The following is a 230,686-nucleotide window of genomic DNA, read 5'->3' as shown; positions in this document are numbered from 1 at the left end:
GACTGCCAAATAAAACGTCCTTGGTGATCTTTAAGCTTCTGAACTTCGGATAAAGTAATACGATTCATGAGCAAAGTTGCATTCACTAAATATTCTGCTTTAAGGGAGTTTATAAAATCAAGCAGCCCATCGGCGGTAATTTTATTACCCATCTTAATCTTCTCGATTGTATCATGGTCAGGTGATAAAATATCTCTAGGTTTTTTTATACCGTCACCATTGATAAACGCATTATTTTCCATTTTAACGAAACTATCACGCAATCTTTCACCGAACCAATTTCAACCCTAAGTCGTATCCTCAAGTAATGCCTGGCTAGCTTTAGACTGTGCATATAGTTCATGAACAAAAATACGCTGCTGATTTAACTTCGCTGCCGGAGTCTCTTCTCGAGCTTCTACTTCCCCAATCCAGCCAACTGCTAAATTTGCCGTCCTCGCTTATTATATCAAGTGCATTCGTAGAAATTGTTTCAATCGAAGCTAACTGCCTCATTGGTGATCTACTAGCATTTATTTCGGTGATGATACTGTTATATAAAGTCTGTAATATTAAAACGCCCCCTGCTTCCGCACTACTATTTAGAGATAACTTTTGCATAAGCCCATTATCTTCGCCTTTACGTACGTAATTAATAAACGAGTTTTTTTGTTCCTGATTTTCTATATTATTTGGTATTTCTAAAATATTTTGCATATTATATAGCTTTTCCTCTAACTCATTGATTTTATCTTGATATTCTACATCTTGACTTTTAGTAATATATAAAATTTTAGCACTTTGATTAGCTGGAAAAGAAGTAACAATGCTTATCTCTAAAAGCTCTGCTTCAGTAATTACTCTTTGCCTTGCATCATTATAAACCGAGTTTTTTATATAAAAACCTATAGATAATCCGTCTATTGCTCCTTGCTTTATTAGCTCTATCGCCACCATGCCTGCCTTGACCTTATTATTTATCACCGCTTCCATTTTTAAACCGTGATCATTTGCAGCCAAATGAGTAATAATCCCGATAGACTTTTTACTGTCGTGTTGCCAAAGAAATTTTACGTTATGATGAGAAGCATTTGCAAAAGCCCCATTCACCAGTGTATCATTATGATGATCGATAAGATTATAAACACTCGCATAGCCGATAATTACTACCTCTTTATCGGTTATGGATTTTATTTTCATATTGTCGAAAGTTTGATTGCTGTAGATTATTTTTTCATATATTTATTACCTATTTTCTGTTGTCACCCCGTGACTTGATCACAGGATCCATTAAGATAATATAACTGAAAAAATGCTAGCACTAAGAGGTGGGTGTTGTATGGATCGAAAAATACGGTGTCATCCCGTGGCTTGACCGGCTTTGTTGCATGGTTCGAAAAATCTACTCAATGTCATTCCCGCGTAGGCGGGAATGACATAAACCTATCCACGCAACAAGGCTAGCTTGATCACGGGATCCATAAAAAAATTTAAAAATACTGGATCTAGCTCACAAGTCGCGGGATGACAGGAGTAACATTTAAGATATCAAATATTTACTATCATCAGTAGATTTTGTACCCATTAAAGGTACTTCTTCAAGTTTTGCGGCTTCTTCTTCCGGCATTTCAAAAGATAATAATGTTGAAGAGAGGAATATTCAAATTTACAAAAATGCCATGCTTTATCAAATTGCTCATTGCAATCTCTAATAATTTTTTTAACATCATTACTTATGCATTTAAAATTACGATAATAAAATAACATATTAGAAGTAATAGTAATAGCGAGACTATCTAGCTGCTTTTCTAAACACTTAGTATTAGTAATCATTCTTAAAGGAATATTTTGGCATGATTTATATCCAAGTTTTTGACCTATTAAAATAATATAATCACCAAAAACTAAATCCGGTAAAATATTGTAAATAGTACCGCTACAATAAAGCTGCGATAGAGGCAATATTGCCTCTTCTTCACCAAGTAGCCACAGGTCAAATTTTCTACTGCCTACTCAAACAATAGATTAACTGCTTTTTTAGTATAAGAAGGCCATTTTATAGTGAAAAACAAAAAACATTTCTTGTTGTTTTAAACCTGCCTTAAGCACCTGATTTACCGGTGCTAGATAAAAGATTTTATTGTTTTTTATAGAATTAAACATTTTTTAACGAAGCAATTATTATTTTTTTCCATATCTTCGCCTAACCCAAGAATCTCTATTTGTTGTGCGGTATTTTTAATTCTGTCTGCTGTAAGGGAACAGGTGGTGGAGGTTCTATCAGCATTATTATATTTTGTCGGTTCATTTACTTTAGAAAGCAGCATTAACATGATTAAACTATCATTTTTTTTAGGCTTATCTAATGGTCCACTTAATTCTAACGATGTATCAGGTGGCGTTAATAGCTCCGGAGTATTAGATATATTGTGTGACGTGTTATCGATAATACTGAATATTTCTTTTATTTCAGTATCTTTTATACATTCAATAATAGCAGATTCAGCTTCCTTTTTTATTGCATTGGTTATTATTTATATTTTGACTTGGAGCTTATAATAACTCTCGTACATTTTACAGCCAAAACTTTAAGCCCTTCAGATAAAGGATCATCATTTTTATAATCCAAAACCATACAATTTTGATCACCGCATTTTTTCCCTATTGAAAGAATAAAATTTCCCTTAATAATATCTTTTTTAATTGACCAGCCGTTATAGTAAAATTGAGATAAATAGTAAGTTGCCTCCCCTTGCCCGCAAAAGAATGTTTCTTTTAATTTTTTGATGTAAATCACATATAATACTTTCGTTCTTAGGTGTCATTTCTAATGTATTAGTTTCTGATCTAATAAGTAGCCGGTTGATGTCTGTTATATATTGATCTCGTGCTGCTGTAAACATTGCATCAGAAGTTAATTTTTTGATCATTATTTTTATCCCTTTATTTTTTTAAGATATGGTACAGTGTGTTGCGCCTGTTAGCCCGTAATCATCATTCTTAACATACTCTCTATATTCTTCTATTGGTTTTGAAGTTATAGATTGAGATTGGGCGTTATTAGTAGGCTTTATTATTGCTTCTGTTTCTTGAGGTTTTTGAATTATAGATTGATGCTTATCTTTATTGTTACCTAATACGGTAAATTCGTTTATTGCTTCTTTACATTCAAAAACACTTTCATCGGTAATTAAATGGTACTCAGTGGGTAAAGTGCTATTAAAATCTGTTATAATTGATTTTAAATTAGAAAGAATTAAGTATTCAGGAACGGGAATTTTACGCCATTCTTCCTGTACTGCATTCATATATCCATTTTCTATTATAGCTAGCTCTTTAAGTTCAGAGTAATCAGAATATCCCAAAATCTTTTAAACATACAGCATTTGTTAACTTGCTATGATGTAAAAATTTTCCTATATTAATTACAATTTTTATTAAATTACTTAGTTGTTCCTTATTAATTCCAAGGTGATTTCCATTTTTATAAAATTCTGATAAATATGTACAAGCATCATTACTTCCTAAAAACATAGCACCTTGAAAATATAACATGGTATCTACAAATTTTTCTTATTGCTTAGAAATCTCTTCTTCCAGTAAAGTATCTTGATAAGATTTTTTACCTTTTTCATATAAATATTCAAGAGTTAGTTGTATAAATTTTTGAGCTGAAATAGGAGTTGCTTGCATAATCCATATCCCTATAATATATTACATAAATTATATTCTGAGGTTATTATTTTATCTCATCTTCGTCTATAGTTATTGAGGATACAAGCCCTGAATAGTCGTTACAAATATACGGAGGCTATCAAGAGTGAGATTAAAATTTTCAATAATTTCATCCTCGTTAATTGCGAAAGGATCTTCACTATTTTGCTGTTGACATATTTCAATAGTTTTTACGTGAGTAACAACACTTGGTTTGAGAAATTTTTCATTAATATTTACTGACAATAAGGAGGTATTTTTTTTATTACTTCGTCATATAATTCTACTAAACCTTCACATGTGTTATTATTACCCGTAAATAATGTACATTTAAAAGCTTTTTCAATTTTATAAAAATCTTGCATTAATGTACGAATGTTATTAGAAGAAAGTTTTTTAAATTCGTTTAATTGCTCATATGCATTTGTTAAAAACACTTGAGGCAGATAACTTGGGTTGTTATTCCCTTGGGGCATATATTTATTACCTTGTTAAATGGGAGCTTAAGTAGAAGTTAACAAAAATTAAGTCTACAATTTAAATTTAGTAATCTTTTTGCTAAAAAAAAGTTCGGCAGTGGAAAAAGAGATTATTTTTTTGGAAGGTAGTTGCAATATTATTCTGCCGGTATTATCGATATCTTTAAAAAGACCGGTTACTATATCATTTTGATATTTAACGCTAATATTTTCATATAACTTATAAGCATGTTCTAACCATTTTTTTCTAATAAAAGGAAAACCGTTACTATGCCAAATTTGATAATATTCTTCAAAATTTTCTATTAATATCTCAAGTAAAGCTTGCGCTTCTATAGGTGGTAGATTTTCGCTTATTAAGCTAGTAGTAGGTTGGTCGATATTATCAGGGTGATAGGTAATATTAATGCCGATACCGATAATAAGGTAATAATTATTTTCTACTTTAACAGATTCAAGAAGTATACCGGCAATTTTCCGACCGTTAATTAATACATCATTGGGCCATTTTAGTTGTATAATGTTATTTTCGTTCCTTATGTCATGCCTGCTTTCGCGGGAATGACATAGAGCACTATGGGAGTGACATAAAGAGGTTATACTATCATAAACGCTAAGTGCCGTAACAAAAGATAATTGCGGCAATAATTCTAGCTCTTTATCAGGCTTTATTAGTAAACTTACATGTAAATTACCTGACCTAGACTGCCAGTTTTTGCCGCTTCTACCACGTCCGTTAGTTTGAGATTTGGCAAGTACTGCATAGTTTGCATCAACTTTAGTATTCTGAGCCATTCTCATAGCCTCAGAGTGTGTACTGTCTAGCTTGTCAAAAACAATTAGTTTAAATTTACCGATATTCATTTTTTTTAGTAGCCGTCATTGCGAGGAAAGGCGAGCTTTGTTGCATGGCTCGAAAAACCCGCTCGATGTCATTCCTGCTTTCGCGGGAATGACATAAAAACACCTAACTCACCCCCTACTGACATGACTTGTAGCTACACTATGTTTGCTTTGAATTTTTGGTGCTTCGCTTTTACTCTTAGTTATAAAGCTTTCTAAATCTTGTTTAGTAAATTTAAACTTAGCAATATTTTCATCAAAGGTTTTAGTTTTATCAAATCTTACATCTTGATTTGTATCTATTCCAAGTACCTCAATGAAACTATCTTTTATTTTACTTGAAGCAGCAGTATCGTTTAAGGTATACAACAAAGCGTTCAATGAGTTTGTATCGGCTTTTAGTGTGTTATTACGACTAGTTGCAGCAATAATTACATATTCTTTAAGCTTTTCATTTAATTCTTTTTCGTTTAATGCTCCGGTTTTACAAAATGATAATAACATCTTTGCTTTATCATTATGATTTTCAATAACTCCTTCTTGCCATTTAGAAGTATTATTTTCTTTTGACGGAATAAACATTTCTAACAATTTAGTACCAAATGTTTTATGTAAATTTTTATTATCATAAACTTCATAAACATTTAGTAGAAATTTTTGATGGTCAAATATTTTATCTGCTTCTTTGCCAAGGTCATGATTATTCAAATGTTCTCTAGTTTGACAATATCCTTTAATATGCAAATAATCAGAATATTTTTGTGCATCTTTGAAATCCAAAGTATCTATTCCGGCAGTATCTAAAACAACAGTGTTTAAAGCATTTTCACGCAACTGCTCATTAGTTGCTCTTAGAGTTTCAGTATATTTAAATTTTCCTCCTACTTTTGCAAGCGTCTTAAATAATATATCAGCTAAAAACTTTACGATATCACTTGGGCTTTCAAATTTTTTTGCACTATATATAGCAATATTTGCATCAGCTTCCATACCCGTACCAAAAGCCATAGCTAGAGTTCTACCTTGCTTTTTAGCTAAGGTAATCTCCTCCATATTATCAGTTACTGCTTTTGTATCAAATTCCGGTTCATTGCCTTTAAAATATTTTGTTGGTATATTATCTCTATATCCACCGTCGATATATTTTTTATCGTCAATTTCTACCGGCTTAAAAACAAGCGGTATAGAAGCAGAAGCACGGCAAGCTAAAGCAATTTCAACATTTGGCGTATCAAAGCTATTGAAAATAGTTAGTTCACTTGTCTCTTGCTGAGTTGCCGTAATTACTAAATCCTTATACTGCACTGGATCGTATTTTCGCAGTAACGCTATATCCTTAAAATATATTTTACCGTCTTTTTGGTTGTATCTTTCTCTTAATTCATCAAGAGCTTTATCATCTTTAACATTTACTATATCTGATCTCTGTAAAAAATTTCCTATATTTTCTTTAATAACAAGTTCTAATAGAGCATATAAAGGTTTACCGTCTTTATTTAACTGTACTATACCCGCAGAAAACCCTTTTTTTCCAAGTAAAGTTTGCAGATTTGTATTTTTAGAAATTTCTTCAAATCGCTCAGGCGGTGTCCCAAGAGCTACCACTGTGGCAGTTATAGCACCAGCGGAAGAACCTGCTACCGCCTTGACATTATCTAAAATACCAGCTTTTTTTACTGCTTCATAAGCTCCAGAATATATTGCTCCCTTAGCTCCTCCTCCACTAAAAGCTATATATTCGATAGGAGCTTTCTGTGCTTGCTCTAACTCCTGCAATGTTTTTGTTTGATTGCTAGAAGATTGTTGAATTTTTTGTAGGTCTTTTAACTCCTCTAATATATCAGATTGCTCATTAACTACAGGAGTTTTTGACTCTTGCTTCAGATTATTAATAATAGGATGTTTTCTTACCTTTATATCAGCCATAGTTTTATTTTATTAAGTTATCTTCTACAAACTTCCAGTTAATCATATGCTTAATAAATATGTCAACATAATCAGGTCGTTTGTTACGATAATCAATATAATAAGCATGTTCCCATACATCACATGCAAGAAGCGGCTTCATACCGTTTGCTATAGGTGTACCGGCATTAGCGGTTTTTATAATTTGTAACCTATTATCGTGATATACAAGCCATGCCCAGCCGCTACCGAACTGCCCTACTGCCTCTTGCTTAAACTGTTCGCAAAACTCTTCAAAACTACCGAAATCTTTATTAATTTGTTCTAATATTTTACCGCTTGGCTTACCTCCGCCCTGCGGCTTTATTGAATGCCAAAAAAAGGTATGATTCCATATTTGGGCTGCGTTATTAAAAATAGCCGCATTTGAGTTTTGTGATGACCATTCGATTATTTCTTCTAAATCTTTTTTTTGTAATTCTTCTTTATCTTTGAGTAAATTGTTTAGATTTTGTACATAAGCATTATGATGCTTACCATGATGATAATCAAAAGCCTCGAGAGTAAAATGTGGTTTAAAACTTTCTTTCTCATAAGGTAAATCAGGTAAGATAAAAGGATATGAGGTTTGATTAGATTTGTTGCAATAGGTCATGTTATTTTCTCCTATGTTAGTTTTTATATATTTATAGCGAGAATCAGTACGTCATTGCGAGGAAAAATTGAAAATTTTGACGAAGCAATCTCAGGAGTCTTACTTTATGAGATTGTCACACTCCTTGCAGTTGCTCGCAATGACGATTTAGTATCCACGCAGGAATGACATCAAAGTAACTTATGAAAATCGGAAGCTAAATAAAGCGATCCGGTTATTATAATATTTGCTTTATTATCGCCGTTTATCTTCTTTATATCACTAATCGCTTCTTCGAGTGAGTCGCTTTCGCTAAAATCAATACCACTCTTTCTGCCTTCCAAATTTATTGTTTCTGCACTATGGCTTAGTGGTTCGGATAAAACTTTAACGCCGTAACCTTTAATTGTCAAGCCCTTAAAGTAAGAGCAAAATTCCTCGATATTCCTATTTTGAGTCATACCGAGTATTAAATATATCGATGATTTTAAATTATCACGCATCCAATTTGCCAAAACTTGAGCTCCGCTATTATTGTGAGCTGCGTCTATCCAAATTTGAACATTATCACCTATTAATTTAGAATATTTTTTCGGTTCTATTTTTTCGATTCTAGCAGGCCAAATAGTATTTTGTAATCCTTTAGCAATAACCTCATTATTAATATTAAATTGTTTGTTAATAAGGCTTATTAAGGCAATAACGCTTGCAGCATTTATTAATTGATGATCACCAAGTAGCGAAGGAGTTGGAAACTCATAGGTAAAATTTCGTGATGAATAAATAAATCCGTTGTCCGTCTTTTTAATACCGAAATCATATTCATAACAGAAACTCGGTACTTCTAACTCGTCAGCCTTTGCAAATAATGTTTCATAAACTTCCAAAGCTTGCATACTTATAACGCAAGGAACGCAAGACTTCATAATACCAGCTTTCTCAACTGCTATTAGGGGTAATGTATTACCCAGCATATGCATATGATCATGTGAAATAGGTGTAATTAAAGTAATTAACGGTCGTTCTACTATATTTGTTGCGTCTAACCGACCACCTAGTCCCGTCTCTAAAATTAATATATCGGCTTTTGTTTTCTCAAATGCTAGAAATGCTGCTGCCGTAGTACCTTCAAAGAAGCTAGGTTCAATATTAAATTTTTCGCTTGCTACCCTCACCTGCTCACAAACCTGCCATAATTCATTATCTGAGATTTTCTCACCTGCTACTACGATTCGTTCATTAAATTCTAATAAATGAGGAGATGTATAGCAATGTACCTTATAACCGGCAAGTGTAAAGATGCTTTTAAGCATAGCACTGCTTGAACCTTTGCCGTTTGTACCTGCTATATGTATGACGGGAGGAAGTCTTAAATGAGAGTTACCTAAGGCTCTTAAAAGTCTTGCTATATTTTCAAGATCATATTTAATGTTATTTTTCCAGGTCGGCACTGGAAAATGCGGCATTAGCATTGTTATTGATTTTTTTCATGAATGATAGAGTTATACCATATTTGTTGTCAACTTAAAGATCGATGCCATTCCTGCAAAGGTGGTGTTTTTGCATGGCTCGAAAAACCTACTCGATGTCATTCCCGCGCAAGCGGAAATGACATCGACACTTTAGATCCACTGTTTTTAGGTAATACTGAAGTTCATCGAGTTTTTGGTTTTACTGCATTGATAAGTCCAATTAATAATACTGACTTAATTATTCCCGGTATTATAAAAGGTAATACGCCGCCGTAAAATGCACCACTTGCTCCTAAGAGTGTAGAGAGCCACATCCAGCCTAAACTCATAATAATTATATTACCGATCAAACATAAAGATATCTGATTTAACCATTTATTAGAAGTAAAAATTTTATCTTTTAAGTTAGCCATAACATATACGGCAATTACAAAACCTGCTAGATATCCTCCGGTAGGACCGAATAATATTCGTAAACCGCTTGAAAATTCTCCGAACACAGGGATTCCCATCGCTCCAAGAGTTATGAAAGATAATATTGTTAAAGGTGCGGTAGTCTTATTATGTGTAAGTCCGATGAATATCACTGCAACGGTTTGCAATGAAATAAATATAGGCTTTATAGGTATTACTATTTGTGAACAAATAGTAAGTAATGCCACTCCTAAAACTATTTCTATTGCTTGCCTTGTGGTTAACTGTAGTGCGATTGAATTAAGTTGCATAAAATTACCGCATGATTTATTTTTAAGTAATTACACTAAATAGAATTATATAATGTCCTTGTCAAGAATATAAAAATGAAAATAAAAATTTATAATGATTTAGGAGTTTCAAAAGAAAGTATTAAGCATTGTGTGCATACCTTAAGACTTTATGCTCCAAAGTATAACGTAGATTATATTACTGCACAAGAAATTATAGACGAAAAGTGGGTTCAAAACACCTTATTACTTATTTTACTCGGTGGAAGAGATTTATACTATGTACAAAAATTACAAGGCACAGGAAATGCTAATATAAAGAATTATATTAAAAACGGTGGTAATTTTCTTGGGATATGTGCAGGTAGTTACTACAGCGGTAACTATGTAGAATTCGCTAAAGGCACAAATATAGAGGTTATAAGTAAACGAGAATTAAAGATTTTCAATGGAACGGTTAGAGGACCATTGCTTGCTCCTTATTATTACAATTCACATAAAGGAGCAAGAGCCGCTTATCTAAAAATAAATCCAACACTTAATTTAAATATTAAGGATTGTTATGCTTTTTATAATGGCGGTGGATATTTTATTGATGCAGAAAATACCAAAGATACTGAAATAATAGCAAGTTATGAGGATTCTCAGGCTGCAATAATAAAATGTACTTACGGCGACGGGACAGCTATTTTAAGTGGAGTTCATCTTGAATATGAGCCTGCACTCATAAACAATCAATCTCTTAATAATATTCGTAAAATACTAAAAGCTCATGATACGGAAAGAATCAAATTATTAAATTCTATATTAGACTTCTTCGGAAACTCGCTTATAGAGAGGAATTTGTAGGAAACACGCAGCACAGCACCGCAGCGTACGTACATAGAAGTACGTGAGGATGCGAGCAGCGCATTGACGCACACATTACCTCTAGAAGTAGAGTTTCCGAAGAAGTCTATTCAAAAATCTAAATCTGTATAATAGTTTGGAGGGGTAAAGCCAGGGATTCTATCTTGTAGTAATAACCTAAAAGCCGGTCTTGATTTAATTAGTGAATACCAATGTTTGATAAGCGTCCATTTATCCCAATAAATCTCACCGAAATAATCGAGTACCGATAAGTGACAACTTGCGGCAATATCGGCAATAGTTAGTGAATCCGATACAAGATAACTTCTTTTTTCTAGTAAAGAAGTTATATATTCTAAGTGATAATTTAAATTATTTTTTGCAGCACGTAAAAACTCGGTTCGTGGGCTGCTCATTTTAGCAATTGATCTTATAACTTTTTCATCGATAATAATCTTAGTAACTTCACGATAAAATTTATCGTTAAACCAAAAGAATAATCGTCTAATTTCGCAACAAATATCAATATCTTCATCTAAAAAATTAAAATTCGGATATTTGCTATTAAGATATTCAACAAAAGGATAAATACCTACCACAAATAAGCCGTATGATTCTGCTAAAATAGGTAAAGTTCCGGCAGGATTTATTTTTAAGAAATCTTTATTGAATTGCCAATAATCTTCTTTAATCGTAGTAAATTCTATATCTAATTCTTTTAAGAAGACACGGGCTTGTCTTGAAAGAGGACAAATAGGATTATGATATAACTTTTTCATTAAATTGTGTTACAGTCCTAGTCATTCCGCGACTTGATCGCAGGATCTATCAATATTTAAGATTTATTAAGCTGTTTTCTCAGCTCCCGCGATCAAGTCGCGGGATGACAATAAGGTCTATAAGCCGGATTCTGTATGAATAGAAATTCATTGCAGTTATTTATCTAGGATAAACGTTACCGTTTACCTCAAGCGATCTACCCGCATTACAAGCCGGCTAGAGATAACCCGGGAACTTGATAAGTTCTGTAACGCCTATTTGATCTTGCTCTTGGTGGGGTTTACCATGCGTAATTTGTTACCAACTTACCGGTACGCTCTTACCGTACCTTTTCACCCTTACCAAAAATACTCGATCAACTTCAGAAATTGGCTGCGTCATTCCACAAGTACCTACGGTACTCACGTATTAAGTATACGCTCCGTTCCTCGTCTTGTGAACTCCTAGTTCTTTTTGAAGTTGATCTTCGTATTCATACTTGGCGGTGTATTTTCTGTGGTACTGTCCCTAAAGTAATAATACTCTGCCGGAGGTTAACCGGCACCATACCTCTATAGAGTCCGGACTTTCCTCGTGATCTATAGCTTTGCTATATATCATCACGCAACTGCACGACCATTTAGAATTATGGTCACTTTTCTTAAATTAGTCAATAACATTTAGAATAAGTTCAATTAACTTATTAGGTTCTGTGAAGGTTTCTAATTGATTTGCTATTTTGAGATATTTTTTAGCGAAAATTAATAAGATTTTTTTTGAAAATTTGACTTTTGTACACAGAATATAATTAAATTAACAAGTATAATAACAAATTTAAAATTTCAACTATTTTATTAAAGATATTCTTAATTTAACGTTGCTACTATTTTTTTCATACTGTATAAATATGTATTTAATGCTCCTAAACACATAAATTGTTAGCAAATTTTGATATATGATATGAAAAAATTAATTTATTATTTTGGCAGTAATGGTAGTGATGGAAACGCTAGCATGAAAAATATACTTGGTAACAAAGGTGCCGGTCTTGCCGAAATGTCCAACCTAAAACTACCTATTCCTGATGGTTTTACAATAACTACAGAGCTATGTAACTACTTTTATACCCACAATAATAACTTTCCTAAAAACTTTCAAAGCGACTTAAAAAAAGCTATCACCGAACTTGAAATAACTACCGGTAAAATTTTCGGCAGTACAAGCAATCCTTTGTTATTATCGGTGCGTTCGGGCTCTATGATTTCAATGCCTGGAATGATGGATACTATCCTTAATCTTGGAATGAATAACGAAGTGTGTAATGCTCTTGCGGATTCCTGCGGTGATAAACGATTTGCTCTTGATAGTTACAAAAGATTTTTAGAAATGTACGGTTCAACGGTATTATCTATACCTAGTGATCTATTTGCACAAATTTACGAAAAGCACAAGATGCAAGCCGATATTCATAAAGATAGCGATATTACCGTAGAATTATTAGAAAAAATTATTGATGATTTCAAACGGTTGCATATTAAGTATACTAAGCAACTAATTAATGATCCTTATGAACAGTTAGAATCGGCAATTAAAGCGGTGCTACATTCTTGGATGAGTAATAGAGCGGTTATATATAGAAAAATCAATAATATTTCGGAAGATTTCGGTACGGCTATTAATATCCAAGCAATGGTTTTCGGTAATTTAGGTAAAACTTCAGCTACGGGAGTTGCTTTTACTAGATCACCTTCTACAGGAGAAAAAAAGCTCTTTGGAGAGTTTTTAATAAATGCCCAAGGTGAAGACATAGTATCGGGAACTAGAACACCTATGCCTATTATTGCAAATGATTCAAATTCTATGCAAGCAATGATGCCGGAAGTGTTTAAGGAGTTATCACAAATTGCGCAAAAGCTTGAAGAACATTACTTAGATATGCAGGATATAGAATTCACTATAGAAAATAATAAGCTATATATTTTGCAAACACGTACTGCAAAAAGAACAGCCATCGCTGCTATTAATATTGCTGTACAAATGGTAGAAGAAAAGCTTATTTCTAAAGAACAAGCCTTAATGCGAATCGATCCGGAATCATTAAATCAATTATTACATACAAGAATTGATTATAGTAAGGGGCTTACTTCTATTGCTGAGGGGCTACCTGCTTCTCCTGGGGCTGCAACAGGTATTGCAGTATTCTCACCTTATGATGCCGAAAAATTATCTCATCATCATAAAGTAATTTTAGTACGCCATGATACTAGCCCTGAGGATATTAACGGAATGCATGTTTCTTCAGGTATTTTAACTATTAGAGGGGGAATGACTTCACATGCCGCAGTTGTGGCAAGAGGTATGGGGAAGCCTTGTGTTTGCGGTACAAGTAATTTATCTATAGATGAGAAAAAGCAAATATTAACAGCAGGCGACATAGTTATTAAACAAGGTGATATTATAACGATTGACGGAGGTAGCGGTAAAATCTTCTTAGGTGAAATGCCGTTAATTCAACCTACTTTCAGTGAGGAATCAAAATTGATTTTAGATTGGGCAGACGAGATTAGTAGCTTAAAAGTTCGTGCAAATGCTGAAACAGTTAAGGATGCTTTAGTATCTATAAAGTTTGGAGCTCAAGGTATAGGTTTGTGTCGTAGCGAACATATGTTTTTTGATAAAAATAAAATTCCTTTAGTAAGAGAAATGATTATTGCTCCTGATATAGAACGGAGAAAATTTGCCGTGCAGAAATTATTACCTCTGCAAACTGAGGATTTTAAAGCTTTATTCAGAGTAATGAAAGATAAACCGGTAAATATTAGATTACTTGATCCGCCGTTACATGAGTTTTTACCTACCACCGAAGAAGATAAAAAGAATTTGGCCAATAGCTTAAATCTACCTGTATCCATGATTAATCAACGTCTTCATGCTATGCATGAAGTAAATCCTATGCTCGGTCACCGTGGATGTAGACTTGGTATATGTTCGCCGGAAATTTACCAAATGCAAATTGAAGCAATTTTTACAGCTATTTTTGAGCTACATAAAAAAGAACATATAGAATGTAACTTAGAATTAATGATTCCTTTAATTAGCAATGTAGGCGAAATAAAAAAGCTTAAAATGGATATTTATGCGGTAATAGAGGAATTAGAGCAACGTTATAGATATAAGTTTTCCTTTACGCTCGGTACTATGATAGAACTACCCAGGGCAGCACTCGGCAGTAAGAAAATAGCTAAGGAAGTTGACTATTTTAGTTTTGGTACTAATGATTTAACTCAGACTACATATGGAATTTCTAGAGATGATATTGCCTCTTTTCTTCCATATTATTTAGAAGAAAAGATTTTTGAATCCGATCCATTTACTACTCTCGATGAAGAAGGAGTAGGAGAATTAATTGAAATTGCTATAAAACGCGGAAAAAGCAGTAATGCTAATTTGAAACTCGGAGCTTGCGGAGAACATGCAGGGAACCCTGCCTCTATAGAATTTTTTCATAGAATGAATTTAAACTACGTTTCTTGTTCTCCATACCGTATCCCTATAGCAAGAATCGCCGCAGCACAAGCTAAAATTAAACACGGGTGATAAAGGCGTTGTTGCGAGCGGGTATTGATACCTATAGTACCGGACATTTTTCGTTCTATGTCATTCCCGCGTGGCCTTGTGGCGTGAATCAATTTCACCTCTGTCATCCCGTGGCTTGACCACGGGATCCAGTTAAAAATACTAAAATATTAGTATTTTTTATTGTTTTTTGGACTCCGTGGTCAAGACACGGGGTGACACAGTGGGTTTTACCGGTCCACGCAATGACCAAAAAATTATTTACAAATTAATATGATCATAATACCGCTATTAAGCATTTTTGGGTTTTCGTCTTTTTTTGCCAAATATTTCAAAACAAAATTGACTTTCGCTATTCCCGTAACAATCAGCATATTAGTACCGATTTTATATTGTTTTGCTATGTTAAAGCTATTACCGGCTGCAACATATATATGTTATTTCATCGGTATATTTTTAGCTTTCATGTCATTCCTGCATTTCATAGGCGTTGTTGTAGGGGGTGGCTCCGCTCCTGTCATCCCGCGACTTAATCGCGGGATCCAGTTAAAAATGTTTAGTATTTTTAAGTTATATTTTTGGATACCGTGGTCAAGCCACGGGATGACACCGCACGCATTTCTTGATCTACGCAATAATACCTCCTGCATGTCATTTCTGTGGAAGCAGGAATCTAGAAAAAATATAATTGAAATCATTGTATTTACTTTATTGGTTCTTTTGTTTTTTCTTTATACCAGAGATGCATCGCTGCATGCTTATGATGATTTCTCACATTGGGGAATATTTACTAAAGAATTGTTATATTTCGGTGTTTTTGAAAATCAGTTTTCGTTAACTTCCATTATTACTACTCATGCCCATTATCCAAGAGGAGCTGCTGTTTATCATTATTTTATGCTGCTACTTTCAGGTTATTCGGACGGTAACGTATTATTTGCTCATTTCTTATTACATTTAGCATTTCTAGCTCCTTTAGCCACAAATAAGAAATTGTGGCAAACCGGAATGTTGTTTTCACTTTTACTTTGCGGCGTAGTATTATATACGACCGGAATTCGTTCAATATATAACGATAGTACTATTGGCTTAATGTTCGGAGCTATTTTTGTAATTTATATCCTTGCGGAAGACAAGAAAAAAACATTATTGCTTATTTTACCTATTATGATATTACTTGCCTCTTTCCGAGAAATTGGAATATGGCTTGCTAGTTTTGCTGTGATAATTCTTATAGCTCATTATACAATTTTTTATAAAAAGCCTAAAAAATCAAGTGATTATATTACGTATCTGATTTTACTTACTTTACCTATTTTGTGTAATTTTATTTGGATGAGTTATTTTAAAAATACCCATGATTTTTTTGACAGATGCGAACATAGTTTTAGCAATTTAGTATATATTGCTGAAAATTTTAATGAACAGCATAGATCATTATTACTAAATTACGGTAAATTTCTCTTGTTATTCTTATTAAAAGAAGGAAGTTTAGTTGTATATACTATTTGTATAGCTGCATGGTACGGCATTCGTAAATATAAACCGGATTTGCTGAAAGAATATAAATTTTTCCTGATAAGTACGTTTGCGTGTTTTATAGTTTTTGCTTTGTGGCGGTTATATTTATATTTCTTTAACTTTAGTTATGAAGAGGCAATTAGAGGAGCATCGTTACTTAGATATCTTGGATGTTATGTTATAGCTATCGGAATGATTGCAGCTTCATATGTTAAAAAGAGTATTTTCTTACACAAGCAAAGTAATAAAGAGTTATTTATATTCCTTCTGCTTCTTGCTGTTTCTACGTTTTCCGTAGTAAAAAATATACTAAGAATCAAACACTTAAACTTAGAACAAAAGAATTTTATCCAGCAAACAACAGAAGTTAAAAAGCTATTGGAGCAAGGCAATAAAATTGAATTTAACTTTAGCGGTAAGAAAGATAATTTACAATGTTATATATTAAATTATAATCTAGCACCGTATTTAGGTAAGCAATCCTTACAAGAATGCGTAAAAGCTCCTAAAGAAGCGATTATAGAAACAAAGGAAGAAGCGGTATACGCTCCTTTTAAATAGCGTTGAGGATTTGTTGCACAGCTCCTATGTCATTCCTGTGTGGCATTATTGTGTAGATATTACCCCATCATTGCGAGCAGTCGTAGTACTTGCGTGGCAATATCATAAAATAATAACAGACTTCTGAGATTGCCTCGTCAATTGCTATGCAATTTCCGTAGTTCAGACGGGAAAGCTGATTCACGCAACAACATCACGCGAGAATAACATAAAACCAATATAGATTTTAACAATTATGGATATAAAATATAATTTAGCTGCCGCTTACCGAATAATGGCGTATTTATCGCTGGATGATCATACTTATACGCATCTATCCGCAAGACCTAAAAATGCCGATTTTTACTATATTTATCCTTTTGGACTAAGATTTGAAGAAGTAACTACAGAGAATCTTTTAAAAGTTAGTTTAGACGGACAAATTTTAGAAGGTGAAGAATATCAATATAATAAAACCGGTTACTTTATTCATGGTAGTATTTATAAAACACGCCCTGATATTTCTGCCATTTTTCATTATCATACTCCTGCAGCTATTGCCGTTTCTGCTTTAAAATGTGGGCTTTTACCGATCAGTCAATGGGCATTACATTTTTACGACAGAATATCATATCATAATTATAATTCTCTAGTACTAGATGCCGACAAACAGAGTAGTAGACTTGTTACTGACCTTAAACAGAATTATGTGATGTTACTTCGTAATCACGGTGCTATTACCTGCGGCAAAACTATTCATGAAGCTATGTTTTATACTTACCATTTAGAACAAGCTTGTAAAACGCAATGCCTACTAAATTCTACAAAAGAACAAGAGCTTATAATCCCTTCCGTAGACATGTGTAAGCAGACGGTAAAAGACTTATTATTGTTTGAAGAAGATTTAGGCAAACGTGACTGGGCAGCTTGGCTACGACTTGTGAAGATGTGATCACAATACTACGACCCCAGCGGCTTTACTTACTTGTTTTAAGGATTTATCAAGTGTTGCTATTGGTAACCCACAGCGTAATGCTAGCTCTAAATAGCTAGGCATCATAAAGTGTTAATCCATATTGTACGGCTAAATCCATTGTCTCAAATCATATATGTTCCAGTGTGATTTGATCAATTTTGATGTAAAGATCCTTTAAAGTATAAATTGCTTGGTGACGTTGATTTGCAGTAAGACGTTTTGCACGCTCTGCATATAATATAATACATTTCCAATCTCAAGCCCCCAAATAGCAGGGACAATTGCTCCTTCTGTTATGGTTTTATCTAGTATATCCAAGCTTGCTACTTCATCAGGCATAAGCCATGATAAAGCGATTGAAGAATCTAAAACAAAAGAGACCATTTTTTACTTCTTACCCTCATTTTTGTAATTTAGCCATACTTCTAAATCCGATGGTTGTAAATTAATTTCTTTTGCAAGTTTTCGAAGTCTAAGAACTGCAATCTTTGCTATTTCAATATTATATTATGAGAATCAATAGGAACAATTTTTGCAGCAGCTTTTCCTCTTTTAGTAATTAAAATTTCTTCACCTTTACTAGCTCGGTCTAATAATTTAGAAAAATGGGTTTTAGCATCAAAGGCTGTAATTGTGTTTTTCATATAATTAACTGTTAATTAATGAGTCAGTGATAACATATTTTAAATTTAAATGTCAAAAACTTTAATAGACATCTTTCCAAATGCTTATAGAGAGGAATTTAAAGGAGACACGGAAGCACTGGTCACCGCAGCGACTAGTACGTGAAGATACGAGTCTAGGCTCGATGTATAAATTACCTCTAGAAGCGAAGTTTGAGAAAATGTCTAATGCCTACAACCGCTACCGTGAATATGTGGAGGATGGAGTTTTATATGCTTTAGCATCTTTTTAAGTAGTGTATCACGCTTAAGTTTTGATAAATAATCTAAGAAAATTTTGCCGTTTAAATAATCTATTTCATGCTGAATTACAGTTGCTAAAAAGCCTTCTGCTGCTAGTTCTTGCTTATTACCGTTATAATCAAGATATTTTACCTTGATTGCTTTTGATCGTGTAATAGATGCTTCAATGCCTGGAAACGATAAAGAACCCTCAATAAAAGTTTGTTTTTCTTCCGAAAAATAAGTTATGTCCGGATTAATAAAAACTATAGGCGATGATTTATTATTTTCATGTAGGTCAACTACCGCTATACGCTTTAATATTCCTACCATATTAGCACCCAAGCCCACTGCCCTTTCTATATGTAAATTCTGAAGCATTTTATCGACAATAGTACGAATATTATCATCAACAATGTCTATATATTCTGCTTGTTTTTTAAAAATATCGTTTGGTGCATAAACTATTTGATAGTAAGGTTTATCTTGATTCATTAATATACTCCGATAAATGAAGAGTTATTTTGGCATTGCTAAATAAAGATAGATATCGTTATTGCGAGCGAGCATTGTTGCGTAGACCGGTTTTCCCGTCATTGCGAGGAAATTACAAAGTAATTGACGAAGCAATCCAGTAAAAAATTCTAATTTACAGAATTTTTGTAATTATTTTCTAGATTGTGCCACGCAGCCTATGGTTGCTCACAATGATGACTCAGTGCAATGGTGTAGCTTTTTCAAACCATCAATATTTATTTAGCAATGCCATTATTTCATTACGATAGCTGATAATATATTCTGATTATAAGGTTCTTGCAAATGATATGAGCGTCTTTTACTTGGATATTTTAACGGATTTGTGTAAGTATCTTCAGCAATATTTTTTATATCTTTGACGCCTGCTTCTTTAAGTTTTAACTCTACAAAAGCCGGTAAATCAAACATATAATGATTTTCTTTTATAGAGTTTATAAAAAACTGTTTATTGTTAATATCCTTACTTAAGAAAGCTTTATAATATTCATCATCAACTTCATATGAACTTTGAGCTATAGCAGGACCTATCACTGCTATTAAATTCTTTGCTCCTTTTTCTGTTATTTTAGTAACTATATTACTAATAATGTTATTTATACTTCCTTTCCAACCTGCATGTGCCGCTCCGATTATTTTACCGTCGCCGCTTGCAAGTAATACTGGTACACAATCTGCCGATTGTACCGCTAATACTAAATTTTTCTTAGTTGTAATGCTGCCATCTGCTTCAGGTACGGCAATTATGGACTCATCAGCATTAACAATTTGATTACCATGTGCTTGGTTTAAAATTAAAATATCTTGTGCTTTAAAATAAGTAGTAATAGATTTTTTGTTTTCAACTATTTCTGTTTCATTTATAGAGTTATTTTGTTTTATATATCTATGACTAGAATTATTGAATGTTTTATCAAAAATTTTATAATAAACTGATCCGTTTATTAATCCTTCCATGAAAATACCCCATATTAATTATAATAGTTTTATTAATACTTTATCCGGTCGTTTACAAAAAAATAAACAGCTAGAAAAAATAATAGCACAATTTCATCAAGACTATAACCTAATCCCTATTATCGGCGTAGAAATAGAGTTTTATTTAAGTCACAATATTGATATAGCTAAATTTGAAATACTTTCAAGAAAATACTTAGCTAGATTTAAAATTGCTAAAATAAAAAAAGAAAAAGGCAATAACCAATTTGAAATAGATCTTCCCCCTTCTGTAAACTTAATACAATATATAAAAAATATATTAGAGGTTAAAACTATTTTAAAAAAAATGGCACAGCAGTTAAACGGTTATATAGATTTTTCGCCTAAGCCGTTTTTGGATGATTATGGTAATAGTATGCATTTTCATATTAATTTTAATTCCGAGTTCAATGATTATTATATAATTTTAGCAGCACAAGGGCTATGTCACTATATGTTAGACACCCTACTCGCTTTTATGCCTACTACTCTAGATTATTTACGGATAAATAAAAAATTTATGGCGCCTACGCATATATCGTACGGTGGAAATAATAGAAGCGTAGCCGTACGAACTCCAAATGCTTTTCCCAAACGTTTAGAACATCGCTTATCTTCCCCTGAAACCGATCCATATATAGCAATTTTTACTATTTTAAAGTCAATATTGTTGGCTTTAAAATCTCCAAGTTCGCTCCAAACAATAGAAAAAATTTACGGGAATGCTTTCGATCCACAATATAATTTAACTCCATTACCGACATCATCTCAGGAGAGTCTTATGTTATTTAAACTGGATTTTTTTAAATAATTTGTATTTTGTTCACAAAAAAACTAAAAACTAAACAATCATTGTTTTTTACAACTAAAATAAAGATTGATATAAAATATTAAATATAAAACTGCCGAAATTGTTTCAATTAATTATTTTATTTTTGTAACACTAAATACTGATGAAGTGCTTTAAGCTGCACTTCACTTTATATTTTCATAATTTTTCATTAGATAATTAAATTCCGCACCATAGATAAATATCATATTTATAATATAGAAGAATATTAATGTAACTATTATACTACCAAGGGAACCATACATTAGATTTAATTGATTATAGTAGATTATATAAGTTGAAAGCAAATAGCCGCTTATTATCCATAATATCACGGTTAATAAAGCCCCTGGAAATACATCAATAAAATTTAGTTTTACATTAGGTAATATATAATACAAAGACGAGGCACCTAAAAATAATAAAATTAAAATTAAAGAATATCTTATAAAATTTAAAATGATCTTATATTTTTCAATGGTCTCTAATATTATCGGAATTTTTGTAAATAATATTGGAATCACCACTAAAAGAAACATAGTAAAGGTAATCAAGGCACTAATTATAAGAAACTGTATAATACTAAGTAATCTTCTTCTTATATAAGGGGGGGGAGATTTTATTTGATATACACGATTTAAAATAGTCCTTAAACATTCTACAAAAGAAGAAGCAGTCCAAATACTGCCTACTATGGCAAGATTCATTAAACTTTGAGGAGGAGCACTTAGTAATTCTCGTATTCTTTTTGCTATTGATTCCGTTGCTTGTTCCGGAAGACTCTCTAGAAAAATTTGTATAAAATTTTGACCAAGTTCTGAAGCTCCTAGAAAGCTTGTTAAAGCTAATAAGAATACTAGGAAAGGAAAAATAGATAAAAGTATCATGAATGACATATATCCCGAATGTTCAACGCCATCATCTTCTATTGTTCTAAATAAGGCTACGTAAAGACAATTAAAAATTTTTCTCATTATAAAAGCTAAGTTGTTATTAATAATTTTATATTTAATCTTAAATAAGTTCGCTGTAAATAATTAATTTATAATTAAAATGAAACTATACTGTATCCTTGATTTGAAATATCAATATAGAAATAAAATTTTTCCTTGCATTAATTTTATATTTTGCTATAATACACCAAAATTTTATTTTTTTATAAATTGTAATTTATGATTCAGTAAATAAATTTTTAAAACATAAGGTAATTCATATTTTAAAAATAATTTTAAAGTTCTTATGATATTTTTATTTGATAAGAAATAATTTTGCACGATTCTTTAATAATTATTTACCAAGTGATTACAAAAAACTTAAAAAATGTTATTTTATAGTTGCTTATAATATTAATTTATGGTATTGTTTCTACCTACACTTGGATAAGTTTAATGGTATAAAATTATTAATAACCACATGTTTTATAATAATATAGGGTAATATAATATCATTTTTGTTCAAAGAAAATTTTTAAATATAGATATAATTAGTAACCAAGGAGAGGATAATGGGTAGAAAAAACGATATTATACAAAAAATCGATAGTTTTATCGGCAAGAAAATTTATTCTTTAAGACTCGCTAAGGGGTTGTCGCGTCAACAACTTGCTGAAGTAATTGATGTTACGCATCAACAATTACAAAAATACGAAAAAGCAATTAATAGAATTTCTGTAGGAAGGTTAGTACTAATCGCAGAAGCTTTAGATAGGAATATTGATTATTTCTTTGAAGGTTTAGAAGAAGCTAATAAACCGCGGCCCGTACATACTCAACATCAACGTATGTGCATTGAAGTTTCAAGAAATTTTATGAAAATTAATAGCACGGAAGAACAACAAGCCGTTAATAATTTAGTAAAATGTTTAGCTGGAAAAGAAAAACTCAAAACTAATGCATAAAGGCAAGCTGCCATCCTGTTATAAAAAAACTTATTTTTTTATATGTTTTACTAGATTCCTGCTTTTAGAGCTAGGAATAACATTGTTTGCCTTGATAATAATATACAGAATACAAATCTTGATCAGCGTTGTAGAGGGGAAGACTCTCTTTTAATAGGTGTTGATTTATTTACATTTTCCGACTGAATGCTATCTCTTGCATTCATTAATGCTCCCATAATTTTTATATTCTCTTTGATGTTAACTCTATCTCTTTCTACTACCATTTTAGCTTTTTCAATATCCGGCGTATCTTTACTTATAGGTTTTAATTCAGACTTTCCTGATACTACCCTTACATCTTCCGTTTTAACACTAGGGTTTTCAATTGCTTCTGCTTGTTTTTGTGTTTGTTCTTGTAATAACTTATCTATCGTTTGTAAACGTACCTCTTTAGATAAAGTTTTATCATCAATTAAATTAGCTTTAATGAAACTTTGCTGTTCTTCAGTAGAAGATTTAGTACCAAATGCCTTTACCAGCTCATCTACTTTTTTTATTGATTCCTCTTTTTTTTTTTCAAGAGTTTTAAGGTTACCATTTGAAGAAAGCATAGCACGAAAATTATTGACTTTCTCAACTGCAAGCTTAGAGATATTATTTAATATACTAGAAGTTTCGTGTACAATTCTTTCTTCTGCCGACACTACCGGTTCTTTGGGTTTTGCTAATGCTTCTATAACAGGATTAACAGCGTTAATTACTTCTTGAGCTTTGTTATATATATCATCGCGAGGCTTGTGTTCTTCTATATTCTGTCCTTTTAACCCTTCAGTTAAATTTTGAGTTTCTATATCTAAAGTTGCCTCACTCGCTGCATCTTTAACTTTTTTAAGTGCCTCTTTTTCAGAGTCATTAATATTACTATTATCGATCCCACTAGAAACTGCCTTAGTTATTTCAGGACCTCCTTTGCCTTCATAAATACCGTCTACTAATCCTTTAGTCATTAGCTCTCTATCAGGTAAATTGGTCTTACTTTCTACAATACCTTTTTCCGCTGATGCCATAATAAGTGCTTTATTAGGTAAGGATAAAGAGGTATCACTATGAGTAGCTATAGTCTCACCTACCCCTTTAACAATCTCTGCTTTATCTTGAGCTTCAAGCGAGCTTCCTGCAACTGTGTTAGTAATTTCTTGAATTATTTCGCCTTTGACTTCTGCTGTAGCCGGACCATCTAAAACATTAGACGTAATGGCTTGTATGTTTGTTGTTTTTAATTCAGTATTACTTAGAGGATCAAACAAAATATCATTTACTTTTTTTATTGTATCTTTTTTAGTTTGTTCCGCCGTAATCTTATCTAAATTCTGCTGCATCAATTGTTGTTGTGCCGGACTGAGAACTTGGGCTTCTACACCTTTCTTTAATACAGAACCTAATAATTTTTGTTTTTCCGCATTGCTTAATTCAGAGACATTAACCTTATCACCTACTGCTGTTCCTTTATCTTCAGTAGAAAGGTTACTTTTTATCACAGCATCCGTAATACCGTCAATTGCTGCAGCTCTACTTGCATCATCTTTAAGACTTAAACCGACATCTACTGTTTTTTCTAACATCTGCTGTTTTTGCTTCGGCTCAAGATTCTCTGAATTTAAAGCGATAGCTACTGTAGCTTCAAGCATTTTTGATTTTTCTAGGTCTGGGGTATTCTGATCATTTTTTATGGTTTCTAATACTGCATGGACTCCAGCTACTTTTGCGTTCGGTGTGAGGTTTTGATTATTGACCGTATTTTCAGCTAAAGCAATGATATTAGTCTGCTTTTCAGCAATATCACTTTTCTCATTATAAAGAATTGCCGTGGCTGCTTCTTTAATTAAATCAATTTGTTTATTGCTATCAATTTCTTTTGTTAAACCTGCATTTACATAATTTAATAAATCTTGCATGCTGCCTGATAAAGCCGTAGCTGCATTAAGAAGGTTTGGATTCACTTGTTGCGATTGTGGCATTTGTGAAGTTTCAGGTTGCAGTGGTTGGTTAGTAGGAGTAATTGGCGGTACTTGTTGTTTATACTGAGGTGATTCAACCGATGAACTTGCTGTTTGCTGTGGAGTTATTAGTGGTTGTTCCTTACTTTGTCCTTGTCCTATTATAATATCTTCAGCTTGCGATAAATCAACGCTCTGCCCTTGGTTTAGTTCTACCTCTTTCATCATTTCTTTATATTTACCGCGTGTTACCGCAAGTGTATAAATTTCTCCACCATGCTCTATATAAGCTATTGCGTCATCTCCGGTTCCGGCAAATTTTAAAGGTTTTGGTGAGCTTATTTCTTTAAGTTGAGGTTTACCGTTTGGTCCTTCTTCGTAGTGGGCAGTGAAATATATGGCTTTATCTTTGGAGGGCTTTGTGCCATCAGCTTTTAATGCTACCATCGATAAATGCATTGACCCATCGGCTTTATCAAGTTTTATAGGAAAATCTATTTCCCTATATGAGCTGATCTGAACCTGAGTACCGTCTTGTTTACCTACAGTAAAAGGCTTAGTTTTAACAGTTGTTTCATTTAAGGTACAGAGTTCATCACCTGCATCATTTTTAACTACTGTTGCTCTAAGATCGCTTGCACTTACTTGATTTTCCCACTGTACCGGTTTAAATCCACCAGGGTATCCACTAGCGGCACTAAATGTATTATGAACATTTTTATAGCCGGCTATTTCTATTGATTCTAATTTCTTTTTAAGCTCAGGATTTTCTAAAGCCTTATCAATAAATTCTCTATTAGCCGGATTACCGAAAAAAGTACTTAATGTTTTATCTTTTTCTTTTTCTTCTTCTATTTCTTTTCTTTTTTGTTCAGCTAAATCACGGTCTGTAAGGGCTGCTAGGTCTTTTAATATTTGTTCTATTAAATTATCTTTTTGCGGTTGTATAATTGTTTCTCTTATAGCCTTGGTTATTGGGTCTGATGTCTGACTGTCAGGAGAGATATTGCCCGATAAAGCACTAATTGAAGGGGTAGATTGAGCAGAAGATGCAGAAGTAACGATAAAACCATCGTCAGCTTCTAGTTCTGGGGTTGTAGTTTGAGATAACAATTCTTTTTGCTCTTGTTCTAATTTTTGCTTTTGTTCTTCTGTATATTCCTTATTTGCTAAAGGGTCAAATTCACTTGTATCTAGGTTACCGTCTTTACTCATAAAACCTCTCATTTAACCAAAAATTAATTAGCACAAACTGTCAGTGATGCGTAGTCAAGCCGATGTTATTACGTTGATCTTTACCCTCTATGTCATTCCCGCGTAGGCGGGAATCCAGTCACTAAAAAGTCTAAGCACACTAGATTTTTAAATTATTTTAAATTAAAAGCTCGATTTATTTCGCTTTTTTCTGGATTCCCGCCTACGCGGGAATGACATAACATATCCTTTTTCACAGTTTGTGTTATACTGTCAAAGATAGTATATAGAAATTTTAGTAATATCAAGAAAAAACTAATATTATTATTGAGAAAATTTAATAGAATTTTTATATTCTTCATTGAGTGCTTTAGTTGCCCAAAGCCAGGTTAAGCAAGTAATTATAAATATAATCATTAAACAGATGGAAATAGATTGATAACTAGCGGAAGGTAATATTATAAATATCAATGATTGTAAAAATGCACTACCAGATTTACCGAGTTTTGTACCTATCACGTCGGCAGCAGCTTTGCCTTTTATTTTCATTTCCGGATCTAAAGGAACATAGGCCATTTCTTTTGTTGAATCAAATAAGGTATATTTGCTTGATTTACTAAGCACATTTTGAATAGCACCTATTGTTATAGCAATTAAAGCAGGATCGGTTAGAATAAAATTTGCTATTATTAAGCCGGCAAATCTTTCAAAATTATTAACGGCAAAAAATAATATACCGGTAATAAAAACTATTAAAGGCGTGATAACAGCCGCCGTAAACCAGCCAAGTCTTCTAACTATATTTGAACCAAGTACGACAAATAAAATAGTAAATACTCCGGTATAGCGCAAATAACTTCCTATAAAAGCTGCATATTCGGTTGGAGTTTTATAAATTTTAGTAGCTGCTGCTTTCCAAGGACCTTCTACTAAATTAATGGCAATGCCATAGCAGATAAGCAAAGTTGCAATTAATCTAATATGTCTTGACGATAGAAGCATCTGAAAACTTTCGGCAATAGTCATAGATTTTTTCTTTGCTTTAAACCTGAGTAACGCCATATGCTCTTTGTCTAGTACTTTATGATTAAGCAACCAAAAAGTTTTAATAGCTATTATTCCTAAAATTAATACTATAGTTAGTATAATTTGTATAGAAAGTGTATGAAAAGACGATTGCAATGCAAATTTATTAGTTACGTAATCATTAATATTACTTAGATTTTCTAAAAACTGCCCTGCTAAATAAATACCTGTTTGACTAAGTAAACCGAATAACGGATAAAATCTTTTAGATTCTTCCACTGTAGTAATATTATTAACAAACTGCCAAAAAAGTAATGCGAAAACTACGTTTGGCCATAATTCGGCTATTATATAAAATAACGAAAAACCCCATTTTGATAAAAGCAATATAAACCATTTTAAATTAGGTAAACTTGCCGTTAAATTTTGAACGGTTACAGGGCTTAAATGCAGCATTTCATGATTTGGAAAAATAACGTAAGCAAAAAGAGCAAAGAATGTTAAAAATATTGATATAATAAGATAAAATATATTTTCTGCTTTCATCTGATTAACAAGCTTTACATATATAGCAGTCATTAAAAAAGCTGACGGCATCACTCCCCAAAACTTCAAAAACGAGATAGTCTCGGCACCGATCATAGTAGTAACAATACTATCTTTTAAAGCTCTGATTAGATTTTGGATAAATAAAATACAGAACATTAATAAAGTGATGAATAAAAATTTAGAAACTTCATGGCGTTTTATAGGCCAGATATAATCGGTAAGGTTGGAAAAACAGCTATTGATTTTAGAGGAAGAATTTTCTATGTTACTGGGGTTAATCGTCATGATTTGGTCTAACCTATCTTGCTATTGGCTAGAGTTATATATTAAAGATTTTCTAAATTTAAGTCAAGTTAAAATCAAATTAAAATGAGTAATTATTGGTTAAATATTTATAAACCAAGAGGTATAAGTTCTGCTCAACTTGTTAGCATAGTAAAAAAAATACTCGGTAAAACCAAGATAGGACATGCCGGTACTTTAGACGTAGAAGCGGAAGGAATATTACCGCTTGCCGTAGGTGAAGCTACAAAGCTGATACATCTGCTAATTGATGCTAGAAAAACCTATATTTTTACCGTAAAATTTGGAACGCAAACCAATAGCGGCGATTATGCCGGTAAAGTAATAGCAACGAAAGATTGTATCCCTTCTCAAGAAGAAGCTTATACCGTATGTTCTAAATTTATCGGTAACGTAACACAAATACCGCCGGCTTTTTCAGCTCTTAAAGTTAACGGTGTAAGAGCTTATAAATTGGCTAGAGAGGGAAAAACAGTAGAATTAAAGCCACGAAATATAACTATTTATGATCTAAAATGTTTAAATTTTGATGAGAAAAATGCTACCGCTACATACTATACGGAATGCTCAAAAGGTACTTATATAAGGACTTTAGCAGAAGATTTGGCATTATCCTTGCAAAGTTTAGGATTTGTGATAGAATTACGCCGTATTCAGGTTGGCATATTTAAAGAAGAAAATGCTATCCGAATTAAATCGCCTGACGAAATTACTAAAAATTCCCTAGAGGCAAAAAGTATAAAGATAGAAGCAATACTGGACGACATCCTGGTTCTTGATGCAACTGACAGCCAAGCACAGCAAATTAAATATGGACAGAAATGTTTATTTAATTATGAAAAAGACTTTAGACATCTTGTCAAATTTGCTTATAGAGAGGAATTTGAAGGAAACACGGAACGCAGCACCACAACGTACACTTTAGTACATGAGGATTCGAGTACCGGATTGACGTACAAATTACCTCTAGAAGTAGAGTGTGGCAAGATGTCTGTTGATCTTTTATGGGTTCGCTATAAAGGCACTTTGCTTGCAATAGGTAGCTTAAACAAGAGTTGCTTTAATTCTTTACGAGTATTTAATTTAACACAAGACTTCTTTTAAAACTGGAAGTCTATATATTTAAGGAGAAATTATCGATGTCGATTACTACAGAACGTAAACAACAATTAATTAAAGAATATGCTATAACGGAAAATGATACCGGTTCAAGTGCAGTGCAATGTGCTATTTTAACTGAAAGAATCAATAATTTAACCGAGCATTTTAAATCTAACCATAAAGATCATACTTCAAGACGCGGATTATTAATTTTAGTCGGGCGTCGCCGCAGATTACTTAACTATATTAAAAAGAATAATGTTAGCAAATATTTAGATTTAATAAGTAAGCTAGGAATTAGAAAGATTAAGTAGTTGGATGATCGTCATTCATTGCGAGCAGCCGTAGGCTGCGTGGCAATTTCGTCAAATATCCTGAGATTACTTCGTAATTTTCCTCGCAATGACGTGGTAGAATACAATAAAATATAAATTATGAAATGAGATAAATAGATGTTTAACGAAATAACTAAGAGTGTTACATGGAACGGGAAAGTTCTTGAGCTTAGTACAGGTAAAATAGCAAGGCAAGCTGACGGGGCAGTTACGGTAAAAATGGGTAATTCCGTTTTATTATGTACGGTAGTAGTAGCTAACAAAGCAAAAGAGGGTATAGGTTTTTTTCCGTTAACAATTAATTATAGAGAAATGGCATATGCTGCCGGTAAGATACCAGGGGGATTTTTTAAACGTGAGGGAAAAGCATCAGATAGAGAAGTTTTAGTATCTCGTTTAATAGATAGACCGATTAGACCATTGTTTCATCCGGCTTTTGTGAATGAAACGCATGTAACTTGCAGTGTTCTTTCATATGATCCTGAAATTCCGGTAGATATACTTGCAATTATCGGTGCATCGGCTGCACTTAGCCTATCCCCTGCTCCTTATCTAGAAATGGTTGCAGCAAGTAAAGTAGGTTTAATCAATGGTGAATTTGTTTTAAATCCGACACTTGAATTATTAAAAACAAGTCAGCTTGATTTAGTAGTTGCAGGAACATCAGATTCAGTAATGATGGTTGAATCGGAAGCGCATTTACTTTCTGAAGAACAAATGTTAGAAGCCGTAAAATTTGGATTTGAAAGCTTTCAGCCGGTAATAAAGATAATTAAAGAACTAGCAGAAGAAGCTAAAAAACCAAAACTTGAAATGCAAGATTTATATCCTGCTTCATTAAAGAAAGAAATTGAGAAGTTATTTGTAAAAGAAATTGAACAAGCTTTTGCAATTAAATCTAAACAAGAACGTAGCACTAATTTAGATTTAATACCTGAAAAAGTTCTTACACATTTTGTAAGCGACATAGAAAATAAAAAATATAGTAATTATCAAATCGAATCAGCTTTAAAAGCTATTGAATCAGATATATTACGTAACGAGATTTTAGAAAAAAATAGACGTATCGATGGAAGAAGTACCACGGATATAAGACAAATTGCTTGTGAAATAGGTTTACTACCTTCCGCACATGGTTCAGCTTTATTTACTAGAGGTGAAACGCAAAGCTTAGTTAGTACTACATTCGGTACTAGTTTAGATGAGCAGATAGTTGACAGTTTAGAGGGTGAGTATAAAGAGCGTTTTATGCTCAATTATATCTTTCCGCCCTACTCTGTAAATGAAGCAATGCCGATGAAAGTACCTAGTCGTCGTGAAGTCGGACACGGTAAACTCGCATGGCGTGCTATTAATCCAATATTACCTAATAAAGTACAATTTCCTTATTCTATTAGAGTAGTTGCCGAAACTACGGAGTCTAACGGTTCTTCTTCAATGGCAACTGTTTGCGGTAGTTCTCTTGCTTTAATGTATGCCGGCGTACCGATAAAAGCACCGGTTGCGGGTATTGCTATGGGACTTGTTAAGGAAGGCAAAAAATTTGCCGTATTATCGGATATTCTCGGCGATGAAGATTATTTCGGTGATATGGACTTTAAGGTTGCAGGAACTAGCGAAGGGATTACTGCATTACAAATGGATATCAAAATATCCGGAGTAGATTTTAAAATAATGAAAGTAGCTTTAGAGCAAGCACGACTCGGTCGTTTGCATATACTGGAGCAAATGAATAAAGTTATCAGTAAACCAAATAACGAACTAAGTAAAAATGCTCCTTCTACTACTACTATAAAAATAGATAAGGATAAAATTAGAGATATTATAGGACCGGGCGGTAAAGTAATAAAGGAAATTTGTGAAATTAGCGGTGCTAAAATAGATATAAGCGATGACGGTACGGTGTCTATTTATGCTTCAGATAGAGATAAGCTAAAAGTTGCCTTAGATAAAATTAAAGCTATTGCCGTTGAACCTGAAATCGGTGAAATATTTAACGGTACGGTAATGAAAGTCTTAGATTCCGGTGCTTTTATTAATTATTTAGGTAATAAAGACGGCTTTGTTCATATTAGTGAAATTTCAGAAGAAAGAATAGAAACGGTTAGCAGTGTTTTAAAACAAGGTGATATAGTAAAAGTTAAGCTAATAGGCTTTGATAATAAAGGCAAAGCAAAATTAACTATTAAAAATGCCGATAAAGATAAATCTTCAAATAATACAAAGCCAAAAACTAATGCTAAGGACAATTCAGAACCTGAACAGCGACGTGATTCTAGTAAAAAACGAGCTTGGAATGAAGATAATAATGCTGAAACTGCTGAAGTAATTACAGAACGTAAGTATTTTAATTGATATGAAGCTTAATCGTCATTGCGAGGAAATTACGAAGCAATTGACGAAGCAATCTCAGGAGTTTGTTATTATTTCATGAGATTGCCGTGCAGCTTACGGCTGCTGCTTGCAATGACGGTTCGGGTATCCACAAAAATAGTTCATAATACTAATAATTTACTGGATGCCGTGGACAAGCCACGGTATGACAAATGAGTAAAAAAATGACCGACACAAATAATTACCGAATCATCGCAAAGAGGGTTATTTCTAGTGAAGCAAGTGCTTTAGAAAAATTATCCGCAAATATCCCTGAAGACTTTAACAGAATTATAGAATTTTTACTATCTTTCAAAGGACGGATAATTCTAACCGGCATAGGCAAAAGCGGTTATATTGCAAGAAAAATAGCTGCTAGCTTTTCTTCAACCGGTATGCCTGCTTTTTATTTACATCCGGCAGAAGCAAGTCACGGCGATTTAGGTATGGTGACGAGAAATGATCTAGTAATTATGTTATCTAATTCCGGTGAAACTAAAGAACTATTTAATATAATTGAATATTGCAAGAACTCTTCCATAAAAATTGCTGCAATGACAATGAATAAAAATTCTACTTTAGCTAAAAGAAGCGATTTTTTATTAATAGTACCTGAATACCCGGAAGCTTCTGTAATTGGAGCTCCTACTATATCATCTTTAATCATGCTATCACTCGGTGATGCTTTAATGACTGTTATACATGAAAAACGAGGCTTTACTAAAGATGATTTTAAAATTTATCATCCGGGAGGTACAATCGGTGCTAATTTAACAAAAATTAAAAACCTAATGCGTAGCGGTGATGAAATACCTTTAGTATATGAAGATACTTCCTTTGCCGAAACTATAATTATTATGAATAAAAAACGTTTAGGTTGTACGCTTGTAACAGATAAAAACCAAAATTTGATGGGAATTATAACCGATGGGGATTTACGTCGTCATATTAACGATCAAATCCACTTAAAAACAGCATCAAGCATTATGACCAAAAACCCTATTCATATCTCATCGGAAATATTTGCAAAAGAGGCTTTAAATTTAATGAAAGCCAAGAATATCACTAATATACCGATTGTTGATGAGAATAATATTATTATAGGCATTATTCATATTCATGATTTACTATGCATAGGGGTTAGCTAAAATCTATGCCCTCTTCTTATAAACGGCGAAAAAAAATTTGGAAATCTGTATATCTTTTAATAACAGTTGGAATTTTGTATATAGGATATATATTAATTAAAAGCGGTTATATTAATGAAGAAAACGATATTAACGTTACAAAAAAAAGTTTAAAAGATAATAAAAATTTTGATTTAAAGTATAATATTATATTGAAAGATTCAATTTTTGAAGGAGTAAATAAAAATTTAAATGCGTATAAGATTAAAACTGAACGAGCTATAAAAGAGTCGGATAACAAATATAAACTAGATATAATAAATGCTATTTATAACGTAAATCAAGACCAAACTCTTATTATCAATGCGAAAGAAGGCTTTTTAGATGAAGAATCAAACATATTAGATTTAAAAAACGATGTAAAACTTTTTTTTGATGAGATCATATTTAACACTAACGATGCAAGGATTGATTTAGTAAATAAGAATATAACCGGTCATTCCCCTGCTAAGTTACTTTACAAAAACTCTTCAATTACTTCGGATAGTTTTAATACGAAAGATGAAAATAATATTATAATTTTTAAAGGCAATGTCTCTACAATCATCGATTTATCGGAATAGACATCTTTCCAAATCAGCTTATAGAGAGGAAGTTAAAGGAGACATGGAACGCAGCACTGCAGCGTACAAAGCAGTACGTGAGGATACGAGTACTGATTCGACGTCTAAATTACCTCTAGAAGCGAAGTTTGGAAAGATGTCTATTATTAAACTTGTTTTACTTTTTATAATTAGTACCATAATATATGCTAATGATAAAAATATTTCAAATTTACATATCACATCTGATAGTTTAATTATTGATAGAACCAAACAAAAAGCAGCATATCTTGAAAATGTTATTGTGTACTTCGATAATGCGATACTTAGAACGAAAGAATTATATATTTTTTATAAAACAATAGATGAAAAGCAAACTATTGATCATATAGTTGTCCCTACTAAATTGACTGTAGAAAGAAAAATAAATAATGAATTATTACTTGCAGATAGTGCTAAATATTTTTTCGATAATAAACAACTTATTCTACTTGGTAATGTAATATTACAGCGTGACGATAATGTTTTAAAAACTAATAAACTAATCTACTATGTAGATATTATTAAGAAATAGAGCTATTTACCGTTGGTACGTCATTGCAAGCGATTGCAAGAAGTGTGACAATCCAGAAAATAATTAAAAAAAATACTAAAGATTAGTATTTTTAACTGGATTGCTTCGTCAATTACTTACGTAATTTTCTCGCAATGACGTTGAAAATTAATCCACGCAACAAAATCTTAACAAATAAAAAAGATGGACAGCTTACACATTAAAAATATATCAAAATCCTACAAAAAAAGGAATATATTAACTGATATATCTCTGAATATAAAACAAGGAGAGATAGTTGGTTTATTCGGTCCGAATGGAGCCGGTAAAACAACTTGCTTTAACATTATTATCGGTTTAATGAAACCGGACTCAGGGCAATTACTGTTAAATGATATAAATATTACCAACTTGCCTATTTATTTACGAGCAAGGCTTGGAATCGGCTATCTTCTTCAAGAACCTTCGATATTTCGGGGATTGTCGGTTGAAGATAATATTAAGGCTGTAGTTGAGATATCTGAAAATGATAAAGAAGTAATTGAACAAAAAACCCATAATTTGTTAGAGAAGTTTGCGATAGTGCATTTAAAAGATTTATCCGCTGCTAGCTTATCAGGCGGTGAAAGGCGTAGGCTTGAGATTGCACGTGCACTTGCAATAGAGCCTAAATTTATCATGCTTGATGAACCGCTTGCCGGTATTGACCCGCTTGCTATTTCCGATATCAAAAATCTAATTACTTATTTACGTGAATTTAATATAGGTATATTAATTACCGACCATAACGTACGTGACACTCTAGATATAGTCGACCGTGCTTATGTTATTTTTGAAGGTAAAGTATTATTAGAAGGAAGCGCTAAGGAAATAGCAAATAGCAAGAAAGTTAAGGAAGTGTATTTAGGTGAGAGCTTTAGTTTCTAGACTATGCAAATTCGTCATTGCGAGCGACTTGCAGGTGTTGTTGCATGGATTGTTTTATGTCATTCCCGCCTATGTGGGAATGACATCGAGTAGGTTTTCCGAGCCATGCAACAAGGCTCTTTTGCAGGAATGACATAAGAGCCATGTAATAATATTCAAAACAGTTTTCTATGCAAATTAACAAAGAAATTTTTAGGGCTTATGATATAAGAGGCAATAGCCTTAAAGATTTAACGGAAGAAGTAGCTTATAAAATCGGCTTTGGTTTTGCCGAGATGACTATAACGAAAGATAACGATAAAATCTGTGTCGGTTTAGACGGTCGGCTTAGTTCCCCTACCCTTTGTAAAGCTTTAGAACTAGGATTAACTAATGTAGGGGCTGAAATCATAAATATTGGCGTAGTTCCAACACCGGTTTTATATTTTGCCGATAAACACTTTACGCCCGCCGGTAGTATTATGGTCACGGGGTCACACAATCCTCGTGACGATAACGGCTTTAAAATACTACAAAACGGTAAACCTTTTTTCGGTGATCAGATACAGGAGTTATTGACTAAGATTTTGGATAACTACTCCAATACCACACCAGCATCCCCTTATGTCATTCCTGCGAAAGCAGGAATCCATAATATACAATCTAAATACCTAAAACGTATTTTAGATGGAATAAACATTAATCCAAAATTAAAAGTAGCTTGGGATTGCGGCAATGGAGCAACCGGCGATATTGTTGAAGAACTTAAAAAGCATCTCTCAAACAAGAATATAATCATACATAGTAAGATTGACGGGAATTTTCCAAGCCATCATCCTGATCCTACAAATCCTGCTAATTTGCAGGAGCTAATAAAAGTGGTTAAAGAACAAAATTGTGACCTTGGTATAGCTTTTGACGGTGACGGTGATAGAATCGGCATTATAAGCTCAAGCGGTAAAATATTATTTGGTGATCAAATTTTATGCATTTTTGCTGAGGATATTTTAAAGGAAAATCCAAACGCAACTATAATAGTTGATGTAAAAGTCAGCCAATTTATAGTCACTAAAATAAAATCATATGGAGGACATCCTATAATATGGCGAACAGGTCATCCTTTTATTAAAAGCAAAATGCTTGAGACAAAGGCTTTACTCGCTGGCGAAATGAGCGGGCATATATTCTTTGCCGATAAATATTTTGGTTTTGACGATGCAATTTATGCAGCTCTTAGATTTTTAGATTTACTTAGTAGATCAAGTAAAACTCTAGATGAGATAATAGAAGATGTACCGAAAAGCTATAGTACACCGGAAATTAAAATTTTTGTTCCTTCAGAGTTAAAATTACAAATTATTAAAGAGATTAAAGAAAAATCATTAGAAGAGAAAATAGAGTTTAATGATATAGACGGTGTACGGGTAAATACTGTACATGGTTGGTGGCTCTTGCGTAGCTCTAATACCGAATCTATTATAGTTGCAAGGGCTGAATCAGATAGTAAGAATGGTTTAGAGGAAATAATCACTATAATTAATAAATATCTTGAAAAATACGGGTTATTAATTAATTATTAAAACATTATTGCTTTCTAAAATATTATTTTATATATTTTTCTTACATTAAATTAATATAAAGAAAAATAATATGTTAAAAATCTCAGGTATCAATCACTCATTTGTTGATACTAAATTAGTTACAATAACGCCAATAGGTGCAAATACATTAAATATTAACATTGAGGCACCATTAGTAATAAAACATAAAGACCTTGAGCCTACTGATAATCCTCTCATTTTTAAACTTAACAGTGACGTAGCCGTATCTAACGGTTTAAATAGTCTGACCATTGACAGTGATGCAGGCTTAATTTAGTGGTCCAACTATTAGTTATGACAACAAACTTGGTACAATAACATTTAGTGGACCGGCAGATAGTAATGTTAATACTGAGACTTTAGGAAATACTATTAATACTGATGAAACCGTTTAAGGGTATGAGGTCATTCCTGCGAGGCATTGTTACATGGATAGGTTTTTCCGTCATTGCGAGGAGTTGCGTTAGCAACGACGCAGCAATCTCATAAGATAATATAAAAAACTCCTGAGATTGCCACGCCAGCATAAATGCTGGCTCGAAATGACGATACAAGTTCGTATTTATTAGTTAAACCAGTGACAAAGAAAGAAATATACTCAAATGATTTGGAGAATGGGAATGTAAAACGAGGAGCGAGTACGCACAGCCTATATTTAATAGGTGATCCAAAGTTTTGCAGAAACAATTCTTCAAAGCAGAAGAGTATAATTATATTATGCGGGCCGACTGCTAGCGGGAAGTCTTATTTAGGTCATGAACTGGCTAAAGCTTATAACGGCGAAATCATTAATATCGACTCAATGCAGGTTTATAAGGAAATTCCTATTATTACCGCCTCCCCTCCGAAAAGCTACAAAACTGAAATCTTGTATCACTTATATAACTTCTTATCAATGACAGAAGATTTCTCGGTAATAAAATATCTAAAACTTGCGACAGAAAAAATAAAAGAAATAACCGACAGGGGTAAGCTACCTATATTAATAGGTGGAACGGGTTTATATATCAATTCTTTAGTTTTTGGCTATAATAATATTCCTGATATATCAGAAGATTTACGAGAACAGGTAAGAAACTTACATGCTAAAATAGGCAATATAGAATTATGGGGTAAATTAGAGAAGCTTGACCCGCTTGCTGCTTCTAAAATAAACCAAAATGATACTCAGCGTTTAATTAGAGCTTATGAAGTATTCATGCAAACTAATAAATCTATTTTTTCTTTTCAAACTTTGCCAAAAGAACAAATCTTACCTGATTTTAATTTCAAAATTATTTTCTTAAATCCTGAGCGAAAATTTTTATATAAAACATGTGATGAGCGTTTAGATAAGATATTTAAAGAAGGGGCAATTGACGAAATAGCTTTAATAAAAAAGCAATTTGCTCCTAAAGATTATACGAATTGGAAAGCTGTAGGGATAAAAGAAATTTTAGCTTATTTAAACGGCAATCTCACTTTAGATGAGGCTTTAAATGCAGCTCAAATACGCACCCGTCAGTATGCTAAAAGACAAGTTACTTGGTTTAAAAATCAGATACAAGATAAAATCACATTGGAATATACTAACCAAGAAGAATTTACTCAAACTTTAAAAAAACCTTTTAAAACTATATAGCTTATCTACGTATTTCTTCTTGCTTTTTATTATTGGAAATAGGAGTAATGGAAAGTGTATTTGTCTGAGGTCCTACAATATTAATCTTACTATTTAAATTTGAGACGATACTTTGTGCTTCTTTTAATACATCAGCCGGAACTTTATTTTCTAATTCTGGTTTCTTATCAGATTTTTGATTAAAATAACCAACTCCCGCTTTAACAACATTTAGTATTTGTTTAATAATATTCAGTGCTTGCCCTTCTTTTCAAACTAAACTACCTATACTAGTAGCAACATTAATATATTTTTTATTTTCAATATTTTCTAAGCTTTGAATCAGCTTATCCGGTTGATTGAGCATAGGTGTGAGTATACTATATAATTCTTTCTTATCGAGCTTATTTATACCGGGTACATCTTTTAAAGTTTTATCTAAAATACCTGTAAATATTTCCTTATTATCGTTTAAATATTTTTTGATCTCGGGATTATCTTTAGTTAACATTACCAATTCTTTAGCTATTCCCGTATAATCACCTTTAACAAATCCATCAAAAACCTTTTTTAATGATGCAGGATTATCAAGTAATATAGGCATTACATTCGTAAGTTTTGTAGTATCTTTTGTTTCTAGTCCATAATTTTCAAGCTGCTGTTTTATAGTGTGGCTATTTTTTTCATCTTGCTCTTAAATGCCTTTAATTAAATTATCGAATAAAACCCTCTTTACTTTGCTCTACTAATATCTTTTAACTTAAATGAAGGTTCGTTAAAAGCAGTAATTACACGGCTTGTTACGGTCATATCATCACCTTTATTTATATCTGTAATAATAGCATGTGCAATTGCCGGTTTTGACATAACTTCACCTACTATATACTAAGCATTTGTTTATCGAAATTATATTCTTTCGTCATGCTTTTTATATTCGGAGTATTTTCAATAATAGCTGAGGCAATATCTGGTAAGACTGTTTTATTATCAGCAAAAAAAATTTTTTAATTTATCGTCACCCGCTACCATTTCTAAAGATTTCTCAAGAGCCACCATTACTCCTTGATTTGCATTCAGAGTATCAAAAATCTCTGTTGTTTCAGGCATTTTATTTAATAAAGTACAATACTCGGATCAACTTTATAGCTTTCCAAATATTCTTTTAAGAAAGGTTTAGCCTTGTTCTTTAGTTTCTATTAAGAAACCTTCTATAATTATTTATTTTTCAGGAGATAATTTATTAAACCTTTTTAGAGCATTAGGATTGTTTATATTTTCAGCCAGCTCTTGGTTTAAACTCAGGATGTTCATTAAATATTTTTATAACTTTTGCATATGTGTCATTACTTTGAGGTTTGTGTAATATATCATCAAAAGCTTTTATATAGTCGCTTGGAAGTATTTCAGTTATGTAATTCGTAATATCGTTACCTCTTTCATTAAAAAATTTTAAGCAATTTTTATCCGTGGATAACATTTCTAATTTTTTAGAAGTTACTTTATATTATAGTCCGGTACTTCTTGCTTTATCTCAAGTGCAATTTCTTGAAGGCTTTTAAGTACAGCATCATTTTTAAAACATTCTTTTAGTATTTCGAGTCCCTTTTTATCTAAAGCACTCTTATCTTGAAATTCTCTAAAACCTGCTTTTGCTAAGATTTGTCCTATTTTTGGTAAATCATCGGCATGCTTTTTTAGAAAATCCTATATTTCGGATTTTTCAAGAACAGATTTTTGAAACTTTGAATCAAGATATATACTAAACTGGTCATATTTTTTTCTTTGGAGATGCAAGGTCATAAATAAAGCATTGTCAATGCCTTGTCTGCATCAGGAGAAGATAATGTCCCTTTAACAGTTTTATTAAAATTCTTTAATTTAATATCTTTAATGGAATTTGTCACTGCCATAAAAATAATGCAATATATTTAATTATATAAACATAAAATTATCTTAAAATTGATTCAAAGAAATAAATTAAGCACTACTACTACTTAAATATTTTAATTTATATTACATAATATGGTAATTAAATTAATTTGATCTAAGATTTATGGGGTTATCTGTTGTGTATTTTTTTACTTTTTGTAGGTAATGATACGTAAGTATGTGATTTATCGTGATTATCTACTATATGCACCTTACTATCTAAATTTGAAACTATATTTTTTGCTTCTTTTAAAACATTTAATTTATTAATATTTTCAAACTCATTTTTAAAGTTATCTTTTAACTGTTCATTGAAGATTTCTTTTGGTAAATAAATTCCACCGGTAATAGTGCCTACCCCAGTATATTTAGATTTAGAATTTAAAGTAGAGGCAATATTACTTGCTAACTTTTCTAGATTTTGTGGCTCTAAAAAATTATTTATATTATCCGGATTTTCTTTAGAATATTCAGAAACGATAGGTTTTAGCATCTGATTTATCATGTAAAAATCTTCACCTCTATTATCACCTTTATCAAAAAGTTTTTGTGATATTTTCTCGCTTAAAATATTTGCCAATAAATTACTCTTAATATTTTGTTTATTTGCAATATTTTCATATAAAGGGTTCAATATTTGTAATGGAGAATTTACATGATTTGTAATATGTTTATATTGATTTGTTTTAGGAGTAGCTAAGTTAGTAACCATATTCATAGGTAGTGAATTTAGTTTTTCTATAATATAGTCTTTAATCGTTTGATTTTCTTCATATAATCTTTTTACTTGTTGAGCAATTTTTTGTTTACTAAGTACATTTCTTTTTCCTTCAGCTTGTATTTGTAAAAATACTTTATCAATTGCCTTATCAATTAACTTTGCTTGTTGTTCTTTAATTAGTTTAGGTACTAAAGGAGGGATAGCCTTATCAAGATTGTAAGTATCAGTAAGTAGCATTAAATTATCAGGTAATTTAGCCTCTGCTAAATTAATATTTTTAAAATTACAATCTTTGAAAGAGGTTACTTTAGTTAAATCTGCATTTTTTAATGATACGCCTGAGAAGTCGATATTAGATAAATTACCTACTAATATAGCTCCCTCTAAGCTGAATTTTCCATTTTGTATTTTATGTAAATTATTTCTAAGAGTAATTTCATCTATAGTTTTATCTTTAAAATCTTGTGATGGACTAAATACGTCTTTTACTTTTGCAGTAGCATAGCTAAAACCTGCTTTTATAATATTCGGCAATTGCCCTTCCAAATAATTTGTTTTTTGAGCTAAATTATATATAGCACTAGCAGCCCCACGATAATTACTTTTTTCAATCTCTTCTATAACTTTAACTAATTCATTAGGATGGTTTAACATTGATGGAAGTACATTATATAATTCTTGCTTATCAAGGTTATTTATACCTGGTATGTCTACTAAAGTTTTATCTAAAATACTTGCAAATATTTCTCTATTATTGTTTAAATATTTTTTAATTTCAGGATTGTCTTTAGTTAAAGCTATTAACTCTTTTGCCATTCCCGTATAATCACCTTTAATAAAATCTCGAAAAACCTTTTTTAATGATTCAGATTTATCAAGTAATATAGGCATTATGCTCGTTAGCTTTGTAACATCACTCGCTTCCAGACCATAATTTATAAGTTGTTGTTTTATAGTTTGGCTATTTTTTGCATCTTGTTCTAAAACTCCTGTAATTAAATTATCAAATAGACCTTCTTTACTTTGCTCTACTAATATATCTTTTAATTTAAATGAAGGATCATTAAGGATGGAGATTATATTACCGGTTAAACTCATATAATCACCTTTATTTAAGTCTGCAATAATCTCATGAGCAATTTCCGGTTTTGACATAACTTCGCCTACAATACTAAGCATTTGTTTATCAAAATTATATTCTTTTGTTATGCTTTGTACGCTAGGAGTATTTTCAATAATACCTAAAGCAATATTTGGTAAGATTGTTTTATTATTAGCAAAAAAACTTTTTAATTTATCATCACCAGCTACCATTTCTAAGGATTTCTCAAGAGATATCATTACACCTTGATTTGGAGCATTAAGAGTATCAAAAATCTCTTTTGTCTCAGGCATTTTATTTAATAAAGTAGGAATAATATCTAAAATTTTAAGATCAATTTTGTAGGTTTCAAAATGTTCTTTTAAGAAAGGTTTAGCTTGTTCTTTTGCTTCTTCTAAGAAATTTTCAATAATTATTTGTTTTTCAGGAGATAACTTATTAAATCTTTTTAGAGTATTAGGATTGTTTATATTTTTAGCCAGTTCTTGCTTAAAATCAGGATGTTCATTAAATATTTTTAATAAATTTTCCTTTTCGGGTTTTTGTAATATATCATCAAAAGTTTTTATATAATCGCTTGGAAGTATTTCAGTTGCTCCTGTACGTATGTATTTCGTAATATCTTCACTCTTTTCGTTAAAGAATTTTTGGAAGTTTTTATCGGTAACCAGCATATCTAAAGTTCTAGCAGTCACTTTATTCCAGTCCGGTAGCTCTTGCTTTACTTCAACTGCAATTTCTTGAAGTGTTTTAAGTACTTGTTCATTTTTAAAACATTCTTTTAGTATTTCGAGTCCCTTTTTATCTAAAGCACTCTTATCTTGAAATTCTCTAAAGCCCGCATTTGCTAAGATTTGACCTATTTTAGGCAAATCATCCGAATGTTTTTTTAAAAATTCCCATATTGGAGATTTTTTAAGAAGTGATTTTTGAAATTCCGGATCAAGATATATCTTAGAAGAGTTAGCAAGCTTAACAAGATTATAAGTATTTACAGGATTAGTTAAAATAAATCTTGCTCCGAGTAACATCGTTCTTAAGCTTATACTCTTTGAAGATGATAAGTCCTTAATTGCACTCTTTAGTACTTTATTAGCTTTAGAAGAAGATAAAACTTTTTCTACAACTTTTTGATAGTTTTTATTATTTATAACAGCCATAAAATTACTCGAAATTTTTAAAAATACAGATCAGGTATTTTTAATTTTTTGTTATTGTTGTTGTAAATATGTATACTTCGACACAACATGTTCAGCATCCGAGGACTTACAAAGACATGGCTACCAATTTTTCAAGTTCTATCTGAGTATATTATTGAGCCTCCGCTTTTGGCGTCCATCTCAGTGAATACTTCTTCCCATGAACCGGTAGTCGCTGCTTTTGAATATTCAGTTGCTCTATTTTCAAAAAAGTTCGTATGTTCGACTCCGTTTAGCATTTCATCAAGCCAAGGAAGGGGGTTATGATTTACCAAATATACATCTTTGAGTCCTAGCTGCATTAAACGACGGTCGGCAATATAACGAATATATTGTCTTACTTCATATGCCGTTAATCCCTCAATACCGCCAACTTCAAAAGCAAGTTCAATAAAGGCATCTTCAAAATGCACAATAGTCGTACAAGCTTCATAAATACGTTTACGTAAAGTTTCCGTCCAAACTTCAGGGTTTTCTCTTACAAAAGTCTTAAACAAAGTAATAATTGAGTTAGTATGAAGTGTTTCATCACGCACTGACCAAGCAATAATCTGTCCCATACCTTTCATTTTATTAAAACGAGGGAAATTAAGCATGATCGCAAAAGAAGCAAATAGCTGTAATCCTTCAGTAAAAGCTCCAAATACTGCGAGTGTAGTTGCTATATCTTCTTTGGCATCCACTCCGAATTGCTGCATATAATCATACTTGTCTTTCATTTCCTTATATTTAAGAAATGCTGAATATTCTACTTCCGGCATACCTACCGTATCAAGTAAATGTGAATATGCTGCGATATGTACCGTTTCCATATTAGAAAATGCCGATAACATCATTAATATTTCAGTCGGTTTAAATACTCGTGAATAATGCTTCATATAGCAATTATTCACTTCAATATCTGCCTGTGTAAAAAAACGAAATATTTGCGTTAATAGATGTTTTTCCCCTGGAGTTAAGTTATATTTCCAATCTTTAACATCGTCGGCAAGCGGTACTTCTTCCGGTAGCCAATGAATTTTTTGTTGAGTGTGCCAAGCTTCATATGCCCATGGATATGAAAACGGTTTATAAATTGGACTTGCATCAAGTAGTGACATAATTTTTCTATTTCTTCTTTTGAAAGCTTAGTATATTTAATTATTTTCTCTATCGGCTCATTATCCGCTAACATTTCTTTTGCTATTTCTGTATTTCTTCTAGTTTCTCCAATTTCAATACCCTCAGCTTTCTCATCAGCTTTCCCCTCATTATATTTACTTTTTTGATTTAACTCTTCCGTTTGAGCAGCAAGCATCGCTTTAATATACTTTAATATAATTACCATATCCTGCTTCGCTCCAGTTAAATTATTCAATAGTTTTATAGACTGATAATACTATTTCATCTTTTGTATGTTGCGGAGGTTCTTTTGCTCTATCGAATTTAGCCATCATATATAACCAATCATCTTCTAAGCGTTCTAACTCATCTGCTTCTTTGGTAAATTTGTCTAATTCAACAAATACGTAAGACAAGCATTTAAGTTGATGCTGACCGTTGCCGACATTAATAGTTTGATGGATAGCTAATACATTCTTTTCCCTCGGACAATGCCTGAAATCCAGAAGTAATTACTACCATTACTACAGGAGCTAGATCAGCATATTCTTTTCCTCTTTTTAATTGCGAAGAAAATGCTATACAACTGTAAAATTGTACTCTTGCTAAAAAAGCATCGGCATAGCCGTTTCGCATCTCAACAATATAAATATTGCCGAAGTTATCTCTAACTTTTATGTCTACTATACTCCTTTTATTCTGCCCTAAATCCGGCACTTGTTCGTTTGAAATATACTCAAGGTTGATAATCCAATTCCTCAGGTAACCTCATAATATTATTGAGAAAGCTTAGTAATCTTGTTTTATCCGTAAACAATTTTTTAAATGCTACATCATTTGTTGGGTCTAAATATCTTTGCATAGTTTGCATAGTTATATTATACTTACTGACAAGCTAAGCATTCTTCGTAGTTACCGACTTCTGCTAACTTATCGTTTTGTTCCTCTAAATCTTTAAAATCGGCCTTTAATACGTCATGCGAGACCTTATCGGCTCGTTGTATTGATGTCGATCTACAGTAATATAAACTTTTTACTCCTTTTTTCCAGGCTTTAAAATGAATATTATTTAAATATTTCTTACTAACATTCCCCGGTAAAAAGATGTTTAAAGATTGTGCTTGTGTAATGTAAGGAGTACGATCGCTTGCCAGTTCAATTAGCCAATTCTGATCAATTTCGTAAGCGGTTTTGAAAACCTGTTTTTCTTCTTCGGATAAAAATGTTAAATGTTGTACTGATCCTTCATGTGTTGCAATCGAAGACCAAACTTGATCATTATTAAATCCTTTTTCCTCTAATAACTTTTCTAAATGTTTGTTACGCACGTTAAAAGAACCGGTTAAAGTCTTTTGTACAAAGCTATTAGCAGCAAACGGCTCTATTCCGGGTGAGGCATTACCTGCTATTACTGAAATTGAGGCGGTAGGTGCTATTGCGGTTTTATTGCTAAATCGTTCATTACTTCCTGCATCTAGAGCATCAGGACATGCTCCTTTTTCTTTACCGATTTCTATTGAGGCTTTATCAGCTTCAGCAGATATATATTCAAATATTTTTTTATTCCAAACTTTTGCCATAACCGATTCTATCGGTACTTTTTTCATTTGCAAAAATGAGTGGAAGCCCATTACGCCAAGTCCAACGCTTCGCTCACGTAAAGCCGAATATTTAGCTCTTGCCATAGTATCCGGTGCTTTATTAATAAAGTCTTCTAAAACATTATCAAGGAACAACATAATAGAATGGATAAATTCTTTATCATCTTTCCACTCTTCGTAATACTCTAAATTTAAAGAGGAAAGGCAACAAACAGCAGTTCTTGACTTTCCTAGATGGTCAATTCCCGTCGGCAATGTAATTTCGCTACAAAGATTAGACATTTTAACTTGAAGCCCTAATTTTTTATGATGCTCAGGGATAGATTTATTAACACTATCGATAAATAACAAGTAAGGCTCACCTGTTTCTATTCTAGTAGTTAGTAACTTAACCCATAAATCTCTTGCTCTAACTTTATTTACGACTTTTTTGGTAGCAGGACTAACAAGGTCAAAATCCGTATTATTTTCAACTGCTTTCATAAATTTATCGGTTATAGCTATACCGTGATGAATATTAAGAGCTTTACGGTTAACATCCCCACCTGTCGGACGTCTTATATCAATAAATTCTTCAATTTCAGGGTGATTAATAGGCAAATATACAGCCGATGAACCTCGTCTAATAGAACCTTGCGAAATAGCAAGAGTCATAGAATCCATTACTTTAATAAACGGTATAATACCGGATGAATGACCTTTATCACGAATCCCTTCATTAATAGCACGAACATTACCCCAATAACTGCCAATCCCACCACCGCGTGCAGCAAGCCAAACATTTTCTGTCCATAAATTTACTATATCGTCTAAGCTATCATCGGTCTCATTCAAGAAGCATGAAATAGGAAGCCCCCTATCCGTTCCGCCGTTACTTAAGATTGGTGTTGCTGGCATAAACCACATTTTACTCATATATTCATATAACTTCTGAGCATGCTGTTTATTTTCGGCATAATAACTAGAAACTCTTGCAAATAAATCTTGAAAATCCTCACCTTTCATAAGATATCGATCTCGCAGAATAGCTTTACCGAAAGGAGTAAGTAAATTGTTATGGTTGTTGTTTATAGTTATTTGAAATTTATTTTTTTTAAGCGTGTTCATTATAGGTACTAATGGGGTTGTAGGCGTTATTTATAATGCTTATTTTGAAAAAATGACACCATATTCAGTGTATAGAATCTTCACTTAAGTAGACACGAGAATAATAATTTATTCAATATAAATATTTATTTTTTTTTAGATTTTTGACTTGACACAAATCACTCTTGATTACTATATAACGCAAGTTTCGTATTAATAAAGGCGTTTTATAGCTGATAATCACTAGGTTACGAGTGTATTAATAATACTGTTTTTGTTATAAAATTAGTGAGAAAACACACGTTTTGAATTAAGGTAGTGTCTTTACAGTATTAGAAAAAAGCTTATAGGTTATTGAAAAATAATATAAAGAGCAATAACCTATGAGCATAGATTTTATAGAAATATTTTGCTAAAAATAGATTCTAGCAATGATCTTTTAAGCAATAATATTTTATCCAACATAGACATAAGCTTATTTTTCATATTTTTCTTTACTCTAGTTACTATAAAAACTCCTTGCTCTAAAAGTTGTTGAAATAATTTTTGTGAAATATAATCACGATCTCCAAATATTTTACCAAAAAGATTTTTTATCATCAATTCTAGCTGTTTTCTATCATCCTTATTACCAGGACTAAAAGATGCTTTAACTTATACCACCAGCTCTATTAATTATTAAATGTAGTTTGAGTCCATAGAACCAACCTTTTGTTGTTGCACCACGTGCTGCTTATACCAGCAAACACTTTATTCATTGAAATACGATATTTCTTGCATACCTCTATACTACTTGAATCTACAAAAGATAGTCCGTCACACTGATCCAAAATAGAATTTAATATTAATACTAATAGTGGTAAATGTGGACCTATTATTTTTATAAATTGGCTATAAGCTTACTAACTGAAAATCTCTTTGATGATGAATTCATATCTGTTTCAGATAAAATAGTTTTTAAAACAATCATAAGATGACTGTCAGTAACCTATTATAATCGTTATTACCTCACTTCTATGCAGTCTACTTTTTGGACCAGATTTGTTGTTATTTTGAGTCATTGAATTTGTATGCTTATCTAATTCTTGCAAATCGACGTAGCAAAATATTTCTATAAAATCTATGCTCATAGGTTATTGCTCTTTATATTATTTTTCAATAACCTATAAACTTTTTTCTAATACTGTAAAGACACTACCTTAATTCAAAACGTGTGTTTTCTCACTAATTTTATAACAAAAACAGTATTATTAATACACTCGTAACCTAGTGATTATCAGCTATAAAACGCCTTTATTAATACAAAACTCGCGTTATATAGAATAGTTTTTACAAATATTATGCTTTCTTAAGGCACAAGCAGTCTTATCTTGCGGAAGTAAGACAACGTTGCGTGGTTCCCGGTTGCATTTTCGCGTAGACATAAGTTTAAGGATCGATTCCATCTCTGTCATCTCACGATCAAGTCACAGCGTAACAGAAAGAAAACCGATCCATGCAACAAGACCTTATCTATGCGGGAATAACGTTAAAGACATTCTCCATCATTCGTATTAAGACCTATCGGTGTAACCTCATCCTTATATTCAACAATAAACGATACAACAAACGTGGTGTGTCGGCTACCATCCAATCAACTGCTACAACATAATATCCTGGCTCTCTATCTGGAAAAGTTACTTCAATCATTTTAGAAGAAGCTAATGTATGATCCCAGTAAGGAAATTTATCAGAAAGTTCACTATAAATTTCTTCTAAATCATCGTGTTTCAGTCTATTTTCAAAGGTAAACTCTGCCTTTGTCATTTGCACTATATAAATAACCGCGAGTTTTATGTGACGCAGTATAATCCCATTCTATTGTAAGTTTTTTCTCACCCTCTAATGGTATAGCACAGTTTATCCAGTAAAACGTTGGATCTTTTAATTCCGCTCTTATTTCTTCATTAGTAGCATTTACCCAATCTGTATCATCTGTACGCCCACAATTAAGAATATGCCATCTAGTGGTAGCGGTTCCCCTGCGACATCATTTCCAAAACTCTCATCACTCCCTTTCCCTGTTTCAAATTCGTTCAGTTTCCACTCTTCATCTATTAGCTTCTTATCTACACAAACTTTTCCCATTGTGTAAAGCGGGAATATTATTCGACCATGTTTTGGAGTTGGTTGATTGTGTTGTTCTTCATTTTTCATAAATTCGACCTTTATTTAAGTTAAAAATATTTTAAGTAACTACACAATACTAAATGTAGTTATAGTAATATAAAACTTAAATTGTTATTATAATAAAAATACAGCTTCACATAATACCGGACAGCAATGTCTAGCACCCTAGGAGTCAATCCATGCAAACAACAAAGTTAGAGCCTAGGCTGAAGAATTTTGATTTTAAAGATTGTTTATTATATAGCTATGGCTGGGTTACGGTAATAGTGTCTTGAAACGTGCCGGCAGCAACAAGAGGTTGTGACGGCAGGCGTGCATATACGGTATAGTTTTTTGTGACCGGTTCAAGACCTAGTAGTGTATAGCTTATCGGTAAATGTTACAGTACTACTAGTACCGTTACCGAGGATTTGAGTAAAACCGGCATCTTTATACAAATTATAATTCAGCTTACGTACCCCATTAATCATATTTCTTCATCTAAACCTTCAATACTCACTGTACTATCAAATACTGTCATTTCAATGCTTTTAATTATTTTAATATTAAAGTCTAATAATACCGCTGATTTTGTTTTTGGAGCAACTTGCAAAGCAATTTCTTCAAACTCTGTATTAAGAGGTAGATTTGCATCGTCTAGTCTTATTTCGGAAGGAACATACGGTGTTAAGTTAGGTACAAGCATTTTACCTTTATCATCGGTATCACCTGCTAATAGATTATTATTATAAACTCCGACATTCTTTAAACTATTTACTTTAATCAAAGTAAGACCTCCGTTAATCGGTCTTGTCGCATAATAGCTTTTATCAATAGAGAAAATTCCTCCTTTGATATTAAACTTTTTCATTATTTCGGTATCATGTTTCTGCAGATAAACTCCAATATCATTATTTTTACCGTTACGGTTAACTTGTACATTGTAATCTATATACACCGTTTTCATTGAAATAATTGAGTTCCTCTACTCCGGCTAAATAATTAATATCATCATTTGGACTAAGAGTCACATCATAGTTTAAATATACCCCACTAATAAGTTGAGTATCGACGTTCTTTTCTTCATAGGACCACCTGAAGCATCAAATGATTGAGGTTGCATTTTTTCCGTTGGAAAAGTAATATTTAAATCTAAATTCTCAAAGTTTAAATCATATTTAGTACCCTCAAGCAAATCTAAATTAATATATGCAGTATCATGATAATTCACTAAACCCTGCTTAAGATAATCTTCTTGAACATCAAAATGTTCTATATCTTCAAGAGGAATTAAATAATGACCTTGAGCGTTTTGCACTATAGTCGGCAATATATCGGTTTCGGTATAATTAACTTTTAACGAAACAATCAATTCACTCTCACCCGCAATTTTATTAGCGCTATTCTCAAATTCTACTACTAGAGGTCATTGGGGCAATAACCCTAACTCCTTATCCTCATGTACGTTTGTATCCGCTGCGATTCAAGGCGAAGTATCGCCAAGAGATTCAGAGATAACTCCATCTGCAAAACTCACCGGTATAAAAAAATAATACCTATAAAAACCGATATTATGGTATTTAAAAAGCACATTGCTTTAATTTATTTAGTTTTAAAGATTTTTAACCTGATATTGTTATAGGTATACTATGCTGAACAACAAGATCTACGGTAGAGGTAACACTATTCTCTAACTTCACTCTACGAGGTAATTCTTTTATGAAAATTCTATAGTCTTTAAATTCTATAAGTCTTTTGCTTTAGTAGAATAATTCTGTGTGTTTTGTAAAGCTACCCGTATCAATTGTATTTGACCGTCATGTAAGGTAAATGTTACCGGAGTTGCCACTAAATCTTTAGTTTCTTTATATTCTTCTATACCATCTTTATATGTACGCTTTACAAGAATTAATTGAACCTTTTTAGGTGCATAATCATTATTTTGCACCGTCATAGTTGCTATTTTATTACTTTTGTTTATCTCTATATTGACAGGTACGATAGTAGCACTGGCAAAAGAATTAAAAGTCAAGAATATAGATAGGATAGGTAGAAATCTTAAAAAAGATTTTTTCATAATAGCAATCAGTCAATTTAAATCTCATTGCCTTGCAATAATAGAAAAATTACAAACAGATAAAGAATCTATTATAATTACCAAAAGAGATAAGGAAGTAGCACAAATATTACCTATAAATACTAAAAAATCTCATTATTCGGTATGCTAAAAAACAAAGCCGAGATAAAAAGCGGATATATTAGAACCAGTAGAAGAAAAGTGGAATGCAGCACAACCTTTAAATGCATCTCGTCTAGTATAATATCCGACAATTTTTAAAAATCCCCCTGCGAAAGTGTTGGATTTCTGTAAATATACTCACATAACCATTGATTATTTCCTCAATATCCAATAAAATACTTTTTAAAATTTAAATATAAAAAGTATGTATAATACTGATGTTGTAATAATAGGCGCCGGTCCGGTTGGATTATTTGCAGTTTTTCAAGCAGGAATGCTTGGCATGAAATGTCATGTTATTGATGCACAAGAAGTTATCGGCGGTCAGTGTATTACCCTATATCCTGAAAAGCCTATTTACGATATACCGGCATATCCTAAAATTGCAGCAGAAGAGCTAATAAAACAGTTAGAACTTCAAGCAGCTCCTTTTAACCCTATATATCATTTAAATCAGCAAGCTATAGAGCTAAATAAACAAGATGATTTTTTTGAAATTAAAACCTCAAAAAACACTCTTATTAAAGGCAAAGTTATTATTATTGCAGCAGGAGCAGGTTCATTCGGTCCAAACAAACCGCCCCTTGCGAATATTGAAGATTTTGAAAGCAAGTCGGTTTTTTATTTCATCAATGATAAAAGCAAATTTGCGGGTAAAAATATAGTTATAGCAGGCGGCGGGGATTCGGCTGTTGACTGGGCTATTTTTCTTTCAGATATTGCAAATAAAATATATTTAGTACATAGGCGGGATAAATTTACGGCAGCTCCTGAAAGCGTAAGGCAATTAAGGCATATTGCAGAAACCGATAAAATCGAGTTAGTAACCGGTTATCAATTAAATGCTTTAGATGGTAATAATGCTGAACTTCAATCGGTTATAGTTAAAGATTTACACAATAATACTCGCAAATTGGATGCCAATATATTACTACCTTTTTTTGGTTTAAAACAAGATTTAGGTAGCTTAGCAAATTGGGGTTTAAATGTTAAGCATCACCATATTGAAGTAGACTCTTCCTATTATCAAACTAATATAGAAGGTATTTACGCCATTGGCGATATTGCTCATTATGGCGGTAAGCTTAAGCTGATTCTTACGGGTTTTGCTGAAGCGGCAAGCAGTCTTCATCATGCTTATAGTAGAGTATTTGACGGCAAGGCTCTACATTTTGAGTATTCTACTACCAAATACGGGGAAAAGAAGTAAGAGCGTTACTAAATAAAGAGATCGTCATTGCGAGCAACCGTAGAGAGCGTGACAATCTCATGCAACAATAACAAACTCCTGAGATTGCTTCGTCAATTACTTACGTAATTTACTCGCAATGACGTTAAAACTGAACGGAGACAAAAATAAGAGTGAATAATATAATTGACGGTAAAGCATTAGCCAATGAGATACTAGCAGACTTAAAGCTAGAAATTCAAGAACTTATAAGCCAAACCAACGCTTCACCGAAGCTTGCTATAGTCCTAGTAGGCGATAATCCGGCAAGCATTATTTATGTAAGAAACAAAATAAAAAATGCACATAAAATAGGAATTTATACTTTATTAGTAAATCTATCTACTACTATTCATACTAATGATTTAATATCAAAAATCAATGAGTTAAACCTTGATAACAAGATTTCAGGAATTATAGTTCAGCTTCCTTTGCCAAGCTCCATAGATAAAAATAAAATTTTATCGGCAGTATCACCTTCTAAAGATATCGATGGTTTCCACCCTTTAAATGTCGGTTACTTACATAGCGGGATTAGTCAAAACTTTATTCCCTGCACTGCTCTTGGTTGTCTTGCAGTTATAAAAAAATACGAACCTAATTTAACCGGTAAAAACGTTGTAATTATTGGACGCTCAAATATAGTAGGAAAACCTTTAAGTGCTTTACTGTTAAAAGAAAATTGCAGCGTTACTATTTGTCATTCTAAGACACACAATTTAAGCTCTATTACTTCTAAAACCGATATTGTCGTTGCTGCAATAGGCTCACCTTTAAAATTAACTGCAGAATATTTTAATCCTGAATCTATAGTAATTGATGTAGGCATTAATAGAATTAGCGGCAATAAAATTATCGGTGATGTTGATTTTGAAAATGTTCAGTCTAAAGTAAAATATATTACTCCCGTCCCAGGCGGCATCGGACCGATGACTATTGCGTTTTTACTTAAAAATACGGTTAAAGCATTTAAGGATTCCTTATATACTCTTGATAAGTGAAAAGTAGATAGACGAAGTTTAATTTGAAACATTTGCAAGTTCTACATAATTTCTTACATTATCTTGCATATATTCTAAATCTTGATCGGTTAAATATCTAACAACTTTTGCAGGGGATCCCATCCATAATTCTTGAGATTTAATTCTCTTCTTTGGCGAGATAAGACTTCCTGCAGCAATAAAAGCATATTCTTCTATTACTGCATAATCCATTATCGTAGCACTCATACCGATAAAAGCATTATTATGTATTGTACAGGCTGAATAAGAGAGAGATGACCGATAGTTATATTATCGCCTATTTCTACCGGTCCGTTAAATCTTGAAGTATGAATTACACTACCGTCTTGTACGTTAGTATTATTTCCTATTTTTATTGATTCAACGTCGCCGCTAAGAACCGTATTAAACCAAATGTTTGAATTACTACCTATTTCAACATCTCCTATTAAAGAGCTGCTTTCGGCAATATATGCACTTTTATCGATTCTTGGCGTAACTCCTTTGTAAGGGATAATGAGCATTAATTATAATCTACCCAAGAAATATTACCGTCTTTACGATAATAAACTATATTGATACGATCATTATTTATATTTTTAAATACTACTGCGGGTAAATCTTCTAAATCCATTTTCATTACCGCTTCTTTTACTGATAATTTTAATATTTCTACAGGCTTTTCAGCGATAATTGCCGGATTATCATTATCTTCGGCGTTAGAGGTTTCACTATCAGATTGCGGATTAATAATATATTTGGTACCTTCGTAAGCAATTTCTGATATTTTTACTTTACCCGCATGATGATTTTTGAATTTTGATTTATATTTTCTAAGCTGTTTTTCTAGTTTTGACATAGCTTTATCAAAAGCTACATATATATCGCTACAACTATCATTACTTTTGACTATATTATGTTTACCTGAGCCATATTTTACTATAATATCACATTTAAAGTTAATGCCCTCTTTTGAAAAATGTATATCTATATTTATTATATCGGTAAAATATTTTTTAATGACTTGCGTAGCCCTCTCTTTTGAATATTCTTGTAAATTATTACCGATAGAAATATGTTGACCTGAAACTGAAATAATCATAAATAACCTTTATAATCTGAAATAATTAATATAATAGGCGTTACTAAGTAACACCTATACAATTAATTTATATTTAGAGTGATTTCAAGTTTTATTACAAATTAATTTATTTAAACTTTAGCCGTAGAGTTTAGGACGCTTATCCTTATTTTGTTGCGATTCAATTAGTTTTTCAGCAGTCTTGCTTACATAATTAGGCTCAATGCCGATTTCTAAGCAGGTAGCATTAAAATTTTTATTATTTTCAAAAAGCCATTTTTTAGCGTTATATTCTGCTTTTGTTGCCTCTTTCTTGGTAGAAGTATTAGTTGCATCATTATTGCCTGCATAATAATAGCACTTCTAAGAGCAATATCAGTATAGGATTATAAAGTTTAATACACTCAAAAGGAGTAGTTAATTTAATGACATATGGTTTAGTCATATAAAACCTCCAATCATTATTAATAAAGTAAGATTTAGTTAATATAAATGTAACCAATAGGTTTTTCTTTTTTAACAAAGTCCTTAAAAAGTATAATAATTTTCAAGGCTTCAACTAGTAGTGACTAATTTGGATTAATAGAGATATCTAGTAATTATAATATTAGGAATAAGCTATAAAATCTAAACGTTAGGTGGTTCTCTGTATATTTTTTGATAAAATACGATATTTTACTCTTGCAGAAATAGAAGAATTGTTATATACATTGTTATCTTTTATGTATACTCAAATGATTTCAAGAATTGAATTTTATTTTGAGAGGTGAGCACCCGCAGCCTATACTTAATAGATGAGGATGCGAATCCTTGATAAAATGAAAGAGCAATGCTTAAAAGCAGAAGAGTATATAAGGGGGTGTAGCTCAGTTGGTTAGAGCATCTGCCTGTCACGCAGAAGGTCGCGGGTTCGAGTCCCGTCACTCTCGCCAAGCCCTTTCAGGGTTTCGGGATTTCCCGTCGTTTTCTAAAAAATCCATATGCGCCTTTTGTTTTAATTGTTATATTAAACTATTTTAAATTCCGAATTTTAAATATTATAAAAAACTAACTTTGTATATTCCTTAAAGCAACCTCAACTCATTTATTTGCACTTTTAGTTAAATTTCTATTGTATTCTTAAAACTTCTTATTATGATTCTATCTATAAGCTCATTTTGAACAAAATATTAAAATTTATAGAATTTAATAAGAATGTAATTATGTTTAGATGGTTTCAACCCTCAAATCAAGAATTAATAAGAACTATACAGCAAGAAAATACCGCAGAAGCACAAAAATTAATTGCCACAATGGATATTACTGAATTAAGTAAAGTTAGGGATATTTATATTAGCAGGGCTATTTGCAGCATCCGTACCGATATTTTGAGTTACATTACCGTCACCTATAAAATTCAATGTACCGCCTACACCGCCGGTGCTAAGTACTGCTCCATTTGCTCCTACGATACCTGTTACCGTTCCATCACCTGCAAATATTAACTTACCGCTTCCATCTCCGGCAGTAGTTGTCACTGCTCCGGTTAGCGTAGCCCCATCTGCTAAAGCTAAGATAGAGCCATTCTTATTTAAAGCTACGGGAGCAAATACATTAGCTGAGAACGTAATGGGGTTTGCGCCGATATTTACGAGTTTTAAGCTGCTGCCGTTAGCTCCAATCGTACCGTTAACATTACCGCTTTGTATTGTCAGTGTTCCTTGGTTATTTGCAGAGGTCGTAACTGAACCAACCAGCTATTTACTATTAACTCACCATCTGCTCTAAATAATATGTTACCACCCACTCCTAGGTCTAAAGCTTGGTTAAATGTTACCTACTCCGTACTTATTCATACTAAGTAACTTCGTAAATACCGTATTATCGACTACGACATCACCTGCTCCGTCTACTATGAAATTCTTAAGGCGATGGGTAGTATTATTCTGTCCTATAGTATAAGGTCCACCGTTATTTGCTATAGTTAGGTATTTTGTGATTGCTCCTATTCTCACTATTCCATATTCATCATTGCCAGATTTGTTTAAATTATTATATAAGGTAAATTGCCTATCATTTATGTTACTAGTATTCACTAAATCTAATTCTGAATTTAGTCCTTCAAATATTATCTTAGCACCGTTTATATTACCCGTAACCGTTGTTATATCGTCATCTAAATTAAGTACGGACGTATTACTTTGTAAATTAATATTAGTAGCTTTTAATATTGTAGAATTAAGTTAAAGGAATTTCTCAATGACAGTTGGAAAACAGAAAGATAAACTAAGCTGTCTTGTCTTTTATTGTAGACATGGATTTTACTACCTCGGATAAGCCGCTTTGAGTAGCTGCCGCAGTAGTAGCAACATTACTGTGTCACCCCCATGGGGTCCATAAAAACAATAAAAAATACTAAAATTATTAGTATTTTTAACTGGATCCTGTGATGACAGAGGTGAAATTGATCCACGCAATAATATAGTCAATTCAGCCCAATTTAGTGACAGGTGTAAGGAAGAAAGCCTATAAATAATAGGCGAGTTCAAGATAGTCAGGAATGAAGCAAGAAAAATCGCATTTTGATTGAAAAGTCAAAAAGAATTACTTTACTATAGCTTGCATTAATTTAATATAATATATGATATTTTGACTATTAACAAATCTCTATTTATTTATCGGTGTTTCTACCAAAGCATGCTTAAGTACTTGATCAATATTTGATACAGATATAATTTCTAGGCTTTCTTTTATATTCGGCGGCATATCTTTCAAATCTTTGACATTCTCTTCAGGAATCAACACGGTTTTAATACCTCCCCTACTTGCAGCAAGTAACTTCTCTTTAAGACCACCTATAGGTAAAACATTGCCTCTTAAAGTAATTTCACCGGTCATTGCTACAGTACGATGTACGGGTATTTTAGTCATCAACGAAACAATAGTCGTAAATAAAGCACAGCCGGCAGACGGTCCATCTTTTGGAATAGCCCCGGCCGGTACGTGAATGTGAATATCAAAATCTTTATAATTATCGTACCTTAATCCAAAATTTGTTGCTCTGCTTCTAAAACAACTATAGGCAGCCATTGCCGATTCTTTCATAACATCACCGAGTTTTCCGGTGGTCTTTATTTCACCTTTCCCTGGAAATGCTAAAGCCTCTATAGTTAAAAGCTCTCCGCCTACTTCAGTGTAAGCCAGTCCCGTGGTACTTCCTATTTGATCTTCTTTCTCGGCAAGCCCGAAATTATATTTCTTAACTCCTAAAAATTCTTCAAGATTATTACTATCTATGGCGATATGCTTAACACTTTTATCTGCTAAAATCTGCTTTAATGCTTTTCTAGTTAATGCCCCTATTTCACGCTCTAAAGCTCTTACACCTGATTCCTTGGTATAATATCTAATTAAATCCAAAATTGCCGTCTCGGATATAGTAATTTCATCTTTTTTGATTTTATGCATTTTAAATTGTTTTGGAACTAAATAATTTCTGGCAATTTGGAGCTTTGCTTCCTCTACATAACCGGAAATATATATTTTTTCCATTCTATCACTTAAAGCTCTAGGTACATCATGAGAGTTAGCAGTAGCAATAAATATTACATTTGATAGATCATATTCTACTTCTAGATAATGATCAACAAAGTGACTATTCTGCTCAGGGTCTAATACCTCAAGCAAAGCGGATGCCGGATCACCTCTAAAATCAGAACTCATTTTATCGATTTCATCAAGCAGCATTACAGGATTACTAGTCTTAACTTTCTTAAGTTGACCTAAAATTTTACCGGGCATTGATCCAAGGTAAGTTTTTCTATGCCCTCTGATTTCTGCTTCGTCTCTAACACCGCCGAGCGCAAGTTTAGTATATTTTCTGCCCATTCCTTCGGCAATAGATTTTACAAGTGAAGTTTTACCGACCCCTGGCGGACCTATTAAACATAATATAGGTCCTCTAATTTTACTTGAACGCTGTAATACCGCTAAATATTCTATAATTCGTTCTTTAACTTTTTCGAGTCCAAAATGGTCACGATTTAAAATTTGCTCTGCTTGGTTAATATCTATTTTGCTATTATCATACTTACCCCAAGGCAGGCTAAGCAATGTCTCAAGATAGTTACGCGTTACTCCCGACTCCGCTGACATTTGATTCATGGTACGGAGTTTCTTAAGTTCAGCCTTAGCTTTTTCTTTTGCTTCTTTTGATAATTTTAAACTTTTAATTTTTTTCTCAATATCGGCAAGTTCTGATTTATCTTCATCAAGCTCTTTTTGAATAGCTTTCATTTGTTCGTGCAGATAATAATCACGCTGCGTTTTTTCGATTTGCTTTCTTACTCTTTGCTGCAATGCCTGCTCGGTTTCTGAATTTACTATATTGGAAGTAAGCGTACTAATAACCGTAGTGATACGCTTAAAAGGACTAGTTTCTTCTAATAAATGCTGTTTTGCCTCAAGTGAAGTTATCAAATGTGAGGCTAATATATTTATAATATTTATGAAATTAGTGCTATTACTTATTGCTTTATTGATAGTTTCAATAATTTCTGCATTAACTTTCTTATCATTAATCGCATATTTACTAAATAGTTGTACTGCATTATCAACGAGTGAACGCATGTTATTAACGTCCAATATTTCTTCATCCGGAATAATTTCGTAATTTGCTTCAAAAGCTTCCTCGCCTTTGATATTGCTTAGCTTTACTCTTGCTACTGCTTCTATTAAGATTTTTGCCGTATTATTAGGCAGCTTCACTATTTGGATAATCTTGGCAAGTATAGCTGTGTTATAAAGTTCGTGTGTACTAGGGTTTTCTTGATCAAATTTTTTCTGTAAAGTTACTAAAATATATTTACTATTATCTTCCTCGGAAATGGTAGTACGAGAGAGTGCTTGCAGAGATTTTTGCCTACCCACAAAAATAGGAGCAATTACTCCCGGGAATACTACTATATCTCTCAGTGCCATTAACGGAAGGGATTTTTTGTTCATCAATTAAAACCTTTTAAAATTTCTAATTATTAACTATATAATATAGTATCAACCTGATTTCAAGCTACCATTATTAATTATATTTATGAATTTATTATTACAACCTCCTCAAAATGTAGCAGCCGCACATAATAGAATAAAACAATATCTACATTTAACTCCGATCGTTCACTCTGAAAGCTTAAATGAGATGCTCGGTCATGAGATTTTTTTTAAGGTTGAATCATTACAAAAAACCGGTGCATTTAAAGTTAGAGGCGTGTTAAATCATTTATTAGAATTAAAAGAGCAAGGAAAATTACCTGATAAAATAGTCGGTTATAGTACGGGTAACCATGGAATCGGTCTTGCTTATGCGAGTAAATTATTCGGTATTAAAACAAGGATTTATTTACCGTTAAATACTTCAAAAGTAAAACAGCAAGCAGCTCTTTATTACGGCGGTGAAGTTATATATACATATACTCGACAAGAAGCGGAAGAAAAAGCAAAAGAAGATGAAAAGCAAGGATTTTACTATATGCATCCTTCCGATAGTGATTCTACAATAGCAGGAGCAGGCACGTTATGCTATGAAGCATTACAGCAGCTAGATTTTAGTCCTGATGCTATTTTTGCCTCTTGCGGCGGCGGCGGTTTAATTTCCGGCGCATATCTTGCCAAGGAATTAATATCACCGACAAGCTTGTTAATAGGTTCAGAACCTGTAAATGCCAATGATGCTTATTTATCTGTTAAAGATAATAAAACATATAGATTTAACTATGCTCCGAATACTATTGCGGACGGTCTTAAAACCTTGAGTGTATCAGCTCGTACATTTGAATATCTGAAAAAACTTGATGATTTTTATTTAGCAGAAGAATATGAAATATATTACTGGACGGCGTGGCTTACTCATTTACTTAAAGTAATATGCGAGCCGTCAAGTAGTATAAATATGGTTTCAGTGGTAAATTTTTTAAAAACACAATCCAAACCTCAAAAATTACTAGTACTAATCTCAGGCGGTAATATCGATCCTATTCTTTATAATGAATTATGGAAAGAGGAGTATTTAAGCATCTCACCTAAATCTTTATGTTCTGATGTCATTTCTGCGAAAGCAGCAATCTAGTAACCTTTAATGTCATACCGCGACTTGATCGCGGTATCTTAGGACTCAGCTGGTGATACAAGACCCTGTGGTCACGCCACGGGGTGACAATAAAAAATCTAGATTTCCGCTTTCGCGGGAATGACATAGCAGCAATGTAACAAAGCCTCCTCACAATGATGAAGTTATATTAAAATTTAACCCTTTCTTCTTACTGCTTCTTGATTTTTAGTAGAAGTATTAGGAGTGATTTGCGGAGGTTTTATATTAGAACTTCTTAGTTTTATTGAATCTTCAAATATGGTTTTATCAAATGCTATTGGATTGATTTTTCTGAGTTCCGCTAAATTAAAATTATTAACTTGTTGCGGTTGAACTATAATAGGCTCACCCGTAACAGGAATTAAATTTTTAAATTCAGGATTAGTTGCTACTTTATCTTTATTTTCATTTAAAAATTTTGTTAGACCTGCAGTAATTTCAGGATTTGTTAAAGCGTTTGAAAAGATTTTATCATTAATTGTCTTCACTACATATCCATCACTCAGAGTAATATATTTATCTACAACTTTTCCTAATCTTTCTTCCAAATAGTTTCTACCTGTAAATATCTGCTTAAATTTTTCCCATAAAGAAGTACCTCTATCATTAATATCTTTTAATTCAGTGGCTATTTTAGTACTATTCTCCGTTAGATAAGTAGAATCTAACTTATTTAATTCCCTTATTATTTCAGGATTCTTTATGCCTGATGAGTTAGTAAGTATAATAGTTTGTTCTAATTGCTTACTAATTTTATGATTTTGTTCTAATCTATTACTAATCTGCTGCACCGTATAAGTGGCTGCCTTTTGTAATGCCTTAAATTCCACTTGAGATAATTGATTTACTCTTGGGATAAACTGCTTACTATCTTCATTAAATTTCTGGTTTTTATCTCCTTGAATAATAAATTTTTCATATTTCTCAAGTTTGTCTGGAGTGTTTTTAGGATCTTGTTTTAAGATTTCTATAGCTTGATCTTTTACAGCCTGTGCATATTGCTCTTTAGGTATAGACTTTCCGCTTACGGCTATTAATGCTTCTTTAGTTGCTCTTATAGGATTGGCAAAGATTTCTTCTTCATCTTCTATACCCATCAATGATAATTCATCAAAAGGTCCTCCTTTATTTAGAGGAAGTACAAAACCCTTAAGTGCTGCTTCAGCCCTTGCGACATCAAACTTTAGCTTATCTGCTGCACTAGGCATTAGTTTTGTATCTTGTCCTAAATTGATATGCAAGTTATCTACTAATTTTTGTATATCTTTATTTTCTACAACTTCACTAATAATTTTACTGGCAAGTACTTCAAGCGTACTAGTGATATATTCTTCAGATTGTAAATATTGTTGAATAGGATCGGTAGTAACAATATTTTTATTCAAAGTATCTAATCTACTATCTACGTTTTTTATATCCACTATTTTAGCTTTTACTGCAGCCAATATCTCAGTCACTTCATCGTTTTTTTTAATAGTATTATCTATATTAGTTATAATCTTTACCATATAATACTCATTATTAAGTTATTTGATATAATGAACTAAAATTATCAAACTTTTTAAAAATTCGCAACTATATTATCATATAAATCACTACTTACTACGCTCTGACTGTTGCCCACTCTCTCTACTTTTATTAAGGTTTTCAACATGAGATATAGGGGTTGTGATATAGAAGACTTATATAGCCTTGGAATATTGTTTTATTTTGCTTTACAATATTTGGTGCTTGTTTTTCTCTTTGTAGTTCTTCCGACAAATTTTTTGTTTCTATATGTAGACTATTACTTTTTTCAAAGTTAGCAAATGCTTTATCTATATTTTTTTGAGCATAATCCGTACCGGTAAAAACTGCTACTATTCTTTGCCATAGCTTAGGTTTGGTTACTCTTTGTAATTCTAATGCTATACTTTCTCCCCATCCGTGTTCCGTAAATATCCAGGATTTAACTCTGCTAATACTCTTTTAGTACTGTTAACAAGTGCAGGATTGCTGCTCTCAAGTAATGGGGCAAAATTCTTGATAATTTCTTTACCTTGCTCTATCATTTTTTCAGGCGGTAGTTTACTTATTGCTGGTAATATAAAGTTTTAATTATATTATAGGCTCATTTACTCCTAACTCATTAATAGACGATAAAGCTTTTGCTTCTTTTTCATTTATTTGAAAAGTAATTTTAAAAAATTCAGCTATTTTTAATGCTGCTTGTGTTAATGCTGCTACTTGTTTTGGATCATTAATTTGCTCTTGTTTATCAAGTTTAGGAGTAGTATTTTTAGTAAGAAATTTTCTGTAGTTACCTAATGTTGTTTCTGAAACATTTTCTTTAAGGTTATCTAATGTTTTATCTATTAATTTCTCTCTATATTATTCTTTAGATATTGTTTGGTTAGCTAATTCTAACATAGCTTTTTCTAATGGTTTTTTAATATCCATCACTTCATCTTCGCTTAAGCCATTACGTTTTTCGTCGTTCATCTGCTCTACTTGAGACTTACTTAAATCTATGGCAAAACCTTTTCAAGCAGCTGCATTTTTAGCATTTGCAACACTATATTTTCCTTTTTCCTCTTCCGACGAAATTAATTTAGTTACTTCATAATGAGTGTTATATATATGTCAGTTAAAGATTGAACTACATCATTTGGTAAATAATTAGTACTAAAAGGAGCAAACTGCGATTCTATTGCAGTAAAAATATTTTGTCTAGTAGCGGCAACATAGTTAAGAGGAGCAGCAGTATCTTTAAAAAATTTAATTTGAGTATTAAATTTACTATCAATACTACTTCTTATATTATCTAAAAATTTATTATATAATTCTTCTGTAACGCGAGTTTCGTATTAATAAAGCCTGACGATTTCCTTCAGGTTTATTAGCATCTTTAGCCATATCACTTCCTCTATTAATTATTATTAATTAAATTAAAGAATGCAAACCAATTTAAAATTTATGAATGCAAATTAATTAAAACTTATAAAAAGAATTGTATTTTTTCATAGAAGAGGTCCTGATCGTAATTTCATCAGGGATTTCGGTTATGAACCTTGAAGGGTAAGAACGGACTATTTCATAAAATATTTTTCTGCTTTCAGCATGAGTAATGTAGAGGTCTTTTTTGGCTCTCGTAATGCCGACATAAGCAATGCGGCGTTCTTCTTCTAAGCCTTTTTCGCCGTCTTCGTCTAGAGATCTTTGAGACGGAAATATACCCTCTTCCCAGCCCGGTAAAAATACCACGTCAAACTCAAGCCCTTTAGCTGCGTGCAGGGTCATTATAGTAACAGAGCCACCATAATTGGTTTCAAGCACTTCATTTTCCATAACTAAGCTTGAATGTTCGATAAAATCATGAACATCGTTAAATTCAGCAATAGCTCTAAGCATTTCGTTAATATTTTCGATTCTACCGAAGGCTTCTTCGGTTTTTTCTTCTTGAAGCATTTCAAGATAACCGGAATCATCAAGTATTGCTTTAACTACGTTTATTGGAGCATCTATACTAAATCTTTCGTACCAATTATCGATTTTAGTAACCAACTCTTTTAGAGTTTCATATGATTTTGCTTTAATCTCACCTATTTCTAGCATTTCTTTAATGGCTGCGAAATTAGAAATATTTCGCTCAAGTGCATAGACTCTAATTTTATTTAAGCTAGTTGCACCTATTGCCCTTTTCGGCACATTTATAATACGCTCAAGTGCTAGATTGTCATTTTGATTCAAAGATATACGGATATAAGCAAGCACGTCTCTTATTTCCATACGTTCATAGAACCGCAAACCGCCTATAATTTTATAAGGCATAGCACTATTTATAAACGCTTCCTCAAAACTTCTTGTTTGAAATCCGGCTCGTACTAATATTGCAATATTGCCGGCATTATACCGATCTTCTCGCACTAACTTATCTATTTCACCGGCTATATATCTTGCTTCTTCTTTATCACTCCAACAAGAGATAATTTTTATCTTTTCACCGCTTTCCCTATCCGTCCATAACGTTTTACCGTGACGGTTTTTATTATTATTGATAACATTGGAAGCAGCAGCAAGTATTGGCAAAGTTGATCTATAATTCTGCTCTAATTTAATAATTGTTGCGCCTGCAAAATCTTTTTCAAAACGTAATATATTCCCGACTTCTGCTCCTCGCCAACCATAAATAGATTGATCATCATCCCCTACACAGCAAATATTTTTATATAAACTTGCGAGCATTCTTGCCCATAAATACTGGACAACGTTAGTGTCTTGATATTCATCGATTAAAATATATCGATATTTTTCTTGATAATATCTTAGTATTTCAGGGTTTTTAATAAAAAGCTCATTATTATAAAGTAGCAAATCTCCAAAATCTAAAACATTAGAAATAAGTAAATTTTTCTGATATTCTTCGTATACAAGTTTTGCAACCCTCTGCAGCGGTAAATTAGTATCTGATACTGATAGTTTAGTTGGTAATAATCCTTGATCTTTCCATCTAGAAATTATGATATGTATTAATTTAGGAGCATATTTTTTAGTATCAATATCTTTTAGCTTTACTATATCTTTCACTAGTTTTAATTGATCATCATGACTAATAATAGTAAATCTATTATTTAAACCAAGATTTAAATGCTCAATCTGGTCACGTAATATCCTAGCTGCCATTGAGTGGAAAGTGCCTATATTAAGACCATAGCAATTAATTAGACTATTAACTCTTTCAGCCATTTCTTTAGCAGCCTTATTAGTAAAAGTAACGGCTAGAATATTTTGAGGTGAGGCTAAATTTTGGTGAATAATATTAGCTATTCTTGAGGTAAGTACCTTTGTTTTACCTGTCCCTGCACCTGCAAGCAATAAAAGCGGTCCTTCAGTGTGAAGAACTGCTTTTTGCTGCTCTGGATTTAATGTATGTATGAAATCTTGATTTTGCATTTGTTTTAAGGATGTTGTGCTATGGCTCTACTATGTCATTCCCGCAAAAGCGGGAATCCAGAAAAACATATAAAAACTTGTTTTTATATGTTTATTTTGTCAAAAATATGTATTTTGTATAAATATTAAAGTTATTTTTTCTAGATTCCCACTTACACGGGAATGACACTAAAGCATTAAAATATCACCTTATTCTTCTTAGATTTTTAATAATATACGAAATAGTAATTATCGGACTACAAATAATTATTTTAAATAACCTAAAATAAGAGCTTAAATTTCTATCTTCAATAAACCAATTATATAAATCATTTATAGGTTTAATCTCAGCAGGAATAATATATTGATCTTTAAATAATTCTTTTAAAACTCTTTTTGCCTGTTTTGCTTCTACTTTACGCTCTATTGTTAAGCTTTGATCATGTACTCGGTAGAAATATAAAGATTCCGGTATATGAGCAAATTTCGTAACAAGCCCAAGCCTTAGCCAATATTCATAATCATCCACTAACTGCATATTTTCATTATATCCACCTACTTGCCTTGCTAAATCGGCTCTATATAAAAAACATGCACCAACGCAATCTCTAATCGGTAAAAACTCAGGAGGTTCTTGATAAAGTCTTATTCCTACTTTACCGTGGTCATCGATCAAAGTATAATCAGTATATACAAGCCCTATCTCAGGTGAATTATCAAGTATCTTAACCATTTTTTCTAAAGCATTTTCATGGAAAAGGTTATCATCTGAAGTCCAAGTAAAATACTCCCCCTGGGCCTCTTTAAAAGCAATATTAAGACTTGCCGGTAATCTTTTATTGGTCTCATTTACTATTACCTTAATACGTGAATCCTGCTCTGCATATGTCCTAGCTACTATAACGCTATTATCTTTTGAGCAATCATCAATAATAATAAGCTCAAAGTCTTTAAAGCTTTGATTAAGGCAGCTCTCAATAGCAAAAGGTAATAGTTTCTTTCTATTATAAACTGGTAAAACTATTGAGATTTTTGGAAGATTACTATGCATGTCCTCCTAACATATCAAAAGTATTTAAACTATTAATTATATTTTCTATTAATTCTGATTCTTCAGATTTACATCCATCTTCAAGGATTAATAATATATTGCTTAAAGCATTATTAAGCATTTTGGGTATTATAGTATTTTGCTCTTCAAACCTTTTCATCAAAGGATCAACATATTCAATTGTTAACGATTCTTTATATTGATCTAATAGCTCGGCAAGACAATCAGATACTGCCCATAACAAAAGATCAGCTCCTTCATTATCTATTAAATCAAATACTTCATAAATTTTTTCAATTTGTACTTCAATATTATCTACAAGCACTGGCATAATTTTTACTATTTATTACTTAGATTATTATATTTTCTATGTCATTCCCGCGAAAGCGGGAATCCAGAAAAAATAATCTTAATACTGCTACAAAGAATTATATTTTTTATATTCTTTACTAGATTCCTGCTTTCGCAGGAATGACATAAAAGGAACCGTGCGGGCATTCTTAATGCTGTAAATTTATATATTTCGTATTTAGATATTCAAATATCCCTTCAAATGAGCCTTCAACTCCAAAACCTGAAGCTTTACGTCCTGCAAAAGGTGCTTTTGCATTTGCAGGTAACGGGTCGTTAATCGATACCATACCAAAATCAAGCTTAGACGCTATCATTTGTACCACAGATATATTATTTGAATATACATATCCTTGCAAGCCGTATTCGGTATTATTTGCACGTTCTATTACTTCATCCAAATCTTTAAATTTATAACCAGCAACTACCGGACCGAATATTTCTGTTCTAAAGATATCCATATTATCCAAACAGTCAATAATAATAGTAGGCTCAATAAAATTATCAACAGCTTTACCGCCGCAAATTAATTTAGCTCCTTTACTTTGTGCATCAGCGAGTAACTTTTGTATTTTTGCTATGGCAGCAGAATTAATTAACGGACCTAAATCCGATTCCTTATCAAATCCGTCACCGGCTTTAAACTTAGTAAATTTAGCCTTTAGAATTTCTATAAATTTTTCATATATAGATTCTTCTATAAATATTCTGTTAGGTGAAGTACAAGACTGTCCACTATTTCTAGTTTTAGCGATTACTAAATCACTTACTACTTTCTCTAAATCATTATCTGCCGTTATAATGAAAGGAGCATTGCCGCCAAGTTCCAAAGATAAACGTTTTAGAGTATTTGCGGCATTTTGATATAGAATTTTACCGACATTTGTAGAGCCGGTAAATGATAATTTCCGAAGCCTAAAATCTTCACACAAAGCCTTACCTATAATATCTGAACTACCTGTAATTACATTAAATACTCCGGCAGGCAAACCGGCATCGCTTGCAAATTTCGCAAGTACTAAAGCTGATAGAGGCGTAAGACTTGACGGTTTTAATATAACGCTACAACCCGCAGCTATTGCAGGTACTACCTTGCGAGTAATCATTGCATTTGGAAAATTCCAAGGAGTTATAGCAGCAGACGGTCCTACAGGCTCATATTGCGTAACAATTTTATGAGTTTTACTATTACCGGGTTTGATAGTCGAATGAATATTATGTATAGCATATGTATACCAATCAATAAAAGAGGCTCCATATAAAATTTCTTTTTTTGATTCAGCAAGTACTTTACCCTGCTCTAGGGTTAATATATGACTTAACTCCTCAATATTTTCGATTACTAAATTATACCATCTTCTAAGAATCGCTATTCTCGCTTCAAATGAGCTTTGTGACCATGAAGAAAAACTAGTCACCGTATTATTAATCGCTGAATTAATCTCAGATAATCCCAAATTCGGAACTGTAGCAATTTCTTTTAAGGTCGCAGGATTAATAACGGATATTTGTTGCCCAAACTCTATAAATTCACCGTTTATATAATTCTTTCCCGTAATGTTTTTAAGTAAGTGCATATATTTCTCATTACCTGCGTGGATACTAAAATCGTCATTGCGAGCGAACATTGGCGTTGTTGCATAGCTCTAAATAATTATCTTTAACTCCTTTAATATTTCCCCATGCATACTCAATAACCTCAGATGAAATATCAGAGTAATATTTTTTCTTAGGATTTATTAATTGTGACTCTAAAGAGATCACAGCTGAGAGAAATACTTTTTCTAAGTTATTTTAAATAACCGCCTTTATTAAGATTTATATTTGCTAACAGCCAACCGTCATCTCCATTAAAAATCCAATTCTGATGTAACATTGAGTCAAAAGTAAAATTTTTAAATATATTAGTAGTTGTAGGCTTATCAGTAGCTAACCTAATATCAGGAGCCTTTATCACTTGATCATATCTAACTCCGGTTATTTCTAGCTCTGTAAATTTTACACTTTGGCTATTTGGATAAAAATGATTTAAGTAAAATTTTATTGCAGAATATATTAAAAATTTTTGTGAAAATGCGGCTTCTTCTAGCTCTATTTCTAAATTAGCATTTTTCAATGCTTCTAAATTTTATATGCTAAAACTACCTCGTCTAACAATTTCATAAGTAATGGATATGTATCAATATTTTGTTTTGGTGGTGGTTATTATTTATTATGTTCCAAGTCATTATATTTGTACCTAATTAAATTAATACACAATGACTATAATAAGTGTCTTACTGAATGCAACAATTTTTTATTAATTTTTATTAACTTATATGTTAATTTACAGCTAAAAAATCTAAATTATTTATTTAGAAATGTTTCAGCCTCAAGAGCCGCCATACAACCTGTTCCTACAGCAGTTACTGCTTGTCTATAAATTTTATCCTGAACGTCACCAGCAGCAAAAACACCTTCTACACTAGTTCTAGTAGTGCCTGACTTCGTGATGATATAATTATCGTCATCCATTACAATTTGTCCGGTAAATAGCCCCGTATTCGGTGCATGCCCAATAGCTATAAATACACCGCTACAATTCAATAAACTAATCTCTTTGGTGTGAACATTTTGAATTTTAACTCCGGTAACGGATTTTGGTTTATTGTTACCTACAATCTCATCTACTACATGATCCCAAATTACTGATATTTTAGGATTTTTAAATAATCGATCCTGCAATATTTTCTCAGCTCTAAAACTATCTCTTCTATGCACTATAGTGACTTTGCTAGCATGATTGGTTAAGTATAAAGCTTCTTCTACTGCACTATTTCCTCCCCCTACTACAACTATTTCTTGATTCTTAAAAAAGAAACCATCGCAAGTAGCACATGCCGAAACACCAAAACCACGAAATTTCTGCTCTGAAGCTATACCAAGCCATTTTGCTTCCGCACCGGTACAAATTATTATGCTCTCCGCGTCATATTCATTTCCTGCTCCTGTAAATACTTTAAAAGGTCTTTTTGATAAATCCACCTTTTCTACGTAATCACTAACAATTTCCGTACCGACATTTTTAGCTTGCATAGACATCTGCTCCATAAGCCAAGGTCCTTGCACCGTTTCCGCAAATCCTGGATAGTTCTCAACATCGGTGGTAATTGTAAGCTGCCCACCTGGCTGCATACCACTTATTAATATTGGTTTTAAAGCAGCTCTAGCTGTATAAATAGCGGCACTTAAGCCCGCAGGTCCTGAACCTATTATTAGTACTTTAGTAGTAATTTTCATAATTATTATTTATTAATTTAAATGATGCCTATGTCATTCATGCGAAAGCAGGAATCCAACAAAACATATAAAAAACAGTTTTTTATATGTTTATTTTATTAAATATGTAATTTTTGTCCCAAGATTAAGGTTATTTTTCTGGGATTCCCGCTTCCGCGGGAATGACATCCTGAACGTTCGTACAACACAAGGTCACACAATCTAAGACTTCTTTTCTAACCAAGATTTGACATAGTTAATTTCTTCAGGGTTCATTAGAGAAGGAGCATGACCAGCATATTTTATTTCATAAAGATCAAAAATTTTTGTTTCTTTCATCTTTTTAATAGTAGATTTTGTTAAAATTTGAGATTTCATCCCATGAATTACTAATATTCTACATTTTATTTTATTCCATACAGACCATAGATTAATATCTTCTTCCTGGTTACTAACATTTTTCATTCCTTTTGTTATAGCAGGATCATAATTCATTTTATATTTTCCGCCGAATGTAGAAATTACACTATATTTTGTTAAATAATCCCAATCTTCTTCATCTTTAATACCGCTTTGTGCATAAATAAGTTTTAAATGCTCTTTTGCACTAGCCAAATCATCTAAGAGTATCGTTTTTTTAGCATAACCTCCAATTTTAATTAAAGGAGCAGCATCAATAAACGCCCCTATATCATTTAATATTAAGGCTTTAAAAATATTTTTATATTTACTGGCAAGTACCATACCTATAATACCGCCCATTGAAGTACCAAGCCAAATAGGATTTTTGATATTTAGCCTTTTTAAAAAAAATAACGTATCTTTAATATAAGTCGTATAGTTATAATGATTAGCTTTTTTAAAATTTTCGCTATCACTGCGACCGGGATAATTTATTGCAATTACTCTATAATTTTTACTCAACTCTTTAGCTATTTTATCAAAATCATGAGCATTGCTAGTTAAACCGTGAGCACATACTATTATATTTTTATTTTTAGAATCACCGAATTCCACATAAGAAATTTTATGTTTCGGTATATATTGAAGAGGTAATAAATTAATATAGGGACCAATTTTTATTGAATTAATTTTCATATGAACCTATTAATACCAATTTAGAATAAATTTAAAAAAATCATTGTCATCATGTTATTAATTTAAGTCACTTAAAAATATACTGACCATGGTCGGCATATATATAACTACAAAAAGCAAAGATAAAAACACAGTAGCTGCAACTTTTTCAGGGTAAAATTTCTGTAAATTCGCTATAACTATAGTATTTGCTGCGAGTGGTGCCGTAGAAAGTAGTTTTAGGGCATTATAGTAATCATTGTTATACCATTTTGTTACAAAATGATCAAACATGATAAATAACCCTACTCCCAAAGGATAGAATAGAAATTTAGCAGCAAAAGTAGCAAGAGTAAATTTGATATCGACTTCAAATTTTTGTAGAGACGAAAGAGCAAGACCCACCATCACCATACCGAGTATCGAAAAAGAACCTTTCATATTATATATAAAATCATCTAAAAAATCCGGTAAAGTAAAACCGCAAAAACTAAATAAACATCCCAAGAAAAAAGCGTTTAAAATCGGTAATTTTACTACTTTTAATATACTATCGGTGGTATTAGCAAAGCTCCTCATACAAATATAAAAGCCGACGGAACATTCATAAATATTCACTCCTATAACAGCCATCATGTAAATACTTAATGTATAATCATCAAAAAGTGCTGCAGCTATAGGCAACATAAAATACCCGCCATTTGCCGTACCTGCAGACAAAGCTATAATATTACGTGTATGATCCTGCCAAAATTTACCAAAAAAATAATAAGAAAAGAGCGATAAGAGTGTTGCAATTACAAATGTTACGACCGTAACGCTTAATGCCGAAAATGTTAAGGTTGTACTAGCAGGTATCGTAAAAAATACTATAGGCGATATAAAATAGAATAGTAACGAAGAGATACTATCTCTTTCAACATTTGAATATTTACCTGCTAAAAATCCTATTACTACACTTAATAATACCGAAACGGTTTTAAAAAAAACTATACTAAAGATTATCATGTAATGAGCTAAAGATATAATTACTTATAATATATGAGGTTTTATTTTTTTTTCACTAAATTTTGTAAAGATTTTTACTTCATCAGACCAAAATAAATTTCTAATTGAAATTTTAAAAATCTTATGTTATTTAAGGTATCTAATGTAATATAAAATTTTCATATTATTTATGCAAAATCTATTATCCTTATTCATTTTTTTGTTTAAATATCTATTCTAATCCTATGCCACTTGGTCTTGAATTAAATAACACTACCAATATAGATCTAACAAAAAAATACAAAATCATCAATAAAGAACCTAATTATTGGCAAGGATATAATTATTATATAGAACCAAATACAAAAACTATATCTAAAGCTTTAGTGATATGTAATGATTTTAATGTAATAGAAGCCGTTATTTTTAACTATAGATCAAAATAAATTTGAAGAGTTTTATAACATTTTAAAAGATAAATATAGTTTAGAAGAAGAAAATGATAAAGTGGTTACTTTCAAGGATGGTGAATGTGTAATCATACTTGAATCTTCTGAATTAAATACCGCAATGGAACTTGTATATATAACAAACGGTTTTTATAAAGAATTGTTAAACAAACTAGATAAAGAAGAAAAATTAGAGCAAGAACAGATGAAGAGATTGCTGTAATACTTGATCGGTATTGCTCACGTGGAGTCATATGTCATTCCCGCGGAGGCATTGTTGCGTGGATACCTATGTCATTCCTGCGAAAGCAGGAATTCAGAAAAAAGTATAAATACAGCAAATTTTTGAAATTAAAAGCTCGATTCATCTCGCTTTATGCTGGATTCCTGCTTTCGCAGGAATGACATAAGGAATAACACACGAAGCTACTTTGGAAATTACAGGCATATGTAAATTATATTTTTTTATCAAATCCAAAACTAATTTTAATGCTTCTCTTCCCTCTACTAGCTCTTTATATTCCTGTAAAAATTTCTTTTTATCGCTACTAATTCCAAGTTCATAACCAAATTTTGTATTACGTGAGCCTAACGAATAACAAGTAAGCACTAAATCGCCTACCACTCCCACTTCTAGTAAAATATCAGAATTTTTTTGCATACCACCTAAAGCTTGCGATAAAATAGCAATTTCTTTTAAGGCAGCTACTATAAGCGTTGCTCTTGCATTTTCGCCCTGCTTTCTTGCTAAATCAATCCCGCTTTTAATAGCAAAAATATTTTTTAAAGCTCCTGCTACCTGTAATGTTACAATATCGCTTGACACATTAGTAGTAAAAATTTTTGCACTTAGGTTATAAGCTATTTTATTTGCTATATCTATATCTAAACTTGCAATACTTGCCGAAGCAGGTAAATTTTTAGCAAGTTCTTTTGCTAGATTCGGACCTGCAAAAAACGCTGTAGGGCTATGCGGTAATAGAGTTTTTAACCTATCTGAAAATAATGCGGTAGGATTACGGGCAAAGCCTTTTGTTGCAATTAGAAGAGTATTGTCTTTAGAAATGCTGTGAGTTTTTAATAATTTTATTGAGTCATCAAAAGCGTAAGACGGCACTGCAATAATAATTAGTTCAAAATCCTTAATTATATCTAAGTTTGTAGTAGCCTGTAAATGAGCAGGTAATTTAATATCCCCTAAATATTTTATGTTAGTTTTGTTATGTAAAATTTCCTTTGCTATTGCCTCATCACGTAAAAATAAAGTAACGTTATTACAGTTTTGTGCTGCTAAAGAAGCAAGGCTAGTACCGAAACTCCCTCCCCCATAAACCGCAATATTTTTAAATTTGTTCATGTGCTTATTTTTTCTTTGTCACTTGCAGGTTTGTAGGTATCGTTGCTTGGCTTGTTTATGTCATTCTCACGAAGGCGGGAATCCAGTAAAACCATATCAAACCTTGTTTTTATATGGTTTTTTTATCAAATATGTAATTTCTGTATCAATATTGAAGTTGTTTTTCTGGATTCCCGCTTCCGCGGGAATGTGACATCGAGCGAATTTCTCGAGCCATAAAACAATACCTACTCACAATAACAATTTCTCTACTCCACAGCTTTCTCAAGATTTACTATTATAACGGGTGACTTATTAATTTCTTGTTTTAAGGTTTTACGGATTGTTCCTTTTATTGCCTCGATTACTTGTTCATCCGACAATGCTTTTTTAGCCTGTTTATTTTGAATAGTAACAAGTTCTTTAATGTCGTTTTTAATGAGGTTAACTAATGCCATATCCTCTTTCGGATCAAGCAACCCGGGCATAGACAGCATTGGGTTTGCAGCAAGCAGTCCTTTTTTATCAATGACTACTGATGCTACCACGATACCCGACTCACGCATACGTCTTCTAGCTTTGAAAATCGGAGATTCAACGGGCAGCAAATAATTACCGTCAACAGCTAAATAACCGTTTTCAACCTTTGAAATTACTTTTGCATTATTAGGTTCAAGCAGTACTACACTACCGTTTTCAACCTCTATTGCCTGTTTTATGCCGTTTTTCTTAGCAAGCTTAACATGTTCATGAATATGTACAGGCTCGCCGTGAACAGGTATACAAATATTCGGTCTAATTAGAGAATACATTTTTTGTAGCTCGTCAATCGATGGATGTCCTGAAACATGTACAAAATGGTCTCGCTCGGTAATAACTTCTACACCGGCTTTAACAAATATATTAAATAGCCTGAATATTTTCTTTTCATTACCCGGAATAATTTTTGAAGAAAAAATCATTGTATCCTTAGGAACAAGCTTTATAGACGGGTGAGAATTACTAGCCAGTTTTGCGGTGGCAGCCATAGGCTCACCTTGACAACCGGTAGCAATTACTAATAATTCTTCTCTTCTAAATCTGCTAACATCACGTTCACTAATTAGAGGAGCAATATCTTTCAAATAGCCACTTTCCTGCGCAGCAAGCATCATACGGTGCAAACTTCTACCGGTTAAGACTACTTTTCTACCCGCAAGCCCTGCAGCATGAATTATTGTATCAAGCCGTGCTAAATTAGAGGCAAAGGTTGAAACTACTACCATTTGAAGACAACCGGCTATAATATCTACTAAACTTTTTCTAACATCCCCCTCAGAACCTGAGCTTCCTTTATTAAATACGTTAGTTGAATCACAAACAAGTGCAAGAACCCCTTCATCTCCGTAAGATTTTAAAAACTCCTCATCGGCTTTTTTCCCAAGTATCGGATCGTTATCAAATTTCCAATCTCCCGTATGTAAAATATTACCTGCATCCGTACGGATCATAATTGCTTGCATTTCAGGAGCCGAGTGAGTCAGTGGCACCATCTCTAAGAAAAAAGGATCTAGATTTATTTTACTACCGGGTTTTACTTCATGAATTTTTATATTTTTAGCAAAATCATATTCATTTAAACGAAATTTTAAAAAATTTGCTGTAAAAGTAGTAGTATAAATAGGACATTTAAGGCTATTCCATAAATATTGGACTCCACCTAAATGATCCTCGTGCGCATGAGTTAAAATCAGACCTACTATATCTTTTTTATATTTCTCAATAAAGCTGCTATCAGCAATTATCATATCAACACCGGGTAAATAATCATCGGCAAAACCGCTACCACAATCAATCATTAACCATTTACCTTGATAATGGTAAAGATTAAGATTCATACCTATTTCATTAGATCCCCCTAGCGGTACAAATAGCAGATCATTTTTATGCTTTTTGATGTTGAATGATGACATAATTTAACTTAATATTTATTTTATTACTTTATTCTTATAACTTATTATTAGTTAAGCGTCTATATATTAAAAAAGAAATTCATATAATGAATATAAATAAAATAGCATTGATTTATAACCAAAATTCCAAACATTTAGCTATTATAGAGGCAATAAAAAAACTCTATAATTATTGTAAAATAGAGGAAGCGGAGGTAATTATCGTAATAGGCGGGGATGGAGAATTACTACATAATATTCACCGCTATATGCATCTTAATATACCTTTTTACGGAGTTAATTTAGGAAGCCTCGGCTTTTTAATGAATCCTTTAGATACCAAAAATTTATTACAAAATACACATGAAAGTACGGTTTCTATCCTAAATCCTCTTCTTATGCAAGTCGAAGATACGAGCGGTCAAATATATACAGCACTTGCTATTAACGAAGTATCGATATTTCGCAAAACTAATCAAGCTGCTAAATTTAGAATAGACGTAAACGGGATAGAGAGAATGAGCGAATTAGTGGCAGACGGAGCTTTAGTTGCAACACCTGCCGGAAGTAGTGCTTATAATTTATCTGCCGGCGGTCCTATTTTACCGCTTGAGTCAAACATGTTATGCCTAACCCCTATCTGCTCGTTTAGACCGCGTAGATGGCACGGTGCTTTACTGCTTTCATCTGCTACGATTAAATTTGAAATACTTAATACAAATAAACGACCGGTAAATGCTACGGCCGACTTTCAGGAGTTTCATAATATCACAAATGTTACCGTTAAATCTACTAAGGATAAGCCTATCAAACTGCTCTTTAATAAAAACCATACGCTGGAAGATAGAATTATTAAAGAGCAATTCGGTGGGTAATTATTAAAAAATATTAATAATTTTTTGACTAAGAATTAAACTAATGTATGATGCCTAGTTATTTTTAACAAGGCATCATACATGGAATCAAAAAAGTCTTCTATTAACTTTTCTAAAAATAACCATATTTTATGGTTACTACTTGAAACTCGCAATATTACCTTAAATACAGCTATAGAATTGTACTCAGCAATAGTTAAAGATTTTGATATAAAAAATAATTATTTAAGAACTATTGAAGAAATAAAAAATTCAAACTTAGCTTCAGAATTTGCTAATTTAGCAATTAAGAAGATAAAAGAGGTAAAAACCCCAAAAAAGCTATTGGAATGTGTATTAAAAAATTACAGTTACGAAGAACTTAAAAATCATGAGTTATTTAAAGATTATGAGATTAGTGAATATAATGCTTTAATTAATAAAAATTCTAAAGTAGAAATATTTTTTGAATACAAACCTAGCTCCAATTCTTCTAACCCTATCACTAAGATTATCAATAAATTTATCGCTAAGGAAAATATTTTTCATTTAGCCGTAGTAGAAAAGAATATTTCATTAATGGAAGAAGTAGCTAAAGACATACTTAAATCAGCACCTATAGTTTTATATTTACTTAAAACTCAAGAAGAATGGTATCAAAATATCTAAATTTTATTATTTGTAAAACCTGAATTTCAACCTGATATTATTAAACAATTAGCAAATATAGAAGATTTTGCTATTCTAAGCTCTTTTTCTGAAATATTGCTTGCTACCAAAAAATATGATGCAATAATAAACTTGCACCACAACTAGCGAATCTAGTAAACAATGAGCAAAAACAGGAAAGTAAATTCATCTATTTTTGCCGTTATAATCTATCAGTAGCCTATAATAAAATAATACAGGAAAATTATCATTAGACGAAGAGCAATTATTACGCATTTTAAAGGATCGACCAAACGATAGCGATTCAATCTATAGCTTATTTAATATTTATTTACTTAACGACAGGGCAACAGAAGCAAAAAATTTAATCAAAAATGCTCCTACAGATATCAAAATTTTGACAGCAATGAGTTTTAATTTAGCTGAAATTGCTGAAGCTAAATTAAATCTAATTAACCAAGACAATTTATCTAAAGATAGTAAAGAACAGTTTCGATGTTTTCGATATATTGCCAAATACAATCAATATTCTGCTGCTGAGAAAATTGTGAATGAAGAAAACCTAAAGGATGAGTGAATTGAAATTAGCAACTCTATTGGTGGTGCTATATTACTATCTACAACAGCCTTATATCCACACAATATGAATTAGCTAAACAATTTATACAAAAAATACCTAAAAATAAAATAACTCCATATCTCAGTAATATCTTCCAGGAAATAGAATTTTTATTAAATCCTGAAGAATATATTAACCAAATTCATATCGAAGCTCTTGTTAGCAACCTTAATTTTGCACAAGCACAAGCTATAGAAAAAATTAATAAGATTATCACTTGTTTAATCACAATTAAGAAATACGACTTAGCGTTAAAGAAAGTTGAGGGAATTTTACAATATGATAATAAAAATCAGGAAGCCATTGAGAATGGACTCACAGCTGCAAGGCTAGCTAATGATCACGAAAAGATACAGGAATATATTGGTTTATTATCACTTTAAGAAGAGCTAGAGCAGTATGAAAATCAAAATCCTATAGAAATTCATGAATATTATCAATCAATAAAAAATGCACATTTACTTCATACTATCGAGCAGGTTATTCCTAGTTACAGCAGTTGGAAAGTTAATCAAGAAGGAGAAATTACAAGTAATAACACTACTGCTTTAGGCAAATATCAAGGACTTGAATGTTATGGAAGAATTAGCGAAAAATTACAAGAAAAATTAGATAAGAATCAATGTGATAAATTTATAAATGCCTTAAAGAAAGATATAATATATAGACAACAGGGTGATAACGGCGTTAAATTTATCGGTAAAAAAGCAGTTGAAATTAAAATTGATGGTGACCAGCGTTTATTCACAAATATATTGCATTCAAACGAACAAGGTGCATTACTGATAAATTTTGATCATCAAGGAAATCATAATGATGTAATAAAATTCGCCGGCGAACATCATCTAGAATTTCATCAAGATTCACTATAACTTTAATAAAATTATTAATTTTTACTCAAAAGGTTGGCGTAGGTTAATAGCGGCAGATACGGTACCCTCGTCTAAATAATCAAGTTCACCTCCGATAGGTATACCGCTAGCAAGGCGAGAAATTTTAGCAGGATGCTCTTTTAAATATTCTGTAATAAAATAAGCAGTAGTCTGACCTTCTAAAGTAGAATTAGTAGCAATAATAACTTCTTTAATATTTTCTGCAAAACATCTTTTAAGTAGTTCAGGTAACCGAAGTATGCTAGGGTTTTGTCTACTAGCTGCCGATAAATTATGACCGAGTACATGATATAAACCTTTAAAATTACCGCTACGCTCCATTGCCCATAATTCAGCCACTGTTTCAACAATAGCAATAATTGATTTATCTCTATATTCAGAAGAACAAATACGGCAAATATTTTCCGTATCTATATTACCGCAAATCTTGCATTTTACTATTTTCTTATCTATCTCTACAAGATTATTAATCAGGCTTTTTAACCTTACGTCTTTATCTTGCAATAGGTAAAGCGCTATACGTCTTGCCGATCTACTACCAAGACCGGGTAATTTTGAAAAAAGATAAATTAGCTGATCTATATCATTATCATTTGTTTCATTCATAAATATACTCGTTTAATTTGAAAAATGAGCTACGTCGTATTATAAGAACTACGGTACTCACCTATTAAGATACGCTCCGCTCCTCGCCTTATATACTCCTTGCTCTTGTCCAAATTAAACTTCGTCTATTACTTAGGAGTATATTTAAGACTTAATAACGACGGTTCCAGCTATTTTATCATGTAATGCTTGTTTTTTAGAAGAAAAAAGTATGAAAAAAATACCGATAGGAAAAGTCATATACCCTAAAAATCTTTTAATTAACTGCTTTAAAGTCGGACGATTTAATGTTACGGCATCTACGATTTTCATACGTAAAAACATTTTACTAAGCGTTGCACCTTTATAATACCAAAGCGTTATGAAATATGAGCCTATTACTAATATATTAGTAGCAAAAATTGAAATATTAAACAAAATATATTTATTAAAATTTCCTGCTTTAAGATATTCATAAAATTCCTGACTCATAACCGAGTTAAACATTGCATTGGGATTATGAAGATTAATGTTATTGCTAAGGAAATAATCATTAAAGAACAACCATAATAAATTAAAAGAACAAAATTGTGATATTGGAATTGCTATAAAGGCAAATAATGATAAATCAAGTGCCGTAGAAAAAATTCGTGCTATAAAATCAGGATAAATAATTTGCTTTTTCATTGCCAGTTACTTTATTTTGGTGTTAGATAGTAAGGGTTGTGGTAACCTCAGGATTTTGGCATGAGATTGCTTCGTCAAAACTTATAGTTTTTCCTCGCAATGACGATTTTAATGCCCCTAATCAAAATTCAATATATTACATTCATGAATCAATTTGAAGCATATAGTTTATTATTTGTTGATAGTTTTGTCTCAAATCTTGTTATAGGTTTTCAGAATGAATTAATATTTCATTCTATGAAAATGTTCGGAGGCTATAATAGTTCAATAATGTTGTTAGTAGCTATTTGTGCTTCTCTTAGCGGTAATGCAGTCAATTATATTTTTGGAAGAATAGTTTTAAATATCTTTTATGCTTCCAAAAATACACAAAATATTTTAAGACATAAAAATTTAACAAAACTATATTATAAATATGAGATATTTATAATTTTCTTAATGGCATTTTCTTTTTGGGGAAGCTTTATTGCTTTATTCTCCGGTTTTTTTAAAACAAAATTTCTAAAATTTTTAGGTATTGGTTGTTTGGCAAAAGCATGCTATTATGCCTTAGAATTGTATATATTTTAACTCATGAAAAAATTAACCAAAACTAATTCTCATAGACAACAAAAATTAGCAAGCATTATAAATGAAGCATTAATAGAAATTCTAAGGCGTGGCAAAATGCTGGATAGCAGACTTTTTGATTGTCCTCTCACTATTACGAAAGTTATAGTTACTGCTGATCTCAAAATAGCTAATTGTTATTTCTTGCCTTTTAATACTAAACTAACAATAGATGAAATTATGGATGCATTAAATAATTCTAAAAATGCTATCAGAAATTTTATTACTAATAAAATAAATATGAAATTCTCGCCTGATATAAGATTTCATTACGATTACGGATTTGATAATGCTATAAAAGTGGCACACTTATTATAAAGATCTCTGAATATAAGAATCTAATAATTTATTAAAAAATTGTTTTAATATTTAGGTTATTGTATCATGCCATATTTTAATCAGTAATGTTATAACTTAAATATGCATAATAAAATAGATAACTTAAAAGAAATAAAAGGATTAACAGGTTTACGCGGATATGGATGCATTATGGGTATTCTTCTTACACGCCACATATAATTGGCCAGGTAACTCAATTGGAATGAATATAGCAAGACTTGGCGGTCTTGGGGTCGTAATATTTTTTGTGTTATCCGGCTTTATTTTATACGCATACCGTTAGTTATAAAAGTTTTTTATTTGCACGTATTGCCAGAGTTTATCCCTCACATTTATTTATGCTTTTATGCGTATTAATGCAGAGTCGATTTTTCCAGAAATTCTTTCACCCTCCGATAATTCTTATACTTTTCTTCTTAATGTGTTCCTTATTCAAGCATGGGGGTTCACGGACTTAGTATCTTGGAATCAACATTCATGTTCAATAAGTACGGAAATGTTTGCATATTAATTATTTCCTTTTTAATATCATTGATGAAAGATTATCAATAACTTAATTATTGATAATCTTGTTATTTATATCTTATTGGATAATTTCTGCTCCTTATGCTTTTCAACAATGGCTGCAGACTCATATATTAGTAACGAAAGAGTACAATTTGCTTACAGTAAAAGCTTAATAATGTTTTTAGGTGTATTTATTTTTAGTTGTATAACATTTTTTATTACAAAACATATAAAATCTTTGAAACTTAATTATATATTATTTATGATATTATTACATTTGTAGGAATTGCTGTTTTTGCCTGCAGTTGGCTCATCCTTAATAATTATTGGAACATCTAATGATTCAGTATTACTGGATTTATCCAACTCCTTTATGGCTTAAATTTGCTACTTCGGTTACAATAGCTACTATTTTGCATTATATAATTGAATTACCAGCTCGCTAATTCATTTGTCAATTAAAAGTGAATAGATAGATAGGTGCTAGGGGATAAACTCAATCATTGCAAACAATAATTATCCGTTATACTAAAAACGCTTAAAAATTAAGCTTTAGTATAACAGCCCCCTAGCATAAAGGGACTAAAGGCTATAAATGTTTTGCAATGATGGAGTTTAAACATCATTTACAAAATGATAATATCATAATAATTAAAATAATCAAGATATTTTAGTTATTTTTTAAACTTTAAGTATAACTCAAATAAAAATAAATCCTTATTTTTATTAAATAACTTTAAAAGATTATTTTTTTATATTAAGATATAAGAATAATTTTTTAATAAAAATAAATAGAAAATGTCTCCGCAAATAATAGAGTTATTAATTTTTGCCGTTATTACCTTTTACATTATCAACAAATTAATTACGACTCTCGGTTCTACTTCAGAAGAGGAACAGACAAATCAAAAATCTTATTTTGGCGAACCGATTATTAAGGACGTAACTTACAGTACAGTTAAATCTAATAAAGAAGAAAAAAATATTCCAACAACCCAAGATATTAAAGCTTTTAAAGATATAATAGTGGAACATAATATAACTGCGGTCGTAGATGGAATGGAACAAGTCCATAAACGCCTTTACTCCTTTGATCCGGTTAAATTCATAAATAATGCTAAAACTGCTTTTCAAATGATTATAGAAGCTGCTTATAAAAAAGATGCTAAAGAATTATCTGAGCTGATAGATAAAAGATACTTGGCAGAATTTGAAAAAATAACACCGTCCTATGGTGATTTTTTTGACTCATCGGCTTTAAGTGCAAAATATTCAGAAATTTACATGTTCGGTAATAACATATTTATTAAATTACTATTTCAAGGTAAAAATGTAGTTGACAAAATCGAAGATTTAAAAGAAGAATGGACATTTACACGTAATGCTAATACCAAAGAAGTTGATTGGTTTTTAAGCAATATTGAGAGAGTGTAGCAATTATATTTTATGACCTGAATGTCATTTCCACGGAAGCGGGAATGACATCAAAAGACTACAAAACTAAATAACAAACTATTAGTAATGAGTAAAATTTTCTATATTATAGGCACTATATTAATAATAAGTGTCGGTATTTTTATGTTTCAAACGCAAACGATAACAGATAACAATCAAATAATCCCCAGAAAAGTTTTATTCGGTAACCCTGATAAAGCAAGGGTGTCTCTAACCCACGACGGCAAATATATTCTATATGTTGCACCGAAAGACGGTGTATTAAACATTTGGCTAGCACCCTCAGATGATATTAGTAAAGCAGAAGCCATAACCCATGACAAAGGACGCGGTATTTGGTCTTATGCTAAAGCTTATAATAATAAAAATATTTTATATACCCAAGATTTTAATGGTGATGAAAATGACCGAATTTACAGCTATAACATAGAGACAAAAGAGACAAAATTACTTACTCCCGCAAAAGGAGTTAAAGCCGAAATAGCCGGAGCAAGTCATAAGAAGCCAAATGAGATATTAATATATTTAAATGAGCGTAATCCTGAATATTTTGATATTTACAAATTAAATCTAGATACTCTAGAAAAAGAACTGATTTATAAAAATGATAGATTTACTGATTATGTAACCGATGAAAATTTAAATTTAAGATTCGGTAGCTTACTAGATAAAGACGGAGCTGTTGAATATTATGAATTAAAAGACGGAGAACCAAAGTTATTTACTAAGATATCAATGGAAGATTCTTTTAACACTTCCATACTTGGTTTTGATGCTAGCGGTGAAACTTTATATATGCTAGAGGGACGTAATCGTAATACCTCTGCACTTAAAGCTATAACACTAGCTACAGGTAGTGAAGAAATATTAGCCGAAGATGCAAAAGCCGATATTGGCTTATTTACAGTTCATCCCACAAAGCAAACTCCGCAAGCAGTATCTATAGATTATGATAGAGTCTCATATAAAATATTAGATAAAGATATTGAAGATGATATTAAATATTTGCAATCTATTGATCGCGGTGATTTAATTATTAATAGTAGGACGCTAGACGATAAAACTTGGATCGTTGCTTATATGGCTGATAATGCACCGGTGAAATATTATAAATATGATAGGGCAAATAAAAAAGCTGAGTTTTTATTTACTAATCGCAAAGAACTTGAGCAATATAATCTTGCTAAGATGATACCGATAATTATCAAGTCACGTGACGGGCTTGATTTAGTTAGCTATATCACTTTTCCAAATGATGTAAAACTCGATAAAAATAATATACCCGATAGAAAAGTACCTCTAATTTTAAATGTCCACGGCGGTCCGTGGGTACGTGATAGCTGGGGATACAATCCTGAACATCAGTGGCTTGCAAATCGTGGTTACGCAGTTTTAAGTATAAATTACCGTGGTTCTACCGGTTTTGGGAAAGATTTCTTAAACGCCGGTAATTTAGAATATGCCGGTAAAATGCACACCGATTTAATTGATGGTGTTAACTGGGCTATTAAGAATAATATAGTTGATTCTGATAAAGTTTGTATTATGGGCGGAAGCTATGGAGGTTATGCAACGCTTGTAGGTCTTACCATGACGCCTGACGTATTTGCTTGCGGTGTTGACGTTGTCGGTATGTCTAATTTATTAACTCATGTGCAATCTAAAGCTCCTTATATGACACCATTGTTAAGTATATATAAAACACGTATAGGACCTTGGGATACTGAAGAAGAAAAAGAGTTTTTAAGACAAAGATCACCGATTAATTTTGTTGATAATATCAAAAAGCCTTTATTTATAGCACAAGGTGTGCACGATGTGAGAGTCGTGCAGGCAGAATCAGAACAGATTGTAAACAGCATGCAAGCAAAGCATATACCGGTAGTTTATGCACTTTACAAAGATGAAGGTCATGGATTTGCAAAACCCGGTAATAGAATCTCATATTACGCTCTTGCCGAGCAGTTTTTAGCTAAGATTTTAAAAGGAAGAGCGGAACATATAGGAAATGACTTAAAGAATGCTAATCTCATTCTGAATGATAAAGAAAAAATTAGCGGTACAGAGGCAGAAAAGATTATAGATACGGTAGTTGGGAATTAAGAAGCAACTATCATACCGCGACTCGGTGTCACCCCGTGGCTTGTCCACGGGATCTAGTTAAAAATACTAATAATTTTAGTATTTTTTATTGTTTTTTAGATTCCTGCTTCCGCAGGAATAACATAGAAGAGCGAAAATGACATTAAGTAAGTTCAAAATAATTTATTGGAGTACTATCATGCTACTTACAAATACTGAAAATTCTTACGGCTTAATTGCAAAACTTTTCACTGGATCATGAGCATTATAGTTATAGTAATGCTCGTTGTCGGTTTCTTAATGGATAATTTCATAGAACTTCCTTTAAAATGGCAATTATACGGGATACATGAAGCAACCGGTATAGTTGTTTTATCTTGAGTAATAATAAGGCTTGTATGGAAATTCTATAATGCTAATGTTTTGCTACCGGAAGATATGCCGAATTGGCAAAAAAAAGCCGCTAATATTAATATAAATTTGCTATAGCTTTTAATGTTATTAATGTCGATAAGCAGCTTCTAATGACTATTTTATCAAACCATCATATTGATTTTTATGGTTTGTTTACTATTATAAATTCTTTTGCTCCAGATTTACAATTTGCCAAAATCTTTAAAAAAATCCATAAAAAGACTGCTTATTTACTACTTTAATTATTTTGCATATACTAACTGCATTATATCATCACTTTATTAGGCAAGATAACGTATTAAAGAGGATGTTGAATGAGTAACCTCATTATAAACTTATTGACATATAATAAATTGTGTTTTATATACAAAGTAAGATCAGATAACTTACTATGTTAGTATTATGAGTAAAAGTGCCAGAGTAGTAGTCTCATCGCAAGGACAGGTAGTGATACCTAAATATATAAGAAATAAACTTGGTTTACATTCAGGCTCTGAGTTAATAATTAACTACAAAAAAAATGAAACATTAGAATTGCTTCCTATAAAAAAAGATATCTATAGCTTTTTTGGTAAAGGTAAACATAAAACTAAAAACGGTCCAGTGGATGTAGATGAAGCTATTAGTATTGCGGTTATCGAAAATGATAGGAATTGACACTAATATCTTAACTCGTACTTTTCTTGAAGATGATGAAATACAAGGTAAAGCAGCTCAAAATTTCTTAAAAAATAACATCACTAATAAGATTTTTATTGCATCATATGCATGAATTTGTATGGGTGCTAAAAGTAAATAAATTTACTCGCCAGGAAATTTATGAAGCAGTAATTAATCTTATTGATAATTCCGGCTTTATCATTGGGCATCAAGACATAATAATATCAGCTGCTGAGAAATATATTAAAGGTAAAGCAGACTTTGCCGATTATATGATTATTATTGCAGAAGGAGAAGTCAATAGTGCTAATAAGTTTATCACTTTTGATAAAGACATTAGTAAGAGAAGTTAAAAATGCATCTTATCCATAAAAATTAATAGCAATTTAATAAATTATTTAAAATGAATATTCATGAATATCAAGCAAAAGAGATTTTAAGAAAATACGGCGTACCTACTTCCACCGGGCTAGTTGTTACGAAAACCGAAAAGATTAACGACACCATAGATAAATTAAATACGGAAGTATATGTGGTTAAAGCACAAATACATGCCGGCGGTAGAGGTAAAGCAGGCGGTGTTAAGGTTGTTAAGAGTAAGGAAGAAGCCAAAAAAGTTGCTCATGACATGTTTGGTATTAATTTAGTAACGCATCAAACAGGACCTCAAGGACAAAAAGTAAACCGTCTGTATATCGAATCAGGTTGTGATATTTTAAAAGAATATTATTTTAGTATAGTATTTGATAGATCGGCTAGCTGTATTACTTTCATAGCTTCTACAGAAGGAGGAGTTGATATTGAAGAAATAGCAGAAAAAACTCCGGAAAAAATTATTAAATTTTCCGTTGATCCTGCAACCGGTTTACAAGATTTTCATATGCGAGGCATAGCTTATGAGTTAGGCTTTAAGGATAACCAAGCCAAACAGATGAAAGAAATAGTAAAATCAGTCTATAATGCTTTTATTGAAACCGATGCAACACAAATTGAAATCAACCCATTAATTGTAAATAGCGACGGGAACTTATTAGCTTTAGATGCAAAAATTACTTTTGACGATAACGGCTTATTTCAGCATCCGAATATTACGGCAATGCGTGATCATGATGAAGAAGATCCTCTAGAAACTAGAGCAGCAAATGCAGGACTTAGCTATGTAAAAATGGACGGTAATATCGGTTGCATGGTTAACGGTGCCGGTCTTGCCATGGCCACTATGGATATTATTAAACTTTACGGTGCTTCACCTGCTAATTTCTTGGATGTCGGTGGTGGAGCTGATCGTGAGCGTATAAAAGAAGCTTTAAAAATAATTTTATCTGATAAAGAAGTACAAGGGATTCTAGTTAATATTTTCGGCGGTATCATGCGTTGTGATATTATAGCAGAAGGGATTATTGCAGCTGCAAAAGACATAGGTATAAAAGTACCGTTAGTAGTTCGTTTAGCCGGTACAAACGTTGAAAAAGGCAAAGAAATTTTATCAAATTCCGGTTTAGAAATAATACCGGCACATGATTTAGCAGATGCGGCAAATAAAATAGTTGAAGCGATACGGTAGATAACCGTCATGAGCTATGCAGGCATTGACCTTGTTGTATGGCTCAAAAAACCAATTCAGTGTCATACCGCGTGGCTTGACCACAGTATCCATAAAAAAATTAAAAAAGGACTGGATCACGCAATCAAGTCGTGGGATGACATCAAAGTAAAATAAAAACAATAAAAATTATTTAACATGGCAATATTAATAAATAAAAAAACACAAGTTATCTGTCAGGGTTTTACTGGTTCACAAGGAACTTTTCACTCTGAACAAGCGATAGCGTACGGCACTAACATGGTTGGCGGTGTTACACCCGGCAAAGGCGGTCATACTCACCTTGATTTACCTGTATATAATACCGTACATGAAGCAAAAGCAAAAACCGGTGCAAATGCAAGCGTTATATATGTTCCGCCCGGCTTTGCCGCTGATTCGATATTAGAAGCAATTGATGCCAAAATTGAAGTAGTAGTATGTATAACGGAAGGAATTCCGGTGCTTGATATGGTGAAAGTAAAACGTGCTTTAGTCGGTTCTAAAACTAGATTAATCGGTCCTAACTGCCCTGGAGTTATCACACCGGGTGAATGTAAAATCGGTATTATGCCTGGGCATATTCATAAAAGAGGAACGATAGGTATTGTTTCAAGATCAGGTACTCTAACTTATGAAGCAGTAGCGCAAACAACAGCAGTAGGACTTGGACAATCTACGTGTGTCGGTATAGGCGGCGATCCTGTTAACGGCACTAATTTTGTTGATTGTATTGAGATGTTTTTGAAAGATGATGAAACAAAAGCAATTATTATGATCGGTGAAATTGGCGGTAATGCAGAAGAAGATGCAGCTGAGTTTATCAAGCAGTCAAAAATCAAGAAACCTATAGTAAGCTTTATTGCAGGTATTACAGCACCTCCAGGTAAAAGAATGGGACATGCCGGAGCTATTATTGCCGGAGGAACAGGAAGTGCCAAAGATAAGCTTGAAGCTCTACAAAGTGCCGGCGTAACTATCACTAGATCCCCTGCAGATATCGGTAAAACTATGTTAGATTTACTAAATAAAGGCTAAAGTGATTCAAGAGCAATTGCTGTCATTCCTACCAGACCTTGTTGCGTGGAGACTGAAGGTTGTCATTGCGAGGAAATTACGTAAGTAATTGACGAAGCAATTTCAGGATGCTTGACAAGATTGCCACGTCGCTTTGCTCCTCGCAATGATGATTTGGTATCCATGCAACAATGCTTTCGCGGGAATAACATGCACTTACTGGTCTACGCAACAATTCTTAAGAACTCTTATTATCCCTAATTGCTTCAACTATATTTAGTAATTGTGGGAAATCTATTAACCCAGGTATTAATTTTGAATCAATTATATACGCAGGTACTCCTTGAATTCTAAGACTTCTAGCTATTTTCATATTTTGAGTAATTAAATCTTTAATCTCATTGCTATCGGCAATTTCTTCAATTTCCGTAGCATTTAAGCCATTCTCAGTTAATAATTCTTTTATAGATTCCTTAGACACATCTCTTATTTTTATTAATTCATCATGAACAGCTTTGAATTTACTTGGATTAACCTTATAAACGGCTAAAACTATTCTTGCAAGATATTCGGAAGCATCTCCAAGGATAGGAAGCGGTCGTAATACAACTTTAACTTTTGGATCGTTTTGCAATAATTCATTTATAGAAACATCGCCTTTTTTACAATAAGAACAATTGTAATCAAAAAAAACAATTATTGTTACATCACCGTCTTTATTTCCTATAACAGGAAAGCTTGTGCTATCTTCAATACCTAACTTATTATCTTTTAGATAGTTATTAACTTTAGTCTCATTTTCCTGTACTTTACGTTTTTGCAACCCTTCTATTGATTCTATTATTATTTCCGGAGTTTTAAGCAAATAATCTTTGATTATTTCTTGTACTCTTTCCTCTTCACATTTTCTTGCATCTTCGCTTTGTTTAACCTCAACGGAAACTGGATTTGTAGAATAAGTTTGCATTGTTTTGAAAACAAATAAAACTCCTATCACAACTACAAATATAACCAATATTTTACCTATAATATGCTGCATAAATACCTTTTTTTTAAATTTTATATCTTCCTAAAGTCTAAGTAATTCTATATGTCATTCCCGCGCAAGCAGGAATGACATATAACGAGCTATGTAACAAAGCCGGCTTGTCATCCGGTGTAGCAAAGTCCATTACTTCTGTCTTATTAATCTGCTCTGATCTCTTTTCCAGTCTTTTTCTTGAATTGACTCTCTTTTATCATGTAATTTCTTACCTTTAGCAATACCAAGTTCAACTTTCACTTTATTTTTTTTATTAAAATACATAGAAAGAGCTACTAGCGTATAGCCTTTTATTCTAATTCTACCGATAATTTTCTTTATCTCTTTAGTATGCAACAATAATTTACGCGGTCTACGAGTAGCATGATTAAATCTATTCGCTTTTTCATATTCTGCAATATGGCAGTTATACAAAAATACCTCATGTCCGGTATCTGTCGCATGACTTTCTTCTATAGAAGCTTTGCCTTGACGCAGAGACTGTACTTCACTACCCTTTAATACAATACCCGCTTCTAATCTTTCTTCAATAAAATAATTAAAAAGGGCTTTCTTATTTTGTGCAATAACTTTCTTATATTCGGTCATATTTTTATAGATAGTGATGTTATGATGTTTTCAATTTGTTTTTTGGCACTATCGCTTGCTTCAGTTAATGGGGGTCTAATTTCATTTTCACATAAACCTAAATAATGTGCAGCATATTTTATCGGAATCGGATTAGATTCTACAAATAATGCTGTATATAAAGGTAGTAATTTCTGATGGATTTCTAATGCTCCTTTAGTATCGTTCTTATTCCATTTTTCTAATAGCTCTTTACATATATTAGGAACAATATTAGAGGCTACAGAAGTCCACCCTACCCCACCTTGAGCGTTAAAAGCTAAGACTACTTCATCATTACCGGTTAAAATATTGAAATCCTTTTTAACTGTTGCTCTGATCCGCAATGGACGTTCTAAATCTACACCACAATCTTTTAATGCTAAAATACGCGGTAGCTTGCTAAGTCTCAATATTGTCTCATCAGAAAAATCTACTCCGCTTCTAGTTGGAGCTGAATATAACATAATAGGTAGATTACACGCTTCATGCAATGCTTCAAAATGCTTATAAATCCCGTGTTGGGTAGGTTTGACATAAGATGGTGGACTAGCCATAAAACCATCTACGCCGATTTTTGTAGATTCCGCTGCAAGTGCTCTTGCATAAGTAGTATTATTTGATGAACACCCGCTTATTATAGGAATACATTTATTAACGATTTCTACGCTAGTTTGCAGTAATAATTTATATTCTTCAAAGCTTAAACTACTACTTTCTCCCGTTGAGCCTGCAATTAATACTGCATCGACTTCATATTTTATTTGATGTTTTACAATTCTCTCTAAAGCATATAAGTCTAACTTATTATCTTTAAAAGGTGTTATAAGTGCGGTAATTAAACCTTTAAATATGTTATGCATGATTTTTTTGATTTTAATTGTTTAGCTTATTAAATCGTCATTGCAAGCAGAATTACGTAGTAATTCGACGCAGCAATCTCAGGAGTTTGTTATTATGTGATGAGATTGTCACGCAGTCTACGACTGCTCGCAATGACGACTCGGTATCCATACACAGGCAATACCTCCTCGCAATGACGTTTCTTCTATTCCCTAACAACACGCCCATACTCTTCTTTCAAACGATCTGCAATTTTATGATCATCAAAAATAATCTTTTTATTGCCAAGATCTATAGAATCAATATTTTGTACCTCAATTACCGTGCCTGTAACAAAACATCCGGTAAAATCCTCTATTTGCTCTAATTTTAAACGCTCTTCTTTTACTTCTAGACCTAAATCTTTTGCAATTTCAATAATAGTCTGTCTTGTTATACCGTTTAAAAACCTATCGGCCATTGGAGTATATAACATTTTATCTTTAACAAAGAAAATATTTGTTGTAGTGCATTCAGCAATATACCCTTCATAATCAAGTAATAATGCATCATCATAGCCAAGAGCCTTAGCTTCTTTTTTACTCGTTATTGCCATATTATATTGAGCGGCGGATTTAGATTGTACCGGGGTGCTATCAGGCATTGCTTTACGCCAGCGGCTTACATGCAAATTTATACCTTTCTCAAAAGACCGCGGCATAGATGGAATACCGGCAATCAAAAGATTAGTAGATAAATACTGATTAGTGATATTTAGCGACTCGTCTCCGCACCAAATAAGCGGTCTTATATATGCATCCTTAATATTATTTTGTTTTATTACAAGTTCATGAGCTTTTATTATCTCGTCTATATTATAAGGTACTTTCAAACCTAATGCTTCTGCTGATTTTATTAATCTTGCCGTATGTTCTTTTAGTTTAAAAACTTTGCCGTTATAAGCTCTCTCACCCTCAAATACCGATCCTGAATAATGCAGGCTATGAGTCAAAACATGAATCCTTGCAAATTGATAAGGAACTAAATCACCGTTAATCCAAACATGCCAAAAAATTTGCTCTAGTTTTATCATTGTCATTAACCTATATTTATATTAAAGTATTGTAAATCGTCATGAGCTATACGGCCGTAGCTCTTATATCATTCCCGCGAAAGCAGGAATCCAGTAGTATTTAACGTCATCCCGCGACTTGATCGCAGGATCTCAGAACACAGCCTGCGACATAAGATCCCGTGGTCAAGCCACGGGATGACAATAGTGAAATACAATTTTTTTAAATTAAACGAGTATACATGCATACATACAACGCACATCTTTTAATCGTTGATGATGATAGCAGAATATTAGCACTTTTAAAGCAATTTTTAAATAAAAACGCGTTTTTAGTATCAACGGCAAGCTCAGTCATAGAAGCTAAAAATCTATTAAAAACTTCTAATTATGATTTAATTATTTTAGATGTTATGTTACCTGAAATAACAGGGCTTGAGTTTGCTACTACTATAAGGGATGCCGGTAATAATATTCCTATAGTTATGCTTACTGCTTTATCGGAAGCCGATGACCGTGTTAAAGGACTTGAAGCCGGTGCCTCTGATTATATAACTAAACCTTTTGAACCGAGAGAATTATTACTTCGGATAAATAACTTAATCAATAATTATAATAACTTTAAAAAAGAAACGAATATAATTAAATTCGGCAATAATTTTTATAATTCCGATACAAAAGAATTTACCAAGAATAATCAAATTGTATCTCTTAGCTCTACTGAACAAAAATTACTTGAGATATTAATAAAAAATTCCGGTAAATCTACTAGTCGTTTTGAACTGTCAAAAATAATGGGAGGGCTTAGTATGCGTTCTATCGATGTACAAATTACAAGAATAAGAAACAAAATAGAAGACAACCCAAAAGAGCCGAAATATTTAAAAACCGTGCGTAATGAGGGCTATGCACTTTATATCTAAATTATTACCGCATATTTCAAAGAGCTTCAGACAAGATGAATTTAAAAGCGCACCTGCACAGCGTATAAAAAAAATACGTGAGCACAGACGAATCTTGAAAAATTCGCTTGTATCAAGCTCTTTGAAATATGCTTTACCGAAAACATTATTTGTACGGTTTATGTTTATTATAATCATTCCGATTTTAATAGGACAAATCGTTGCTATATTTTTGTTTTACGATCGTCATTGGTATAATGTTTCATATTATACTAGTACTATTATTATCAATGAAATAGAATCATTGATTAAAGAACATAGAAATAATTCAAGAGAGATAACCCATTTATCGGAAAATTATCTTAATTTATCTTATCAGTTTCAGCTTAATAAAAAGTTATCTATAAAACAGCCTAAATTAGGTGAACCTTTAACTATATTTAAAAATATTTTAGCTACAAAAATCCATGAAAAAAATATAGTTAAACTAAATAAGGAAAATAAAATTGAAGTATTTTTAGAATTAAAAGATGGAGTATTATATATTACTTTTCCTGCAAAGTTACTACTTAATCCTACAGTATATATATTTGTTTTATGGATTATATCTTTAACTGTTATATTACTTTCTGTTTCTATTATTTTCTCCAAAAATCAAATTAAATCAATACTCACTCTTGCGGATAGCATGGATAAATTTGGTCGAGGTGTTTTAAAAGGCAAAAATTTCAAACCTTCAGGAGCCTTAGAAATAAGAAAAGCAGGGCTTGCTTTTTTAAAAATGAAAGCTCGTATTGAAAAACAAATTACTAAAAAAACCACTATGCTTGCTATGATTTCTCATGACCTTAGAACTCCTTTAACAAGAATGAAGCTACAACTTGAATTGATGGAAGAAAGCGAAGAAAGCAAAGGGTTAAAACAAGATATATTAACTATGCAGCAAATGATAAATTCTTATTTAGATTTTGCTAAAGGTGAAAGTACAGAAGAATTTGAAGACATTTTATTATTACCTTGGATGGAACGTTTTTTTAACAAATGGTCACATGTAAATATTGAATTTATAAAATCTACTAATTTAGATAAACTAGAAGTACGCATTAAGCCGAATTCTTTTGAAAGAGCCTTGTCTAATTTAATCGGTAACGCTATAAAATATGGAACTAAAATTAAGATATCCTCAAAAGATAATTCATCTACCGTAGCTATAATTATTGAGGATAACGGTCCCGGTATAGATGATACGGAAACACACCTTGTATTTAAACCGTTTTATAGATCGGATAAAGCAAGACAGCTTGATAATGCAAGTAACGTAGGACTTGGGCTTGCTATTACTAAAGAAATAATAAACGATCATAAAGGCTCTATTTATTTAGAAGATAGCAAGGATTTAGGCGGGCTATCGGTAAGAATCGAAATACCTAAAATATGACTACTGATGTCATTCCCGTGTAGATACCAAATCGTCATTGCGAGGAGAGGCAAAGCCGAGAGCGTGATAATCTCAGAAATTTTATATTGTTTCATGAGATTGTCACGCTCCTTGTAGTCGCTCACAATGACGGAAAAATCGATCCATGCAGCAACATCTAAAATATAAAATAATGACTAACATAAAACATTTAGCAATAATAATGGACGGTAATGCTCGTTGGGCAGATCGGCATAACGTAACAAAATCTGAAGGGCATAAAGCAGGAGCCGATAAAATTCGTGAATTATTGCCTGAGTTTATTAACCTTAACATACCTTATATAACTTTATATACTTTCTCTTCCGAAAATTGGCAACGCTCAAGCACGGAAGTAGATTTCTTAATAAAACTATTAAGTATTTATTTAAAAACCGAATTAAATACTTTACATAAAAACGGCGTTAAACTAAAAGTAATAGGTAGGCTTAATTTATTAAGTATCGCATTGCAAAAACAAATAAATAATGCTATAGAATTAACAAAAAATAATAATAAAATAACGCTTTGTATAGCTTTTAGTTATGGAAGTCGTCAAGAAATAGTTGATGCCTGCACAACAATTATTACAAGCGGTAAAAAAGCAGTCAGTGACAGCGATATACAACACGCTTTATATGATCCTGAAATGCCGGATGTAGATTTATTAATAAGACCGGGCGGGGTTTATCGCATCAGTAATTTCTTGCTTTGGCAAGCAGCTTATGCTGAATTATATTTCTCACCCAAATATTGGCCTGATTTTAATAAAGATGATATACAAGAAGCTATAAATGATTACTCAAAAAGGAAAAGAACATTTGGCAAAAGATAAACAAAAATCAAACATATATTTAAGAATCCTGTCCGGTATAGTTTTAGTTCCGTTATTTGTCGTAGCTATATTATGGTGTAAGCCTTTATTCTATATTCTAATGATATTAGTAGGTACAGAAATGTTAAGTGAATGGTATAATATGACCTACTCTTCTATTCCTTATCTATTAATCGGGCTAATTATTATTCCGATTCCTATAAGCCTATTAATATTTTTAAGTATGGAAGATACCAATAAATGGCTTATTATGCTTTATTTTTGCATAATATGGTCGGTAGATACTTTCGCTATGATTGGCGGTAAAACTTTTAAAGGAGCAACACTTGCTCCGAAACTTAGTCCTAAAAAAACCTGGAGCGGTTTAGTGACGGGAGTATTATCAGCAGGTTTAGTTGCGGTATTAGTTAGTTTTATACCAAACTTTCATATTGAAAATTACTATTTTTCAAATAAAATTTATTTGTTTATAATTAGTTGTATATTAGCATTAATAGCTCAATTAAGTGATTTATTTATTTCATATTTTAAGCGAAAATTTAATATTAAAGATAGCGGTCATATAATACCCGGTCATGGAGGAGTGCTAGACAGATTTGATAGTATTATTTTAACCGCTCCGATATTATTTCTTATGAATATATATGATAATACATTTAAATAATCATTCTAAAAAAATAATTTTAAATATCTTTTTAGCTTTACTGCTTGGATATTTTGTTTTTCATTGCATATATGGTAACAAAGGGATTATTGCATATTTAAAAGTAAATAGGCAGCTTGAAAAAGCTTATGATGAACTAAAAGGCTTACGAGCCGCAAGAGTAGAACTTGAGCATAACGTCAAATTACTTCGAACGGAATCTCTAAATAAAGATATGTTAGAAGAACAAGCAAAGAAAGTTTTAGGAGTAGCTGCTCCAAATGAGCAGGTGTTTAATCACCAATAACAAAACTTTGTTGTCATTCCACAACTTGATCGCGGGATCCAGTCTTTTTTAATTTTTTTTGGATACCGTGGTCAAGCCACGGTATGACACAGAACGCGTTTTGCGATCCGCACAACAACATTATTGATTAAAAGGAATTAAAAATCATTTATGACTATAAAAATTTATCAAAACGACCTACCTAATAATTTTGAACTTGAAGGAGATCTAGCTATAGATACCGAGACAATGGGGCTAAATCTACATAGAGATAAACTATGTTTGCTACAATTTAGTAACGGCAATGGTGAAGCTCATCTTGTTCATTTTACAAATCAAGATTATACAGCTCCTAATTTAAAAGCATTATTACTAGATAAAACTAGATGCAAGATATTTCATTTTGCTAGATTTGATCTAGCATCCATAAAAAAATATTTAAGTATAGATTTAGAAAATATCTTTTGTACTAAAATATCTTCAAAACTAGTTAGAACTTATACCGATAGTCATGGGCTTAAGGATTTGTGCCGAGAATTGCTTAATATAAATATTTCAAAACAACAACAATCTTCCTATTGGGGTGCTGATAATTTATCTTCAGAACAAAAAGAATATGCAGCAAAAGATGTGCTTTATTTGCATCAGTTAAAAGATATTTTACAAAAAATGCTACTTAAAGAAAATAGGTATGAACTTGCCCAAGATATTTTCCATTTTTTACCGACAAGAGCTAATTTAGACCTTATCGGTTGGAATGAAATCGATATTTTCATGTATTAATTTAAATTACTGAGCCTACAATAGACTTATTGCATAATGTAGCGAATAAGGCAGAATTTGCAGGAAACACGGAAGCACTTGCCACCGCAGCGTACATAAAATATGTGAGGATGTGAGTACCGGATTGACATACAAATTTACCCTTAGACGCAAGTTATACAATAAGTCTAATTAATTAGTAACTAAAAAGGGGATCTTTATGACTAATAGAAAAAAATAGACGTGCTCGATTTAGAGTCAGATTTAAATCTAAGTCTAGATAGTATAGCAAACCTCTGTTAGTTATAACTTGTGAAACAGAAGAAGACACTTTAAGTATTGATGGCGGTGTTTTTGCCGCATTTTGGTGGGCAACCAATTATATAATAGATAAAGTATTAATGCTAATAACAGACAATATTTACTATTACCTTAGAGAAGAGGCATTATGAAACTTTCATCTTATCAGAGTTATAAGGGTGCTTAAAAAGGTACTTACCATAATAATTGCAGTAATTTTATAAATGAGACGAAGCAGCATTATGACTCTTCATTAGATAAACATAAGGAGGTAGTTTGAGGTAATACTACTACTTTTTTTGGGTTAGTATGGTGGTAATACAATAAAAGTATGCTAGGTGTCATACTGCGGCTTGACCACGGTATTTAAAAACAACTTAAAGTACTAATAATTTTAGTATTTTAACTAGATCCCGCGATCAAGTCGCGGGATGACAGATTCAAAAAATAATATACTTCTGATAAATGAAAAGTAGATAGACGAAGTTTAATTTGGAAAAGAGCAAGGAGTCTGTAAGCCGAGGAGCGGAGCGTATATTAATACGTGAGCATCCGAGGACTTACCAAAACAACGTAGCCAATTAATTTGCCAAATTAAACGAGTATATTCACAATTTTACGAGGAACGAGGATAATCTTCTTCGGCTCTTTCCCTTCTAAGAACTTTTGTACCTTTGGCAGACTGACGGTAACTTGCTTTATTTCATCTTCACTCACGGAAGTTTTAAACTCATAGGTATCACGGAGTTTGCCGTTAACCTGCACTGCCATAATATATGTATCTAACTCTAGCATTGATTCATCAAATGCAGGAAAAGACGAATTATATAATCGCTTTTTATTGCCAAGCTTCTGCCAAATTTCTTCCGTAATATGCGGGATAAAAGGATTTAGTAGCTGTACTAAAACATTAAAGCCATGCCTTACGGTTTTAACATCAATTTTATCTTTGGATATTTCAGCAGATATAGCATTAGAAAGCTCGCGCATACGTGCTATTGCTCTGTTCAGGGCAAAATGCTTTATATCTTCGGCGACGAGCTTTATTGTAAAATGTACTAACCTATTAAGTTCTTTATTAATCTCGCTATTCACATCATCTTTTAAAGAATCTATCGCCTTAAACATATACTCAAGCTTATTAATAAAACGTGAGCAGCCTTCAATACCGCTTGCCGACCATTCTAGATCTTTCTCAGGCGGACTATCGGACAGTACAAAAAGCCTAATAGCATCTGCCCCATATTGCTCTTGCATTGTTTCAAGATCAATGAGATTCTTTTTAGACTTACTCATCTTTTCAATGCGTCCCTGCACTACTCTATTATTGCTTTCTTTATGAAAAAATTCATTACCCTTTTTAACTACTTCTTCAGGATATAACCAATTATTATGTTCATCTTTGTAAGTGGCATGCAGCACCATACCTTGAGTAAATAGCCCTTTAAAAGGCTCTCGAACGCTTACGTACTTCTGTTCGTTCATTACTTTTGTGAAAAACCTTGCATATAATAAATGCATTACCGCATGTTCAATGCCGCCTATATATTTATCGACCGGTAGCCAGTAATCACAAGCTTTTTTATCAGTCATCTCTATAGCATTGCTATTGCAATATCTCGTAAAATACCAAGATGATTCAAAAAATGTATCAAAAGTATCGGTTTCACGCACAGCCGGCTTATCGCATTTCGGACAATCAACATGTTTCCAACTAGGATGATGATCAAGCGGATTACCGTGACCATCAAAATTTACATCATCAGGTAAAGTAACGGGTAAGTCTTTGTAAGGTACGGGAACTATGCCACAAGTTTCGCAGTGAATTATAGGAATAGGACATCCCCAAAAGCGCTGCCTTGAAATCCCCCAATCTTTTAGACGATAATTTACGCTGCGTTTACCTATGCCTAGTTTCTCAAATTCTCCGATGACTTCTTGTTTTGCTTCGTTACTAGTTAAGCCGTTTAGAAAATCCGAATTAACTAAAATTCCATCTTCCGTATAAGCGGTCTTTTGTACATCCATATCTGCTTTAATTACTTGTTTAATAGATAAATTCATTTTAACAGCTAATTCATGGTCACGTTCGTCATTAGCAGGGCAACCAAATATTGCACCAGTGCCATAATCCATTAGCACAAAATTAGTAATAATAACCGGTAAAACTATATTTGAATCGAAAGGATGAATAACAAAAAGACCGGTAAATACACCTTCCTTTTCAGCCTTTTCTAGTTCGCTACTTCCTGTAATATGCGAGCATTTAGTTATAAAAGCGAGTATTTCAGGTGTTTTAGAAACTAACCGCTCTATTATCGGATGATTAAAGGCAATTCCTATAAAGCTAGCACCAAAAATGGTTTCAGGTTTAGTTGAGAATACTTCTATAGTAGTCTCTTCATTATCCTTAATTTTGAAATGAAAATTAGCACCTATCGATTTACCTATCCATTTCTCTTGCATAGACCGAACAGCTTCAGGCCACTCTTTTAAATTCTGAATTTCATTTAATAATTCTTCAGCATAATCGGTGATTTTTAAGAACCATTGCTTTAAATAACGTTTTGCAACTATTGCACCTGAACGCCAACCACGCCCGTCTACAACTTGTTCATTCGCAAGTACGGTATTATCAACCGGATCCCAATTAACAAGCGATTCTTTTTGATAAGCAAGATTTCGTTCATAAAGCTCTAAAAAGAATTTCTGCTCATGTTTATAATACTCAGGATCGCAACTATTTATCTCTCTAGACCAATCATAAGAAAAGCCCATAGATTTTAGCTGCTTTTTCATATTCTCGATATTAGAATATGTCCATTTTTTTGGGTGAGAATTATTTTTTATTGCGGCATTTTCGGCAGGTAGCCCGAAAGCATCCCAGCCCATCGGATGAAGCACATTAAAACCTTGCATAGTCATAAACCTTGCAATAACATCACCTATAGAATAGTTGCGTACGTGACCTACATGGATTTTACCGGAAGGATAAGGCAGCATTTCAAGTACGTAATATTTTGGCTTGCTACTCGCGTTTGATACCTCAAAAGCTTTTTCTTCTTGCCAAATGTGCTGCCATTTTTGTTCTATTTGGTTCATATTTTTTTAATTTATATACTGCATCGTCATTGCAAGCAGTCGTAGACTGCACGGCAATCTCATCAAATATCCTGAGATTGCTTCGTCAATTACTCCGTAATTTCCTTGCAATGACGGAAATACTGTTATTACCTCACACTATTAATATATATATCTCTAGCTTTTCTTAAAATTTTATCTTCAAGCGTGATAGCAAGATTTGAGGTGTTTTCATTAAGTACCCATTGTTTATTTTTAAGTATTTCTTCAAATACTTTCACTTCGATTGAATCAGGGCTTATTACATCGTCTTTAATAAATATATTTATTTTAAATCGAAAATTAGGATTAGAACGTGGGCTATACCATTCCGTAATAATCACGCCGCCGTTTGAGTCGGCTGATGCAAGAGGAGCAACACTTATAGTCTCTAATGCTGCTTGCCAGAGATATTTATTAACTGAACCTCCTACAGCTTTAGTAGATTCATTCTTAACCCTACCCGGTCTAAAAACTAATCCTTCTTCACCTGCTATAGAACCTACTTCGTCCCATTTCTGCTCTCGTTCTGTTTTTGGATAATCACCCGCTAAGATACTAGTACTTATTGCACTAAGTATAATTACAAAAAATAATCCGATAATTTTCTTCATAACCAATATTTAATTAGTGTGCTTGAGGAAAATAATAGAGAAGCTTTAGCTATTAGTCAAAAATTATTTCTTCCCACCGTTCTTTGGCATTGTTATATGGCTCAAAAAACCCACTCGATGTCATGCCCGCCTACGCGGGAATGACATAGGGCAGATTTAATTATTTCTCAGAAATAAATTCAAAACGTGGAATATTTTTGCCGTGTAATAAAACCTTTTCGTTAAACATTTCAAGCGGCCTTACCCAAAGCTGGAAATTATCATATAATACTTTATAAACTACTCACTCTTGCAAAGTTTCAGTATGTTTTGCAGTATCTATAACTTGATATAATTTTTCTTTGTAATGCTTATATATTCCGGTTCTCATAAAACTTATACCTTAACAGGCATGACGACAAAAATATCTTTAGGATTCTCAGGAAATTTAATAAGTACCGGTGCTGAAACATCTGAAAAATATAGTTCTACTAAATCCGATTTCACTGCTTTTAAGACATCTTCCAAATATTGCGGGTTAAAGCCTATAGCCAAAGACTCATCACTATTATATTCATAAAAACTTTCCTTATCTTGTGAAGAATTAATAACCTCTTTTGCGTTACCTCTTGCTTCACCGACGGCACTAATCTCTAAGGTTTCACGCGATAACGATAATTTTACTGCTCTAAATTTTTCAACGGTTATTATCGCTATCCTTTCTATACTATCTGCAAATATTTTTCGATTAATTACTAATTTTGAGCTGCTGCTTTCCGGAATAAAAGCACTATAATCAGGGAAAGTACCGTCTATAAGCTTTGATAGCATAATAGTATTTTCGTTACATATAAATTTAATCTTATTGCTACTTAATAAAATTTCTATATCTTCATTTATATTTTTAGGATCTTTAACGATTTTTAAAATTTCCTCTGCACTTTTTTGCGGTAATATAACTCCAAAATTCTTTATTTGTTTTTCTAATGTTACCCATGAAATCGAAAGTCTATGCCCATCGGTACTTGCCGAACAAAACTCTTTGTCTTTTATGTGTAAATAAACACCGTTTAAATTATAACGAGTTTCATCTAAAGAAATCGAAAATTTTGTCGATTCGATTATTTTAGCAAAATCCGTGCAGGAAATTTTAAAACTTGCTTCAGGATTAATACTATCCATTGCAGGAAAAGAACTAACCGGCAAAGTAAATAAATTAAATTTACAATTTTTTCCTTTGATCTCAAGTCCCGTTGTACCGCGATCTGTTAATGTAAGCTCGGAATCCGGAAGTTTTCGGACTATATCATTTAGAGTTTTCGTAGAAACGGTAAATTCACCTTCACTTACTACCTGTACTGCTATTTTTTGACTTAAGTACAAATCCATATTAGTAGAACTAAGCTCTAGATTGCCGTCTTTTGCCGATAATTTAATATTTGCATATTCAGGTATTACATTACGTTTTTCAACAACGGAACTTGCAAACCCTAGGGACTGAACTAACGTTTTTGTTTCAACTATTAATTTTAACATATCGTTATTCTCTTAATGTTCCTTGAAATTTTTGCGAGATGGTAGCAACTAAATCTTTACTGAACGAATTTAAATCAGTATCAGATAACGTCCGATCATCTGCTTGTAGTTCTATTTTAACCGCTATAGATTTTTTACCTTCAGGTAATTTATCACCGCTATAAATATCAAATAATATAACTGATTTGACAAGCTTTTTATTAAAATTATTTATATATGATATTATTTCACCGACTCTATGATCTTGATCAACAATAAATGCGTAATCTCTAAAATTAGCTTGGAAATCCGATACTGCAAATTCGTCTCTTTTACCGAATTTAGCTTTTATCAACGGTAAATTCGTAATATTTAGCTCGAATGCAAATATTTCCTGATTAATATCGTAATATTTCAAGATTTTAGGGTGTATCTGCCCAAAATGACCTAATAAATTTTTACCAAGCCCTATATTTACTGCTCTAGTTGGATGATAATATTGTGGCAATGCTGTCCCATTTGTTGCTATACATTTATCTATAGATAGTCCTGCATAATCAGCTACCAACTCTAAATCGCCTTTAAGATCAAAAATATCATAGCCTCGTCCAAGCGAATGAGGATTTTTATTATTATATGAACCGCTTATAATTGCCGTCAAATAAGTTGCTTCCGTATTTAAATCTATAAAACTTGGTCCAACTTCAAAAAAAGCCATATCTTTTATAGAGCGTGCTAGATTTTTACTTACTATACTTAACAAATTCGGCAGTATAGTAGGACGCATATAATTGTCTCCTATGCTAATAGGATTAAGCAAAAATAACTCTTCTTTTAATTCAGCAAACAACTTTGCATCTTCACTACTCATAAAAGAGTTAGTTACTACCTCATCATAGCCTTTGCTTGCTAATATCCTTTTAAAACTAGATATTCTTTTATGCTCTCTTAGCTTATTATTATCTTGGTCTAGTTCGGGTAATTTTATACTCTCTATTTTATCATAACCGTAAATACGAGCGATTTCTTCAGCTATATCTTCTAAAATAGTTATATCGTGACGCCAAGAAGGAGCTATTACCTTTATAATCTCACCTTTAACATCCGTAATAAATCCTAGTTTATTTAATATGGCTTCTATCGCTTTGATATTTAGTTTAATTCCTGTAATTTTTTCTAAATAACATGCTGAAAAATCTAAAGGTTTTTTTTGTGACTCTTTTTCACCGACTTTCACTACTTCCGATACTTCACCGTTTCCGCATATTGACAAAATAAGATTAGTTGCTATGTCCAAAGCCTTTTCCGTAAAATTTCTATCGATATTACGCTCATTACGATATCTAGCATCCGTATCAATTTGGAATCTTCGCCCGCTAGCTGCAACCATTTTAGCATTAAAACAAGCAGCCTCGAGTATTATATTAGTCGTACTATCAGTACAACTACTATCAGCCTCGCCAATGACACCGGCCAGACCTTGAATACCGCTTTCATCTTTTATAACTAAATCATTTTCGGTAAGTAAATATTCTTTGCCGTTTAGGGCGTGGCATTTAGCTACGTCATTGCGAGGCTGTAAAGCAGCCGTGGCAATCTCATTTTGTTGTCCTGAGATTGGTTCGTCGCTACGCTTCTCGCAATGACGTGCTACAGTAATTCCCCCTTTTATCCTATCTGCATCGTAAGCATGCATCGGCTGCCCAAAGCTATAGGAAATATAATTTGTTACATCCACTAAGCTTGAAATAGTTTTTACCCCAACATTTTTTAATAATTTCCGTAACCAATCAGGGCTTGGTTTATTTTTTAAATTTCTTATCTCTCTAAAAGTAAATAACGGACAGGCTTCTTTATCTTGCACGTTAAGCTTCATTTTAGAAATAAATGTACTCTTTATTTCCGAAATTTCTAGCTCTTTAAGTATTCCTATTCCTTTAGCTGCTAAATCTCTTGCGATACCGTACACTCCAAGTGCATCACCACGATTAGGAGTAACGTTAATAACAAATATAGGATCATCTAAACCGTAATATTTAGTAAACTTCTCTCCAACTACGGCATCTTCAGATAGCTCTATAATCCCTTCAGACTCTGAAGCTAGCAGTAATTCCTCTTCAGAGCAAAGCATACCACAGCTTTTTTCGCCTCTAATAACAGATTCCTTAATCTTAAATTTACCGTTTGGTATTTCTATTCCGATATTTGCAAGTACTACTTTTATACCTGCTCTTGCATTACGCGCACCACAAACTATTTGCAGCATACCACTTTTAGTCTCAACATTACAAAGCTTTAATTTATCAGCTGACGGGTGAGGTTTAATATTTGTAATATACGCTACTTCAAACTTTTGTAACTCCGCCGCTTTATCTATCACCTCTTCCACTTCAAGGCCAATAGCTGTTAGGGCTTCGGCAATTTCAGTAACTGAAGCCGATGTCTCTAAAAATTGTTTTAACCATGATAACGTAAATTTCATTTCGTAAGCCCTCCTGCTAAATTCGGTATATCAAAGCTCCCAAAATTATAATGTTTAAGCCAACGCATATCTCCTTCAAAAAATTGTCTTAAATCTTTGATATTATATTTTAACATTGCAAAACGCTCTACTCCAAGCCCAAAAGCAAAACCTTGATACTCGCTGCTATCGATACCAACATTTTTAAGCACGTTTGGATGAACCATCCCGCAACCGAGGACCTCAAGCCATTTATCGTTTTTATTCATCCGAATATCAACTTCGGCAGAAGGTTCGGTAAATGGGAAAAAGCTGGGTCTAAAACGTAATTCAATATTAGAATTTTCAAAAAAGCTTTTTATAAATGCCGTGATAACATATTTTAAATGTCCCATATTGATATTTTTATCAATAACAAGCCCTTCTATTTGGTGGAACATTGGCGTATGCGTCATATCCGAATCCGATCTATAAGTCCTACCCGGTGCTATAAACCTAAAAGGCGGTTTGCCGTTTTTCATAGCTCTAATCTGCACTGTTGAGGTATGAGTACGTAATAACAGCGGCTTATTATTTTCCTGACTTTTCAAATAAAAAGTATCATGCATTTGCCTTGCGGGATGATCATCTTCAAAATTGAGAGCGGTAAAATTATGAAAATCATTCTCAATATTTGGTCCGTTTTCTATAGTAAAACCAAACTGCGAAAATACTTGTATTAACTCCTCACTACATTGTGTTATTGGATGAATAGAACCTTGTTTATATCTCCGTGCAGGGATTGTTAAATCAATTTTATCGGCAGCAAGTTTAAAATTTAGTTCCTGCTCCTCTAAAATTTCTTCTTTTGCTTTTATTATATTCTGTATTTTATCTTTTAATTTATTGATTTTTAAGCCAAATTCTTTACGTTCCTGTTCATTTAAACTACCTAATTTTTTAAGCTCACCGGTCACTATACCGTTCTTGCCTAAAAATTCTACTTTATATTCTTGCAGAGCTTTTAAGTTTTGTACTAATAAGATTTTGTCCTCAGCAAGCCTTAATATTGTTTCTATATTTTCCATTATTGTTTTTTGTTTTTGATTTTTTATTGTACGGTAGAACGTCATTGCGAGGAGGCATTGTTGCGTGGACCTGTTTATCCGTGTCATTGCGAGGAAATTGCATAGCAATTGACGAAGCAACCCAGTTAAAAATTCTGATTTACAGAATTTTTTTAATTATTTTCTGGATTGCCGCGTCGCCTACGGCTCCTCGCAATGACGTTAAACCAACATACACTTCATATAATTCTCTTCTATCCCCACCAACTTCGCTTTAAATATCTGCCCTATTTCTAAAGGTTTATCTAGCTTTACCGGAATAAAATTTTCGGTATGGGCAATATTATTATTCTCTACTAATAACTCCACTTTCTGTCCTATATGTTTTTTAAAGAATTCGGTCAACTGGTTTTGCCCTTCTTGCCTTAAAATCTTTGCCCTTTCTTTTCTTATATTTTTAGGTACTTGTGGCATACGTGCTGCAGGCGTTCCTTCTCTTTCCGAATAAGGAAAAACATGTAAATATTGTAATTCCGCTTCTGAAATTAATTTTCTTGTATTTTCAAACATTTCATGGGTTTCAGTCGGGAAACCAGCTATAATATCCGCACCAAAAGATACTTCCGGTCTTATTGCCCGCAGCTTCCGACAAAACTCTATTACGTTTGCTCTATTATGACGTCTTTTCATACGTTTTAATATCATATCGTCGCCTGCTTGCAAGCTAATATGAAAATGCGGCATTATCCTTTCACTATAAGCTATAAGCTCAAAAAGTTCATCATCTATTTCTGCAACATCTATTGAAGATAATCTAAGCCTCTTTAATTCAGGGACTAAATTCAACACTCGTTTAATCATTTGTGCGAATGTTGGATTTCCCGGCAAATCACTACCGTAAGCCGTGACATCGACACCGGTAAAAACTACTTCTTTAAAGCCGTTTAATACCAAATGCTTTACCTGCGCTGCTATAGCTCCTATTGCTACTGATCTACTTTTGCCTCTACCATAAGGGATAATACAGAAAGTACAAAAATGATCACAACCGTTTTGTACCTGAATAAAAGCACGAGACTTACCGTCAAAGCTACTTACTAAATGACTTGCCGTCTCTTTCACCGACATTATATCGTTAACTGTTATTTTTGCATCGGTAATTTGGTAGTAATTAGGTAATAACTTCTCTTCATTACCTATAACTTTGTCAACTTCCGGCATATTACCGTACATTTGCGGACTTGTTTGAGCACTACAGCCGGTAACAATAATTTTTAAATCAGGATTATTTTTTTTAGCCTTGCGTATAGCTTGTCTTGCTTGTTTCTCAGCTGCTTTAGTTACCGCACAAGTATTGAATATTGCCACATTATCGATACCCGACAATTCCAAGTTTTTTCGTATTATCTCACTTTCGTAAATATTAAGTCTACAGCCAAATGTTACTACGTCTTGTCTTAAATTATTGCTCACAATAATATTCCCCACGTGCTACAAGCGTAGCTGCCCCTTGCATTATTATATTACCGTTTTCTTCTTTCATAGTAAGGTTACCGTGCTTAAAGACTATAGTACTTGGTGAATGGATAAAACCGAGCTTTAAACCGGCAGCAAAACTACCGCAAGCTCCGCTTCCGCAAGCAAGCGTTAACCCTGCCCCCCGCTCCCAAACGGATAAATAGATTTTATTATCTTTTACTTCAGCAAAATTAACGTTTACCCCATCTGCAAATAATTCCTTAGCCTGCAATTTTTCACCGACAATTTTTTGATCTTGAGGTTCTAACTTACTAAAAATAATCAAATGCGGATTACCTATATCAACGCAAATAGTTTCCTTTAAATCAATCATATAACGCTCTGCAAATGCCCAAACTTTATCACGACTTGGCATCCAAGCTTCATTAAAACTAACGCTTCCTACATTAACGCTAATATTATTTTCATCATTGACATTACATAGCAATTTTTTATTGCCTACCATTACAGTAATATCTTTCTTTCCCGTATCAAGATAAATTAACTTGGCTAAACATCTTGTAGCATTACCGCATAATTTAGCACTAGAGCCGTCTATGTTATATATAATCATTTCATAAAAATCATTATGCTCTTCATAAATAATAAACTGATCGCAACCGATACCTGTATGACGCTCAGCCATATTTTTTGCTAACTGCGATAAATCATATGAACTTGATAAATCTCGTTTGTTAACAATAACAAAATCATTACCGAGACCATGCATTTTTACAAAATTAATTTTACTAATCATAGTGTTTTACATATTAGGAAATTGTATTATAGCAAATTTTTTGGAATTTGCTATAATGAAGTGATGATATATAAAAATATAGACTATTATGCTAATTTCACGTTTCTTAGACCCTAAAAATAACTATGCATTTTTTAAAATTTTCGGTACAGAAAAAAATAAGGATATACTTACTCATTTTCTAAATGACATTTTAGGTTATACGGGAAAAGAAGTAATTACCGAGGTTACTTTTTTAAAAACAATCTAAGATCCCGATATCGCTGCTTATAGACAATCTATAATTGATATATTATGTAGAGATAAATACGGTACTCAATTTATTGTAGAGATGCAGGTCAGCAAACATCCAGGTTTTGAAAAACAAGCTCAGCTTTATGCAGCAAAGGCCTATTCAAGACAAATAACAAAAGAAGATGAAGATCATACAAAATGGCAGTATATGCAAAACTTCGAGGAGTAATATTCTTAGCTATTGCCGATTTTATTTTATTGCCCGATAAAAAAGATTGGAGATCAGATCATAGATTACTTGATACTAAAACTTATGAGAACGACCTACAAGATTTTTATTTTATCTTTTTAGAGCTTGAGAAATTTAATAAAGAATTAGATCAATTAGAGAACCTTCAAGAAAAATGGGCATATTTCTTTAAACATGCACATGAAAGCACTCTAGAAGAAATGGAGAATTTGATAGGTCATGACTTTATTATTAAAAAAGCTTTTTATGCTTTGGATCAAGCTAGTTGGTCTGAAAAAGAGTTAAATACTTATGAAAAAATGATAAAAACCGAAATGGATAATCTAGCCGTAGAAGAGCAGAAAATTATGGATGCTGAAGCTAAAGGAGAAGCCAGAGGGAAAGCAAGACAAAAAATTTCTATAGCTAAAAAAATGTTAGCAAAAAATAAACCTTTAGATAAAATTATAGATTTTACCGGTTTAACAGCAAAAGAAATCGAGCAATTAAAGTAATGAAAATCCTTAATATTATGCTAAGTCGTGACCTTGGCGGCATTCAACGAGCATTTTTAGATTATAGCACTGCTTTAGAGATGCAAAAAATTGAGGTTATAAATATCACTTCTTACAAGGCAAAAATAAATTCCTTTCTACACAAACAAAGCTTAAAACTACCTAATATAGTACCGTTTGATTTACTCTCGGTACTTATTCTTAAGTATATAATTCATAAGACTAAGCCCGATATAATTATAGCACACGGTAATAGAGCAATAAATTTTAGTAAATTTGCTAAATCACAAAATATAAAATTAATCGGTATCGCTCATAATTATAGTTTAAAAGGACTACGTAAATGTGATTTTGTTATTGCCTTGACACATCATATGAAAGAATTTTTACTAAAAAATAACTTTGCCGAATCTAGGATATGCATCCTACCGAATATGATAAATATTGCTAAAGACTTTATTCCAAATAAAACATATAGAAAACCTGTCGTAATTGGTGTACTAGCAAGATTTGTAGCTAAGAAAGGTGTTGATGTTTTTATTAAAGCTATCAAAATTTTAAAAGAAAAAAAATATGATCTTCATGCAGTTATAGGTGGAAGCGGCGAGGAAAAAGATAATTTAATTGCTTTAGCACATAAACTTAATTTACAAGATCAAATATCATTTACGGGATGGGTTAACGATAGAGATAAATTCTTTAAACAAATAGATATTTTTTGCTTACCGTCTCTTCATGAACCGTTTGGAATTATAGTGCTTGAAGCAATGGAGGCAAGCGTGCCTATCGTTAGTACAGATACTGAAGGGCCTGCAGCAATCTTAAGCGACATGCAAGACGGGCTTATTTGTAAAGCCGGCTCTGCTGAAGATTTAGCAGAAAAAATTGTCTATCTAATAGAGAGCCCTATAAAAGTAAAAGAATTTTCTAAAAACGCCTACCTTACTCTCAAACAAAATTATGACATTAAAGTTGTTTCTGAAAAGTTACAGCATATTTTAGAAAGCTTCAGATAAGATGAATTTAAGGGTGAGCCTACACAGCGTATAAAAATACGTGAACACAAGCGAATCCTGCAAAATTCACTTATATCAAGCTTTCTAAAATATGCTGTAGCAACATTATTACGTAATTATAAAAATAGTTAGTTGAAAAAATAATAGTCTATATTGACATAACGGTTTAAAGATTCATAATTAATATTAAGTAATATGAATTTATTTTAATGAACCTACTCGATGAACTTCGTATGCCGATTTTTCATTTACTTAAAATATATTCTAGTTTTATCGATTTCATCATTTCTTCTATGTGGTTGTAATACAAAACACGATAATATTCCCCCTAAACTCTCATTACCTACTACTTGGAATAATTATTCTCTAGAACAAAATCATAATGCATCCTCCAAGTGGTTGCTGCAATTTAACGATCCGGTGTTAAATAACCTAATCGAAGAATCTTTAACCGGTAACTCCGATATTGAGCTGGCAATGAGTAATGTGCTAGCAGCGAAAGCATAGCTTAACCTTATTAATTCTTATAGATTTCCACAAATCAATTTACAAGGCGGAGCAAATCGAACAAAAAACAGTAAAGAAACAAAAGCACCGAATGAGCCGAAATGCTCTAATAATTTTGGGCTAGCAAGCGTGCTTAATTACGAGCTGGATTTATGGGGGCAGCCGCCAACGCTAGCGCATCGGCTAAAAAAACTTTCCTTGCAAGTAAGTATAGCAAGGCAGCGGGTACGTTTATCGGTTAGTGAAGCTGCTTCCGAGCTTGCACTTACTAAGTTATCATTGCAGCCTTTAAAACAACAAAGACATGAGCAGGAAACCGCTTTAAAAATTTTAGTAGGTAGAATTCCTGAAAATATAGTAAACGGCTTAATTTATCGTGATAAACCAATAGATTACTTCCCTGCTCTACCGGTATTACCTAAAATATTACCATCAGAGCTTTTAGAGCAAAAACCGGATATTAAAGCTGCAGAGCAGACTTTACTAGCAGCAGATGCAAACTTAAAAACAATAAAAGCTACTTATTTTCCATAAATTTCTTTAACAGGCTTATTAGGATTCGGTAGCAATAAACTTAATACTCTGTTTGCTAACTCAGCTGAGACTTAGCAGGTAGGCGGCAACATAGCAGGACCTATTTTTGATTTTGGCAAATAACAATGCTTAAAACAATAATGCGGAATTTGATATTGATAACATTACCAGTACTAATTATTAGTGGTTTGGGCAATAAAACATCATCATAAAAGCAGTAAATAAATCACTATAGCAGCTCCGATTGAGGTAACACAAGTTATCAGACAAGACGTCCCTGATGTGATAGAACTTGCAGGAGTAGCTGAAACTTTTACCAAAGCGCCGATATTCAACCTTAAGTTATGGGCTAAATATTAAGTGTAAATTTTGATGACGGACAAGAAGTAAAAGCAGGTGATTTAGTATCGCCGGATTTTGTGAGTCTAGTAACTATAAATACTATCTCGCCTATTTATGTCAGCTTCTCCGTACCTGAAAAATATCTCGATCGTATATAGTTCCGTCTAAAGCCATGCAAACTAACGATCAAGGTCCTTATGTATTTGTTGTCGATCAAGATAATAAAGCCGTGGTCAAGAATATAGATATAGTGTTTTCTAATGATGATTTTATTGTTATTAAAAGCGGTATAGATGAGGGAGAAACGGTAATCACCAACGGACAGCTACGATTATCTAACGGAGCAGAGGTGAGTGTTAGGGAGGAGTAGTGTCAAATCGTCATTGCGAGCAGGCGTCATTGCGAGGAAATTACAAAGTAATTGACGAAGCAATCTTAGGAGTTTGTCATTATTTCATGAGATTGCCACGCTTCTTACAGTCGCTCGCAATGACGATATGTATGACGGAAAAAATCCATAAAACAGGGAAAAAATCATTGGGTATTTCAGAAATATTTATTAAGCGTTCGGTTCTTGCTACTTTATTCATGGCCACTATTTTGCTGTTTGGAGCATTCGGCTATAGGCTATTACCGGTAAGCGTTTTACCTGACATCAACTGCCCGACTATTCAGGTTTCAGTAAGCTTGCCTGGAGCTGACCCTACTACTATGGCGTCTTCAGTTGCATTACCGCTTGAAAAGCAAATCTCGACGATATCAGATATTGACTCGATGAGTTCGGTTAATAGTAACGGTACTACTCAAATTACTTTGCAGTTTAATTTAGACCGAGATATAGATGCAGCGGCACAAGACGTACAAGCAGCTACCGAACGCCTTACCTACCCCGCCCTCATATCGTAAAGTAAATCCTGCCGACGCACCTATATTTTATTTATCTTTAACCTCTGATACTCTCCCCCTTATATACCGTGGACTATTACGCCGAAACAATTATGGCTGAGCGTTTATCTATGCTGCCGGGTGTTGCACAGGTACAAGTTTACGGCTCACAACAATATGCAGTGCGTGTGCAGGTTGCCCCTGTTAAAATGGCAACAAATAATATAGGGCTTGACTAAGTATCAAACATTATCAGCTCTGCTAATGTTAATTTACCGACCGGAGCTTTATACGGTAAAGATATCTACTCAAGCATTAGAGCCCCTGGGCAATTACAAAATGCTAAAGAATATAATGAGTTAATATTAACTTACGCGAGTTTCGTATTAATATTAAATTCTATTTTGAATCAGTGTGACGGACTATCTTTTGTAGATTCAAGTAGTATAGAGGTATGCAAGAAATATCGTATTTCAATGAATAAAGTGTTTGCTGGTATAAGCAGCACGTGGTGCAACAACAAAAGGTTGGTTCTATGGACTCAAACTACATTTAATAATTAATAGAGCTGGTGGTATAAGTTAAAGCATCTTTTAGTCCTGGTAATAAGGATGATAGAAAACAGCTAGAATTGATGATAAAAAATCTTTTTGGTAAAATATTTGGAGATCGTGATTATATTTCACAAAAATTATTTCAACAACTTTTAGAGCAAGGAGTTTTTATAGTAACTAGAGTAAAGAAAAATATGAAAAATAAGCTTATGTCTATGTTGGATAAAATATTATTGCTTAAAAGATCATTGCTAGAATCTATTTTTAGCAAAATTAAACTATTGAGTAAGTTTGAGCATTCAAGGCATAGATCAGTTACAAATGCCTTTGTTCATATGGTTGCAGCACTGATAAAAATTATCAAATGTCTGATAATAAACCTTCTATTACATCTCTCTTGATAGTCTAAATTCTATGTTCTATTAATTCGAAACTCGCGTTAACCTATAAAAACGGTAATCCGCTTTTTCTTAAAAATATCGGGAAAGCCATTGATAGCGTAGCTAATAATAAAATCGCCGCTTGGTATAAGGATAAGCCGGGGGTAATACTTGCTATTCAAAAACAACCGGATATTAATACTATTGAAATAGTCGACTCTATAAAAGAAGTATTGCCGTTGCTCCGCAGGCAAATCCCTGAGGGCATTAATATCATGTTTGATAGGTCAATTTCTATCAGAGAATCGGTAAATGATGCCAATTTTACTATGCTACTCGCTTTAATACTCGTAGTGATTGCTATATTTCTCTTTCTACATAACTGACGGTCCGTGATTATTCCGACTATTGCCCTTCCTTTATCAGTTGTCGGTACTTTTGCCTTTATGTATCTATTCGGTTATAGCATCGATAATATGTCTTTAATGGCTCTAACGCTTGCGATGGGTTTTGTCGTGGATGATGCAATAGTAGTGCTTGAAAATATCACACGACATATGGAAAAAGACGAGAGTAAAATAGCAGCATGTATTAACGATACTAAAGAAATAGGATTTACTATCGTCTCAAGGACTTTATCCCTAATGACGATATTCATCCCAATATTATTTATGAGCGGAATTTTAGGGAAGCTACTGCACGCACTTGCCGTTGTTATTACTACCACTATTTTGCTTTCGGGAGTTATCTCGATAACCGTAACTCCTATGTTATGTAATGTGTTTTTGAGGGATCGTCATTGCGAGGAACGTAGTGATGAAGCACGCTCAGGGCAACCAACCGAGATTGCCACGGCGTCTTTGACGCCTCGCAATGACGACCTACCACTAACCGAAAAAGCCTTTGAATATGTCAAACAAAAATATGGTAGCAGTCTAAAAACAGTATTAGAGCATTCAAAAACTACTATGCTTATATTTCTCTTAGTAATCATCACAACGGCTTATTTATTTGGGAAAGTACGCAAAGGCTTTATGCCTGATTCCGATACGGGACAAATCTTAGTTTTTACCGACGCCGCTCAAACTATTTCTTTTGATGCGATGGCGCAAGAACAGCAACAAGTAAGTGATGTATTACTTCAAAATCCTAATATAGATTCATTTTTTTCTGCCGTAGGTGTTTCAGGTAGAAACTCTACCGTAAATCAGGGTACGATTTTGATTAGCTTAAAACCTCGTGATCAAAGAATAGGAGCTGACACCGTTATAGATCAGTTACGTTCAAAACTAAATCATTTAGTAGGTTTAAGGGTATATATCCAGAACGTACCTACTATTACGATCGACGGACAAGCAACCAAAAGCCAATATCAATATACTATGCAAGAACTCGATCAAGATGTGCTATTTAGCTTTGCACCGAAATTAAAGGACAAGTTCGCACGGCTGCCAGGTTTTATTGACGTAACTTCGGATTTACAAATAGCACAGCCACACACTTTAGCGCAGATTGATAGATATAAGGCTGCAAAACTCGGTATATCAGTCGAGTACGTCCAGAATATCTTATATGCAGCTTACGGTGCTGAACAGATTTCCACATTATATACCACCCCAACAGCTCAATATGACGTTATTTTAGAGCTAGATCCTAAATATCAAACAGATTCGTCAATGTTATCTTGAGTCAATATTAACTCCGCAAGCGGCAATTTAGTACCGCTAACTTACCCTTGCTAAAATTGTTAATACTGTTGGCCCACTTAGTATTTCACATTTCGGGCAATTACCTTCAGTTACGGGGTATCATTTAACCTGCAAGATGGATATTCAATTAGTGATGCCGTTCCAAAAGTTAATCAAGCAATAAGAGAGTTACAAATGCCGGCTACGGATTACGGGACGCTTCCAAGGAACAGTTCAGGCATGTCAGTCGTCTTTTTCCGATCTTGGCTTATTGCTTGAACTTGCTGTTATAGTTATTTACATCATCCTTGGCATGTTATATGAAAGTTTTGTGCATCCTATAACTATACTTTTAGGACTACCTACCGCTATATTTGGAGTATTACTCACTCTACTAATATTTAATAGCGAACTTGATATGTACGGATTTGTCGGACTTATAATGTTAATCGGTATAGTGAAGCAAAAGGCTATCATGATTATCGATTTTGCCTTAGAACTTGAAAGAACTGGCAATAAATCTTCGCATGAAGCAATTTATGAAGCATGTATAATACGATTCAGACCGATTATGAGGACTACCCTAGCTGCCTTAATGAGAGCTATGTCTATTGCTCTTGGAGTCGGAGCAACAGGAGCAGAGAGAAGATCACTAGGGCTTGCAGTAGTAGGAGGTTTACTCACATTGCAATTACTTACTCTTTACATCACACCGATAATTTGCCTATATTTAGAAACAGCTAAGAAATGGTTAAAGCATAGCAATTATAAAGCTAAAATTAGCAATCTATCCGGAATTAAATTGGAAATCTTAATGTTGTTGTATGGCGCGAGAAACTCGTTCGGTGTTATACCGTAGCTTGACCACAATATCCAGAAAAACAACTAAAAAATACTAATAATATTAGTATTTTTAACTAAACCCCGTGGACAAGCCACAGCGTGACAGTGGTATCAAGCTTGTTCAGTATTCGGCGTCGTTTTCTCTTCTCCAGCAACCGTAATTTCATCACTATCATAATTAAATGTGTCCGTTGTAGAAGGAGTAGACGGTACAGACGATGCGCTTACTAACTCAGAAGACTTTTGATCTAAATAGTCTCTTACTTCTCGTTTACCAAGCAATTCCATAGCATCATTTTTATTACTTTCTTTTATATATGCTTCAGGAATATATGCCTTAATATATTCCATATCAGATGCGTTTTTTAATAAATAAGGTGATACAAATTCTAGTATGTCCTTACCGCTTCTTTTATTAATTAGCAAATGAGTAAGCAACACAAATACCGTAGTCATTTAATAAATGCTTGTGTCTTGTCTGTTGAATGTTGTTTTGCAGATTCCACAGCTCTTAAAGCATATAATATCTGTTCTCTTGTTGCTTGAATAGAAATATCATCTGAAGCCATCCCGTAAGCTTTTTCAAGCTCTTGATCTTTAAAATGTATTTTTTTGTTAATTCTTTTATTTCAGTAACAATAGGGTTTTGAAGGCCTTTTATAAAGGTAAGACTAGCAGTACTGGCTGAGAGTTTACTTTTCATAATATACCTATTAATAAATTTAACATATTTCTATATTCAAATATTAATTTTTATTAAAAAATAATAAACCTATTGGTAGTGATAAATATATCACATCAGAGATTGCTGTATATATCTAAAGACTAGAGATTTCAGCTCTTAGCTAAGAATAGGCTTATTATATCGAACAAGCATTACTGCCGTTATCATCATCTTCACGGATAAATTTTTGCTTTACCTTAGAATTGTTATTATACGGCTTACTATTTTTTACCGGTGGATAATTTACAGGCTCATAATTTGTAACGGGTGGAGCATAATTTTGATTTACTACAGCATTTGGACAAGTATATTTTGATATATCACGCTTAGTTTCTCTAAGCATGGCTTTTATCTGATTTAATTCCTCTTGTATCTTTTTTTCTTTCTCGCTATCGTCTTTTCTAACCTTTTTATTCGCTCTCCTTAAAGTCATATCATCATCGGATTCAGCGAAGCCGGCTTCTGCTTTTTGCCTTGCTATATCCCTTTTAATCATCTTAAGATACATTTCACGATTTCTCTTTACAGGATCGATTCTTTCTCCTCTTAAAGGACTATCATCGCTATCATAGTCATCATCATCGTCGTTATCATAATCAAGATTATCTTCTACTATATTCTTTTTAGCCAAAGTAATATATTTATTATTATATACAGGTTTTCTCTTGCCGCCTTTAGCACCTTTGCTATCAACCAATCTGTTATTTGCTGATCTTTGAAAATAGCTTCTAAAATTATCTGTACAAGCTGAAAGTAAAAACATTCCTAAAAATAATATTATAATTTTTTTTAACATATATAACATATATTTATATTATTCCAAAACTTTTATTAGACTTCCTATACAACTTAGCTAATAAGGAGGAATTTGTAGGAGACACGGAACGCAGCACCGCAGCGTACGCTTTGGTACATGAGGATGCGAGAGTACCGGATCGACACACAAATTACCCTTAGAAGCAAGTTATGCAGAAAGTCTAATATGATTAATGCCACATAATAGCCAAACTTGCAAGAAATAAAGAGCCGAACTGCTATGTGCTTAATTAAATTATTGTTATTCTGAGGTATTTTTGGTCTTGTTATATGTCTTCCACCCCGTCATTGCAAGCGACTAAAAGGAGCGTGGCAATCTCAGGACTTTAGCACGAGATTGCTTCGTCAAAACTTACAGTTTTTCCTCGCAATGACGGAAAACAAAATCTAAATCACCTCTTCTATTAGGTTACTTAATAGCTTATGCCCTTCTTTTCTTCTTTTTAATAAATTTTGTGAAGCAGCCTCTAATATTTTTGGATTACTTATCAAATCGAGTATTTTATCTGCTAATTTTTCTGCAGAAATATTATTCTGCTCTAAACACCATCCTGCGTTTTTATCTTCCAATAATTTTGCATTGTAATATTGATGATTATCCGCAGCACTAGGCAGTGGAATAAAGATTGCCGGCAACCCTATATAGGTCAATTCTTCTATAGTAGATGCTCCTGCTCTTGAAATCACTAAATCGGCTTCTTTATATTGCAATGCCATATTATCAAAAAATTCAGCAAATTCATAAGTAATGTTTAATTTCGAGTATATATCTTTTATTTTTACTTGATCATCTAATGCTGCTTGCTGGATTATATTTAATTCAAGACTTGGCTGTTTTTGCATCACAATTTGGATACTTGCAGATATCAGCTCTGAAAATAACTTAGCTCCTTGACTACCGCCAAAGATGAATATTGTAAAAAGCTTATCATTCCGTGGCTTGACCACGGAGTCCAGTGCTTTTATTAAAGACTTTTTGGACCCCGTGGTCAAGCCACGGGACGACATTTCTATAACCTTTAATTCCCTAATATTCTCTCTAACTACCCCACCGGTAACTACTATTTTACTTTTTGCAAATTCCGGTAAATTCTTTATTTTTTCATAAGAAATAGCTATCTTTTTAGCAAAGCTTGCAAAAAATTTATTAACTTTTCCAAGGTAAGAATTCTGTTCATGAATTATAATCGGTACTCTTAAAAAAATTGCCGCAAACATTGGAGCTATAACAGGATAACCGCCAAACCCTACAGTGACGGCAGACTTCATATTATATAATAATTTAATAGCCTTTAAAACTGCAATTGATAACCTAGGTAAAAACAAGAAAATATTACCTGAGCGTTTTAAATCTAGGATATGAAAAATTACTTTCATATCCTGCTTTATATATTGTTTGCATCTTAAATCAGTAATAAAATGAACTTCATAGCCACGTTTGATTAATTCTTCTCCAAGAGCAACTGCCGGAAAAAAATGTCCCCCCGTCCCTCCTGCTACCAAAATGATTTTTTTCATATTTCAATATTACGAATTTTGTACGAATTTAACGGCGTTCGGTGTCTTGTAAAGCCAAGAAGCATACCGGTAGCGATAGCTATTGCCAGCGTTGAAGAACCACCGTAACTAATAAACGGTAATGTCATACCTTTAGTAGGAAGTAAATGTAAAGTCACGCCCATATTAATTATTGCCTGAAGCCCTAATTGTGCAATTATACCGCTAGCAGCGAATTGTACAAATTTATCTGTTTCGTTTAATAACTTAATAAGACTTCTTAATACTATAAAAGCAAATATACCTATAACAATAAGGCAAATAATAGCTCCAAACTCCTCACCTGCTACAGCAAAAATAAAATCCGTATGCGAGTCGGGTAGTACCTGCTTTACTGCCCCCTCCCCTGGACCTCGTCCATATAACCCGCCATGCTCAAAAGCCTTAAGCGACTTACTAACTTGATAATTCTCGCTACTATCTGGATCTAAAAACGAATTAATTCTTTGCGTTACGTGCGGTAACCAAAAATAAGCAATAGTTCCTCCTATCATTCCTAAAAAACCGGCTAAAACAATCCAAAATATCGGCATACCCGCAATAAACAGTTGAATACCGAAAACTGCCGTAATCATTACAAGCATTCCAAAATCCGGCTGAATAATTAAGAGAATAGCAACAATAGAATAAAGTATTACACAAATCGTAAAACTTGGAAAATCATCATTAAATTTTAGCGATAATATCCAGCCCGTAACAACTGCAAAAAACGGTTTGATAAATTCCGAAGGTTGAATAGATAGACCTAGAATATTAATCCATCGCACTGCGCCTTTTACTTCATAGCCAAAAAATTTAACTGCTATTAATAAAACTATACTAGCAATAAATCCAACTATTGCAAAACGCCTTAACCATTTTTTATTAAGACATGAAAATAATAATATAAGTCCTGAAGCGGCAGCTAAATAAAATATTTGTCTAGATGCAAAATAACTTTCTTCAAGACCTATTCTACTTGCTACTGCTGAACCTGAGGTAGTAACAAGCATTAGACTAAAAGCAAATAAGATAATTAAAGAAATTATTATTTGCCTATCGGTACTCCGCCACCATAATTTTATAAAGTTATTAGATATTTCGTTATTCATATTATAGTTATGCAATTATGGCTATATTTATAATGTTATTGCATGGATCGGAAAACACCCTCGATGTCACCCCGTGGCCTTGACCACGATATCCAGAAAAACAATAAAAAATACTAATATTATTTAGTATTTTTAACTAGACCCCGTGGTCAAGCCACGGGGTGACAGGATACTACACAATTTTATAAACAACTCGCCACGCTCTTCAAAATTTTTAAACTGATCATATGAGCTACAACTAGGTGCTAACAAGATATTTTTTACCTCCGCGTTATCACCTACTGCATCCTTATAAGCAAGATCGAAAGCCTGCTCAAGATTATCACATATTACAAAATCTACTATATTCTTAGCAGTATTTGCAAATATTTCTTTAGCTTGACCATAAAAATAAGCTTTCTTAATTTGACTGAAATAAGGCTTTATTTCCTCAATACCACCCTCTTTAGGGATTCCTCCCGCAAGCCAGTAAATATTATCGAGTGCTTTAATTGATTGCACGGCAGATATGGCATTTGTCGCTTTACTATCATTGTAAAAACTTATATTATTTATACTACCGATATATTGCATTCTATGAGGTAAACTTTGAAAACTACTTATAGATTCAAGTATTTTTTTAGGTTCTACTCCTATTATTTTAGCTACTGCATAACTTGCTGCAATATTCTCACAATTATGAACTCCTTGCAGGTTTTTATTAAAAGGTACAGCATAATGCATAAAGCTTGATACAAGTGAATTTTGCAGGTCTCGCCTGTGTTCACGTATTTTTATACGCTCCGCAGGCTCACCTTGAAATTCATCTTGTCTAAAACTTTCTGAATTACGCTGTAATTCAAAACTTATATCATCAAAAAAATTAGCGCTAATTTTATCATCAACTACCGAAATACCGTTTTCAAGAATTTTAGTAACCGAAAAAGGAATTAGCTTTATACGCTGCTCTTGCTGCAATTTTATAAAGACTTCACGACAATAATCATTATCGATATTAATTACCGCATAACTCTCTTGATCCATTCGATCAAAGATCTTAGATTTTGCTGCAATATAGCAGGTCATATCCTGATGTCTATCTAAATGGTCGGGAGTTATATTAAGAAGCACGGCTATTTTAGCTGTAAAGGTTTTGACTAGATCTAGCTGAAAAGAAGACAATTCAAGTACATATCCATCCTTACTTGCTTTAGCTTGCAAAGCAGAAACTCCAATATTACCGGCAACCGGATAGTCTAAACCGCTACTATTTAAGATATGGCTTATTAAAGCAGTAGTAGTACTTTTACCGTTTGTACCGGTTATAGCTATAAATTTTAAGTTTTTTGATTTTGCAAATAATAAGTCTATATCAGAAGTGATTGGAATATTAAAATTTTTTGCAATATTGACTATCTCATGCGTTAAAGGAATTCCAGGACTTAAGACAATTGTATCTAAATTTTGCCATCTTGAATCAGATAAAGCAGCGATAGCGGTTTTACTATATAATTCTTCAAATATATCTCTATTTGCTTTTAAATCATCATAAACAATTACATCATATTTATTTTGCAATTCCTCGTAAACCGATATACCGGTTTTACCAAGCCCAAAAACACCTATTTTTTGTTTTGTATGAGAATTCATGAATTAATTTGAAAGAACATTGCAGTCTTAGTATTCAAGAACAGGTATATGAAGATCAACTTCAAAAAGAGCAAGGAGTTTACAAGTCGAGGAGCGGAGCGTATACTTAATACGTGAGCACCGCAGATCTTGTAAAACGACGTAGCCAATTTTTGAAGTTGATCAAGTATACTAATTCATGTCCTGCATTAATGCTTGTTCACCTTCATTAAATTCACCTTGTCCTTTTACATTACTGTAAGTTGTTTTGCTATTATGCCCAGGATCAGGTAAATAATAATGAGGCGGAACTTCTAGTGCTTTAGCACGCTGTACTTGATACTCATTAGGTCCAGCTGTTGATATACCTACGGTTTCTTTTAACTTTTTACTACAAGCAGAAGTAATTAATAAGACAGTAAATAATAAAAAAATCTTTTTCACTTAAACACCCTATAAACCTAAATTATATTAGACTCCTTGCAAAATACACTTCTAGAGGTAATTTGTACGTCAATCCGGTACTCGAATCCTCACGTAGGTCTACTACGCTACGGTTCTGTGTTCCGTGTTTCCTTCAAATTTCTCTCTATAAGTTGAATTTTGCAAGGAGTCTATTTTATCGTTACCACCCTTATCGGTATTACGAATTTTTTCAGCCATAGCTTCAATTTTAGCATTATCATAATTCCCTTTAGCCTTTTCTTCAATAACTTTTTTAGTACTATAATAATCTTCTATTAAGATAATTACTCCTATTGTAATAAAGCAATCAGCTAAATTAAATACGGGGAAGCTATAATTCTGATAATGAAAATGGATGAAGTCAAAAACTGCTCCTCTAAAAAATCTATCAATTAGATTACCAACAGCTCCGCCGATTACAAAGCTATAACCGACAAAGCTTCCGATCGTTTTTGAACGTATCATCAAATAATATAAATAACAGACAATAATCGTGTTCGTTATTAAGAAAATAGCATTGCTATATTGATAATATTCACGCATTAGACCAAAGCTAATACCGTAATTCCAAGTATAAACCATATTTAAGAAAGAAGTAACCTTAAGCATTAAGCCCGGCTTCCATCTCAAATTCTCAATAAACCACCATTTACTTAACTGATCAACAATCACTAAGGTTATTATTATACGACTACTACGAGCAAATGTGAGATATAGTTTTTTTAGTAGTGGGAGCATAATTGTAAATGTCATTCCCGCGAAAGCGGGAATCCAGAAAAAAACAACCTTAATATTAAATACAAAATTATATATTTGATAAAATAAACCTATACAAAACAAGTTTTTTATAGATTTTACTAGATTCCCGCTTTCGCGGGAATGACATAAGAGTCGTACAACAACCAAGTTGATTACGGTATGACAAGGATTCACTCTACAATGAAACTGTGGCGGCTTTATCAGCTTGCAATTCCTTATCAAGCTTAACATTTAAAGTTTTTATTTCTTTTTTAAATTGTTTAAATTTCTCTAAATTTTTTCCGTTTAATTCTATACCCGGTGTTGTTTTAACTGACATAGGATTAACATGTTTGCCATCAATTTTAACTTCATAATGTAAATGTGGAGCTGTAGCTCTGCCGGTACTTCCGACATATGCGATGATTTGTCCTTGTTTTACGATACTTCCCACTTTTAAATTTTTTGCAAAATTTGAAGCATGCGCATAAGCAGTAGATAGCGTACCACTATGTTTTACCTGAATAAATTTTCCATAACCCGACTTCCAACCTATTTCTGTTATAACTCCGTTTCCTGCGGCATATATAGGCGTACCGGTTGGAGCTGCAAAGTCAACCCCCTTATGCATTTTAGTATAACCGAGTATCGGATGCTTTCTATTACCGTAATGTGAAGAAACTTTTATAACTTTTAGCGGAGTTTTAAGTAAGCTTCTTTTTACGCTTTTACCGTCTTCGGAAAAAAATGCATAATTATTTGCGTCATTGTCATGAGAATAACGATATATATTATATTCTTTCCCTGAAAGATTTAATGAAACATATAGAATTTTACCATGGTGGGAAAATTTACCGTCTTCTGTTACGTATTTTTCCGTTATTACGGTTGCAGTATCACCGCTTTTTATTTGACGCTGAAAATCGATTTGATAAGCATAAGCATTAATCAGCTCTATTATACTGTTATTCGATAAGCCCAGTTTTTTAAGAGCTGACATAAAATTTGCTTCAATACTTACCGACGATTTAGCAACTTTTTTATTTAAAGGTACTACAATTTCTTCAACTTTAAAATTATCACCTTCTCTAATTACTTCAATAGTTTTTAGCTTATCGATAATTATAACGATTTTATTTAAAAATGCTACCTCTGAGGTTAAATCTTCATCCTCGTTTTCGGTAATTTTTGTTTCATATTCAAAAGTAATTTGCTGCCCTATTTTAAGAGCAGAAGATAATCTTCCCTCTTTTATTAAACTTACAATTTTGTCTATTTCATTTTTAGGGATATGTTGTTCTATCAAAATTGACTTTATAGTATCGCCTTTTTTTACTACTACTTCTTTAAATGAAATTGTTTCTTCTTCACTACTATCAGGTTGTACTAAAGTTATGGATAAAGTGTCGTTAACATAATTATTAATGGCAAAAGAGACAAAAACAACTAATCCTATAAATAATAATAAGGAGGCAGAGGTGAGGATTTTCCTGAGACGTGCACTAATAAAAGATGATGGTAATATGCCATTAAAATCATAAGATAGTGCGGTATCATTCATTAAAATTGCTCTGAAGATTATTTGAATCAATTTTTCATTACTAATAATAATATGAACCATATACAAACAAATTACAATAGAAAATTGTAAAATTTTGTTTTATTTCTGTCTTATTAGTTTTTTATTGATTAAAATTTAATTTTTTATATAAGTTAATTTTCATTAACTTATATAGATAAATATTATGCCTAGACTTGTCCTATTTTTATTAATTTTTATAAATCTTATGTCCTGCTCATCTAGCCATAATACTGTCAAATTACCCAAAATAGAATATTATGAGAATATTTCTTTAAATAAAAACTGTCCTATAAATAGTGAAATAGTTCTAGTAGGCGGTTGTTTTGATTTATTACATTACGGTCATATAGAATTTCTACGCAAAGCTAAAAAACACGGTAAATACTTAATCGTTGCTTTAGAGCCGGATGAAACAATTATTAAATATAAAAAACGTCAACCTATCCATAATCAATTACAACGAGCAAAAATTTTAAGTTCTTTCACATTTGTTGATAAAGTACTTATATTACCTAAACTAAAAGATTTTAATGATTACGCTCGGTTAGTGCAAAATATTTGTCCTTCTGTAATCGCCGTAACAAAGCACGATCCTCAGTTAATAAATAAATCAATTCAAGCAAAATTAATAAATGCGAAAGTAATAGAAGTTATTGACTTACTGCAACATCCTAATATAGGTACACTTTCTAGCTCAAATATTATTAAAAATATGTAGTTTTTACAAAGATTTATCGATTTTTACTTTAATAAAACTGTATATCCATTTATATTAAATATAAATAACTTTATATGTGCTATGCAAAATATTATTAGACATCTTTCCAAACCAGCTTATAGAGAGGAATTTAAAGGAGACACTTCCCCTCGAACCGCAGCGTACAAAAGCGTACGTGAGGATTCGAGTACCGGATCGACGTATAAATTACCTCCAAAAGCGAAATTTGGAAAGATGTCTATTGCTTTAATTTGTTTTTTGATTGTTAGTAGTAATTGCTTTGCTTCCGAGCCGTTACCTTGGCAAGTAACGTTCCAACCGCCGGCAAGTCCGATTATGGAGGAATTACATCATTTTCATAATTTTCTGCTTTATATCTCAACAGCTATTGTTTTATTTGTTGCCGGATTACTTGGCTTTGTATGCATCAGATTTAATGCAAAAAATAATCCCGTACCAGCCAAATTTTCACATAATGTTTTAATAGAAATAATTTGGACTATAATACCTATAATAATTTTAGTTATTATTGCAGTGCCGTCTTTTAAAATATTGCGTCATGCCGAAAAAATACCTGAAACGGATTTAACTATTAAAGTAGTAGGTTATCAATGGTATTGGCATTATATATATCCTGATCATGATAATTTAGAATTTGATAGCGTAATGATCTCTGATGAGAATTTAAAACCTAACCAAAAAAGATTATTAGATGTTGATAATCGAATTGTTATCCCTGAAAATGCTACCGTAAGGTTTCTCATTACCGCAGGTGACGTAATACATAGTTTTGCCGTTCCATCACTTGGGTTTAAAATAGACGCAGTCCCAGGCAGAATAAACGAAACCTGGACAAGAGTGGCTAAAAAAGGCGTATATTATGGACAATGCTCCGAACTATGCGGCATCCATCACGGCTTCATGCCGATTGCTATAGAAGTAGTAAGTAAAGAGGATTTTAACAATTGGATTGCAAGCAAGAATAAGACGGCTATGAATGACAAGAAGCCAAAATTGGCAGCTAACTAATTATTAATTATATTTAGAAGTTCTATGGACAAATTATAATACAAAAATATCTGAACTAGATAAATTACTAAACAATATAACCGATTCTAATCGACATCAAGAAATTATTAAGTAGTGATGATTCAGCAGGTAAAGAAGCATTATAAAGAAAGTATTTTATAAACTAAAACTATTACTTTAAATTTTTTAATATATGACTAACCACAATAACCCTGATCCCCATCTTTTTCCTAAACAAGCGAAAGAAACGATATTTTTAAAACATTTTATCCATAATCCAAATATAATAGTCGGAGATTACACTTAACGCTAATCACCCTGAGAAATTTGAATATGAAAATGTTAGAGGAGCTTATTTTGTTAAATTGATTATAGGAAAATTTTGTGCTATTGCTATGTCGGTGCTTGCTCAGTAGTAGCTAAAGATGTACCACCGTATAGTATTGTTGCCGGTAATCCTGCAAAGATAGTACGCTATAGATTTCCTGATGAGATAGTTGAGCAATTACTTGAAATTAAATGGTGGGATTGGGATTATGATAAAATCACTCGGAATACTCCGGCAATTGTTGGCGCAGATATCGAAAAATTAAAACAGGCAGAATAATAATTATGGATATAACTACTACCGCAATTTATCACGCTGACCACCACACCCCACACGGTTGGAGGCGATGGCTTTTTTCTACCAATCACAAAGATATCGGCATTATGTATATCATATTTGCCGTTTTTGCTGGAATTGTCGGAGGTTTGTTCTCACTGCTTTTTAGGTTAGAGCTTGCAATGCCCGGCGGCACTTTCTTAAATCATGATTTCCAGCTATATAACGTGCTTATCACAGCACATGCGGTTATTATGGTATTCTTTATGATTATGCCGGCTTTGTTCGGTGGCTTTGGTAACTATTTCGTACCTCTGTTAATAGGGGCTCCCGATATGGCATTTCCACGCCTTAACAATATCAGTTTTTGGCTACTAGTTCCTGCTTTTCTTTTACTTATGGGATCAGCTTTTGTTGACGGTGGGCCGGGAACGGGCTGGACGCTCTACCCTCCTTTAAGTAATTTAAGTGGTCACCCCGGTGCAGCCGTTGATATGGCTATTTTCAGTTTACATTTAACCGGTTTATCGTCAATCCTTGGATCAATTAACTTAATCGTTACTATCTTTAATATGAGAGCTCCGGGAATGGGGCTTTTCAAGATGCCGTTATTCGTTTGGTCTATTTTAGTTACCGCATTTCTAATAATTCTTGCTATGCCGGTACTTGGTGGAGCTATTACTATGCTACTTACAGATCGTAATTTTGGAACTACTTTCTTTAAGCCTGACGGCGGCGGTGATCCTGTATTATTTCAGCATCTATTTTGGTTTTTTGGTCATCCTGAAGTATATATCGTAATACTTCCAGGCTTTGGTATAGTAAGTCAAGTTATTTCAACTTTTTCACGCAAACCTATATTCGGCTATCAAGGTATGGTCGGGGCTATGGTGATAATAGGCTTTGTTGGATTTATCGTATGGGCTCACCATATGTTTACTGTTGGGCTTTCTTATAATGCACTTATATATTTCACTGCCGGAACGATGATTATAGCAGTTCCGACGGGTATTAAAATATTTAGCTGGATAGCGACTATGTGGGGTGGTTCGATTACATTCCCAACTCCTATGCTATTTTCGATAGGATTTATTATATTATTCACGATCGGCGGCGTAACCGGCATAATCCTATCAAATTCGGCACTTGATAGAGTTCTGCACGATACATATTATGTTGTTGCACATTTCCATTATACGATGTCGCTCGGTGCTTTATTTACGGCATTTGCAGGCTTTTATTATTGGTTTGGCAAAATATCCGGTAAACAATATCCGGACATTTTAGGCAAAATTCATTTTTGGATTACCTTTATAGGTGTTAATTTAACTTTCTTCCCGCAGCATTTCTTAGGTCTTGCGGGTATGCCAAGAAGAATACCGGACTACCCTGAAGCTTTCGCCGGCTGGAATATGGTTTCGTCGATAGGAGCAGGTATTTCTATGTTTGCTGCCCTTTATTTTGTATTTATCGTTTTCTATACGCTAAAATACGGCAAAGATTGTCCAAACAATCCTTGGGGAGAAGGAGCAGACACATTAGAGTGGACACTTACCTCACCACCGCCGTTCCATACTTTTGAAACACCACCGCATATTGAGGGGTAATAGTGGCTTTGCTGCGTGGATGCCAAGTCATCATTGCGAGAAGTTGCGTTAGCAACGACGCGGCAATCTCATAAGATAATATAAAAAAAACTCCTGAGATTGCCACGTCAGCATAAATACTGGCTCGCAATGACGGGACCTTTATGCACTGTCCGGTACTATGAAGAATGACATAGCTGACAGAAAAATAATAAAACGATAATAAAATGTATAAAAAACCGATAATAGGTGTTACACCTGATTTAGCTCAAAATTGTGAAAAATATACTTACGCTGCTTTTCCATGGTACGCCTTGCGAAGAAACTATACCGATGCGATTATTGCAGCCGGCGGTGTACCGCTATTATTACCTTATCAAAGTGATACAATAAATCAGCTTATGGAACTTGTTGATGGTGTTGTAATGCCAGGCGGTGATGAGGACATACATCCTAAATTTTATGAGCCGGAATACGCCGAAGATGTAGTAGTTTCCAATGAAGAACGTGATAATTTTGAGATATTAGTTTTAAAGAAAGCATTAGAGAGAGATATTCCGGTTTTAGGAATATGCCGAGGTATGCAGTTATTAAACGTTATTTTTAAGGGTACGCTCATTAAACATATTCCTGATTATATTGAAACTGTAATTAATCATACACAACCTTCGCCTAAAAACATCGTTTCGCATGCAATTAATATAGAAGCAAATACTAAACTTGCTAAAATAGCTAATAATCAGCTACAAACTATGGTTAATTCGACTCATCACCAGGCTGCTAAACAACTTGGTAATGATCTTATCGTATCTGCAAAAGCAGAAGACGGTATAATTGAAGCCATTGAATCAACAAAACATAAATTTGTTATCGGCGTTCAATGGCATCCTGAATATCTTAACGATAATGGAGTAGATTTAGAATTATTTAAAGAATTCGTAAAAGTTAGTAAGTAAATATTAGTTTTTAACATCATTAGATGAACATATTACAAACGCTTTATTATATTCATATCCAAGCGGCAACATACGGAATTTTTAGAGCGTTCATATACGAAAGTAGAACCTCTACCATTGTCTTCTAGTTGATACTGACCATAAATTACAGGTCCACATTGTTCTTGCCAAGCAATTGAATATTTTACCCGATTATCTTGCACATCCCATTGTTGTAAACAGCCGCTAATAATACAATTCATTTCAGTCACAAATAGTTTAACCAATTTTTGTATTACCAAATCTTCTTGTTGTTCTACTTGTATATTATCACAATAAGCTATATGTGAGTTTAAATTATTAGCATAAGCTCATGTTATAGAGACTATAATAGTAAATAATATAATAAAAATTTTCATATGATACCTTATTTATTAAATTTAAATTAATATATTTTAAGATACTTAATAAGAAACTAATAATCAAATATTATTTATTGTACTATATTATCATTTTCTATATTATCATTTTAAATAAGATTTCTCGGACCTTTGATCTGCTATATTATCGTCAAAAACATTATTTATGACTGCTGATTATTCTTTTTTGAAAAGTTTTGCTGAGTATATCATTGATAAATTAGGTAAAGGTACAGAAGTTCAAATAATATTGCCTAATAATTTCTCATGCCTAGAATTAAAGAAGATTTTAACCGATAAATATAAAATTAAATTACCTATCATTATTCCTTTTAATTCTCTTATTTCAAAAAAAAACGATTCGGATTATATATCTAAAATAGAAGAATTACTTATTTTATCATCCATTATCACCGAATATAAAGAATTACCTTTTAATAAAAATGAATCATTAAAAGCTGCAGAACTTTTAAGAAAATTGTTTAATGATCTTATAATCAATAATATCGATATAAAATTAATTGAAGTCTATAACAATTCTAACTATTGGCAAAAGATTTATAAATTTCTAGAATATTGCTTTTTAAGATGGCAAGAAGAAATATCGTGTACTCAAAAACAAACTAAAGCAGTTTATAAATTCAAACTATTACAAGAAAAAATAATAAAAATAAAAAAGGGACATAAGCAGGTAATACTCGCCGGAATATTCAAGCCTAATGTTTTTTTCAAAAGATTTGAAGAAGAATTAAAGGATTACATAATTCACTATAATCCTGCTTCCAAGCAGATTAGCGATGGTATATCTTATTATGAACCTAATGACATTTATGAAGAAACTAAACAAATAGCTTATATATGTAGCCGTAATAAAGACAGACGGATTGCAATCGTTACAAATAATAATAAGCTTAAAAGAGTATATTGTAATTTTTTAGACAAATATGAAGATCTACTAGGTAATGACTTAAGGCTTACTAATATAGGTGAATTACTAACTTCCATTATTAAAATATTATGTAATAATTTTGATTTAAAACTTCTATTTTTATTACTTAAAAATCCTTTAATTAACTGCCCTACTGTGCAGCAGTTAGAGTTAATGCTATCTAATAAAAACCGTTTTATATCCTCACCGAAATATTTATTGCAATTACAATTTGATAATGAGGATATAAGAGAGTATTGCCGTAACTTAATAGATATTTTATTTACCGATACTCCACATAATATACAAGCTATTCTAACCTTAACTAAAGAAATAACTAAAAAACTTTTGCCTACTATTTGGGAAAAAGAAGGAGGAGCAGAACTACTTGAGTTTTTAACAAATTTAACCGCATATAGTAAATATATAAATTCAACGGATAAAAAGGATTTTCCTAAAATTTTTTCTTTTTTACTTTCTAATATCAAACATTACAAAAATACCAACACTACTAGTATTATTATAGGACGGCCTGAAGATTTAGCATTATGTGAATTTGACTTAATTATATTACCGCATTTTAATAATGAAAACTGGACACTTAGTGCTAAAGCTCACCCATGGCTTAGCAAGAAAGCCTTGCAGATACTAAATATAGATTACGATGAAATCGCCCCTACTCTATATTCAGATTACTTCAATTTATTTCTACAAAATAAACAAATAGTTATACTGAATGCTAAAAAATATGATGGGAAGTTGTCAGTGCCGAGTAATTTATTTTTGAAGCTAGAAAAAGGTTCTGTGTCACCCCGTGACTTGATCACGGGGTCTAGTAATTATATGGATACCGTGGTCAAGCCACGGTATGACAAGAGTATTGAGATCCACAGCCCCTCTTTCCCAACCACCTTATCAGTAACCGAAATAGAAACATTAATAAGAAACCCATACGGTTTTTATGCTAAGAAAATTCTTGGACTACGTAAAAAAGATCATATATGGGAAGAGCCTAAAATATCGGATTTCGGTAATTTGATTCATAAAGTTTTAGAGGAATATTCTAAAAATTACGACAAACAATATATTAATTTAAATTTGCTTGATAAACAAAATGCTTTAATAAATATCGGTAATCATATTTTATATAGCACTATTTTACCAAGCTACACAAAAAAAACTTGGCAAATAAAACTCACGGCTTTCAGCAAAGCTTTTATTTTATTTGATATAGAACGCCGAAAAAACTGCAAAGAAATCTATTTTGAAACTAAAGGGGAGTTACGGCTAAACATTGTAGGTCAAGATATAAAAATAATCGGTATAGCTGACCGAATTGAAATAAGTAAATCAAACAATATAACTATACTAGATTATAAGACCGGTACTATTCCGACTAAGAAAGAAATAGAACTTGGACTCTCTCCGCAACTTATCATAGAAAGTTTGATGTTACTAGAAAACGGATTTACGAAATGTAATTCTCTGTCCCTGTTATGTCATCCCCAACCCCTTTTGTGTTATTCCCGCGAAAGCGGGAATCCAGTTATGAATAACAATATTACTATTGCCTACGTAAAAATAACTAGTACCGAACCTTATGTGCAAACAACGGAAATAGCTTTAAGCATCGAAACTTTAAATAGACATAAAGCAGGATTAGTAAAATTACTTGAACATTACATTACAAATAAATGCTTTTCTTATGATTTGAATTTATCAAAGTATAATGATTATTTGCATTTGAGTCGATAGGCTAATTATGTCATTATTCCTGCGAAGGTGCATGGGTATCAACTTAAGACTCGATGTCATTCCCGCGTAGGCGGGAATCTAGGGTACAGCGAGATAAATCGAGCTTTAAAAAAAGTTTTAAAGTACTGGATTCCCGCCTACGCGGGAATGACATAAACAAACCATGCAACAAGGCTTTCAGTCGGTCGCAATGATGGCTGAGCAACTGCTCGCAATAGTACTTTACAACCCCATCACTAACTTAAATTCTTTACTTTTAATAATCTTACTATTCGTATTATAAATAATCGGATCGTTAATTTTTTCATGACCGAATCTATTTGTTTTAAATACCGGTATATCTAAACTATCTGCAAAATTACGAAGCACTAACATTGTGGCATCAAGATCTTTACCAAATGAACCAAATATTATAGCCTTAACATCCTCAAGTAACCCTGCTTGCTTTAAGTGTAAAAGCTCACGATCTAATCTAAAAGGAGCTACATTCACATCTTCTAAAAAAAGAATTTTGCCCTTAGTCTTTATTTGCCAACTCGTTCCTATACTAGTCTGCACCATAGTTAAGTTACCGCCTGTTAGCTTGCCGTTAACAAGATCACTTGATTTTGCTATATCGTTAAGAGGCACTAAATTATCTATAGTAACCTCCTTTACTTTACCTTTTAATATTTCAGCAAGCTTGGTAAAATTACCTTGATCTTGTTCCGGCTTTAAGAGATCGGCTATATTACTGCCGTGAATAGTTTTCCAGCCCCATTCTTGTGATAGAAAAAGATGTAACGCCGTTATATCGCTATATCCTATAAAGAATTTCTCTTTATTTGGTTTTGATAGCTTTAGTAAATCGGGAATTATTCTCGCAGAGCCGTAACCACCTCGTAAACTCCATACTATATTATCAGACTCATCAAATAATGCATCCTGCAGGCAATTAAACCTTACTTCATCGCTACTTGCAAGAAAGGGTAGCTTACCTTTAGCATAACACTTAGAAGGAATTTGTAAATTTAGTCCATTAATATTTTTTAAATCCGACAAGGTTTTATTATCCGCTCCTGTTGCTGGAGCAACAACAGTAATAAAGATATTTTTTAGACTATGACCAGCAGAAAAAGTTGATATTGAAAAAAATAATATTATTAGTAAAGATATATTTTTAAGAATCATGAATATAATTGATAGGTATTGTTATATAAACAGGTAAACCTACTATGTCATGCCGTGGCTTGACCACGGGGCATCCAGTCTTTATTTTATTTTTTCTAGATACCGTGGACAAGCCACGCTATGACAGAGGCAAGCACTGGATTCCCATTTTAGCTAAGAATGACATAAAAGGAAATAGAAATGACATAGAAAATGAGAATAACCTTAAGAAACTATTCTAAATAAAAAGCAGCATCATCACCGGTAAGCTCTACTGCTTTAGCCTTGATTTGATCAATAGTAAGGCCACTATATTCTACAAACCAACCTAATAAAGTAGCGTCCTGACCAAAAAAATTAATGTTCTTAACAACAGTTGCTTTATCTATATTACCTTTCCTCATATCATATACAAGCTTTAATGCTTCTTTTTGCGCTGGTAGTTCATGAGTATTAGATAGTGCTAAAGTCTTTACTTTTTCTCCAAGTTTATTCGCCGAAGCCTCTGATATTTCATCATCTTCAGATTTAGCAGTTGAATTTTCGCTTATTCTAAGATTTTCTATTTTAGGTTCAACAAGCTTTGTCCATAGCTGGTCAGTTGAACTACAATCACAATCGGCTAGATATTTTCTACCTTCTTCTCCAGTTTTTACAGCATTATCAAGAAACTCTTTAACTATCCACGTATTGTTAAATTTGTTATAAGCAGCTTTTATGAATAGTTCTAAATTATTAGAACCTAAATCTAAGAATTTTTGTTTAAGGTCCATAGGGATATGACTTTTTGTATCTAGCCATGTTTGCATTCCTGATAATATTTCTGACATTACCTTATTAGTGTCTTGTGTCGGTACAGTAATATTATTACTCTTCATAGTAGCCTCAAGTGCATTTTTAGTACTAGCATCCAAGTTAGATACTAAGTTTTCATACTGGGCTGGGTTACTTTTAGCTTCTTTTAAAGTGCTTACTATTTTCTTAAATCTTGGTACTATTTCTGAATGACTACCCGTAGTGCTTGTCATCCAATCCCATTTAAAATATTCAAACCCGCCGGTAGCATGATTTGGAACTGCAACATGTGCAGATTTATGGTCATATCTAATGCCGATTACATCAAGATCGTTTTTATATTTCTTTACTTGAATATCGGTATCATTACGCTGTTTTTTAAAGTGTTGCTCTAATTTTTTCATACTCTCCTCCTTAATTCATATTTTTAATTAGTGTCCATATTATACTTATATATTACTATATGTCACAATAAAACACTAATAGAAATTAACTTTTTGCTATATCACAAGCATGTAAGTCACGCTTAAAGTACAAACTACTATTCTTATTTAAGATTACCCGATAAATCTGAACATTTTCAAGTACTCTTTGAACGTAATCTCTTGTTTCTCGATAAGGTATAAGTTCTATCCAGTCAATAACTTTTCTTGTATCTTTTATATCCCTTGGATCACCAAACCTATCTATCCATTTTACTACATTATGACTTCCGGCATTGTAAGAAGCAATGGATAGAATATAAGAACCTTTATGATCATCTAATAATTTTTTGAAATGATGCGAACCAAGTTTAATATTATATACCGGATTTCTAGTTAAGTCTGCTACATTACATTTAACATTTATGGATCTTGCGGTATCGCAAGCAGTACCTTTAATAAGTTGCATGAGACCCATAGCATTTGCATAACTTACTGCTTTATGATCAAAAACCGATTCTTGTCTAATTATTCCATAAGTTAAATGAGGTGGGATAGGCAAACCTACTAGATTATAAGGCGTTGGAAAAGCACAATCCGGAATAAAAGCATTATTTTGGGCGGCAATTTTTGCCACCTCAACCATATGATTGGTATTATTATTTGCTTTAATAATATTCGCAATTATTTGAATTTCTGCAGAATTTTTAGTGTTTTTCATTGCTGCTTTGGAATATATCAGGGCTAAGTAGTTTTTATTATATTTAACCAATAACCTTATTGCTTTAATAATCTCTTTATTTTCTATAATTTTCCTTTCTTCAGAAGTTATTACGGGAATAGGAGGTAAAACTAGCTTTGTCCTATTTAATTCAATATTTGCTACCTGCCCATAAAAGGTAAAAGAATATTTGGCTGCCTGCTCGTAAAATTTTCTAGCCGTTTGCTTATCATCTTTTGCTGCATAAGTACGACCGAGCCAATAAAACCCACGTGCCAAACTAATCGGAGTCTTAACAACTTTAATAAACTTATTAAAATGTACTAATGCTTGATCAGGCTTTTTTAAAAAACTTAAAGAAAGCCAGCCCGCAAACCACTCCTGCTCCCTTATAGTTTCAGGACAAGTAGCAAAAGGAAGCGTTGCCATTCTATAGCTATTAGCAAAATCTTTGTAATCGATGAATTCACGCGCATAATAGGACTGAATACGACACCATTTAGCAAAATGTTTACGGTTATTTTTAGCTTTCTTAAACAAAGTAATAATTTCCTTTGTCGGCTTTTGCATTTTTTTAAAATCTAAATAACGATATAATAAACCGGAAGTATAGTATTTTTCAGGAACACTTTTAAAAAGCTTTTCAGCATTTGGCGATTTACCTATAATCGCAATTTGGACTTTAAAAGAATTACGGTAACCTTGATCTACATATTTCAGGGATTGCTTAGCATATCTAATATCATTTTTCCATAAATGTTCTTCTATTCGCTCTAAATGATCACTCGCAGTTAAATATTTATGCCACTTATTGTAATATACATTTTCTTCTTCAGGAGTGAAATTGGCGTATACCCAAGCCTCTTTAATAATAGGTAGTAATATCTTCTGATCTTTGATTAAACTACTTGCAGCTGCCGCATAAAATTTATAACCTTTGCCGGTAAGAGGAGGATGTTTACTAAACCAATCAAAAATTACTTTTTTATTTGTATTATTATTTAGATATTCTTCCGCTCTTTCTTCAAGCAGCTTATTTTGAGGCCAATCCGGGTTATTGCATAAAAACCTTATTACATGTTCAAAACTATTATCTGAATATTTATTATCTAAATATTTCTGAGAAAGTACAATTTTTGTTAAAATTTTATTATTTACTTCTAGAGCTAAATCTTCGGCTTGTGACCAATTTTTTTGATCGATATAGGTAAAAACTTGCTTAACATTATCTACAGCATCAGAATTAGCATTTACTTTCAAAGCTAATAACAAGAATATAGAAGTTAATAATTTTATTGTGATTTTCATAAGTTTTATGATTTGTTGCGTGGATACCTAATAGTCATTACGAGCTACTAAAAGCGTTGTTACATGGCTCGTTTATGTCATTCCTGCGAAAGCAGGAATCCAGTAAAACCTATAAAAAACTTATTTTTATAGGTTTATTTTTACCTAATATGTAATTTTTGTATCAATATTAAGGTTATTTTTTCTGGATTCCCGCCTACGCGGGAATGACATAGAGACCAACTAAACACCCGTAGAACCAAAGCCACCGCTACCACGCATCGTTTCCATAAGACTACTACTTTCTTCCCATAATATACGTTCGTACTTTGCGATTATCATCTGTGCAATTCGCATGCCTTTTTCTATAATGAAATCTTCTTTACCGAGATTAATAAGAATGACCTTTATTTCACCTCGATAATCTGCATCAATAGTACCGGGTGAATTAGCAACCGTGATACCGTGTTTAACGGCAAGACCCGAACGGGGTCTTATTTGGGCTTCAAACGAATCCGGTAGTGCTATAGCGATACCTGTTGGAATTAGCTGTATTGCGCCTGCTTTTATTGTTATAGGTTGCTCGTTTGCGGCTATTAAATCCATCCCCGCACTATGCTCTGTAGCATATTCCGGCAGACTGCCAGAAAAATTTTCTAGTTTTTTAATTTTAACTTGTGTTATTGTCATATTATTTCATATCAAATTTATCGTTAATAATTTTATTTTCTACCGCATCAATTAAAGAATTAGCAAAATTATCGGTTAATATCTTACTTCCCATGCCAAGTTTCTTTTTAAGCCAAGACTGCTTAGCATACAGATATTGAAACTTAATATTATCACCGAATTTTTCTTTCATTACGCTATACATATCACCTATGCCGTCAATTAAGCCGTAATCAAGCGCCGTTTGCCCTGCCCAAAATTCACCGTTAAATAAAATTTCGTCTTGCTGAGTTAACTTCCCTGCTCTTCTTGTTTTTACATATTCTATAAAATGTTCATAAACCTGCTTTTGCAAATTTTTGATAATTTTAAGATCATCTTTATTAATAGGTTTAAACGGATCCAATACTGATTTATTCTTGCCTTCCGTATAAACTCTTCTCTCTATCCCAAGTTTATTAATTGCTTCATGAAAACCGAATCCGCTTGATACTACTCCGATACTACCGATAACCGAACTCGGCAAAGCATATATCCGGTCACCGCTGCAAGCAAGCCAATATCCGCCTGAAGCCGCCATATCTTCAATAAAACTATAAATTTTTATTTTATTTTCTTTAGCAAGGTCACGAATACGTTTTGCAATAAGTTCAGATTGTACCGGAGAACCGCCGGGAGAATTAATAATTAAACATAATGCTTTTAATTTCTTTATTTTAAAAGCTTTTTCTATTAGTTCATTTAATGATTCTAACGTAAGTCCCGATTGCATAGTACTTACTTTACCGATAACACCGCTAAGGCGTAAAACGGCAATCACTTCTTTAGAATTACCAAAAACCGAAGCAAATAATTGATCTAATTTACTTATCTGCCGTTTGGTTATTATCTGATCAAATTCAGCATTCGCCATAGTTGATTTATTTACTTCATTCATTAATTTTACTCATTTTTAATTTAATATACTCGTTTAATTTGAAAAATTAGCTACGTCGTCTTATAAGAGATCTGCGGTACTCACCTATTAAGTATACGCTCCGCTCCTCGCCTTATAGACTCCTTGCTCTTTTCCACATTACACTTCGTCTATTTACTTGGAGTTACTATAGCATCCTTTTTTATTGACAGCAAAGGCTTAGCCGGTTTATTCAGAGATTGCTCGTTATAACTATTTTTAGGTTCAGGATAATTGCCGGGAATGGCAGATAAAATAGTATCTCGAACTTTTTCGTCATACCAATTTGTATTGCCGACAAAGCTAGTTACTATTTTGCCGTTTGGGTCTATTAATATACTAGTCGGTAAACTAACAACCCCTAAGGCTTTAAATAATTCATTTCTATAATCATGATAAATCGGCAAATATCTTATTTGATAGCTTTTAAAATATTCTTTCACAACTTTTATGTCTTGATAATCTTCTGAAATCGGAATTACTGCAAAAGGTAATTTCCTAAAATCTTTTTGCAACATATCAAGATCAGGCATTTCTTTGACACAAGGCGCACTCCAAGTAGCCCAAAACACTAACAATATAGTCTTTCCTTCAAACTGATCAAGAGAATATTGATTTTTTTCTTCATCAAAAAAAATTATATTATCAGGCACGCTTGAACCCCTTAAAAAGGCTAATTTATCCTTAGGCTTTTCATAGAGCTTAGCATGAATTTTAGGAATAAAAATTATTATAGATAATAAAAATACTATAATACATATAAGATATTTATTATAATTTCTTAAGGTCATATAATAATTTATAGTAATGAAGACATTTTATTTATTCGTATTAGCATTTACATTATGTAGTTGTGGTATAAAAAAGCCTTTAGAAGCACCGCAGAAAGAGGCAACACGTCATTGCGAGCAGTCATAGACTGCGTGGCAACCTCGTCAAATATCCTGAGATTGCTTCGTCAAATTACTTCGTAATTTTCCTCGCAATGACGTACTGTATCAATACCTCTTAAGCGTCGTGCCTTGCAAAACTAAGTCAAAACAATAAGACGGCATATTTTCTTGCGGTTCGATTAATATCGGATTTACTTCACCACACTCATCATCACACATATTTTTATCAGATAAGTCTAAGCGTGTTTCGAGAGTAGTAAGACTAGGATGCTCTATTCTTATATTTGCATTGCTCAAATAACGAGAAGATTTATAAGGCAACATGCTAATAAAGTAATATTCTCCTTTATTATTAGTAGTAGCAATACCGGAACCGGTAAAGCTTGAATCGCTTTTACTTGTAAATCTTCTTTTATCAACTCTAGTTTTTAAAGGTTCGTAAGGATATTTACCTCCGCTTCCTGCTTGCCATAAATAAACTTTAGCATCCGCAACAGGTACGCAATTTTGATCTAATACTTTTCCTTTAATTAATATCCTTTCACCGTAAAATTTTGATAATCTTCCTGTTTTACGTAATAAATTATTAGTAGTTTCAAAAACTTTCGGTTCATAATCATTAAATATATTTCTAGTAATTTTACAACGATTAAGCTTATTAGGGTAAGTTTTAGAAGCAGCAAATATGTTTAATGTCCATAAACATAAAAAACAAAATATAAATTTTTTCACTTTTCACCACTATATTTATAAAATTCTGCATCTAAATTTAAATCAATTATTTTTATTAATCAAATTATTTTTATTCTCATTTGATTATTAAGTAATTGATTGTTATAGTAAACTTTGTTATACTAAAACATTAATATATATGCAAAAATTTTTATCTTTAATAATTGTAATTCTAATACTTTACAATATAGTAAAGTTAAAAATATCTCCCGACAACAATAATCCTACAACTGTAGAGCAAACGGCTTCAAATAATTCATCTACCGATAAAAACCACACTAGTATAAATAATGAACCCTCTATTTCATTAAACGGTAACTTATTTGAACGTACGGTTTCAAAAATAGTAATAAATGCTCTTAAAACCGAAGAAGGGAAAGCATTTTTTGAAAATATTTTACAACCGTTAAATGGACCTATCAATCCTAATGATTACACTATTGAAGTACGTAAGGATTTAGTAAAAACACTGTTCAAAATTAATACGCTCGGTAGCGGTAATGTCGGTCCCGCTTCTTGCGGACATGTAGTTACCGTATTGTATCAAATATCAGATATGAACAATACTTTAATATCTGAAGATACTAAGACTTTTACTTTAGGCTCTGCTCCTATAATGCTTGGCTTAGATAATGTAATAATCGGTATGATGGTAGGAGAAGCACGAGAAGCTATTATTCCGGCAAAATATGCCGTTAATAATAGTAATAATATTATCTTCGATGATGCTTATAATTATAAAGTTAATGTAATTTTAAAATCCATATTACCGCAAAATTTTGTTAAAAGTAATGAAGTGAAAATTTATGACGATGAGATAGCTTATCGTGTTCCTTTATTATGTGGTGAAAAAGTAAGCTTTAATGCTAAAATTACTCGCTTATCAAACGGTAAAATACTATATGATTCAAAAGCAAAAGGACAACAAATAGATATGAAAATCGGCGATATTACATATCCTTTAATTTTTTCTTACGCCTTGCAAGGTAAAGTAACGGTTGGAACACGCAGTGTTATTGCTGAAGGCAAAACATTTAAAACTTTAGGTTCTAACATAAATAAAATTATTTCTCATGAATCGTTACCGATAAATGAATATCTTTTGCTTGAACTAGGAGACTTTAAACAAAATTAAATAAATATGAAACAAAATAAAATTCAAAGACAAAAAAATTATATTTTATTATCTATCCTTGTCATAATGATAATAATTGTATATCTTATAGCATTAATAAAAATTGCAGGATAAATTTTGTAATTATTAAAAATTTAACACTCAAATTAAACGAGTATATAAAGTATATAAGCATCTTACTTTAAACTTCAATTACGCTAGGAGTATGGACATTATTAAAAAAAACAAAAATATTATTATATTAGTAGGTTTAATATTGTTAGCAGTAATTATTTATATCTCTACAAGTAAGAGTTCCGATAATAAAACAAACGATAATATATTAGAAGTAAAGATAGCTATACAAGATCATAAATTTGTTCCGAATATAGTTGAAGTACCAAAATCGACTAAGATAAGGTTAATTGTTCATAATGAAGATGATACGGTAGAAGAGTTTGAAAGTCATGATTTACATCGTGAAAAAATAGTTATGCCAAATGAGTCCATACATATTATACTTGCACCTCTCAAGTCCGGAAAATATGAATTTTTTGGAGATTTTCATCAAGATACGGCTCAGGGTTTTATAATTGTTAATGATTAGATAAAAAATATGTTTAAAATTGCTTTAGTAGTGTTTCGTGAATGTTTAGAAATATCCTTATTACTTGGTGTAATACTCGTCGTAACAAAACAAATAGAAAAATCTCGTCTTTATATTATTGCTGGAGTAATGCTTGGAGTAGTATTTGCTTCAATTTTTGCATTTTTTACACGTAAATTATCTTTATCTTTTGGCGGAATAGGCGACGAGTTATTCGATTCCGGAATTATGATCCTAATAACAATTCTGATTAGCTGGACAATAATATGGATGCAAGGTTACGGTATAAAAGTAAAGCAACATATAAACGACTTATCAGTAAAAATTCATGAAGGTAATGCCAGTTATTTCATGTTGGTTTTTTTAGTTGCCACTACTATCTTACGAGAAGGTGCAGAAATTATTATTTTAGTATATAGCATATCTTCAGTTGAAACAATATCAAGCAGTATTTACCTGCAAGGAGTGATAATAGGTGCTACAAGTGGCTTCTTACTTGGTTTAGTAATATATTTCGGTTTCATTAAGATTGCTAATCAAAAATATATTTTTAAAATCTCTACCGTATTATTAATGCTAATAGCAGGCGGATTTGCAGCAAGTGCTGCAGGTATTTTAACCTCTTCCGGTCTAGTTATGTTTTTATCCGATCAACTTTGGGATAGTTCATGGTTAATAGCAGATAGAAGTATGATAGGTAAAATCTTACATATTGTTACCGGTTATATTGCAAGACCTAACGGGCTACAAGTACTGGCTTATTTTACTACTATATTACTGATAAATATTGTCATACAAATAAAATTAAGACATTCCAAAAATAACTTAATATCAGTACAAAAAAATGAATCAAATTAATTTTATCAAAGAGAACCATTAAATATGTTAAAACTTTTATCAGAAATTGGTCCGGTAATAGCATTTTTTGCAGGCTTTTTTTATGGAGGCGGTATACAACACGCTACTCTTTATATGCTTATTACCTCTGTTATTTGTATTACCCTTTGTTATGTTATAGATAAGAAAGTATCCAAGCTTTCTATTATTTCTACGACTGTTTTATTAGTTTCGGGAAGCATTACTTTAATTAGCGGCAATTCAATGTATATAAAAATCAAACCTACTATATTATATGTTATTTTTGGAATAATATTTCTCATGAGCGGTATAAGAAAAAATCCTTTTATCAAATATGCTTTAGAGAGTATAGTACGTCTTAAAGAAGAAAGCTGGATAACCTTAAGCTATAGAACAGCGGCTTTTTTCTTTTTTATGGCTGTAGTTAATGAAGTAGTTTGGCGTAATTTCTCAGATGAAACATGGGTAAAATTCAAAGTATTCGGTGTAATACCTATTACTGTTATATTTATTTTACTGCAATTACCTCTTTTATTAAAGAATAAATTACCGGATAGTAAGATATGATATATAATACATTACTATTTTTACTTTATGTCATTACCGCGTAGGCTTTGTTGCATGGACCGGTCAAATCCACTGTGTCACCCCGTGGCTTGACCACGGGGTCCATACAAACAATTTAAAATACTAATATACAGAAAAGCACTGGATCCCTCTGCTTTCACAGAGATAACACTGATGACTTTTTAAAAATCGTAGGGTACTATTGTTATGATATTACAAGTTCTAATTTTTATAGCTCTTTCTTTTAGTCTATCTGCTTGTTTACCTGCTATTTTTACCGCAGCAACCACTACCGGCATTGTTGCTTCAAAAGATCAACCAATGTCTGAAACATTAAATGATTCAAGGATTGCTGCCAGCATTAAAGCTGATTTAGTAAAAAATAATTTTAGAGATTTAGGTACTAAAATAAAGGTTGAAGTATCACAAGGAAGAGTATTATTAACAGGAAATATTCAAAAAGAATCTGATGCGTTAAAAGCCGTAGAAATTGCTTGGAATCAAAAAAGCGTAAAAGAAGTTATTAATGAGTTGAAAGTAAATAAAAACAGTAATCATTTTGACTTAGCCCAATATACTAAAGATAGTATGATAACCACGCAAATTAAAGCTAAAAATTTAGTCAGAAAAGACATTAAATTTGCTAATTATACTATTCTAACTATAGATAATATTGTTTATTTATTTGGAGTTGCAAGATCAGAAGAAGAGCTAAAAAAGCTTGCTTCTATTGCATCAAAAATAAAAGGCGTTGAAAAAGTTGTGTGTTACGCTAAAATAATGAATACCTTTAACACAAATAATGATAATAGTGAAGAATCATAAATTCAAATTAGACCTCTTGCAGAACGAAGCTAATAAAGAGAAATTTGAAGGAAACACGGCACGTAGCACCGCAGCGTACACTTTAGTACGTGAGGATGCGAGTACCGGATTGACGTATACCGCAGATATTTCAAAAGTTGGAAATCAAATAAGTGGTGAGCCTACACAGCGTATAAAAATACGTGAACACAGGCGAATCCCGAAATTTGACGTACCAAATCTTGAAGTATCAAAGGTATACAAATTACCTTTAGGAGCAAGTTATGCCAAGGGTTTATTACTTTTGTTAATTTTTTGTTTTGGTCTAAGCGGTTGTAATACCTCAAAAAGATTACCTTATTCCCACAAATATTCTTACAAAGAATTATCAAAAGATGATCCTCATAATCTAACTTATAAAGGACATTATAAAGTCGGTAAAAATTATAAAATAAAAGGAAAGACTTACAAACCTCACAACCCTAAATCTTTTACCGAAACAGGTTATGCCTCATGGTACGGTGGACGTAAAGACGGTTTTCACGGTAAAAAAACAGCTAACGGCGATAGATTTAATAGAAATTTATTAACTGCTGCACATAAAACTCTTCCGCTCCCTTGCTTAGTTAAAGTTACCAACAAAGCCAATAATAAAGCAGTAATTTTAATGGTTAATGATAGAGGTCCTTTTAAGAAAAATCGTATAATAGATGTTTCTCAAAAAGCGGCTGAAATTTTAGCATTTAAAAATCAAGGTATAACTAAAGTACAAATAGAATATTTACCTAATGAAACTGAGAAATTTCTAAAAAATATTAATCTAAAAAAACCACAAAGTAAAACTTTAGCTAAAAACTCTCAAAAATCTTCATCTACTAAAGTTACAAAAAACAATAAATGTAGCGTTAATTGTCATATAAAACTTGTAAATTTAAAGTATAAATTGGTAGTAAATCCTTAAAAGATGTGTGAATATTAAATCGTCAGTAGTCGTAGGCATTGTTGCATGGCTCGATTTTTAACGTCATTGCGAGGAGCAACTTAAATTTCGACGAAGCAATCTCAAGAGTTTTTGTATTACCTCATGAGATTGCCACGACCACTTTGTGGTCTCGTAATGACGATACATATCAACTACGTATATTCTTTTTCTTTATTATTTTTGATTTAGCTTTTGTAGTAGATTTATTATTAGAGGCAAGCTTGATTGAAGGTTTAGGGACTATAGGCTTAATATTAAAATGCTGATCTAGTAGCCCCATCATCTTTTGATCACGAGATGCGGCACTTTTGCCGCCTGTAACAACGGCAATCAATGATTTACCGTTCCTAGAAGCAGTAGTTACTAAATTATAACCTGCCGGTGTATGAAAACCTGTTTTCATCCCTTCTGCACCTTGATAATTTTTAGTAACCCTATTATGTCCGTTTACTACGTTTCCACGAAATACAAAGCTGGTTTTAGCAAATAACGGATAAAATTTAGGATAATCTCTCTTCAAAGCCATAGCAAGTTTAGCCATATCTCTTGCGGTAGTTTGCTGCAATGGGTCATGCCAACCTGAAGCATTTTTAAAATAGGTATTCTTCATACCGAGCTGTTTAGCTTTAACATTCATTAAATGAGCAAAAGCTTTCTCTGAACCTTTCATGCCCTCAGCAACCGTTACAGCAGCATCATTAGCAGATTTTATAATTAATCCATTAATTGCCTCTCGAACGGTTATAGTTTCCCCTGCTTTTAAACCCAGCTTACAAGGCGGCATTTTTGAAGCTTTTGCTGATACAAGTAATTTTTTATCTAAAGGTAACTTACCGGCTTCAATTGCTTCAAACATTAAGTATAGAGTCATTAGCTTAGTTAAAGAAGCGGGGTAAATCCGAATTTGTGAATTATGGGCCTGCAACACTTTACCGCTTTTTGCATCAATGACTAAACTAGTTTGAACAGGAGGTTTAGGAGTATTTTTTACGGCTTTTGTTGCTTCGCTTATAGGAGCAAAGAAAAATGTTACGACAAAAATATAAGGTAATAAAAATTTCCTAAACATTTTAAATAAATAAAATATTATTCAAATTAAATCAAGTGTGATTTTTCGTCATTGCGAGACAAAATTGAAAATTTTGACGAAGCAATCCAGTAAAAAATGTATAGCATTTTTTTATTATTTTCCTAGATTGTCACCCTTCCTACTACGGTCGCTCGCAATGACGATGAAAATAATACTTACTACACATTAACCTTTTTATTAAGATACATTAATATAAACAAAGCAGGCAAGGCTAAAATTATAGTAAAGATGAAAAAAACGTCCCAGCCCATCATATTTACGAGTTTTCCAGCATAAATAGTGACAGTATTGTTACATAAACTACTAGCACTACTAAGTAAAGCATATTGTGTTGCGGAATATTTTTTATTACATAAATTACCTATATATCCGACTAAAGCAGTAGCACCCATAGCGGCAGCAAAATTCTCTATAGTAATAGCAATTAATAAAGCTTCAAAAGAAGGAGGCTGATGATTAAGCCAAATAAATACAAAATGCGTTAAGCTTTGGGCAATACCGGTAATAATCAAACCTTTAAAATTCCCCACCCTATACATTACAATACCACCGACAAAACCGCCGACTAAGGTTGCAATCAGTCCATAAAGTTTAGCTATTACTGCTATTTCGCCTTTTGTATAACCAAGCTCTATATAAAAAGGTGAGGCAACCGCTCCAAGCATAGCATCGCCTAATTTAAAAAATATTACCGCAAGTAAAATAGTTGTGGCAAATTCTCTTTTGAAAAAATCCTTGAAAGGATTAATTACTGTAGAAATCCATGAAGTAATAGAAATAATATTAATTTTTTCTCTTACTAATTCTTTTTCGTTTACGGTTATTATAAATATCGTTGCAACGACAAATATTATAGCTATAACACAGAAAGTTAGTTGCCAATTATTTCCAGTTATTTCTGCAAGGTACAAAGCACCTGCCCCTGTAATAAGCATACCGATTCGATAACCGAATACTGCGGTTGCACTAGCTATGCTTTGTGTTTCTTGATCAAACTTATTTATACGCAACGCATCAACGGCAATATCAAACGTGCTAGATAAAAAACCTAATAATATAGTCAAAAAATATAAAGAAGTTAAAGAAACTTCAGGATTTTCCTTGCTCATAGCAATTAGTACTAAAGCCATTAAAGAGCTACATAATATAAGCCAGCTTTTGCGATGTCCCCACCTACTTAAAAAAGGTATTTTAAAATTGTCGACTAGAGGCGACCAAAATACTTTTAACGAATATGATAACCTTGCAACCGCAAAAGTAGTAATAACGGCGATATCTATACCGGATTCTTTTAACCATACCGCAAGAGTAGAAAAAATTATAACCAGCGGCATACCGCTAACTATTCCTAAAATAAATATTTCAAATAATCGATAGTCTTTAAAAATCTTGGTAATGAGCATTGTGATATTTCATTAAATCATCATTGCGAGGAGGGACATAGTCCCGACGTGACAATCTTGTCAAGCATCCTGAGATTGCTTCGTCAATTACTTACATAATTTCCTCGCAATGACGAAAATATTAGTGTTGCAATAATAATTAATAAAATTAAGAAATATAAGCTATTTACTTTATAAATCAACCATTTTCTCTTAACTCCTTATTATACAACCTATAATATTCATCTTTATTCTTAAGCAATTGTGTATGAGTTCCTTGTTCACAAATCTCACCGTTTTTCATGACGATAATATTATCAAGATCGGTAATACTACTTAAACGATGCGTAATAATTAAAGTGGTTTTTCCTTGGCGTAATTTCTTTAACGATTCTAGAATTTTCTGTTCGGAAGCTTGGTCTAAGCTGCTTGTTGCTTCATCCCAAATTAAAATAGGGGCATCTTTTAAGAAAGCTCTAGCAATAGATAAACGCTGACGCTGACCGCCTGAAAGAGTCGTCCCCTGCCCCCCTATCTGCGTGTCGTAACCGTTCGGCAGATGCATAATAAACTCATGAGCATCGGCATATTTTGCTGCTCTAATTATTTCTTCTCTTGTAGCGTTTTCCTGACCGTATGCTATATTTTCTGCAACGCTTGTATCAAATAAATGAGTATCTTGAGTAACTAAGGAAATCTGACTTCTAAGTGAAGTAAGCTTAATATCTTTAATATCATGATTATTAATTAAAATTCTTCCTTCATTTGGATCATAAAAACGCACTAATAAATTACTAAGCGAAGTCTTAGCACTACCTGAACGCCCGACAAACGCAATAATTTTATGAGGCTCTAGCCTTAAATCTATATATTTTATAGCTATTTTACTCTCAAACCTTAAAGCTAGTTTTTCAAAAGTAATTTGTGGATTATATAAATCTACGTCTTTAGCATCTTCATGATCTTTAATAAGAGGCTCGGTATCCAAAATACTAAATACCCTCTTAGCTGCTGCTATTCCTTCTTGTAAATTAATATTTAACGATACCAAACTTTTAAACGGTCTATAAGCCGCTGCAAAAGAAGCCAAAAAAGCAAAAAGAGCCCCTGGCGTACTTTTCCCCTCAAGGACTAGATTACCTCCGTACCATACCATCCCTCCAACTGCAAAACCGCTTAAACCCTCCATAATCGGTGAAACCATCGCATCTAGCTTAGATGTTTTTTTGTAGAACTCTAAAATATTATTAATAATCAACGATGCTCTATTACTTTCTATTTTTTCGCCTACAAAAGATTTAATAATCTTAATGGACTGAAATGTTTCATCAAGCCGAGAGGTATAATGCCCAAGCTCTTCTTGTGACTGTGCAAATATTCTTCTTATCTTTCTACCCATCCTTTGCACCGGATAAACAGCTAAAGGGAAAACAAGAAAAACTACGCAAGATAATAGCGGTTCTAAATGAAACATTGTTGCTATTAAACATACTACAGTTAGGAAATGTTTAGCACATCCGACAAGTAAGTTAGAAACAGCTCCACGCATCAAAGAAATATCATTAGTAAAACGAGATATTAAATGTCCTGAAGATTGGTTGTGAATAAAAGAAATATCGGCAAATAACAAATGCTTATACATTTTTATCTGTAAATCGTTTAGTACCCTTTGCCCAACAAATTTTATTATATAATTCTGATAATACTCTGAAATTCCTTTTATAACAAAAGTTACAGTAAGCACTATAGGCATTATTATAAGCATTTTTTTATCATGCGTTAAAAAAACCTTATCAATAATAGGTCTAGCCGCATGTACGATCACTGCCGTACAAAGTGCTGCAACAACCATACAAAATATCGAAAAATATATTTTATTTGCGTAAGGTTTAACATGATCTTTTATCAGCCTTTTTATAACATCTGTGGCTGTGTAGTTATCATTTAAATTATTGTTATTCATGCTCGTTAAAAATATTAAATTGATGATGTGATTGATTCGGTACAGGCATTTTCAAATGCTCAAAAGCGGCAATCGTGATTACCCTACCTCTAGGAGTTCTTTGTAGTAAACCTATCTGTATAAGATAAGGCTCTATGGTTTCTTCAAGTGCGTCACGTTGTTCAGACAAGGCAGCTGCGATCGTTTCAATGCCGACAGGACCGCCGTTATAATTATCCGCTATGAATTTTAGATAACGATAATCATTGCTATCAAGTCCTATGCGATCAACTTCCAAACGATTTAACCCAAAATCAGAGATTTCCTTATCTACTCTTGATTTACCGTCCACTGCTGCAAAATCTCTTATACGACGAAGCAATCTTAATGCAATTCTTGGCGTTCCTCTACTTCGTTTAGCTATTTCTTCAGAACCCGAATCGGTCAAATCAATATCAAGTAGTTTACTTGCTCTATTTAGAACTTTCTTCAATTCCTCGGTATTATAAAAATTTAGCCGCATAGGAATACCGAACCTATCACGCAAAGGATTACTAAGCAGCCCGAGGCGTGTGGTAGCACCGATTAAGGTAAATTTCGGCAAGGTTATTTTCACTGACCTTGCGGCAGATCCTTCACCGATAATTATATCAAGCTCAAAATCTTCCATAGCAGGATATAAAACCTCTTCAACCGCAGTATTTAAGCGGTGGATTTCATCAATAAATAATACATCGTTCCTTTCAAGATTGGTAAGAATAGCAGCAAGATCAGCTACCTTAAGTATAGCAGGACCGGAGGTGGATTTAAAATTACCGCCGATTTCGTTAGAGATAATTTTAGCAAGCGTAGTTTTACCAAGCCCGGGCGGACCGTAAAATAAAGTATGATCAAGATGCTCATTTCGAGATTTTGCAGCCTTAATAAATACCGAAAGATTTTCTTTAATCTGCTGTTGACCGACAAATTCTTGCAAATATGACGGCCTTATCGGCAATTCTTGATCATTTTCACTTTTTTCAGGTGATAATAATATATTAGTCATTATTTTAAATCGAATATAATGACTAATAATAGCTAAAAAATAGTTTTATGCTATAAATTATTTTAGACTTTTATATTAGCCCTCTTCACAGAAACTAGTACCCCTTCTCTAAGTTTATCTACGGTTTCAAAAAATTTTTCTGTATCCGTGACGCCTAAGTTTTGTAATTCTTCTTTAAGGTAATTTTTATTTAATCCTTTATATAACTTGAAATAATGACCAAATATCTCATTTGATAATATTTTATATTAGGATTTTCATAATAATTTTTCAAAACTTCTGCTACATCTCTTTTAGAGTAAGGTTATTTTCATCAGTTATTTCTGTAATTTGTGCGTCCACTGCTTGTCTATCTTGAGATTTCATTCATATCTTATAACCTAAAATATTACATCCAATTAAGCTTTTATTCTCTTTTATAGCATCCGATAAGGCTTTCTTTGATTCCTCGCTTACTTCTGTACTTAATGAACAATTCAATCCGACAAGTTTAGTATTTCTAATAAATGAGGATCAGGCAGGAACATTATTATTATCAAAAAATATCCCACTGATATCTAAATCGCTTATTTTTGTTGCGTTTATATCTTCGAGTAATTTTATTAAATTTTCTTGTGTTATAGGATTTGATGAAATATCAAGAGCTTCAATATTAGATTCTTTAAGAAATTTATTTATTATTCCATTGTCTAATCTTATATTTGTATTTTGCAATACTAAAGTTTTTATAGATTTCTTAAATAAATTATATCTACCTTATCTCTTAAATAATTATGAGCTAGTTTAATATTTTCTATAGTTCCGTTTACTCTTAAGGTATCTAAAAGAACAGCTATCTTATTAACATTATTCAAAGCATTTATAACACTAATGTCGGTAATTCGGTATAGCGGATCTTTAAAAAATTCAGCAAAGAACTTTATTGATTTTAAACTCCACGAAAAACTATCAGTGCTTAAGTACTTTATAGTAGCGTCTCCTTGTAAAGCATTAAATCACCCATTTAAAGCATCTTCAGGAATTTTAGAGTATCCAGCAACTGCAAATACCGGTGATTGTGGTACAAAAATTAACCTCGGTAATACTTAAAGTAGCAGGGTCTTTCTCTAGCTCTTTTAATATTTCTTCAGCCTGTATTTTTTCTAAATATTTTATATTAATTTTAGTAATTAAAATTAATATAAAATAACTGCTAATTTATCAACTAAAAATTGAATTTCGATTTTTCAGGGCTGTTTTGATTAATTCATCAATAGAGATTTCGGGATTTTGGGTAATGATGCCTTGAACGGCGTTTTGAGCTTCAAATCTAGAAAATCCTAGATTTACTAGAGCTTTTATTACTTCATTACTTGCAACGGGTGTGATATTCTTAATATTTAAGCTATCTTTAATAATAGCTGAACCGCTTGATATTTTCGCTACTTTACCTTTCAGCTCTAGCACTACACGTTCAGCAAGTTTAGCCCCTACTCCGGATATTGCTTTAAATATATTTTTATCTTCATTATTTACAGCAATTTGAATGTCCGAAGGCGTAAGGCTTGATAAGATAGATAAAGCCATTCTTGTACCTATACCGTTTACTGATTGTAGCAAATTAAAAAAATTCTTCTCTTCTAGAGTCAAAAAACCGTAAAGATGAATATGTTCCTCTCTAACATGGGTTTCGATAAATAGTTTATAAAACTCCCCTTCAGCAAGTTTACCTAAAGTTTTACCTGAAGCATAGACTAAGTACCCTACCCCGTTTACGTCAATTATAACGTAATCATCGCCTTGGGAATCAACTTTACCGCTTAATTTACCGATCATATATTTACTTTTTCTTTTTACTATATATTAAAATTAGTGTCGGTAAAGCGGTAATAATTGCTGCTAAGATGTAATGAATAACAAGCGGTCTATCCATCATATGACACTGCCCATCGTTAGGAATAGTTTGAGCCAAAACCATATAAGCAACTATTATCGTCACTACTATATATAGACCGATAAAAAACAAATATTTTATAAAATGTTTCATGTTAATCTCTTTTTGCATCAGTGATATGATGTTATTCTTGCGAAAGCAGAAATCTAGGGGTAAAGCAAGATAAATCGAGCTTTTAAAAAGCTTTAAAGTACTGGATTCCCGCTTTCGCGGGAATGGCATCAGAGGTTTTTTCTTCTCTTAAGTTAACACACATACACGAAAGCGGGAATGACATTAAAAACTACACAAACTTATAATAAGTTTGATTCTTATCCCCTTTACTTATTAAAAGTTTACGCTCTAAACCATATAACAAATCTCTACTAGCCGTTGCCGTAGAAATATTTTTATGTACAGTAATATAATCTTTTCTAGAAAACCATTGATCTATTAAATTAACCTTAGCAAATTCCATTCTAGATAAAGGCGTATTTGCCTCATATGTAATATTATTACTATATAATCTTAATGCTGCAACTATTTTATCAAGCATAAACTCGATAAATAAGGTCGATTCACCAAGCTTATCACACTTACTTAAAACACTATAATATTCACTTTGATTATTCCTTATCAAACTTTCAACGGAAATATACTCAAGAATTTTATTAGCTTGCATTAGTAATAATTGTTGCCATAATCTACCGATTCGTCCGTTACCGTCTGAAAAAGGATGGATAAATTCAAACTCATAATGAAATATACAAGCTTTAACTATTCCAGAAATTTTCTTATCTTGTGCTATAAACTCAAATAAATCCTGCATTAATAAAGATACACGGCTTGCCGTAGGGGCAAAATGTATAATCTCTGTGCCTTTAAATATAGCGGCATTACCTTTACGCCACTTTCCGTTATCTTCTACTAATCCTTGCATTAATATCTCATGTGCTTTTAATAATGATTCAATTTTGAAGGGATTAAATATAGTCAGATTATTGTATAGTTTTATAGCATTTTTTACTTCTAAAATATCTTTTTCAGGTGCGAGTACACGCTTGCCGTTTATTATATCGGTTATCTGCTCTACGCTTAAACTATTTCCTTCAATTGCTAAAGAAGAATGGATGGTTTTAATTTGATTATTTTTTCTAAGTTTTATAGGTTGAGAGTAAAGCTTGCTACCGGCTAAAATACCAAGCTCATAAGAAATATCTTGTGATAACTCCAAGATTTTATTAGTTATTTGAAAAGACGGTTTACTATTCATTATATGATAGTATCATATGATACTATCATTGTCTACGAAGAATATTTTTTCTATATCATTCCCATAGGGCATTAGCCTTATTGCATGACTCCAAAATCGTCATTGTGAACAACCGTAGACTGCGTGACAATCTCATGCAATAATAACAAACTCCTGAGATTGCCTCATCAATTGCTATGCAATTTCCTCGTAATGACGTATATCTCTTTATTTTACAATACACTCATTAGAACTACCTACCTCAATATCTTCTATAACACCACTTTTACGATCTTTTAATTCAACAATATTATTTGCGGCTTTTTTAGGACCAATTATAATTTGATGAGGTGAGCCTATAAGATCATGCGTTGCAAATTTACTGCCTGGACGTGCTTCGGTATCGTCATATAACACTTCTATATTTTTATCTGATAGCTCTTTATAAGCCATTTCCGCAAGCTCTACGCATTTACTATCATGAATATTTAAATTAATTAGAGAAACTTTGAAAGGAGCAACGCTAGAAGGCCATATGATACCTTTCTCATCGCAATTTGCTTCTATGATAGCCGCAACTAACCTTGAAATGCCTATACCGTAAGAACTCATTTCTATAGGAGTTAGTTTACCATGCTCATCATTAATAAGTGCATTCATATTAACCGAATATTTTGAGCCTATATAAAAAATATGCCCAACTTCTATTCCTTTACTGCTCGTTATTTCTTGTTCAGATATAGGTAATTTATTTACTTCATGTTTTTCTTCAGCTGCCGCGTACCAACTTTTAATTTCCTCTACATCGATATCAGGATTATCTTTTAATGTCTTAAATTTTTTATCGTAATAAATAGTACTTTCACCAGTTTCAGCGATTATATGAAACTCATGGCTTAAATTGCCACCGATCGGACCGTTATCGGCAATAACAGGGATCGCAAACACGCCTAAATCCCTGAAAGCATTGATATAAGCCTTATACATTTGATTATAGGTTTTAACGGCATTTTCTTCATTTATATCAAAAGAATAAGCATCTTTCATTAAAAACTCTCGTCCTCTCATAACACCAAAACGAGGTCTAATCTCATCACGAAATTTCCATTGGATATGATAAAGATTTTTCGGCAAATCCTTATATGACTTAATATTATGACGAAAAATATCCGTAATCATATCTTCGTTAGTAGGACTGAATAGCAAAGTATTATCGTGGCGATCTTGAAATTTCAGCATTTCTTTACCGTAATTATCAAAACGTCCCGATTCCATCCATAAATGTGCCGGCTGAATGCAAGGCATTAGAATTTCCAAAGCTCCCGCTTTATTCATATTTAAGCGTACTATATTCTCGATATTCTTCAATACTTTTAAGCCAAGCGGAAGCCAAGTATAAATCCCTGCTGCTTGCTGCCTAATCATTCCACTTCTAAGCATTAATTTATGCGAAGTTACTTGAGCTTCACTTGGCTCTTCCTTTAACACAGGTAAAAAATATTTTGATAATAACATATTTTTTCTTGCTATATTTATAATCATTTATTTTGTCATCCCGTGGCTTGAGACCACGGGATCCAATTTTTTTAAAATTTTTTCTGGATACCGCGATCAAGTCGCGGTATGACAAAATTACTGGATTCCCGCTTCCGCAGAAATGACATTAATAACGTATCACCTTTTAGCAGTAAGGTTTAAAAACTCATGACGATATTTCTGCTGTTCGGCAAATATACCCGTATAATGCATGGTATTCATAACGCTATTATCTTGCATTACGCCACGCATTGACATACAGCTATGTACGGCAGAAATCTTAACGGCAACGCCAAGCGGCTTTAAATTCTCCTGCACGCTTTCTGCTATCTGTACCGTCATTTTTTCTTGGATTTGTAGTCTTCTAGCAAAAATATTTACTATTCGTGCTAGCTTACTGATGCCGACAATACAATTATCAGGAACATAAGCTATATCTACTGTACCGTTAAAAGGTAATATATGATGTTCACAGAAAGAGGTAAATTTTATATTCAGTAAGATAAAATCTTGAAAATTACAAGTTTCATAAAACTTGGTATTTAATATTTTTGCTACATCCTTTCCATAACCGGAAAATATTTCTGCGTAGCTATTAATTACTCTATCAGGCGTTTTAAGCAGCCCTTCTCTGCTTGGATCTTCACCAATGAATTTTAGTAACGTTCTTACTGCCTCTTTAGCTTCTTCTCTAGTTGGTTTACTCATGTGCTAGTTTTATACTTTTAAAAAACATTACTTTAACACAAATATATACAAACATCAAGCCGCCTACTATAGCAATAAACCCTCCTCCACCCATCATTCCCATTAATAGCTTAGCTGACATCGGCATTACACTATTTGGGTCTTTCCGCATAACACCATAACCACCGGCGAATGCTAGACCTAGTATGTGCAGAATCTGCCCGAATGTTAGGAGGTAAAATGTAAAATTAATAATATTGTCATTGCGAGGAGGCACGAAGTGCCGACGCGGCAATCTAGGGAGTTTTTGTATTACCTCATGAGATTGCCACGCTCTTTTTAGTCGCTCGCAATGACGTTGATACCTCCCAATACCCAAATAACTATACCCCATACAAGCAATGCTAATCCCTACTATAGACCCGTGATAATGAGCAGGAATTGCTACATTTATACCTGTGATATTCATTGCTATAAGCCCGCCAAGTAAGAATAAAGTAATAGAGCAAAGTAAGATGGTTTTGATTACTCTGTCATTTATTGTAACCGTGTCATCCCGCGACTTGATCGCGAGATCTATAACATTATTCTGATATTTTGTTTGGATCTCGCGATCAAGTCGCGGGATGACAAATACCCATACCAACTCAACCCCCATACCTATTAAACATAAAACAGGAGCAATGCCGCCTAGATATTTCATATGATTTGTATAGAATACTTTGAAGGCTCCATCGATAATATCATAAAATATATGACCGAAAAGTGTCAGAATTCCGAAAATAAAATTTAAATAAAGTAAGAAAAGATAGAATTTTTGAAATGTCAATTCTCTAGCTATTAACTCTTTAAATAAACTAACCCAAATAAATATTAATATTTGAGTATATATAAATTGCAATAAATGACCTCCGCTCCAAAAAAGTAATTCATAATAAAATTCTATCTCGATTGGAATAATTTGAATGATGTTTTGCAAGCCATTATAAGACCATCCAAAACAAACACAGCTTAAAATAAACATTATAATAGTCGATAATACGGTAAAATTAACTAGACTATTTAAGTTCGTCCAATCGAAGAAATATAAAATATTTATAGCGTACAATAGCAACGTAACACCAAATAAGCTTAACCCCAAAATAAATACGATATTTTCAAGCATCGGTATATAATTATTCATCACCGGATTATGCCCGGCTATTGGGGAGATGGCGATTAGAAGAGTAGCTAGAAAAGCAAGTTTGGGGTAAAGGCGAAACACGTCATTGCGAGCGGACGTAGAGAGCGTGGCAATCTCAGGAATTTTGTATTGTTTCATGAGATTGCCGCGTCGAGGCTTCGCCTCTCCTCGCAATGACGTTTCACCCCCCCAAACACTAGCCGTAACGGACAATAACCAAATCAATACCGATAAATTAACATGAATAATTAAAGCAGATTTGAAAATATGCGGATTTGGGAAAAAGCTTGATAATGGCGGGGTACGTAGTACCACCAAAATAATTGAATATAAACCCGCAAATCCCAAGGATAAAATACCAAGCTTAAGCCAAGAATTAGTTAAGCTACTATTTTGTAATTGATTGGTAGAATTCATAACTACAGGTAAATATTAAATATAATCTACAAATAGCTCACGGTATTTAAATAAGCAATATTTTTTTATTTGCTTTAGAAGCTAACATACGATATTAATTATTAATAAGTCAATCAAGAGTTAATAGTTAGATATGACTAACCACCTACGCATCGATATTTTAATCTTTAATAATAGGAATGAAATTTGTATTAGTTCCCATGGTGAGTCTAGTTATGCTCCTGTCGGTGGACATTTAGAATTTGGAGAAACATTTGAAGAATGTGCTATCCGTGAAGTTTTAGAAGAAACAAATCTGATCATTGAAAACCCACAATTTATAGCGGTGACTAACGATATTTTTGAAAAAGAACAAAAGCATTACGTCTTGATTTTCCTTAAAGCTCATTGTTTAAATGAGCATGAATTACAGAATCTTGAGCCTCATAAAGTAGCAAGCTGGTAGTGGTTTGCTCGTGATAATTTACCCTCTAACCTTTTTCTACCTCTAAAAAGACTCATTGAGAAAAAAATGTTATTTATATAAAAAAAGTATTGATTAACTAAGTTTATCTAATTTTAAATATCCGGACGCGTATTTGTGTACAACAACACTAGCAATAAGAGTTTAATAAGGCATTCTTTCTTGTGCTGCAATTCTTTTTATATGATTTAAATCGTATAACGGCAATCTAATATTAATTCTTTCCGATTTTTTAAAAAAATTAGCTGCGGCAATTTTAGCTATATTTGGCTCTCTAGTTCTTTTTTAGGTAACTCTAAAAGCTCATCTTGTTCAAAATAATCTAGTATTTCTTGTTCTTTTTCAGTAAATTTGTATTTTTTCATAATCTAAACCTTAGTTTGACAATATCATCCTAACTTAGCAATATTAATAAATGATCACCTTGATTTATAATTATGATAATACAGATTTTATTGTTGTAGCGGATTGAATGGTGGGTTTGAGAAGACTTGAACTTCCGACCTCACGCTTATCAGGCGTGTGCTCTAACCAGCTGAGCTACAAACCCACAGTATAAGAAGTATGGTGAGCTCGCCGAGATTCGAACTCGGGACCCTTTGATTAAAAGTCAAATGCTCTACCGACTGAGCTACGAGCTCTTAAATATATTGCATATATTCAAAAATTATGTTTTACTTTATCGCCGAAAAAGGCTAACCTGTCAACAATTATTTTTTAATTTAAATGTAGGAAGTTTATGCAGCATCAGGACGTGGCTATAATTATCCCCTCAAGGCTAAGTTCAACTAGGCTTAAACAAAAACCGCTGCAGCTTATCGGCTCTATAACTTTAATCGAGCGGGTATTCAAACAAGTAAATCAAGCGGGCCTTAAGCATACATATGTTGCGACCGACTCGGAAGAGATAGCAAGCGTTATTAAAAAAGTCGGAGGAAAAGTAATATTCACGGATAGTGCTATCCCAACCGGTACTGATCGTACTTATGAAGCTTTTAAATTAATTCCAAATAATCAAAACATTAATTACATAGTTAATGTACAGGGAGATATGCCTTTCATTGAACCTAGCTCTATTTTGAAAATTATAGAATATTTAAAAAACAGCGAATACGATATTGTTACACCGATAGTAAAAGTAGATAGGGAATCAGTGGAAGCTAGTAGTAATGTTACCGTAGCGGTTGACTCGGCGGGGACAGCGTTGTATTTTTCGCGTAGTCTTATCCCAAACGGCGCAGAAGAATTTTTATATCATGTAGGCATGTATGGTTTTCGCAAAAACGCTTTAGAAAAATTTGTATCTCTTAAGCCAACTTTTTTAGAAAAAACAGAACGTTTAGAACAATTACGTGTCCTTGAAAACGGCATGACTATAGGTACATGTTTAGTTGAGAATGTTCCTATTTCCGTAGATACGGAAGAAGACTTAAAAAAAGCAGTAAAATTTTACGAAAATATTAGTAAACTAGGTTTATAATAATGGTACATTTCATTTTTGTTACCGGCGGTGTTGTTTCATCACTCGGTAAAGGTCTAACGGCAGCATCTCTTGCTATGCTATTGCAAGCGAAAGGTTTTAGAGTCAGTGTACGAAAACTAGACCCTTATCTTAACATTGACCCGGGAACTATGAATCCTCACGAACATGGTGAGGTATATGTAACCGATGACGGAGCAGAAACCGATCTAGATCTTGGACATTATGAACGTTTTACCGGAGTTGCCGCATGCAAATTTGATAGCATCACAACAGGTGCGATATACTCAAAATTACTTAAAGATGAACGTTTAGGAAATTACGCCGGCGTTACTGTTCAAGTCATCCCGCATGTTACAAATATAATAAAAGATTTTATATTTTCAAACACCAAGGGTTTTGATTTTATTATTTGTGAAATAGGCGGTACAGTCGGTGATATTGAAGGTCTACCGTTTTTTGAAGCTATAAGGCAAATTGGTAACAAATTAAAAAGCGAAAATTGTTTATTTATTCATTTAACATTATTACCTTATGTTAAAACCGCCCGTGAATTAAAAATAAAACCTACCCAACACTCAGTTAAAGCATTACGCGCTATAGGTATTTCACCTAATATACTAGTGTGTCGTGCAGAACGTAACATTTCAAAAGGCGAAATAGACAAAATAGCTTTATTTTGTAATATAGAATCTGAGTATGTTGTTCCGGCAATAGATCAAAAAAATATATATTTAGTACCGATTGCATATCATAATTCAGGTCTTGACAATAAAGTATTAAAATTTTTTAATATTAATGCCATGCCGTCTAAATTAGATAAATGGCATGATATAATTAATAGGCTAAAAGATTCTAATTCAAAAGTAAGAATCGCTATAATAGCTAAATATCATAAATTAAAAGATGCTTATAAATCAGTAATCGAGGCACTTGATCATGCAGGTATTTATTACAAATACAAAATTGATTTAGTATGGATAAATGCTGAAAATCTAACTGAAGAGAATATTAATAAAAAATTATTAGATATAGATGGGATTTTAGTACCAGGCGGATTTGGAGAACGGGCGACTAAAGGAAAAATTATAGCAATAAAATATGCCCGTACTAATAACATACCTTTTTTTGGAATATGTTTCGGTATGCAACTTGCGACGATCGAAATAGCTCAGAATTTAATCGGTATTAAAGATGCAGTAACGGAAGAATTTAAAGTAGACGGTACAAAAATTATTGAGAAAATAAATAAAAACTGTGAAGACTCAAAAATAACAATTGAAAATGTAAAAAAGACTATGAGGCTCGGCTCTTATCCTTGTAGTTTGGTCGCAAGTACCATTGCAGCTAATGCTTATAAAAGCCTTGAAATAAATGAGAGACATCGTCATAGATATAAATTTAATAATGAATTTCAAAATATTTTTGAAAAACACGGAATAGTATTTAGCGGTTTTTCAAAAGATGAAGAGATTGTAGAAATAATTGAACTACCGCTACTGCGTTGGTTCGTAGGAGTACAATTTCATCCGGAATTTAAATCTAAACCTTTTGAAGCTCATCCGTTATTTATTCAGTTTATTAAAGCAGCGATTGAGTATAACAAATGTAATTAACAACAATATATGAGACTATTTTAAAAAATCTTGACATAGTGTTTATTATAGTCTAGGGTGCAAAAAATAATATAGCCGGACAGTTTCTGAAAAACGTTTGAGGTCATTCCCGCATATGCGGGAATGACCTATAAAGCTCTAAGCCTTGCAAAAACATAACATTTTTAAAAACTATCCGGTACTAAAAAAATAAGCTCATAGTAAATCAATGGATAGCGTGGATTCTAATTTCACACTTTGGAATAAAGCCAGAAACAGTAAATTTAGGCATATAGTATGGCCGATTAGATCGTATGAATTAACCAAGTTTATCCCGATGGCTTTACTAATGTTTTTTATTCTACTTAATCAAAACTTAGTTCGTAGTATTAAAGATAGTTTTGTGGTTACCTTAATTAGCTCAGAAGTATTGAGTTTTATCAAACTTTGGGGCGAAATGCCGATGGGAATTTTATTTGTTATTTTTTATTCTAAACTCTGTAATATTATGACAACAGAGCAAGTTTTTAGGATAATTACCGGTACTTTTTTATTTTTCTTCGCAATTTTTGGTTTTATTTTATTTCCGTACAGAGAGTTTTTTCATCCCAATCCCGAATTAATTAAGCACTATCTCACTGTTCTTCCTCACTTAAAATGGTTTTTAATAATTTGGGGACAGTGGAGTTTGGTATTATTTTATATTATGGGAGAGTTATGGCCGGTTATAGTCTTTACTCTTTTATATTGGCAGCTTGCAAATAAAATTACTAAAGTCGAAGAAGCACCAAGATTTTACTCATTTTTTACTTTATTCGGACAAACTAATTTACTTATCTCAGGAACCGTAATTATTTATTTTGCTAAGAGTGAGCATTTCTTATTACCTTTATTTTCTCATCTAAACGATACAAATGAAATTCTTTTAAAATCATTTATTACGGTTATTTTAATATCCGGATTCATTTGTCTAGCTCTTCATAAACTTATTGATAAATCAGTCGTAGAAGCTGACAAAAATATTAAATTTAAAAACCAAAGAACGGATATATTAAAATTAAGCTTGATCGAAAGTGCAAAAGTAATATTATCTTCTAGATATCTCGGTTTTATTTGTCTTCTTGTAATGTCTTATTCTATGAGTATTAGCCTAATAGAAGGATTATGGATGTCCAAAGTAAAGCAACTCTATCCCGCTACAAAGGATTTTATAGCCTATCACGGTACAGTGTTTTTTTGGACGGGAGTACTCACATTAGTTAGTGCGTTTTTAGGCAGTAGTTTAATTAGAATATGCGGCTGGTTTTGGGGAGCTATTATAACACCGATTATGATGTTCGGAGCAGGTGTTATGTTCTTTTCATTCACGGTTTTTGAAAATCACCTAGGAAATATCGTAAATACTCTCGGCTATAGTAGTGCGCCGCTTGTCGTTATAGTTTTTATCGGCGGACTTTGGCATATACTTTCTAAATCCGTAAAATATTCACTTTTTGATGCTACTAAAGAAATGGTATATATTCCGCTCGATAGTGAAATGAAGACCAAAGGTAAAGCTGCAGTTGATGTTATGGGTGCTAAAATCGGTAAATCAATAGGTGCTATTATTCAATTCATATCCTTTAGTATTTTCCCGAACGCCGTACATAACGACATAGCCGGTTTATTGATGTTTAGTTTTATTATCGTATGTCTATTATGGCTATATGGCGTGAAAGTTTTATCGAAATATTATAATAAGATGATACAACGTTGATAAGGATATCCATTCCTGTGAAGGCTTGCTTGCGTTGATCCCTAATCTTCATGAGCTACGTAGGTAGGCGTTGTTGCATGACTCAGAAAAGGCGTACGATGTCATTCCTAGCTCAGCCTTGTTGCGTGGATCTAGCAAAATAACTTCAAATATCGATATAGAAGTTATTTATTAAAAAATAAACCTAAAAAAACAAATTTTTATAGGTTTTACTAGATTTCCACCTACGCGGGAATGACATAAAACGCTCCATGCATACAATGCTGAACAGGAATGACCAGTGCTTTTCAAAAATTGCTTGATGCTATGAATCAAACTACTGTATTTTGAACATCCGCTCCTATTAATCCTTGATCAAGCAAATCAAAAGCCTCATCCAAGCACTTATATACTGCATTTTCTTGAGCTACTTCCGAATAATCGTCGATTAACCCTAGATTTTGACAAGTAATAACAAGTTTAGCTTTTAAACCATCACTCTATTGATTTTTAATATAATCTAATATTATTTTTAAAACAGCTTGGCTACTATCCTTTGCTTTTTCATATTTATTTTGTAAGCTCTGTAATCTGTCAACATATACTCTTAACGTCTCTACTTCTTTACTTTGATATATTAAGCCCTCTATTTTTTTAATTTGTTTTATTAATCGCTCTGCCTCTTCATGCGGTTCTTTCCATTGTCTTACTAAATTTGCTTTTGTAAAATTAGTATTAGCATTGTTATGCATTAATAGTGAAAGAATAATTTTGTTTTCTACTGAGTTACGACCACAGTAATGTAATACTTCACCCATCTGTTTATAGTCATTCACCGTAGCACCATATTCAAGTAACATTTTGGCTTTTTTAAAATTACCTGTAACCTCTAAAGCAGTATCACCATTCTCATCTTGTATATTAGGATCAATACCTTTTTGCAGTCACTCTTTAAGGTCTGCTAAGTCAGTTACATAATGTAGGGTACTTTTGTTTTCTGGGCTATCTACCGTATCAAAACTAACATCTTTACTGTTTTACTATTAAGACTATTGTTAATACTAATGCGTAAATCATGAAACATTTCTCTGGAGCGGTTTTACATTCTTTTGCATTACTCCCCTTTCCTATACAAGATTTAAAAATATTTATTAACTTAGAAATTTTAGGCATAATTATTTTTTTAGTTATTTTATTAAAATTCCATGTTTCATGGTATTTTCGACTCAGCATTATATTAATCTATTTTAATAAACTCAACCACTACCGGCTGAGAGCCGGTAGGTTGATGATAGGCACTAGAAGTGCCGTAGAGTTTAAGCTAAAGCTTATTCCAATCTAATGTTAGAAATAGAAGTTGGTTTATGAGCTTCTGTATGGTTATTTGTAGTAGTTGACATTTGATCTTACATTTAATGTAAATAATGTATTAACAAATACAGATAAAAAAATGGAAGGTCACAATGAACTTAAATCAAAAAATAATAAAGCCAAAATTAGGATTACTTGAATTAGCTAAGAGCCTTGGTAGCATATCATCAGCATGTAAAGCGATGGGCTATAGTAGAGATAGTTATTACAGATTTAAAGAACTGTATGAAACTGGTGGTGAAGAGGCATTGTATGAAATTAGTCGAAGAAAGCCAATAATAGCGAATAGAGTTGATCCAGCGATAGAGAAAGCAGTAATGGATATGGCAATAGAATATCCAGCATATGGTCAGCTAAGAGTATCAAATGAGCTTAAGAAGAGGGGTATACTTGTATCACCTGGAGGAGTGAGATCAATTTGGTTACGTAATGATTTAAACAATATCAGTAAAAGGCTTAAAGCATTAGAAGCAAAGATGGCTCAGGATGGTATTGTTCTTACTGAAGCTCAATTACAAGTGCTAGAGAAGCGTCGTAATGAAAAAGAAGCTGATGGAGAAATTGAGACGCAGCATCCAGGGTATCTAGGATGCCAGGATACATACTATGTAGGCAATTTTAAGGGTATAGGTAAGGTTTATTCTCAGGTATTTATTGATAGCTACAGCAGAGTAGCTGATGCTAAACTATATACTGATAAAACAGCTCTAACTGCTGCTGATATGCTTAATGACCGAGTGTTACCATGGTATGAGACTCAAGGGATACCAATACTTCGTATTCTTACAGATCGTGGGTCAGAATATAAGGGAAATATAGAGCATCATGCTTTTGAGTTGTTTCTAAGTATCGAAGGTATAGAGCATACTACTACTAAAGCATATTCTCCTCAAACAAACGGTATGTGTGAGCGTTTTAACAAAACCATGAAACAAGAATTCTTTGATACAGCTATGCGGAAAAAGATTTATACAGATCTTGATGACCTACAATTAGATCTTGATATCTGGCTAGAGTATTTCAATAATGAAAGACCTCATTCTGGTAAATATTGTTACGGAAAAACTCCTATGCAAACTTTTAAGGATAGTAAGAAATTAGCTGTTGAAAAGAATAATGAAATCTTGTATCTTGAATATATATCTGACAGTCAAAATTTAACTGACAATCAGGTGCAAAATTTATAGTGTCTGTAAGATTAAATCTTGACTTCTACAGGTTATTTATATACTCATTAATTACTTCATCTGTGATATGACCACTTGTTGTACTAAAATAACCTCTTCCCCAAAAATGCTTCCCCCAATATCTCTTTTTTAATTCTGGGAATTCTTGTTGTATTCTACGTGCAGTTCTACCTTTTGCTCTTTGTACAAATTCACTTACTGCTATATTAGGAGGTATCGATACTAAAATATGTAAATGATCAGATGATATCACCCCATTTACTATCCTAATATTCATTTCCTCTGAAACTTGAGCTATGATTTCCCTAATCCTTTCTTTGATAACTTGGGTTAATACTTTATAACGGTATTTTGTTATCCATACTATGTGATACCTGTGATAATATACCGTATGTTTCCCTTTTTCATATTCTGTCATAGTCATCCTATAAAATAAGTCCTACTTACTTATTTTATATAAGACGACTATGACTTATTCAAACTAAAGTTTCTCCACCTGAAGGTGGAGGTTTGAACCATCAGCTGGATAATCAATATGAATGGTTAATTTTTATGAATTAACCAATTAACAATATAATTTAAAAATTCTTTTTTCTTGAATCTATTTGTAATATAGTAATAGGCATATTTAATATTTGTAGAGGAAGTAATGAAACAAAATCCAAAAATCTCATTAATAGGTAGCGGTAACATAGGTGGTACGCTTGCTCACTTAATTAGCCTTAGAGAACTCGGCGATATCGTGTTATTTGATGTGACTGAAGGAGTACCGCAAGGAAAAGCATTGGATCTCATGCAAGCCGGTACAATAGTCGGGTCTGATATCAAAATAAAAGGCACAAACAACTATAAAGATATTGAAGGATCTGATGCCATAATTATTACTGCCGGTTTACCAAGAAAACCAGGGATGAGTAGAGACGATTTAATTAGCATTAACACCAGTATTATGAAAACGGTTGCAGCAAATGTTAAAAAATACGCTCCTGATGCCTTTGTAATAGTAATTACCAATCCACTTGATGTTATGGTATATGTCATGCTTAAAGAAAGCGGATTGCCTCACAATAAAGTAATCGGTATGGCAGGAGTACTTGACTCATCAAGATTTAATCTTTTTCTTGCTGAAGAGTTTAAAGTATCGGTTAGCAATGTTAATAGCACAGTCCTCGGCGGTCACGGCGATGCTATGGTACCTCTTGCAAGATATTCTACAATATCAGGCGTGCCGATACCTGACTTGATAAAAATGGGCTTATCAAGTAATGAAAATATTGAAAAAATAATCGATCGTACTAGAAACGGCGGCGGTGAGATTGTTGCATTACTTAAAACAGGTTCTGCTTATTATGCTCCCGCAGCCTCAGCAATAGAAATGCTTGAGTCATATTTAAAAGATAAACGTCAGATTCTAACTTGTGCCGCTCATTTACAAGGTGAGTACGGCGTACATGATTTATATGTCGGAGTGCCTATTATGATCGGTAAAGAAGGTGTTCTAAAAGTAATAGAACTACAGTTAACCGCAGAGGAAAAAGCACTATTTGATAAATCAGTCGAGGGAGTTAAAAAACTCATTGAGACGATAAAATAAATGATAAAATTATATTATTGAAGCACAAATGCAACAAGATTTAAAATATTGAATTAATACTCATTATTAGTATTGTTAATTGCACATAAATGGTATTACATTTTGGTTTATTTTTATTAATAGAGGGAAATTATGAAACATAAGAATGAATTAGACCGACTAATAAGCAATCTTTATTTAATAAAAAATACTAATTTAAATAATATTTTAGAAACATATAAACTAGCTATAACACGTACAACTAATTTTATAGAAGCTCTAATAAACAAAATAGACCCTAAGAACGCCGGGACCGTATGTTTCTCAGCAACAAGCTCACTTCAAAGTAGCAAATGATAAAAATATACAGGGTGCTAGTAAAGAAATTTATTTAAAAAATCTACCTATTAGTATTGGTAAAGTTGAAGGCTTGAAGGAAGACGGAAAAGGTAGAAAAACCAAGGCTCAACTTGATGTCCTCATATCCCCTTCAGATTTTTCAGCATTATTAAGACTAAGTAATCCATTACCGATCACTAATGAGCAACAACTAGAAATAAAGGGCAATATTAATCTACTGCAATTGATGGAAGAAGCTGTGCAGCAAGTAGGGAAAAAGCGCTTAAATATACAGCAAGATAAAAAAGTACTTACCTCACAAAAAAAACGAACAAGCTATAACACACGGTCAACAAAAAGTAGAGCTTAGCCTTAAAGAAGAAATAATCAAAAATCCAACTAATAATGCAGAATTTAATAAGACATCAAAAGAAATTTTAGATTTGATTAATAATATCAACTCTCATCAACCATCTAGATTACAGGCAGCTAGAAATAAAATCCTGAGTAGCAGAGAAAGCCCTAATACTAAAAATACAAAAATAGAGGGATTGTTTCTTGAACAACATGAATGGGATAAATTTCAAGAATTAAGAGAGAGATTACAAAAAATAAAAGAGCCTAGAGAAAAATTAGATGAAATGAAAAATTTTTATGATGTGATTAATTCATTAGATAAAAATATCATTCTAGGAGTAATGCAAGGGAAACAAAAAGTGCAACAAGCTTCCAATCAAAAAGCACAAGAGATTATAAGAAGTAAATTTTTATACCTTGATAATGCCGGGGATTTTTCAGATGGTTTACAAAATTTATTTGAGAAGTTAAAAAATAAAGAAGAGACAGGGGCAAAAGCACTTATAGAAGCTTCTAAAAATATACTCAGCAAAAGTATATCAGTAAACAAAAATTACTTCCGTAATACTAATCATTCAAGCGAATTAGATTTACAATATAAGATGTTGTTAATAGATCATGCAGATAATATCTCGCAAAATATAAAGGAGGCTCTAGTCTTATATGCCGGAAGTAATAACAATAACAAGATTGATATTATTATCTGAAGAATTAGCAAATAAATTTAAAAATATATCAAATTTAATCAAGCAAAATATCGGTACTACACAAAGAAACAGGTAAATATTCTCCTTCTTTAGAAACTATACCTGAAGATGCTATACCTAAATTATCACCGGCAATAGTACATTCCTCAACAGAACTTTTTGCAAAACTAGAAAATTCATTTAATGCACTAGCACAATTCACTGATAAAATATTAATAGATGCCGGCAAATCTTATGTACAACAGGCAAATATTAATCCTAAATCTAATACCGTTTCTAGATCTTCTTCTATTGATTCAGGAATAGGCTCAAGTCAAGAAGAATTATCTACCACATTTGGAAAAAGCAGCTCTACTAATTTAATTGAAGCTCTTGATTTAGTACAAGCGAAAATTTTATCAAATTCAAATACAGCAAAAGTTCAAAAGAATTTATCTAATTTAGAATCTTTGACTTATGAATTATCTAAAAATACATCTCCGAAACATATTAAACAATCAACCCAAGATCAACCTAAAATATCTACAGGAGCAATTACCGGTATAAAAGATAGAATAGCAAAATTTGAAGCAGACTCTGACAGCAAAATCAAAAAATACTGGACAGAAGAAAAGAAACAGACTGTAGAAAAACAACATGAAAATACTCAATCTGACTATATAACTCCTAAGAAAAATTTTGAGTTTGAAAATCGAGGTAAAGAAATTAAAGAGAATAGCACCAAAAATTTAATAAACAAATTTGAACAAGGCTTTGATAGTAAAATAACAAGATACTGGACATCACCGGCGAAATGGGATAAATGGGAGGAAGAAAAACAGAAAGATACAGGGCAAGAGAATGAACTAATAAGACCTCGTACAAAATTTGCAATAGAATATTCTAAACATACTCAATCTAAAGAGCCTATATATCTCATCCAACTCCTGAAAAATTGAATATTAACGAAATAACTCACGATTTAAAGCTAAAAGGCAATACAAAAAGCTTAAAAAACAAATTTGAAAACTTAGCAAAAGAAGCGAAGCAAATTGGGACACAAGCGCAGCAAAGCTCCAAATCTTCAAGTAGTCCTAGCATAAAACCTACAGGTTGCAGTTAAAGACGGAAGAAATATCTAAGGCAATTGATTCTTGCTTTTGGGTCTTGTTGCATGGCTCGTTTATGTCATTCCCGCAGAGGCGGGAATCCAGTAAAACACATCAAAAACAAGTTTGTTATGTGTTTATTTTGTCAAATATGTAAATTCTGTATCAATATTGAAGTTATTTTGCTAGATCCCCGCTTTCGCGGGGATGACATTGAGTAGGTTTTCCGAGCTATGCAACAAGGCTTTACTTTTGTGAGGATGACATCCTACGTAAAACCAACACTGTACTCATTAATATTATAAGCAAAAATATGAAAAAGCTTAAAGTTAGAGATAGTGACTTAAAATTTTGCCATAACAACATACTAAAGAAAGGAGTAGCGGAGGATAGAATAATACCTCCAAAAGAATGTGATAGACTATAAAGCCTCATTTTAACATTAGTCTTAAATAAGGATTGAACAATAATTTGTAGCGGTACTGCATAAAATGCTGCAAGTCCTATTAATATAACGGGACAGAGAATATTAAATATTTGTTTGTATAACATTATTTGCATTCCTAAAGCAACAATAATGCTGGCAAATAAAGCCCATGTAATCTGTCTTAAAGGGTTTATTTTATCGGCAAACAGCCCTGCAAAAACAGCTGATATTCCATAGGTAGTAGTAAGAGCTATATTCATAAATCTTATTTCAGGATGATTTATAAAAGCTATTTTTGTTAAAAAAACTCCTAAGAAAATTACTAAAAAGTGATACACTCCTCCAATAGCACCGTTTATTAGTAATGCTATTATAACGGATAGTTTATTATTCCATATAATTTGCCGCAAGGTACTTTTTGATGACGTTCTTAAAAATTTGCTACTTTCTTTAAAAAAATTTCTCATCAAAATAGCAAATAAACCAAATATTGCACCAATAAAGAAATTAAAACGCCATAAATATTGGATATCGGAATTACTAGCGTAATAATAAGCTATAGCCGCAAGTAATGCACCTATTTGGCTACAGCATGACACTATTCCTATATTTAAATTTTTCCGATTATCTCCTGTTTTTTCAGCTACATAAACCTTTATTCCGTCAACTTCTCCAGCAAGGCTTGCTAAAAAAAACATTCGACATAATGTTAGTATTACCGTAGCAAAAATACCTATTATCTCAAAGGAAGGAGTAATAGCAATTAATCCGGTAGAAATGCTACTCATGAACATTGATATCTTGATAGATTTAGTACGCCCGTATTTATCTCCGATAAATCCAAAAATTAAGGACCCTAAAGGTCGTACTATAACGGCTGCACTAAGAATAGCAAAAAAACCGAGTAGTTGTTTATCCTGCTCTATATTAGGTAAGAAATTTTGTGCAAGAATACTAGCCGATAAACCGAATAGAGCATAATCATAATAACGGATAATCGTTGTAAAAAATGCAACTAAAAAAACTGAATTAGACATATAATATTTTCTTTTTGTGGCAACATCATATGATACCAACTATTTAGGCTGTGTGAAAGAAAATTAATTTAATCTATTTTAACTCTTTTTGTCTACAAATTATAAGATTTTTTTGCAATACAACTACAGCATAATTTCAATATAGAAATCTTTTATATTTATTTTACTATTGTAGTTTTAATTATAATATTTTATATTTGGTATATATTCAATTTTTAACCGTTTTAAAAATATGCACTTAGAATATAAAGTTACTATATCTGAAAATGGCAGGATAAATATTCCTGCAAAAATTCGTGATCAATTACATCTTGCTTCAGGAGATCAGTTAATGCTAATACTTGATAAAGAATTAACATTGATTCCTCTAAAAAATAAAATTAAAGAATTTCAAGCATTAGTAAAATCTAGAAATAAAGATAACATATCATTAGTTGACTCTTTAATTGAATCAAGAAGAAAGGAATTTAATAATGAATAAATATATTTTAGATTCATCTGCGTTACTTGCATTATTTAACTCAGAAACTGGTAGTGACAAGGTCGAAGAATTATTACCGTTATCTATTATGTCTACAGTAAATATATCAGAAGTAGTAGCTGAACTAGATAAAAAATTGAACATATCTTTTATTCAAAGTACAGAAATGATCTCAGCTTCAATAAATAAAATTGTAGCCTTAGATTTTGATCAAGCTATAGAAATTGGACGCTTAAAGAAAGAAACAGAACAATTTGGCTTATCTCTTGGTGACAGAGCTTGCATTAGCCTAGGATTAATTACAGGCTATCCTATATATACTGCAGATAAAATTTGGGCTAAACTGCAATTAAATTGTAAAATCGTTCTAATTCGCTAGGCTCTATGAAGATTTCTAATTGATTTGCTATTTTGAGGTATTTTTTAGCGAAAATTAATAAGATTTTTGAAAGAATAGCTACTCCTATTTCAAAAAAACCTTATAATTTGCAGCAAAAACTAACCAAAATTAAATCTTCTTAGAAATCTTCATAGAGCCTAGCAGCTCATTTTATGATAAAATTTGAAAAAAGAGCCATTATGATACTATAATAATTACCTTCCTCTTCCTGAGTGTTGCTTTTCTATTTTTTCTCTTCGTGCTTTCATAGCTTTTGCTAGTTCTTTTTTATGCTTATCTCCTCCTTGAGGCATTTGTTTACCAATATCCTTTGCCTCTTTTTTTATAGTTTTTGGAATTGATATAGGTGGTGGCGGAGGCGATGGGGAAATAGGAATACCACTTCCAGGCATTGGAGGTGGCATCGGTATAGTACCGCTAGGCATAGTTAGAGTATTTTTTGAAGATTGATTAACAGCTTCTGCTTGCTGCTGCTTTATCTTCTCTTCTTTCATACGTTTTATAGCTGCTAATGCTCCTTGTTGCTGTAAATCTGCAGCTGTCGGCTCTCTTTTTGTAGAAGTTAAGTGTTTATTTTTATTATCAAACTTTTTTTCTCTATCGGAAGTAATAGTATTATGTTCTTTTTCTATAGCCTTAAATTGATTATTAATAGCTTCTAATTCTGCAGCGATTTTCCATCTTTCTTCTCTAGTAATATTAGAATTAGCTTTTTTTCTTCAAGCCCCTTTTTCCTCTCTTCTAGTTCTTTCTGTTTTTGCTTTAATTTTTCTATACGTTTTGCATGATTATCTATTTTTTCTTCTGTACTCTTTGTTTGCTGCTCGAAAGAATCCTTTACTTGTCTGCTTTGAACTTTTTTCTTTAACTCTTCATCAAAAGCAAGCGGTTTATTTCGTACAGGCTTTCCTAAATCAGAATGTATTAGATCTTCAAAATTTTCTCTAAAAGCTAACGGTTTTTTACTGGTATCAGGTATTTGAGGATCATGTTTTCGTAAATCTTTTGTAATTTCTTGTATATTTTTATGAAGTTCTGTAATCGGCGCCACTTTACCTCTCACAAGTTAATTGATTTTAAAGATATAGTAATTAAACCTCTTTTATAGCTTCAACGCAAGCAAAAGTTGCTATTTTTAGTATTTCATTAGCTGTTGCTGTAGCTTGAAGTATTTGAACGGGTTTTTCAAAACCGTTTGTTATAGGACCTATAAAGCTGTTTGACGAAAATGCTTGTAACAACTCAGTAGAAATAGCAGCTGAATTTAAACCAGGCATAATTAATACATTTGCAGATCCTGATAATCTACAAAATTTATATAATTTACGTAAATCACCATCTAAAGCCACTTTAACCGACATCTCTCCGTCATATTCAAAATCTACCTTCATGCCGCTCAGCTCTTCTTTGTCTTTGCTAAAATTATCTAGTATATTTACTGCTTCACGAATACGAGCTGTTTTTGCCTTAGAAGAATTACCGAATGTTGAAAAAGAAAGAAGTGCAACACGAGGAGTGATTCCCATATTTTTAGCAATTTCTGCAGTTTGGGTTGCTATTTGTGCAAGTTCCCAGCTGTTTGGATATTCTGTAATACAATTATCGGCAATAATAATATTATTATCTTTAGCAATCATAATTGAATAGCCAAGGATGCTACGATTAGTTTTTGGTGAAATGACTTTCATGATATCTTCTAAACTATCGATATAACTTTTCGTAACACCGGTTAAAAGAGCATCACCGTCACCGCATGCTAACATACAAGCAGCGAAAATATTCTTATCAGTTTTAACAAGCTTTGCACAATCACGGTATAAATAACCTTTTCTCTGAAGTCTTTTATATAAATAATCAGTATATTTCTCTAAACTATCGCTTAAGGCCGCATTCATTATTTGAATTCCGTCTAAGCTAATAGCTTGACCTATCTTTTTTAACGTAGCCTCAATTCGTTCAACACGACCAATTATAATCGGATGACCGTATTTCTTGTCTCGCATCATAAGAGCAGCAGCAATTACTTCTTCTTCTTCACCTTCAGCAAAAACAATCCGTTTAAGCGGTGCATTATGAATTTTTTCAGCTAAGAAATTCATATAGTTAGCAGTAGGATTTAATCTGCTACCTAATTCTTTCTTATATTTACCTATACTAAAATCTTTAACCCTAGCAACGCCGCTTTCTATTGCAGCAATGGCAACCGCCGCTGCTACTACGGTAATTAAACGAGGATCAAACGGTACGGGAATGATATATTCCTTACCAAAAACCATCTTACGCCCTGAGTAAGCTTTATACACCTCTTCCGGTACAGGTCTACGGGCTAAATCTGCAATGGCTTTTGCTGCAGCTATTTTCATTTCCGTATTAATAGTCTTAGCTCTTACATCTAATGCTCCTCTAAAAATATAAGGAAATCCCATAACATTATTAATCTGATTATTATAATCAGATCGCCCTGTTGCTATAATCGCATCATCGCACACAAGTTTTATATCTTCCGGAGTAATTTCCGGATCAGGGTTAGCCATAGCAAAAATAATCGGATTACTTGCCATTCTACTCACCATATCTTTAGTTACTGCCCCTTTTACCGATAACCCTATAAATACATCAGCGTTATTTAAGCTTTCTGCTAAAGTTCTAAACTTGGTATCACTTGCATATAGCTCTTTCCATTTATTCATACCTTCTAGGCGTCCTTTGTAAACAACGCCTTTAGTATCACATACAATAATCTTTGATTTATCGGCTCCAAGAGCAATTAATAAATCAATGCAAGCAATAGCTGCTGCACCTGCTCCGTTAACTACGATTTTTAAATCTTCAAGCTTGCGATTAGTAAGATACGCAGCATTTATTAGCCCTGCGGCGGTAATAATCGCCGTTCCATGCTGATCGTCATGAAAGACCGGTATATCCATTAAAGATTTTAATTTTTCTTCTATAATAAAACATTCCGGAGCTTTAATATCTTCAAGATTAATACCCCCAAAACTATACCTGAGATACTTCACGGCATTAATAAATTCTTCAGGGTCTTCCGTATTCACTTCCAAGTCAATTGCATCAATATCAGCAAATTTTTTGAATAGTACCGCTTTACCTTCCATCACCGGTTTTGAAGCGGCAGCTCCTAAATTACCAAGCCCAAGTACGGCAGTACCGTTAGAGATTACGGCAACTAAATTACCACGAGCAGTATATTTATATACATCCTCTAAATTTTTAGCAATTTCAAGGCAAGGAGCCGCAACCCCTGGGGAATAAGCAAGTGATAAATCTTGCTGAGTAACTAAAGACTTTGTTGCAGAAATAGCGATCTTACCAGGCTTATCTTTTTCATGATATTCAAGGGCCTTAGCATAATTTATTTTATTCATTTCATCCATTTTAGAAATTCCTGTTTTATTTGTTTGTTTTGGTTTTTCGTCATTGCGAGCAGACGCAATGGGCGTCGACGAAGCAATCTCAGGCAACTTACTGAGATTGCCACGCTCCTTTCAGTCGCTCGCAATGACGTGGTAAATTCACCCCATTATATACATAATAATTGATATAGTAACTACCGAGAAAAAAGTAGTAAATGTTATAATCGACGCCATAGAATCAGGATCACCGTCAAGTTGACGAGATAAAACATAAGCCGTACTCGCACATGGAAGGCAGCTATATAATATTCCTACCGATCTATCTAATCCGTCAATAGACATTAACCATAGTACTACTACACTAACTAGAGGAAATGCAACTAATTTAACAAAGCTTGTAAGCATTACATTATGTAAAAGCTCTTGTCTAATAGTAAAATTAAGCCCTGCCCCAACATTTAGCATACCGATAGCTAAAGCGGCATTAGAAAGGCTATCTAACGTTTTCTTAAGCCCTAAATGTAATTCAAGATTTGAGTAATTAAAAACGAATCCTACTAAACTTGCGATAATTAACGGATTACGCACAATTAATTTCATCATTAAAACAAAACTAGTTCTAATAGTATTAGTAACGGATTTATTAGGGATATAATAAGCGAAAATCATTACCGATAAAATATTGGTAAAAATAATCATATAAGAAGAAATAACGGCAACGATTGAAAGCCCGCTAGGACCAAGCAAGGGGCTACTTACCCCAAAAAAAATGTAGCTATTATAACGAATCGATCCTTGAAAAATGGAAGTAAATTGGACTTTATCTATGTTGTATTTTTTTTGGTAAATTATAAGAGCGATGGATACAAGAATAGTGGATATAATAAGAGCTGCTACTAATTTACTTATGGATGCAACACTTAAATCGGCAGTAGATACGTAATTAAACAGCATGGCAGGAAATAGTACAAAATACGATAACTTCTCAATACCACGCCAAAATTCTTCTGAAGTTAACCATTTATTTTTGATAATACTACCAAGCAGCGTAATTAAAAAAATAGGTAACGTACTACAAAAAATTTCATTCATTTGTTAATAGTTTTTATTTTAACGTCATTGCGAGGAGCGAAGCGACGTGGCAATCTCGTCAAACTTCCTGAGATTGCCACACTCACTTCGTTCGTTCGCAATGACGCTTAGATACCCATGCGGGAATGGCTACAACTGCCCTTCAACCAGCTTTTTCATTTCCTGCACCCCGTAAAGCTTTATAAAAGTCCCAAGTCTTGGACCTTCATTCTGTCCAAGCAATATTTGATATAAATCTTTGAAGTAATCACGCAGATTTTCATATCCTGCTTTCATTCCTATATCATATATTGCTTTCTGAATTGCTTCAGCTTCGGTTTGATCAGCTATATCAGATAACATATCTAATATATCCTGCAAAATAACCTTATGCTTTTCAGAAGGAGATAAATATGATTTATGTGCTTTAATAAAGTCATTATAATATCTTATAGCAAATTCTGCTAAATGGTCAAGATAAGGGCTAGTATTTGGAGTTGCTTTTGGCTCATATTTGCTAATAAATCCCCAAAGCACCGATTTATCCGAAGGATTACACACAGAAGTCAGATTTAAAAGCAACGAATAGGTAATTCCAAAAGTCTCAATTTGCGGTACATTTCCGTGATGGATGTGATAAACGGGATTTGCAAAACGCTTTGCCCTATCCTCTTCTAAATGATATTTCTGGTTAAAAGTAATATATTTATCAACATTTTTAGGAATTACATCAAAAAACAAACGCTTAGCTCTAGTCGGATTTTGATACATAAATAATGCCATACTTTCAACAGGAGCACATTTAAGCCAATCATCAACGCTAATACTATTACCTTTTGATTTTGATATTTTCTCACCGTTTTCATCTAAGAATAACTCATAACATAACTGCACCGGCGGCTTTCCTCCTAGGATTCGGCAAATTTCCGAATAAAGACGAGCATTTGCCAAATGGTCTTTGCCGTACATCTCATAATCGACTTTAAGCGCAGCCCAACGCATACCAAAATCCGGCTTCCATTGTAATTTGCAATGCCCTCCCGTTACCGGTACTTCTATATAATTACCGGCTTCGTCTTTATACGTTACAGTGCCTGCTTTAGCATCCCATTTCTCTATAGGTACTTGCAATACCTTACCTGTTTTCGGACATATAGGCATGCAAGGTGAATAGGTAGCCTTGCGCTCTTCTCTAAAAGTCGGTAGCATTAGCTCCATTATCTCGTCATATTTCTCAAGCACCATTATCAGCATCTCATCAAACATACCAGCTTTATAACAGTTAGTACTGCTATAAAATTCATATTCAAAGCCGAATTTATCAAGGAATGAGCGAAGCTTTGCATTCATATAATGCCCATAACTTTCACATTCACCGAATGTATCAGGGATAGAAGTAAGCGGCATATCCATATACTGTGCCACCATTTCAGGATTTGGGATGTTACTAGGTACTTTACGAAGCCCGTCCATATCATCGGAAAAGCAAATTAGTTTAGTCGGAATATCGGATAATTGCTCAAATGCTTTCTGTACCATCACCATACGGGCATTTTCACCAAAAGTACCGATATGAGGTAAACCTGAAGGACCGTAACCCGTTTCAAATAATACATACCCCTTCTCAGGAATTTTACCGTTTAAGCTGTCTAATATCTTCTTAGCCTCAACAAAAGGCCACGCGTTTGACTTAATAGCATCTTCCCAAATTTCTGACATTTATTTTTCTTGCACTTTAATTAATAATCAGTGACAATATACTAAATTTATTTATTTGTAAAATATCAAATTAAACGCCATCATTGCAAGGAGCGAAGCGACGTGGCAATCTCATCAAACTTCCTGAGATTGCCACGCTCCTGGTAGTCGCTCGTAATGACATTAAGAACAAAAAAAACCATGCCATTTAATACTATTATAAATTACATCAGAAAAGATAGCTATAAAGTTCTACATTTAGGACTGATTGCAATTTCTATAATAGCACTTGCTACCGCTTATATTGCTGAATATATATTCCATTATACACCCTGTCCTTTATGCGTTTACGAACGATTTCCCTATTTAACCCTAATCAAAATTTGCTTAACTGCTTTAATCATCCGACAGTTAAGTAAGTATACTTTAATATTCATTCTCCTAACTATCCTTAGCTCTTGCATATTATCAACCTATCATAGCTTCGTAGAAAGAGGCATAGTACAACCAAGTGCTCTTTGTTCATCAATGATTCGTATCCCAAAAGGCTTGTCTATACAACACATCAAACAAATGTTCTACTCGCAGCCAATCACGTCCTGCACGAAACCCGCCATCAAAATCTTTGGTATTTCTATGACAGAGTATAACCTACTCTTAAATATCGGTCTTCTAATCTGTTTACTCCTCGTTTGGTTTTATTCAAAATCTAATAAATAGTTAAAAATTAACTATTAGCTTGCAGAAATTCAAAATATTATGTATAATGCTCGCACGTATAGGGAATGTAAATAATGTTAGACTTTTACTTTCACAAGGTGCCGATGTTAATGCTTTAGATGCAAAAGGAAATACGGCATTATTTTATGCAAGCACTAAAGAAATAGCTAAAATTTTATTAGACAAAGGGGCAAGTTTTGAAGTTGAGCATGAATATCTATACTCACCTATACATATATGCGGCAACAATAGGACATAAGGAGCTTTTTACTTGAAAAAAATGTGGATGTTAATATTAAAGATGGAAAGGGACGTATACCTATACATTATGCAACTTATTCTAAACAGCACGAAATAACTCAAATTTTATTACAACCCGACAGTGAAATTGATACAGTAGACAATTATGGCGGTACACCTTTTTTCTATTTGCTACTAAAGCATGAATCAGGTCAAAATAAAACGTTACTGGACTTCTTTTTAAATAATAACGTTAATCTTAACATTAATGCGTGTGGTGAGTCAATTTTTAATCACGCACTAACATCAAGAGATAAATGGTTACTTGAGAAGTTAATATCTAAAGGTGCTGATATAGGACAAGGTGTTCTATTGCGTAATCCATTCGATCACAGTATAGCAGAACTTGTAAAGATAGGTGTTGATAAAGAAAAGATAGTTTATGCATTAAAAAAATATAATTCTCATATTAATGAGCAATTAAAAATTAACACCATACAAAAATACTTGGGTGCAAAATCAGCCAACAAAATTATAAAGACATGGATGTTAATGATTATAATTATGATTTACCGGATGAAGAAGGGTTTGCAAAAAATACACACGAAAAATTATTAAAAGATGTTATGCAACGTCTTAAAAACGGTGAAGATAAAGATGGCATTATTAATATATTAATTGAGATTAGTATTAATGAAGATACAAGAGCAGAGTTAATAGATTATATTTGTAAATATTCTTTCGGTACTGAATTAACCGGACAGATAGGTGCAGATATTCAATTCTAATTTAAAATCTCTTGAAGTTCTTTTAAAGAAAAACCCGGTGGTTTTAGGTAGTCTAGTACTACCTTACCACTATCTAAGACTATAAGCCTTTTGCCGTAATTTACGGCATCTTCTAAATTATGCGTGATCATAACGGCAGTTATCTTATGTTTCTCTATAATCTGTGCTGTTTTTTTTCATCACTTCCAAAGAAGCTTTCGGATCTAAATTTGCCGTATGTTCGTCTAGAAATAATATTTTAGGTGGATGAGCTATGCTAAGTGCCAGCAGTATAATCTGCTTTTCTCCGCCGGAAAATTTACCTAATGGCTGTGAAAGTAAAGGCAAAAAGCGTTTAGGCGAACCTGTAAGCTCTAACAACTCGCTACTTGTTAACTGTTCATTACTAGAGAATCTACTTTCCCACAAAATGATATTTTCTGCAAGGGTTAGCTCGGTAAATAGCCTCTCTTCAGCTTTTTGTGTTAATGTAACTAATGTAGAAGCTTTTTGTCCTTTAGATATTTTATCGATTCTGACTTGATCTAGACACACTTTCCCGCTAGTAGGTTTTAAATAGCCGGCAAGTATTTTAGCTAAAGTAGACTTACCGCTACCGTTATGACCCAATATTACAACAAACTCTTCTTTAGCAATATTTAAAGTAGTTTCAGCAATTATAGGTTCGGTTCTTTCTTTAACTTTGAACTGTATATTTTCTGCATATAAATAAGGTTTCATAAAGCCTCTCTTTTTACAGAACTCAACGAAATAAACAATACTATCCCTAAAATAAGCTTAAGATTTATGGGATCGATGCCAATTCGGAGTAAAACGCCCAGAGCAATAAAGTAAAATAATATACCTATCAAACAAGAAAATATCTCTTTAAACGCATTAAAATTATTAGCATGGATTAAAATATGACACCCTATAACAATCGCACCGATACCGACTAGTGCCACCCCGAAACCCATATTAATATCGGCAAAACCATTTACTTGTGCAGATAAAGTACCGGTTAAAGCAGCCAAACAATTACTTATGCTAAGACCGATAGTACGGTAAAGCTCGGCAGGTTTTCCTAAATTAATCAATAAATCTTTATTAAAACCAAAAGCACGAAGAAATAAACCGAGCTTACCTTTTAATAACATTATAACTGAACATATAATAAGACAATTGATTATTACTAAAGGTATTAACCAATTTTCAAGATCTAATATAGATAATAGAGTCGGCATACCAAGAACCGATATATTAGGACGCTGCATAATTTGTAAGTTAACCGAATAAAGCATAAAACTTGCAAGTATTCCGGCTATAAGCCCGTTAATGCGGTTATTCTTCTGCATAAAACTAACTATACTGCCTATAATTCCGCCTCTGCTATTACGGCAAATATTAATGCAGGAAATAACCCAAATGAAAGGCTGCGGGCAAACACTACCGCACCAAGTACATAAGTACCGTCTACGGTAAGATCGGTAATTTTGAGAATCCGATAACTTATATACATCCCTAAAATAAGCGGCAGCATTATTAAGGATTGCTCAAGAGCAGTAACTAAAATGTGCATGTTACTACTCTTCAAGTTCTTTACGCGTGAAAGGAAGTACGGATAAATTTTCTTTAGTAAGAATATCTTGTTTAACCAATGATTTAAGGTTAATAAATAAAGTTAAGTCTTTCATATCCCTAAATGGAATATCTTGCGGTTCTATTCCTTGTAAGATTTTTTTTGCCATTAAACCTGCTTCTACGCCTATTTGCTTCTCTTGTACTCCTACCACAATAGTTGCCCCGCGAATTACCGAACCTTCATCGGAAGCAATTATCGGAATACGGCGTTTAAATGCTTCTTGCTTTAAAATATTAATCCCACTGACTATTATAAATGATCTTTCAAAATTATAAAACTCTGCGTATTTTCAGGAGCATTTTTTACAGCCACAGGCATATCATTAAAATGTTGTATCATTACCGTGTGCAGAGAAATATTGTTTTTTCCAGCATATAATTTTAACATTTCTACTTCAGGTATCACTTTCTCGCCACTGCTATAAATTAAAGTGATATTCTGTAAAAAAGGTAATTTACTAATGGTGTCAGTGATTTTTATCTCATCGTTAACACCGGTAACGAAAGGTAGGTTTTTACTATTAATCATAGCAGCAGCACAAACAATCGGTTTATTTGTTATATGAGAAATAACAGTTTGGCTGGCTGTCGTGCCTATTGGAATTATTACATCAATATCCTGATCTGTTATTTGCTTTATAATGGCAAGTAAAATATTAGAATCAGCATGAGCATTTTTAACTATAATTTCTGCATCTATATCTTTTAGCGACTCTTTAATTCCTGATATAATCTCAGTCATTGCGGCATGTTCAAGTGGAACAATGACTGCTACTTTTTTTTGATCCGCATAAACTGCAGCTGTGATGAATAAAACAAAAAGAAAAGAAAAAATTTTTGAAAAATATTAGAGATAAACATTTTAATATTCTGTTATAAGTTATAATTTAATAATCAAAATTTAAATTTGCATATAGCAAACACATAAACGCAAAAAATTATCTACGCCAACGCCAATTTTGTATTAAACTATTAACCTTTAAAGATATCATAAATATTTTTAACTGTAGCAATATAAAGTTAAAGATAAAAAACTTATCTTTCTTTGACTAGAAGCTAAATAGTCAAGAAAGCTCTACCTTTAGAGGCTATCTGTAAATAACCAATAAATAGTATTGCCTAAAAGAATTACTTGAGATAGCCTATACTTCGATGTCATGACCGCTTTTACGAAACGTTATTATTGCATAAAGTTGTTGCACGGCTACAAAAAAACTACTCGATGTCATCCCCGCATAACATTGTTGCGTGGATCGAAAAATGCATTTGGTGTCATACCGTGGCTTGACCACGGTATCCATAAAAGTAATTTAAAAATACTAAATTTTTAGTATTTTAAACTGAATCCCGCGATCAAGTCGCGCGGGATGACAGGGGTAGAATCAATCCACGCAGGAATGACCTAAACAAGCCATTCATCCTCTTAATGACGATTCAGTACCCATTGCAACAAGGCTTGCAAAATGAAAAAGGAATTCATTTCTTAAACTATGCATTTTCTGTTTGTTCTAATACCGTTTGTCCTAGTAATTGCGATAGAACATCTTGACCTGCTTCAGTCCAACTTACAGGCGGCTCTTCGTTTGGTAAACCTGTACCATAACGATCATTAAATACTCTCACTGCTTGCTGAGTAAATTGATCAAATGTACTTGTGGATTCTACTCCATAGCCATATTCTTTTAAATTTTCCTGTAAAATATTAACTTTTTCTCCAGTACTATCAAGACTTAATAATAATTCACTCTTTTGCTCTTGCGTAGTCTCAAAATATCTACCAAAACCAGCTGCAGCTAATTCTTTCCAAGGAAATTTTGATCCAGGAGCTATATGAGCATTTCCTTCTCGGTTTACAGTTACTTCACCAAGACCGACTAAATCATTTTTTAAATCTAAATCTGGATATCTTTCTGTTACATCCTTAAGAAATTCTTTTAATTTCCCTATTTGCTCTTCAGGAAAATCACTTTTTGCATCATTAATAAGCATGACTCCAATACCAAACTTATTAACACCTACTTCTCCTTTCCAACTACTCTTGCCCGCATAAAAAGCTTGATCTGTTAAATCATTATGATATTCTTTTTGAGTCCCATCCTTATCAATTATGTAATGAACACTTGCACCTCGCTCATCCAATACTTCACGAACAGCCTTAATATCCTTGCTTACAGAATAAGTAATTACTACACAGGTAGGTTTTACTCCTTCCGGTCTTGGAGCCATATATTTACCATTTGGACTATTGGTATTACTAATACCGTTATTTTCGATAGCCTTACTTTTACTCATAAACTTCCTCCAATATATTTTTTAATAATTGTTGACGGTTCAGAATTTACTAAACCTTAACAAAAATTAATACTGTGGTAATGCTAAGTCAATGAAAATTTAAATATTATTCACAAGGTATCGATACTGATCTGACAAGTTCAATGATTATTTTTCTAATATTTGGATTTTGTACTTTAGTAAATGCTCTAGTTAACGATAAAAGTACTCTTTCCATAGTCCTTGATAATTTTTGATAATCAAACGAGACGTCATGTTCATATTGCCCTTCTTCTTCAGCAATATTATTTAAGAAATCACTTTCTATTTCTTTGAATAGATATTCAATTTTATTATTAGGAGTATTTTCATCGTCAGCTTTTAACTTTTCTTCTTCAGAACTATTAAAGAAATATTTTAAAGGCGTATTTAAAACTTTTGCAAAAACATATAACCTACTTATAGGTATATTACTTAAACCTTCTTCATATTTTTTAACTTGGAGAGCACTAATATCTAAAGCTTGCCTAATTCTTTTTGGCTAATACCTACAGCAAGACGTCATTCTTTTAAACGTTCACTTGCGAGTTTGTCCGGATGTTTTATTGAATCATTCATTTTAACAATAAGCTTTAATTATTAATAAAGTCTATTCAACTTTAAATGTAGTATATATTACTTTATATTTAATCAAGCAACTTTATTAAAAATTTAATATAATAATGCTAAAACCCTTTGGTTATCAAGAATCAAGGCTAATAAATAATTAATTAAAAGTATAAAAACGATGAGTAATAGAATAGTAAAATTACCGAATTGCGAGAATATAGTGGGAGAGATTAGTTTTTTAGGAATTAAACCTTGAGTATAATTTATTTCATTTAGATTTAGTTTTTTTATTGTTCTGCCAAAAGGATCTACTATAGCTGAAATACCGTTATTCGCTACTCTAATCATAGGTAAACCGTTCTCTACGGCTCTACTTCTACTAATATGAAAATGCTGATATGGACCGCTTGATTTACCATACCATGCATCATTTGTAATATTAATTATTACATCGGCTATTTCATTATTCGTCCGTACAAAATCAGGAAAAATAGATTCATAACAAATCAAAGGTTTAATTTTAAGATTATATTTTTCAAGATAAACAAGCCCTCCGTTTCCTTCTTTATAATCAATTAAACCATGAGTTAATTTTTTAAACGGTAGTATCTTTTTAAGGGGCATATACTCACCGAAAGGTACTAAATGTGATTTATGGTATTCAAATAATTTATGATTATTTTTATCAAGAGCATACATAGCTGAGTAAAGTTCAAACTCATCACCTTGTTTTTTATTATCCGAAATTCCTCCTGTTATCAAAATAGCATTTGTAGAATTTAGCATTTTTAATAATTTTGATTTAACTTGCGGTATATCATCAGGTACTACTACTAATGCTGCCTCAGACCAAATAATTAAATCGGTAGGTTCCAAATTTTCCGATAAATTAATATGTAGCATTAAATTATGCCAAAATTCTTCTTCATTCCATTTTTCGGTTTGAGGTATTGAAGGTTGCACTAATCGTACTTTTATATCAGTGAAATTTGTATGGTTATTACTTAGCCTTACTGCTCCGTAAATGACAATTACGGTTAATACTAGGACTGAACTAGCTAGTAATATTTTTAACTGAGTAAATTGCTTGCTAAATAAAGGATAAGCTGATGTAGCAATATATATAACTATAAAACTAAGCCCATATATCCCTATTATACTTAAAGGCTGTATTAAAATATCTGAAAACGAAAAAGCATAACCAATCAAATTCCAAGGAAGACCGGTAAAAATCCACGAACGTACCCACTCAAATAATACCCAACATAAACAGAATATAAATTGGTAATATTTATTATTTTTAGCAAAAAAACTAAGCGTGCAGCTTGCCGATATAAAGCAAGCTAAAACTATAGGTAGTCCAAATAACGCAAAAGGAATTGCCCACCAAAAATCTGCAATATAAACGCTAACACCGATACTTATCCAATATATTCCACTTAAAAAATGCCCAAAACCGAATAAATAACCAAATTTTGTGGCTTCTTGCCAATTTTCGGATTTTTGAACTATATAACATAAGTAAGATAACGTTAATAATGCCGGTACAAAGAAAGTCGGAGCAAAAACTAAACCACTTAATATTCCTAGCAGTAAACATATGATTTTAGGTTTATACATTTTTATCGATTATTTGTTTACAAAATAATACATCATGCTATCATTTCAGCAAGTTTTAATATAATGAGTAAATAAATGACTACAGGATTACTACAAGGAAAAAAAGGCTTAATTACAGGTATTGCAAATAATATGTCAATATCGTGGGCAATTGCACAGCTTGCTAAAAAACACGGAGCAGAGCTATGGTTTACTTATCAATCGGAAGTACTAGAAAAACGAGTGAAACCACTCGCTGAGGAAATAGGTTGTAATTTTGTTAGCGAACTTGATGTTACGAATCCAAAATCAATTAGTAATTTATTTGATGATATAAAAGAGAAATGGGGTAGCTTCGGTTTCTTACTTCACGGTATGGCTTTTGCCGATAAAAATGAATTAAAAGGACGTTATGTTGATACTAGCTTAGAAAATTTTCATAATTCTTTACATATATCATGTTACTCTCTTTTAGAACTCTCAAGGTCCGCAGAAGCCTTAATGCATGACGGCGGAAGCATTGTGACATTAACTTACTACGGCGCTGAAAAAGTTATACCTAATTATAACGTTATGGGAGTAGCCAAAGCTGCACTTGAGGCTAGTATAAAATATCTAGCAAACGATATGGGAGAAAATAATATTAGGGTAAATGCTATTTCGGCAGGACCTATCAAAACTTTAGCATCTAGTGCAATAGGTGATTTTAGTACTATGCTTAAATCTCACGCTGCAACCGCACCGTTAAAACGTAATACTACCCAAGAAGATGTAGGAGGAGCAGCAGTATATTTATTTAGTGAATTATCTAAAGGTGTTACCGGTGAAATCCATTATGTAGATTGCGGTTATAATATTATGGGAAGTAATAAATTATAAATTATTGTAGGGATTAATGTCATTCCCGCAAAAGGCTTGCTTGTGTGGACCAATAAAATCCACTGTGTCACCCCGTGGCTTGACCACGGGGTCCATAAAAACAATAAAAAATACTAATAATATTAGTATTTTAGATCCCGTGAATAAATCATGGGATGACAACTTTTTCAAGTCATACAACAAAATCATCACAATCCATGATTTCTTTTTTTGAGGCGTTCAGGTTTTGGAGGAACAGGCGGTTTTTTAGATTTTGCCTGAGCCTTTTTAGCCTCTGACGGCAATGCCGGATTATTTAATCTATTTAACTCTTTTGAGATTTGTTCTAACTGTTCTTGTACTTCTATCTTTAAAGGAGTATGAGAATTTTTCATTTCACTATTTATTATTGTGCCTATTTTCTCAAGATTTTCTTTAGAAATGGAATATGATTTTATACCTATATAATTAACAATCTTTGACCACCAAGTTTGTCTTTTATCTAATCCTTGATATATTACATCTACTAAATCATTTTTTTTGAATGTTAATATATAATCAGAAGCTCCTTCTAGGGATTTAGATAAATGCCTTTTTATTTCTCCTTGTCTCTTATCTTCAATATTTACTTTTTTGTCTTTCTCGAGTTTTGTTATTGCTTTTTCAATTATTGAAGATATCTTAGTTTCTTTTCCTTCATGTACTTTATTTTCTAAATTTTCTTTGGCATTAAAATTTATATTAGTTCCTATTTTAGCATCTACTAATTGTTTAGCATACTTACCGTTAGGATCTTGTATTTCTCGCTCTATCTCAGCAGATTTTAAACCTAATTTTGTATATATATCTGATTCTCGGAAAAGTGGAGCATATAATAAAAAATTAATACTTTGAGCTATTCTACTATCTATCAAATCTTTAGAATCTCTTTTGGGATAAAATTTTTCTTGTAAAATACGATAGTGATCTAATATTCCCTGTGTTATATCTTTTACATCAAGAGATTGTAATTCTCCTTTATCATTAAATTTTGCTTTCATACCTGAGCGTTTGGCTTCCAATAATAATATTTCTTGAAAAACTTTATTATTAGGAGTACGACAAACGAAATTAGGATCGTTATCCGGCATTAATTCATTTGCATTTTCCATTATTGCTTGATTGAGTTTATGTAATTGCTCTTTATTAAGCTTTTTATCTAACAAACTTATAAAAGCTTCTCTTTGTTTTTGCTTACTTGCAGTACTAAAAGCCTGCTGCATCTTTTGCAAAACACCAAAATCAAAATTTTCGTCACCTATTTCTTGGATAACTAAATTTGCTAAATTTTTTGTTTCAGTATTCACTGTTTCTTTTTTATTTTTTGGAGCCATATTTTTAGTATTAATCTAACTTATAATTATTTAAATATTAATGGTAGATTAAATTAATTTCTAGATGTTTTTACTATATTTATAATCAAAACTTTAAAACAGTATCTAGCAAGTCATACTGGTCCTTAGCTATTACCTAAAATTTCTATTGATTCTATTGTTTCATTATTCGATTGACTATGCATTACTAAATCTAAAATATTTGAAGATGCTAAATTGCTAATATAAACACCTTTTACATCATTTAATACATAATCAACCACTAATAATTTAGAATCAGCAGAAGTTCCATATAATGACATTTTTGCCTCAAATAATTTTTTAAATGTATCTAATTCAAGTAATTCTTCACATACAGCATGTGCTTTAATATCTCTACTTACAAATAAACCCATTATGCTTCGTGCTAAACTATTTTTAATATAAGATTCTTTTAAGCATTCAATAAAATTTTCAAAAAAATTTAGTTCTTCAAAAGGAATTTTGAAATCAGGTAATAATTCTTGATATAATTTTTTCTGTAATTCCTTTTGTTCCATTAGTTCTTCAAAAGGAATTTTAAAATCAGGTAATAATTCTTGATATAATTTTTTCTGCAATTCCTCCTCCTCAAATTTTTTCAAATAGAAATTATCAATTAATAGCTTGTAAAGCTCAAGTACCCCACTAGGAAAGTTAATTTTCAAAGTTCCTTTTTTATCAATGTCTACAGTAAACCTGTTTTCTTTTGCTTCTAAATATATTAGATCTCGAAATATACTATCCTCTTTTGTTCTACGAAGTAAAAAAGCTGCATCTTTAGAATCAACTAAATCTAAAGCATGTTTCATTATTTTTTCATTAAGCTCATGTAACCTATTGTTAGATATTATCTCTTCTGCATCTGCTAGAAAAGATTTTTTATCATCTACTTTTAATTTCCTTAAATTTTCTAGAACTTCTAAAGTTATTGCTCCTTGTTGAATTTTTTTAAGTAACTCATAATAGTTGCTAAATTCTACTTCTTGATTTTTGCATCCTAACCCGGCATAAACATTGCATCCTGATTCTTTCTTTTGAGCTAATCTAGAATATTCTTTTTCAATTTCTCTAGGTTTACTAATACAAGAGATCATAATTTCTTTTAGCTTCATATAATTTATTCCTTACATTAATAAAGTAGTATTATATTTAGTTACGTAAATATCAACAAGTACTTTAGAGAAGATTAAGATAAATTAATTTTTATTGAGAGGATGATGCAACAATGCTTTTTTGAGATGATTAGTTTGAAGATGAGTATATATTTGGGTAGTAGATATATCAGCGTGACCAAGCAGTTCTTGAATTACTCTTAAGTCTGCTCCGCCCTCAAGCAAATGACTTGCAAAACTGTGACGTAATATATGTGGAGAAATATGCTCAGGGTTAAGTCCTGCATAAAGGGCAGCAGATTTTAACAGAATAGCAAAATTTTGCCTAGTCATATAACCCGCTAAAGCTGATGAGGGAAATAAATAAATTAGATTTCTTGGTTTAGCTTTATTCACAAAAACATCTCTAATTGCAAGATATTTAGCAATACTGATAACTGCCTGTTCATTTATTACTATGACTCTTTCCTTATTACCTTTACCAAGTACCGAAAATATTTTTCTTACTTCTCCTTTAGACGTTTTATTAGTCAGAATATCAGCAAGCTTAAGACTCACAAGCTCCGAGACTCTAAAACCGCTAGCATAAAGCAAATGAATCATAGCATTAAGCCTGATACCTTCAGGAGAATTATCTTGAGAGCAATGTTCAAGTAACGATTTAATTTGATCTATAGATAATATTTCGGGAAGTTTATTTTGATATTTGGGCAAATCTACGTTAAGAACCGGATTAAAAGCGGTATGGTTTTCGCTAATTAAAAATTTATAATAACTTTTTATAGTTGAGATTTTTCTGTTGATTGAGCGTGCTTGCAAATCATTACTTGCTAGATACTCAATCCAGTCTCTAATATTCTCAGTAGTAATATTTAATTCGGATAATTTTTGTGTAGCAAGATAATTGTGAAAATCGAATAAGTCACGCTTATAGCTAAGTATGGAATTTTTTGACAATGCTCTCTCGGCTAAAAGCATTTCTAGGAATTGCGAAATAAATTCCATAAGATGTTTTAATTTCTATAATGGAGGCCAGGGTCGGAATCGAACCGACGAATAGCGGATTTGCAGTCCACAGCATTACCACTTTGCTACCCAGCCTAATCAGTGTCATACCACAATCCTATGTCATTCCTGCGAAAGCAGGAATCCATAAACGGATAATTGTATTTTTACTGGATTCCCGCTTTCGCGGGAATGACATGAATACTACCAACATCCATACAAAAAAGCAACTATTTTTATATTACACTCCTAATCCTTGCAGAATATTTAAACGATTTATCCTTCATAAAATTCAAGAACTGGCTAACTAAATCTACTATATCGTCATTTTTAATATGGGAAAAATTCAGTAATTCCTTTAAAATTATGCTTGATTGTTTTAGGTATTAGGACACTAGCTGATTGAAATAAAGGAACTACCGAGGCGAATCTTGTAACTTTATCAAATCTTGGCTTAATCCTTATCACTCTAATATTACCACCTAAAAATCCTATATCTTGAATCAATTGTTGACCACTTACTTTATCTTCGATTAATATAAATTGTGACTGATATTCTCTAGCTAATTTTTCCGTCAAATTCTTAAGCTTAGGATAATTAATTTTTTTCCGTACTAATGATACTAGATAATATTTCTGTTCCAGAATCCCTCTATATAGTACAAACACTATAATCGGAATCTTCGGAAATCTTAATTGCCGTATCCCAGCTTTGCACAAAATAATCAAATCTTGAAGGTAGATTTTCATAAAAGCTAATATCTTCCATATTCAGTAACGATGACCTTTGTGCTATCGGTTCTTGTAAATATTGAGCATTATCATTATAGCTACCTATTTCCTGCTCTAATTTCATTAAACAATCAGGAGGTTCTTTATAGCTGTCTAATACTTTACCACTAAGATATTGATATTCTTTATTCATTAATTTAAAGGAGTAATCTTGAATGCTAATCGCCGGAATTTTTAAATGATGCCCTGAATTGCTATTATTAAGTAGATAACCGGATAAATCATCCGTATGCAGACGCTGCATAACTAAAACTATCGTTCCCTTATTACGATTATTTAGTCTGCTAACAGAAGTTTGCTCAAACCAATCTATAACTTTCTTACGTATTTTATAAGAATGAATTTGCGTGGGGTTATGAGGATCATCGATAATTAAGATATCACCGCCCTCACCTGTTGCCGATCCTCCAACCGATGTTGCAAATCTAAAGCCATGAGCTGTCGTTAAAAACTTACTTTTTTGATTATGGGTTTTACTAAGGATAGTATTTGGGAAAAGTTCTTTATACCAATCAGAATTTAAAATGAACCGACAATCTAGTGAGTGTTTAATGCTAAGTATTTGAGAATAGCTGGCAACCATAATCCTTTTGGTAGGATTAACCCCCAATAAATAAGCAGGCCAAGCAACGCTAACACAAATAGATTGTAAGCTCCTTGGCGGTATATTAATTATTAAACGATTAATATCACCGCTTTGCACGGCATTTAAATAATCGGTAATTATTCTTATATACTTACTTGGATAATACTCCGCTCCAGGATTAATAGTATTAAATACCTTAATTATAAAACTATGAAAATCCTGTCGTAAAATAGAATTTAAGAGCTCTTTAGAGTGGAGCATGTACCTACACACATCGTCATTGCGAGCGACTTCAAGGAGCGTGGCAATCTCAGGCATTGCCACGCGCTCCTTGAAGTCGCTCGCAATGACCTTAAAACCTTATCATAAATTATCATTGCCATTAATCCCCTATAGTATATAATTTTGAAAAATAATATATTTATCTATGAAATTACTAAAAATTATTTTTATCATTACTATATGCATTTATTTTCCTATATTCGCAGAAAATTTAGAGTCGGTTACTACAACCGAAGACATTGAAAATGACGTATTTATCCCTCTTGATGAAAATCATCCTATTTTAAATCCAAACGATAATATTAATGATAGTGCTGAGTTTAAGAATTATACAAATGGCAAAATTATTGCTCTAAATAACATTACTGCTACTTCTGAAGAGATAGATTTTAAAGTCGGGGAAGAAAAATATTTCGGTAATATAAAAATCAAATTGCACAGATGTATAAAAAACCTTGATCCATATAATGAAGATAATTATTTGTTGATGACCATAACGGAATATAAAATAGACGAAGATCCTAATTTACTCTTTCAAGGATGGATGATTTCTTCAAGCATTTCACTTTCAATGTTTGAACACCCAATCTACGAAATTTTTGCTAAAGATTGTTTTTAGATGCAATATTTAATTTCAAGTTTAATATTTTTAATTCCAAGCCTTGGGATGCTGGCGGGCTTATCAGCTGCAGCTACTGTTACAATTTTTTTGCTTATATCATTCCTGCGAGGTATTAATAATCATCATTGCGAGCGACTGAAAGGAGCGTGGCAATCCAGTAACAATGTCATACCGTGGCTTGACCACGGTATCCAAAAAATAAAAAAAGACTGGATCCCGCTACAAACTAGCGGAATGACAATGTTATTCACCACTTGGTGCTTTATATCTTGTTTATTCGCAACTCATCTTATTAATAGCTTAGCTACTTTTACTCAAGTTTTTATACTCTTATTTCTTGGCTTTGCAGTTAGTAATTCTGCTCCTTTTCAAAATCGCCTACAGCTTAAAAAAGTCTTAATATTCGGAATTCTCACAGCAATATTATTATTCTTCATCGAATATTCTTCTTATGGATTTTTAACAAGAATATTCAAAGCTAGTTTTGGCTTATATATGCTAGATCGTGGTTGTGCTTTACTTTCAATTACCGCTTGGGTAGCGATTATAATTTTACTTTCTAACGGTAAAAAACGATATGCATTAATGCTATATATATTAGTGCTTTATTTACTAAGTATTTCCGATAGTTTAGCAAGTTTTTTAGGCTTCGGTATAGGAGGAGTAATATTTATTGTAACAAGATTTATGAAACCGATATTTTTCAAATTAATCGCAATAAGTTTAATTACCGGCTCGTTACTATTTCCTGTGCTAGCTAAACAAATAGAACCACGAGATTTATCTGAAAAATATTTAGCTACACAACCTTCCGCTGCTCATCGTTTATTTATTTGGCATTTCGTCGTAAACAAAATCATTGAAAAGCCGATTTTAGGCTATGGCTTAGCTTCTTCTAAATATATCGAAGCTGGTGATAGTGAAATGATCGATTACAATGGAGAAAAATGGCATCCTTTGCCGCTTCATCCTCATAATAATATATTACAAATTACTCTTGAACTCGGTATAATAGGTTTAATATTATTTTTATGCTTAGTTTATAAATATCTCAAACAAATTAGTAATCTCGAAAATAAAAATTTCAAGGCAATTTCCTATGCATGTTTTATAAATTACTATATTATCGGCATGATTTCATATAATATTTGGCAAATATGGTGGATATCAAGCGGTATTTGGGTACTAGTTTTAATGAAGCTACTAGTTAAACCTGATATTGTCATTGATAATTGATGCTATTTGAGGTAAATATAGAGTTAAGTGTCATTAAACCTACGTCATTGCAAGCAGCCGTAGGCTGCGTGGCAATCTCATCAAATATCCTGGAGATTGCTTCGTCGAATTACTGCGCAATTCTTCTCGCAATGACGGAAAAATATAATAAAAAACATATGCTACAAAACTCAGAACTTTTACAAGAATATCTACCGATTGCTATATTTTTCGGTATTGCGGTATTGGTTTCCGGTTTAATAATGATTCTACCTAACCTATTATCGACAAAAAAATATAATAAAGATAAGCTAGAACCTTATGAGTGCGGTTTTGAGCCTTTTAGCGATGCAAGATCAAAATTTGACATACGTTTTTACTTAGTTGCTATTTTATTTATTATCTTTGATCTTGAAATTGCATTTTTAGTGCCTTGGGCTATTAGTCTTAATACGATAGGTAAAATAGGCTTTTTCTCAATGATGTTTTTCTTATTCGTACTTATTATCGGGTTCATATATGAATGGAAGAAAGGAGCTTTAGACTGGTAGTAATATGAAAAATAATTTTTATCAAGAAGACGAATTATTAAGTAATGAGCTTTCTAATAGAGGATTTTTACTCACTAAAGTTGATAACGTTATAGGCTGGGCGAGAGCTAATTCCTTATGGCCTATGACTTTTGGGCTTGCTTGTTGTGCTGTTGAGATGATGCAGGCAGCAGCAAGTAGATATGATATGGATCGCTTCGGTATGTTATTTAGACCAAGTCCAAGACAGTCCGACCTTATGATAGTTGCAGGAACGCTTACTAACAAAATGGCACCGGCTCTACGTAAAGTATATGATCAGATGGCTGAACCTAAATGGGTACTTTCAATGGGTAGCTGTGCCAATGGCGGCGGCTATTACCACTTTTCCTATTCGGTAGTGCGTGGCTGTGATAGAATCGTACCGGTTGACGTATATGTCCCTGGCTGCCCTCCTACCGCCGAAGCATTAATTTACGGGCTTATGCAGTTACAGAAAAAAATTAAACGCACTACAGGTTTTAAGTATGACACTAGACAAACTCATTGAAAGACTTGCAGCTAAATCTAGCATTTTAATAACTCCGATCACGGTTAAAGATTACCTAGCTTATAAAATCGAACCGAATTTTTTATTGCTGTTTTTAAAAGCTTTAAAAGAATCGGAAGAATTACGCTTCACTTTACTTACTGATTTATTTGGGGCTGATTTTCCTCAGAATAACGTAGTCAATTCAGTTGGGCTTGGCTACAAGGAGCAAGGCGCGAAGCCTATAACTAATAGGAGAGCGACGAGCGACAATGTAGGCGAGTCCAAATCAATTGACTATAAAAGGTTTGAAGTAGTATATAATTTATTAAGCTTAAAATTAAATAAGCGTCTTATAATAAAAGTATATATATCTGAAAAAGAAACTATACCTTCAGCAATGAATATATTTAGTGCCGCTTGTTGGTATGAGCGTGAAGTTTATGATATGTACGGGGTAAATTTCGAGGGTAATGACGATAAAAGACGCATACTAACCGATTACGAATTTGAGGGGCATCCATTACGTAAAGATTTCCCATTAACAGGCTATACACAAGTTAAATATGATGAGAAGCTAAAGAAAGTAGCTTATGAACCGGTCGATTTAGACATAGAATATCGTGAGTTTGATTTTAGCTCGCACTGGCATAGCCCGAGTTATGTATTGCCAGGTGATGAGAAGGCAACCGATGTCATTCCTGCGAAAGCAGGAATCCAGAAATAAAATGAATGTCATCCTGTGACTTGATCGCGGGATCTAGAAAAAATAAAAAAGACTGGACCCCGTGGTCAAGCGAACTAGGTGACAGTAGGAAAAATACTATGACTAACAACACCAAAACTATAACTCTAAACCTTGGTCCACAGCATCCGGCAACTCACGGAGTTTTAAGGTTAATCCTTGAGATGGACGGGGAAGTAGTAAATAATGCCGTCCCTCATATTGGGTTACTTCATCGTGGTACGGAAAAACTTATTGAGCATAAAACATATTTGCAGGCTATACCATATTTTGATCGTCTTGATTATGTTTCGCCGATGTGTCAGGAACATGCATTTGCTTTAGCTGTCGAGTCGTTATTAGAATGCGAAGTCCCAAGAAGAGCTCAGTTTATCAGGGTACTATTCTCAGAGCTAACAAGAATTTTGAACCATACTTTGAATATTGGCAGCCAAGCTTTAGATATCGGTGCTACTACTCCTTTATTATGGCTCTTTGAAGAGCGAGAAAAGATCATGGAATTTTATGAGCATGTTTCCGGCTCTCGTATGCATTCAAACTACTTTAGACCGGGCGGGGTTGCAGCAGATTTACCCGAAGGTTTACTTGAAGATATAGATAAGTTTATAGAACAGTTTCCTCCTAAACTTCACGATATTGAAAGTCTACTAAATGAAAATAGATTATGGAAACAACGTTTAGTAGATATCGGCGTTGCATCTCAAAAAGAGGCAATGGACTGGGGGTTTTCAGGACCAATGCTTAGAGGTTCGGGTATAGCTTGGGATTTACGCAAGTCAAACCCTTATGACGTTTACGATGAAATGGACTTTAAAGTACCAATCGGCAAAAACGGTGATTGTTACGACAGATATTTCGTTCGTATGCTTGAAATGTACGAATCAATCAAGATAATCAAGCAATGTATAGAAAAAATGCCGAAAGGTGCAGTTAAAACCGATGATCCTAAATTAACACCACCGACACGAGCCAAAATGAAAGAATCGATGGAAGCAATGATTCATCATTTTAAGCTCTATACGGAAGGATATGACGTCCCAGCCGGCGAGACCTATAAAGCTGTAGAAGCCCCTAAAGGCGAATTTGGTGTATATTTATACTCGCAAGGAGGTAATAGACCTTATAGATGTCGTATTAAAGCACCCGGCTTTGCTCATTTGCAAGGACTAGATTTTATGTCTAAAGGTCATTTAATGGCAGATGTTATTACTATTATTGCAACGCTTGATATAGTATTTGGTGAGATAGATAGGTAATATATGGGTCATGCCGTGGGCTTGTACTTGCGTTGCTCTGTCATTCCTGCGAAAGCAGGAATCCATAAAATAAAACTAAAAAACAAAAAATGTATTGGGTATATATATTATGCTCTAATAACATGGTACTTTAATATATTAGTATTACTAATAATATAATACGTCGTGCTTATGAACATAAACAAAAAATAATAAAAGGTTTTACCTCAAAATATAATATTATAAAGCTTGTTTATACAGAAGAATTGACTGATATTCAAGAAGCACTTACAAGAGAAAAAAACTTGAAAAAATGGCAACATAGTTGGAAAATAGAACTGATAGAAAACACTAATCCTGAATGGAAAGATTTAATTGAATAGTTCTATGGATTCCTGCTTTCGCAGGAATGACATAAAACTATACCGTACTAAAAATATATGAATACAAAAATTACAAATTTTACATTTGATAAGAAAAATTTAAATCTAGCAGAAGAGATTATAAAAAAATATCCACCGCATGGAAAAAGAAGTGCAATACTTCCGCTGCTTGATCTAGCACAACGTCAAAACGGCGGCTGGCTACCTGTTCCTGCTATCGAATATGTCGCAAATATGTTAGAAATGCCTTATATACGGGCTTATGAGGTTGCAACATTTTATACTATGTTTAACTTAAAGCAAGTTGGTAAATATCATATCCAAGTATGTACTACTACTCCTTGCTGGCTGCGTGGTAGTGATGATATAATGAAAATTTGTGAAAAGAAATTAGGTGTAAAACTCAAAGAAACTACTGAAGATCAAAAATTTACTTTAAGCGAGATAGAATGTTTGGGAGCATGCGTTAACGCTCCGGTCGTACAGATTAATGACGATTATTATGAAGATCTCACTCAAGAAAAAATGGAAAAAATAATAGACAAGCTTCAAAATGACTAGAATCTTATTATTATTACTTAGATTTTATCAATATTTCATTTCTCCACTACTTAGCAATAATTGCCGGTTTCACCCCACTTGTTCTGAATATGCTAAAGAAGCTATATCAATGCACGGCAGCATAAAAGGCTTGTGGCTTACCTTTAAAAGAATCATCAAATGCCAACCGTTTTGCGACGGCGGATATGATACCGTTCCAATCTCTATAAAAAATTCTAAACCACTTAATAAAAAAATATAAATTATGTTTATTGTAAACCTTCAATATACCTTAGGCTTAGACCTTTTCTTCTGTTGAAAAATTTATTACGGAACATAGAAAATTTTTAGATACATGTTATGATAAAGGATATTTTATTTTATCAGGTCCTATACATCCAAGAATTGACGGTATTATTTTAGCTAATATAGAAAAACTAAGTCAACTTAAACTTAAAGATATATTAAGCGAAGATCCTTTTTATATAAATAATATAGCTGAATATGAAATTACTAATGGCATAAGAATTTAAATATTTTTTTTCAAAAACATGAATAAACTAATCCCTTTACCTCGTGAATTTTTTGCAAGAGATACTAATGTAGTAAGCACTGAGTTAATCGGTAAAGCTCTTTCTTTCCAAGGTAAAACAGCTATCATTACTGAAACTGAAAGCTATATAGGGCAGAATGATCCTGCTTGCCATGCAGCAAGAGGGCGGACAAAAAGAACGGATATAATGTTTGGTCCTGCAGGCTTTAGCTATGTCTATTTAATTTACGGAATGTATTATTGTTTAAATTTCGTAACTGAAGCTAAAGGCTTCCCTGCTGCGACCTTAATAAGAGGCGTACATGTTATTTCGCCTGAAAATCTATACCTCAACGGTCCGGGTAAATTATGCAAATATTTAGGAATTAATATTTCTCATAATAAATGCGATCTTATAAATAACAACGAATTTTTTGTCGGCGATATCGGCTTAAAGCTACCCTACTCTACTACTGCTCGTATAGGTATTACCAAAGGCACGGATAAATTATGGCGTTATGTTATTACAGATATCACTAATTTAATCTCTCAATATAATGTATAGCCTTAATAAGGTCATATTGATTTACGGCAAAAGGACCTCGAAAAGGTTTGTCTAATATAAATAATAACAAAAGCATTGATGATGAAGTGATACAAACTAAACCAACCAAAATCTTATGTAAATAAAGCTTGGTGCCAAGCATACAGACAAAAATTAAATTAATAGCAGTCATTATACATACAACTATCCAATATTGAATATTTCAGGAAAAATAGGACATTTTAATCCTGTTATACCTTACGGTATAAAGCTCTTTTATCTCCTCAATGATTTCCTGCTTAGTCAATAGCTGCATTTGCTCGCTTGCTTTATAAGCTTGTAGTCTCTTATTAATATCTTGGAGGAAACTAAGAGCTTCATGACCGATTTGCTTGCCGTCTTTCATTAATTGCCATTCACGCTGCATTACATCTTTGGTATAATTTTTAATATCTAGATAAATTGCAGGTCTCATTTCATGGGGAAGCCAACCTACACTATCTGCAAGCCTCATCAACACTATAGATTCTGCTGCCACCCCTTCTTGTGCTTTATTAAAATTACCGAGTAAATAAATTAATACAAAACCAGTTGACCAACATACATACTACCGACTACACCCGATAAAAACCCGCCAAGACTTCCAAGCTCTTCTTTTTGAAAATTATTAGGAATAATATACACATCCCGCACAAAAACTCATCAAAACAATATTAGGCACGGTATAGATAAAGTCAATTATATGATTAACCATAGGTATTATTAACCATATCCTGCTGAATATTTATGTAATATACTAGAAATAAGAGTTTGATAAGGTAATCCCTCATAAGCAGCTTTTTGTTTTATTCTCATTAAATCACTACTAGAAATACGAATATTTATTCGAGTATCTTTTTTTAAATAATTAGCTGCTGCCACTTGTGCTATATGTTTCTCTTGTTCAAAATTTTTAATTCTTTGCCATTCATCATTTTCAAAAGACTCCAGCAAGGCGTTTTCTTCAGCATCTAGTATTAGATTTGATATATTCTCTTTATTTCGCATTACTTTTTCCTATTTTTAGATATTTCTGAGTAGCTTTGCGACGTGGAATAATAGTCTTTCAAAAAACTGTTCCATCAACTTCAATAATAAAAGGCACTCTAAGTAGGCGTATTCATTAAATTTAACTATATACATTTTTTGCTCTGAATATTTATTAGGATTTGGATGTTCTATTATATCCAATAAACAATTACTTTCTATAACTGATATTATTTCTTCAAAACTTACCTTGCGCTCACTTATTAACTTATAATTTTTTTCAGCAGAAAAGCTATAATTACATTTCTTTGTCATCTTATGATATTAGTACAATGTATGCTTTATATCAATACTACACTTCCGTCTCTTCTAAGACCACTGTAGAATTAGCAAGTTTAGTAATTTTTTCAATTTTTAACCGAGCTTCTTTTAGTTTTTTCTCACAATGATTCTTAAGTAAAATACCTCTTTCAAAGCTCTTAACTGCCGTCTCTAGACTCTCTTGTCCGTTATCTATTTTTTTAACAATTTCCTCAAGCTCTTTTAAAGCTTCTTCAAAGCTAATATTTGCTTCTAAAGTTTTAGTATTAGTCATTTATTTTTATTTTTTAATGGTTATCTGTAGTAGTTTTGTCTTCAGTTGTTTGGGGTATAAGTAATTTTTTTAGCTCACTACTATCAAAAGTTTTCTTAGGAGCAAAAATACTCCCTTGCATTTTTATATTAAGATGTGCCACACTATCTTTATCAGAACTTGTATTTGAGGTATTTAACTTAACAAGCCTTGCCGGTACGTAAAATGATAAAATACTAGATGCATCCATATCAAAATTATATATATTAACTGCAAAAGAGGCCGCACCGCTACTATATTGTGTTGCAAATTTTACTTTCTTTAAAAGGGCAATACCTTTTTGTAGTTCAATATCACCGCTGATACCTCTAATATTTTCTTGTCCTGTGGTTATAGCACTATTTATATCTTTATCTAAATTTTGTACCTTATAATCAGCTGTATCAAGTTTTTCTATAAAAGAATCAATTGCAAAATTATTAACATCTATATTGTTTATAGCAAATTGTGATTTTGTAGTAAGGTTATATAGCTGGCTTTGAAGAGTGTTACCGTTAGTTCCTAAACTACCGCTTATACTTATTTTTCCGCTACTTGCAGTAAATATTTTAGGCATAAGAGCCGAAACTTTGTTTAAATCTATTGTATTTAAAGCATATACGAAATTTATAGCATAAGGTTCTAGTAAAATATTGCCGTTACCTTGAAGCTTACCGCCTAATAATTCTGCTTCAATATTATTAAATTGTAATAAATTATTATTATTTGCTACATAAAATTTAACATTTTTCAATATTAAATCATTTTGTAATAATGTCGACAATGTACCGGAAACTTGTAAGGTAGCTTTATCTAAACTATAATCATTTATTAATTTATTTCTTAAATTAAGCATTCCTGCCGGTGATAATAAATCAGTAGTAAGATTACCATCCTTAATTTCTACGGTCAAAGACGGGAATACACTCGATGCATCTAAGTTCCAGCTAGTTGATAAATAGCTGTTAGCAGTTTTAAAATCTAAATTACTAATTTTTATATTAGCCGGTACGATTTTAGCAAGCAAATTCATTTTGTCAAATACATGATTGTTATACTTAACGCTATCTATCAGAATATCTAAATTAGCTAAATATCCTATTGTTCTAATAGGGATGAATTTACTTGGATAATCTAGAGCTTTCATATCTTTAGTTAAATTTTTTGTAAATTCGATAAGCGGCGAAATGATTGGATACGTTCTACTGCTTAAGTCAAGTGAAGATATATTAAGCGTAGCGTCTAAACGAGGTGTTTGAGCAATAAATTTACTAGAAAAATTTCCTGATAAATTTAAATTATCTGTTTTGAGTAATAAATTTTTAAAAAATAAATCTATTAAAGTGAGTTTTAAATCCGATGACAAGCTAAAAGGAATAGCTTCTTTAATAGTAACGTCGTTAAATCCTAAAATATTCAGTAACGAATTTATATCGTTGTGCTTTAAATATAGCTGTCCATCGAACATACTTCTAACGGCATTCTGTGTTACATTACCTGTAAGCTTAAATTCTCCACCTGATTTAATATTACCTGAAAATTCATTTATCTTTAAAGTACCCTTTGATAAGTTAGAAGAAAAGACTATTTTTTCTAGTTCTTCATTATTACTTAAAATTATTTCGTTAATTGCCACGTCTGCTTTAAGTAATTTATCGGCAAAAATAAATCTAATATTTGAAGAAGAAGTATTAAATGTTACCTCTGCATTTGGAGAAATTAACGACCTTAAATCTATTTTAGGAAAATCTAGTTTTACATTAGTAGTAATATTATCATTTTTAGCAATGTTAACAAATCCATTACCAATAATAAAAGATGATGCTATTACTATGTCTTTTAGCTCTATTGCATCTTCATTATTTGAAATATTAAATTTAACGTTTACTGCCTCATGTTGATTAAATTTATTAAAAAGATGGTTTAAATCCGGTAATATATTATACATTACCGATGCTAAATTTTTAATCTGATATTCACCACTACCGCTAGTAAGCTTAGAATCTTTGTAAATTTGCGATAACTTAAAACCATAATCATTATTACCAATATTAAGACTAAACTCTACTATATCGTCACGTTTATTAATTGAACCTGAAATTTTACCTATATAGTTACTTGTAGCTTTAAATATGTAATTAGACGATAAAGCATTTTCTTTTTTTAATATACAATTATTAAAATTTAAAATAGAATAATCTTGTTTATTAATAATACTTAGATTAGTAACATTGAGATTTATATTTTGTAATTTATATTTAAAGAAATTCTTTATTAACTCTTCGTGATTATAAATATTTAATACATTAGAATTTGAATAAAATTTAGCATCTAATATATCTATTTTATTAATTTTAGGATTAAATTTTATAAGCGACCACAACGAAAAATGAATTTTAATTTGCTCTAAATCTAACTTTCCTTCTTCTCTTATCGTCTCAATAACTAAATAGGACAAAGGAAATTTATTCATCTTTATTTTTCCGATATTTTCTTTCGCAATTCCTAAATGACTGGTAAAATTATTAGTAACCGAATTATAGTTAACAAACGATAATGCACCAAACATTATAAATAACAATAATGAGAAACAAATTATGACGCCGGCAGCTATTTTTTTTATCATGTCTGTAAAAAAGTTTTTAAATATATTATTATATATAATTATCAAAATTTAAAGGCAAATTAATGAATTCTTTAGAAAATTTAATTTTAGTCGGTGTAATAAAATCATGTCACGGAATTAAAGGTCATGTAATGTTAAAATCTTTTACCGACCCTGCTACAAAAATACTTGAAAGAAACTTAGTAAATGAGTCAGGAGCAAATATACATATTAAGCTAATTAGCCAAAATGCCAAAGGAGAATTAATTTGTACATTTAATGATATAGCTACTCGAAATGAAGCTGAAAATTTAAAAGGTTATAAAATATTTTGCTTAAGAGCAAGTTTACCGGAACTAGAAGAAGATGAATTTTATATAGCGGATTTAACTCATTTACCGATATTAAACCAAGATCATAAAGAAATAGGCAAAATTAAAAATATTCTTAACTTTGGTGCCGGTGACATAATTGAAATAGAATTTTCAGATCAAACAACCGAATTATTACCTTGCAATAAAGAATTTTTTCCTATTATAACTAAAGATTATGTGATTTTAAATTATCAAAGAGAAGCTTGAATAATTTACCGTAGTTTTCAATTTCTTTATAGTACCCTACGATTCTTATTCACCTCTGTCATCCCGTGGCGTGACCACGGGATCCAGTTAAAAATACTAAATTTGTATTTATTGTTTTTATGGACCCCGTGGTCAAGCCACGGGGACGGGGTGATACAGTGGGTTTTACCGGTCCACGCAACAATACCTACTCGCAATGACGGAAAAACCGATCCACGCAACAACGCCTCGTGGGAATGACATAGAATATAATTATTTCAATCCTTAATTGAGTAAATTATATAAAATTGACAATTAATCCTTAAATACTATAATTAATATATGTATATAAATAGAAGGTTAAGCTCTATGCCTAAAACTTTAAAATACTCACTTATTATATTTATAAGTATAATATTATTATTAATTGTTATTCCTTTCTTTATTCCTTTAAATAATTATAAAGGAATAGTAATAGATAAAGTTAAAGAGGCTACAAATAGAGATTTAACTATTAACGGCGACATAAAATTATCTTTACTACCGAATCCCGCAATATCACTATCAGAAATTAAATTATCATCAATAAATGGTACAAAAGAACCTCATCTAGTTTCCGTTGAAGGTGCTAAAGCGTCATTGCGACTTTTTCCTCTTTTTAGAGGAGCAATCGAAGTAGCTTCTATAGAACTGCAAAAACCGATTATAAATCTAGAAGTTTTAAGTAATGGACAAAAAAATTGGCAATTTTCTACACCTAATAATGCATCCAAAACAAATGAAATTAGCTCTGTAGAATCTACCGAGACTAAAACTGAATTAGCACTTCCTATTTTGATTAGTCATTTTAAAATTATAGACGGTAAAGTAATATATATAGAAAAAAACAGTGAGAAAATATTTAACGATATTAACTTAGAGACTAAAATTAAAAGCCTTAAAGGTCCTATAGATTTGACTTTAGCTTTAAAGGCTTTGGAACAGCAAATTAATATAGACGGAAATATTGAAGAAATCGGTAAAATAATTCCGTTAAGTACCAATATTAATCTTGCCGGTGAAAAAATTAAAATCGAAGGAAAATTTGATAGCGAAAATAATTCTTTCATAGGTAACGCAAATATTAAAGGTAATACTAAAACTTTAGGTATGCCTGCTGATTTACAAAATGACTACGAGCTAACTACGGCAATTACTGCCAATAGTAAAAATATAGCTATTAAAGATGCTAGACTTAATTATCCAAATATAGAATTACTAGCAAAGGCAAATTATGATATAGAGCGTAATAACCTAAAATCAAATATTATTATCAATCCCGGGAACATTATAACCGAGATTAGCTCTAATTTAGATAAGACAAATATTATGCTACAAGCTGATAGTTTAAAACCTATACTTGATGCTCTAAAACTAAAGACCGATAAATTACCGCCTATTATTAACCAAAAACTTATACTTACTTCTAATGTAATTAGTAATTCTCAAGCAATAAAATTACAAAATATTAATTTATCGGCTGCAAATAGTAATCTAACGGGAGATATTGAGCTTAACAATTTAGCACAAGATATAACTATTTCGCACAATCTAAAACTTAATAATTTTGAGTCGTTTATGTCTCTTATGGGAGTAAGTAATTTAAGTAAGATTGGAGTATTGCAGTTAAACGGGGAAGTGCAAAAAATTAAAGATACTTTCCATATTAATAATAAAATATCCGCTTTTAATATTAATATATCTATTAAAGGAGATATTAATTTAGCAACTCAGAAGCCAAATTTTAATCTTAACTTATACAGTCCGTTAGTTAATTTGGATAAAATTCTTACAAGTAATAGTCCTACTCCTGCTCCAAATAAAACTAATAGTCCTGCTACTCAAAACATACCTATACCTACAGCTAAAAATAATTCTCCTTGGTCAAATAATCCTATTAATTTAGGGTTTTTAAATAAAATTGAAGGGCAATTATCCACAAATATTGATAAATTAACTAATGACTCATTAATCATAAATAATTTAAAAGCAAAATTAAATATCACCGGCGGCACGTTGAATATTACTTCAGTTAATGCAAGCATTTACGGTGGCGAACTAAGTAGCACCGGTTATGTGAGTTCAGCAAAAGATCAAAACGCTGCAATTAAAATCGATTTAAAAAATGCCTATCTCAAAAGTTTCACTCCGCAATCGGGTAAAATAAAAATAACTGATGGGCGACTAAGCTTTAAAGCCGATCTTACTTCTCGCGGTAATAGCGTTTATACATATGTTAATAATCTAAATGGACAATTTAACGTAAATAGCGATAACGGGAAAATAAGCGGATTTGATTTAAACCGAATCGCAGATGCGGTAAATAATGCTAAAAATACTGAAGGAGTATTGCGACTTATTAACAGCTCCTTTAGTGGCGGATCCACATCTTTCAAAAATTTAATTGCCAGCGGAAATATAACGCAAGGCAAGCTTAATTTAAATGAATGTAGTTTAGATGCTTCACCTGCCACAACAAATGCACGCGGTCAAATTAACTTACCACAATATATGATGGATGTTAGTGCAAGCGTTACTATTGCGGATTTACCGCCTATAGCCGTTAAATTATACGGATTCATAAATAATCCGCAGCATAAATTAGACGTTCAAGCCTTTCAAAAATATTTAGTTAAAAACGTATCTAATAGCGTTATTAAAGACTTAAAAAGCGGAGAGAAGAAACCTGAAAATATTATTAAAGATGCTTTGGGTCTCAGAAAGAAAAAGGATACAAATACAGAGGCACAAAGCAGCCCTCCGCAGGAAAACCAACAAGCAGATCCTGTGAATAAGCTTCTACAAAAAGGATTGAAGAAACTGTTTTGATGTGACCGTCACGGGTGTTGTGTGACTTATTATTCCTCTCTATGTCATCATCCAGCAAAACATATAGTGTAGTAACAATGTTGAAATTATTTTTTCTAGACTTAGTTAGTAAGCAAACTAGATGACAGTGAAAAACTCGTAAATATCCACGTTTTGATACAGTTATTCCTGTGCCAAACCTAATGGATACACATCCTTTGTTTCCTCAGTATCTAATACCAAATTAGGTATGTTTTTAGGGAAATCTTGAATTGCTTTAGTAATTTTTGCTGCTTCTTCATCATAATTTGCCCTTGTCAACAAAATAATAAGGTCTTCATATAATGATTTTTTATTTGGATTTAACCCTATAGCTCTTTTGATAGAAGCGAGTGCTTCCTCCGGATTTATTGTATATAATTTATTAAAAAACTCTTCGTGAGAGTATGCTTTTACTTGGATCTAGTTCAATAGCTTTCTTTAATAATTTAATCGCATTATCTTGTTGTTTTTCCATTAAAATAGAACTTAAACTATGACAAACTTCAGTTTCTCTATTGTTATATTTTTCAGTTTAAGTTTCAATAAAATTTGCAAGTTCTTCAGGATCAGTGTCAACGAATTGTCGTAGAGTATCTTTTTCTTCTTGATATTGATATCTGTTATGAAGATCGAGATATTTTTTAAACAGCTCCACAATTTCATCTTTAGTCATAATTTATCCTCTATTAATCTACTATAATATAAAAACACTAACTTGGTAAAGCTAATATTTACCCATATTGTTTTTTCCATTCTATTTTCATCTTTGTATATTTCTCATGCTCTTCTGCCGCTTGTCATTTTTTGAAAAATATATCGGCACTTTTCACTTTTTTTTGGATCCCCTTCCTCTTTCTAATTTCTTATAATCATGTTCTTTGTTATATTTTTTCCCACCTTTATAATTAGCATAACGTCTACTTCTAGTAAAACCCATCTGCAAATATTTACGCGCCATATCAGCTCCAACAAAATCATTATCCTCTAAGGATTTTAAAAATATTTCATATATTTTTTCACTACTTTCTTTAGCAATTGCAGGAGTTTTAAACTTCCAATAAGGCAAAATTTCATTTTTATATGGTTGACCAATGCATACTCCTTGCTCATCTTTACCTACTCTATAGCTTTCCGGGCATTTACGATACTCAATATCATTTTTCCATTTATAACTTTTATTATCAAAATTTAGATAGCTTGGTTTTGCCATAACTTATGATATATTTGTAATTAATAATTTATAACTACAATTTCAATGTAAGTAAATAAATCTGAAGTTTGTAAAGCTAAGTAAGTATTTTAAATAAACTTTAATTTAAAATCGTATGATTAAGAAAATAGTACAAAATATGAAAACTTTGCACGTACGTGTCCTAATAATGGCAGATCAGCTGATTACATAACGCCTAACTTCATGTATGGCTGTGCCGGAGGTTGCAGAAATAGTTATTGTTATGTTATGCGTCATAACTATGAGACATTATATATCAATGAAAATATAGATCAAATACTTGACACGTATTGGATAAACATATAGCAAATTTACCAACTAAAATTTCCAATCAAACAGATTCTAAATATTGGACATATGATATAGGTTGTTCTACCAATGTAAGTTGGCATTGGAAACACACTAATTGGTTAAAGATATTTAATTTCTTTAAAGAAGATCCACGCGCTAAAGTAAATTTCGCTACTAAATATGTCAATCCTACATTACTTAATTTTAATCCTGAAAACAAAATAAGGATTAGATTTAGTTTGATGCCGGCAAGAATGAGTGAGATATTAGAGCCAAAAACGAGTCCAATTATCGAGAGAATAAAAGCGGTGAATATTTTTATTGAAGCAGGTTACGAAGTTCATCTAAACTTTGCTCCTATTATTGCGTATGAAGGCTGGCTTACCCCGAATATGCAAAGTTATTTGAAGATTTAGCTCAATACATAAATAACCAATAAAATAAACCGTTTATAAAAGTGGAATGCATATTTTTAACGCATAACGATAAGCAACATGAAAGAAATATTGTGCCTCAAATAGATTAGAGAGTGAAGCTTTAATTTGGCAACCAAATATACAGGAAAATAAAGTAGGCGAATATGGAGGCAAGGCGATACGTTATAAAGCCGGTATATTAAGAGTAGTTTTATCCAACGATGGAGTGTGTTGCATGATAGGTTGCTCCCATGGAATAAAATACGATATATATTCTAACTCTTCCTACTTATCAAAATTACGAAACAAAAGCATAAAATTTAAAAATTACAGTTATAAATAAAAATCACTTGCATGAAAATAAACTTATGATATGTTTCTTCACGTTGGGTTTCAATTTTATCTTCCATAAAAGTAACCCAACACTATTATCTCTCAGCTAATAGTGGATATAGTGTTAGTTGAGTACAAAAGTAAAAATATAAAAAACAAGTAAAATATCGAATAGGCAAAAAATCGTTTAGCTTGTTTGTTATCAGAGGTGTCATAGAATAAAGAACCAGCATAATATAGAAATACTACCCCAAGAATACCAGCAATTATTAAATATATAAAATTATTCATTCCAATAAAAAAAGGCATTAGCGAAACAATAAATAAAAGAATACTGTAAATTAGAATTTGTTTTTTAGTATATAAAGTCCCTTTTACTGCAGGCATCATCGGTACTTTACAGTTTTTATAGTCATCGTTACAGAATAAAGCAAGAGCCCATGAATGCGGCGGCGTCCAAATAAAAATAATCAAAAATAATATAATCGACTCTAGAGATATAGTATTGCTTACCGCTGCATAACCTATCACAGGAGGTAATGCTCCCGATACTCCGCCAATAACGATATTTTGTATAGAACGACGCTTTAACCAAATAGTATAAATACAGATATAATAAAAAATAGTAAATAGCAGTAAAAAGGATGCAAGTAGATTAACACATAAAGCCATAAAAAATACTGCAAAAAATCCCGTTATCAAACCAAAAGATAAAGCTTCATCAGATTCTATAACTCCTCTTACTATCGGTCTTTTTTGGGTACGTTTCATTAAGCTATCGATGTCTCTATCGTACCACATATTAATTGCCCCTGCACTACCTGCCCCAAGAGCTATGCAAACAACTGCAATACCAGCAATAAACGGATGCACGGAATAAGGAGCAAGCCACATACCTACAAAACCCGTAAAAATCACAAGCGATATTACACGCGGTTTCATAAGTAAAATATAGTCTTTAACAGTACTTTGTGAATGATTGATTTTACCTAAATTGATTGGCCTTACTAAAGAACTCATATGAAATATTTTTTAATTAAATATAAAAAGTTTTAGGTTAAAAATCAATGATTGACTTTGATACAAGAAATGTATATATTTTTTTGTAATTCAAATAATAAGTTAAGGATATTATCAGTGACAAAAATTGTTCGTTCTAAATATAAAGCTAGTAGAAGACTTGGAGTAAGTCTATGGGGTGATAGCAAGGATGCTTTCAATACACGAAATTATCGTCCCGGGCAACATGGGCAGAATACCATGATTAAAACTTCAGATTATGGTTTACATTTAAAAGCTAAGCAAAGATTGAAATGCCACTACGGTCGTGTCACTGAAAAACAATTTAGAAATATTTTTGCACTTGCTCAAAAAATGAAAGGTAATACCGGTGAAAACTTCATTGGGTTACTTGAAAGTAGACTTGATACGGTAGTTTATAGAATGAATATAGCTCCAACTATTTTTGCTGCAAGACAGTTAGTTTCACACGGACATATTAAATTAAACGGTAAGAAAGCCGATATCGCAAGCATACGACTAAAGGCAGGCGATGTTATAGAAGTTAAAGAATCTGTAAAACAAATACCGCTTATCCAAGAATCCGTTTCAAAACAAGGTCAAACAACACCGGGGTATTTATCATTTGATGTACCTTCATTAACCGGTAAATATTTAAGAGTTCCTGCTCTTTCTGATGTCCCATATCCTTTTGAAGCAGAAGTGCATTTAGTAATCGAGTTATATTCTCGTTAATAATTACAAAAAGGCAGGTTTTATTTATATGCCTTTTTACTTTTTTCCCTACACCTACATTTTTTCTTTATACTATAATACAATTTATCACCTAATTCGGCAGCGTTTATTAAAGATAGATTAGTTAAGAATTTAACGTCTGAGCTAAGAAAAGACTGTAATTTTTGACGAAGCAAGGAAGTAAAAAAATGCTAATTTTTAGCATTTTTTTATTATTTTTATGGAGTGCCACGCTACTTTCAATCGCTCGAAAGGTATTGCTGTGTGGATCAGTTTTTCAGTTGTCATCCCGCGACTTGATCGCGAGACCCAGTTTAAAATACTAACATTATTAGTATTTTTAGTTGTCTTTGGATACCGTGGTCAAACCATGGTATGACACCGAGTGCCTTTTTCGATATACACAACAACGCCCGCTCACAATGACGATACCTATTTTTAATAAATAATGCCCTATATATAATAATTGTTTCGACTTGCGTATTATTTTTAAGAACATATAATGCTGCTTCTACCTTTTCCAAGAAGTTAGCATATGGAACGCATTTAATAATTAGCAGTATAACTGGTTTTATTGTAAATGGGACAACAGGAAGCAGTCTTTTTGTTTCGGCCACTCTTGCTGATGAAATCTTAATAACCGAAGGGTATTGTCAGAAACATTATCTTACTTCTGCCACATTTAAAGGAAGTTTAATCTACCCTATTACTACAAATCTCATCACAACTTTTCCTAATTATTCAGTACCAATTTATTTAACTTCTACAGTTGCAATAGTAGGCTTAGCATATTATGGGACTGATTTCTTAAATTATCAGGAAAATTTAAAAGAAATTCAGACAAACTTAACTCCTAATATTAGGGTAATTGATCCTAATATACTTTCTAACAATTTTAAAAATGATTCAAAAAATGAAATTAAAGATGTAACCCAAGGGTTTTAGATTTAATTGAAGCATACATAAATAGTAGTTTTATTAACTATACCGGAAATGATGGCAATACATTAATTGCATTAACCTTACTCATACAGGACCCTAATGCTGCTATAGGACCTCTTGTTTCTCAAGGCGCAAAAATCAGTATTTTATGATGTGGCAAAAATATAATAAGCACACTATTCCAATCATATAAAGCTTCTTTAACACAAAATACTCAAGATTGAATCGAACAAAAATCTTTAGAACTGTTACTAAACGAGGAATATAAAAGTAAAATCTTAAGATTATACAGCTTATTGCATTGCAAGATATAATGAATTTAGTTCCAGGAGCTATTATATTTAATGAGTTTGAAAATATTAAGCAAGGATTTTTAAATATATTATATCAACTGGATATTTCTTACAGGCAAGAAGCAGAGAAAATTAACGAAAATAAAGCTTCTATAGTAAGAAATATATCCTCTAATATAATCCTCTAATACTTCAAATATCTTGTTAACTGATTCTGCTCAATTTGTACACAATCAATATGCCAAGCAACTTAAAGCTAAAAAAGAAATATCAAAGAAAATGTTGTTTTTAGATAGCACAAAAAATACTATAACTACTATACTAGATATCTCCGATAAATTCATAAAATCACTTTACTATATTTATAAAGTAAAAAATGGAGAGATTACGCCTGAGCAAGCTCTACTACTTAATCCTTGGCTTGAAACCTTAAAATCATTCTTAACAAGTTCTGCATTAAAAATAATCTTTAGTGGAGCAGTTATATCACAAGCGAGAATTACAAAATTAATAGAGGCAATTTCTTCTGAGAATAAAAAAGGAATAACATGGTCTACTAATGATACAAACGATGAACTTGTAATTTCTGATTATAACCTAATTATAGAAGAAAGAACTATTGTGAGTTTTGAAAAATTAGTATTCAAACTAGGAGCACATTATATTCTTTCAGCTTTCTCAGGAAAAGGCCACACTACTTTTTTAAAGAGTTTAGTCAATTGTATTGCTGATCCATGCGCCATAGCATTGGTGAAATTTCCATACCTACCCATTATCACAATCCAAAAATAATATTTATTGATCAGAATAGTTACATACCGGTTTAATCTACTTTATTTGAAATAATAACCTCCGGCCTTGATCAATCAATCATTAAAAGTAATAAGCAATTATTAGAAGAAAAAATTAACACACTATTTATAAAATTAGATCTAGGTACATTAATTACGCACTTAAGTGATAAAAATTATGATGTAATAAATGCACCAAGTGGCAGTCAAAAGAAAAAAATTGGAATCATTAAAGCTATAATTTTAAACCCTAAAATATTAATTTTAGACGAGATATTTGCTAATCTTGATAAAATATCTATAGAAAATGCACAACAAGCTTTAAAAGAATTTTTACCGGAAACTTTAATGCTTGTAGTGCATCACGACAGTAAATCTCATGACTATAATAATTTTTATGATCAGTATATAAATCTTGAAGATTTGTATGCTGAAATAAAATTATTAGGAGAATAGCTATTCTATTCAACCCTATATACTTGACTACTTTTCATTTATCATGAGTATATACTAAATCTAGATGTTCAATTATGGGAGTTTTTTAAGATTTCTTTATAGATTTCAAGGTTTTTTCTTAGCATCAGATCAAGAGAGAAATTATTAATTACCGTATGTCTTGCCGCTTCTTGGATTTTCTTAGCAGTATCAGTACCTAAAATCGAGAAACAATAATCGATTTTCTGTGCTAACGCTTCGGCATTATTTGGTTCTACGTGGAAACCGGTTATATTATTATTTATTGTCTCTACTGCCCCGCCGATATTAGTTGCAATAACAAGCTTCTCCATCGCCTGCCCTTCTATAATAGTACGCCCGAAAGCTTCAGGCTCGATTGAGGCAGAAACGATAATATCAGAAATCCCATATAGGTTTATTATATCCGAATCATTACCGAAAATTTGAATTTTATTTTGAAGTTTTAGATTAGCTATAAGCTCTTTTACTCTATTAGTAAAATTGGGATGTCTAGATATATCACCGACCATTAAACAATAAAAGTCTCTATGTTTTAATTTACTTAATGCTTCTACTAGAACAAGATGTCCTTTCCAGCTTGTCATTCTAGAAGGCATGAATATTATCGGCACGTTACTCGGTGCATCATATTTATCACAACATTTTGCAAGTTTTTCCGGCGTTAAATTTGCGGGATCGAAATAATTACAATTCACTCCACGCTTAATTACTACTATTTTATCTTCATCAATTTTATAGTTTTCGAGCAAGTGTTGTTTTACAAAATTAGACACGGCAATAACTTTCTTGCCTTTTAGCATTATGCTATTATAATATTTTTTAAAACTATTCGGAATATTATAAACCCCATGAAAGGTAGTCAAAAATTTAGCATTTGTCCATTTTGTTGCTAGATATGAACTCCATGCCGGTGCTCTTGATCTTGTATGCACTATATCAACATTATATTTTTTGATTATTTCTGCTATCAATTTTGCATTATTCAGAATTACAAAAGGATTTTTACTGCTACTATTCATTTCAATATGCAATATATCTTCCTTATCTAACTCTTTAACTAGAGTACCGCCTGCTGAAATTATGATAGGAGTATGCCCGAGAATTTTAAGATATTTTGCAACTTCTATAGTACCTCTTTCAACCCCTCCCGAAACTAGAGCAGGAACTACTTGTAAAATAGTATATTTATTGTATCGTTTACTTGACTTTAATGAAGGCATTAAATCTCAATCTATTAAAATAATTATTTAAAATGCACAAGCTTTATAATAAAACACAAGACAAATTTATTGTCTATGATAATTATAGAATAATTAATACAAATATTCCATCTGTAATTTTTTTACACGGCTTGATGTCTAGTATGCAATCAACTAAGGCTATCTATTTAATAGATTATTGTAAAAAAAACAATTATAATTTTATTGTTTTTGATAATTTCGGCCATGGGAACGCATCGGGACAATTTAAGGATCAAACAATTAGTGATTGGTTAGAAGGAGTATCACTAGTTTTAAACAAATTAATTAATACGGAGGCGATATTAGTAGGTTCGAGCATGGGAGGATGGCTAGCACTTCTTGCGGCTTTAAGATTTCCTGATAAAATAAAGGGACTTGTGTGTGTAGCCCCTGCTCCAGATTTTACTGAAAATATTTGGCAAAATATATCTCTAAATGATCAAAATAAGATGCAAAAAGAGGGAATACTAGAAGTCAGCGGTAAAAATTGTGAGCATAAATATCCTATAAGCTATAAACTGATAGAAGATGCAAAAAAACATTTATTATTGACAAAGAAACAGATTGAGATAAATATACCGGTACATCTAATGCATGGAATGTTAGATGAAGACGTGCCTTATAATGTTTCAGTAAAATTATTAGAAAAAATAACGAGCAAACAAATAGTAATGAAGCTAATTAAAGACGGTCACCATAATTTATCTAGAGAAAAAGATTTAACGGTAATGACAAATTCCTTAGAAGAAGTAATTAGACTCTTAAGTAATATTAAATAAACAATAAATATGTATAGCAAAATAAATAAAGTTCATGATTTTAAAGAAGTTATAGAAGCGGTAAAACAAGCCGATAATACTAGCTTGGTGCTTTTTGATGTAGATGAAGTAATTGTAATGGATAGTGATGAATCTAGGTTAACACATGATTATAGAAAAGCATTAATGAAGAACATTGAAAAAAGACTTACTAGAAAAGAATGTGAATTATTACTTAGTATTGTTCTTAAAGATAGGAAAGCTAGATTTGTTAACCCAGATATCTTAACGATATTTGCTCTACTTACAGAAAAAAATGTACCGGCAATGGGTCTTACTAAACTTCCTACCGGTAAATTCGGCGTAATTGAAGATATGATCGAATGGAGAATTCGTGAACTCACTGAATTAAAGGTAAATTTTCAAGAATTTTCACCTTTAGAAAATGAGATAATAATAGAAGATTTTAATGCCGGCTACGGTAAACCTACATTAAAAGACGGAATAATTTACACTGCGGAATATGATAAAGGAAGCATGCTTGAGTATGTATTACGAAAAACAAATTATTATCCACAATCAATAATATTTATCGATGATATAGAAGAAAATTTATTATCATTACAAGAAATTTGTAAGAAACTAAAAATTAACTATCAAGGATTTGAGTTTACCGGTTCTGCTATCGTTCCTGAACCTGTTCTTAATGCACAATTAGAAAAAATTAGATTTGAAATTCTAGAAAAAGAATATAAATGGTTAACGGATGAGGCACTTAAAAAGCATACTTTGTCATCTAGTAGCTTGTCCACAGTATCCAACTAAAAATGTCACAACAACATACATTTTTAGTTGCTTTTCCTAGATGCCGTGGACAAACTATAGATGACACCTATTCACCTTAGAGTATTATATTATGTCTGCAAAACTTATTGTTCTTTTTACCTTACTTATCTCGCTTTCTACTATGGCAAGTAAAAAGGAAGAAGAAAAAATTACAGGAGTAAAAGCAACTAAAGTACAAATTGCCGAGCTTTACGACATATTTAATATTGTAGGGCAATGCCAGAATGATAATAGTCGTGATTATTATGCTAATGCCACCGGAGTAGTGGAACAAGTCTCAGCACATCAAGGAGAAATAGTAAAAAAAGGGGATATATTGCTAGTTATAGATAAAAACATAGCAGAAACCACTAAATCTAGAGCAGCAGCGTTATTAAATACAAAACAAGAAGATTATAATAGAAAAGAAGCTTTATTCGCTAAAAAATTTGTAAGCAACGAGGAATATAAAAGGTCAAAAAGCGAACTTGAAGATGCAAAATTTAATTATTCCAAAGCTCTAAAAACATATAATGATATGATAATTACTGCACCCTACTCCGGTAAAATAGGCGTAATTAAGTCTATGGTCGGCGATGAAGTAAAAATAGGTGACTATCTTTTTAGCATTACCGGAACAGAAAACTCACAAAGTATTTTTATTGAATTGCCGGAATCTTTAAGCGGAAAAGTTGGAGTCGATACTGAAGTTTTAATTGCAGGAAAAATTAAAAGTACAATCGGGGCAGTATCGCATTATTTATCAGATAATGGTACTTTAACAGCTAAAATTATTTTACCTATGGGTACAAAAATCCTGCATAATAGCTTTGTAGATGTTACGCTTATAATTAACCCTCATAAAAACCTAACCGTTCCTGAAAGTTGTATTCAACGAAATAATCAAGGTCATTTTATTTATAAAATAGACGGTTATACGATAAAACAATTATATGTAAAAATTGGTACACGTACAGAAGGTCTAATTGAAATTATCTCTGACGATATTAAAGCAGGTGACTTAGTCGTTACCGAAGGTATGACTAAAATTGGTGACGGCTCAAAAGTTAAGATACTTGAGGAATAGTTATTTATATATGCTTTTTAAGCCATCTCTGTATTCTAGAGATTGTTGCACGTATTCCTTCTTGCCTTATAGAAGTAATAGTTAATAAAATCAAAATTTTTGTCACAAAGCAATAGGTTCGTATTTTTTGCATTACATAGTTATTTTTGAAAAAAGAAATATTACTGTTTTTATAGTCTTCATTTTTATTTTCTAGTAATCTTAATTGTGTAACAGCTGCTAATAACAAATTAATAGTAAACGGACTAAATTTACTTAAATAAGAATCATTAAGAACATAAGAAGTAATATTTATTAAACCTACTGAATATTTATTTGGGTCCATAAACGTATTAGTACCACTGCTAATTCGTACTTTAGACAATTCTTTGTCTATACCACCTATTGAGTTTTTACTAGCAATAGATATCCATAAACAACAATCTTCACCACTTCTTATATTTTCAGGAAATAAATTTTCTTGGAATAATGTCAAAGTTCCCATAACTGTCGGCATTGCTATTGGACAAGTTTGTATGACTTGAGGAAAAACATTGCCACTAAAAAAACCGGAATGAACAGATTCTATATATTTTCCTTTTTCATTTATTTTTTGATATGAAGTATGAGAAAATATAAAATTATTTTCTTCCATAAACTTTAATTGGATTTCTATTTTATCCTTATAAAATAAATCGTCCGAATCAAGGAAAGCAATATATTTTCCTATAGCATTTTTAATACCTAAGTTACGTGCAGCAGCAGGTCCTTCATTTTTTTTATGAAAATATTTTATTCTTTTATCTTTTTTGCATATTGAAGTTAATTCTGATATATCATCAGTCGACCCATCATCTATTATAAGTATCTCAAAATTTTTGTGTGTTTGAATAAGTACACTTTCTATAGCTTCAATTGCCCAATTTATTCTATTATATACCGGTATAATAACACTAATTTTAGTATCATTTAGTACTTGTTTAGCCATAGTATTTGCTAAATCACAGGCTTTTTTATACGGAGTATTATTGGATAAAAAAGTAGCTGTACGAGTTAAAAATAAATAAGGAGAACCTTCCATTTTGATCATTTCTTCTTCTGTTAACTCGTGAAGAAACGATGACCATAATACATTACATTCTTCGTGATGATTGGATATTTTTTTACTACCTTGCTCTGAATGAAAACGAGATTTAATTAGGATAGATTCGTCAAAATGAATAGGGGCAACACGGAAAATTTTAAACCATAAATCATAATCTTGCGTTGTCGGTAAAGCCTCATTAAATATACCGACTTCATGAAAATATTTAGCAGGAATCAATAACGAACAACCATGTATTAATCCTCGTAATAAAGGTAATAAAGAAATATTAAGTTTATTTATAGGTAGCACACTATCCGGTTTAATATAACGTAGAGAGTTGCCTTTTTCATCGATTAATTCATAACCACCGTAAATGATAGTATCTTTATTATCTAATTTATTTAATATGTCAACTTGATGCTCGATTTTATTAGGATAATATATATCATCATGGCTAAGCCACGAAAAATATTCCCCTTTCATGTTTTTTATACCGTAATTTAAGGCCGAACCGCAACCTCCGTTTTCTTTATGAAAATAGCGTATTTTATCACCATATGATAATGCTACACGTTCTGTCTCTCCATTATCTTTTGAACCATCATTAACAACAATAATTTCAATATTTTTGTAAGTTTGTGCTAAAGCACTATTTATAGCTTCTTTCATATAATTAGTCCCATTATAGACAGGTATAATAATGGAAACTAAAGTATGATAAATATTTAGAGGTTTATCTTTCCTAGTTGTCATAACTTTTAAAAATAATTTATAAAATATTAGTTTTATTGTTTAAATTTTCTATAGAGCTTTAGAAAAATAGATTTTCTTCCTCACTAATAATTAGTGTATTTTTAAGAATTTTTATTTCTTCTAAAGCATTATTTTTAGCTCTGTTACAGTATTATTTAATTTAATTTCATAGTTTAAGTTTTTCTCTTCGCTATTTTTAAATGCATCTCTAGTATGCAGCAATTGTTTTAATATATCTTGGGATTGCAAACCTAGCTTTTCTAAAAATTCTAGAGTCCAAGCTGAGATTGGATAGTTAAATAATTGTTTTATAGGCTTTAAATCTGAGTTACTAGATATACAGATTATAGAATTAGGAGGATTTTTTCAGAATGCGTGTCGTTAGTTACACCATCTACTCCTTATAGAAAAATTCTTTGTTCGGATATGATTCAAAGTCTTTTTCAGTAATTCAATTAACTAAATGATGTATATTCCCTTCCGGTTCATTAAAAGGTACATTTACTATTAATCGTTTTTTATATTTAAGATTAAGTACTAGATTTAACCCATCTTCAATATGCTCAAGTGCATATCGTGATACAATATAATCATATTCTTCTGCCCTTTTAATAAAACTAACTAAATCAGATTTAATATATTGTATATTAGATGCTCCATAATTTTGTTCAGCATAAATTATAGATTCTTTACTGATATCTATTGCTGTAATTTCTACTCCTAATATATCGCTAAGCATGAAAGTGCCGTGTCCCATTCCACAACCTATATCTAAAATATCATAAGTTTCCCCAGGAATTAATCTTTCTCCATCATTATAAATTTCTTCTAACATAAATTATTTAAACTATTATAATTTTAATAAATATTCGGCGATAAATGCAGCAGGGTTTTCTACAGGATCAAGCATCTTTTTAAATTGATTTCTGCCACTACTATTTTCATGATAAGGTAAATAATGATTTTGCTTAATAAATTCTATATAGTTAATAATATCTTGCGGCTCATAAGCAAAATACATATATTTTTTTAATTCTTTAGATAGAGCATTGCTATTAAATTCATTATTCCAACCATTGCTTAAGTAAATTATAGGCTTATCGGCAACCACTACTTCAGCAAGAGATGAAGTACCGTCACTTATTACAATATCTGACACCATTATATCATCCAGTAACGACCTGAATGCATGTGCAGAAACAGTAACATTCTTTAAAGAGTTAAATCTACTTAATATATTATCCATATCACTTTGGCTTAAGTAATTTTTACCGACTGCATAGGTAAATAGTGTAACATGCGGTCTTATAATAAAATGAATATTAGGATGTTGTAATGCATAATTATAGAAAAAATAGTGATAATTTAAGAAAGTAGAACCTCCTTCATATAAATCTCTATTTTTAAATGATAATTCCCATCTAGGAAGCCATAAAATGGTTTCCGAGTTTGGTTTTTCTTTAATATTATAATTTCTTACTTCATAGTATGGTTGATAACCTGAAACAATAACTCTATCCTTAGGAAATTTATAATTACTAATAAAGATATCCTTTGTACTTTCTGAATCAACAAATACCGTCTCTATGCAACTTGATAACTTATCATTATCAATATTTTTTTGATGAAAGATATGAGGACCATAGACTATATACATAATTTTTGTTTTAGTTCCTCTAAAGCTCTTATACAAATTAGCAGCCGTAAAAGGTTCTGATATATAGCCTTGAAAATTTTCGTAAGGGTTTTGCGTAAAAATAAAATCCGGCTGATAATTTTTTAGTTCAGAAATTTCACATTTTGTATTAACATTTGAATAAGAAGCATACTGACCGCATGGATATATCACATCTTGTGTATCAAATTTACTAATAAACCCGGTATCTATTCCTCCTTGAATATTGGGATGAGGATGAGGTACTATTACAATTTTGACATCATGACCTATTTTTTTCATCTCATTATATATTGCGTATACGCCTTTGCCACCGAATGTCTCTGTACTAACAAGGAAAACTATTTTTTTATAAGAATTTTCTTTGGAATAGCAAAAAGAAGATATAAGAGTTATTAGTAAAAAAACACTTAAAAATAAAGTGTTAAGTTTTATTAATTTAAAGAATTTCATGTTTTTGATATGATAATAATGAATAAGATTACTTTTTAAACCATACTGTACGGTTAACATAATCCACATAACTTAAAACTATACGTAATATTTTCTTTGATACAAGTCCTGCTTCTGCATAATCCGGCACAATATCTTGCAAGCGTTTATTATTCTCGTGTTCTTCCGTAATAGCTTTCACCGATTGTAGTACCCGTTCAGCCTTAAAACCCGACATAATAAGCGTTCCGGCGTCCATACCTTCAGGACGTTCATGTGCTTCTCGAATATTTAAAGCAGGTAAATTAAGTATAGATGCCTCTTCAGTGATAGTACCGCTATCGGATAAAATACAAAATGCATTCATCTGAAGTTTGACGTAGTCCGTAAACCCAAAGGCCGGCAAAAATCTTATTTTATCGCCAAGTTCTTTAAACCCCTCTAAATCCTCAAGCCTTTTTTTAGTCCTTGGGTGTGTTGAGAAGATTACAGGGAAATTATACTCTTTAATAAGCGTTTGTAAACTACTTAATAATTCTTTCAGATTATTTTTGACATCAACATTTTCCTCACGATGTGAGCTAATTAAGAAATATTGCTTTGTGGTAAGTGATAATTTATCTAAAATATCAGACTTTAATATTTTAGGCATAAAGCGATCCAGGACCTCAGGCATATGCGAACCTGATTTAAAAATAAGCTCAGGCGGCAAACCTTCGAAAATTAAATAACGTCTTGCATGCTCGGTTAACGTAATGTTAACGTCACTAATATGATCAATGATTTTACGGTTTATTTCTTCAGGTACACGCTGATCAAAACAACGATTTCCCGCTTCCATATGAAAAATCGGAATTTTACGGCGTTTAGCGGCAATTGCCGATAAACATGAATTAGTATCACCGTAAAATAAAACAGCGTCGGGTTTTTCTTTCTCAAGTACTTCATCAACTTTTTTGATAATAAGCCCGATAGATTTTGCCGTATTATCTGCTGCTACTTCTAAGAAATAATCGGGTTTTCTAATTCCCATATCATCAAAAAAAACCTGATGTAATTCATATGCATAATTTTGACCGGTGTGAACTAGGATGTGATTAGTATATTTATCAAACTCAGAAATCACGCAGCATAGTTTAATAAGTTCAGGACGAGTACCGACAATTGTCATTACCTTAAGCATTTTTTAGCTCCTCTTGTACGTAATCAAGAGTCAGTAATAACTCTTTTACTTCTTCTAAATTTAAACGTTTTGTATTATGGGAAGTGTAATCCTCTAAAAGAGCTACTTTCTTTTCACCTTCAACAAAATATTTTGCATAATTAAGATCGCGCCCGTCCATAGGAATACGGTAATAATCCCTTAAATCATCAGCTTTTGCCATTTCTTCTGATGATACTAATGATTCGTAATGTTTTTCGCCGTGACGTGTACCGATAAAACGTATTTCATTTTTGCTATCGAATATATCTTGTAACGCTTTTGCGAGTACTTCAATTGTGCTTGCCGGAGATTTTTGTACGAAAATATCACCCTGATGACCATGCTCAAACGCATATAAAACTAAATCCACAGAATCTACAAGCGACATTAAAAAACGTGTCATTGACGGTTCTGTAATGGTTAATTCCTTACCTTGTTTTATTTGATTGATAAAAAGAGGAATTACCGAACCTCTGGAAGCCATAACGTTACCGTATCTAGTGACGCAAAGCACAGTCTCACCTGGAGAACGCATACGTGCTTTTGCTATTGCTAACTTTTCCATTAATGCTTTAGATAATCCCATTGCATTAATTGGATATACAGCCTTATCGGTACTCAGTACAATAACTTTTGTAACTTTGTTATTAATAGCAGCACTTAAAACATTTTCAGCACCTAAGACGTTAGTATTTATTGCTTCCATAGGATAAAATTCACAAGTCGGAACCTGCTTTAAAGCAGCGGCATGGAATACATAATCTACACCGTGCATTGCCTCATCAATACTTTTATAATTGCGTACGTCCCCGATATAGCATTTAAGTTTCGGATTATTGAAAGCAATACGCATATCCTCTTGCTTTTTTTCATCTCTACTGAAAATACGAATTTCCTTAATATCGTTAATAATATCGGATTTAAGAAAACGAGAAAGCACCGCATTACCAAACGAACCGGTGCCTCCTGTAATCATTAAAGTTTTATCTACAAACATTATATATAAATACCTATTTTGTTATGATTCATTCTGTCATTGTGTCAATCGAGAAACACCCTAAGGTAGTCATCCTGTGGTTTATCCACAGGGTCCAGTTATAAAAAATACAAACATAAAAAGCTCGATTTATCTCACTTTATGCTGGATTCCGTGTACAAGCCTATAGTAACCGGACATTTTTCTTCTATGTCAATTTACTTAAACTCACACATACGCTTTACAAGCTCACGCCATTCAGGAGGCGTATATCCCGTCACCTCATTAAAACGAGTGCTATCTAGTGAGCGATTTATTACAAGCTCATCTGACGGAATAATATCGATTTCTTTATTATATATTTCTGCTACTAATTTTAACAATTCTAACTTATTAATCGGTTTTGAGGCAACATGATAAAGCCCGTGCAACTCTTTATTAGGTAACACAAAATCCCTTATTATTCTTGCAAGCTCTACTGTCGGGAATCCTGAATAAATAGCTTTCTCAAACCCTTTCACTGAACCTTCTGCACTTAAAAACCAATTGATTAAGCTTCTATTGCCTGCTAGCTCATGACCTATAATGGAAGTACGCAATGTGATAGCATGCGGATAATCTACCTCACCAAGAAATTTTGAACGACCGTAAAGGTCATAACAGTCAGAAAAATCGCTTTCCTTATAATTACCTTTTGTTCCTGAAAATACACAGTCAGTACTAATATGGATTAACCTTGAATTAACTAATTTACATAAATTAGCTAGCCTATGAGGCAGCAAACTATTTATCGGTAATGCTTTTAACGGGTCATTAGAATCTGCCAATTGTTTTACAATCCCTATACAATTTATTACTATATCGGGTTTTGTTTGATTCAATACCTCAACTAACGAATCATGGTGCTCAACATCTACATTTGTAATTAATTTATCGGATAAATCCTTAGAAAAGTAAGAACGAGCTGAATTATTTCGGGCTGTTGCAAAAATGTCAAATTTTTTATTACTACTTAAAAACCTGAATATGCTATTACCTAGCATACCGGTAACACCTAAAATTAATATTTTCATAGTATATTTTATTTATTTTGACCGAATCGGTTCTATCATAAATAATATATCTTTACAATAGTGTTGTGAGTGCGTAACAATATTGAGTTATAAATAATTAACTTGCCATAGAAAAGGTTCTTATTCTATCTTCTGTAATTTTCCAACCTTCATCTTCTGCAAGCTCTAAATCATATTGGTCTTGCATATTCATCCACCAACGAGGATTAATATTAAAATACTTACCCAAACGAAGGGCTGTATCAGCGGTAATTGAACGATGATGCTTAATTATATTATTGATCCTAGTAACGGGTACATCAATATCACGAGCAAGTTTGCTTTGACTAATCCCCATAGGTTCCATAAATTCTGCTAGTAACATTTGTCCCGGTGAAATAGGAGGTAATTTGTTTGTCATAAATTCTTGGCTTTGTTGCATGGACCGTTTTATGTCATTCCCGCGTAGGCGGGAATCCAGTAAAGTACAGCTTTTTTTTAAAAGCTTTACTTAAAAAAACTTTATAATAAAAAATCTTCAAAATGAAAGATTTTTTAGTCTGGATCCTCGCTTTCGCGGGGATGACATTGAGTAGGTGTTTCGATCCATACAACAACTCCTCAATTCTTTCCTAATTAAATATTTTTTATAGAATCAAGCACGGTTTCAAGAATCATACTAGCAGCTACTGCATCATCGTTATTATTACGGTCTTTTCTTTTCACTCCAAACGATTTAAGGAAATTATTTGCAGCTTTGGTAGTTAATCTTTCATCTTGTAAATATATAGGCAAGTTTATAGATTTTGCTAGCTCTTCAGCAAATTGCATCACTATATTTGTTTGCTCCGTTACTGCTCCGCTCATATTAATCGGTAGACCTATTATAACACCACAAACTTTATATTTCTCGATGATATTAAGCAAGGAAGTAATAACAATTTTTGTATTTATCTCGGTTATAGTATTTAAGGGCATAGCAATACTACGTTCTTGATTAGATAATGCGATTCCTAATTTTTTGCTTCCGTAATCAATAGCGATAAGCGGAGCATTTGGTATTAAAAGCCGATAAAATTCTTGAAGATTTTTTATGATCATGATAGTTATAAAAATTACTTTATTAATTATTATTTATGCTAAAAACTATTCAGAAACATTTAGATACGAAATTAATTAAATTATCGGCGATTTTAGCCTTTATTTATTGTTTATTATTTAATACCGCAATATTGATTTATAAATTTGATTATTATAAAGCAACAATCTTTAGAGGGATATTAGAGTTATCAAAAGATTTTTGCTATATTTATATATTTTCTTTTTTAGCATTTTGCGGTCTTAGCGTACATAGATTAGTGTTAAAAATCGGCGTGGGGTTTTTATTTATAACATCCGCTATTGCTAGTTATTACATTTATTTCTTCAAAATCAATCCTACTAAACAAGTAATAGGTAGTTTTTTCTCAACGGATTTAAACGAAGTTTATGAATTAACCAGCATTAAGTTAATAATATGGATAATTTTTTGCCTTTTTACCTGTTTTTATACTCTCAAATCTTTTGCCGCTGAAAATTCTAAATCATTCGTAACAAAACTATTATCTGCCGCTTGCTTACTTATTTTTGTATATAATATTATTACTCCTTCATTTAAGATACTAAAAAATTATTTTCCCATTCAGTATTTACATAATAGCTACCTTAATTTTGCCAGAAATTTCGGTGATAAAAATTATGCATGTATAGATATTAGCAAACAATATAACTTTATAGATAAATCAGATAAAGATATTATCGGTGTTTTAGTTATAGGAGAATCAGCAAGATTTGATCATTTCGGTATTAACGGTTATGAAAGAGATACGACTCCTTACTTAAAGACTACTCAAAACCTAATTTCTTTCAAAGCTAAATCTTCTTCTAACCTTACCTATCTTTCCGTACCGTCGTTACTTTCACGTTATCCTGCAAGTCAAATTGAAAATAGTAGACAAGAGAACAGCTTTTTATCAATTTTAACAAATCTTGGCTTTAATACTACCTGGATCGGTACTCAAACTTTAATGAGGAGTTTTGCAAATTTTGACCTCAGTAATATATATAATGACGTTAATTTTACTATAGTACCGGGCGGCTCTGCCCTATTTTCTTTAAATGATCATGATGAAAAAATATTGCCTTTTATAAAAGCAATAATAACAAACTCAGAGAAACAATTTTTAGTAGTGCACACTTCCGGCAGCCATTGGAACTATAATGCAAGATATCCAAAAGAGTTTGAGTATTTTACCCCTACCTGTCCTATTAAGGTTAAGGGAGATGCAAGTGATTGCGATAAGCTTGCTTTAGTTAACAGTTATGATAACTCTATTTTATACACCGATTTTTTTTTATCTAATTTAATAGATTTGCTTAAAGATAAAAATGCATTTTTATTATATGTATCTGATCACGGCGAGTCCCTCGGAGAAAATGGTTATTACGGTCACGGCGGGCCACTACTTGCAGAACAAATAACTGTACCTCTTATAGTGTGGGTATCAGATGATTTTCAAGCCAAATATCCTAAAGCAGTATCTTCAATTAAAAATTATGCTAATACCGAAATTAGCCATGATTATGTATTTCATTCAATCCTTGACTGTTTAAATATAGATTCCGACATAATAGATAAAGACTTAAGTATATGTAAATCTAGTTAAAAATTATTGAATTATTAAAAAATTTATATATAAATTAAGAACTCAATAATTATACGATTTATTATTATGTCTGATGATACACCTAAACTAGACAACTATTATTATAGATTTTTACAAAGTATTTTACTTAAAACACTAGAACAAAATAAAGCTGCTGAAACGTATTTATTGCAGAAAGAGTTTAATAGCGCTTTAAATGAGATAAAAAATGTAAATGAACAACTTGAAGAATATTCAAGCATTCTTTCTTTACTCAAAGTAATTAAAACCCATTTTAGTGATAAAAAAATATATAATTAAGTACCGTTTAACTTAAATCTTTTTTTATAATTAAAAATAATATAGAGTGGAAATAAAAAAAGGTATTGAATTATGGAATATGCATTATTAATTTTCAGTATTATAGCGATTTTAGTTATAATACAAATGGTTAAAGTTGTACCGCAACAACAAGCATGGGTAGTAGAAAAACTTGGAAAATTCGATAAGGTACTGCAGCCTGGCTTAAATTTACTCATCCCTGTCATTCAGAGAGTAGCATACAAACATACTTTAAAAGAAGAAGCAATAGACGTTACCGCTCAAACAGCTATTTCAAACGATAACGTAACATTATCTATAGACGGTGTTTTATATGTTAAGATCATTGATCCAATGGCAGCATCTTATGGTGTTAATAATCCTTACTATGCCATAACACAGCTTGCTCAAACTACTATGCGTTCGGAAATCGGTAAACTCCCTTTAGATAGAACTTTTGAAGAGCGCGAAACTTTAAACGTAGCAATTGTAGCAGCTATTAATCAGGCTGCTATAAATTGGGGCATACAATGTATGCGTTATGAAATTAAAGATATTCAACCTCCACAAACTATACTTAAAGCTATGGAATTGCAGGTAGCGGCAGAGCGTCAAAAAAGAGCTCAAATTCTAGAGTCGGAAGGTAATAGACAAGCAAAAATTAACCATGCAGAAGGTGAAAAAGCACAAATCGTACTGAATTCAGAAGCTTCTTATACAGATCAAGTTAACAGGGCAAAAGGTGAAGCTGAAGCAATAGGCTTAGTCGCTACCGCTACGGCAAATAGTATTGAGATTGTCGCAACTGCCGTACAAAAAACGGGAGGAAGTGATGCAGTAGCTCTTAAAATAGCCGAACAATATATTAGTGCGTTCGGTAATTTGGCTAAAGATACCAACACCGTAATTTTACCCGCAAATCTTTCAGAACCGAGTAGTTTTGTAACCGGAGCGTTAACTATATTTAACCAATTAAAAGCTTCTTCGGGAACGAAAATAGATAAGTAGCAATTTATAAAGATTTATTATTGTAATAATAATTAGTTTTATATATCATATCAGATTATTAATTAATAAAAGGTTATGAATATGTCAGTATTTGTCGGCAAAACTGCTCCGGATTTTACAGCTAAAGCTATTATGCCTAATAATAATATAGACGATCAGTTTAAACTTAGCGATTATGCTGCAGGGGATAATATAGTGTTATTTTTTTATCCCCTAGATTTTACTTTTGTTTGTCCATCGGAAATTATAGCATTTCACAATAAGCTTGGTGAATTTACCGAAAGACGTACTAAAGTAGTAGCTGTTAGCGTTGATTCTCATTTTAGCCATTTAGCTTGGAAAAATACTCCGCATAATAAAGGCGGACTTGGACAAGTACAATTTCCAATGGTTTCCGATATAAAAAAGGATATTTCTTCAAAATATAATGTACTTAATGAAGACGGTATTGCTTTGCGTGGAACTTTTTTAATCGATAAGGATTTCATAGTACGTCACATGCTAGTTAACGACTTACCTATCGGTCGTGATATTAATTATACATTAAAAGTAATCGATGCTTTAACTCATCATCAAAAGCACGGCGAAGTTTGTCCTGCCGGCTGGCATAAAGGTGAGGAAGCAATTACCCCATCACATGAAGGTATAGCACATTATTTAAGCTCACATGCAGAGAAGCTGTAATATATTACTGTTATTAAAGTGGAAAACTGTCCTACCGTGGCTTGTCTAGTGTTGTTGCATGGTTCTGATGTCATTCCCGCCTAGGCAGGAATGACATACAGCACTAACGCAATATCAAATCACCCTAAATAATGTTGAAAGAATTATTTTCTGCTCCTAAAATATCTTATAATATTGAAACAATTAATATTTTACGTCTTATTAGCAGTGAAAATATTGGTCCTAAAACTTTCTTTAGTTTAATTAAATTATTCGGTGATGCAGCAACTGCCATAGATAACGTTCCGGATTTTTCATTGCAAGGCGGAAAGTCAAAACCAATTAAAATTTTCAGTAAAAGCGATGCTGAAAAAGAGTTAGAGCTTCTCGAAAAAGACAATGCTAAGATCATCACATATAAATCTCCGGAATATCAAAATTATTACTTGAAATTTATGATCCACCGCCAATATTAAGCTATAAAGGTAATATAGAGTTATTAAATCATAATAAATGCGTTGCAATAGTAGGTGCAAAAAACGCTGCTGCAAACGGAAGAAGCTTTGCTCATAAAATTGCAAATTATTTAGTAAAAGAAGGTTATATAACCGTTTCAGGGTTAGCACGAGGGAATAGATAGCAGCGTACATCAAGCTGCAATTTCTCAAACTATCGGAGTTATTGCAGACGGTATTGATCATATATATCCACCGGAAAATAAAAAACTATTTGAAAATTTAGCAGAAGAAGGTTTAATATTAGCTGAGTTACCTATCGGCTCTACCCCGCTTGGAAAACATTTTCCACAGCGTAATAGGATAATATCGGGACTAGCCTTAGAAGTAGTGGTAGTAGAAGCAAGTTTAAAATCCGGTTCATTAATAACTGCAAAATTTGCACTTGAACAAAATAGGGAAATATTTGCCGTTCCTGGCTTTCCTTTAGATCCAAGATGTCAAGGTACAAGGTACAAATAAATTGATGAGAGAGGGAGCATATTTAGTGGAATCAGTAAACGATATTGTAGCTAATTTACCGCAATATGCAGAATTTATGAAAAAAGATGATGGATTATTTAAGGATTTTGTTGAGCTAGGAACAGTAAATACGAGATATGTTAAAGAACCGTCACAAAAGGAGCGTACTGCTATATTGGAATTATTATCGACAGTACCCATAGACTTTGAATATTTACAAAAAGAAATAGAATTACCGCTTCCTATCATATTATATACGGTAATATTAGAATTAGAACTCGCCGGGACAGTAATGCGTCACGCCGGTAATAAAATATCATTAGTTTATAATAAGTAGATGAAATTAGTAATAGTAGAATCGCCGGC

Annotated in this window: 219 protein-coding genes, 4 tRNA genes, 1 other RNA gene and 34 pseudogenes (2 of these 258 only partly in view); 116 read left to right on the top strand and 142 right to left on the bottom strand. The window is 32.3% G+C overall.

Annotation, left to right across the window (positions count from 1 at the left end; genetic code table 11):
- From RMA_RS11715 to RMA_RS03650, 14 genes and pseudogenes are all read right to left on the bottom strand, one after another.
- Positions 1–410 (bottom strand): annotated as a pseudogene (locus RMA_RS11715) (phage major capsid protein) (it extends 259 nt beyond the left edge of the window).
- The gene (locus RMA_RS11710) at positions 340–1,179 is read right to left on the bottom strand and encodes an HK97 family phage prohead protease (protein WP_274377893.1); all 840 of its coding nucleotides are present in this window, start codon (positions 1,177–1,179) and stop codon (positions 340–342) included. Before RMA_RS11710 ends, RMA_RS11715 begins: the two are co-directional and overlap by 71 nt.
- A 384-nt stretch (positions 1,180–1,563) precedes the next feature.
- A complete protein-coding gene (locus RMA_RS09880) occupies positions 1,564–1,941 on the bottom strand; it encodes a hypothetical protein (RefSeq protein ID WP_049749359.1) in 378 nt (125 codons plus the stop codon).
- A gap of 185 nt (positions 1,942–2,126) precedes the next feature.
- Positions 2,127–2,312 (bottom strand): hypothetical protein, encoded by a 186-nt coding sequence (locus RMA_RS03705; protein ID WP_238375373.1) that lies wholly within the window; start codon positions 2,310–2,312, stop codon positions 2,127–2,129.
- A 197-nt stretch (positions 2,313–2,509) separates the two neighbouring features.
- On the bottom strand, positions 2,510–2,776 hold the full coding sequence (locus RMA_RS09875; protein ID WP_041404701.1) for a hypothetical protein: 267 nt from the start codon (positions 2,774–2,776) through the stop codon (positions 2,510–2,512).
- A gap of 154 nt (positions 2,777–2,930) precedes the next feature.
- Positions 2,931–3,287: a hypothetical protein gene (locus RMA_RS09870; protein WP_041404995.1), complete on the bottom strand. Its 357-nt coding sequence runs from the start codon at positions 3,285–3,287 to the stop codon at positions 2,931–2,933.
- 43 nt (positions 3,288–3,330) lie between these two features.
- Entirely contained in the window at positions 3,331–3,534 is a 204-nt protein-coding gene (locus RMA_RS09865; protein ID WP_049749358.1) for a hypothetical protein, read from the bottom strand.
- A gap of 184 nt (positions 3,535–3,718) precedes the next feature.
- Positions 3,719–3,939 (bottom strand): annotated as a pseudogene (locus tag RMA_RS11980) (hypothetical protein).
- Positions 3,930–4,169 carry a hypothetical protein gene (locus RMA_RS03675; RefSeq protein ID WP_041404699.1) on the bottom strand — a complete coding sequence of 80 codons (240 nt, stop codon included), beginning with the start codon at positions 4,167–4,169 and terminating at the stop codon, positions 3,930–3,932. Before RMA_RS03675 ends, RMA_RS11980 begins: the two are co-directional and overlap by 10 nt.
- A 54-nt stretch (positions 4,170–4,223) precedes the next feature.
- Positions 4,224–5,036 carry a biotin--[acetyl-CoA-carboxylase] ligase gene (locus tag RMA_RS03670; RefSeq protein WP_012152824.1) on the bottom strand — a complete coding sequence of 271 codons (813 nt, stop codon included), beginning with the start codon at positions 5,034–5,036 and terminating at the stop codon, positions 4,224–4,226.
- A 108-nt stretch (positions 5,037–5,144) separates the two neighbouring features.
- Positions 5,145–6,941: a patatin-like phospholipase family protein gene (locus RMA_RS03665; RefSeq protein WP_012152823.1), complete on the bottom strand. Its 1,797-nt coding sequence runs from the start codon at positions 6,939–6,941 to the stop codon at positions 5,145–5,147.
- Between the two features lie 4 nt (positions 6,942–6,945).
- On the bottom strand, positions 6,946–7,575 hold the full coding sequence (locus RMA_RS03660; RefSeq protein ID WP_041404698.1) for a superoxide dismutase: 630 nt from the start codon (positions 7,573–7,575) through the stop codon (positions 6,946–6,948).
- A 170-nt stretch (positions 7,576–7,745) separates the two neighbouring features.
- Complete coding sequence (locus RMA_RS03655) at positions 7,746–9,026, bottom strand: folylpolyglutamate synthase/dihydrofolate synthase family protein (RefSeq protein ID WP_041404697.1); 1,281 nt, start codon at positions 9,024–9,026, stop codon at positions 7,746–7,748.
- Positions 9,027–9,208: 182 nt separating this feature from the next.
- The gene (locus RMA_RS03650; RefSeq protein ID WP_012152820.1) at positions 9,209–9,751 is read right to left on the bottom strand and encodes a biotin transporter BioY; all 543 of its coding nucleotides are present in this window, start codon (positions 9,749–9,751) and stop codon (positions 9,209–9,211) included.
- Positions 9,752–9,826: 75 nt separating this feature from the next.
- Between RMA_RS03650 and RMA_RS03645 the strand changes: the two genes are divergently transcribed.
- Together RMA_RS03645 and RMA_RS08400 are read left to right on the top strand one after the other, a co-directional pair.
- A complete protein-coding gene (locus RMA_RS03645) occupies positions 9,827–10,579 on the top strand; it encodes a BPL-N domain-containing protein (RefSeq protein WP_014408651.1) in 753 nt (250 codons plus the stop codon).
- Positions 10,522–10,702 (top strand): annotated as a pseudogene (locus RMA_RS08400) (palindromic element RPE1 domain-containing protein); the annotation flags it as partial. The gene RMA_RS03645 and the pseudogene RMA_RS08400, both read left to right, overlap by 58 nt.
- Here the strand turns inward: RMA_RS08400 and RMA_RS03640 are convergent.
- Positions 10,690–11,358: a glutathione S-transferase family protein gene (locus RMA_RS03640; protein ID WP_012152818.1), complete on the bottom strand. Its 669-nt coding sequence runs from the start codon at positions 11,356–11,358 to the stop codon at positions 10,690–10,692. The pseudogene RMA_RS08400 and the gene RMA_RS03640 overlap by 13 nt on opposite strands.
- A gap of 104 nt (positions 11,359–11,462) precedes the next feature.
- Positions 11,463–11,982, bottom strand: an RNA gene (rnpB, locus tag RMA_RS07720) — RNase P RNA component class A.
- A 316-nt stretch (positions 11,983–12,298) separates the two neighbouring features.
- On the opposite strand from rnpB, the gene ppdK reads away from it, so the two are divergent.
- Positions 12,299–14,935 carry a pyruvate, phosphate dikinase gene (gene ppdK, locus RMA_RS03635; protein WP_041404696.1) on the top strand — a complete coding sequence of 879 codons (2,637 nt, stop codon included), beginning with the start codon at positions 12,299–12,301 and terminating at the stop codon, positions 14,933–14,935.
- A gap of 236 nt (positions 14,936–15,171) precedes the next feature.
- On the opposite strand, the gene RMA_RS11975 is transcribed toward ppdK, so the two are convergent.
- Entirely contained in the window at positions 15,172–15,288 is a 117-nt protein-coding gene (locus RMA_RS11975) for a pyruvate phosphate dikinase (RefSeq protein ID WP_148194408.1), read from the bottom strand.
- A 28-nt stretch (positions 15,289–15,316) separates the two neighbouring features.
- Between RMA_RS11975 and RMA_RS03630 the strand changes: the two genes are divergently transcribed.
- Together RMA_RS03630 and RMA_RS03625 are read left to right on the top strand one after the other, a co-directional pair.
- Complete coding sequence (locus RMA_RS03630; protein WP_337998653.1) at positions 15,317–16,996, top strand: hypothetical protein; 1,680 nt, start codon at positions 15,317–15,319, stop codon at positions 16,994–16,996.
- A gap of 235 nt (positions 16,997–17,231) precedes the next feature.
- Positions 17,232–17,927 carry a class II aldolase/adducin family protein gene (locus RMA_RS03625; protein ID WP_041404694.1) on the top strand — a complete coding sequence of 232 codons (696 nt, stop codon included), beginning with the start codon at positions 17,232–17,234 and terminating at the stop codon, positions 17,925–17,927.
- A gap of 198 nt (positions 17,928–18,125) precedes the next feature.
- Here the strand turns inward: RMA_RS03625 and RMA_RS03620 are convergent, their stop codons facing one another.
- The 5 genes and pseudogenes from RMA_RS03620 to pgeF all read right to left on the bottom strand — a co-directional run bounded on the left by RMA_RS03620 (position 18,126) and on the right by pgeF (position 20,347).
- On the bottom strand, positions 18,126–18,335 hold the full coding sequence (locus RMA_RS03620) for a hypothetical protein (RefSeq protein WP_238375568.1): 210 nt from the start codon (positions 18,333–18,335) through the stop codon (positions 18,126–18,128).
- 3 nt (positions 18,336–18,338) lie between these two features.
- A pseudogene (locus RMA_RS03615) lies at positions 18,339–18,595 on the bottom strand (type II toxin-antitoxin system Phd/YefM family antitoxin).
- A 204-nt stretch (positions 18,596–18,799) separates the two neighbouring features.
- On the bottom strand, positions 18,800–19,351 hold the full coding sequence (def, locus tag RMA_RS03610) for a peptide deformylase (protein WP_014365795.1): 552 nt from the start codon (positions 19,349–19,351) through the stop codon (positions 18,800–18,802).
- 88 nt (positions 19,352–19,439) lie between these two features.
- Positions 19,440–19,522: pseudogene (locus tag RMA_RS12265) on the bottom strand (lytic transglycosylase domain-containing protein); the annotation flags it as partial.
- Between the two features lie 102 nt (positions 19,523–19,624).
- Positions 19,625–20,347 (bottom strand): peptidoglycan editing factor PgeF, encoded by a 723-nt coding sequence (pgeF, locus tag RMA_RS03605; RefSeq protein ID WP_041404693.1) that lies wholly within the window; start codon positions 20,345–20,347, stop codon positions 19,625–19,627.
- On the opposite strand from pgeF, the gene RMA_RS03600 reads away from it, so the two are divergent.
- Positions 20,346–21,179, top strand: coding sequence for a glutamine synthetase family protein (locus tag RMA_RS03600; RefSeq protein WP_041404692.1), 834 nt, complete (start codon positions 20,346–20,348; stop codon positions 21,177–21,179). The two genes, pgeF and RMA_RS03600, sit on opposite strands and share 2 nt — an antisense overlap.
- Before the next feature lie 164 nt (positions 21,180–21,343).
- On the opposite strand, the gene RMA_RS03595 is transcribed toward RMA_RS03600, so the two are convergent.
- On the bottom strand, positions 21,344–22,171 hold the full coding sequence (locus tag RMA_RS03595) for a YihY/virulence factor BrkB family protein (protein ID WP_041404691.1): 828 nt from the start codon (positions 22,169–22,171) through the stop codon (positions 21,344–21,346).
- 530 nt (positions 22,172–22,701) lie between these two features.
- Here RMA_RS03595 and RMA_RS03590 point away from each other — a divergent pair.
- A complete protein-coding gene (locus tag RMA_RS03590; RefSeq protein WP_014365799.1) occupies positions 22,702–23,094 on the top strand; it encodes a helix-turn-helix domain-containing protein in 393 nt (130 codons plus the stop codon).
- 122 nt (positions 23,095–23,216) lie between these two features.
- On the opposite strand, the gene RMA_RS03585 is transcribed toward RMA_RS03590, so the two are convergent.
- Complete coding sequence (locus tag RMA_RS03585) at positions 23,217–26,288, bottom strand: Sca4 family spreading effector (RefSeq protein ID WP_081427923.1); 3,072 nt, start codon at positions 26,286–26,288, stop codon at positions 23,217–23,219.
- A 303-nt stretch (positions 26,289–26,591) separates the two neighbouring features.
- Positions 26,592–28,127, bottom strand: coding sequence for an NTP/NDP exchange transporter Tlc4 (gene tlc4, locus RMA_RS03575; RefSeq protein WP_041404689.1), 1,536 nt, complete (start codon positions 28,125–28,127; stop codon positions 26,592–26,594).
- 84 nt (positions 28,128–28,211) lie between these two features.
- On the opposite strand from tlc4, the gene truB reads away from it, so the two are divergent.
- From truB to miaA, 10 genes are all read left to right on the top strand, one after another.
- Positions 28,212–29,249, top strand: coding sequence for a tRNA pseudouridine(55) synthase TruB (gene truB / locus RMA_RS03570; RefSeq protein WP_041404688.1), 1,038 nt, complete (start codon positions 28,212–28,214; stop codon positions 29,247–29,249).
- A 35-nt stretch (positions 29,250–29,284) separates the two neighbouring features.
- Entirely contained in the window at positions 29,285–29,560 is a 276-nt protein-coding gene (gene rpsO / locus RMA_RS03565) for a 30S ribosomal protein S15 (RefSeq protein ID WP_004995678.1), read from the top strand.
- A 138-nt stretch (positions 29,561–29,698) separates the two neighbouring features.
- Positions 29,699–31,936 (top strand): polyribonucleotide nucleotidyltransferase, encoded by a 2,238-nt coding sequence (pnp, locus tag RMA_RS03560; protein WP_012152804.1) that lies wholly within the window; start codon positions 29,699–29,701, stop codon positions 31,934–31,936.
- Positions 31,937–32,139: 203 nt separating this feature from the next.
- The gene (locus tag RMA_RS03555) at positions 32,140–33,102 is read left to right on the top strand and encodes an SIS domain-containing protein (RefSeq protein WP_041404994.1); all 963 of its coding nucleotides are present in this window, start codon (positions 32,140–32,142) and stop codon (positions 33,100–33,102) included.
- A gap of 5 nt (positions 33,103–33,107) precedes the next feature.
- Positions 33,108–33,704 carry an LPS export ABC transporter periplasmic protein LptC gene (gene lptC / locus RMA_RS03550; protein WP_012152802.1) on the top strand — a complete coding sequence of 199 codons (597 nt, stop codon included), beginning with the start codon at positions 33,108–33,110 and terminating at the stop codon, positions 33,702–33,704.
- A gap of 136 nt (positions 33,705–33,840) precedes the next feature.
- Positions 33,841–34,257 carry an LptA/OstA family protein gene (locus RMA_RS03545; protein ID WP_410526297.1) on the top strand — a complete coding sequence of 139 codons (417 nt, stop codon included), beginning with the start codon at positions 33,841–33,843 and terminating at the stop codon, positions 34,255–34,257.
- Positions 34,258–34,440: 183 nt separating this feature from the next.
- On the top strand, positions 34,441–35,163 hold the full coding sequence (lptB, locus tag RMA_RS03540) for an LPS export ABC transporter ATP-binding protein (protein WP_041404686.1): 723 nt from the start codon (positions 34,441–34,443) through the stop codon (positions 35,161–35,163).
- A gap of 170 nt (positions 35,164–35,333) precedes the next feature.
- Positions 35,334–36,722, top strand: coding sequence for a phosphomannomutase/phosphoglucomutase (locus RMA_RS03535; RefSeq protein WP_012152799.1), 1,389 nt, complete (start codon positions 35,334–35,336; stop codon positions 36,720–36,722).
- A gap of 70 nt (positions 36,723–36,792) precedes the next feature.
- Entirely contained in the window at positions 36,793–37,020 is a 228-nt protein-coding gene (locus RMA_RS09860) for a hypothetical protein (RefSeq protein ID WP_238375567.1), read from the top strand.
- A gap of 252 nt (positions 37,021–37,272) precedes the next feature.
- Positions 37,273–38,364, top strand: coding sequence for a tRNA (adenosine(37)-N6)-dimethylallyltransferase MiaA (miaA, locus tag RMA_RS03525; protein ID WP_012152798.1), 1,092 nt, complete (start codon positions 37,273–37,275; stop codon positions 38,362–38,364).
- Between the two features lie 172 nt (positions 38,365–38,536).
- On the opposite strand, the pseudogene RMA_RS10890 reads toward miaA, so the two are convergent.
- The 16 genes and pseudogenes from RMA_RS10890 to RMA_RS11970 form a co-directional block, all read right to left on the bottom strand.
- Positions 38,537–40,101 (bottom strand): annotated as a pseudogene (locus RMA_RS10890) (hypothetical protein); the annotation flags it as partial.
- A 301-nt stretch (positions 40,102–40,402) separates the two neighbouring features.
- Positions 40,403–43,255 (bottom strand): pentapeptide repeat-containing protein, encoded by a 2,853-nt coding sequence (locus tag RMA_RS03505; protein WP_041404684.1) that lies wholly within the window; start codon positions 43,253–43,255, stop codon positions 40,403–40,405.
- Positions 43,256–43,386: 131 nt separating this feature from the next.
- On the bottom strand, positions 43,387–44,394 hold the full coding sequence (locus tag RMA_RS03500) for a ribonucleotide-diphosphate reductase subunit beta (protein WP_041404683.1): 1,008 nt from the start codon (positions 44,392–44,394) through the stop codon (positions 43,387–43,389).
- A gap of 249 nt (positions 44,395–44,643) precedes the next feature.
- On the bottom strand, positions 44,644–44,811 hold the full coding sequence (locus RMA_RS10885; RefSeq protein WP_238375566.1) for a hypothetical protein: 168 nt from the start codon (positions 44,809–44,811) through the stop codon (positions 44,644–44,646).
- A gap of 31 nt (positions 44,812–44,842) precedes the next feature.
- Positions 44,843–45,112, bottom strand: a complete 270-nt coding sequence (locus RMA_RS10880) for an Rpn family recombination-promoting nuclease/putative transposase (RefSeq protein ID WP_238375565.1) — start codon at positions 45,110–45,112, stop codon at positions 44,843–44,845.
- A gap of 19 nt (positions 45,113–45,131) precedes the next feature.
- Entirely contained in the window at positions 45,132–45,266 is a 135-nt protein-coding gene (locus RMA_RS11705; RefSeq protein ID WP_274377931.1) for a hypothetical protein, read from the bottom strand.
- A gap of 13 nt (positions 45,267–45,279) precedes the next feature.
- Positions 45,280–47,103 (bottom strand): ribonucleoside-diphosphate reductase subunit alpha, encoded by a 1,824-nt coding sequence (locus RMA_RS03490; RefSeq protein ID WP_041404682.1) that lies wholly within the window; start codon positions 47,101–47,103, stop codon positions 45,280–45,282.
- A gap of 375 nt (positions 47,104–47,478) precedes the next feature.
- A pseudogene (locus tag RMA_RS11700) lies at positions 47,479–47,718 on the bottom strand (transposase); the annotation flags it as partial.
- Between the two features lie 13 nt (positions 47,719–47,731).
- Positions 47,732–47,803, bottom strand: a pseudogene (locus RMA_RS12260) (transposase); the annotation flags it as partial.
- 25 nt (positions 47,804–47,828) lie between these two features.
- Positions 47,829–47,912, bottom strand: a pseudogene (locus RMA_RS12255) (hypothetical protein); the annotation flags it as partial.
- 730 nt (positions 47,913–48,642) lie between these two features.
- On the bottom strand, positions 48,643–48,888 hold the full coding sequence (locus RMA_RS03480; protein WP_041404681.1) for a chitin-binding protein: 246 nt from the start codon (positions 48,886–48,888) through the stop codon (positions 48,643–48,645).
- A gap of 150 nt (positions 48,889–49,038) precedes the next feature.
- Positions 49,039–49,278 carry a chitin-binding protein gene (locus tag RMA_RS03475; RefSeq protein WP_238375564.1) on the bottom strand — a complete coding sequence of 80 codons (240 nt, stop codon included), beginning with the start codon at positions 49,276–49,278 and terminating at the stop codon, positions 49,039–49,041.
- 145 nt (positions 49,279–49,423) lie between these two features.
- A pseudogene (locus RMA_RS08365) lies at positions 49,424–49,727 on the bottom strand (spore coat protein U domain-containing protein); the annotation flags it as partial.
- Complete coding sequence (locus RMA_RS09310; protein ID WP_148194405.1) at positions 49,718–50,197, bottom strand: fimbria/pilus outer membrane usher protein; 480 nt, start codon at positions 50,195–50,197, stop codon at positions 49,718–49,720. The pseudogene RMA_RS08365 and the gene RMA_RS09310, both read right to left, overlap by 10 nt.
- Positions 50,198–50,269: 72 nt before the next feature.
- On the bottom strand, positions 50,270–50,602 hold the full coding sequence (locus RMA_RS03460; protein ID WP_231288503.1) for a hypothetical protein: 333 nt from the start codon (positions 50,600–50,602) through the stop codon (positions 50,270–50,272).
- Between the two features lie 250 nt (positions 50,603–50,852).
- Positions 50,853–51,184: pseudogene (locus tag RMA_RS11970) on the bottom strand (fimbria/pilus periplasmic chaperone).
- A gap of 121 nt (positions 51,185–51,305) precedes the next feature.
- On the opposite strand from RMA_RS11970, the pseudogene RMA_RS12250 reads away from it, so the two are divergent.
- The 3 genes and pseudogenes from RMA_RS12250 to folD all read left to right on the top strand — a co-directional run bounded on the left by RMA_RS12250 (position 51,306) and on the right by folD (position 53,698).
- Positions 51,306–51,551, top strand: a pseudogene (locus RMA_RS12250) (type II toxin-antitoxin system Phd/YefM family antitoxin).
- Positions 51,552–51,674: 123 nt separating this feature from the next.
- A complete protein-coding gene (locus RMA_RS03445) occupies positions 51,675–52,679 on the top strand; it encodes an NAD(P)/FAD-dependent oxidoreductase (RefSeq protein WP_041404679.1) in 1,005 nt (334 codons plus the stop codon).
- A 152-nt stretch (positions 52,680–52,831) separates the two neighbouring features.
- A complete protein-coding gene (folD, locus tag RMA_RS03440) occupies positions 52,832–53,698 on the top strand; it encodes a bifunctional methylenetetrahydrofolate dehydrogenase/methenyltetrahydrofolate cyclohydrolase FolD (RefSeq protein WP_041404678.1) in 867 nt (288 codons plus the stop codon).
- Between the two features lie 18 nt (positions 53,699–53,716).
- Here folD and RMA_RS10860 read toward each other — a convergent pair.
- The 3 genes and pseudogenes from RMA_RS10860 to RMA_RS08350 all read right to left on the bottom strand — a co-directional run bounded on the left by RMA_RS10860 (position 53,717) and on the right by RMA_RS08350 (position 55,224).
- A pseudogene (locus RMA_RS10860) lies at positions 53,717–54,222 on the bottom strand (gamma carbonic anhydrase family protein).
- Positions 54,222–54,800, bottom strand: coding sequence for a ribosome hibernation-promoting factor, HPF/YfiA family (gene hpf, locus RMA_RS03425; protein ID WP_012152791.1), 579 nt, complete (start codon positions 54,798–54,800; stop codon positions 54,222–54,224). Before hpf ends, RMA_RS10860 begins: the two are co-directional and overlap by 1 nt.
- A 117-nt stretch (positions 54,801–54,917) precedes the next feature.
- Positions 54,918–55,224 (bottom strand): annotated as a pseudogene (locus RMA_RS08350) (hypothetical protein).
- 410 nt (positions 55,225–55,634) lie between these two features.
- On the opposite strand from RMA_RS08350, the gene RMA_RS03420 reads away from it, so the two are divergent.
- Positions 55,635–55,711: transfer RNA gene (locus RMA_RS03420), tRNA-Asp, on the top strand.
- Positions 55,712–56,086: 375 nt separating this feature from the next.
- Here the strand turns inward: RMA_RS03420 and RMA_RS03415 are convergent.
- From RMA_RS03415 to lon, 3 genes are all read right to left on the bottom strand, one after another.
- Positions 56,087–56,296 (bottom strand): hypothetical protein, encoded by a 210-nt coding sequence (locus RMA_RS03415; RefSeq protein ID WP_041404676.1) that lies wholly within the window; start codon positions 56,294–56,296, stop codon positions 56,087–56,089.
- Between the two features lie 288 nt (positions 56,297–56,584).
- Entirely contained in the window at positions 56,585–56,854 is a 270-nt protein-coding gene (locus RMA_RS03410; protein WP_041404675.1) for a hypothetical protein, read from the bottom strand.
- A gap of 571 nt (positions 56,855–57,425) precedes the next feature.
- Positions 57,426–59,762 carry an endopeptidase La gene (lon, locus tag RMA_RS03405; protein ID WP_041404674.1) on the bottom strand — a complete coding sequence of 779 codons (2,337 nt, stop codon included), beginning with the start codon at positions 59,760–59,762 and terminating at the stop codon, positions 57,426–57,428.
- A gap of 85 nt (positions 59,763–59,847) precedes the next feature.
- Between lon and RMA_RS03400 the strand changes: the two genes are divergently transcribed.
- Positions 59,848–60,879 (top strand): serine/threonine dehydratase, encoded by a 1,032-nt coding sequence (locus RMA_RS03400; protein WP_041404673.1) that lies wholly within the window; start codon positions 59,848–59,850, stop codon positions 60,877–60,879.
- A 176-nt stretch (positions 60,880–61,055) separates the two neighbouring features.
- On the opposite strand, the gene RMA_RS03395 is transcribed toward RMA_RS03400, so the two are convergent.
- From RMA_RS03395 to RMA_RS03350, 11 genes and pseudogenes are all read right to left on the bottom strand, one after another.
- The gene (locus RMA_RS03395; protein ID WP_012152787.1) at positions 61,056–62,408 is read right to left on the bottom strand and encodes a hypothetical protein; all 1,353 of its coding nucleotides are present in this window, start codon (positions 62,406–62,408) and stop codon (positions 61,056–61,058) included.
- Between the two features lie 399 nt (positions 62,409–62,807).
- Positions 62,808–62,951 carry a hypothetical protein gene (locus RMA_RS09850; RefSeq protein ID WP_187145925.1) on the bottom strand — a complete coding sequence of 48 codons (144 nt, stop codon included), beginning with the start codon at positions 62,949–62,951 and terminating at the stop codon, positions 62,808–62,810.
- A gap of 919 nt (positions 62,952–63,870) precedes the next feature.
- Positions 63,871–65,832 (bottom strand): DNA helicase PcrA, encoded by a 1,962-nt coding sequence (pcrA, locus tag RMA_RS03385; protein ID WP_012152786.1) that lies wholly within the window; start codon positions 65,830–65,832, stop codon positions 63,871–63,873.
- A 184-nt stretch (positions 65,833–66,016) separates the two neighbouring features.
- The gene (locus RMA_RS03380) at positions 66,017–66,862 is read right to left on the bottom strand and encodes a glycosyltransferase (RefSeq protein WP_012152785.1); all 846 of its coding nucleotides are present in this window, start codon (positions 66,860–66,862) and stop codon (positions 66,017–66,019) included.
- A complete protein-coding gene (locus RMA_RS03375; protein WP_041404672.1) occupies positions 66,855–67,193 on the bottom strand; it encodes a hypothetical protein in 339 nt (112 codons plus the stop codon). The genes RMA_RS03380 and RMA_RS03375 overlap by 8 nt, the downstream gene beginning before the upstream one ends.
- A 169-nt stretch (positions 67,194–67,362) precedes the next feature.
- A complete protein-coding gene (locus RMA_RS03370; protein WP_041404989.1) occupies positions 67,363–68,790 on the bottom strand; it encodes an NAD-dependent succinate-semialdehyde dehydrogenase in 1,428 nt (475 codons plus the stop codon).
- A gap of 34 nt (positions 68,791–68,824) precedes the next feature.
- The gene (locus RMA_RS09845; RefSeq protein ID WP_187145903.1) at positions 68,825–68,977 is read right to left on the bottom strand and encodes a hypothetical protein; all 153 of its coding nucleotides are present in this window, start codon (positions 68,975–68,977) and stop codon (positions 68,825–68,827) included.
- 63 nt (positions 68,978–69,040) lie between these two features.
- Positions 69,041–69,329: pseudogene (locus tag RMA_RS03365) on the bottom strand (hypothetical protein).
- Positions 69,330–69,559: 230 nt separating this feature from the next.
- A complete protein-coding gene (gene trxB, locus RMA_RS03360; RefSeq protein WP_041404671.1) occupies positions 69,560–70,492 on the bottom strand; it encodes a thioredoxin-disulfide reductase in 933 nt (310 codons plus the stop codon).
- Positions 70,493–70,693: 201 nt separating this feature from the next.
- Positions 70,694–71,569, bottom strand: a complete 876-nt coding sequence (locus RMA_RS03355; RefSeq protein ID WP_012152780.1) for an alpha/beta fold hydrolase — start codon at positions 71,567–71,569, stop codon at positions 70,694–70,696.
- Between the two features lie 57 nt (positions 71,570–71,626).
- Positions 71,627–72,556 (bottom strand): AEC family transporter, encoded by a 930-nt coding sequence (locus RMA_RS03350; RefSeq protein WP_041404670.1) that lies wholly within the window; start codon positions 72,554–72,556, stop codon positions 71,627–71,629.
- Positions 72,557–72,780: 224 nt separating this feature from the next.
- Here RMA_RS03350 and RMA_RS03345 point away from each other — a divergent pair, with 224 nt between their 5' ends.
- Both RMA_RS03345 and RMA_RS09840 read left to right on the top strand, forming a co-directional pair.
- A complete protein-coding gene (locus RMA_RS03345; protein WP_238375562.1) occupies positions 72,781–72,981 on the top strand; it encodes a hypothetical protein in 201 nt (66 codons plus the stop codon).
- Between the two features lie 61 nt (positions 72,982–73,042).
- Positions 73,043–73,207, top strand: a complete 165-nt coding sequence (locus tag RMA_RS09840; protein ID WP_187145902.1) for a hypothetical protein — start codon at positions 73,043–73,045, stop codon at positions 73,205–73,207.
- A 141-nt stretch (positions 73,208–73,348) separates the two neighbouring features.
- On the opposite strand, the gene RMA_RS03340 is transcribed toward RMA_RS09840, so the two are convergent.
- Entirely contained in the window at positions 73,349–74,341 is a 993-nt protein-coding gene (locus tag RMA_RS03340; protein WP_012152778.1) for an NAD(P)H-dependent glycerol-3-phosphate dehydrogenase, read from the bottom strand.
- A 248-nt stretch (positions 74,342–74,589) separates the two neighbouring features.
- Positions 74,590–76,272: a ribonuclease J gene (locus RMA_RS03335; protein WP_041404669.1), complete on the bottom strand. Its 1,683-nt coding sequence runs from the start codon at positions 76,270–76,272 to the stop codon at positions 74,590–74,592.
- A gap of 86 nt (positions 76,273–76,358) precedes the next feature.
- On the opposite strand from RMA_RS03335, the gene RMA_RS03330 reads away from it, so the two are divergent.
- The 3 genes from RMA_RS03330 to RMA_RS09290 all read left to right on the top strand — a co-directional run bounded on the left by RMA_RS03330 (position 76,359) and on the right by RMA_RS09290 (position 78,351).
- Positions 76,359–77,126, top strand: coding sequence for an NAD kinase (locus RMA_RS03330; RefSeq protein WP_014365842.1), 768 nt, complete (start codon positions 76,359–76,361; stop codon positions 77,124–77,126).
- Between the two features lie 81 nt (positions 77,127–77,207).
- Positions 77,208–77,774, top strand: a complete 567-nt coding sequence (locus RMA_RS10855) for a hypothetical protein (RefSeq protein ID WP_238375561.1) — start codon at positions 77,208–77,210, stop codon at positions 77,772–77,774.
- Between the two features lie 397 nt (positions 77,775–78,171).
- Positions 78,172–78,351 (top strand): hypothetical protein, encoded by a 180-nt coding sequence (locus RMA_RS09290; protein WP_148194404.1) that lies wholly within the window; start codon positions 78,172–78,174, stop codon positions 78,349–78,351.
- A gap of 935 nt (positions 78,352–79,286) precedes the next feature.
- Here the strand turns inward: RMA_RS09290 and recR are convergent.
- Positions 79,287–79,892, bottom strand: coding sequence for a recombination mediator RecR (recR, locus tag RMA_RS03315; protein ID WP_041404668.1), 606 nt, complete (start codon positions 79,890–79,892; stop codon positions 79,287–79,289).
- A gap of 144 nt (positions 79,893–80,036) precedes the next feature.
- Entirely contained in the window at positions 80,037–80,558 is a 522-nt protein-coding gene (locus RMA_RS03310; RefSeq protein ID WP_032074203.1) for an RDD family protein, read from the bottom strand.
- 144 nt (positions 80,559–80,702) lie between these two features.
- Here RMA_RS03310 and RMA_RS03305 point away from each other — a divergent pair, with 144 nt between their 5' ends.
- From RMA_RS03305 to sucD, 10 genes and pseudogenes are all read left to right on the top strand, one after another.
- Positions 80,703–81,128: a YqaA family protein gene (locus tag RMA_RS03305; RefSeq protein WP_041404987.1), complete on the top strand. Its 426-nt coding sequence runs from the start codon at positions 80,703–80,705 to the stop codon at positions 81,126–81,128.
- A 3-nt stretch (positions 81,129–81,131) separates the two neighbouring features.
- On the top strand, positions 81,132–81,485 hold the full coding sequence (gene rbfA / locus RMA_RS03300) for a 30S ribosome-binding factor RbfA (RefSeq protein WP_012152772.1): 354 nt from the start codon (positions 81,132–81,134) through the stop codon (positions 81,483–81,485).
- 171 nt (positions 81,486–81,656) lie between these two features.
- Positions 81,657–81,853, top strand: a pseudogene (locus RMA_RS11965) (hypothetical protein); the annotation flags it as partial.
- A gap of 958 nt (positions 81,854–82,811) precedes the next feature.
- Positions 82,812–83,447 carry a Tim44 domain-containing protein gene (locus tag RMA_RS03290; RefSeq protein WP_012152771.1) on the top strand — a complete coding sequence of 212 codons (636 nt, stop codon included), beginning with the start codon at positions 82,812–82,814 and terminating at the stop codon, positions 83,445–83,447.
- Between the two features lie 87 nt (positions 83,448–83,534).
- Positions 83,535–85,571, top strand: a complete 2,037-nt coding sequence (locus RMA_RS03285; protein ID WP_012152770.1) for a S9 family peptidase — start codon at positions 83,535–83,537, stop codon at positions 85,569–85,571.
- A gap of 237 nt (positions 85,572–85,808) precedes the next feature.
- Positions 85,809–85,931 carry a hypothetical protein gene (locus tag RMA_RS12245; protein WP_274377930.1) on the top strand — a complete coding sequence of 41 codons (123 nt, stop codon included), beginning with the start codon at positions 85,809–85,811 and terminating at the stop codon, positions 85,929–85,931.
- A gap of 435 nt (positions 85,932–86,366) precedes the next feature.
- Complete coding sequence (locus RMA_RS03270; RefSeq protein ID WP_041404666.1) at positions 86,367–86,621, top strand: AbrB/MazE/SpoVT family DNA-binding domain-containing protein; 255 nt, start codon at positions 86,367–86,369, stop codon at positions 86,619–86,621.
- Positions 86,608–86,996: pseudogene (locus RMA_RS11955) on the top strand (PIN domain-containing protein). Before RMA_RS03270 ends, RMA_RS11955 begins: the two are co-directional and overlap by 14 nt.
- 31 nt (positions 86,997–87,027) lie before the next feature.
- Positions 87,028–88,188, top strand: coding sequence for an ADP-forming succinate--CoA ligase subunit beta (gene sucC / locus RMA_RS03260; protein ID WP_012152768.1), 1,161 nt, complete (start codon positions 87,028–87,030; stop codon positions 88,186–88,188).
- 177 nt (positions 88,189–88,365) lie between these two features.
- A complete protein-coding gene (gene sucD, locus RMA_RS03255; RefSeq protein WP_012152767.1) occupies positions 88,366–89,244 on the top strand; it encodes a succinate--CoA ligase subunit alpha in 879 nt (292 codons plus the stop codon).
- A gap of 217 nt (positions 89,245–89,461) precedes the next feature.
- Here the strand turns inward: sucD and RMA_RS03250 are convergent, their stop codons facing one another.
- The 4 genes from RMA_RS03250 to RMA_RS03235 all read right to left on the bottom strand — a co-directional run bounded on the left by RMA_RS03250 (position 89,462) and on the right by RMA_RS03235 (position 92,792).
- Positions 89,462–90,262 carry a DsbA family protein gene (locus RMA_RS03250; protein ID WP_041404665.1) on the bottom strand — a complete coding sequence of 267 codons (801 nt, stop codon included), beginning with the start codon at positions 90,260–90,262 and terminating at the stop codon, positions 89,462–89,464.
- Between the two features lie 132 nt (positions 90,263–90,394).
- Positions 90,395–90,853 (bottom strand): SsrA-binding protein SmpB, encoded by a 459-nt coding sequence (gene smpB, locus RMA_RS03245; RefSeq protein WP_014365853.1) that lies wholly within the window; start codon positions 90,851–90,853, stop codon positions 90,395–90,397.
- A complete protein-coding gene (gene dapA, locus RMA_RS03240) occupies positions 90,850–91,734 on the bottom strand; it encodes a 4-hydroxy-tetrahydrodipicolinate synthase (RefSeq protein WP_041404664.1) in 885 nt (294 codons plus the stop codon). The genes smpB and dapA overlap by 4 nt, the downstream gene beginning before the upstream one ends.
- Positions 91,735–91,919: 185 nt before the next feature.
- On the bottom strand, positions 91,920–92,792 hold the full coding sequence (locus RMA_RS03235) for a branched-chain amino acid transaminase (protein ID WP_012152763.1): 873 nt from the start codon (positions 92,790–92,792) through the stop codon (positions 91,920–91,922).
- Between the two features lie 215 nt (positions 92,793–93,007).
- Between RMA_RS03235 and RMA_RS03230 the strand changes: the two genes are divergently transcribed.
- The 7 genes from RMA_RS03230 (at position 93,008) to RMA_RS08310 (ending at position 98,534) form a co-directional block, all read left to right on the top strand.
- Positions 93,008–93,688, top strand: a complete 681-nt coding sequence (locus RMA_RS03230) for a response regulator transcription factor (protein ID WP_014365856.1) — start codon at positions 93,008–93,010, stop codon at positions 93,686–93,688.
- Entirely contained in the window at positions 93,672–95,105 is a 1,434-nt protein-coding gene (locus RMA_RS03225; RefSeq protein ID WP_187145900.1) for an ATP-binding protein, read from the top strand. Before RMA_RS03230 ends, RMA_RS03225 begins: the two co-directional genes overlap by 17 nt.
- 145 nt (positions 95,106–95,250) lie before the next feature.
- A complete protein-coding gene (gene uppS, locus RMA_RS03220) occupies positions 95,251–95,958 on the top strand; it encodes a polyprenyl diphosphate synthase (protein ID WP_012152760.1) in 708 nt (235 codons plus the stop codon).
- Positions 95,918–96,622 carry a phosphatidate cytidylyltransferase gene (locus tag RMA_RS03215; protein WP_012152759.1) on the top strand — a complete coding sequence of 235 codons (705 nt, stop codon included), beginning with the start codon at positions 95,918–95,920 and terminating at the stop codon, positions 96,620–96,622. The genes uppS and RMA_RS03215 overlap by 41 nt, the downstream gene beginning before the upstream one ends.
- The gene (locus RMA_RS03210; protein WP_041404663.1) at positions 96,603–96,908 is read left to right on the top strand and encodes an FtsB family cell division protein; all 306 of its coding nucleotides are present in this window, start codon (positions 96,603–96,605) and stop codon (positions 96,906–96,908) included. The genes RMA_RS03215 and RMA_RS03210 overlap by 20 nt, the downstream gene beginning before the upstream one ends.
- A gap of 150 nt (positions 96,909–97,058) precedes the next feature.
- The gene (locus RMA_RS03205; protein WP_012152757.1) at positions 97,059–97,670 is read left to right on the top strand and encodes a ribonuclease D; all 612 of its coding nucleotides are present in this window, start codon (positions 97,059–97,061) and stop codon (positions 97,668–97,670) included.
- 771 nt (positions 97,671–98,441) lie between these two features.
- Positions 98,442–98,534 (top strand): palindromic element RPE5 domain-containing protein, encoded by a 93-nt coding sequence (locus tag RMA_RS08310; protein ID WP_081427877.1) that lies wholly within the window; start codon positions 98,442–98,444, stop codon positions 98,532–98,534.
- Between the two features lie 9 nt (positions 98,535–98,543).
- Here RMA_RS08310 and leuS read toward each other — a convergent pair whose 3' ends face one another.
- From leuS to dapF, 8 genes and pseudogenes are all read right to left on the bottom strand, one after another.
- Positions 98,544–101,051: a leucine--tRNA ligase gene (leuS, locus tag RMA_RS03200; RefSeq protein ID WP_012152756.1), complete on the bottom strand. Its 2,508-nt coding sequence runs from the start codon at positions 101,049–101,051 to the stop codon at positions 98,544–98,546.
- 128 nt (positions 101,052–101,179) lie between these two features.
- Positions 101,180–101,683 (bottom strand): DUF3576 domain-containing protein, encoded by a 504-nt coding sequence (locus RMA_RS03195; protein WP_041404662.1) that lies wholly within the window; start codon positions 101,681–101,683, stop codon positions 101,180–101,182.
- Between the two features lie 160 nt (positions 101,684–101,843).
- A pseudogene (locus RMA_RS09270) lies at positions 101,844–102,053 on the bottom strand (DUF1653 domain-containing protein).
- A gap of 5 nt (positions 102,054–102,058) precedes the next feature.
- Positions 102,059–103,198, bottom strand: coding sequence for a DNA polymerase III subunit beta (dnaN, locus tag RMA_RS03185; protein ID WP_012152754.1), 1,140 nt, complete (start codon positions 103,196–103,198; stop codon positions 102,059–102,061).
- A gap of 4 nt (positions 103,199–103,202) precedes the next feature.
- Positions 103,203–105,659 (bottom strand): phenylalanine--tRNA ligase subunit beta, encoded by a 2,457-nt coding sequence (gene pheT / locus RMA_RS03180; protein ID WP_012152753.1) that lies wholly within the window; start codon positions 105,657–105,659, stop codon positions 103,203–103,205.
- Complete coding sequence (pheS, locus tag RMA_RS03175) at positions 105,656–106,705, bottom strand: phenylalanine--tRNA ligase subunit alpha (protein ID WP_041404985.1); 1,050 nt, start codon at positions 106,703–106,705, stop codon at positions 105,656–105,658. The genes pheT and pheS overlap by 4 nt, the downstream gene beginning before the upstream one ends.
- 201 nt (positions 106,706–106,906) lie before the next feature.
- Entirely contained in the window at positions 106,907–108,172 is a 1,266-nt protein-coding gene (gene mtaB / locus RMA_RS03170; RefSeq protein WP_012152751.1) for a tRNA (N(6)-L-threonylcarbamoyladenosine(37)-C(2))-methylthiotransferase MtaB, read from the bottom strand.
- Positions 108,147–108,959 (bottom strand): diaminopimelate epimerase, encoded by an 813-nt coding sequence (gene dapF / locus RMA_RS03165; RefSeq protein ID WP_012152750.1) that lies wholly within the window; start codon positions 108,957–108,959, stop codon positions 108,147–108,149. The genes mtaB and dapF overlap by 26 nt, the downstream gene beginning before the upstream one ends.
- A gap of 88 nt (positions 108,960–109,047) precedes the next feature.
- On the opposite strand from dapF, the pseudogene RMA_RS11950 reads away from it, so the two are divergent.
- The 13 genes and pseudogenes from RMA_RS11950 (at position 109,048) to RMA_RS10255 (ending at position 116,702) form a co-directional block, all read left to right on the top strand.
- Positions 109,048–109,422 (top strand): annotated as a pseudogene (locus tag RMA_RS11950) (PD-(D/E)XK nuclease family transposase).
- The gene (locus RMA_RS11945; protein WP_012152749.1) at positions 109,392–109,937 is read left to right on the top strand and encodes an Rpn family recombination-promoting nuclease/putative transposase; all 546 of its coding nucleotides are present in this window, start codon (positions 109,392–109,394) and stop codon (positions 109,935–109,937) included. The pseudogene RMA_RS11950 and the gene RMA_RS11945 overlap by 31 nt, the downstream one beginning before the upstream one ends.
- Complete coding sequence (locus RMA_RS03155) at positions 109,937–110,953, top strand: glycosyltransferase family 4 protein (protein WP_041404659.1); 1,017 nt, start codon at positions 109,937–109,939, stop codon at positions 110,951–110,953. The genes RMA_RS11945 and RMA_RS03155 overlap by 1 nt, the downstream gene beginning before the upstream one ends.
- A gap of 222 nt (positions 110,954–111,175) precedes the next feature.
- On the top strand, positions 111,176–111,460 hold the full coding sequence (locus RMA_RS10835) for a hypothetical protein (protein ID WP_238375559.1): 285 nt from the start codon (positions 111,176–111,178) through the stop codon (positions 111,458–111,460).
- Between the two features lie 129 nt (positions 111,461–111,589).
- A complete protein-coding gene (locus RMA_RS10830; RefSeq protein ID WP_041404658.1) occupies positions 111,590–111,994 on the top strand; it encodes a TolC family protein in 405 nt (134 codons plus the stop codon).
- A 514-nt stretch (positions 111,995–112,508) separates the two neighbouring features.
- Positions 112,509–112,706, top strand: a complete 198-nt coding sequence (locus RMA_RS10825; protein ID WP_049749356.1) for a hypothetical protein — start codon at positions 112,509–112,511, stop codon at positions 112,704–112,706.
- Complete coding sequence (locus RMA_RS11685; protein ID WP_274377929.1) at positions 112,706–113,242, top strand: efflux RND transporter permease subunit; 537 nt, start codon at positions 112,706–112,708, stop codon at positions 113,240–113,242. The genes RMA_RS10825 and RMA_RS11685 overlap by 1 nt, the downstream gene beginning before the upstream one ends.
- 92 nt (positions 113,243–113,334) lie before the next feature.
- A complete protein-coding gene (locus RMA_RS11680; RefSeq protein WP_274377928.1) occupies positions 113,335–113,460 on the top strand; it encodes a hypothetical protein in 126 nt (41 codons plus the stop codon).
- A 165-nt stretch (positions 113,461–113,625) separates the two neighbouring features.
- A pseudogene (locus RMA_RS12240) lies at positions 113,626–113,715 on the top strand (transposase); the annotation flags it as partial.
- A 22-nt stretch (positions 113,716–113,737) separates the two neighbouring features.
- Positions 113,738–113,806, top strand: a pseudogene (locus RMA_RS12235) (transposase); the annotation flags it as partial.
- A gap of 13 nt (positions 113,807–113,819) precedes the next feature.
- A pseudogene (locus tag RMA_RS11675) lies at positions 113,820–114,176 on the top strand (transposase); the annotation flags it as partial.
- A gap of 8 nt (positions 114,177–114,184) precedes the next feature.
- Positions 114,185–115,843: pseudogene (locus tag RMA_RS10810) on the top strand (efflux RND transporter permease subunit).
- A 271-nt stretch (positions 115,844–116,114) separates the two neighbouring features.
- Positions 116,115–116,702, top strand: a complete 588-nt coding sequence (locus RMA_RS10255; RefSeq protein WP_238375558.1) for an efflux RND transporter permease subunit — start codon at positions 116,115–116,117, stop codon at positions 116,700–116,702.
- Positions 116,703–116,797: 95 nt separating this feature from the next.
- On the opposite strand, the gene RMA_RS03110 is transcribed toward RMA_RS10255, so the two are convergent.
- Positions 116,798–117,142: a hypothetical protein gene (locus RMA_RS03110; RefSeq protein WP_012152747.1), complete on the bottom strand. Its 345-nt coding sequence runs from the start codon at positions 117,140–117,142 to the stop codon at positions 116,798–116,800.
- A gap of 404 nt (positions 117,143–117,546) precedes the next feature.
- Positions 117,547–118,206: a hypothetical protein gene (locus RMA_RS03100; RefSeq protein WP_014365874.1), complete on the bottom strand. Its 660-nt coding sequence runs from the start codon at positions 118,204–118,206 to the stop codon at positions 117,547–117,549.
- Positions 118,207–118,241: 35 nt separating this feature from the next.
- On the opposite strand from RMA_RS03100, the pseudogene RMA_RS12230 reads away from it, so the two are divergent.
- Positions 118,242–118,378 (top strand): annotated as a pseudogene (locus tag RMA_RS12230) (palindromic element RPE1 domain-containing protein); the annotation flags it as partial.
- Between the two features lie 235 nt (positions 118,379–118,613).
- Here RMA_RS12230 and murG read toward each other — a convergent pair.
- The 6 genes from murG to RMA_RS03070 all read right to left on the bottom strand — a co-directional run bounded on the left by murG (position 118,614) and on the right by RMA_RS03070 (position 125,246).
- A complete protein-coding gene (murG, locus tag RMA_RS03095) occupies positions 118,614–119,744 on the bottom strand; it encodes an undecaprenyldiphospho-muramoylpentapeptide beta-N-acetylglucosaminyltransferase (RefSeq protein ID WP_012152745.1) in 1,131 nt (376 codons plus the stop codon).
- Positions 119,741–120,874: a putative lipid II flippase FtsW gene (ftsW, locus tag RMA_RS03090; RefSeq protein ID WP_041404655.1), complete on the bottom strand. Its 1,134-nt coding sequence runs from the start codon at positions 120,872–120,874 to the stop codon at positions 119,741–119,743. The genes murG and ftsW overlap by 4 nt, the downstream gene beginning before the upstream one ends.
- A gap of 132 nt (positions 120,875–121,006) precedes the next feature.
- Entirely contained in the window at positions 121,007–122,503 is a 1,497-nt protein-coding gene (murD, locus tag RMA_RS03085; protein ID WP_012152743.1) for a UDP-N-acetylmuramoyl-L-alanine--D-glutamate ligase, read from the bottom strand.
- A gap of 171 nt (positions 122,504–122,674) precedes the next feature.
- Positions 122,675–122,926: a membrane lipoprotein lipid attachment site-containing protein gene (locus RMA_RS03080; protein WP_012152742.1), complete on the bottom strand. Its 252-nt coding sequence runs from the start codon at positions 122,924–122,926 to the stop codon at positions 122,675–122,677.
- Between the two features lie 102 nt (positions 122,927–123,028).
- Positions 123,029–123,685 carry a signal peptidase II gene (gene lspA, locus RMA_RS03075; RefSeq protein WP_049749355.1) on the bottom strand — a complete coding sequence of 219 codons (657 nt, stop codon included), beginning with the start codon at positions 123,683–123,685 and terminating at the stop codon, positions 123,029–123,031.
- Positions 123,686–123,881: 196 nt separating this feature from the next.
- Positions 123,882–125,246, bottom strand: coding sequence for a M23 family metallopeptidase (locus tag RMA_RS03070; RefSeq protein ID WP_041404981.1), 1,365 nt, complete (start codon positions 125,244–125,246; stop codon positions 123,882–123,884).
- Between the two features lie 226 nt (positions 125,247–125,472).
- Between RMA_RS03070 and RMA_RS03065 the strand changes: the two genes are divergently transcribed.
- The 5 genes and pseudogenes from RMA_RS03065 to RMA_RS03045 all read left to right on the top strand — a co-directional run bounded on the left by RMA_RS03065 (position 125,473) and on the right by RMA_RS03045 (position 130,160).
- Entirely contained in the window at positions 125,473–125,985 is a 513-nt protein-coding gene (locus tag RMA_RS03065; protein WP_331270637.1) for an adenylyltransferase/cytidyltransferase family protein, read from the top strand.
- 81 nt (positions 125,986–126,066) lie between these two features.
- Complete coding sequence (gene coxB / locus RMA_RS03060; protein WP_041404654.1) at positions 126,067–127,014, top strand: cytochrome c oxidase subunit II; 948 nt, start codon at positions 126,067–126,069, stop codon at positions 127,012–127,014.
- A gap of 193 nt (positions 127,015–127,207) precedes the next feature.
- Positions 127,208–127,621: pseudogene (locus RMA_RS03055) on the top strand (acetyltransferase).
- Positions 127,622–127,626: 5 nt separating this feature from the next.
- Positions 127,627–129,225 (top strand): cytochrome c oxidase subunit I, encoded by a 1,599-nt coding sequence (ctaD, locus tag RMA_RS03050; RefSeq protein WP_041404653.1) that lies wholly within the window; start codon positions 127,627–127,629, stop codon positions 129,223–129,225.
- 206 nt (positions 129,226–129,431) lie between these two features.
- Entirely contained in the window at positions 129,432–130,160 is a 729-nt protein-coding gene (locus RMA_RS03045) for a gamma-glutamyl-gamma-aminobutyrate hydrolase family protein (protein ID WP_012152737.1), read from the top strand.
- Positions 130,161–130,192: 32 nt separating this feature from the next.
- Here the strand turns inward: RMA_RS03045 and RMA_RS03040 are convergent, their stop codons facing one another.
- Positions 130,193–130,441: a hypothetical protein gene (locus RMA_RS03040; protein WP_041404652.1), complete on the bottom strand. Its 249-nt coding sequence runs from the start codon at positions 130,439–130,441 to the stop codon at positions 130,193–130,195.
- 283 nt (positions 130,442–130,724) lie between these two features.
- Here RMA_RS03040 and RMA_RS03035 point away from each other — a divergent pair, with 283 nt between their 5' ends.
- On the top strand, positions 130,725–133,241 hold the full coding sequence (locus tag RMA_RS03035) for a PD-(D/E)XK nuclease family protein (protein ID WP_041404651.1): 2,517 nt from the start codon (positions 130,725–130,727) through the stop codon (positions 133,239–133,241).
- 222 nt (positions 133,242–133,463) lie between these two features.
- Here the strand turns inward: RMA_RS03035 and RMA_RS03030 are convergent, their stop codons facing one another.
- The 7 genes from RMA_RS03030 to RMA_RS03000 all read right to left on the bottom strand — a co-directional run bounded on the left by RMA_RS03030 (position 133,464) and on the right by RMA_RS03000 (position 140,864).
- The gene (locus RMA_RS03030; protein ID WP_041404650.1) at positions 133,464–134,411 is read right to left on the bottom strand and encodes an LD-carboxypeptidase; all 948 of its coding nucleotides are present in this window, start codon (positions 134,409–134,411) and stop codon (positions 133,464–133,466) included.
- 212 nt (positions 134,412–134,623) lie between these two features.
- Positions 134,624–135,589 carry a hypothetical protein gene (locus RMA_RS03025; protein ID WP_041404649.1) on the bottom strand — a complete coding sequence of 322 codons (966 nt, stop codon included), beginning with the start codon at positions 135,587–135,589 and terminating at the stop codon, positions 134,624–134,626.
- Between the two features lie 85 nt (positions 135,590–135,674).
- Entirely contained in the window at positions 135,675–137,636 is a 1,962-nt protein-coding gene (locus tag RMA_RS03020; RefSeq protein ID WP_041404648.1) for a lytic transglycosylase domain-containing protein, read from the bottom strand.
- A 222-nt stretch (positions 137,637–137,858) separates the two neighbouring features.
- Positions 137,859–138,305: a dUTP diphosphatase gene (dut, locus tag RMA_RS03015; protein WP_012152731.1), complete on the bottom strand. Its 447-nt coding sequence runs from the start codon at positions 138,303–138,305 to the stop codon at positions 137,859–137,861.
- 1 nt (position 138,306) lies between these two features.
- Positions 138,307–139,221, bottom strand: coding sequence for a S49 family peptidase (locus tag RMA_RS03010; RefSeq protein WP_012152730.1), 915 nt, complete (start codon positions 139,219–139,221; stop codon positions 138,307–138,309).
- 149 nt (positions 139,222–139,370) lie between these two features.
- Positions 139,371–140,030: a TlpA disulfide reductase family protein gene (locus RMA_RS03005; RefSeq protein ID WP_041404647.1), complete on the bottom strand. Its 660-nt coding sequence runs from the start codon at positions 140,028–140,030 to the stop codon at positions 139,371–139,373.
- A gap of 207 nt (positions 140,031–140,237) precedes the next feature.
- A complete protein-coding gene (locus RMA_RS03000; protein WP_012152728.1) occupies positions 140,238–140,864 on the bottom strand; it encodes a dioxygenase in 627 nt (208 codons plus the stop codon).
- A 139-nt stretch (positions 140,865–141,003) separates the two neighbouring features.
- Here RMA_RS03000 and RMA_RS02995 point away from each other — a divergent pair, with 139 nt between their 5' ends.
- The 6 genes from RMA_RS02995 to RMA_RS02970 all read left to right on the top strand — a co-directional run bounded on the left by RMA_RS02995 (position 141,004) and on the right by RMA_RS02970 (position 145,775).
- Entirely contained in the window at positions 141,004–141,999 is a 996-nt protein-coding gene (locus RMA_RS02995; protein ID WP_041404646.1) for an FKBP-type peptidyl-prolyl cis-trans isomerase, read from the top strand.
- A gap of 205 nt (positions 142,000–142,204) precedes the next feature.
- Positions 142,205–142,585, top strand: a complete 381-nt coding sequence (locus RMA_RS02990; RefSeq protein ID WP_041404645.1) for a cupredoxin domain-containing protein — start codon at positions 142,205–142,207, stop codon at positions 142,583–142,585.
- Positions 142,586–142,594: 9 nt separating this feature from the next.
- Positions 142,595–143,443 carry an FTR1 family protein gene (locus RMA_RS02985; RefSeq protein WP_014365896.1) on the top strand — a complete coding sequence of 283 codons (849 nt, stop codon included), beginning with the start codon at positions 142,595–142,597 and terminating at the stop codon, positions 143,441–143,443.
- Between the two features lie 24 nt (positions 143,444–143,467).
- On the top strand, positions 143,468–144,010 hold the full coding sequence (locus tag RMA_RS02980; protein ID WP_012152724.1) for a septation protein A: 543 nt from the start codon (positions 143,468–143,470) through the stop codon (positions 144,008–144,010).
- A 207-nt stretch (positions 144,011–144,217) separates the two neighbouring features.
- Entirely contained in the window at positions 144,218–144,835 is a 618-nt protein-coding gene (locus RMA_RS02975; protein ID WP_041404644.1) for a BON domain-containing protein, read from the top strand.
- Positions 144,813–145,775 (top strand): septal ring lytic transglycosylase RlpA family protein, encoded by a 963-nt coding sequence (locus RMA_RS02970; RefSeq protein WP_041404643.1) that lies wholly within the window; start codon positions 144,813–144,815, stop codon positions 145,773–145,775. Before RMA_RS02975 ends, RMA_RS02970 begins: the two co-directional genes overlap by 23 nt.
- A gap of 169 nt (positions 145,776–145,944) precedes the next feature.
- Here the strand turns inward: RMA_RS02970 and RMA_RS02965 are convergent, their stop codons facing one another.
- The 7 genes and pseudogenes from RMA_RS02965 to RMA_RS11670 all read right to left on the bottom strand — a co-directional run bounded on the left by RMA_RS02965 (position 145,945) and on the right by RMA_RS11670 (position 152,109).
- Positions 145,945–146,865: a D-alanyl-D-alanine carboxypeptidase family protein gene (locus RMA_RS02965; RefSeq protein WP_041404642.1), complete on the bottom strand. Its 921-nt coding sequence runs from the start codon at positions 146,863–146,865 to the stop codon at positions 145,945–145,947.
- A 179-nt stretch (positions 146,866–147,044) separates the two neighbouring features.
- On the bottom strand, positions 147,045–148,289 hold the full coding sequence (locus RMA_RS02960; RefSeq protein WP_041404641.1) for an AmpG family muropeptide MFS transporter: 1,245 nt from the start codon (positions 148,287–148,289) through the stop codon (positions 147,045–147,047).
- 178 nt (positions 148,290–148,467) lie between these two features.
- Positions 148,468–150,231, bottom strand: a complete 1,764-nt coding sequence (locus RMA_RS02955; RefSeq protein WP_041404640.1) for an ABC transporter ATP-binding protein — start codon at positions 150,229–150,231, stop codon at positions 148,468–148,470.
- Complete coding sequence (gene ruvB / locus RMA_RS02950; RefSeq protein WP_041404639.1) at positions 150,224–151,255, bottom strand: Holliday junction branch migration DNA helicase RuvB; 1,032 nt, start codon at positions 151,253–151,255, stop codon at positions 150,224–150,226. The genes RMA_RS02955 and ruvB overlap by 8 nt, the downstream gene beginning before the upstream one ends.
- Before the next feature lie 75 nt (positions 151,256–151,330).
- Positions 151,331–151,621 (bottom strand): annotated as a pseudogene (locus tag RMA_RS11940) (hypothetical protein).
- Between the two features lie 147 nt (positions 151,622–151,768).
- Entirely contained in the window at positions 151,769–151,969 is a 201-nt protein-coding gene (locus RMA_RS02940) for a hypothetical protein (RefSeq protein ID WP_041404638.1), read from the bottom strand.
- 11 nt (positions 151,970–151,980) lie between these two features.
- Positions 151,981–152,109, bottom strand: coding sequence for a hypothetical protein (locus RMA_RS11670; RefSeq protein ID WP_274377927.1), 129 nt, complete (start codon positions 152,107–152,109; stop codon positions 151,981–151,983).
- Between the two features lie 16 nt (positions 152,110–152,125).
- Between RMA_RS11670 and RMA_RS02935 the strand changes: the two genes are divergently transcribed.
- Complete coding sequence (locus RMA_RS02935) at positions 152,126–152,344, top strand: hypothetical protein (protein ID WP_238375557.1); 219 nt, start codon at positions 152,126–152,128, stop codon at positions 152,342–152,344.
- Between the two features lie 111 nt (positions 152,345–152,455).
- On the opposite strand, the gene ruvA is transcribed toward RMA_RS02935, so the two are convergent.
- The 6 genes from ruvA to RMA_RS02905 all read right to left on the bottom strand — a co-directional run bounded on the left by ruvA (position 152,456) and on the right by RMA_RS02905 (position 158,242).
- A complete protein-coding gene (gene ruvA, locus RMA_RS02930; protein WP_014365906.1) occupies positions 152,456–153,070 on the bottom strand; it encodes a Holliday junction branch migration protein RuvA in 615 nt (204 codons plus the stop codon).
- 4 nt (positions 153,071–153,074) lie between these two features.
- On the bottom strand, positions 153,075–153,281 hold the full coding sequence (locus RMA_RS02925; protein WP_014365907.1) for a hypothetical protein: 207 nt from the start codon (positions 153,279–153,281) through the stop codon (positions 153,075–153,077).
- 190 nt (positions 153,282–153,471) lie between these two features.
- Entirely contained in the window at positions 153,472–154,440 is a 969-nt protein-coding gene (locus tag RMA_RS02920; RefSeq protein WP_041404637.1) for a Fic family protein, read from the bottom strand.
- 207 nt (positions 154,441–154,647) lie between these two features.
- The gene (proS, locus tag RMA_RS02915; RefSeq protein ID WP_041404980.1) at positions 154,648–155,934 is read right to left on the bottom strand and encodes a proline--tRNA ligase; all 1,287 of its coding nucleotides are present in this window, start codon (positions 155,932–155,934) and stop codon (positions 154,648–154,650) included.
- Between the two features lie 159 nt (positions 155,935–156,093).
- The gene (folE, locus tag RMA_RS02910; protein WP_012152713.1) at positions 156,094–156,663 is read right to left on the bottom strand and encodes a GTP cyclohydrolase I FolE; all 570 of its coding nucleotides are present in this window, start codon (positions 156,661–156,663) and stop codon (positions 156,094–156,096) included.
- Positions 156,656–158,242: a cbb3-type cytochrome c oxidase subunit I gene (locus RMA_RS02905; protein WP_012152712.1), complete on the bottom strand. Its 1,587-nt coding sequence runs from the start codon at positions 158,240–158,242 to the stop codon at positions 156,656–156,658. The genes folE and RMA_RS02905 overlap by 8 nt, the downstream gene beginning before the upstream one ends.
- Before the next feature lie 133 nt (positions 158,243–158,375).
- On the opposite strand from RMA_RS02905, the gene RMA_RS02900 reads away from it, so the two are divergent.
- The gene (locus tag RMA_RS02900) at positions 158,376–158,687 is read left to right on the top strand and encodes a nucleotide triphosphate diphosphatase NUDT15 (protein WP_012152711.1); all 312 of its coding nucleotides are present in this window, start codon (positions 158,376–158,378) and stop codon (positions 158,685–158,687) included.
- 491 nt (positions 158,688–159,178) lie between these two features.
- Here RMA_RS02900 and RMA_RS02890 read toward each other — a convergent pair.
- Positions 159,179–159,255 (bottom strand) — tRNA-Ile (locus RMA_RS02890).
- Positions 159,256–159,270: 15 nt separating this feature from the next.
- Positions 159,271–159,346: transfer RNA gene (locus RMA_RS02885), tRNA-Lys, on the bottom strand.
- Between the two features lie 98 nt (positions 159,347–159,444).
- On the opposite strand from RMA_RS02885, the gene RMA_RS02880 reads away from it, so the two are divergent.
- The 3 genes from RMA_RS02880 (at position 159,445) to tlc2 (ending at position 163,536) form a co-directional block, all read left to right on the top strand.
- Positions 159,445–160,185 (top strand): 3-deoxy-manno-octulosonate cytidylyltransferase, encoded by a 741-nt coding sequence (locus RMA_RS02880; RefSeq protein ID WP_012152710.1) that lies wholly within the window; start codon positions 159,445–159,447, stop codon positions 160,183–160,185.
- A 2-nt stretch (positions 160,186–160,187) separates the two neighbouring features.
- Positions 160,188–161,801: a CTP synthase gene (locus RMA_RS02875; protein ID WP_041404636.1), complete on the top strand. Its 1,614-nt coding sequence runs from the start codon at positions 160,188–160,190 to the stop codon at positions 161,799–161,801.
- Between the two features lie 208 nt (positions 161,802–162,009).
- Entirely contained in the window at positions 162,010–163,536 is a 1,527-nt protein-coding gene (tlc2, locus tag RMA_RS02870) for a nucleotide exchange transporter Tlc2 (protein WP_012152708.1), read from the top strand.
- A 479-nt stretch (positions 163,537–164,015) separates the two neighbouring features.
- Here the strand turns inward: tlc2 and RMA_RS02865 are convergent, their stop codons facing one another.
- Positions 164,016–164,375: a hypothetical protein gene (locus tag RMA_RS02865; RefSeq protein WP_238375556.1), complete on the bottom strand. Its 360-nt coding sequence runs from the start codon at positions 164,373–164,375 to the stop codon at positions 164,016–164,018.
- Positions 164,376–164,978: 603 nt separating this feature from the next.
- Between RMA_RS02865 and RMA_RS02855 the strand changes: the two genes are divergently transcribed.
- Positions 164,979–166,073 carry an IS481 family transposase gene (locus RMA_RS02855; RefSeq protein WP_041404634.1) on the top strand — a complete coding sequence of 365 codons (1,095 nt, stop codon included), beginning with the start codon at positions 164,979–164,981 and terminating at the stop codon, positions 166,071–166,073.
- Between the two features lie 25 nt (positions 166,074–166,098).
- Here RMA_RS02855 and tnpA read toward each other — a convergent pair whose 3' ends face one another.
- Entirely contained in the window at positions 166,099–166,491 is a 393-nt protein-coding gene (tnpA, locus tag RMA_RS02850; RefSeq protein WP_041404978.1) for an IS200/IS605 family transposase, read from the bottom strand.
- A gap of 231 nt (positions 166,492–166,722) precedes the next feature.
- Between tnpA and mdh the strand changes: the two genes are divergently transcribed.
- The 4 genes from mdh (at position 166,723) to RMA_RS10790 (ending at position 169,049) form a co-directional block, all read left to right on the top strand.
- The gene (gene mdh, locus RMA_RS02845; RefSeq protein WP_041404633.1) at positions 166,723–167,667 is read left to right on the top strand and encodes a malate dehydrogenase; all 945 of its coding nucleotides are present in this window, start codon (positions 166,723–166,725) and stop codon (positions 167,665–167,667) included.
- A 132-nt stretch (positions 167,668–167,799) separates the two neighbouring features.
- Entirely contained in the window at positions 167,800–168,003 is a 204-nt protein-coding gene (locus tag RMA_RS10800) for a hypothetical protein (protein ID WP_238375555.1), read from the top strand.
- Positions 168,004–168,076: 73 nt separating this feature from the next.
- Positions 168,077–168,355, top strand: a complete 279-nt coding sequence (locus RMA_RS10795; RefSeq protein ID WP_238375554.1) for a hypothetical protein — start codon at positions 168,077–168,079, stop codon at positions 168,353–168,355.
- A 73-nt stretch (positions 168,356–168,428) separates the two neighbouring features.
- Positions 168,429–169,049 (top strand): hypothetical protein, encoded by a 621-nt coding sequence (locus tag RMA_RS10790; RefSeq protein WP_238375553.1) that lies wholly within the window; start codon positions 168,429–168,431, stop codon positions 169,047–169,049.
- 34 nt (positions 169,050–169,083) lie between these two features.
- Here RMA_RS10790 and RMA_RS09820 read toward each other — a convergent pair whose 3' ends face one another.
- A complete protein-coding gene (locus RMA_RS09820; protein ID WP_187145898.1) occupies positions 169,084–169,278 on the bottom strand; it encodes a hypothetical protein in 195 nt (64 codons plus the stop codon).
- 220 nt (positions 169,279–169,498) lie between these two features.
- On the opposite strand from RMA_RS09820, the pseudogene RMA_RS02820 reads away from it, so the two are divergent.
- Both RMA_RS02820 and RMA_RS02815 read left to right on the top strand, forming a co-directional pair.
- Positions 169,499–169,840: pseudogene (locus tag RMA_RS02820) on the top strand (hypothetical protein); the annotation flags it as partial.
- A gap of 143 nt (positions 169,841–169,983) precedes the next feature.
- Positions 169,984–170,170 (top strand): annotated as a pseudogene (locus RMA_RS02815) (hypothetical protein).
- Positions 170,171–170,383: 213 nt separating this feature from the next.
- Here RMA_RS02815 and RMA_RS02810 read toward each other — a convergent pair.
- Positions 170,384–171,601 (bottom strand): MFS transporter, encoded by a 1,218-nt coding sequence (locus tag RMA_RS02810; RefSeq protein ID WP_041404632.1) that lies wholly within the window; start codon positions 171,599–171,601, stop codon positions 170,384–170,386.
- A 232-nt stretch (positions 171,602–171,833) separates the two neighbouring features.
- Between RMA_RS02810 and RMA_RS02805 the strand changes: the two genes are divergently transcribed.
- Together RMA_RS02805 and RMA_RS02800 are read left to right on the top strand one after the other, a co-directional pair.
- Positions 171,834–172,082, top strand: coding sequence for an AbrB/MazE/SpoVT family DNA-binding domain-containing protein (locus RMA_RS02805; RefSeq protein WP_010977150.1), 249 nt, complete (start codon positions 171,834–171,836; stop codon positions 172,080–172,082).
- Positions 172,075–172,461 (top strand): type II toxin-antitoxin system VapC family toxin, encoded by a 387-nt coding sequence (locus RMA_RS02800; protein ID WP_041404631.1) that lies wholly within the window; start codon positions 172,075–172,077, stop codon positions 172,459–172,461. The genes RMA_RS02805 and RMA_RS02800 overlap by 8 nt, the downstream gene beginning before the upstream one ends.
- A 215-nt stretch (positions 172,462–172,676) precedes the next feature.
- Here RMA_RS02800 and RMA_RS02795 read toward each other — a convergent pair whose 3' ends face one another.
- From RMA_RS02795 to RMA_RS02775, 5 genes are all read right to left on the bottom strand, one after another.
- Complete coding sequence (locus RMA_RS02795) at positions 172,677–172,976, bottom strand: hypothetical protein (RefSeq protein WP_041404630.1); 300 nt, start codon at positions 172,974–172,976, stop codon at positions 172,677–172,679.
- A gap of 164 nt (positions 172,977–173,140) precedes the next feature.
- Entirely contained in the window at positions 173,141–173,533 is a 393-nt protein-coding gene (locus tag RMA_RS02790) for a hypothetical protein (protein WP_238375552.1), read from the bottom strand.
- Between the two features lie 40 nt (positions 173,534–173,573).
- Entirely contained in the window at positions 173,574–175,877 is a 2,304-nt protein-coding gene (locus RMA_RS02785) for an NADP-dependent malic enzyme (protein WP_041404974.1), read from the bottom strand.
- Positions 175,878–176,015: 138 nt separating this feature from the next.
- Positions 176,016–176,948 (bottom strand): AEC family transporter, encoded by a 933-nt coding sequence (locus tag RMA_RS02780; RefSeq protein WP_012152700.1) that lies wholly within the window; start codon positions 176,946–176,948, stop codon positions 176,016–176,018.
- 129 nt (positions 176,949–177,077) lie between these two features.
- Positions 177,078–178,646: a lysine--tRNA ligase gene (locus tag RMA_RS02775; protein ID WP_012152699.1), complete on the bottom strand. Its 1,569-nt coding sequence runs from the start codon at positions 178,644–178,646 to the stop codon at positions 177,078–177,080.
- Positions 178,647–178,826: 180 nt separating this feature from the next.
- Here RMA_RS02775 and RMA_RS08220 point away from each other — a divergent pair, with 180 nt between their 5' ends.
- The 3 genes and pseudogenes from RMA_RS08220 to RMA_RS02760 form a co-directional block, all read left to right on the top strand.
- Complete coding sequence (locus RMA_RS08220; RefSeq protein WP_081427919.1) at positions 178,827–179,345, top strand: disulfide bond formation protein B; 519 nt, start codon at positions 178,827–178,829, stop codon at positions 179,343–179,345.
- Positions 179,346–179,391: 46 nt separating this feature from the next.
- Positions 179,392–179,604 (top strand): ankyrin repeat domain-containing protein, encoded by a 213-nt coding sequence (locus RMA_RS02770; protein ID WP_041404628.1) that lies wholly within the window; start codon positions 179,392–179,394, stop codon positions 179,602–179,604.
- Between the two features lie 488 nt (positions 179,605–180,092).
- Positions 180,093–180,325 (top strand): annotated as a pseudogene (locus RMA_RS02760) (hypothetical protein); the annotation flags it as partial.
- A gap of 44 nt (positions 180,326–180,369) precedes the next feature.
- Here the strand turns inward: RMA_RS02760 and RMA_RS02755 are convergent.
- The 5 genes and pseudogenes from RMA_RS02755 to lnt all read right to left on the bottom strand — a co-directional run bounded on the left by RMA_RS02755 (position 180,370) and on the right by lnt (position 186,493).
- A pseudogene (locus RMA_RS02755) lies at positions 180,370–181,093 on the bottom strand (ATP-binding cassette domain-containing protein).
- Positions 181,090–181,931 (bottom strand): annotated as a pseudogene (locus RMA_RS02750) (ABC transporter permease). The pseudogenes RMA_RS02755 and RMA_RS02750 overlap by 4 nt, the downstream one beginning before the upstream one ends.
- Before the next feature lie 4 nt (positions 181,932–181,935).
- A pseudogene (locus RMA_RS02745) lies at positions 181,936–182,854 on the bottom strand (ABC transporter substrate binding protein).
- Between the two features lie 627 nt (positions 182,855–183,481).
- On the bottom strand, positions 183,482–184,285 hold the full coding sequence (locus RMA_RS02740) for an N-acetylmuramoyl-L-alanine amidase (RefSeq protein WP_041404627.1): 804 nt from the start codon (positions 184,283–184,285) through the stop codon (positions 183,482–183,484).
- Positions 184,286–184,975: 690 nt separating this feature from the next.
- Entirely contained in the window at positions 184,976–186,493 is a 1,518-nt protein-coding gene (gene lnt / locus RMA_RS02730) for an apolipoprotein N-acyltransferase (RefSeq protein ID WP_041404625.1), read from the bottom strand.
- A 75-nt stretch (positions 186,494–186,568) separates the two neighbouring features.
- Here lnt and fabI point away from each other — a divergent pair, with 75 nt between their 5' ends.
- Positions 186,569–187,351, top strand: coding sequence for an enoyl-ACP reductase FabI (fabI, locus tag RMA_RS02725; RefSeq protein WP_012152695.1), 783 nt, complete (start codon positions 186,569–186,571; stop codon positions 187,349–187,351).
- Positions 187,352–187,539: 188 nt separating this feature from the next.
- Here fabI and RMA_RS02715 read toward each other — a convergent pair whose 3' ends face one another.
- The 6 genes from RMA_RS02715 to RMA_RS02695 form a co-directional block, all read right to left on the bottom strand.
- Complete coding sequence (locus tag RMA_RS02715; protein WP_041404623.1) at positions 187,540–188,703, bottom strand: DUF5410 domain-containing protein; 1,164 nt, start codon at positions 188,701–188,703, stop codon at positions 187,540–187,542.
- A gap of 125 nt (positions 188,704–188,828) precedes the next feature.
- Positions 188,829–189,836, bottom strand: a complete 1,008-nt coding sequence (locus RMA_RS02710; RefSeq protein ID WP_041404622.1) for a DUF5410 family protein — start codon at positions 189,834–189,836, stop codon at positions 188,829–188,831.
- An 84-nt stretch (positions 189,837–189,920) separates the two neighbouring features.
- Entirely contained in the window at positions 189,921–190,841 is a 921-nt protein-coding gene (gene xerD / locus RMA_RS02705; RefSeq protein WP_012152692.1) for a site-specific tyrosine recombinase XerD, read from the bottom strand.
- A gap of 21 nt (positions 190,842–190,862) precedes the next feature.
- Positions 190,863–190,937, bottom strand: a tRNA-Cys gene (locus RMA_RS02700).
- Positions 190,938–191,171: 234 nt separating this feature from the next.
- Positions 191,172–191,591: a phage terminase large subunit gene (gene terL / locus RMA_RS10780; RefSeq protein ID WP_238375549.1), complete on the bottom strand. Its 420-nt coding sequence runs from the start codon at positions 191,589–191,591 to the stop codon at positions 191,172–191,174.
- Positions 191,494–192,537, bottom strand: coding sequence for a terminase (locus RMA_RS02695; protein WP_238375548.1), 1,044 nt, complete (start codon positions 192,535–192,537; stop codon positions 191,494–191,496). Before RMA_RS02695 ends, terL begins: the two co-directional genes overlap by 98 nt.
- 109 nt (positions 192,538–192,646) lie before the next feature.
- Between RMA_RS02695 and RMA_RS02690 the strand changes: the two genes are divergently transcribed.
- From RMA_RS02690 to RMA_RS02645, 10 genes and pseudogenes are all read left to right on the top strand, one after another.
- Positions 192,647–193,120, top strand: a complete 474-nt coding sequence (locus tag RMA_RS02690; protein ID WP_041404621.1) for a DUF2155 domain-containing protein — start codon at positions 192,647–192,649, stop codon at positions 193,118–193,120.
- On the top strand, positions 193,121–194,359 hold the full coding sequence (locus tag RMA_RS02685) for an O-antigen ligase family protein (protein WP_012152690.1): 1,239 nt from the start codon (positions 193,121–193,123) through the stop codon (positions 194,357–194,359).
- A gap of 158 nt (positions 194,360–194,517) precedes the next feature.
- On the top strand, positions 194,518–194,889 hold the full coding sequence (locus RMA_RS02680) for an NADH-quinone oxidoreductase subunit A (protein WP_014365940.1): 372 nt from the start codon (positions 194,518–194,520) through the stop codon (positions 194,887–194,889).
- A gap of 4 nt (positions 194,890–194,893) precedes the next feature.
- Complete coding sequence (locus RMA_RS02675; RefSeq protein ID WP_012152688.1) at positions 194,894–195,418, top strand: NuoB/complex I 20 kDa subunit family protein; 525 nt, start codon at positions 194,894–194,896, stop codon at positions 195,416–195,418.
- On the top strand, positions 195,396–196,124 hold the full coding sequence (locus tag RMA_RS02670) for an NADH-quinone oxidoreductase subunit C (protein ID WP_012152687.1): 729 nt from the start codon (positions 195,396–195,398) through the stop codon (positions 196,122–196,124). Before RMA_RS02675 ends, RMA_RS02670 begins: the two co-directional genes overlap by 23 nt.
- Positions 196,125–196,222: 98 nt before the next feature.
- Entirely contained in the window at positions 196,223–197,398 is a 1,176-nt protein-coding gene (gene nuoD, locus RMA_RS02665) for an NADH dehydrogenase (quinone) subunit D (RefSeq protein ID WP_041404971.1), read from the top strand.
- A gap of 89 nt (positions 197,399–197,487) precedes the next feature.
- A pseudogene (locus RMA_RS02660) lies at positions 197,488–197,760 on the top strand (GIY-YIG nuclease family protein).
- A gap of 57 nt (positions 197,761–197,817) precedes the next feature.
- Complete coding sequence (gene nuoE / locus RMA_RS02655) at positions 197,818–198,321, top strand: NADH-quinone oxidoreductase subunit NuoE (RefSeq protein ID WP_012152685.1); 504 nt, start codon at positions 197,818–197,820, stop codon at positions 198,319–198,321.
- On the top strand, positions 198,314–198,562 hold the full coding sequence (gene yidD, locus RMA_RS02650) for a membrane protein insertion efficiency factor YidD (RefSeq protein WP_012152684.1): 249 nt from the start codon (positions 198,314–198,316) through the stop codon (positions 198,560–198,562). The genes nuoE and yidD overlap by 8 nt, the downstream gene beginning before the upstream one ends.
- A 289-nt stretch (positions 198,563–198,851) precedes the next feature.
- Positions 198,852–199,397, top strand: a complete 546-nt coding sequence (locus tag RMA_RS02645; protein ID WP_041404620.1) for a DNA-3-methyladenine glycosylase — start codon at positions 198,852–198,854, stop codon at positions 199,395–199,397.
- On the opposite strand, the pseudogene RMA_RS11935 reads toward RMA_RS02645, so the two are convergent.
- The 4 genes and pseudogenes from RMA_RS11935 to RMA_RS02620 form a co-directional block, all read right to left on the bottom strand.
- A pseudogene (locus tag RMA_RS11935) lies at positions 199,369–200,079 on the bottom strand (hypothetical protein). The gene RMA_RS02645 and the pseudogene RMA_RS11935 sit on opposite strands and share 29 nt — an antisense overlap.
- 59 nt (positions 200,080–200,138) lie before the next feature.
- A complete protein-coding gene (locus tag RMA_RS02635; protein WP_041404619.1) occupies positions 200,139–200,423 on the bottom strand; it encodes a CopG family antitoxin in 285 nt (94 codons plus the stop codon).
- A gap of 331 nt (positions 200,424–200,754) precedes the next feature.
- The gene (locus RMA_RS02625) at positions 200,755–200,997 is read right to left on the bottom strand and encodes an exodeoxyribonuclease VII small subunit (protein ID WP_012152682.1); all 243 of its coding nucleotides are present in this window, start codon (positions 200,995–200,997) and stop codon (positions 200,755–200,757) included.
- A 13-nt stretch (positions 200,998–201,010) separates the two neighbouring features.
- Entirely contained in the window at positions 201,011–203,641 is a 2,631-nt protein-coding gene (locus tag RMA_RS02620) for an AsmA-like C-terminal region-containing protein (RefSeq protein ID WP_041404970.1), read from the bottom strand.
- 62 nt (positions 203,642–203,703) lie between these two features.
- Between RMA_RS02620 and rimM the strand changes: the two genes are divergently transcribed.
- Together rimM and RMA_RS02610 are read left to right on the top strand one after the other, a co-directional pair.
- Positions 203,704–204,201 (top strand): ribosome maturation factor RimM, encoded by a 498-nt coding sequence (rimM, locus tag RMA_RS02615; RefSeq protein WP_012152680.1) that lies wholly within the window; start codon positions 203,704–203,706, stop codon positions 204,199–204,201.
- A 348-nt stretch (positions 204,202–204,549) separates the two neighbouring features.
- A complete protein-coding gene (locus RMA_RS02610; protein ID WP_041404969.1) occupies positions 204,550–207,048 on the top strand; it encodes an AsmA family protein in 2,499 nt (832 codons plus the stop codon).
- 162 nt (positions 207,049–207,210) lie between these two features.
- On the opposite strand, the gene RMA_RS10770 is transcribed toward RMA_RS02610, so the two are convergent.
- The 3 genes from RMA_RS10770 to RMA_RS02595 all read right to left on the bottom strand — a co-directional run bounded on the left by RMA_RS10770 (position 207,211) and on the right by RMA_RS02595 (position 208,279).
- Complete coding sequence (locus RMA_RS10770) at positions 207,211–207,348, bottom strand: hypothetical protein (protein ID WP_014365952.1); 138 nt, start codon at positions 207,346–207,348, stop codon at positions 207,211–207,213.
- Between the two features lie 253 nt (positions 207,349–207,601).
- Positions 207,602–207,742, bottom strand: coding sequence for a hypothetical protein (locus RMA_RS09815; protein WP_187145924.1), 141 nt, complete (start codon positions 207,740–207,742; stop codon positions 207,602–207,604).
- Between the two features lie 153 nt (positions 207,743–207,895).
- The gene (locus RMA_RS02595; RefSeq protein ID WP_012152678.1) at positions 207,896–208,279 is read right to left on the bottom strand and encodes a DUF4385 family protein; all 384 of its coding nucleotides are present in this window, start codon (positions 208,277–208,279) and stop codon (positions 207,896–207,898) included.
- Positions 208,280–208,590: 311 nt separating this feature from the next.
- On the opposite strand from RMA_RS02595, the gene RMA_RS02590 reads away from it, so the two are divergent.
- Entirely contained in the window at positions 208,591–209,007 is a 417-nt protein-coding gene (locus tag RMA_RS02590; RefSeq protein WP_238375546.1) for a spore photoproduct lyase family protein, read from the top strand.
- 435 nt (positions 209,008–209,442) lie between these two features.
- Here the strand turns inward: RMA_RS02590 and cyoE are convergent, their stop codons facing one another.
- Positions 209,443–210,360, bottom strand: coding sequence for a heme o synthase (gene cyoE / locus RMA_RS02585; RefSeq protein ID WP_041404618.1), 918 nt, complete (start codon positions 210,358–210,360; stop codon positions 209,443–209,445).
- 117 nt (positions 210,361–210,477) lie between these two features.
- Here cyoE and rpsD point away from each other — a divergent pair, with 117 nt between their 5' ends.
- The 3 genes from rpsD (at position 210,478) to RMA_RS07580 (ending at position 213,122) form a co-directional block, all read left to right on the top strand.
- A complete protein-coding gene (rpsD, locus tag RMA_RS02580) occupies positions 210,478–211,095 on the top strand; it encodes a 30S ribosomal protein S4 (protein WP_010977111.1) in 618 nt (205 codons plus the stop codon).
- A 1,255-nt stretch (positions 211,096–212,350) separates the two neighbouring features.
- Positions 212,351–212,518: a hypothetical protein gene (locus RMA_RS09810; RefSeq protein WP_187145923.1), complete on the top strand. Its 168-nt coding sequence runs from the start codon at positions 212,351–212,353 to the stop codon at positions 212,516–212,518.
- A 13-nt stretch (positions 212,519–212,531) separates the two neighbouring features.
- Positions 212,532–213,122 carry an ABC transporter ATPase gene (locus tag RMA_RS07580; RefSeq protein ID WP_238375545.1) on the top strand — a complete coding sequence of 197 codons (591 nt, stop codon included), beginning with the start codon at positions 212,532–212,534 and terminating at the stop codon, positions 213,120–213,122.
- Positions 213,123–213,645: 523 nt separating this feature from the next.
- Here the strand turns inward: RMA_RS07580 and RMA_RS02560 are convergent.
- A complete protein-coding gene (locus RMA_RS02560) occupies positions 213,646–214,818 on the bottom strand; it encodes a glycosyltransferase family 4 protein (RefSeq protein ID WP_012152674.1) in 1,173 nt (390 codons plus the stop codon).
- Positions 214,819–214,850: 32 nt separating this feature from the next.
- Between RMA_RS02560 and RMA_RS02555 the strand changes: the two genes are divergently transcribed.
- The 3 genes from RMA_RS02555 to RMA_RS02545 all read left to right on the top strand — a co-directional run bounded on the left by RMA_RS02555 (position 214,851) and on the right by RMA_RS02545 (position 217,509).
- Positions 214,851–215,618, top strand: a complete 768-nt coding sequence (locus tag RMA_RS02555) for an alpha/beta hydrolase (protein ID WP_012152673.1) — start codon at positions 214,851–214,853, stop codon at positions 215,616–215,618.
- A 9-nt stretch (positions 215,619–215,627) separates the two neighbouring features.
- Entirely contained in the window at positions 215,628–216,422 is a 795-nt protein-coding gene (locus tag RMA_RS02550; RefSeq protein ID WP_041404617.1) for a DUF2608 domain-containing protein, read from the top strand.
- Between the two features lie 88 nt (positions 216,423–216,510).
- Positions 216,511–217,509 carry an efflux RND transporter periplasmic adaptor subunit gene (locus RMA_RS02545; protein WP_012152671.1) on the top strand — a complete coding sequence of 333 codons (999 nt, stop codon included), beginning with the start codon at positions 216,511–216,513 and terminating at the stop codon, positions 217,507–217,509.
- 4 nt (positions 217,510–217,513) lie between these two features.
- On the opposite strand, the gene RMA_RS02540 is transcribed toward RMA_RS02545, so the two are convergent.
- The 8 genes from RMA_RS02540 to ruvX form a co-directional block, all read right to left on the bottom strand.
- The gene (locus tag RMA_RS02540) at positions 217,514–219,328 is read right to left on the bottom strand and encodes a glycosyltransferase family 2 protein (protein WP_041404615.1); all 1,815 of its coding nucleotides are present in this window, start codon (positions 219,326–219,328) and stop codon (positions 217,514–217,516) included.
- A gap of 451 nt (positions 219,329–219,779) precedes the next feature.
- A complete protein-coding gene (locus RMA_RS02535; RefSeq protein WP_012152669.1) occupies positions 219,780–220,163 on the bottom strand; it encodes a class I SAM-dependent methyltransferase in 384 nt (127 codons plus the stop codon).
- 15 nt (positions 220,164–220,178) lie between these two features.
- Positions 220,179–221,525 carry a hypothetical protein gene (locus RMA_RS02530; RefSeq protein ID WP_012152668.1) on the bottom strand — a complete coding sequence of 449 codons (1,347 nt, stop codon included), beginning with the start codon at positions 221,523–221,525 and terminating at the stop codon, positions 220,179–220,181.
- The gene (wecB, locus tag RMA_RS02525; RefSeq protein WP_012152667.1) at positions 221,485–222,618 is read right to left on the bottom strand and encodes a non-hydrolyzing UDP-N-acetylglucosamine 2-epimerase; all 1,134 of its coding nucleotides are present in this window, start codon (positions 222,616–222,618) and stop codon (positions 221,485–221,487) included. Before wecB ends, RMA_RS02530 begins: the two co-directional genes overlap by 41 nt.
- Positions 222,611–223,636: a UDP-glucose 4-epimerase gene (gene capD, locus RMA_RS02520; RefSeq protein ID WP_014365967.1), complete on the bottom strand. Its 1,026-nt coding sequence runs from the start codon at positions 223,634–223,636 to the stop codon at positions 222,611–222,613. Before capD ends, wecB begins: the two co-directional genes overlap by 8 nt.
- A 197-nt stretch (positions 223,637–223,833) precedes the next feature.
- A complete protein-coding gene (locus tag RMA_RS09235; protein WP_041404614.1) occupies positions 223,834–224,688 on the bottom strand; it encodes a dTDP-4-dehydrorhamnose reductase family protein in 855 nt (284 codons plus the stop codon).
- 97 nt (positions 224,689–224,785) lie between these two features.
- A complete protein-coding gene (locus RMA_RS02510) occupies positions 224,786–225,109 on the bottom strand; it encodes a HigA family addiction module antitoxin (protein WP_041404613.1) in 324 nt (107 codons plus the stop codon).
- A gap of 194 nt (positions 225,110–225,303) precedes the next feature.
- A complete protein-coding gene (gene ruvX, locus RMA_RS02505) occupies positions 225,304–225,768 on the bottom strand; it encodes a Holliday junction resolvase RuvX (RefSeq protein ID WP_041404612.1) in 465 nt (154 codons plus the stop codon).
- A 35-nt stretch (positions 225,769–225,803) separates the two neighbouring features.
- On the opposite strand from ruvX, the gene RMA_RS02500 reads away from it, so the two are divergent.
- The 9 genes from RMA_RS02500 to topA all read left to right on the top strand — a co-directional run.
- A complete protein-coding gene (locus RMA_RS02500; RefSeq protein ID WP_012152662.1) occupies positions 225,804–227,372 on the top strand; it encodes a phosphoethanolamine transferase in 1,569 nt (522 codons plus the stop codon).
- 66 nt (positions 227,373–227,438) lie between these two features.
- A complete protein-coding gene (locus tag RMA_RS02495) occupies positions 227,439–227,672 on the top strand; it encodes a hypothetical protein (protein ID WP_041404611.1) in 234 nt (77 codons plus the stop codon).
- Between the two features lie 72 nt (positions 227,673–227,744).
- Positions 227,745–228,680, top strand: coding sequence for an SPFH domain-containing protein (locus tag RMA_RS02490; protein WP_014365972.1), 936 nt, complete (start codon positions 227,745–227,747; stop codon positions 228,678–228,680).
- An 81-nt stretch (positions 228,681–228,761) separates the two neighbouring features.
- On the top strand, positions 228,762–229,364 hold the full coding sequence (locus tag RMA_RS02485; protein WP_041404966.1) for a peroxiredoxin: 603 nt from the start codon (positions 228,762–228,764) through the stop codon (positions 229,362–229,364).
- Positions 229,365–229,495: 131 nt separating this feature from the next.
- Positions 229,496–229,819: a hypothetical protein gene (locus tag RMA_RS02480; protein WP_041404610.1), complete on the top strand. Its 324-nt coding sequence runs from the start codon at positions 229,496–229,498 to the stop codon at positions 229,817–229,819.
- Positions 229,765–229,983 (top strand): DNA-processing protein DprA, encoded by a 219-nt coding sequence (locus RMA_RS08185; RefSeq protein WP_081427917.1) that lies wholly within the window; start codon positions 229,765–229,767, stop codon positions 229,981–229,983. Before RMA_RS02480 ends, RMA_RS08185 begins: the two co-directional genes overlap by 55 nt.
- Positions 229,976–230,320: a DNA-processing protein DprA gene (locus tag RMA_RS10245; RefSeq protein ID WP_337998655.1), complete on the top strand. Its 345-nt coding sequence runs from the start codon at positions 229,976–229,978 to the stop codon at positions 230,318–230,320. Before RMA_RS08185 ends, RMA_RS10245 begins: the two co-directional genes overlap by 8 nt.
- A gap of 4 nt (positions 230,321–230,324) precedes the next feature.
- Positions 230,325–230,657, top strand: a complete 333-nt coding sequence (locus tag RMA_RS02475) for a DNA processing protein DprA (RefSeq protein ID WP_202964939.1) — start codon at positions 230,325–230,327, stop codon at positions 230,655–230,657.
- A protein-coding gene (topA, locus tag RMA_RS02470; RefSeq protein WP_012152659.1) for a type I DNA topoisomerase crosses the window boundary here: on the top strand, positions 230,658–230,686 show its beginning. It continues 2,302 nt past the right edge of the window; 29 of the gene's 2,331 nt are visible here — the first part of the coding sequence; its start codon is at positions 230,658–230,660; its stop codon lies off the right edge, out of view.

The organism is Rickettsia massiliae MTU5 (assembly GCF_000016625.1).
Taxonomy (GTDB): Bacteria; Pseudomonadota; Alphaproteobacteria; order Rickettsiales; family Rickettsiaceae; genus Rickettsia; species Rickettsia rickettsii.
This window is presented reverse-complemented; position numbering and strand designations above follow the sequence as displayed.

Excerpts from the sequence above, each read along its gene's own strand:
- RMA_RS11710 (WP_274377893.1), bottom strand. The coding sequence starts at position 1,179 with ATGAAAATAAAATCCATAACCGATAAAGAGGTAGTAATTATCGGCTAT.
- RMA_RS03705 (WP_238375373.1), bottom strand. The coding sequence starts at position 2,312 with ATGTTAATGCTGCTTTCTAAAGTAAATGAACCGACAAAATATAATAAT.
- RMA_RS09870 (WP_041404995.1), bottom strand. The coding sequence starts at position 3,287 with ATGAATGCAGTACAGGAAGAATGGCGTAAAATTCCCGTTCCTGAATAC.
- RMA_RS09865 (WP_049749358.1), bottom strand. The coding sequence starts at position 3,534 with ATGTTATATTTTCAAGGTGCTATGTTTTTAGGAAGTAATGATGCTTGT.
- RMA_RS03675 (WP_041404699.1), bottom strand. The coding sequence starts at position 4,169 with ATGCCCCAAGGGAATAACAACCCAAGTTATCTGCCTCAAGTGTTTTTA.
- RMA_RS03670 (WP_012152824.1), bottom strand. The coding sequence starts at position 5,036 with ATGAATATCGGTAAATTTAAACTAATTGTTTTTGACAAGCTAGACAGT.
- RMA_RS03665 (WP_012152823.1), bottom strand. The coding sequence starts at position 6,941 with ATGGCTGATATAAAGGTAAGAAAACATCCTATTATTAATAATCTGAAG.
- RMA_RS03660 (WP_041404698.1), bottom strand. The coding sequence starts at position 7,575 with ATGACCTATTGCAACAAATCTAATCAAACCTCATATCCTTTTATCTTA.
- RMA_RS03655 (WP_041404697.1), bottom strand. The coding sequence starts at position 9,026 with ATGCTAATGCCGCATTTTCCAGTGCCGACCTGGAAAAATAACATTAAA.
- RMA_RS03650 (WP_012152820.1), bottom strand. The coding sequence starts at position 9,751 with ATGCAACTTAATTCAATCGCACTACAGTTAACCACAAGGCAAGCAATA.
- RMA_RS03645 (WP_014408651.1), top strand. The coding sequence starts at position 9,827 with ATGAAAATAAAAATTTATAATGATTTAGGAGTTTCAAAAGAAAGTATT.
- RMA_RS03640 (WP_012152818.1), bottom strand. The coding sequence starts at position 11,358 with ATGAAAAAGTTATATCATAATCCTATTTGTCCTCTTTCAAGACAAGCC.
- ppdK (WP_041404696.1), top strand. The coding sequence starts at position 12,299 with ATGAAAAAATTAATTTATTATTTTGGCAGTAATGGTAGTGATGGAAAC.
- RMA_RS11975 (WP_148194408.1), bottom strand. The coding sequence starts at position 15,288 with ATGCTGATTGTTACGGGAATAGCGAAAGTCAATTTTGTTTTGAAATAT.
- RMA_RS03630 (WP_337998653.1), top strand. The coding sequence starts at position 15,317 with ATGTTAAAGCTATTACCGGCTGCAACATATATATGTTATTTCATCGGT.
- RMA_RS03625 (WP_041404694.1), top strand. The coding sequence starts at position 17,232 with ATGGATATAAAATATAATTTAGCTGCCGCTTACCGAATAATGGCGTAT.
- RMA_RS03620 (WP_238375568.1), bottom strand. The coding sequence starts at position 18,335 with ATGGTCTCTTTTGTTTTAGATTCTTCAATCGCTTTATCATGGCTTATG.
- def (WP_014365795.1), bottom strand. The coding sequence starts at position 19,351 with ATGAATCAAGATAAACCTTACTATCAAATAGTTTATGCACCAAACGAT.
- RMA_RS03600 (WP_041404692.1), top strand. The coding sequence starts at position 20,346 with ATGAAAATACCCCATATTAATTATAATAGTTTTATTAATACTTTATCC.
- pgeF (WP_041404693.1), bottom strand. The coding sequence starts at position 20,347 with ATGGAAGGATTAATAAACGGATCAGTTTATTATAAAATTTTTGATAAA.
- RMA_RS03595 (WP_041404691.1), bottom strand. The coding sequence starts at position 22,171 with ATGAGAAAAATTTTTAATTGTCTTTACGTAGCCTTATTTAGAACAATA.
- RMA_RS03590 (WP_014365799.1), top strand. The coding sequence starts at position 22,702 with ATGGGTAGAAAAAACGATATTATACAAAAAATCGATAGTTTTATCGGC.
- RMA_RS03585 (WP_081427923.1), bottom strand. The coding sequence starts at position 26,288 with ATGAGTAAAGACGGTAACCTAGATACAAGTGAATTTGACCCTTTAGCA.
- tlc4 (WP_041404689.1), bottom strand. The coding sequence starts at position 28,127 with ATGACGATTAACCCCAGTAACATAGAAAATTCTTCCTCTAAAATCAAT.
- truB (WP_041404688.1), top strand. The coding sequence starts at position 28,212 with ATGAGTAATTATTGGTTAAATATTTATAAACCAAGAGGTATAAGTTCT.
- rpsO (WP_004995678.1), top strand. The coding sequence starts at position 29,285 with ATGTCGATTACTACAGAACGTAAACAACAATTAATTAAAGAATATGCT.
- pnp (WP_012152804.1), top strand. The coding sequence starts at position 29,699 with ATGTTTAACGAAATAACTAAGAGTGTTACATGGAACGGGAAAGTTCTT.
- RMA_RS03555 (WP_041404994.1), top strand. The coding sequence starts at position 32,140 with ATGACCGACACAAATAATTACCGAATCATCGCAAAGAGGGTTATTTCT.
- lptC (WP_012152802.1), top strand. The coding sequence starts at position 33,108 with ATGCCCTCTTCTTATAAACGGCGAAAAAAAATTTGGAAATCTGTATAT.
- RMA_RS03545 (WP_410526297.1), top strand. The coding sequence starts at position 33,841 with ATGTCTATTATTAAACTTGTTTTACTTTTTATAATTAGTACCATAATA.
- lptB (WP_041404686.1), top strand. The coding sequence starts at position 34,441 with ATGGACAGCTTACACATTAAAAATATATCAAAATCCTACAAAAAAAGG.
- RMA_RS03535 (WP_012152799.1), top strand. The coding sequence starts at position 35,334 with ATGCAAATTAACAAAGAAATTTTTAGGGCTTATGATATAAGAGGCAAT.
- RMA_RS09860 (WP_238375567.1), top strand. The coding sequence starts at position 36,793 with ATGTTAAAAATCTCAGGTATCAATCACTCATTTGTTGATACTAAATTA.
- miaA (WP_012152798.1), top strand. The coding sequence starts at position 37,273 with ATGCTGGCTCGAAATGACGATACAAGTTCGTATTTATTAGTTAAACCA.
- RMA_RS03505 (WP_041404684.1), bottom strand. The coding sequence starts at position 43,255 with ATGGCTGTTATAAATAATAAAAACTATCAAAAAGTTGTAGAAAAAGTT.
- RMA_RS03500 (WP_041404683.1), bottom strand. The coding sequence starts at position 44,394 with ATGTCACTACTTGATGCAAGTCCAATTTATAAACCGTTTTCATATCCA.
- RMA_RS11705 (WP_274377931.1), bottom strand. The coding sequence starts at position 45,266 with ATGCAAACTATGCAAAGATATTTAGACCCAACAAATGATGTAGCATTT.
- RMA_RS03490 (WP_041404682.1), bottom strand. The coding sequence starts at position 47,103 with ATGAACACGCTTAAAAAAAATAAATTTCAAATAACTATAAACAACAAC.
- RMA_RS03480 (WP_041404681.1), bottom strand. The coding sequence starts at position 48,888 with ATGACAAAGGCAGAGTTTACCTTTGAAAATAGACTGAAACACGATGAT.
- RMA_RS03475 (WP_238375564.1), bottom strand. The coding sequence starts at position 49,278 with ATGAAAAATGAAGAACAACACAATCAACCAACTCCAAAACATGGTCGA.
- RMA_RS09310 (WP_148194405.1), bottom strand. The coding sequence starts at position 50,197 with ATGAAAACGGTGTATATAGATTACAATGTACAAGTTAACCGTAACGGT.
- RMA_RS03445 (WP_041404679.1), top strand. The coding sequence starts at position 51,675 with ATGTATAATACTGATGTTGTAATAATAGGCGCCGGTCCGGTTGGATTA.
- hpf (WP_012152791.1), bottom strand. The coding sequence starts at position 54,800 with ATGATTATTTCAGTTTCAGGTCAACATATTTCTATCGGTAATAATTTA.
- lon (WP_041404674.1), bottom strand. The coding sequence starts at position 59,762 with ATGAACAAAAAATCCCTTCCGTTAATGGCACTGAGAGATATAGTAGTA.
- RMA_RS03400 (WP_041404673.1), top strand. The coding sequence starts at position 59,848 with ATGAATTTATTATTACAACCTCCTCAAAATGTAGCAGCCGCACATAAT.
- RMA_RS03395 (WP_012152787.1), bottom strand. The coding sequence starts at position 62,408 with ATGGTAAAGATTATAACTAATATAGATAATACTATTAAAAAAAACGAT.
- RMA_RS09850 (WP_187145925.1), bottom strand. The coding sequence starts at position 62,951 with ATGATAGAGCAAGGTAAAGAAATTATCAAGAATTTTGCCCCATTACTT.
- pcrA (WP_012152786.1), bottom strand. The coding sequence starts at position 65,832 with ATGCAAAATCAAGATTTCATACATACATTAAATCCAGAGCAGCAAAAA.
- RMA_RS03380 (WP_012152785.1), bottom strand. The coding sequence starts at position 66,862 with ATGCATAGTAATCTTCCAAAAATCTCAATAGTTTTACCAGTTTATAAT.
- RMA_RS03375 (WP_041404672.1), bottom strand. The coding sequence starts at position 67,193 with ATGCCAGTGCTTGTAGATAATATTGAAGTACAAATTGAAAAAATTTAT.
- RMA_RS03370 (WP_041404989.1), bottom strand. The coding sequence starts at position 68,790 with ATGCACTTACTTAAAAACATTACGGGAAAGAATTATATAAACGGTGAA.
- trxB (WP_041404671.1), bottom strand. The coding sequence starts at position 70,492 with ATGAAAATTACTACTAAAGTACTAATAATAGGTTCAGGACCTGCGGGC.
- RMA_RS03355 (WP_012152780.1), bottom strand. The coding sequence starts at position 71,569 with ATGAAAATTAATTCAATAAAAATTGGTCCCTATATTAATTTATTACCT.
- RMA_RS03350 (WP_041404670.1), bottom strand. The coding sequence starts at position 72,556 with ATGATAATCTTTAGTATAGTTTTTTTTAAAACCGTTTCGGTATTATTA.
- RMA_RS03345 (WP_238375562.1), top strand. The coding sequence starts at position 72,781 with ATGCCACTTGGTCTTGAATTAAATAACACTACCAATATAGATCTAACA.
- RMA_RS03340 (WP_012152778.1), bottom strand. The coding sequence starts at position 74,341 with ATGAACAAATTTAAAAATATTGCGGTTTATGGGGGAGGGAGTTTCGGT.
- RMA_RS03335 (WP_041404669.1), bottom strand. The coding sequence starts at position 76,272 with ATGTCATCATTCAACATCAAAAAGCATAAAAATGATCTGCTATTTGTA.
- RMA_RS03330 (WP_014365842.1), top strand. The coding sequence starts at position 76,359 with ATGAATATAAATAAAATAGCATTGATTTATAACCAAAATTCCAAACAT.
- RMA_RS10855 (WP_238375561.1), top strand. The coding sequence starts at position 77,208 with ATGGAATCAAAAAAGTCTTCTATTAACTTTTCTAAAAATAACCATATT.
- recR (WP_041404668.1), bottom strand. The coding sequence starts at position 79,892 with ATGAATGAAACAAATGATAATGATATAGATCAGCTAATTTATCTTTTT.
- RMA_RS03310 (WP_032074203.1), bottom strand. The coding sequence starts at position 80,558 with ATGAAAAAGCAAATTATTTATCCTGATTTTATAGCACGAATTTTTTCT.
- RMA_RS03305 (WP_041404987.1), top strand. The coding sequence starts at position 80,703 with ATGAATCAATTTGAAGCATATAGTTTATTATTTGTTGATAGTTTTGTC.
- rbfA (WP_012152772.1), top strand. The coding sequence starts at position 81,132 with ATGAAAAAATTAACCAAAACTAATTCTCATAGACAACAAAAATTAGCA.
- RMA_RS03290 (WP_012152771.1), top strand. The coding sequence starts at position 82,812 with ATGTCTCCGCAAATAATAGAGTTATTAATTTTTGCCGTTATTACCTTT.
- RMA_RS03285 (WP_012152770.1), top strand. The coding sequence starts at position 83,535 with ATGAGTAAAATTTTCTATATTATAGGCACTATATTAATAATAAGTGTC.
- RMA_RS12245 (WP_274377930.1), top strand. The coding sequence starts at position 85,809 with ATGAGCATTATAGTTATAGTAATGCTCGTTGTCGGTTTCTTAATGGAT.
- RMA_RS03270 (WP_041404666.1), top strand. The coding sequence starts at position 86,367 with ATGAGTAAAAGTGCCAGAGTAGTAGTCTCATCGCAAGGACAGGTAGTG.
- sucC (WP_012152768.1), top strand. The coding sequence starts at position 87,028 with ATGAATATTCATGAATATCAAGCAAAAGAGATTTTAAGAAAATACGGC.
- sucD (WP_012152767.1), top strand. The coding sequence starts at position 88,366 with ATGGCAATATTAATAAATAAAAAAACACAAGTTATCTGTCAGGGTTTT.
- RMA_RS03250 (WP_041404665.1), bottom strand. The coding sequence starts at position 90,262 with ATGCAGCATATTATAGGTAAAATATTGGTTATATTTGTAGTTGTGATA.
- smpB (WP_014365853.1), bottom strand. The coding sequence starts at position 90,853 with ATGACCGAATATAAGAAAGTTATTGCACAAAATAAGAAAGCCCTTTTT.
- dapA (WP_041404664.1), bottom strand. The coding sequence starts at position 91,734 with ATGCATAACATATTTAAAGGTTTAATTACCGCACTTATAACACCTTTT.
- RMA_RS03235 (WP_012152763.1), bottom strand. The coding sequence starts at position 92,792 with ATGACAATGATAAAACTAGAGCAAATTTTTTGGCATGTTTGGATTAAC.
- RMA_RS03230 (WP_014365856.1), top strand. The coding sequence starts at position 93,008 with ATGCATACATACAACGCACATCTTTTAATCGTTGATGATGATAGCAGA.
- RMA_RS03225 (WP_187145900.1), top strand. The coding sequence starts at position 93,672 with ATGCACTTTATATCTAAATTATTACCGCATATTTCAAAGAGCTTCAGA.
- uppS (WP_012152760.1), top strand. The coding sequence starts at position 95,251 with ATGCAGCAACATCTAAAATATAAAATAATGACTAACATAAAACATTTA.
- RMA_RS03215 (WP_012152759.1), top strand. The coding sequence starts at position 95,918 with ATGATTACTCAAAAAGGAAAAGAACATTTGGCAAAAGATAAACAAAAA.
- RMA_RS03210 (WP_041404663.1), top strand. The coding sequence starts at position 96,603 with ATGATAATACATTTAAATAATCATTCTAAAAAAATAATTTTAAATATC.
- RMA_RS03205 (WP_012152757.1), top strand. The coding sequence starts at position 97,059 with ATGACTATAAAAATTTATCAAAACGACCTACCTAATAATTTTGAACTT.
- leuS (WP_012152756.1), bottom strand. The coding sequence starts at position 101,051 with ATGAACCAAATAGAACAAAAATGGCAGCACATTTGGCAAGAAGAAAAA.
- RMA_RS03195 (WP_041404662.1), bottom strand. The coding sequence starts at position 101,683 with ATGAAGAAAATTATCGGATTATTTTTTGTAATTATACTTAGTGCAATA.
- dnaN (WP_012152754.1), bottom strand. The coding sequence starts at position 103,198 with ATGTTAAAATTAATAGTTGAAACAAAAACGTTAGTTCAGTCCCTAGGG.
- pheT (WP_012152753.1), bottom strand. The coding sequence starts at position 105,659 with ATGAAATTTACGTTATCATGGTTAAAACAATTTTTAGAGACATCGGCT.
- pheS (WP_041404985.1), bottom strand. The coding sequence starts at position 106,705 with ATGGAAAATATAGAAACAATATTAAGGCTTGCTGAGGACAAAATCTTA.
- dapF (WP_012152750.1), bottom strand. The coding sequence starts at position 108,959 with ATGATTAGTAAAATTAATTTTGTAAAAATGCATGGTCTCGGTAATGAT.
- RMA_RS11945 (WP_012152749.1), top strand. The coding sequence starts at position 109,392 with ATGGCAGTATATGCAAAACTTCGAGGAGTAATATTCTTAGCTATTGCC.
- RMA_RS03155 (WP_041404659.1), top strand. The coding sequence starts at position 109,937 with ATGAAAATCCTTAATATTATGCTAAGTCGTGACCTTGGCGGCATTCAA.
- RMA_RS10835 (WP_238375559.1), top strand. The coding sequence starts at position 111,176 with ATGAACTTCGTATGCCGATTTTTCATTTACTTAAAATATATTCTAGTT.
- RMA_RS10825 (WP_049749356.1), top strand. The coding sequence starts at position 112,509 with ATGCAAACTAACGATCAAGGTCCTTATGTATTTGTTGTCGATCAAGAT.
- RMA_RS11680 (WP_274377928.1), top strand. The coding sequence starts at position 113,335 with ATGGCTGAGCGTTTATCTATGCTGCCGGGTGTTGCACAGGTACAAGTT.
- RMA_RS03110 (WP_012152747.1), bottom strand. The coding sequence starts at position 117,142 with ATGACTACGGTATTTGTGTTGCTTACTCATTTGCTAATTAATAAAAGA.
- RMA_RS03100 (WP_014365874.1), bottom strand. The coding sequence starts at position 118,206 with ATGTTAAAAAAAATTATAATATTATTTTTAGGAATGTTTTTACTTTCA.
- murG (WP_012152745.1), bottom strand. The coding sequence starts at position 119,744 with ATGAAAAAAATCATTTTGGTAGCAGGAGGGACGGGGGGACATTTTTTT.
- ftsW (WP_041404655.1), bottom strand. The coding sequence starts at position 120,874 with ATGAATAACGAAATATCTAATAACTTTATAAAATTATGGTGGCGGAGT.
- murD (WP_012152743.1), bottom strand. The coding sequence starts at position 122,503 with ATGAATTCTCATACAAAACAAAAAATAGGTGTTTTTGGGCTTGGTAAA.
- lspA (WP_049749355.1), bottom strand. The coding sequence starts at position 123,685 with ATGCTCCCACTACTAAAAAAACTATATCTCACATTTGCTCGTAGTAGT.
- RMA_RS03070 (WP_041404981.1), bottom strand. The coding sequence starts at position 125,246 with ATGAATGATACCGCACTATCTTATGATTTTAATGGCATATTACCATCA.
- RMA_RS03065 (WP_331270637.1), top strand. The coding sequence starts at position 125,473 with ATGTCCTGCTCATCTAGCCATAATACTGTCAAATTACCCAAAATAGAA.
- coxB (WP_041404654.1), top strand. The coding sequence starts at position 126,067 with ATGCAAAATATTATTAGACATCTTTCCAAACCAGCTTATAGAGAGGAA.
- ctaD (WP_041404653.1), top strand. The coding sequence starts at position 127,627 with ATGGATATAACTACTACCGCAATTTATCACGCTGACCACCACACCCCA.
- RMA_RS03045 (WP_012152737.1), top strand. The coding sequence starts at position 129,432 with ATGTATAAAAAACCGATAATAGGTGTTACACCTGATTTAGCTCAAAAT.
- RMA_RS03035 (WP_041404651.1), top strand. The coding sequence starts at position 130,725 with ATGACTGCTGATTATTCTTTTTTGAAAAGTTTTGCTGAGTATATCATT.
- RMA_RS03030 (WP_041404650.1), bottom strand. The coding sequence starts at position 134,411 with ATGATTCTTAAAAATATATCTTTACTAATAATATTATTTTTTTCAATA.
- RMA_RS03025 (WP_041404649.1), bottom strand. The coding sequence starts at position 135,589 with ATGAAAAAATTAGAGCAACACTTTAAAAAACAGCGTAATGATACCGAT.
- RMA_RS03020 (WP_041404648.1), bottom strand. The coding sequence starts at position 137,636 with ATGAAAATCACAATAAAATTATTAACTTCTATATTCTTGTTATTAGCT.
- dut (WP_012152731.1), bottom strand. The coding sequence starts at position 138,305 with ATGACAATAACACAAGTTAAAATTAAAAAACTAGAAAATTTTTCTGGC.
- RMA_RS03010 (WP_012152730.1), bottom strand. The coding sequence starts at position 139,221 with ATGAATGAAGTAAATAAATCAACTATGGCGAATGCTGAATTTGATCAG.
- RMA_RS03005 (WP_041404647.1), bottom strand. The coding sequence starts at position 140,030 with ATGACCTTAAGAAATTATAATAAATATCTTATATGTATTATAGTATTT.
- RMA_RS02995 (WP_041404646.1), top strand. The coding sequence starts at position 141,004 with ATGCAAAAATTTTTATCTTTAATAATTGTAATTCTAATACTTTACAAT.
- RMA_RS02990 (WP_041404645.1), top strand. The coding sequence starts at position 142,205 with ATGGACATTATTAAAAAAAACAAAAATATTATTATATTAGTAGGTTTA.
- RMA_RS02985 (WP_014365896.1), top strand. The coding sequence starts at position 142,595 with ATGTTTAAAATTGCTTTAGTAGTGTTTCGTGAATGTTTAGAAATATCC.
- RMA_RS02980 (WP_012152724.1), top strand. The coding sequence starts at position 143,468 with ATGTTAAAACTTTTATCAGAAATTGGTCCGGTAATAGCATTTTTTGCA.
- RMA_RS02975 (WP_041404644.1), top strand. The coding sequence starts at position 144,218 with ATGATATTACAAGTTCTAATTTTTATAGCTCTTTCTTTTAGTCTATCT.
- RMA_RS02970 (WP_041404643.1), top strand. The coding sequence starts at position 144,813 with ATGATAATAGTGAAGAATCATAAATTCAAATTAGACCTCTTGCAGAAC.
- RMA_RS02965 (WP_041404642.1), bottom strand. The coding sequence starts at position 146,865 with ATGTTTAGGAAATTTTTATTACCTTATATTTTTGTCGTAACATTTTTC.
- RMA_RS02960 (WP_041404641.1), bottom strand. The coding sequence starts at position 148,289 with ATGCTCATTACCAAGATTTTTAAAGACTATCGATTATTTGAAATATTT.
- RMA_RS02955 (WP_041404640.1), bottom strand. The coding sequence starts at position 150,231 with ATGAATAACAATAATTTAAATGATAACTACACAGCCACAGATGTTATA.
- ruvB (WP_041404639.1), bottom strand. The coding sequence starts at position 151,255 with ATGACTAATATATTATTATCACCTGAAAAAAGTGAAAATGATCAAGAA.
- RMA_RS02935 (WP_238375557.1), top strand. The coding sequence starts at position 152,126 with ATGTCGGTAATTCGGTATAGCGGATCTTTAAAAAATTCAGCAAAGAAC.
- ruvA (WP_014365906.1), bottom strand. The coding sequence starts at position 153,070 with ATGATCGGTAAATTAAGCGGTAAAGTTGATTCCCAAGGCGATGATTAC.
- RMA_RS02925 (WP_014365907.1), bottom strand. The coding sequence starts at position 153,281 with ATGAAACATTTTATAAAATATTTGTTTTTTATCGGTCTATATATAGTA.
- RMA_RS02920 (WP_041404637.1), bottom strand. The coding sequence starts at position 154,440 with ATGAATAGTAAACCGTCTTTTCAAATAACTAATAAAATCTTGGAGTTA.
- proS (WP_041404980.1), bottom strand. The coding sequence starts at position 155,934 with ATGTTATTATCAAAATATTTTTTACCTGTGTTAAAGGAAGAGCCAAGT.
- folE (WP_012152713.1), bottom strand. The coding sequence starts at position 156,663 with ATGAGTAAACCAACTAGAGAAGAAGCTAAAGAGGCAGTAAGAACGTTA.
- RMA_RS02905 (WP_012152712.1), bottom strand. The coding sequence starts at position 158,242 with ATGAATTCTACCAATCAATTACAAAATAGTAGCTTAACTAATTCTTGG.
- RMA_RS02900 (WP_012152711.1), top strand. The coding sequence starts at position 158,376 with ATGACTAACCACCTACGCATCGATATTTTAATCTTTAATAATAGGAAT.
- RMA_RS02880 (WP_012152710.1), top strand. The coding sequence starts at position 159,445 with ATGCAGCATCAGGACGTGGCTATAATTATCCCCTCAAGGCTAAGTTCA.
- RMA_RS02875 (WP_041404636.1), top strand. The coding sequence starts at position 160,188 with ATGGTACATTTCATTTTTGTTACCGGCGGTGTTGTTTCATCACTCGGT.
- tlc2 (WP_012152708.1), top strand. The coding sequence starts at position 162,010 with ATGGATAGCGTGGATTCTAATTTCACACTTTGGAATAAAGCCAGAAAC.
- RMA_RS02865 (WP_238375556.1), bottom strand. The coding sequence starts at position 164,375 with ATGTTACTTGAATATGGTGCTACGGTGAATGACTATAAACAGATGGGT.
- RMA_RS02855 (WP_041404634.1), top strand. The coding sequence starts at position 164,979 with ATGAACTTAAATCAAAAAATAATAAAGCCAAAATTAGGATTACTTGAA.
- tnpA (WP_041404978.1), bottom strand. The coding sequence starts at position 166,491 with ATGACAGAATATGAAAAAGGGAAACATACGGTATATTATCACAGGTAT.
- mdh (WP_041404633.1), top strand. The coding sequence starts at position 166,723 with ATGAAACAAAATCCAAAAATCTCATTAATAGGTAGCGGTAACATAGGT.
- RMA_RS10800 (WP_238375555.1), top strand. The coding sequence starts at position 167,800 with ATGAAACATAAGAATGAATTAGACCGACTAATAAGCAATCTTTATTTA.
- RMA_RS02810 (WP_041404632.1), bottom strand. The coding sequence starts at position 171,601 with ATGTCTAATTCAGTTTTTTTAGTTGCATTTTTTACAACGATTATCCGT.
- RMA_RS02805 (WP_010977150.1), top strand. The coding sequence starts at position 171,834 with ATGCACTTAGAATATAAAGTTACTATATCTGAAAATGGCAGGATAAAT.
- RMA_RS02800 (WP_041404631.1), top strand. The coding sequence starts at position 172,075 with ATGAATAAATATATTTTAGATTCATCTGCGTTACTTGCATTATTTAAC.
- RMA_RS02795 (WP_041404630.1), bottom strand. The coding sequence starts at position 172,976 with ATGAAAGAAGAGAAGATAAAGCAGCAGCAAGCAGAAGCTGTTAATCAA.
- RMA_RS02785 (WP_041404974.1), bottom strand. The coding sequence starts at position 175,877 with ATGGATGAAATGAATAAAATAAATTATGCTAAGGCCCTTGAATATCAT.
- RMA_RS02780 (WP_012152700.1), bottom strand. The coding sequence starts at position 176,948 with ATGAATGAAATTTTTTGTAGTACGTTACCTATTTTTTTAATTACGCTG.
- RMA_RS02775 (WP_012152699.1), bottom strand. The coding sequence starts at position 178,646 with ATGTCAGAAATTTGGGAAGATGCTATTAAGTCAAACGCGTGGCCTTTT.
- RMA_RS08220 (WP_081427919.1), top strand. The coding sequence starts at position 178,827 with ATGCCATTTAATACTATTATAAATTACATCAGAAAAGATAGCTATAAA.
- RMA_RS02770 (WP_041404628.1), top strand. The coding sequence starts at position 179,392 with ATGCTCGCACGTATAGGGAATGTAAATAATGTTAGACTTTTACTTTCA.
- RMA_RS02740 (WP_041404627.1), bottom strand. The coding sequence starts at position 184,285 with ATGAGTAAAAGTAAGGCTATCGAAAATAACGGTATTAGTAATACCAAT.
- lnt (WP_041404625.1), bottom strand. The coding sequence starts at position 186,493 with ATGTATAAACCTAAAATCATATGTTTACTGCTAGGAATATTAAGTGGT.
- fabI (WP_012152695.1), top strand. The coding sequence starts at position 186,569 with ATGACTACAGGATTACTACAAGGAAAAAAAGGCTTAATTACAGGTATT.
- RMA_RS02715 (WP_041404623.1), bottom strand. The coding sequence starts at position 188,703 with ATGGCTCCAAAAAATAAAAAAGAAACAGTGAATACTGAAACAAAAAAT.
- RMA_RS02710 (WP_041404622.1), bottom strand. The coding sequence starts at position 189,836 with ATGAAGCTAAAAGAAATTATGATCTCTTGTATTAGTAAACCTAGAGAA.
- xerD (WP_012152692.1), bottom strand. The coding sequence starts at position 190,841 with ATGGAATTTATTTCGCAATTCCTAGAAATGCTTTTAGCCGAGAGAGCA.
- terL (WP_238375549.1), bottom strand. The coding sequence starts at position 191,591 with ATGAAAATCTACCTTCAAGATTTGATTATTTTGTGCAAAGCTGGGATA.
- RMA_RS02695 (WP_238375548.1), bottom strand. The coding sequence starts at position 192,537 with ATGCCTGAGATTGCCACGCTCCTTGAAGTCGCTCGCAATGACGATGTG.
- RMA_RS02690 (WP_041404621.1), top strand. The coding sequence starts at position 192,647 with ATGAAATTACTAAAAATTATTTTTATCATTACTATATGCATTTATTTT.
- RMA_RS02685 (WP_012152690.1), top strand. The coding sequence starts at position 193,121 with ATGCAATATTTAATTTCAAGTTTAATATTTTTAATTCCAAGCCTTGGG.
- RMA_RS02680 (WP_014365940.1), top strand. The coding sequence starts at position 194,518 with ATGCTACAAAACTCAGAACTTTTACAAGAATATCTACCGATTGCTATA.
- RMA_RS02675 (WP_012152688.1), top strand. The coding sequence starts at position 194,894 with ATGAAAAATAATTTTTATCAAGAAGACGAATTATTAAGTAATGAGCTT.
- RMA_RS02670 (WP_012152687.1), top strand. The coding sequence starts at position 195,396 with ATGACACTAGACAAACTCATTGAAAGACTTGCAGCTAAATCTAGCATT.
- nuoD (WP_041404971.1), top strand. The coding sequence starts at position 196,223 with ATGACTAACAACACCAAAACTATAACTCTAAACCTTGGTCCACAGCAT.
- nuoE (WP_012152685.1), top strand. The coding sequence starts at position 197,818 with ATGAATACAAAAATTACAAATTTTACATTTGATAAGAAAAATTTAAAT.
- yidD (WP_012152684.1), top strand. The coding sequence starts at position 198,314 with ATGACTAGAATCTTATTATTATTACTTAGATTTTATCAATATTTCATT.
- RMA_RS02645 (WP_041404620.1), top strand. The coding sequence starts at position 198,852 with ATGAATAAACTAATCCCTTTACCTCGTGAATTTTTTGCAAGAGATACT.
- RMA_RS02635 (WP_041404619.1), bottom strand. The coding sequence starts at position 200,423 with ATGCGAAATAAAGAGAATATATCAAATCTAATACTAGATGCTGAAGAA.
- RMA_RS02625 (WP_012152682.1), bottom strand. The coding sequence starts at position 200,997 with ATGACTAATACTAAAACTTTAGAAGCAAATATTAGCTTTGAAGAAGCT.
- RMA_RS02620 (WP_041404970.1), bottom strand. The coding sequence starts at position 203,641 with ATGATAAAAAAAATAGCTGCCGGCGTCATAATTTGTTTCTCATTATTG.
- rimM (WP_012152680.1), top strand. The coding sequence starts at position 203,704 with ATGAATTCTTTAGAAAATTTAATTTTAGTCGGTGTAATAAAATCATGT.
- RMA_RS02610 (WP_041404969.1), top strand. The coding sequence starts at position 204,550 with ATGCCTAAAACTTTAAAATACTCACTTATTATATTTATAAGTATAATA.
- RMA_RS09815 (WP_187145924.1), bottom strand. The coding sequence starts at position 207,742 with ATGACTAAAGATGAAATTGTGGAGCTGTTTAAAAAATATCTCGATCTT.
- RMA_RS02595 (WP_012152678.1), bottom strand. The coding sequence starts at position 208,279 with ATGGCAAAACCAAGCTATCTAAATTTTGATAATAAAAGTTATAAATGG.
- cyoE (WP_041404618.1), bottom strand. The coding sequence starts at position 210,360 with ATGAGTTCTTTAGTAAGGCCAATCAATTTAGGTAAAATCAATCATTCA.
- RMA_RS09810 (WP_187145923.1), top strand. The coding sequence starts at position 212,351 with ATGAATTTAGTTCCAGGAGCTATTATATTTAATGAGTTTGAAAATATT.
- RMA_RS02560 (WP_012152674.1), bottom strand. The coding sequence starts at position 214,818 with ATGCCTTCATTAAAGTCAAGTAAACGATACAATAAATATACTATTTTA.
- RMA_RS02555 (WP_012152673.1), top strand. The coding sequence starts at position 214,851 with ATGCACAAGCTTTATAATAAAACACAAGACAAATTTATTGTCTATGAT.
- RMA_RS02550 (WP_041404617.1), top strand. The coding sequence starts at position 215,628 with ATGTATAGCAAAATAAATAAAGTTCATGATTTTAAAGAAGTTATAGAA.
- RMA_RS02540 (WP_041404615.1), bottom strand. The coding sequence starts at position 219,328 with ATGACAACTAGGAAAGATAAACCTCTAAATATTTATCATACTTTAGTT.
- RMA_RS02535 (WP_012152669.1), bottom strand. The coding sequence starts at position 220,163 with ATGTTAGAAGAAATTTATAATGATGGAGAAAGATTAATTCCTGGGGAA.
- RMA_RS02530 (WP_012152668.1), bottom strand. The coding sequence starts at position 221,525 with ATGTGGATTATGTTAACCGTACAGTATGGTTTAAAAAGTAATCTTATT.
- wecB (WP_012152667.1), bottom strand. The coding sequence starts at position 222,618 with ATGCTTAAGGTAATGACAATTGTCGGTACTCGTCCTGAACTTATTAAA.
- capD (WP_014365967.1), bottom strand. The coding sequence starts at position 223,636 with ATGTTTGTAGATAAAACTTTAATGATTACAGGAGGCACCGGTTCGTTT.
- RMA_RS09235 (WP_041404614.1), bottom strand. The coding sequence starts at position 224,688 with ATGAAAATATTAATTTTAGGTGTTACCGGTATGCTAGGTAATAGCATA.
- RMA_RS02510 (WP_041404613.1), bottom strand. The coding sequence starts at position 225,109 with ATGCAACAAAGCCAAGAATTTATGACAAACAAATTACCTCCTATTTCA.
- ruvX (WP_041404612.1), bottom strand. The coding sequence starts at position 225,768 with ATGATCATAAAAAATCTTCAAGAATTTTATCGGCTTTTAATACCAAAT.
- RMA_RS02500 (WP_012152662.1), top strand. The coding sequence starts at position 225,804 with ATGCTAAAAACTATTCAGAAACATTTAGATACGAAATTAATTAAATTA.
- RMA_RS02495 (WP_041404611.1), top strand. The coding sequence starts at position 227,439 with ATGTCTGATGATACACCTAAACTAGACAACTATTATTATAGATTTTTA.
- RMA_RS02490 (WP_014365972.1), top strand. The coding sequence starts at position 227,745 with ATGGAATATGCATTATTAATTTTCAGTATTATAGCGATTTTAGTTATA.
- RMA_RS02485 (WP_041404966.1), top strand. The coding sequence starts at position 228,762 with ATGTCAGTATTTGTCGGCAAAACTGCTCCGGATTTTACAGCTAAAGCT.
- RMA_RS02480 (WP_041404610.1), top strand. The coding sequence starts at position 229,496 with ATGTTGAAAGAATTATTTTCTGCTCCTAAAATATCTTATAATATTGAA.
- RMA_RS02475 (WP_202964939.1), top strand. The coding sequence starts at position 230,325 with ATGAGAGAGGGAGCATATTTAGTGGAATCAGTAAACGATATTGTAGCT.